Annotated in this window: 227 protein-coding genes, 2 tRNA genes and 2 riboswitches (2 of these 231 cut by a window edge); of the genes, 149 read left to right on the top strand and 80 right to left on the bottom strand. The window is 70.2% G+C overall.

Annotated features, from left to right (window positions below; genetic code table 11):
- Positions 1-765, top strand: the 3' portion of a protein-coding gene (map, locus tag BMY74_RS18470; protein ID WP_089917500.1) for a type I methionyl aminopeptidase. 93 nt of this gene lie to the left of the window's left edge; 765 of the gene's 858 nt are visible here — the last part of the coding sequence; the start codon falls outside the window, past its left edge; its stop codon occupies positions 763-765.
- Positions 766-768: 3 nt separating this feature from the next.
- Here map and BMY74_RS18465 read toward each other — a convergent pair whose 3' ends face one another.
- Positions 769-1,251, bottom strand: a complete 483-nt coding sequence (locus BMY74_RS18465; RefSeq protein WP_089917499.1) for a MarR family winged helix-turn-helix transcriptional regulator — start codon at positions 1,249-1,251, stop codon at positions 769-771.
- Between the two features lie 117 nt (positions 1,252-1,368).
- Between BMY74_RS18465 and BMY74_RS18460 the strand changes: the two genes are divergently transcribed.
- Together BMY74_RS18460 and BMY74_RS18455 are read left to right on the top strand one after the other, a co-directional pair.
- Positions 1,369-2,391, top strand: coding sequence for a putative quinol monooxygenase (locus BMY74_RS18460; RefSeq protein ID WP_177229804.1), 1,023 nt, complete (start codon positions 1,369-1,371; stop codon positions 2,389-2,391).
- Between the two features lie 8 nt (positions 2,392-2,399).
- Positions 2,400-3,035 carry a class I SAM-dependent methyltransferase gene (locus BMY74_RS18455; RefSeq protein ID WP_089917745.1) on the top strand — a complete coding sequence of 212 codons (636 nt, stop codon included), beginning with the start codon at positions 2,400-2,402 and terminating at the stop codon, positions 3,033-3,035.
- 6 nt (positions 3,036-3,041) lie between these two features.
- Here the strand turns inward: BMY74_RS18455 and BMY74_RS18450 are convergent, their stop codons facing one another.
- On the bottom strand, positions 3,042-3,722 hold the full coding sequence (locus BMY74_RS18450) for an alpha/beta fold hydrolase (RefSeq protein WP_089917496.1): 681 nt from the start codon (positions 3,720-3,722) through the stop codon (positions 3,042-3,044).
- A gap of 28 nt (positions 3,723-3,750) precedes the next feature.
- On the opposite strand from BMY74_RS18450, the gene BMY74_RS18445 reads away from it, so the two are divergent.
- Positions 3,751-5,250, top strand: a complete 1,500-nt coding sequence (locus BMY74_RS18445; RefSeq protein ID WP_089917494.1) for a cobyric acid synthase — start codon at positions 3,751-3,753, stop codon at positions 5,248-5,250.
- On the opposite strand, the gene BMY74_RS18440 is transcribed toward BMY74_RS18445, so the two are convergent.
- Positions 5,174-6,067: an EamA family transporter gene (locus BMY74_RS18440; protein WP_089917493.1), complete on the bottom strand. Its 894-nt coding sequence runs from the start codon at positions 6,065-6,067 to the stop codon at positions 5,174-5,176. The two genes, BMY74_RS18445 and BMY74_RS18440, sit on opposite strands and share 77 nt — an antisense overlap.
- Positions 6,068-6,140: 73 nt before the next feature.
- Here BMY74_RS18440 and BMY74_RS18435 point away from each other — a divergent pair, with 73 nt between their 5' ends.
- A complete protein-coding gene (locus tag BMY74_RS18435) occupies positions 6,141-7,034 on the top strand; it encodes a LysR family transcriptional regulator (protein ID WP_089917491.1) in 894 nt (297 codons plus the stop codon).
- On the opposite strand, the gene BMY74_RS18430 is transcribed toward BMY74_RS18435, so the two are convergent.
- From BMY74_RS18430 to BMY74_RS18420, 3 genes are read right to left on the bottom strand one after another with little or no spacing between them, the layout of a single operon-like run.
- Positions 7,015-8,112 carry a winged helix DNA-binding domain-containing protein gene (locus BMY74_RS18430; RefSeq protein WP_089917489.1) on the bottom strand — a complete coding sequence of 366 codons (1,098 nt, stop codon included), beginning with the start codon at positions 8,110-8,112 and terminating at the stop codon, positions 7,015-7,017. The two genes, BMY74_RS18435 and BMY74_RS18430, sit on opposite strands and share 20 nt — an antisense overlap.
- The gene (locus BMY74_RS18425; RefSeq protein ID WP_089917488.1) at positions 8,109-9,212 is read right to left on the bottom strand and encodes an epoxide hydrolase family protein; all 1,104 of its coding nucleotides are present in this window, start codon (positions 9,210-9,212) and stop codon (positions 8,109-8,111) included. Before BMY74_RS18425 ends, BMY74_RS18430 begins: the two co-directional genes overlap by 4 nt.
- Positions 9,213-9,267: 55 nt before the next feature.
- Entirely contained in the window at positions 9,268-9,939 is a 672-nt protein-coding gene (locus BMY74_RS18420; RefSeq protein ID WP_089917486.1) for a FadR/GntR family transcriptional regulator, read from the bottom strand.
- A 198-nt stretch (positions 9,940-10,137) separates the two neighbouring features.
- On the opposite strand from BMY74_RS18420, the gene BMY74_RS18415 reads away from it, so the two are divergent.
- Both BMY74_RS18415 and BMY74_RS18410 read left to right on the top strand, forming a co-directional pair.
- Entirely contained in the window at positions 10,138-11,232 is a 1,095-nt protein-coding gene (locus tag BMY74_RS18415) for an MFS transporter (protein ID WP_245786207.1), read from the top strand.
- 49 nt (positions 11,233-11,281) lie between these two features.
- Positions 11,282-11,686 carry a VOC family protein gene (locus BMY74_RS18410; protein ID WP_089917741.1) on the top strand — a complete coding sequence of 135 codons (405 nt, stop codon included), beginning with the start codon at positions 11,282-11,284 and terminating at the stop codon, positions 11,684-11,686.
- A gap of 6 nt (positions 11,687-11,692) precedes the next feature.
- Here BMY74_RS18410 and BMY74_RS18405 read toward each other — a convergent pair whose 3' ends face one another.
- From BMY74_RS18405 to BMY74_RS18395, 3 genes are all read right to left on the bottom strand, one after another.
- Positions 11,693-12,106, bottom strand: coding sequence for an NADPH-dependent FMN reductase family protein (locus BMY74_RS18405; protein WP_089917484.1), 414 nt, complete (start codon positions 12,104-12,106; stop codon positions 11,693-11,695).
- A gap of 64 nt (positions 12,107-12,170) precedes the next feature.
- Entirely contained in the window at positions 12,171-13,544 is a 1,374-nt protein-coding gene (locus BMY74_RS18400) for a mycothione reductase (RefSeq protein ID WP_089917483.1), read from the bottom strand.
- A 461-nt stretch (positions 13,545-14,005) separates the two neighbouring features.
- Positions 14,006-14,533 (bottom strand): YbhB/YbcL family Raf kinase inhibitor-like protein, encoded by a 528-nt coding sequence (locus tag BMY74_RS18395; protein ID WP_089917481.1) that lies wholly within the window; start codon positions 14,531-14,533, stop codon positions 14,006-14,008.
- 178 nt (positions 14,534-14,711) lie between these two features.
- Here BMY74_RS18395 and BMY74_RS18390 point away from each other — a divergent pair, with 178 nt between their 5' ends.
- The 3 genes from BMY74_RS18390 (at position 14,712) to BMY74_RS18380 (ending at position 16,480) form a co-directional block, all read left to right on the top strand.
- Positions 14,712-15,395: a polysaccharide deacetylase family protein gene (locus BMY74_RS18390; RefSeq protein ID WP_245786206.1), complete on the top strand. Its 684-nt coding sequence runs from the start codon at positions 14,712-14,714 to the stop codon at positions 15,393-15,395.
- 74 nt (positions 15,396-15,469) lie between these two features.
- Positions 15,470-15,937: an AMIN-like domain-containing (lipo)protein gene (locus tag BMY74_RS18385; protein ID WP_089917478.1), complete on the top strand. Its 468-nt coding sequence runs from the start codon at positions 15,470-15,472 to the stop codon at positions 15,935-15,937.
- A 66-nt stretch (positions 15,938-16,003) separates the two neighbouring features.
- Positions 16,004-16,480 carry an AMIN-like domain-containing (lipo)protein gene (locus BMY74_RS18380; protein ID WP_143091611.1) on the top strand — a complete coding sequence of 159 codons (477 nt, stop codon included), beginning with the start codon at positions 16,004-16,006 and terminating at the stop codon, positions 16,478-16,480.
- A 63-nt stretch (positions 16,481-16,543) separates the two neighbouring features.
- Here the strand turns inward: BMY74_RS18380 and lon are convergent, their stop codons facing one another.
- On the bottom strand, positions 16,544-18,892 hold the full coding sequence (lon, locus tag BMY74_RS18375) for an endopeptidase La (protein WP_089917475.1): 2,349 nt from the start codon (positions 18,890-18,892) through the stop codon (positions 16,544-16,546).
- A 76-nt stretch (positions 18,893-18,968) separates the two neighbouring features.
- Entirely contained in the window at positions 18,969-19,679 is a 711-nt protein-coding gene (locus BMY74_RS18370) for a cytochrome P450 family protein (protein ID WP_143091610.1), read from the bottom strand.
- 85 nt (positions 19,680-19,764) lie between these two features.
- On the opposite strand from BMY74_RS18370, the gene BMY74_RS18365 reads away from it, so the two are divergent.
- The gene (locus BMY74_RS18365; RefSeq protein ID WP_089917739.1) at positions 19,765-20,562 is read left to right on the top strand and encodes an SAM-dependent methyltransferase; all 798 of its coding nucleotides are present in this window, start codon (positions 19,765-19,767) and stop codon (positions 20,560-20,562) included.
- On the opposite strand, the gene srmL is transcribed toward BMY74_RS18365, so the two are convergent.
- Together srmL and BMY74_RS46655 are read right to left on the bottom strand one after the other, a co-directional pair.
- Complete coding sequence (gene srmL, locus BMY74_RS18360; protein ID WP_089917472.1) at positions 20,535-21,563, bottom strand: PheS-related mystery ligase SrmL; 1,029 nt, start codon at positions 21,561-21,563, stop codon at positions 20,535-20,537. The genes BMY74_RS18365 and srmL overlap by 28 nt on opposite strands.
- Positions 21,564-21,686: 123 nt before the next feature.
- Entirely contained in the window at positions 21,687-23,567 is a 1,881-nt protein-coding gene (locus BMY74_RS46655; protein WP_089917471.1) for a patatin-like phospholipase family protein, read from the bottom strand.
- Positions 23,568-23,573: 6 nt separating this feature from the next.
- On the opposite strand from BMY74_RS46655, the gene BMY74_RS18350 reads away from it, so the two are divergent.
- A complete protein-coding gene (locus BMY74_RS18350) occupies positions 23,574-24,233 on the top strand; it encodes a hypothetical protein (RefSeq protein WP_143091609.1) in 660 nt (219 codons plus the stop codon).
- Here BMY74_RS18350 and BMY74_RS18345 read toward each other — a convergent pair.
- Genes BMY74_RS18345 through BMY74_RS18330 form a run of 4 tightly spaced genes read right to left on the bottom strand, consistent with a single transcriptional unit; the run spans position 24,226 to position 28,187 of the window.
- Positions 24,226-24,753: an AAA family ATPase gene (locus BMY74_RS18345; protein WP_089917467.1), complete on the bottom strand. Its 528-nt coding sequence runs from the start codon at positions 24,751-24,753 to the stop codon at positions 24,226-24,228. The genes BMY74_RS18350 and BMY74_RS18345 overlap by 8 nt on opposite strands.
- Positions 24,750-25,385: a CatB-related O-acetyltransferase gene (locus BMY74_RS18340; RefSeq protein ID WP_089917465.1), complete on the bottom strand. Its 636-nt coding sequence runs from the start codon at positions 25,383-25,385 to the stop codon at positions 24,750-24,752. Before BMY74_RS18340 ends, BMY74_RS18345 begins: the two co-directional genes overlap by 4 nt.
- On the bottom strand, positions 25,382-27,256 hold the full coding sequence (locus tag BMY74_RS18335) for an ABC transporter ATP-binding protein (RefSeq protein WP_089917463.1): 1,875 nt from the start codon (positions 27,254-27,256) through the stop codon (positions 25,382-25,384). Before BMY74_RS18335 ends, BMY74_RS18340 begins: the two co-directional genes overlap by 4 nt.
- 34 nt (positions 27,257-27,290) lie before the next feature.
- Positions 27,291-28,187 carry an alpha/beta hydrolase gene (locus tag BMY74_RS18330; RefSeq protein WP_245786205.1) on the bottom strand — a complete coding sequence of 299 codons (897 nt, stop codon included), beginning with the start codon at positions 28,185-28,187 and terminating at the stop codon, positions 27,291-27,293.
- Between the two features lie 70 nt (positions 28,188-28,257).
- On the opposite strand from BMY74_RS18330, the gene BMY74_RS18325 reads away from it, so the two are divergent.
- The 4 genes from BMY74_RS18325 to BMY74_RS18310 are packed head-to-tail and all read left to right on the top strand — an operon-like array spanning position 28,258 to position 31,773.
- The gene (locus BMY74_RS18325) at positions 28,258-29,280 is read left to right on the top strand and encodes a M48 family metallopeptidase (RefSeq protein WP_089917461.1); all 1,023 of its coding nucleotides are present in this window, start codon (positions 28,258-28,260) and stop codon (positions 29,278-29,280) included.
- Positions 29,281-29,295: 15 nt separating this feature from the next.
- Positions 29,296-30,075, top strand: a complete 780-nt coding sequence (locus BMY74_RS18320) for a S1 family peptidase (protein ID WP_089917460.1) — start codon at positions 29,296-29,298, stop codon at positions 30,073-30,075.
- A 22-nt stretch (positions 30,076-30,097) separates the two neighbouring features.
- Positions 30,098-30,853, top strand: coding sequence for a S1 family serine peptidase (locus tag BMY74_RS18315; protein ID WP_089917458.1), 756 nt, complete (start codon positions 30,098-30,100; stop codon positions 30,851-30,853).
- 11 nt (positions 30,854-30,864) lie between these two features.
- Entirely contained in the window at positions 30,865-31,773 is a 909-nt protein-coding gene (locus BMY74_RS18310) for a hypothetical protein (RefSeq protein ID WP_143091608.1), read from the top strand.
- Here BMY74_RS18310 and BMY74_RS18305 read toward each other — a convergent pair whose 3' ends face one another.
- A complete protein-coding gene (locus BMY74_RS18305) occupies positions 31,774-32,382 on the bottom strand; it encodes a LysE family translocator (protein ID WP_089917454.1) in 609 nt (202 codons plus the stop codon).
- Positions 32,383-32,530: 148 nt separating this feature from the next.
- Here BMY74_RS18305 and BMY74_RS18300 point away from each other — a divergent pair, with 148 nt between their 5' ends.
- Both BMY74_RS18300 and BMY74_RS18295 read left to right on the top strand, forming a co-directional pair.
- Positions 32,531-33,265, top strand: a complete 735-nt coding sequence (locus BMY74_RS18300) for a serine protease (RefSeq protein WP_218159660.1) — start codon at positions 32,531-32,533, stop codon at positions 33,263-33,265.
- 13 nt (positions 33,266-33,278) lie between these two features.
- Entirely contained in the window at positions 33,279-33,737 is a 459-nt protein-coding gene (locus BMY74_RS18295) for a GNAT family N-acetyltransferase (protein ID WP_089917450.1), read from the top strand.
- Here the strand turns inward: BMY74_RS18295 and BMY74_RS18290 are convergent.
- Entirely contained in the window at positions 33,691-34,884 is a 1,194-nt protein-coding gene (locus BMY74_RS18290; RefSeq protein WP_089917735.1) for an 8-amino-7-oxononanoate synthase, read from the bottom strand. The genes BMY74_RS18295 and BMY74_RS18290 overlap by 47 nt on opposite strands.
- Before the next feature lie 43 nt (positions 34,885-34,927).
- Here BMY74_RS18290 and BMY74_RS18285 point away from each other — a divergent pair, with 43 nt between their 5' ends.
- Positions 34,928-35,989 carry a cytochrome P450 family protein gene (locus tag BMY74_RS18285; protein WP_218159659.1) on the top strand — a complete coding sequence of 354 codons (1,062 nt, stop codon included), beginning with the start codon at positions 34,928-34,930 and terminating at the stop codon, positions 35,987-35,989.
- Here BMY74_RS18285 and BMY74_RS18280 read toward each other — a convergent pair.
- A complete protein-coding gene (locus BMY74_RS18280; protein WP_089917448.1) occupies positions 35,973-36,806 on the bottom strand; it encodes a quinone oxidoreductase family protein in 834 nt (277 codons plus the stop codon). The genes BMY74_RS18285 and BMY74_RS18280 overlap by 17 nt on opposite strands.
- An 80-nt stretch (positions 36,807-36,886) precedes the next feature.
- Here BMY74_RS18280 and BMY74_RS45755 point away from each other — a divergent pair, with 80 nt between their 5' ends.
- From BMY74_RS45755 to cobA, 12 genes are all read left to right on the top strand, one after another.
- Positions 36,887-37,393: a helix-turn-helix domain-containing protein gene (locus BMY74_RS45755; protein ID WP_245786204.1), complete on the top strand. Its 507-nt coding sequence runs from the start codon at positions 36,887-36,889 to the stop codon at positions 37,391-37,393.
- 7 nt (positions 37,394-37,400) lie between these two features.
- Positions 37,401-38,363 (top strand): threonine aldolase family protein, encoded by a 963-nt coding sequence (locus BMY74_RS18270; protein ID WP_218159658.1) that lies wholly within the window; start codon positions 37,401-37,403, stop codon positions 38,361-38,363.
- 28 nt (positions 38,364-38,391) lie between these two features.
- A riboswitch (cobalamin riboswitch) is annotated at positions 38,392-38,522 on the top strand.
- Positions 38,523-38,557: 35 nt separating this feature from the next.
- On the top strand, positions 38,558-40,462 hold the full coding sequence (locus BMY74_RS18265) for a putative cobaltochelatase (RefSeq protein WP_089917444.1): 1,905 nt from the start codon (positions 38,558-38,560) through the stop codon (positions 40,460-40,462).
- Positions 40,463-40,600: 138 nt separating this feature from the next.
- The gene (gene cobO, locus BMY74_RS18260; protein WP_089917442.1) at positions 40,601-41,215 is read left to right on the top strand and encodes a cob(I)yrinic acid a,c-diamide adenosyltransferase; all 615 of its coding nucleotides are present in this window, start codon (positions 40,601-40,603) and stop codon (positions 41,213-41,215) included.
- Between the two features lie 76 nt (positions 41,216-41,291).
- Positions 41,292-42,668 carry a cobyrinic acid a,c-diamide synthase CobB gene (locus BMY74_RS18255; RefSeq protein ID WP_089917730.1) on the top strand — a complete coding sequence of 459 codons (1,377 nt, stop codon included), beginning with the start codon at positions 41,292-41,294 and terminating at the stop codon, positions 42,666-42,668.
- A gap of 32 nt (positions 42,669-42,700) precedes the next feature.
- Positions 42,701-43,759 carry a cobalt-precorrin-4/precorrin-4 C(11)-methyltransferase gene (locus tag BMY74_RS18250; RefSeq protein ID WP_089917441.1) on the top strand — a complete coding sequence of 353 codons (1,059 nt, stop codon included), beginning with the start codon at positions 42,701-42,703 and terminating at the stop codon, positions 43,757-43,759.
- Positions 43,759-44,580 carry a hypothetical protein gene (locus BMY74_RS18245; RefSeq protein ID WP_089917439.1) on the top strand — a complete coding sequence of 274 codons (822 nt, stop codon included), beginning with the start codon at positions 43,759-43,761 and terminating at the stop codon, positions 44,578-44,580. The genes BMY74_RS18250 and BMY74_RS18245 overlap by 1 nt, the downstream gene beginning before the upstream one ends.
- A gap of 43 nt (positions 44,581-44,623) precedes the next feature.
- Positions 44,624-45,880: a cobalamin biosynthesis protein gene (locus BMY74_RS18240; RefSeq protein ID WP_089917727.1), complete on the top strand. Its 1,257-nt coding sequence runs from the start codon at positions 44,624-44,626 to the stop codon at positions 45,878-45,880.
- Between the two features lie 102 nt (positions 45,881-45,982).
- Positions 45,983-47,353 (top strand): M36 family metallopeptidase, encoded by a 1,371-nt coding sequence (locus BMY74_RS18235; protein ID WP_089917437.1) that lies wholly within the window; start codon positions 45,983-45,985, stop codon positions 47,351-47,353.
- A 123-nt stretch (positions 47,354-47,476) separates the two neighbouring features.
- Entirely contained in the window at positions 47,477-48,253 is a 777-nt protein-coding gene (locus BMY74_RS18230; RefSeq protein ID WP_089917435.1) for a S1 family peptidase, read from the top strand.
- 45 nt (positions 48,254-48,298) lie between these two features.
- Positions 48,299-49,012 (top strand): PIG-L deacetylase family protein, encoded by a 714-nt coding sequence (locus tag BMY74_RS18225; protein WP_089917433.1) that lies wholly within the window; start codon positions 48,299-48,301, stop codon positions 49,010-49,012.
- 51 nt (positions 49,013-49,063) lie between these two features.
- Complete coding sequence (gene cobA, locus BMY74_RS18220; RefSeq protein WP_089917432.1) at positions 49,064-50,272, top strand: uroporphyrinogen-III C-methyltransferase; 1,209 nt, start codon at positions 49,064-49,066, stop codon at positions 50,270-50,272.
- Here the strand turns inward: cobA and BMY74_RS18215 are convergent.
- The 4 genes from BMY74_RS18215 to yaaA all read right to left on the bottom strand — a co-directional run bounded on the left by BMY74_RS18215 (position 50,269) and on the right by yaaA (position 55,509).
- A complete protein-coding gene (locus tag BMY74_RS18215; RefSeq protein WP_089917430.1) occupies positions 50,269-51,600 on the bottom strand; it encodes an MFS transporter in 1,332 nt (443 codons plus the stop codon). The genes cobA and BMY74_RS18215 overlap by 4 nt on opposite strands.
- Before the next feature lie 229 nt (positions 51,601-51,829).
- Positions 51,830-53,371 (bottom strand): DEAD/DEAH box helicase, encoded by a 1,542-nt coding sequence (locus tag BMY74_RS18210; protein WP_089917429.1) that lies wholly within the window; start codon positions 53,369-53,371, stop codon positions 51,830-51,832.
- A gap of 232 nt (positions 53,372-53,603) precedes the next feature.
- Positions 53,604-54,572 carry a serine protein kinase RIO gene (locus tag BMY74_RS18205; protein WP_425434842.1) on the bottom strand — a complete coding sequence of 323 codons (969 nt, stop codon included), beginning with the start codon at positions 54,570-54,572 and terminating at the stop codon, positions 53,604-53,606.
- Positions 54,573-54,780: 208 nt separating this feature from the next.
- Positions 54,781-55,509, bottom strand: coding sequence for a peroxide stress protein YaaA (gene yaaA, locus BMY74_RS18200; protein WP_089917427.1), 729 nt, complete (start codon positions 55,507-55,509; stop codon positions 54,781-54,783).
- A gap of 60 nt (positions 55,510-55,569) precedes the next feature.
- Between yaaA and BMY74_RS18195 the strand changes: the two genes are divergently transcribed.
- From BMY74_RS18195 to BMY74_RS18185, 3 genes are all read left to right on the top strand, one after another.
- A complete protein-coding gene (locus BMY74_RS18195) occupies positions 55,570-56,928 on the top strand; it encodes a hypothetical protein (protein WP_089917426.1) in 1,359 nt (452 codons plus the stop codon).
- Positions 56,929-56,944: 16 nt separating this feature from the next.
- Positions 56,945-57,016 (top strand) — tRNA-Gln (locus tag BMY74_RS18190).
- A 6-nt stretch (positions 57,017-57,022) separates the two neighbouring features.
- Positions 57,023-57,094 (top strand) — tRNA-OTHER (locus tag BMY74_RS18185).
- Between the two features lie 499 nt (positions 57,095-57,593).
- Here the strand turns inward: BMY74_RS18185 and BMY74_RS18180 are convergent.
- The gene (locus BMY74_RS18180; RefSeq protein WP_089917424.1) at positions 57,594-58,349 is read right to left on the bottom strand and encodes an SAM-dependent methyltransferase; all 756 of its coding nucleotides are present in this window, start codon (positions 58,347-58,349) and stop codon (positions 57,594-57,596) included.
- Positions 58,350-58,435: 86 nt separating this feature from the next.
- On the opposite strand from BMY74_RS18180, the gene BMY74_RS18175 reads away from it, so the two are divergent.
- On the top strand, positions 58,436-59,392 hold the full coding sequence (locus BMY74_RS18175; protein ID WP_143091607.1) for a GNAT family N-acetyltransferase: 957 nt from the start codon (positions 58,436-58,438) through the stop codon (positions 59,390-59,392).
- Here BMY74_RS18175 and BMY74_RS18170 read toward each other — a convergent pair.
- On the bottom strand, positions 59,368-59,748 hold the full coding sequence (locus BMY74_RS18170) for a VOC family protein (RefSeq protein ID WP_089917421.1): 381 nt from the start codon (positions 59,746-59,748) through the stop codon (positions 59,368-59,370). The genes BMY74_RS18175 and BMY74_RS18170 overlap by 25 nt on opposite strands.
- Before the next feature lie 134 nt (positions 59,749-59,882).
- On the opposite strand from BMY74_RS18170, the gene BMY74_RS18165 reads away from it, so the two are divergent.
- Complete coding sequence (locus BMY74_RS18165) at positions 59,883-61,628, top strand: proline--tRNA ligase (RefSeq protein WP_089917419.1); 1,746 nt, start codon at positions 59,883-59,885, stop codon at positions 61,626-61,628.
- Positions 61,629-62,047: 419 nt separating this feature from the next.
- Here the strand turns inward: BMY74_RS18165 and BMY74_RS18160 are convergent, their stop codons facing one another.
- Positions 62,048-63,031 (bottom strand): DUF8017 domain-containing protein, encoded by a 984-nt coding sequence (locus BMY74_RS18160; RefSeq protein WP_089917417.1) that lies wholly within the window; start codon positions 63,029-63,031, stop codon positions 62,048-62,050.
- Between the two features lie 117 nt (positions 63,032-63,148).
- Here BMY74_RS18160 and BMY74_RS18155 point away from each other — a divergent pair, with 117 nt between their 5' ends.
- Positions 63,149-64,111 carry a YhgE/Pip domain-containing protein gene (locus BMY74_RS18155; RefSeq protein ID WP_089917416.1) on the top strand — a complete coding sequence of 321 codons (963 nt, stop codon included), beginning with the start codon at positions 63,149-63,151 and terminating at the stop codon, positions 64,109-64,111.
- On the opposite strand, the gene BMY74_RS18150 is transcribed toward BMY74_RS18155, so the two are convergent.
- A complete protein-coding gene (locus tag BMY74_RS18150) occupies positions 64,007-64,414 on the bottom strand; it encodes a YjbQ family protein (protein ID WP_089917414.1) in 408 nt (135 codons plus the stop codon). The genes BMY74_RS18155 and BMY74_RS18150 overlap by 105 nt on opposite strands.
- A 4-nt stretch (positions 64,415-64,418) precedes the next feature.
- Positions 64,419-64,667: a maltose acetyltransferase domain-containing protein gene (locus BMY74_RS47015; RefSeq protein ID WP_143091606.1), complete on the bottom strand. Its 249-nt coding sequence runs from the start codon at positions 64,665-64,667 to the stop codon at positions 64,419-64,421.
- Positions 64,668-64,690: 23 nt separating this feature from the next.
- Here BMY74_RS47015 and BMY74_RS18140 point away from each other — a divergent pair, with 23 nt between their 5' ends.
- Genes BMY74_RS18140 through BMY74_RS18125 form a run of 4 tightly spaced genes read left to right on the top strand, consistent with a single transcriptional unit; the run spans position 64,691 to position 67,850 of the window.
- Entirely contained in the window at positions 64,691-65,644 is a 954-nt protein-coding gene (locus tag BMY74_RS18140) for a glycosyltransferase (protein WP_089917412.1), read from the top strand.
- A gap of 11 nt (positions 65,645-65,655) precedes the next feature.
- Positions 65,656-66,120 (top strand): DUF4442 domain-containing protein, encoded by a 465-nt coding sequence (locus BMY74_RS18135; RefSeq protein ID WP_089917411.1) that lies wholly within the window; start codon positions 65,656-65,658, stop codon positions 66,118-66,120.
- On the top strand, positions 66,113-67,066 hold the full coding sequence (locus BMY74_RS18130; RefSeq protein ID WP_089917409.1) for an aminotransferase class V-fold PLP-dependent enzyme: 954 nt from the start codon (positions 66,113-66,115) through the stop codon (positions 67,064-67,066). Before BMY74_RS18135 ends, BMY74_RS18130 begins: the two co-directional genes overlap by 8 nt.
- A gap of 55 nt (positions 67,067-67,121) precedes the next feature.
- The gene (locus BMY74_RS18125) at positions 67,122-67,850 is read left to right on the top strand and encodes a hypothetical protein (protein ID WP_089917408.1); all 729 of its coding nucleotides are present in this window, start codon (positions 67,122-67,124) and stop codon (positions 67,848-67,850) included.
- A 34-nt stretch (positions 67,851-67,884) separates the two neighbouring features.
- Here BMY74_RS18125 and BMY74_RS45100 read toward each other — a convergent pair whose 3' ends face one another.
- Complete coding sequence (locus BMY74_RS45100; RefSeq protein WP_177229802.1) at positions 67,885-68,316, bottom strand: ferritin-like domain-containing protein; 432 nt, start codon at positions 68,314-68,316, stop codon at positions 67,885-67,887.
- The gene (locus tag BMY74_RS45095) at positions 68,313-68,756 is read right to left on the bottom strand and encodes a hypothetical protein (RefSeq protein WP_245786203.1); all 444 of its coding nucleotides are present in this window, start codon (positions 68,754-68,756) and stop codon (positions 68,313-68,315) included. Before BMY74_RS45095 ends, BMY74_RS45100 begins: the two co-directional genes overlap by 4 nt.
- Before the next feature lie 128 nt (positions 68,757-68,884).
- Between BMY74_RS45095 and rimP the strand changes: the two genes are divergently transcribed.
- The 19 genes from rimP (at position 68,885) to BMY74_RS18025 (ending at position 88,469) form a co-directional block, all read left to right on the top strand.
- Complete coding sequence (rimP, locus tag BMY74_RS18115; protein WP_089917406.1) at positions 68,885-69,409, top strand: ribosome maturation factor RimP; 525 nt, start codon at positions 68,885-68,887, stop codon at positions 69,407-69,409.
- A complete protein-coding gene (gene nusA / locus BMY74_RS18110; protein WP_089917404.1) occupies positions 69,406-70,419 on the top strand; it encodes a transcription termination factor NusA in 1,014 nt (337 codons plus the stop codon). Before rimP ends, nusA begins: the two co-directional genes overlap by 4 nt.
- 117 nt (positions 70,420-70,536) lie before the next feature.
- Positions 70,537-70,785, top strand: a complete 249-nt coding sequence (locus tag BMY74_RS18105) for a YlxR family protein (RefSeq protein ID WP_425434841.1) — start codon at positions 70,537-70,539, stop codon at positions 70,783-70,785.
- An 88-nt stretch (positions 70,786-70,873) separates the two neighbouring features.
- The gene (gene infB / locus BMY74_RS18100; RefSeq protein ID WP_089917401.1) at positions 70,874-74,056 is read left to right on the top strand and encodes a translation initiation factor IF-2; all 3,183 of its coding nucleotides are present in this window, start codon (positions 70,874-70,876) and stop codon (positions 74,054-74,056) included.
- Between the two features lie 73 nt (positions 74,057-74,129).
- A complete protein-coding gene (locus BMY74_RS18095) occupies positions 74,130-74,426 on the top strand; it encodes a DUF503 domain-containing protein (RefSeq protein ID WP_089917400.1) in 297 nt (98 codons plus the stop codon).
- Between the two features lie 13 nt (positions 74,427-74,439).
- The gene (rbfA, locus tag BMY74_RS18090) at positions 74,440-74,892 is read left to right on the top strand and encodes a 30S ribosome-binding factor RbfA (protein WP_089917399.1); all 453 of its coding nucleotides are present in this window, start codon (positions 74,440-74,442) and stop codon (positions 74,890-74,892) included.
- 201 nt (positions 74,893-75,093) lie between these two features.
- The gene (locus BMY74_RS18085) at positions 75,094-76,080 is read left to right on the top strand and encodes a DHH family phosphoesterase (protein ID WP_089917397.1); all 987 of its coding nucleotides are present in this window, start codon (positions 75,094-75,096) and stop codon (positions 76,078-76,080) included.
- Positions 76,077-77,210 (top strand): ROK family transcriptional regulator, encoded by a 1,134-nt coding sequence (locus tag BMY74_RS18080; protein WP_089917396.1) that lies wholly within the window; start codon positions 76,077-76,079, stop codon positions 77,208-77,210. Before BMY74_RS18085 ends, BMY74_RS18080 begins: the two co-directional genes overlap by 4 nt.
- Positions 77,211-77,357: 147 nt before the next feature.
- The gene (locus BMY74_RS18075) at positions 77,358-78,662 is read left to right on the top strand and encodes an MATE family efflux transporter (protein WP_089917394.1); all 1,305 of its coding nucleotides are present in this window, start codon (positions 77,358-77,360) and stop codon (positions 78,660-78,662) included.
- A gap of 96 nt (positions 78,663-78,758) precedes the next feature.
- Entirely contained in the window at positions 78,759-80,120 is a 1,362-nt protein-coding gene (locus BMY74_RS18070) for an MFS transporter (RefSeq protein WP_089917393.1), read from the top strand.
- An 11-nt stretch (positions 80,121-80,131) separates the two neighbouring features.
- On the top strand, positions 80,132-81,016 hold the full coding sequence (truB, locus tag BMY74_RS18065; RefSeq protein WP_256557387.1) for a tRNA pseudouridine(55) synthase TruB: 885 nt from the start codon (positions 80,132-80,134) through the stop codon (positions 81,014-81,016).
- Positions 81,017-81,085: 69 nt separating this feature from the next.
- A complete protein-coding gene (locus tag BMY74_RS18060; RefSeq protein WP_089917721.1) occupies positions 81,086-82,018 on the top strand; it encodes a bifunctional riboflavin kinase/FAD synthetase in 933 nt (310 codons plus the stop codon).
- An 84-nt stretch (positions 82,019-82,102) separates the two neighbouring features.
- Positions 82,103-82,591: a helix-turn-helix domain-containing protein gene (locus BMY74_RS18055; RefSeq protein WP_089917391.1), complete on the top strand. Its 489-nt coding sequence runs from the start codon at positions 82,103-82,105 to the stop codon at positions 82,589-82,591.
- Positions 82,588-83,034 carry a 2'-5' RNA ligase family protein gene (locus BMY74_RS18050; RefSeq protein ID WP_089917390.1) on the top strand — a complete coding sequence of 149 codons (447 nt, stop codon included), beginning with the start codon at positions 82,588-82,590 and terminating at the stop codon, positions 83,032-83,034. The genes BMY74_RS18055 and BMY74_RS18050 overlap by 4 nt, the downstream gene beginning before the upstream one ends.
- 128 nt (positions 83,035-83,162) lie before the next feature.
- On the top strand, positions 83,163-83,432 hold the full coding sequence (rpsO, locus tag BMY74_RS18045; RefSeq protein ID WP_030471762.1) for a 30S ribosomal protein S15: 270 nt from the start codon (positions 83,163-83,165) through the stop codon (positions 83,430-83,432).
- A 228-nt stretch (positions 83,433-83,660) separates the two neighbouring features.
- Positions 83,661-85,901, top strand: a complete 2,241-nt coding sequence (locus BMY74_RS18040) for a polyribonucleotide nucleotidyltransferase (protein ID WP_089917388.1) — start codon at positions 83,661-83,663, stop codon at positions 85,899-85,901.
- Between the two features lie 107 nt (positions 85,902-86,008).
- Positions 86,009-87,301: a M16 family metallopeptidase gene (locus BMY74_RS18035; protein ID WP_089917719.1), complete on the top strand. Its 1,293-nt coding sequence runs from the start codon at positions 86,009-86,011 to the stop codon at positions 87,299-87,301.
- Positions 87,298-88,035 (top strand): 4-hydroxy-tetrahydrodipicolinate reductase, encoded by a 738-nt coding sequence (gene dapB, locus BMY74_RS18030; RefSeq protein ID WP_089917387.1) that lies wholly within the window; start codon positions 87,298-87,300, stop codon positions 88,033-88,035. The genes BMY74_RS18035 and dapB overlap by 4 nt, the downstream gene beginning before the upstream one ends.
- Complete coding sequence (locus tag BMY74_RS18025) at positions 88,032-88,469, top strand: tetratricopeptide repeat protein (RefSeq protein WP_089917385.1); 438 nt, start codon at positions 88,032-88,034, stop codon at positions 88,467-88,469. Before dapB ends, BMY74_RS18025 begins: the two co-directional genes overlap by 4 nt.
- Before the next feature lie 56 nt (positions 88,470-88,525).
- Here the strand turns inward: BMY74_RS18025 and BMY74_RS18020 are convergent, their stop codons facing one another.
- Complete coding sequence (locus BMY74_RS18020; RefSeq protein ID WP_089917717.1) at positions 88,526-89,740, bottom strand: winged helix-turn-helix domain-containing protein; 1,215 nt, start codon at positions 89,738-89,740, stop codon at positions 88,526-88,528.
- A 53-nt stretch (positions 89,741-89,793) separates the two neighbouring features.
- On the opposite strand from BMY74_RS18020, the gene BMY74_RS18015 reads away from it, so the two are divergent.
- Positions 89,794-90,336, top strand: coding sequence for a GNAT family N-acetyltransferase (locus BMY74_RS18015; RefSeq protein WP_089917383.1), 543 nt, complete (start codon positions 89,794-89,796; stop codon positions 90,334-90,336).
- A 21-nt stretch (positions 90,337-90,357) separates the two neighbouring features.
- On the top strand, positions 90,358-90,864 hold the full coding sequence (locus tag BMY74_RS18010) for a YqaA family protein (RefSeq protein WP_089917381.1): 507 nt from the start codon (positions 90,358-90,360) through the stop codon (positions 90,862-90,864).
- A 171-nt stretch (positions 90,865-91,035) separates the two neighbouring features.
- Here BMY74_RS18010 and BMY74_RS18005 read toward each other — a convergent pair whose 3' ends face one another.
- Both BMY74_RS18005 and BMY74_RS18000 read right to left on the bottom strand, forming a co-directional pair.
- On the bottom strand, positions 91,036-91,914 hold the full coding sequence (locus tag BMY74_RS18005; protein WP_089917379.1) for an SRPBCC family protein: 879 nt from the start codon (positions 91,912-91,914) through the stop codon (positions 91,036-91,038).
- Positions 91,911-92,453 (bottom strand): winged helix-turn-helix domain-containing protein, encoded by a 543-nt coding sequence (locus BMY74_RS18000; RefSeq protein ID WP_089917378.1) that lies wholly within the window; start codon positions 92,451-92,453, stop codon positions 91,911-91,913. Before BMY74_RS18000 ends, BMY74_RS18005 begins: the two co-directional genes overlap by 4 nt.
- 128 nt (positions 92,454-92,581) lie before the next feature.
- Between BMY74_RS18000 and BMY74_RS17995 the strand changes: the two genes are divergently transcribed.
- The 3 genes from BMY74_RS17995 to BMY74_RS17985 are packed head-to-tail and all read left to right on the top strand — an operon-like array spanning position 92,582 to position 94,692.
- Entirely contained in the window at positions 92,582-93,565 is a 984-nt protein-coding gene (locus BMY74_RS17995) for an aldo/keto reductase (RefSeq protein ID WP_089917715.1), read from the top strand.
- Positions 93,566-93,570: 5 nt separating this feature from the next.
- Complete coding sequence (locus tag BMY74_RS17990; protein ID WP_218159657.1) at positions 93,571-94,179, top strand: TetR/AcrR family transcriptional regulator; 609 nt, start codon at positions 93,571-93,573, stop codon at positions 94,177-94,179.
- Positions 94,180-94,197: 18 nt separating this feature from the next.
- On the top strand, positions 94,198-94,692 hold the full coding sequence (locus BMY74_RS17985) for a hypothetical protein (RefSeq protein WP_089917375.1): 495 nt from the start codon (positions 94,198-94,200) through the stop codon (positions 94,690-94,692).
- 31 nt (positions 94,693-94,723) lie between these two features.
- Here BMY74_RS17985 and BMY74_RS17980 read toward each other — a convergent pair whose 3' ends face one another.
- Together BMY74_RS17980 and BMY74_RS17975 are read right to left on the bottom strand one after the other, a co-directional pair.
- Positions 94,724-95,635: a DUF4097 family beta strand repeat-containing protein gene (locus BMY74_RS17980; RefSeq protein ID WP_089917373.1), complete on the bottom strand. Its 912-nt coding sequence runs from the start codon at positions 95,633-95,635 to the stop codon at positions 94,724-94,726.
- Positions 95,636-95,640: 5 nt separating this feature from the next.
- Positions 95,641-96,147: a toxin-antitoxin system HicB family antitoxin gene (locus BMY74_RS17975; protein ID WP_089917372.1), complete on the bottom strand. Its 507-nt coding sequence runs from the start codon at positions 96,145-96,147 to the stop codon at positions 95,641-95,643.
- 68 nt (positions 96,148-96,215) lie between these two features.
- Between BMY74_RS17975 and thyX the strand changes: the two genes are divergently transcribed.
- From thyX to atpB, 8 genes are all read left to right on the top strand, one after another.
- Positions 96,216-96,920, top strand: a complete 705-nt coding sequence (gene thyX / locus BMY74_RS17970; protein WP_089917370.1) for an FAD-dependent thymidylate synthase — start codon at positions 96,216-96,218, stop codon at positions 96,918-96,920.
- Between the two features lie 5 nt (positions 96,921-96,925).
- A complete protein-coding gene (locus BMY74_RS17965) occupies positions 96,926-97,327 on the top strand; it encodes an ACT domain-containing protein (RefSeq protein ID WP_089917369.1) in 402 nt (133 codons plus the stop codon).
- Between the two features lie 71 nt (positions 97,328-97,398).
- Entirely contained in the window at positions 97,399-98,841 is a 1,443-nt protein-coding gene (locus tag BMY74_RS17960; protein ID WP_245786202.1) for a serine/threonine-protein kinase, read from the top strand.
- Positions 98,842-98,843: 2 nt separating this feature from the next.
- On the top strand, positions 98,844-99,257 hold the full coding sequence (locus BMY74_RS17955; RefSeq protein WP_089917368.1) for a hypothetical protein: 414 nt from the start codon (positions 98,844-98,846) through the stop codon (positions 99,255-99,257).
- A 23-nt stretch (positions 99,258-99,280) separates the two neighbouring features.
- Positions 99,281-99,892, top strand: coding sequence for a TIGR03085 family metal-binding protein (locus tag BMY74_RS17950; protein WP_089917366.1), 612 nt, complete (start codon positions 99,281-99,283; stop codon positions 99,890-99,892).
- 19 nt (positions 99,893-99,911) lie between these two features.
- Positions 99,912-100,808, top strand: a complete 897-nt coding sequence (gene dapA, locus BMY74_RS17945; protein WP_089917364.1) for a 4-hydroxy-tetrahydrodipicolinate synthase — start codon at positions 99,912-99,914, stop codon at positions 100,806-100,808.
- Positions 100,805-102,484, top strand: a complete 1,680-nt coding sequence (locus BMY74_RS17940) for a ribonuclease J (RefSeq protein ID WP_089917363.1) — start codon at positions 100,805-100,807, stop codon at positions 102,482-102,484. The genes dapA and BMY74_RS17940 overlap by 4 nt, the downstream gene beginning before the upstream one ends.
- A gap of 143 nt (positions 102,485-102,627) precedes the next feature.
- Positions 102,628-103,374: a F0F1 ATP synthase subunit A gene (atpB, locus tag BMY74_RS17935; protein WP_245786201.1), complete on the top strand. Its 747-nt coding sequence runs from the start codon at positions 102,628-102,630 to the stop codon at positions 103,372-103,374.
- A gap of 119 nt (positions 103,375-103,493) precedes the next feature.
- Here atpB and BMY74_RS17930 read toward each other — a convergent pair whose 3' ends face one another.
- Positions 103,494-104,108, bottom strand: a complete 615-nt coding sequence (locus BMY74_RS17930) for a class I SAM-dependent DNA methyltransferase (RefSeq protein WP_089917360.1) — start codon at positions 104,106-104,108, stop codon at positions 103,494-103,496.
- Positions 104,109-104,233: 125 nt separating this feature from the next.
- Between BMY74_RS17930 and BMY74_RS17925 the strand changes: the two genes are divergently transcribed.
- The gene (locus BMY74_RS17925) at positions 104,234-107,017 is read left to right on the top strand and encodes an AfsR/SARP family transcriptional regulator (protein ID WP_177229801.1); all 2,784 of its coding nucleotides are present in this window, start codon (positions 104,234-104,236) and stop codon (positions 107,015-107,017) included.
- Positions 107,018-107,065: 48 nt separating this feature from the next.
- Positions 107,066-107,746: a hypothetical protein gene (locus BMY74_RS17920; RefSeq protein ID WP_177229800.1), complete on the top strand. Its 681-nt coding sequence runs from the start codon at positions 107,066-107,068 to the stop codon at positions 107,744-107,746.
- On the opposite strand, the gene BMY74_RS17915 is transcribed toward BMY74_RS17920, so the two are convergent.
- Positions 107,643-108,416 carry a lysophospholipid acyltransferase family protein gene (locus BMY74_RS17915; RefSeq protein WP_425434840.1) on the bottom strand — a complete coding sequence of 258 codons (774 nt, stop codon included), beginning with the start codon at positions 108,414-108,416 and terminating at the stop codon, positions 107,643-107,645. The two genes, BMY74_RS17920 and BMY74_RS17915, sit on opposite strands and share 104 nt — an antisense overlap.
- A gap of 118 nt (positions 108,417-108,534) precedes the next feature.
- Between BMY74_RS17915 and BMY74_RS17910 the strand changes: the two genes are divergently transcribed.
- On the top strand, positions 108,535-110,919 hold the full coding sequence (locus BMY74_RS17910; protein WP_089917355.1) for a DNA translocase FtsK: 2,385 nt from the start codon (positions 108,535-108,537) through the stop codon (positions 110,917-110,919).
- Position 110,920: 1 nt separating this feature from the next.
- On the opposite strand, the gene BMY74_RS17905 is transcribed toward BMY74_RS17910, so the two are convergent.
- From BMY74_RS17905 to BMY74_RS17875, 7 genes are all read right to left on the bottom strand, one after another.
- Positions 110,921-111,388 (bottom strand): phospholipase, encoded by a 468-nt coding sequence (locus BMY74_RS17905; protein WP_089917353.1) that lies wholly within the window; start codon positions 111,386-111,388, stop codon positions 110,921-110,923.
- Between the two features lie 84 nt (positions 111,389-111,472).
- Complete coding sequence (locus tag BMY74_RS17900) at positions 111,473-112,126, bottom strand: nitroreductase family protein (RefSeq protein WP_143091605.1); 654 nt, start codon at positions 112,124-112,126, stop codon at positions 111,473-111,475.
- 5 nt (positions 112,127-112,131) lie between these two features.
- Positions 112,132-113,286: a YcaO-like family protein gene (locus BMY74_RS17895; protein WP_089917350.1), complete on the bottom strand. Its 1,155-nt coding sequence runs from the start codon at positions 113,284-113,286 to the stop codon at positions 112,132-112,134.
- On the bottom strand, positions 113,283-113,693 hold the full coding sequence (locus tag BMY74_RS17890; RefSeq protein WP_089917349.1) for a hypothetical protein: 411 nt from the start codon (positions 113,691-113,693) through the stop codon (positions 113,283-113,285). The genes BMY74_RS17895 and BMY74_RS17890 overlap by 4 nt, the downstream gene beginning before the upstream one ends.
- Before the next feature lie 94 nt (positions 113,694-113,787).
- Positions 113,788-114,582, bottom strand: coding sequence for a hypothetical protein (locus BMY74_RS17885; RefSeq protein WP_143091604.1), 795 nt, complete (start codon positions 114,580-114,582; stop codon positions 113,788-113,790).
- Entirely contained in the window at positions 114,566-115,417 is an 852-nt protein-coding gene (locus tag BMY74_RS17880) for a MerR family transcriptional regulator (protein ID WP_245786200.1), read from the bottom strand. The genes BMY74_RS17885 and BMY74_RS17880 overlap by 17 nt, the downstream gene beginning before the upstream one ends.
- Positions 115,418-115,480: 63 nt before the next feature.
- On the bottom strand, positions 115,481-115,981 hold the full coding sequence (locus tag BMY74_RS17875; protein WP_256557388.1) for an amino-acid N-acetyltransferase: 501 nt from the start codon (positions 115,979-115,981) through the stop codon (positions 115,481-115,483).
- Positions 115,982-116,115: 134 nt separating this feature from the next.
- Between BMY74_RS17875 and BMY74_RS17870 the strand changes: the two genes are divergently transcribed.
- The 9 genes from BMY74_RS17870 to BMY74_RS17830 all read left to right on the top strand — a co-directional run bounded on the left by BMY74_RS17870 (position 116,116) and on the right by BMY74_RS17830 (position 124,368).
- Entirely contained in the window at positions 116,116-117,312 is a 1,197-nt protein-coding gene (locus tag BMY74_RS17870) for an AAA family ATPase (RefSeq protein WP_089917711.1), read from the top strand.
- Positions 117,309-117,854, top strand: coding sequence for an RloB domain-containing protein (locus BMY74_RS17865; RefSeq protein WP_089917342.1), 546 nt, complete (start codon positions 117,309-117,311; stop codon positions 117,852-117,854). The genes BMY74_RS17870 and BMY74_RS17865 overlap by 4 nt, the downstream gene beginning before the upstream one ends.
- A gap of 39 nt (positions 117,855-117,893) precedes the next feature.
- Complete coding sequence (gene rimO, locus BMY74_RS17860; RefSeq protein WP_177229799.1) at positions 117,894-119,297, top strand: 30S ribosomal protein S12 methylthiotransferase RimO; 1,404 nt, start codon at positions 117,894-117,896, stop codon at positions 119,295-119,297.
- The gene (pgsA, locus tag BMY74_RS17855) at positions 119,294-119,872 is read left to right on the top strand and encodes a CDP-diacylglycerol--glycerol-3-phosphate 3-phosphatidyltransferase (RefSeq protein ID WP_089917339.1); all 579 of its coding nucleotides are present in this window, start codon (positions 119,294-119,296) and stop codon (positions 119,870-119,872) included. The genes rimO and pgsA overlap by 4 nt, the downstream gene beginning before the upstream one ends.
- Positions 119,869-120,345, top strand: a complete 477-nt coding sequence (locus BMY74_RS17850) for a CinA family protein (RefSeq protein WP_089917336.1) — start codon at positions 119,869-119,871, stop codon at positions 120,343-120,345. The genes pgsA and BMY74_RS17850 overlap by 4 nt, the downstream gene beginning before the upstream one ends.
- 105 nt (positions 120,346-120,450) lie before the next feature.
- Positions 120,451-120,873, top strand: a complete 423-nt coding sequence (locus tag BMY74_RS17845) for a helix-turn-helix domain-containing protein (protein ID WP_089917334.1) — start codon at positions 120,451-120,453, stop codon at positions 120,871-120,873.
- A 359-nt stretch (positions 120,874-121,232) separates the two neighbouring features.
- Positions 121,233-122,084 (top strand): PspA/IM30 family protein, encoded by an 852-nt coding sequence (locus BMY74_RS17840; protein ID WP_089917332.1) that lies wholly within the window; start codon positions 121,233-121,235, stop codon positions 122,082-122,084.
- Positions 122,085-122,125: 41 nt separating this feature from the next.
- Positions 122,126-122,947: a phage shock envelope stress response protein PspM gene (pspM, locus tag BMY74_RS17835; RefSeq protein ID WP_089917709.1), complete on the top strand. Its 822-nt coding sequence runs from the start codon at positions 122,126-122,128 to the stop codon at positions 122,945-122,947.
- A 236-nt stretch (positions 122,948-123,183) separates the two neighbouring features.
- The gene (locus tag BMY74_RS17830; RefSeq protein ID WP_342717234.1) at positions 123,184-124,368 is read left to right on the top strand and encodes a uracil-xanthine permease family protein; all 1,185 of its coding nucleotides are present in this window, start codon (positions 123,184-123,186) and stop codon (positions 124,366-124,368) included.
- Between the two features lie 172 nt (positions 124,369-124,540).
- On the opposite strand, the gene BMY74_RS17825 is transcribed toward BMY74_RS17830, so the two are convergent.
- The 4 genes from BMY74_RS17825 to BMY74_RS17810 are packed head-to-tail and all read right to left on the bottom strand — an operon-like array spanning position 124,541 to position 128,429.
- On the bottom strand, positions 124,541-125,518 hold the full coding sequence (locus tag BMY74_RS17825; RefSeq protein ID WP_089917328.1) for a quinone-dependent dihydroorotate dehydrogenase: 978 nt from the start codon (positions 125,516-125,518) through the stop codon (positions 124,541-124,543).
- Positions 125,519-125,555: 37 nt separating this feature from the next.
- On the bottom strand, positions 125,556-126,797 hold the full coding sequence (locus BMY74_RS17820; protein ID WP_177229798.1) for a cytochrome P450 family protein: 1,242 nt from the start codon (positions 126,795-126,797) through the stop codon (positions 125,556-125,558).
- 32 nt (positions 126,798-126,829) lie between these two features.
- The gene (locus tag BMY74_RS17815) at positions 126,830-127,591 is read right to left on the bottom strand and encodes an Fpg/Nei family DNA glycosylase (protein ID WP_089917324.1); all 762 of its coding nucleotides are present in this window, start codon (positions 127,589-127,591) and stop codon (positions 126,830-126,832) included.
- Positions 127,584-128,429 carry a ParA family protein gene (locus tag BMY74_RS17810; protein WP_089917323.1) on the bottom strand — a complete coding sequence of 282 codons (846 nt, stop codon included), beginning with the start codon at positions 128,427-128,429 and terminating at the stop codon, positions 127,584-127,586. The genes BMY74_RS17815 and BMY74_RS17810 overlap by 8 nt, the downstream gene beginning before the upstream one ends.
- 33 nt (positions 128,430-128,462) lie before the next feature.
- Between BMY74_RS17810 and BMY74_RS17805 the strand changes: the two genes are divergently transcribed.
- The 6 genes from BMY74_RS17805 (at position 128,463) to BMY74_RS17780 (ending at position 132,723) form a co-directional block, all read left to right on the top strand.
- Positions 128,463-129,182, top strand: coding sequence for a class I SAM-dependent methyltransferase (locus tag BMY74_RS17805; RefSeq protein WP_089917321.1), 720 nt, complete (start codon positions 128,463-128,465; stop codon positions 129,180-129,182).
- A gap of 100 nt (positions 129,183-129,282) precedes the next feature.
- Complete coding sequence (locus BMY74_RS17800) at positions 129,283-129,852, top strand: sigma-70 family RNA polymerase sigma factor (RefSeq protein ID WP_089917320.1); 570 nt, start codon at positions 129,283-129,285, stop codon at positions 129,850-129,852.
- Complete coding sequence (locus BMY74_RS17795) at positions 129,849-130,565, top strand: class I SAM-dependent methyltransferase (RefSeq protein ID WP_218159656.1); 717 nt, start codon at positions 129,849-129,851, stop codon at positions 130,563-130,565. Before BMY74_RS17800 ends, BMY74_RS17795 begins: the two co-directional genes overlap by 4 nt.
- A gap of 85 nt (positions 130,566-130,650) precedes the next feature.
- Positions 130,651-131,217, top strand: a complete 567-nt coding sequence (locus BMY74_RS17790) for a sigma-70 family RNA polymerase sigma factor (RefSeq protein WP_089917318.1) — start codon at positions 130,651-130,653, stop codon at positions 131,215-131,217.
- A 103-nt stretch (positions 131,218-131,320) separates the two neighbouring features.
- The gene (locus tag BMY74_RS17785; protein WP_089917316.1) at positions 131,321-131,998 is read left to right on the top strand and encodes an RNA polymerase sigma factor; all 678 of its coding nucleotides are present in this window, start codon (positions 131,321-131,323) and stop codon (positions 131,996-131,998) included.
- 200 nt (positions 131,999-132,198) lie between these two features.
- Entirely contained in the window at positions 132,199-132,723 is a 525-nt protein-coding gene (locus BMY74_RS17780) for a sigma-70 family RNA polymerase sigma factor (protein ID WP_245786225.1), read from the top strand.
- On the opposite strand, the gene BMY74_RS17775 is transcribed toward BMY74_RS17780, so the two are convergent.
- Positions 132,704-134,014 carry a type I glutamate--ammonia ligase gene (locus BMY74_RS17775; RefSeq protein WP_089917314.1) on the bottom strand — a complete coding sequence of 437 codons (1,311 nt, stop codon included), beginning with the start codon at positions 134,012-134,014 and terminating at the stop codon, positions 132,704-132,706. The two genes, BMY74_RS17780 and BMY74_RS17775, sit on opposite strands and share 20 nt — an antisense overlap.
- 12 nt (positions 134,015-134,026) lie before the next feature.
- Between BMY74_RS17775 and BMY74_RS17770 the strand changes: the two genes are divergently transcribed.
- From BMY74_RS17770 to BMY74_RS17760, 3 genes are all read left to right on the top strand, one after another.
- The gene (locus BMY74_RS17770) at positions 134,027-135,124 is read left to right on the top strand and encodes an amidohydrolase family protein (protein WP_089917312.1); all 1,098 of its coding nucleotides are present in this window, start codon (positions 134,027-134,029) and stop codon (positions 135,122-135,124) included.
- Between the two features lie 30 nt (positions 135,125-135,154).
- The gene (locus BMY74_RS17765; RefSeq protein ID WP_089917703.1) at positions 135,155-136,429 is read left to right on the top strand and encodes a DNA polymerase IV; all 1,275 of its coding nucleotides are present in this window, start codon (positions 135,155-135,157) and stop codon (positions 136,427-136,429) included.
- An 85-nt stretch (positions 136,430-136,514) separates the two neighbouring features.
- Positions 136,515-137,174 carry a hypothetical protein gene (locus tag BMY74_RS17760; RefSeq protein ID WP_089917310.1) on the top strand — a complete coding sequence of 220 codons (660 nt, stop codon included), beginning with the start codon at positions 136,515-136,517 and terminating at the stop codon, positions 137,172-137,174.
- Positions 137,175-137,844: 670 nt separating this feature from the next.
- Here the strand turns inward: BMY74_RS17760 and BMY74_RS17755 are convergent.
- Together BMY74_RS17755 and BMY74_RS17750 are read right to left on the bottom strand one after the other, a co-directional pair.
- Positions 137,845-139,383, bottom strand: a complete 1,539-nt coding sequence (locus tag BMY74_RS17755) for an alkaline phosphatase D family protein (protein ID WP_245786198.1) — start codon at positions 139,381-139,383, stop codon at positions 137,845-137,847.
- Entirely contained in the window at positions 139,383-139,889 is a 507-nt protein-coding gene (locus tag BMY74_RS17750) for a phosphoesterase (protein ID WP_089917307.1), read from the bottom strand. The genes BMY74_RS17755 and BMY74_RS17750 overlap by 1 nt, the downstream gene beginning before the upstream one ends.
- A gap of 282 nt (positions 139,890-140,171) precedes the next feature.
- On the opposite strand from BMY74_RS17750, the gene BMY74_RS17745 reads away from it, so the two are divergent.
- Positions 140,172-140,567 carry a DUF3040 domain-containing protein gene (locus BMY74_RS17745; RefSeq protein WP_089917304.1) on the top strand — a complete coding sequence of 132 codons (396 nt, stop codon included), beginning with the start codon at positions 140,172-140,174 and terminating at the stop codon, positions 140,565-140,567.
- Positions 140,568-140,676: 109 nt separating this feature from the next.
- Here the strand turns inward: BMY74_RS17745 and BMY74_RS17740 are convergent, their stop codons facing one another.
- The 3 genes from BMY74_RS17740 to BMY74_RS17730 are packed head-to-tail and all read right to left on the bottom strand — an operon-like array spanning position 140,677 to position 145,472.
- Complete coding sequence (locus tag BMY74_RS17740; protein WP_089917302.1) at positions 140,677-143,151, bottom strand: transglutaminase TgpA family protein; 2,475 nt, start codon at positions 143,149-143,151, stop codon at positions 140,677-140,679.
- 1 nt (position 143,152) lies between these two features.
- Positions 143,153-144,418, bottom strand: a complete 1,266-nt coding sequence (locus tag BMY74_RS17735; protein ID WP_089917300.1) for a DUF58 domain-containing protein — start codon at positions 144,416-144,418, stop codon at positions 143,153-143,155.
- Between the two features lies 1 nt (position 144,419).
- On the bottom strand, positions 144,420-145,472 hold the full coding sequence (locus BMY74_RS17730; protein WP_371927562.1) for an AAA family ATPase: 1,053 nt from the start codon (positions 145,470-145,472) through the stop codon (positions 144,420-144,422).
- 647 nt (positions 145,473-146,119) lie between these two features.
- Here BMY74_RS17730 and mraZ point away from each other — a divergent pair.
- The 5 genes from mraZ to BMY74_RS17705 all read left to right on the top strand — a co-directional run bounded on the left by mraZ (position 146,120) and on the right by BMY74_RS17705 (position 151,542).
- Complete coding sequence (mraZ, locus tag BMY74_RS17725) at positions 146,120-146,551, top strand: division/cell wall cluster transcriptional repressor MraZ (protein WP_045314249.1); 432 nt, start codon at positions 146,120-146,122, stop codon at positions 146,549-146,551.
- A gap of 168 nt (positions 146,552-146,719) precedes the next feature.
- Positions 146,720-147,673 (top strand): 16S rRNA (cytosine(1402)-N(4))-methyltransferase RsmH, encoded by a 954-nt coding sequence (gene rsmH / locus BMY74_RS17720; protein WP_089917298.1) that lies wholly within the window; start codon positions 146,720-146,722, stop codon positions 147,671-147,673.
- Complete coding sequence (ftsL, locus tag BMY74_RS17715; protein ID WP_089917297.1) at positions 147,670-148,281, top strand: cell division protein FtsL; 612 nt, start codon at positions 147,670-147,672, stop codon at positions 148,279-148,281. The genes rsmH and ftsL overlap by 4 nt, the downstream gene beginning before the upstream one ends.
- Positions 148,281-150,182 carry a peptidoglycan D,D-transpeptidase FtsI family protein gene (locus BMY74_RS17710; RefSeq protein WP_089917295.1) on the top strand — a complete coding sequence of 634 codons (1,902 nt, stop codon included), beginning with the start codon at positions 148,281-148,283 and terminating at the stop codon, positions 150,180-150,182. The genes ftsL and BMY74_RS17710 overlap by 1 nt, the downstream gene beginning before the upstream one ends.
- A gap of 307 nt (positions 150,183-150,489) precedes the next feature.
- Positions 150,490-151,542, top strand: a complete 1,053-nt coding sequence (locus BMY74_RS17705; RefSeq protein ID WP_177229796.1) for a putative glycoside hydrolase — start codon at positions 150,490-150,492, stop codon at positions 151,540-151,542.
- Here the strand turns inward: BMY74_RS17705 and BMY74_RS17700 are convergent.
- A complete protein-coding gene (locus BMY74_RS17700) occupies positions 151,539-152,354 on the bottom strand; it encodes a universal stress protein (RefSeq protein ID WP_143091602.1) in 816 nt (271 codons plus the stop codon). The two genes, BMY74_RS17705 and BMY74_RS17700, sit on opposite strands and share 4 nt — an antisense overlap.
- A gap of 210 nt (positions 152,355-152,564) precedes the next feature.
- On the opposite strand from BMY74_RS17700, the gene BMY74_RS17695 reads away from it, so the two are divergent.
- From BMY74_RS17695 to BMY74_RS17660, 8 genes are all read left to right on the top strand, one after another.
- Complete coding sequence (locus BMY74_RS17695) at positions 152,565-154,091, top strand: UDP-N-acetylmuramoyl-L-alanyl-D-glutamate--2,6-diaminopimelate ligase (protein WP_177229795.1); 1,527 nt, start codon at positions 152,565-152,567, stop codon at positions 154,089-154,091.
- Positions 154,088-155,548, top strand: coding sequence for a UDP-N-acetylmuramoyl-tripeptide--D-alanyl-D-alanine ligase (locus BMY74_RS17690; RefSeq protein WP_089917289.1), 1,461 nt, complete (start codon positions 154,088-154,090; stop codon positions 155,546-155,548). The genes BMY74_RS17695 and BMY74_RS17690 overlap by 4 nt, the downstream gene beginning before the upstream one ends.
- Entirely contained in the window at positions 155,545-156,630 is a 1,086-nt protein-coding gene (gene mraY / locus BMY74_RS17685; protein ID WP_089917287.1) for a phospho-N-acetylmuramoyl-pentapeptide-transferase, read from the top strand. The genes BMY74_RS17690 and mraY overlap by 4 nt, the downstream gene beginning before the upstream one ends.
- A gap of 4 nt (positions 156,631-156,634) precedes the next feature.
- Positions 156,635-158,008, top strand: coding sequence for a UDP-N-acetylmuramoyl-L-alanine--D-glutamate ligase (gene murD, locus BMY74_RS17680; RefSeq protein ID WP_089917285.1), 1,374 nt, complete (start codon positions 156,635-156,637; stop codon positions 158,006-158,008).
- Between the two features lie 232 nt (positions 158,009-158,240).
- Positions 158,241-159,707 (top strand): putative lipid II flippase FtsW, encoded by a 1,467-nt coding sequence (ftsW, locus tag BMY74_RS17675; protein WP_089917283.1) that lies wholly within the window; start codon positions 158,241-158,243, stop codon positions 159,705-159,707.
- A 28-nt stretch (positions 159,708-159,735) separates the two neighbouring features.
- Positions 159,736-160,839: an undecaprenyldiphospho-muramoylpentapeptide beta-N-acetylglucosaminyltransferase gene (murG, locus tag BMY74_RS17670; RefSeq protein ID WP_177229794.1), complete on the top strand. Its 1,104-nt coding sequence runs from the start codon at positions 159,736-159,738 to the stop codon at positions 160,837-160,839.
- Positions 160,840-160,880: 41 nt separating this feature from the next.
- A complete protein-coding gene (murC, locus tag BMY74_RS17665) occupies positions 160,881-162,218 on the top strand; it encodes a UDP-N-acetylmuramate--L-alanine ligase (RefSeq protein ID WP_089917698.1) in 1,338 nt (445 codons plus the stop codon).
- Positions 162,215-162,964, top strand: a complete 750-nt coding sequence (locus BMY74_RS17660) for a cell division protein FtsQ/DivIB (protein ID WP_089917280.1) — start codon at positions 162,215-162,217, stop codon at positions 162,962-162,964. Before murC ends, BMY74_RS17660 begins: the two co-directional genes overlap by 4 nt.
- Here BMY74_RS17660 and BMY74_RS17655 read toward each other — a convergent pair.
- Together BMY74_RS17655 and BMY74_RS17645 are read right to left on the bottom strand one after the other, a co-directional pair.
- Positions 162,961-163,563 (bottom strand): hypothetical protein, encoded by a 603-nt coding sequence (locus tag BMY74_RS17655; RefSeq protein ID WP_143091601.1) that lies wholly within the window; start codon positions 163,561-163,563, stop codon positions 162,961-162,963. The two genes, BMY74_RS17660 and BMY74_RS17655, sit on opposite strands and share 4 nt — an antisense overlap.
- A gap of 265 nt (positions 163,564-163,828) precedes the next feature.
- Positions 163,829-164,719 carry an RICIN domain-containing protein gene (locus tag BMY74_RS17645; protein ID WP_143091600.1) on the bottom strand — a complete coding sequence of 297 codons (891 nt, stop codon included), beginning with the start codon at positions 164,717-164,719 and terminating at the stop codon, positions 163,829-163,831.
- A 326-nt stretch (positions 164,720-165,045) separates the two neighbouring features.
- Between BMY74_RS17645 and ftsZ the strand changes: the two genes are divergently transcribed.
- From ftsZ to BMY74_RS17605, 8 genes are all read left to right on the top strand, one after another.
- Positions 165,046-166,374, top strand: a complete 1,329-nt coding sequence (ftsZ, locus tag BMY74_RS17640) for a cell division protein FtsZ (protein ID WP_089917273.1) — start codon at positions 165,046-165,048, stop codon at positions 166,372-166,374.
- 693 nt (positions 166,375-167,067) lie between these two features.
- Positions 167,068-167,772, top strand: coding sequence for a peptidoglycan editing factor PgeF (gene pgeF, locus BMY74_RS17635; RefSeq protein ID WP_089917271.1), 705 nt, complete (start codon positions 167,068-167,070; stop codon positions 167,770-167,772).
- The gene (locus tag BMY74_RS17630) at positions 167,769-168,467 is read left to right on the top strand and encodes a YggS family pyridoxal phosphate-dependent enzyme (protein WP_089917269.1); all 699 of its coding nucleotides are present in this window, start codon (positions 167,769-167,771) and stop codon (positions 168,465-168,467) included. Before pgeF ends, BMY74_RS17630 begins: the two co-directional genes overlap by 4 nt.
- A 67-nt stretch (positions 168,468-168,534) precedes the next feature.
- Complete coding sequence (locus tag BMY74_RS17625; RefSeq protein WP_089917268.1) at positions 168,535-169,191, top strand: cell division protein SepF; 657 nt, start codon at positions 168,535-168,537, stop codon at positions 169,189-169,191.
- An 18-nt stretch (positions 169,192-169,209) separates the two neighbouring features.
- Positions 169,210-169,485, top strand: coding sequence for a YggT family protein (locus BMY74_RS17620; protein WP_089917696.1), 276 nt, complete (start codon positions 169,210-169,212; stop codon positions 169,483-169,485).
- 48 nt (positions 169,486-169,533) lie between these two features.
- Complete coding sequence (gene wag31, locus BMY74_RS17615) at positions 169,534-170,349, top strand: DivIVA-like cell division protein Wag31 (RefSeq protein ID WP_089917266.1); 816 nt, start codon at positions 169,534-169,536, stop codon at positions 170,347-170,349.
- Between the two features lie 15 nt (positions 170,350-170,364).
- Positions 170,365-170,850: a hypothetical protein gene (locus tag BMY74_RS17610; protein ID WP_089917264.1), complete on the top strand. Its 486-nt coding sequence runs from the start codon at positions 170,365-170,367 to the stop codon at positions 170,848-170,850.
- Positions 170,851-170,905: 55 nt separating this feature from the next.
- Positions 170,906-171,790: an alpha/beta fold hydrolase gene (locus BMY74_RS17605; protein ID WP_089917263.1), complete on the top strand. Its 885-nt coding sequence runs from the start codon at positions 170,906-170,908 to the stop codon at positions 171,788-171,790.
- Here BMY74_RS17605 and BMY74_RS17600 read toward each other — a convergent pair.
- Together BMY74_RS17600 and BMY74_RS17595 are read right to left on the bottom strand one after the other, a co-directional pair.
- Positions 171,774-172,223, bottom strand: coding sequence for a hypothetical protein (locus BMY74_RS17600; protein WP_089917261.1), 450 nt, complete (start codon positions 172,221-172,223; stop codon positions 171,774-171,776). The genes BMY74_RS17605 and BMY74_RS17600 overlap by 17 nt on opposite strands.
- A 108-nt stretch (positions 172,224-172,331) precedes the next feature.
- Positions 172,332-172,676 (bottom strand): DoxX family protein, encoded by a 345-nt coding sequence (locus tag BMY74_RS17595; RefSeq protein WP_089917260.1) that lies wholly within the window; start codon positions 172,674-172,676, stop codon positions 172,332-172,334.
- 245 nt (positions 172,677-172,921) lie between these two features.
- Here BMY74_RS17595 and ileS point away from each other — a divergent pair, with 245 nt between their 5' ends.
- On the top strand, positions 172,922-176,026 hold the full coding sequence (ileS, locus tag BMY74_RS17590) for an isoleucine--tRNA ligase (protein WP_089917695.1): 3,105 nt from the start codon (positions 172,922-172,924) through the stop codon (positions 176,024-176,026).
- A 50-nt stretch (positions 176,027-176,076) separates the two neighbouring features.
- Entirely contained in the window at positions 176,077-177,060 is a 984-nt protein-coding gene (locus tag BMY74_RS17585; RefSeq protein ID WP_089917259.1) for a hypothetical protein, read from the top strand.
- On the opposite strand, the gene BMY74_RS17580 is transcribed toward BMY74_RS17585, so the two are convergent.
- Positions 177,042-177,497, bottom strand: a complete 456-nt coding sequence (locus BMY74_RS17580) for a hypothetical protein (protein WP_089917257.1) — start codon at positions 177,495-177,497, stop codon at positions 177,042-177,044. The two genes, BMY74_RS17585 and BMY74_RS17580, sit on opposite strands and share 19 nt — an antisense overlap.
- Positions 177,498-177,557: 60 nt before the next feature.
- Between BMY74_RS17580 and BMY74_RS17575 the strand changes: the two genes are divergently transcribed.
- Positions 177,558-178,094, top strand: a complete 537-nt coding sequence (locus BMY74_RS17575; protein WP_245786197.1) for a TetR/AcrR family transcriptional regulator — start codon at positions 177,558-177,560, stop codon at positions 178,092-178,094.
- A gap of 12 nt (positions 178,095-178,106) precedes the next feature.
- On the opposite strand, the gene BMY74_RS17570 is transcribed toward BMY74_RS17575, so the two are convergent.
- The gene (locus BMY74_RS17570; RefSeq protein ID WP_089917254.1) at positions 178,107-179,039 is read right to left on the bottom strand and encodes a M28 family metallopeptidase; all 933 of its coding nucleotides are present in this window, start codon (positions 179,037-179,039) and stop codon (positions 178,107-178,109) included.
- A gap of 140 nt (positions 179,040-179,179) precedes the next feature.
- Here BMY74_RS17570 and BMY74_RS17565 point away from each other — a divergent pair, with 140 nt between their 5' ends.
- From BMY74_RS17565 to BMY74_RS17545, 5 genes are all read left to right on the top strand, one after another.
- Positions 179,180-180,658, top strand: a complete 1,479-nt coding sequence (locus BMY74_RS17565) for a potassium/proton antiporter (RefSeq protein WP_089917693.1) — start codon at positions 179,180-179,182, stop codon at positions 180,656-180,658.
- A gap of 73 nt (positions 180,659-180,731) precedes the next feature.
- Positions 180,732-180,846: riboswitch (SAM riboswitch) on the top strand.
- A 33-nt stretch (positions 180,847-180,879) separates the two neighbouring features.
- On the top strand, positions 180,880-182,214 hold the full coding sequence (locus BMY74_RS17560) for an aminotransferase class V-fold PLP-dependent enzyme (protein ID WP_089917252.1): 1,335 nt from the start codon (positions 180,880-180,882) through the stop codon (positions 182,212-182,214).
- Between the two features lie 23 nt (positions 182,215-182,237).
- The gene (lspA, locus tag BMY74_RS17555) at positions 182,238-182,948 is read left to right on the top strand and encodes a signal peptidase II (RefSeq protein ID WP_177229793.1); all 711 of its coding nucleotides are present in this window, start codon (positions 182,238-182,240) and stop codon (positions 182,946-182,948) included.
- A gap of 100 nt (positions 182,949-183,048) precedes the next feature.
- Positions 183,049-183,933: an RluA family pseudouridine synthase gene (locus BMY74_RS17550; RefSeq protein WP_089917691.1), complete on the top strand. Its 885-nt coding sequence runs from the start codon at positions 183,049-183,051 to the stop codon at positions 183,931-183,933.
- 73 nt (positions 183,934-184,006) lie between these two features.
- The gene (locus tag BMY74_RS17545; protein ID WP_089917249.1) at positions 184,007-184,597 is read left to right on the top strand and encodes an NAD(P)-dependent oxidoreductase; all 591 of its coding nucleotides are present in this window, start codon (positions 184,007-184,009) and stop codon (positions 184,595-184,597) included.
- On the opposite strand, the gene BMY74_RS17540 is transcribed toward BMY74_RS17545, so the two are convergent.
- The gene (locus tag BMY74_RS17540; RefSeq protein ID WP_089917690.1) at positions 184,586-185,482 is read right to left on the bottom strand and encodes a LysR family transcriptional regulator; all 897 of its coding nucleotides are present in this window, start codon (positions 185,480-185,482) and stop codon (positions 184,586-184,588) included. The two genes, BMY74_RS17545 and BMY74_RS17540, sit on opposite strands and share 12 nt — an antisense overlap.
- A 23-nt stretch (positions 185,483-185,505) precedes the next feature.
- On the opposite strand from BMY74_RS17540, the gene BMY74_RS17535 reads away from it, so the two are divergent.
- On the top strand, positions 185,506-186,288 hold the full coding sequence (locus BMY74_RS17535; protein ID WP_245786196.1) for an inositol monophosphatase family protein: 783 nt from the start codon (positions 185,506-185,508) through the stop codon (positions 186,286-186,288).
- 160 nt (positions 186,289-186,448) lie between these two features.
- Here BMY74_RS17535 and BMY74_RS17530 read toward each other — a convergent pair whose 3' ends face one another.
- Complete coding sequence (locus BMY74_RS17530; RefSeq protein WP_089917247.1) at positions 186,449-187,282, bottom strand: AsnC family protein; 834 nt, start codon at positions 187,280-187,282, stop codon at positions 186,449-186,451.
- A 305-nt stretch (positions 187,283-187,587) separates the two neighbouring features.
- Here BMY74_RS17530 and dnaE point away from each other — a divergent pair, with 305 nt between their 5' ends.
- The gene (dnaE, locus tag BMY74_RS17525; protein WP_245786222.1) at positions 187,588-191,100 is read left to right on the top strand and encodes a DNA polymerase III subunit alpha; all 3,513 of its coding nucleotides are present in this window, start codon (positions 187,588-187,590) and stop codon (positions 191,098-191,100) included.
- On the opposite strand, the gene BMY74_RS17520 is transcribed toward dnaE, so the two are convergent.
- Together BMY74_RS17520 and BMY74_RS17515 are read right to left on the bottom strand one after the other, a co-directional pair.
- Positions 191,097-192,692 carry an MOSC domain-containing protein gene (locus tag BMY74_RS17520; protein WP_089917244.1) on the bottom strand — a complete coding sequence of 532 codons (1,596 nt, stop codon included), beginning with the start codon at positions 192,690-192,692 and terminating at the stop codon, positions 191,097-191,099. The genes dnaE and BMY74_RS17520 overlap by 4 nt on opposite strands.
- Positions 192,692-193,168 carry a CGNR zinc finger domain-containing protein gene (locus BMY74_RS17515; RefSeq protein WP_089917243.1) on the bottom strand — a complete coding sequence of 159 codons (477 nt, stop codon included), beginning with the start codon at positions 193,166-193,168 and terminating at the stop codon, positions 192,692-192,694. Before BMY74_RS17515 ends, BMY74_RS17520 begins: the two co-directional genes overlap by 1 nt.
- An 84-nt stretch (positions 193,169-193,252) precedes the next feature.
- Between BMY74_RS17515 and BMY74_RS17510 the strand changes: the two genes are divergently transcribed.
- The 5 genes from BMY74_RS17510 (at position 193,253) to BMY74_RS17490 (ending at position 197,669) form a co-directional block, all read left to right on the top strand.
- Positions 193,253-194,101 carry a DUF427 domain-containing protein gene (locus BMY74_RS17510; protein WP_089917241.1) on the top strand — a complete coding sequence of 283 codons (849 nt, stop codon included), beginning with the start codon at positions 193,253-193,255 and terminating at the stop codon, positions 194,099-194,101.
- Positions 194,098-194,754, top strand: a complete 657-nt coding sequence (locus BMY74_RS17505; protein ID WP_089917240.1) for an SDR family oxidoreductase — start codon at positions 194,098-194,100, stop codon at positions 194,752-194,754. Before BMY74_RS17510 ends, BMY74_RS17505 begins: the two co-directional genes overlap by 4 nt.
- A 1-nt stretch (position 194,755) precedes the next feature.
- On the top strand, positions 194,756-195,160 hold the full coding sequence (locus BMY74_RS17500) for a VOC family protein (RefSeq protein ID WP_089917238.1): 405 nt from the start codon (positions 194,756-194,758) through the stop codon (positions 195,158-195,160).
- Positions 195,161-195,196: 36 nt separating this feature from the next.
- Entirely contained in the window at positions 195,197-196,402 is a 1,206-nt protein-coding gene (locus BMY74_RS17495; RefSeq protein WP_245786195.1) for a cytochrome P450 family protein, read from the top strand.
- A gap of 64 nt (positions 196,403-196,466) precedes the next feature.
- Complete coding sequence (locus tag BMY74_RS17490) at positions 196,467-197,669, top strand: adenosylmethionine--8-amino-7-oxononanoate transaminase (protein ID WP_245786221.1); 1,203 nt, start codon at positions 196,467-196,469, stop codon at positions 197,667-197,669.
- Here the strand turns inward: BMY74_RS17490 and BMY74_RS17485 are convergent.
- Entirely contained in the window at positions 197,642-197,884 is a 243-nt protein-coding gene (locus BMY74_RS17485; protein WP_089917236.1) for a glutaredoxin family protein, read from the bottom strand. The genes BMY74_RS17490 and BMY74_RS17485 overlap by 28 nt on opposite strands.
- A gap of 36 nt (positions 197,885-197,920) precedes the next feature.
- Here BMY74_RS17485 and bioD point away from each other — a divergent pair, with 36 nt between their 5' ends.
- The 4 genes from bioD to BMY74_RS17465 all read left to right on the top strand — a co-directional run bounded on the left by bioD (position 197,921) and on the right by BMY74_RS17465 (position 200,531).
- The gene (gene bioD, locus BMY74_RS17480) at positions 197,921-198,640 is read left to right on the top strand and encodes a dethiobiotin synthase (RefSeq protein WP_089917235.1); all 720 of its coding nucleotides are present in this window, start codon (positions 197,921-197,923) and stop codon (positions 198,638-198,640) included.
- 70 nt (positions 198,641-198,710) lie between these two features.
- Entirely contained in the window at positions 198,711-199,727 is a 1,017-nt protein-coding gene (bioB, locus tag BMY74_RS17475) for a biotin synthase BioB (RefSeq protein WP_089917233.1), read from the top strand.
- Complete coding sequence (gene bsaP, locus BMY74_RS46210; RefSeq protein WP_089917682.1) at positions 199,727-199,924, top strand: biotin synthase auxiliary protein BsaP; 198 nt, start codon at positions 199,727-199,729, stop codon at positions 199,922-199,924. Before bioB ends, bsaP begins: the two co-directional genes overlap by 1 nt.
- Positions 199,925-199,937: 13 nt before the next feature.
- Positions 199,938-200,531 (top strand): DUF2567 domain-containing protein, encoded by a 594-nt coding sequence (locus BMY74_RS17465; protein ID WP_089917231.1) that lies wholly within the window; start codon positions 199,938-199,940, stop codon positions 200,529-200,531.
- 21 nt (positions 200,532-200,552) lie between these two features.
- On the opposite strand, the gene BMY74_RS17460 is transcribed toward BMY74_RS17465, so the two are convergent.
- The 4 genes from BMY74_RS17460 to BMY74_RS17445 form a co-directional block, all read right to left on the bottom strand.
- On the bottom strand, positions 200,553-201,275 hold the full coding sequence (locus BMY74_RS17460) for a putative hydro-lyase (protein WP_089917229.1): 723 nt from the start codon (positions 201,273-201,275) through the stop codon (positions 200,553-200,555).
- A complete protein-coding gene (locus tag BMY74_RS17455; protein ID WP_089917227.1) occupies positions 201,272-202,516 on the bottom strand; it encodes an MFS transporter in 1,245 nt (414 codons plus the stop codon). The genes BMY74_RS17460 and BMY74_RS17455 overlap by 4 nt, the downstream gene beginning before the upstream one ends.
- Positions 202,517-203,291: 775 nt before the next feature.
- A complete protein-coding gene (locus BMY74_RS17450; RefSeq protein ID WP_089917225.1) occupies positions 203,292-203,972 on the bottom strand; it encodes an LON peptidase substrate-binding domain-containing protein in 681 nt (226 codons plus the stop codon).
- A gap of 10 nt (positions 203,973-203,982) precedes the next feature.
- Entirely contained in the window at positions 203,983-204,678 is a 696-nt protein-coding gene (locus BMY74_RS17445; protein ID WP_425434839.1) for an NUDIX hydrolase, read from the bottom strand.
- Between the two features lie 73 nt (positions 204,679-204,751).
- Here BMY74_RS17445 and nadA point away from each other — a divergent pair, with 73 nt between their 5' ends.
- Genes nadA through nadC form a run of 3 tightly spaced genes read left to right on the top strand, consistent with a single transcriptional unit; the run spans position 204,752 to position 208,217 of the window.
- Positions 204,752-205,771, top strand: a complete 1,020-nt coding sequence (nadA, locus tag BMY74_RS17440) for a quinolinate synthase NadA (RefSeq protein WP_089917224.1) — start codon at positions 204,752-204,754, stop codon at positions 205,769-205,771.
- Positions 205,771-207,384: an L-aspartate oxidase gene (locus tag BMY74_RS17435; protein ID WP_089917222.1), complete on the top strand. Its 1,614-nt coding sequence runs from the start codon at positions 205,771-205,773 to the stop codon at positions 207,382-207,384. The genes nadA and BMY74_RS17435 overlap by 1 nt, the downstream gene beginning before the upstream one ends.
- A complete protein-coding gene (nadC, locus tag BMY74_RS17430) occupies positions 207,381-208,217 on the top strand; it encodes a carboxylating nicotinate-nucleotide diphosphorylase (protein ID WP_089917221.1) in 837 nt (278 codons plus the stop codon). Before BMY74_RS17435 ends, nadC begins: the two co-directional genes overlap by 4 nt.
- Positions 208,218-208,230: 13 nt before the next feature.
- Here the strand turns inward: nadC and BMY74_RS17425 are convergent, their stop codons facing one another.
- Together BMY74_RS17425 and BMY74_RS17420 are read right to left on the bottom strand one after the other, a co-directional pair.
- On the bottom strand, positions 208,231-208,656 hold the full coding sequence (locus BMY74_RS17425; protein ID WP_089917219.1) for an antibiotic biosynthesis monooxygenase: 426 nt from the start codon (positions 208,654-208,656) through the stop codon (positions 208,231-208,233).
- A gap of 22 nt (positions 208,657-208,678) precedes the next feature.
- Complete coding sequence (locus BMY74_RS17420) at positions 208,679-209,458, bottom strand: carbon-nitrogen hydrolase family protein (protein ID WP_089917217.1); 780 nt, start codon at positions 209,456-209,458, stop codon at positions 208,679-208,681.
- Positions 209,459-209,482: 24 nt separating this feature from the next.
- Here BMY74_RS17420 and BMY74_RS17415 point away from each other — a divergent pair, with 24 nt between their 5' ends.
- Positions 209,483-210,982: an ABC transporter substrate-binding protein gene (locus BMY74_RS17415; protein ID WP_089917215.1), complete on the top strand. Its 1,500-nt coding sequence runs from the start codon at positions 209,483-209,485 to the stop codon at positions 210,980-210,982.
- Positions 210,983-210,986: 4 nt separating this feature from the next.
- Here BMY74_RS17415 and BMY74_RS17410 read toward each other — a convergent pair whose 3' ends face one another.
- Together BMY74_RS17410 and BMY74_RS46205 are read right to left on the bottom strand one after the other, a co-directional pair.
- Positions 210,987-211,478 (bottom strand): hypothetical protein, encoded by a 492-nt coding sequence (locus tag BMY74_RS17410; protein WP_089917213.1) that lies wholly within the window; start codon positions 211,476-211,478, stop codon positions 210,987-210,989.
- Between the two features lie 10 nt (positions 211,479-211,488).
- Positions 211,489-211,977: a hypothetical protein gene (locus BMY74_RS46205; protein WP_245786194.1), complete on the bottom strand. Its 489-nt coding sequence runs from the start codon at positions 211,975-211,977 to the stop codon at positions 211,489-211,491.
- Between the two features lie 27 nt (positions 211,978-212,004).
- On the opposite strand from BMY74_RS46205, the gene BMY74_RS17405 reads away from it, so the two are divergent.
- Positions 212,005-213,129 carry an aminotransferase class V-fold PLP-dependent enzyme gene (locus BMY74_RS17405; RefSeq protein ID WP_245786193.1) on the top strand — a complete coding sequence of 375 codons (1,125 nt, stop codon included), beginning with the start codon at positions 212,005-212,007 and terminating at the stop codon, positions 213,127-213,129.
- Here BMY74_RS17405 and BMY74_RS17400 read toward each other — a convergent pair.
- On the bottom strand, positions 213,110-214,405 hold the full coding sequence (locus BMY74_RS17400) for a M14 family metallopeptidase (RefSeq protein ID WP_089917209.1): 1,296 nt from the start codon (positions 214,403-214,405) through the stop codon (positions 213,110-213,112). The genes BMY74_RS17405 and BMY74_RS17400 overlap by 20 nt on opposite strands.
- A gap of 131 nt (positions 214,406-214,536) precedes the next feature.
- Here BMY74_RS17400 and hisD point away from each other — a divergent pair, with 131 nt between their 5' ends.
- The 4 genes from hisD to BMY74_RS45090 are packed head-to-tail and all read left to right on the top strand — an operon-like array spanning position 214,537 to position 217,707.
- Positions 214,537-215,853 (top strand): histidinol dehydrogenase, encoded by a 1,317-nt coding sequence (gene hisD, locus BMY74_RS17395; RefSeq protein WP_089917206.1) that lies wholly within the window; start codon positions 214,537-214,539, stop codon positions 215,851-215,853.
- Positions 215,850-216,956, top strand: coding sequence for a histidinol-phosphate transaminase (locus BMY74_RS17390; RefSeq protein ID WP_089917204.1), 1,107 nt, complete (start codon positions 215,850-215,852; stop codon positions 216,954-216,956). The genes hisD and BMY74_RS17390 overlap by 4 nt, the downstream gene beginning before the upstream one ends.
- Positions 216,953-217,552, top strand: coding sequence for an imidazoleglycerol-phosphate dehydratase HisB (gene hisB / locus BMY74_RS17385; protein WP_089917202.1), 600 nt, complete (start codon positions 216,953-216,955; stop codon positions 217,550-217,552). Before BMY74_RS17390 ends, hisB begins: the two co-directional genes overlap by 4 nt.
- Positions 217,552-217,707: a hypothetical protein gene (locus BMY74_RS45090; protein ID WP_177229792.1), complete on the top strand. Its 156-nt coding sequence runs from the start codon at positions 217,552-217,554 to the stop codon at positions 217,705-217,707. The genes hisB and BMY74_RS45090 overlap by 1 nt, the downstream gene beginning before the upstream one ends.
- On the opposite strand, the gene BMY74_RS17380 is transcribed toward BMY74_RS45090, so the two are convergent.
- From BMY74_RS17380 to soxR, 3 genes are read right to left on the bottom strand one after another with little or no spacing between them, the layout of a single operon-like run.
- Positions 217,704-218,309: a class I SAM-dependent methyltransferase gene (locus tag BMY74_RS17380; protein WP_089917200.1), complete on the bottom strand. Its 606-nt coding sequence runs from the start codon at positions 218,307-218,309 to the stop codon at positions 217,704-217,706. The two genes, BMY74_RS45090 and BMY74_RS17380, sit on opposite strands and share 4 nt — an antisense overlap.
- Positions 218,306-218,830: an RNA 2'-phosphotransferase gene (locus BMY74_RS17375; RefSeq protein ID WP_089917199.1), complete on the bottom strand. Its 525-nt coding sequence runs from the start codon at positions 218,828-218,830 to the stop codon at positions 218,306-218,308. The genes BMY74_RS17380 and BMY74_RS17375 overlap by 4 nt, the downstream gene beginning before the upstream one ends.
- 38 nt (positions 218,831-218,868) lie before the next feature.
- Positions 218,869-219,333, bottom strand: coding sequence for a redox-sensitive transcriptional activator SoxR (gene soxR / locus BMY74_RS17370; RefSeq protein WP_089917198.1), 465 nt, complete (start codon positions 219,331-219,333; stop codon positions 218,869-218,871).
- A 55-nt stretch (positions 219,334-219,388) separates the two neighbouring features.
- Here soxR and BMY74_RS17365 point away from each other — a divergent pair, with 55 nt between their 5' ends.
- The 5 genes from BMY74_RS17365 (at position 219,389) to priA (ending at position 223,451) form a co-directional block, all read left to right on the top strand.
- Positions 219,389-220,051 carry a thiamine pyrophosphate-dependent enzyme gene (locus tag BMY74_RS17365; RefSeq protein WP_245786192.1) on the top strand — a complete coding sequence of 221 codons (663 nt, stop codon included), beginning with the start codon at positions 219,389-219,391 and terminating at the stop codon, positions 220,049-220,051.
- Positions 220,051-220,944 carry a transketolase family protein gene (locus tag BMY74_RS17360; protein WP_089917196.1) on the top strand — a complete coding sequence of 298 codons (894 nt, stop codon included), beginning with the start codon at positions 220,051-220,053 and terminating at the stop codon, positions 220,942-220,944. The genes BMY74_RS17365 and BMY74_RS17360 overlap by 1 nt, the downstream gene beginning before the upstream one ends.
- 264 nt (positions 220,945-221,208) lie before the next feature.
- Positions 221,209-222,021 carry a hypothetical protein gene (locus BMY74_RS17355; protein WP_143091597.1) on the top strand — a complete coding sequence of 271 codons (813 nt, stop codon included), beginning with the start codon at positions 221,209-221,211 and terminating at the stop codon, positions 222,019-222,021.
- Between the two features lie 10 nt (positions 222,022-222,031).
- Positions 222,032-222,667, top strand: a complete 636-nt coding sequence (hisH, locus tag BMY74_RS17350) for an imidazole glycerol phosphate synthase subunit HisH (protein ID WP_089917676.1) — start codon at positions 222,032-222,034, stop codon at positions 222,665-222,667.
- A gap of 52 nt (positions 222,668-222,719) precedes the next feature.
- A complete protein-coding gene (gene priA, locus BMY74_RS17345) occupies positions 222,720-223,451 on the top strand; it encodes a bifunctional 1-(5-phosphoribosyl)-5-((5-phosphoribosylamino)methylideneamino)imidazole-4-carboxamide isomerase/phosphoribosylanthranilate isomerase PriA (RefSeq protein ID WP_089917193.1) in 732 nt (243 codons plus the stop codon).
- Here the strand turns inward: priA and BMY74_RS17340 are convergent.
- On the bottom strand, positions 223,417-224,063 hold the 3' portion of the coding sequence (locus BMY74_RS17340; RefSeq protein ID WP_245786191.1) for a Clp protease N-terminal domain-containing protein. 55 nt of this gene lie beyond the right edge of the window; the window shows 647 of its 702 coding nt (coding positions 56-702); its start codon lies off the right edge, out of view; its stop codon occupies positions 223,417-223,419. The genes priA and BMY74_RS17340 overlap by 35 nt on opposite strands.

Genomic DNA, 224,063 nt, shown 5'->3' with positions numbered 1-224,063 from the left:
GCGCCGCAGAAGAGCACCGACCCGTGGGTGCAGCCGCCCGAGGTCATCGAGGCCATGCGGGTGGCCGGGCGCCTCGCCGCGCAGGCGTTGCAGGAGGCCGGCAAGGTCGTCGTGCCGGGTGTGACGACGGACGAGATCGACGCTGTGGCGCACGAGTTCCTGTGCGACAACGGCGCGTACCCGTCGACGCTCGGGTACCGGGGGTTCCCGAAGTCGTGCTGCACCTCGCTGAACGAGGTCATCTGCCACGGCATCCCGGACAGCACGGTCGTCGAGGACGGCGACATCGTGAACATCGACGTCACGGCCTTCATCGGTGGCGTGCACGGCGACACGAACGCGACGTTCCTCGCGGGCAACGTCTCCGAGGAGGCCAAGCTCCTCGTCGAGCGGACGCACGAGGCGACGATGCGCGCCATCAAGGCCGTGAAGCCCGGTCGTGAGCTGAACGTCGTCGGTCGCGTCATCGAGGCGTACGCCAAGAGGTTCGGGTACGGCGTAGTGCGTGACTTCACGGGGCACGGCATCGGCCGCACGTTCCACAGCGGACTCGTGGTCCTGCACTACGACGAGCCGTCGGTGAAGACGGTGCTGGAGCCCGGCATGACGTTCACGATCGAGCCGATGATCACGCTCGGCGAGTTCGAGGGCGAGATGTGGGACGACGGCTGGACCGTCACCACGCGGGACAAGAGCTGGACCGCTCAGTTCGAGCACACGATCGTGGTGACCGAGACGGGCTCGGAGATCCTCACGGTCTGCTGACCGTCACGGGCGGGACGCGATGGCCGTGAGTGCCTCGGCTAGGACGTGCAGGCTCTCGCGGGGCACTCGGTCGAGGACGTGCTGGCGGGCGATGTCGCTGTAGTGCGCCTTCGCCCGCTGTACCTCGGTCACGCCGGCCGGGGTCAGTGAGGCGAGCGCCGAACGGCCGTCCTCCTCGTCGCGGCGGCGCTCGCACCAGCCGCGACCCTCCATCGCGAGCGCCACCCGGCTCACCCGGCTGATCGACAGGCCGGTGCTGGTGGCGAGATCGCTCATGCGCAGCGTCTGGTCCTGCGCCTCGTACAGCACGTGCAGCACCGAGAACTCGGTCATCGTGAGGCCGGTCGACCGCATCATGGCGTCGTCGAGCTGGCGGGGCAGCCGTTGCACGACCCTGCCCAGCGCGCGCCACATCGCCTGTTCCTCCAGGGTCAGCGTGCCGCGGTCCTGAGCAGTGCCGTCGATGCCGGACGAAGTGTGAGCCATGCGCTCATTCTGCTGGGGGAGCGCCCTGAAGGGAAATTGTTTGCGCGCGCGAGCAAATGAAGCTACGGTCGGAGACGTGATCGCGGACGAGCGATTCCCCAGATGAAGGAGATCCCCATGACCACCGAAACCGCGCCGCGTGGCGATGTGCTGACCGTCCGTCCGAACGTGCCGGTCATCACGGTGATCGAGCGCTTCGCCGGCGCCACGAGCACTGAGTCGGGCACCTCGTCCCGGCCGCGCCGGCCTGCCGGACGGCCCGAGGACGTCGTCCGGAACCCGGACGTCGTGCGCGCCGGTGAGCTGCTGCCGTCCGTGCTGAAGAGCCGCGACGGGTTCGTCGCCGCGTTGCTGCTGGCCGGTCTCGACGGCGAGTTCGTGGTGTACAGCCAGTGGCGTGCCGAGGGCGAACCGCCGGAGCAGGTGCCCGCCGAGTGGTCCGTCGCCGATCAGCTCGAGGGCTTCGAACCGGTCGACAAGCGCACGTACGCCGTGGACTTCAGCGCTCCCGCCGACCTCACCCGGTTCTCGGTGCGGGACACGCCGCTCGCGCACTTCGGCGTCTTCTCGGTGAACCCGGACGACCAGGAGCGGATGCTGGAGCTCGCGAGGAAGCACGCGCCCGACTCCCTCGGCACGCCCGGACTGCTCGGGGTCAACTTCCACCGCAGTCTCGACGGCGGCCAGGTGGTCAACCTCGGTGCCTGGACCACCTTCGGAGGCTTCGACGAGCTGCTCGGCCGGGCCGGCTTCCGCGACGAGGAGGTGTACTGGCAGGACGTCGCCGAGTTCAGGCCGCACTTCTTCGCGGTCGTGGACGTCGTCGCGAGGACCGCGGGCGAACTGGCCATCTGGGCGACGCTGAAGGTCCTCCCCGGCAAGCAGGAGGAGGCGGAGAGGTTCTTCGCGTTCTCCAAGGAGGTCCTGGACGCCGAGCCGGGAACGACGAGCTTCTTCGCGGTGAAGGTCGACGACGAGACCTACGGGATCTTCGACACGTTCACCGACCAGGAGGCGCTCGACGTCCACATCGAGGGCGCGTCGGGCAAGAAGGCGGTCTTCGACCTCGTCGGCACCGTCTTCGCGGCCCCGCCCGTGATCACCGGCAGCGTGGTCCTCCAGCGCGGCGCCCGGAGCTGACCGTGCTGATGGACAAGGACTTCTACGACCAGGCCTACGCGTCGGGCGTGACCCCCTGGGTCATCGGCCGGCCGCAGCCCGCGATCGTCGAAGCCGAGGAGAAGGGCTGGTTCACCGGTCCCGTCCTCGACCTCGGGTGCGGCACGGGGGAGAACGCGCTCTTCCTCAGCCGCGCCGGGTACGAGGCGGTCGGGGTCGACATCGCGGAGGGCGCGATCGAGACGGCTCGTGCCAAGGCCGCGGCGGAGGACGTCGCGCCGTGGTTCGTGGTGGGTGACGTGCTGAGGCCGGCCGAACTGGAGCTCCCCGCGCGGCGGTGGGCCACCGTGCTCGACTGCGCGCTCTTCCACGTCTTCGACGCCGCCGGCCGCGCCGCCTACGTGCGGTCGCTCGCCGGACTCCTGGAACCGGGCGGGCACGTCGTCGTGCTGGCCATGTCGACCGACGGCCCGCACTTCGGCCCGGAGGTGGACGACGAGGTCGTCAGAGCCGCGTTCGCCGAGCCGGAGTGGTCGGTCGAGGAACTGCTGACCTCGGCGTTCCGGGGGCGGATCAGCCACGAGAGGGAGACCGGCATCACCGGTCTGCGGATCGGCGACCCGCTCGACGTGCCGGCCAGGCTCGCGCGCGTCCGCCGCCTGTGACGCCGGTCAGAGCCTGCTGACCACCGACTTCAGCGCGGCCGCGACCGCCGAGGGTGACGTCGCGGCCGCCAGGTGGTGCGACTCCACGCGTTCGACCGGCCAGCCCAGCTCCTCCGCGCGGGCGGCCGCGTCCTCGTAGACCGGCGACAGCAGCACGTACCCGCAGGCGCCTGACCACTCGACGACCGGGCGCTGCTCCTTCATGAACTCCCACGGCACCTCGGGTGCCTCGTCGCGCATCTCCTCGCGCAGTCCGGCCGGCACGAGCTTCAGCGGGTCCGAATCGAACCAGCGGTCCCAGCGCGGCAGCCTGCCGTCCCGCACGGACGCCTTGACCTGGCGCACCAGCGCGGGGTCGACGGTCTCGCGCCAAGCCTTTCCGGGCGTCGGCAGGTCGGAGTCGAGGAACACCAGGCCCGCCACGTCGAGTTCCAGCGCGTCGGCGAAGGCCGGCAGCAACGGCCCCGCGCCGCTGTGGCCCACGAGCACCAGCGGTCCGGGGACGCCGGAGTCCTCGAGGGCGTCGGCGAAAGCGCCGATCAGCCGCTGGTGCACCGGTGCCTCGTTGATCGTCATCTGCAGGTCGGCCAGCAGCACGGCCACCCCGTCGGAGGCCAGTTCGTCGGCGAGCGGGCGCATGCTCGACGGGCCGAGGAACGGGCTGTGCATGAGCACGACGGTGACCATGGGGGTGATGATGGCAGCATTGGCGTCCATGCGGGGCGCGATGTTGATCTGTGGGACGACCTCGGACGCGGGCAAGAGCGTCCTGGTGGCCGGTCTGTGCCGGTTCCTGGCACGCCAGGGCGTCGACGTCGTGCCGTTCAAGGCGCAGAACATGTCGAACAACTCGTTCGTCACACTCGACGGCGGCGAGATCGGGCGCGCCCAGGCGGTGCAGGCGCGGGCCTCGTTCAAGGAGCCCAGCGTCCGGTTCAACCCCGTGCTGCTCAAGCCCGGCAGCGACCGCACGTCCCAGGTCGTCGTGCTCGGCCAGGCGGTCGGTGAGGTCTCCGCGCTGAGCTACCGCGAACGCAAGCACCAGCTGCTCGGGACCGTTCTGTCCACTTTGGAGGAACTCAGGAGCGACCACGAGGTCGTGATCTGCGAGGGCGCGGGCTCACCCGCCGAGATCAACCTGCGCGCCAACGACATCGCGAACATGGGCCTCGCGACGAAGGCGGGCCTGCCGGTGCTGGTCGTCGGCGACATCGACCGCGGCGGCGTGTTCGCGCACCTCTTCGGCACGGTCGCAGTGCTCGACGCGGCCGACCAGGCGTTGGTCTCCGGCTTCGTGGTCAACAAGTTCCGCGGTGACGCGCGGCTGCTCGAACCGGGCCTGCACCAGCTGAAGGCCCTCACCGGACGGCCGGTGCTCGGCGTGCTGCCGTGGCGCGAGGAACTGTGGCTCGACGCCGAGGATTCCCTGTCCTACAACGCGGACGGCGTCATCGGCAGGCCGCAGCCGCCCGTCAGGGACTGGCTGCGGGTCGCCGTCATCCGCCTGCCGCGCATCTCGAACGCCACGGACGTCGAGGCGCTGGCCTGTGAACCCGGTGTCTCCGTGCGGTTCGTGACGGAGCCGTCCCGCCTCGCCGACGCGGACCTGGTCGTGCTGCCCGGCTCCAAAGCCACCGTCTCCGACCTCGCCTGGCTGCGCGACACCGGCCTGGCGCAAGCGATCCAGCGCTTCGACGGTCCTGTTCTCGGCATCTGCGGCGGCTTCCAGATGCTGTCGAAGCGCATCGAGGACGAGGTGGAGTCGGGGCAGGGCGCGGTCGACGGCCTCGGCCTGCTCGACGTCGACATCCGCTTCCAGCCGCGCAAAACCCTCGCGACGCCGTCGGGTACCGCGTGGGACGAACCCGTCACCGGCTACGAGATCCACCACGGCCAGGTCGTCCGCAACGCCGAGCAGCCGCTGATCGGCGACGAGGGCGCGCAGGCCGAGAGGGTCCTCGGCACGCACTGGCACGGCCTGCTGGAGAACGACGCGTTCCGCCGGAGGTTCCTGCTGTGGGCAGCGGAACGGGCGGGCCGGGACTTCGAGCCCGGCGAGGTGAGCTTCCAGGCCCTCCGCGAGGCCCAGCTGGACCTGCTGGGCGACCTGGTCGCCGACCACCTCGACACCAAGGCCGTCATCGACCTGCTGGAACGAGGGGCTCCGGCAGGACTTCCGTTCGTGCCGCCCGGCGCCCCAGCAGCTGCGGAATAGCCAGCCCGGCGAGCACCAGGCCGCCGGCCAGGCCCTGCAGCAGCGTCAGGTCCTCACCGAGGAACGCCCACGCCGAGAGCATCCCGAACACGGGCACCAGCAACGAGTACGGCGCCACGACCGACGACTCGTACTGGCGCAGGAGGAAACCCCAGAGGGCGAACCCGAGCAGCGTCGAGATCCAGGCGACGTACCCGACCGCGCCGACGCCCGCCCAGTCGAGGCGGCCGAGCGCGCTCAGGTCCTCGGTCAGCGCCGACAGGGCGAACAGCGGCAGCACCGCGACCGCGCTCACCCACACCATGAACCGCAGCGTGTCCGCCGGCCGTGCGTACCGCATCAGCACGTTCGACACGCCCCAGCAGGCCGCCGCGGCGATCAGCAGCACGAACCCGAGCAGCGGCGACGAGAGCCCGTAGTCCCACGCGATCACCCCGATGCCCGCGACGGCCAGCGCGATCCCGGTGATCTGCACGGACTTCGGCCGTTCGCGCAGCACGACCGCCGCGAACAGGGTCGTGAAGATCACCTGGCTCTGCAGCACCAGCGATCCCAGCCCCGCCGGCATGCCCGCCTTGAGGCCGATGAACAGGAAGCTGAACTTGGCGACCCCGAGCACCAGCCCGACGGCGATGATCCAGCGCCAAGGGACCCGCGGCCGTCCGACGAAGAAGATCGCGGGCACCGCGGCCGCGAGGAACCTCAGCGCGGAGAACAGGATGGGCGGGAACTCGTCGAGACCGACCTTGAGCACGACGAAGTTGAAGCCCCAGATGGCGGCGACCAGGACGGCGAGCAGGACGTGGCGGGGACTCATGCGCTCAAGCTTGAGCGTGCTAACTATTTAGCACCAGTTCCGATTTCTAAGGTGCAAGGTTTAGCATCGCTACATGCTTGACCTCGGAAGGCTGAAGGCGCTGCACGCGATCGCCGTGCACGGCACGGTCGGCGCCGCCGCGGACGTGCTCGGGTACACGCCCTCCGCGGTCTCGCAGCAGATCGCCAAGCTCGAACGCGAGACCCGCACCACGCTGCTCGAACGCAACGGCAGGGGCGTCCGCCTCACCGACGCCGCCCGCCTGCTCGCCGACACCGCGGGCCAGGTCCTGAAGCTGGTCGAGGAGGCCGAGGTCGCACTGGAGGAACAGCGCGGCGCCGCGATCGGCCGCCTGTGCATCGGCGCGTTCGCCACGGCCTCCCGCGGTCTGCTGCCCGACGTCCTCGTGCGGCTGGCGGAGCAGCACCCCGCCCTCGACGTGCGGCTCACCGAGATCGACCCGCCCTACGCGACGGAGGCCGTCGCCCGCGGCGAGCTCGACATGGCGATCGTGCACGACTGGGCGAACACACCGCTGCCGGTCCCCGAGTCGCTCTCCCGCGAGTTCCTCGTCGAGGACGTCGCCGAGGTGCTCATCCCCGACACGAACCCGTTGTCGCGCAGGGAGTTCCTCGAACCCGTCGACCTCGCGGGCGAACGCTGGATCTGCCAGATCGAGGGCTCGATCTGCTTCGACTGGCTCGAGCGGACCTTCCACGGCGCGGGCATCGAGCCGGTGGTGGCCTACCGGATCAGCGAGTACCGGACGCAGTTCGCGTTGCTGGCCAAGGGGATCGGCGTCGCGCTGATCCCGAGGCTGGGCAGGGGCGAGGTGCCGGGCAACGTCAAGACGGTGCCGCTGCGGCCCACCCCGACGCGGCGGCTGTACGCGGTGTGGCGGACCCAGGCCTCGCGCCGGCCCGCCATCACCGCGGCTCTCGACGTGATCAAGCAGATAGCGCGGTGACCACGTGCTCCTTCCCGGGAGCCATGACCTCCAGCACCGCCTCCGCCTCGCGGACCACGCCCGCCATGTCCTCCTCCGAGGCCGGGAAGTACGGCTGGATCGTCAGCGTCGCGGTGTCCTTGGTCTCCACGACGTTCCACGTGCCGTGCACGAAACCGTCCACCAGGAACGTCGGCGGGAACACGCCGTTGCGGACCGCGCCCCACCGCGCCCGCGCGTCCTCGCTCATGATCCGCCGCCGGTCCGCGTGCCCCAGCAGCACGTTGTCGAAGGAGGGCAGCAGTCGTGCGGGTGCGGGAACGTCCTCGGACACGATCACCCCGTCCGGCACGTCGAGCAGCACCTTGCCGTCGGAGTTGCGGTACTCGACCAGGTCGAGGCCTGCCGCGTGCGCCTTGAGGCCGGTGAGCCTCGACCACGCCTGCACGTCGGCCAGGGTCGCCGGGCCGAACGCCCGCAGGTACCGCGTGATCAGCTCGGGCACGGCGGCCCGCGCGGGCAGTTCGCGCCCGAGCCACGTGGCCATCGCGAGGTTCTGCGGCACCCCGCCCACACCCCAGATCCCGCGTGGCGGCACCTGGACCATCGGCACCAGCATCTGCGCCTGCGTGGACAGCTCGCGCGCCCTGATCCCGGGGAAGTGCGGCTGCAGGTGCGCGCCGATCTCCGCGACCGTCCGGGGCTCGGAGTCGACGAACGCGCGGGCGATCCGCGCCAGCTCGTCCAGCTCGACCTCGACGCGGGTGGCCGGCGGCATCACGGTCTTCGCCCACTTGTTCAGCTCGGGCTGCAACGCCGTGCGCATGAGGAACACGTCGTCGGCCGAGATGAGGTGCAGGGTGCCGCGCCACAACGTCATCCGCACCAAGGAGCGGTCCAGGATGAGCTTGCTCAGGGCCTCGACGTCGAACGGCTCCAGCCGTGCCCACAGCGCGAGGTAGGGCGGGACGGGTGCCTGGGCCTGGAGGCCGCCGAGGTGCTCGACGGCGGCGACGACCGGCATGTCCGTGCGCTCCAGCAACATCTGCCGGGCGAGCAGCGTCCTGTTGAGCGTGCGGGTGGAGAGTGTTGTGCTCACAGCGATCCGAAGAACTTCCTGATGTCCTGGACCAGCAGGTCCGGTTCCTCCATCGCGGCGAAGTGCCCGCCGCGGTCGAACTCCGTCCAGTGCACGATCGTCGGGATCATCTTCTCCGCCAGCGACCGCACCGGCAGGCTCACGTCGTGCGGGAACACCGCGACGCCCGTCGGCACCGTCGTCGGCTTCTGCTGACCCCAGTACGCCGCCTGCTCCTTGTACAGCGCCGCCGACGAACCCGCTGTGCCGGTGAACCAGTAGATCGACACGTTGGCCAGCATCCGGTCGCGGTCCACCGCGTCCTCGGGCGCGCCCTCGTTGTCCGTCCAGTCGTAGAACTTCTCCGCGATCCACGCCAGCTGGCCGACCGGCGAGTCCGTCAGCCCGTAGCCGAGGGTGCGCGGCCGGGTGCGCTGCACGTGCATGTAGCCGGAGAGGTCCTTCTGGTAGTGGTCGAGCGTCTCGAGCGACCGCAGCTCCTCCGGGGAGAGGTCGTTGACCCCGGACGGGCGGAAGGTCATCAGCATGTTCACGTGCACGCCGACGACGTGCTCGGGGAACACCCTGCCGATCTCCTGCGCGATGCTCGAACCCCAGTCGCCGCCCTGCGCGCCGTAGCGGTCGTAGCCGAGGCCCTCCATCAGCTTCGCGAACGCCCACGCGATCCGCAGCACGTTCCAGCCGGGCTTGCGCGCCGGTCCCGAGAAGCCGAAGCCGGGGATCGACGGGATGACCAGGTGGAAGTCCTCCGACAGCGGCTCGATCACGTCCAGGAACTCGACGATCGAGCCGGGCCAGCCGTGCACGAGCAGCAACGGCGTCGCGTCCGGCTTCCTCGACCGGACGTGCAGGAAGTGGAAGCGCTGCCCGCTGATCTCCGTCGTGAACTGGGGGTGGGAGTTGAGCCGCTCCTCCTGCGCGCGCCAGTCGAACCCGTCGCGCCAGTGCTCGGCCAGCGGCCGCAGGTAGCTCAGCGGGACGCCGTAGGACCAGCCGACGCCCGGCAGGTCGTCCTCCGGCCACCGCGTGTTCGCGAGGCGGGCGCGGAGGTCGTCGATCTCGGCCTGCGGGATGTCGATGCGGAACGGAGTGAACTCCATGGCCCCCACGCAATGAGCTCGTGCGGACAGCGCCGTCCGCGGTTTTCCAGCGTTGTCAGCAGAACTTCTCGATCAGCTCCTCGAAGAACCCGCCCGCCTCGATCGCCGCCTTCTCCTGGTCGCCGTCCCTGACCGCGTGCAGCAGCCCGGTGTGCGACACCTGGTCGCGGCCGGGCGTGCTGGTGTCGACAGAGGCCGCCACCGAAGCCTTGACCGCCTCGGTCAAGCCCCGGTAGAGCTCGGCCAGAAGGGTGTTGTGGGAGCACTGCACGAGCAGCACGTGGAACGCGGTGTCGTGCTCGACGACCTCGGCCCACTGGTCGTTCTCCATCGCCGCGTCGCGCTTGCGCAGCAGCTCGGTGAGGCGCGCCAACTCGGCGTCCGTGCGGTGCTTCGCGGCCAGGCGCGCGCCCTCCATCTCGAGGGTGCGGCGGACCTCGAGCACCTCCTTGAGCTCGGTCCCGCACATGCGGCGGACCGCGCCGGAGATCTCGCTGGTCGCGCGGACGAACGTCCCGTCGCCCTGCCGCACCTCCAGCAGTCCGGCGTGGGACAGCGCCCGCACGGCCTCCCTGACCGTGTTCCGCCCCACCCCGAGCGCGGTGACCAGCTCGGGCTCGGGCGGGATGCGCTGCCCGACGGGCCATTCACCAGTCGTGATCGCCGAGCGCATCTGCTCGATCACCTGGTCGACGAGGCCCGCCCGTCGGGTAGTGGCCAACGGCACAGCGTCATCCTTTCATCCGAACATCCTACGTCTGCGATAGTGAAGCGCGTGACGATGAAGCAGACGACTCTTGCCGCCCACCCTGCCACCGATCGGGGTCGCAGGGTGACGGTTGTCCACAATTGTCACGTTCCGCTGGTCGGGTCCGCGTTGCTCGCGATCGGGGTCGCCCTCGCTGCCGCGAATCTCCGCCCTGCGGTGACCAGTCTGGCCTCGGTGCTCGTCGACGTCCGCGCCGCCCTGGGGGTTTCGGCCGCTTGGACCAGCGCGCTCACGGCCGTTCCGGCGCTGTGCTTCGGCTTCGCGGCGTTCGCGGCGCCGTGGTTGAGCCGCCGTCTCGGCATGGCCCGCGCGATCGGACTTTCCCTGGGGGTGCTCACGCTCGGCCTGGTGCTGCGCGTGGTCGACGGTCCGTGGGTCGTGCTGGGCGGCACCTTCATCGCGTGCGCGGGCATCGCGGTGTCGAACGTGCTGATCCCGGTCGTCGTGAAGGCCTCGTTCCCCGACAAGGTCGGTCTGCTGACCGGCGTCTACACGGGTGCGCTCGCCGCGGGTGCCGCTGCCGCCGCCGCGTTGACGCCGCGGCTGGAGGACTACCTCGGCTCGTGGCGCCTCGCCGTCGGCGCGTGGGCGTTGCTGTCGGCCGGTGCCCTGGTCGTCTGGTTCGCCGGGGCACGGCACGGGGCCGCGGCCTCCGTGGTGCGCTCGGCGGCACCCGCCGAGAAGCGCTCGCTGCTGCGCAGCCCGCTGGCGTGGGTGATCACGGTGTTCTTCGGCCTGCAGTCGCTGTTCGCCTACACCGTCATGGGCTGGCTGCCCGCGATGCTCGTCGACGCCGGCGTCGACCGGAACACCGCCGGGCTGCTGCTCGCCGTGTCGATGCTGCTGAGCGTCCCGGTCAGCCTGCTGGTGCCGCCGATCGCCGCGCGGTTCTCGAGCCAGGGACCGGTGGTGCTGGTGCTCGGGGTGCTGTCGTTCGCCGGGATCCTGGGAATGCTCGTGGCGCCCGCCGCCGCACCGGGGCTCTGGATGGTGCTGATCGGGTTCGGCATGGGCATGTTCCCGCTGGCGCTGCTGATGATGTCGCTGCGCACCAAGTCCACTTCGGACACCGCGCGGCTGTCGGCCATGGCGCAGAGCCTCGGTTATCTGATCGCGGCGTCCGGGCCGTTCGCGTTCGGCGTGCTGCGCGACGTGACGGGGACGTGGTCCGTGTCGCTCGTGCTGCAACTCGTGCTGCTGGCCGCGTTGACCGTGCTCGGCATGATCGCGGGCCGCCCCCGGTACGTTTAGTCAGGAATCGAGAAGCGGGCGCGTTCCTGCTGGTCCTAGCGTTGTGAGCATGGACATCAGCATTCACGCCTCGTTCCTGCCGCACACCGATCCCGACGCCTCACTGGCGTTCTACCGCGACCTGCTCGGCTGGGAGGTCCGCGCCGACGTCGGCCAGGGCTCGATGCGCTGGATCACCGTCGCACCCGCCGGTTCCCGCACCGCCGTGGTGCTGGAGCCGCCCGCCATGGCGGACGGGCTCACCGACTCGCAGCGCACCGCCATCGCCGAGATGATCGAGAACGGCTCGTACGCGTTCATCAACCTCGCCACGCCGGACCTCGACGGTGCGTTCGACGAGCTGCAGGCGGGTGGCGCGGACGTCGTGCAGGAGCCGGCCGACCAGCCTTGGGGCGTGCGGGACTGCGTGTTCCGCGACCCGGCGGGCAACACCGTGCGGATCCAGCAGGGCTAGTCCGCCCTAGTTCGACGCGAAACCGCGGTGCAGCACCGTGAGCTGGTCGGCGAGGTAGCGGGCCCACGCCTTCGCGCGGTCCCAGTCCGGTGCCGCGCCGCTGAAGCTCACGGGCCCGCTGGCACCGAGCCGGCGCACCATGCGCGTGACGTCGTGGGGCACCGGAGGCGTGCCGCGGTGGAACAACCACATGGGCGTGTGCTTGAGGGAAACCTTGTGCCGCCGCACGAACCGATGCGCGTCACGCGTGGCGGCATCGCCCATGATCACGGCACCGAACCCGTGCAGCGATTCGGCCGCGGCGACCGAGAGCACCGTGACTCTCAGCCCGCAGCCCGCGAGTTCGGTGCCGATGATCTCGGCGATCTCGTCGGTGGCGGCGATTCTGGACGTGTAGGCGACCAGGACTCTGTCAGTCATCGCTGCATCGTGGTTGGCGCAGCGGGTTTTCGGCAGCGGCGGAAGTCCCTGTGGTGTGAGGCCTTCAGTCCAGCGGCAGGTTGAGAAGGGCGTTTTCGACCAGTTCCGGCATCGCCGGGTGGATCCAGTACTGGCCACGCGCCATGGACTTCGCGTCCAGGCCGAAGCTCATCGCCTGGATCAACGGCTGGATCACCGTCGACGCCTGCGGCCCGATGATGTGCGCGCCGAGCAACTGCCCGGTGGCCGGGTCCGCGATCAGCTTCGCGAAGCCGGTCGTGTCCTCCATCGCCCAGCCGTAGGCGATGGACGCGTACGCCTGGCTCGCCGTGACGTACCGGACGCCCTTGGCCTTCGCCTGCTCCTCGGTGAGACCGACGCTCGCGATCTGCGGGTTCGAGAACACGGCGGCCGGCACGAACCGGTGGTCGCTCTCGATCTGGTCGTCGGGGTGCAGCAGGTTGTGCTGGACCACCTTCGCCTCGTGGTTCGCGACGTGCTTGAGCTGGTAGTCGGAGCTGATGTCGCCGAGCGCGTAGATGTGCGGCTGGCTGGTGCGCTGCGTCGCGTCCACCTTCACGCGCCCGTCCGCGTGCTGCTCGAGCCCCGCGTTCTGCACCTGGAGCAGGTCGCTGTTCGGCTGCCGGCCCGTGGCGATGAGGAGCTGTTGCGCCTCAACGGTTTCCTCGCCGTTGGGGCCTTCGAGGTGGAGCCTCACCCCGGTCGCCGTCTTCTCGGCGCGCGTCGTCTTGCGCTGCAGCCGAACGTCCCACTTCTGCTTCGCGACCTCGGTGAAGCGCTCGGAGATCTCCGCGTCCTCGTGGCGCAGCAGCTGGTTCGAGCGCGCGATCACGGTGACCTTGACGCCGAAGCTGCTGAAGACGTGCGCGAACTCCGACGCGATGAACCCGCTGCCGACGATGATGAGGCTCTCGGGCAGCTCGTCGAGCCGCATGATCGTGTCGCTGGTGTGGAACCCGGTCGTGTCGAGGTCCGCGATGTCGGGAACGCTGGGCCGGCTGCCCGCGGCGATGACGACCCGGTCGGCGGTGATGGTCTCGCCGGTGCCGGTGTCGATCGTGTGGGCGTCGACGAAGTGGGCCGTGCCTTCGTAGACGGTGACGTTCGCGTTCTCGTTCGCCCGCCAGTTGCGGCCGCCCTCCGCGATCGGGTCGATGCGGTTGAAGATGCGGTCGCGGATCTCGGGCCAGTGGACGGCGTCGAGGGTGGCGTCCACGCCCAGCTTCTTGGCGTTGGCCGGGGCTGCCGCCTGGTCGGCGGTGTGGACGAACATCTTTGTCGGGATGCAGCCCACGTTCAGGCAGGTGCCGCCGAAGGTGCCCTTTTCCAGGATGGCGATCTGCCAGCCTGCCATGGCTTCCGTCGGGATGCTGTTGCCGGAGCCGGTGCCGATGATGACCAGGTCGAAGTGCCTCACGTGTGGATCCAACCACTTTCTGGGGAGGGGTGTTCCCGGTGGTTGTTACGTGGGGCTTACGTGGGGGCTTGTGCGGGTGGCCAGCTTGTGCGGGTGGTTGTTTTGCGGGCGGCCTGGTCGCCTTGCGTGCTTCCCCTGGGGCTCTGCCCCAGACCCCGGCAATCTGATCAGGGGGTAGCGCCGGTAGCGGGTTGATGGCACGCCTGTTGCGTAGGGCGGCTGCCGGTTGCTTTGTTTGGTTGCGTTGGCGGTGGGGTCCCATCCCAAGCCGCACCAGGAGCGGGCCACACCTGAGGAGGGGTGTCAAACCGCCGAAAAGCGTGGCGGTTTGACACCCCTCCTCAGGTGCAGCAAGAGCTGTGGCGCGACTCGTGATGGGACCCCACCGCCGGTACCTCTTTGCTCAGGACGGCTCGCCTTCGGCATCGCGGCCATCAGGCGCGCCTGGCCCTCCTCCAGCGTCAGTGCTGGTAGGTCGGCGTGATGATCGCTCTCGCCAGCGTGTGGAACGCGAGGTTGAAGCTGACCACCGCCGGGGACGCGTCGCCGTCCACGTCCAGCTTGTCCACGTCCACGGCGTGCACCACGAAGTAGTAGCGGTGCGGGTGGTCGCCCTTGGGTGGGGCGGCGCCGCCGAAGGCTCGGGTGCTGTAGTCCGAGCGGACGTGGAAGGCGTCGCCGGGGAGCGTGTCGTCCGAGGCGCCTGCGCCGGTCGGGAGTTCGGTGGTGCTCGCCGGGAGGTTGACCGCCACCCAGTGCCAGAAGCCCGAGGGGGTGGGGGCGTCCGGGTCGTAGCAGGTGACCACGAAGCTGCGGGTCTCCTCCGGGAAGCCCGACCAGGCCAGGTGGGGGGAGGTGTTGCCGCCTTCGAAGACCTGGGCGTCGTCGAGCTGTTCGCCGTCGCGCACGTCCGTCGAGGTGACGGTGAAGGTGCCGACCTGCGGGAGCAGCTTGTAGGGGTCGGGAGCGACTGGGCGCTCGAGGCTCATGGGAGTCCTCCTTTTGTGATCAGTTCGACCCTATCCCCGCGCAACCGGTGGGGGCCTCTCGACGTCATCGGTGTGGAGGGGGAGTTTGATGTCCAGGTTGCGGCTGTTTGCCGCCTTTTTGCTGGTTGCGGGTGTGGTGTCGTGTGCGGACACGGCCGAGCCGCAGCCCGGTGGGCCTGTGCTCACCACTTCTGCCGCGCCGACCGCGACCACCACCACGAGGGAGCGGCCCAAGCGGATGTTCGAGCCGCCGTACCCGTACGGGACCGTGCAGGCCAAGGCGCCTGCGGTCGTGGACGGGATGGTGCCCGTCGTGACGAAGATCCAAACGGACAAGCCGTACGTGTTCATCACGATCGACGACGGTGCTGTGCAGCACCCGAAGGCGCGCGAGCTGATGATCGAGGCCGGGGTGTGGCCGTCGGTGTTCCTCAACACGAAGTACGCCGAGGGGCACAAGGACTACTTCAAGCAGTTGCCGGTGACGGTCCACAGCCACACGACGAGCCATCCGAACCTGCTCGGCAAGGGGTTCGAGTTCCAGAAGCACGAGATGTGCGGCAACGCGGACTTCCTGGCGGGCGACTACGGGAAGCGGCCCACGTTGTTCCGGCCGCCGTTCGGCAACTACGACGCCACGACGCGGCACGCCGCGGCCAGTTGCGGGTTCAAGGCGCTGGTCAACTGGACGGCTGCCGTCAACGACGGGCGGGTGCAGTTCCAGCACGGGGATCGGCTCAACGCCGGGGACATCGTGCTCATGCACTTCCGGACGACGTTCGTCGAGGACTTCACGGCGTTCCTGAACCGGGCCAAGCAGGACGGGCTGACGCCGGTGCCGCTGGAGGACTTCCTGGGGTAGCGGAGCAACCTGGTCGGCGGAGCGCGCGTGAACCTGAGTGGGGACGACATCAACAGCAACCCACTGGGGAGACGATGAAGGAACGCATTGCCGCTGCGCTGCTCTCCGTTGCCGCGATGGTCGCGGTCGTGCCGGCTGCTTCGGCGAGCGGGCATGCCGAGCTCACGAACATCCGGACGGGCAGGCACGACGGCTTCGAGCGGGTCGTGCTCGACATGAACGGCCTGCCGAGCCGTTCCGTGTCCAGGGAGGCGAACGCGGTCTCGAACTGCGCGTCGGGCAGGGCGGTTCCGATGGCGGGCAACGAGATCGTCGAGACGACGTTCTTCAGCGCGGCGACGTACGACGGGAACTTCAACCGCACCTACCCGGGTCCGCGCAACTTCGTGCCGCAGGGGCTGGCCAACATCAAGGGCATCGCCATCACGTGCGACTTCGAGTCGACGCTCGGCATCGCCGTCAGTTACGACGACCCGGACTCGCGGGCCGAGGTGTTCACGCTGACCAACCCCGACCGCGTGGTCATCGACATCTACTCGTAGCGACGCAACTGTGGCTTGGGTCATACGTCTCTAGGGCATCGGAAGAGCCCTGAGAGGGGGCCGGAGATGAACAGACGTCTTGTCGCGGTGCTCGTGGCGGTGCTGGCGGTCTTCACGGCTGTGCCGATGGCGTCGGCGCAGAGCACGGCCACGCTGTCGGACATCAGGACCGGGCAGCACAACGGCTTCAGCCGGGTGGTGCTGGACCTGTCCGGGTCGCCGTCCGAGCACCGGGTCAGCGAGGTGACGAGCGTGGCGCACTGCGCGTCCGGTGAGCCGATCACCGTCGCGGGCGGTCAGGTCGACGAGATCCTGTCGGTCACGTTGATCGGTGCGGCCGCGCACGACGAGAACGGGAACCTGACGTACACCGGGTCGCGGAACTTCGCGACGCCCGGCCTGAGCCACGTCCGCGGGGTCGCGCTCACGTGCGACTTCGAGGCCACGCTCGGGATCGCGGTCGGGTACGGCAACACCTCGTCGTGGCATCGGGTCTTCACGCTGACGAACCCGAGCCGGCTCGTCATCGACGTCGGCCTGTAGACGCGAAAAAGCCTCGTGGGGGCAGCAGTCGCCGCTACTGCCCCCACGAGGGGTCTCATTCCGTTACGCCGCAACGGTGGCGACGGTCTCCTTCGACAGCGCGTGCTCCAGCACCTGGGCCACGTCCGAGACGAAGTGCACCGTCAGCTGCTCGCGCACCGACTCGGGCACGTCGTCCAGGTCGGGCTCGTTGCGCTGCGGCAGCAGCACGGTCGTGATGCCCGCGCGGTGGGCGGCCAGCAGCTTCTGCTTGACACCACCGATCGGCAGCACCCGGCCGGTCAACGAGATCTCGCCCGTCATCGCCACGTCGGAACGCACCGGGCGGCCCGAGAGCAGCGACGCCAGCGCCGTCGTCATCGTGACGCCCGCGGACGGTCCGTCCTTCGGCACCGCACCCGCCGGGACGTGGATGTGCACTCCCCGGTCGGCCAGTGCCGCGGCCTTCTCGTCGTGCGAACGCAGGTACGACAACGCGATCTGCGCGGACTCCTTCATCACGTCACCGAGCTGTCCGGTCAGCGTGACGCCGGTCGAGCCGGTGTCCTTCGGGGCCAGCGAGGCCTCGATGAACAGCACGTCGCCGCCGACACCCGTGACGGCCAGACCCGTTGCCACACCGGGGACCGACGTGCGTTCCGCCGACTCCGGAGTGTTCTTCGGGCTGCCGAGGTAGCCCTTCAGCGAGGGCTGGTCGACCACGACGGGCAGTTCCGACTCGCCCAGCGCGACCTTCGCGGTCACCTTGCGCAGGACGCGCGAGAGTGCCCGTTCCAGTTGGCGCACACCGGCTTCCCGCGTGTACTCGCTCGCGAGCTGGTGCAGCGCGGGCTTGGAGAACGTGACGTCCTCGGAGGTGAGGCCGGCGCGGTCGAGCTGGCGCGGCAGCAGGTGGTCGGACGCGATCGTGACCTTCTCGTCCTCGGTGTAGCCGTCGAGCTGCACGAGTTCCATGCGGTCGAGCAACGGCGCCGGGATCGACTCCAGCACGTTCGCGGTCGCGAGGAACACCACGTCCGACAGGTCGAGCTCGACCTCCAGGTAGTGGTCGCGGAACGTGTGGTTCTGCGCCGGGTCCAGCACCTCGAGCAACGCCGCCGTCGGGTCGCCGCGGTAGTCCGAGCCGACCTTGTCGATCTCGTCGAGCAGCACGACCGGGTTCATCGAACCGGCCTCGCTGATCGCGCGGACGATCCGGCCCGGCAACGCGCCGACGTACGTGCGGCGGTGACCGCGGATCTCGGCCTCGTCGCGCACGCCACCCAGGGCGACACGCACGAACTTGCGGCCCATCGCCCGTGCCACGGACTCACCGAGTGACGTCTTGCCGACGCCGGGAGGGCCCGTCAGCGCGAGCACGGCGCCGGAACGACGTCCGCCCACCACGCCCAGGCCGCGGTCGGCACGGCGCTTGCGCACGGCCAGGTACTCCGTGATGCGCTGCTTCACGTCGTCGAGGCCCGCGTGGTCGGCGTCGAGGATCTCGCGCGCCGCCTTGATGTCGTAGGAGTCCTCGGTCCGCTCGTTCCACGGCATCTCGAGAACGGTGTCGAGCCACGTCCGGATCCAGCCCACCTCGGGCGACTGCTCGGAGGTGCGCTCCAGCTTGTCGACCTCGGTCAGCGCGGCCTTGAGCACCTTCTCCGGCAGGTCCGCCGCCTCGACGCGGGCGCGGTAGTCCTCCTGCTCGGTGGCGGGCTTGCCGTCGAGCTCGGCCAGTTCCTTGCGGATCGCGGCCATCTGCTGGCGCAGCAGGAACTCCCGCTGCTGCTTCTCGACGCCTTCCTTGACGTCCTTCGCGATCGTCTCGTTCACGTCGAGCTCGGTCAGGTGCGCCTGGCCCCACTCGACGAGCTTCTCGAGCCGCTCGGTGACGTCGCTCGTCTCCAGCAGCCAGATCTTCTGCTCGTCGGACAGGTACGAGGCGTAGCCCGCGAGGTCCGCGAGCGCCGACGGGTCGGTGATCTGCTGCACCGAGTCGACCATCTGCCACGCGCCGCGCGTCTGCAGGATGTTCGTCACGAGCGCGCGGTAGGTCTTCGCGAGCTCACGGGTGCGGTCGGTGATCGGGGAGTCGTCCGCGATCGTGGCCTCGACCCACAGCGCCGCGCCCGGCCCCGTGGTGCCCGTGCCGATGCGCACGCGCTTGGTGCCGCGCACGACGGCAGCGCGTTCGCCACCGGGCAGCCGGCCCACCTGCTCGATCTCGGCGAGCGTGCCCACGGCCGCGTACTTCCCGTCCAGCCGTGGGACGAGCAGCACTTGATGATTTGCTGCGGTCGTGGCGGCGTCTACGGCCGCACGGGCCTCGGCGCTCGCGTCCGCACCGGAGATGCGGATCGGCACCACCATGCCGGGGAGCACCACGACGTCGTCCAGCGGCAGTACCGGCAGGGCCAGGGTTTCGCCCATCTCGTCATCCTCCAAAGTTGAGTCTGTACCGCTCAACCAACTGGAGTCTGCCGGTGTTCCCCTGGCGTGTTCGCTGTCAGCGAGCAACCGCCCTCAGGCGTTTGACCAGCGCGATCTCGCCGGTCACGCGGGCGAGCGCCGTGCTCGTGGGGCACGCCGACAGCACGCCCACGGGCTTGCGCCGCAGGTCGAGGCGGTCGCCGCCGGGAAATCTCACCGAGCACCGGTTGGCGGCCGCGACGAGCGGCACGAGCACCTCACCCGCTTCGACCGTACGCCCGCTCAGCACGACGGGGACGGGCGTCCGGCGGGCGGGAGCGACGGGGATCGGGGTGTCGAACCGCAGCAACTCCTCGACCGCGTCCCTGGTGGTGCTCGGGTCGGTCCTGAGCAGCGTCGCCTGATCGGGGTGTTCTTGGAGCGCGGCCAAGGCGTTGGTGAGGAACGCCCGCGTCGTCTCCAAGGCCGTCGCGGCGAACGCCTCCACGCCGTGCGCGAGCGTGAACGCCTCGGCCGCCGTGGCCGCGAGCGAGTGCGCGAACGTGACGTCGTCGGCGTCGAGCAGTTCGAGGGTGGCGAGCGTGATCACCGGCCGGGTGAGCTTGAGCGCGTGCGTGATAGCCCGTTTGGGTAATGGCTGCGGGGCACCGGAATCGAGGTCGAGCACTCTCAGTACGTCGTCGTAACGGGTGATGCACCAGCCACCGATATCGGCGTCGAAGTGCACCGGCGAGCGTTCCCTGAGGAGGCGGAATCGCGCGTGGCGTTCAGCGGTGCTGGAATGCATGTCCTCTCACACGTGTCCGAATCGGTCCCGGTTCGGTTGTGTGGCGGTGGACACCCGTGTGGCGACGACGGAGGATGCGCACGTGATGGAAGAGCTGAAGTGGGTCCCGTCCACCGTCGACGTCACGCGCCCGAGCGTGGCGCGGATGTACGACTACTACCTCGGCGGCTCGCACAACTTCGAGGCCGACCGCGCCGCCGCCAAGCAGGTGGAACAGATCTTCCCCGGCGTCGCCCAGAGCGCGCAGGCGAACCGCTCCTTCCTGCGCAGGGCCGTCCGCCACCTGATGGACCAGGGCGTCGACCAGTTCCTGGACCTGGGCTCCGGCATCCCGACCGTGGGCAACGTCCACGAGATCGCCCAGCACGACAACCCGGACGCGCGCGTCGTCTACGTCGACTTCGAGCCCGTCGCCGTCTCCCACAGCAACGCCCTGCTGGCCGACAACCCGAACGCGACCGCGATCCTCGCGGACCTGCGCGCGACCTCGGCGGTCCTCGCCGGCGCCCGCGAGACGCTCGACTTCTCCCGCCCCGTCGGCGTCCTGATCATCGCCGCGCTGCACTTCATCCAGGACACCGACAGCCCGTACGAGGCCGTCGCCGAGTACATGTCGGTGCTGCCCTCCGGCTCGTACCTGGCCATCACGCACGCCACCTGGGACACCCTCAACGACGAGGAACGCGCCGAGGCCGAGCAGATCGCGAAGATCTACAGCAGCTCGGACAACAAGCTCAAGATGCGCACGCACGCCGAGGTCACCGAGTTCTTCGACGGCATGGACCTGCTGGAGCCGGGCGTGGTCGCGGTGAACGACTGGCGCCCGGACTCCTTCGACGAGGCCCACGTCGGCATCTACGGCGCGGTCGCCCGCAAGCCCTGAAGCAGCCTGTCCCTGATCTCGTTGGTCTCGCGGTCGGTGAGGGTGCGCTCCGGCGCCCTCATCGTCACGCGGATCAGCACGTTCTTCTGACCGGGCAACGCGTTCAGCCGTTCTCGGACGTGTGCCGGCAACTGTTCGGTGTGCGTCTCGCCGAGGATCTCGATCTCCTCGACGACGTCCTCGGGCACCAGTTCGCGGATGCGGTCGCCCAGCGTCTCGGCGTCCTCGCCGACGTCCGCCATGATCGAGATGTCCCTGATCGCGGCCGGGTGCCTCGAGATCGGCCGGTACGGCGTGAGGTCGAGCATCTGGGCGGCGATCCGCGGGTCCTCGTTGCGCAACAGCCGGATGTCCGGGATCCCCTTGCGCAGCATCAGGATCCGGTCCAGCCCGAGTCCCATCGCGAGGCCGTGCGGGTGGTGCCTGAGCACGTGCCGCGCGGCCCGTCCGCACTCACCGACCTCGACCCACTGCCCGTCGTGCTCGACGTCGATCTGCCTGCCGTGCGTGGTGTACGGGTGGTCGGCATCCGTTGTGCGGTAACGCTTCCCGGGTAGAAGGGTCGTAACGACCCGGTGGATGAGGTCGTCGAGCGGTTCCTCGTGCTCGCTGATGCGCCAGACGTCGAGCTGGTGCGGCGTGCCGGTGTGCAGGCGGTCGACCGCGTCGCGGCGGTAGACCAGGCCGGGACAGACGAGCGTGACGTCCGGCTTCGCGTGTTTCAGCGCGGGCGGGATCATCGCCGAGGTGTGGCTGCGCAGCATGCAGGTCTCGCTGACGTACCGGGTGTAGCGGGCGTCCCGGGTGATCGCGTCCGGCGGGTAGCCCAGGTGTTCGTAGTTGTGCTCGACCGGCACGAGCGGGTGGTGGCGGACTTCCAGCGGGGCGTCGAGCACCGCTGTCAGGTCGGCGATCAGCAGCTGCAGCGCGTGCGGGCCCTGCGCGGGATCGGTGAGGTCGCGGACGTTCAGGGCGTGCACGAGTTCTTCGGTGCGGTACATGGGGTTCCCGTTTCGCTTGGTCCGGTGGGTGCGGAGTCCCCCGACCAACGGGAAGTTTCAGGCGCGCGCCACCCACGCAGGTCGGGGGTGGCTAAATCGCGTCACGGCACCAGGTTAGCGCGCCTACTCGGGTGGCGTCAGCCGCAAATCCGGGTCGACCGGCGGCACCCCGTCGAACGGCCCGTCGTCCTTCAACCGCCCGACGTGGTCCAGCGCGACCTCGATCTCCGCGCGGAACGGGTCGCCGTCGGCAGGGGGAGTGCGGAACCACTCGTGCAGCTCGGCGGGGATCTCGAACCGCGCGAGCAGCTCGTCGTACAGCGCGTCGCGGTCGGCGGCCTGCACACCGAGCGCCTGGTACTCGCGCAGGGCCATGCGCAGGCGGATCCAGCGGTAGCGGTCGGTGTTGCGCTGCTGCACGAACCGCTCGCGCAACAGGTCGCCCGCCTTCTGCCCGCGCAGCGCCAGCCGCTTGATCGTCTCCGGCGGCATGAAGAGGTTCGAGCCGCCCTCGTCGCCGCTCTGCCGCACGTGCGCGATGCGGCCGCGGTAGCCGGGGAGCGCGGACTGCATGGTGTCGCGCCAGTCCAGGAAGGTGTTCAGGATGGACACCACGAAGCCCGGCGCGGAGTTCAGGGCCGCGTAGGGCGTGCCGGACGTGGACGCGTCCTGCTCCGGCAGCCAGACCTCGTCCGTGTCGCCGTTCGGGTAGGGCTGCAGGCTCAGGCCGAACGTGGGCCAGCGCGGCAGCAGCGTGTCGAAGAAGTGGATCGGGAAGTTGCTGGTGATGCCCCCGTCGGAGAACCAGTGCACGCGCCCGTCCCGGCACAGCGGCACGGCGGCGAACAGGCCGGGGAACGACAGCGACATCCGCACGGCGAGGACGACGGGCAGCTGTTCGCGGGGAGGCAGCGCGCGCAACGGCATGTGCTCGTGCAGCGGGCACTTGCCCGAGGTCCTGGCGCCGTTCATCTGCTCGACGACCCTGCGGGGCAGCACGTACCCGAGGCACTCCTCGCAGTACTGCCACTCCTCCTTGAACGGCAACCGGTACGGCCGCCCCTCCGACAGGTCGGTCGTCATCAGCACGAGGTTGATGTCACCGAGGTCGCCGAACGTCAACGCCTCCGAGGTGCCCGCGATGTCGTCGAGCTGGTCGGCGATCCAGTCGGCGAGCGGCGGCACCCCCGTCGACTTCGGCACGCCCGAGAGCCGGTCGAGCCACGACGGCCGGTAGTCACCGGTGCCGGGCACGAGTCCGAAGTGGATGGACCGCGCGTGGTCCTTGAGGAACCGCTGCATCGCGTACCCGTACGTCACGAACAGCGCGCTGACCGCCGCCAGTGACAGCACCAGCCACACCAGCAGCACGACCGCCGCCGTCGCGTGGTGGCGGGAGAACGCCAGCCCGAGCACGAGCGGCACGACCGCGAAGACCCAGGCGGGCCAGGGCAGACTTGACCGCAACGGCCACAGCACGATCACCACGCACGCCAGCGCCACCACGGTGACCACCACCGCGAGCCACCCCGGATACGCCGACGGCGCGAGCCACGCCGAGTACAGCACGGGCCCGCCCAGCCACAGCAACGCCATCAGCGCGAGCACCGACTTCGCCCGCCACCCGACCGCACCCAGCAACGCGAAGAACAGGCACGTGATCGCGCTCCGCCCGGTCGTCTCCCGCTTCTGCATGGAGGCGATGACGATGCGGTACAGCGCCCGCGTCTTCTCGGCGGGCTGGAACAGCTGCGCCATCCGCCACCGCTCCGCGCCCGACCCGGAGGTGAACCAGTCGATCAGCCCGGCCAGCTTCTCGAAGCCACCGGACGCACGCCCTCTCTCGGCCGCCGCGGTGAACCCCGCCGCGATGGCCCCCGCCGACGCGCCGCCGATCTGCCGGAACTCGTAGTGGCGGGCCAGCGAGGCGACCGCTAGGGGGTACACGACCCCGCTGGTGGTGCCGCCGCGCATGGTCAGGTCGCAGTAGCGGTCGTACTCCATGTGCTCATGATCGCGCGGTCGGCGCCAAGCGTCGGTGAAGTTCACCCGGACGCCGGTCAGGAGATCAGGTGCCTGCTCGGATGGAGGCATGACCGCGTACGACGTCGCCGCAACCTGCCCGGCATCCCGGAGTTGCGCGCGCTGTGCCGTGCGTTCGCCGCACTGGACGTCCTGCTGGATCCCGACGGCGTGGAGCGGCACCACTCCTACAGCACCACTTGGGCACCCGGCGAGGAGCTGGCGTCCATGCGAGACGGTTCTGGCAACGAGTACGACATCGTGTTCACGGCCGCAGGTGCGTATGTGCGCGGGTTCGACCACGAGTCGCCGATGAGCCCGTACGCCACGGACGACGACGAGCCGTGGCCCGGCGTGCTCGATTCCGTGCCCGAGGCGTTCCGGGCGTTCGTGGACGAGCCGGCTTTCGCCGACGAGTTCGACATGCCGGTCTCGACCGTGTGCCTGTGGCGCGAGCACGGTGACACGGCGTGGCGGCACGGTGAGATCGACTTCCCCACCGAGGGGGACGACGGGGCCGACTGGATGTTCGCCCTGCTGACCGACGGCACGCCCGAGGCATACCAGAAGTGGGCCCAGGACCACTACGAGACGCCGGTCGACCTCGCCGTCGTGCGGCGCGTCTTCGCCGAGCACTCGGTCACGTGACCGGCGACCGCTCCACCACCAGCCACCACGAGATCACGTCCTGGGCCACCTCGGTCACCGGCTGTTCGGCCGGCACCACGTAGTCCTCGACCCACGAGGACGCGTACAGCTGCTCCAGCTCCTCGGCGCGCTCGACGTGCCACCTCAGGTCGGCCTCGCCGTGGTGCCGCCGCGCGAGCCGCTCGCGGATCACCGGCAGGTCGGCCTTCAGCCGGCAGACGTTGAGCCTGCCTCCGATCACCGACGCGTAGCGCGCACGGTCCTCGCGGCTCTCCACCACGCCGGCCAGCACGATCCGCTGCACGCCCGCCTCGACGTAGTTGCGCACCACGGCTTCCAGGTTGCGCAGCTGCAGTTCGAAGTGGAACGGGTCGTCGGCAGGCGGCGGCCAGCACGCCGACAGCCAGTCGAGGTCGATCACCGCGTGCGGCACCCCGGCCCCGGCGAGGCGGTCGCCGACGGCTTCGGCCACCGCCGTCTTGCCCACCCCGACCGGACCCGTGATCAGCAGCGCCTTCACGGGGCGACCGCGGCGAGCTCCGCCGGCGTGCCCGCCATGATCACGCGCACGTGCTCGGTCACCTTCTCCACCGGCCAGTCCCACCACGCGACGCGTTCCAGCGTCTCGACGTCCTCGTCGCTGTAGCGCTTCTTGAGCAACGAAGCCGGATTGCCGCCGACGATGCCGTACGCCGGCACGTCCGACACCACCACGGACCCGGCGGCGATGATCGCGCCGTTGCCGATCCGCACGCCCGGCATGATCAACGCCTGGTACCCGATCCAGACGTCGTTGCCCACCACCGTGTCTCCCCGCGAAGGCGCTCCCAGCGCGATGTCGAGCGTCTTCTCGCCCCAGACGCCGCCGAAGATCGTGAACGGGAACGTCGACACGCCCGCCATGCTGTGGTTGGCGCCGGACATGATGAACCGCACGCCTTCCGCCAGTGCGCAGTAACGGCCGATGATGAGTTTCTCGTTGCCGAAGTTGTAGAGGACGTTGCGCTGTTCGAACTCCTCGGCGTGGTGCGGGTCGTCGTAGTAGGTGTACTCACCGATCTCGATCTGGGGGTTCTTCACCAACGGCCTCAAAAGCACCGTGCGCGCGTAGTCCGGCAACGGGTAGAGGTTGTCGGGAGACGGGATGGTCACGGCGCTCCGATCGGTTCTTCGCTGAACTGAGTGCGGTACAGCTTGGCGTAGTGGCCTTCCTTCGCCAGCAGAGTTTCATGCGTACCACGTTCGACGACCTGCCCGTGGTCGACGACGAGGATCTGGTCGGCGGCGCGGATGGTCGACAGCCGGTGCGCGATCACCAGCGACGTGCGGCCCGCCAGCGCCTCGACCAGCGCCTCCTGCACCGCGGCCTCCGAACGCGAGTCCAGGTGCGCGGTCGCCTCGTCCAGGATCACGACGCGCGGCTTGGCCAGCAGCAGCCGGGCGATGGTGAGCCGCTGCCGTTCTCCGCCGGAAAGGCGGTAGCCGCGCTCGCCCACCACGGTGTCGAGCTGGTCGGGCAGCGACGACACCAGGTCCGCCAGCCTGGCGCGGGTCAGCGCGTCCCAGATCTCCTCGTCGGTCGCGGCGGGGGCGGCGAGGCGCAGGTTCGCGCCGATCGACTCGTGGAACAGGTGGCCGTCCTGCGTCACCATGCCGACGGTCTCGCGGATCGAGTCGAACGACAGGTCGCGAACGTCCACACCGGACAGTCGAACCGTCCCGGAGTCCGCGTCGTACAGGCGGGGCACCAGCGAGGCGATGGTCGACTTGCCCGCACCGGACGCGCCCACCAGTGCGATCAGCGAACCGGGTTCGGCGGTGAACGACACCCCGCCCAGGATCTCCTCGCCGCCCCGCGTGTCGAGCGACGCCACCTCCTCCAGCGACGCCAGCGAGACCTTGTCCGCGGACGGGTAGGCGAACCTCACGTCCGAGAACTCGACCGACACCGGTCCGTCGGGAACGGCGACGGGCTCCGGCTTCTCCTTGATCAACGGCGGCAGGTCCAGCACCTCGAAGACCCGCTCGAACGACACCAGCGCCGTCATCACGTCCACCCGTGCGCCGGCCAACGCCGTCAACGGTGCGTAAAGCCGCGTCAGCAGCAGCGCCAGCGTCACGATCGTGCCCGGTGCCATCTCCCCGGCGAACACGAAGTACCCGCCCAGCCCGTAGACCAGAGCCAGCGCCAACGAGGACACCAGCGTCAACGCCACGAGGAACAACCACTGCGCCACAGCCGTCCGCACGCCGATGTCACGCACGCGCCGAGCGCGCGCACCGAACTCCGCGCTCTCCAAAGCCGGACGGCCGAACAGCTTGATCAGCGTCGCACCGGGCGCGGAGAACCGCTCGGTCATCTGCGTCGTCATCGCCGAGTCGAGGTTGGCGGCCTCGCGGTGCATCGACGCCAGGCGCTTGCCCATCCTCCGCGCCGGGATCAGGAAGATCGGCAGCAGCACCATGGCGAGCACCGTGACCTGCCACGACAGCGTCAGCATCACGACGAGCGTCAGAACCAGCGCGATCACGTTCGTGACGACACCGGAGATCGTCTCGGAGAACGCCCGCTGCGCCGCGATCACGTCGTTGTTCAGCCGCGACACCAGCGCTCCGGTGCGCGTGCGGGTGAAGAACGCGATCGGCATCCGCTGCACGTGGTCGAAGACGGCCTGGCGCAGCCGCAGGATGAGGTCTTCGCCGACCCTCGACGACTGCCACCGCTCGGCCAGCGAGAACCCGGCCTCCAGCACCGCGACGCCGGCGATCGCCAGCGCGAGCCACACCACGAGCCCGAAGTCGCGGCCGGCGATGATCGTGTCGACGACCCGCCCGGCCAGCACCGGGGACGCCACCGCGAGCACCGCGGCGAACGACGAGATGGCCAGCAGCCCGTACACGGCACGCCGCTGCGGGCGCGCGAACCGGGCGACACGCTTCAACGTCGCCCGGCTCACCCGACGGCTCTTTTCGTCCTGCATCGCGCTTTCGAGCGCGTACCAGGCGTTGAAGTCGATGTTCATGACGACCAGTCTCGAACCTCGACCTACAGAGAGGTCAAGCCGTTTTCAGGAACTCGTCGACCTCGGCGAGGGCCGCCGCACGCACCGGCTCAGGCGACAGGAACAGGTCGTGCATCCCGGCCTTGATCTCCACGACCTTGACCGATGATCCGATCTTCGGACCCCACTTCCGCATGCCCTCGACGTCGAGCACGGCGTCCGCTTTGGACACGTCCTCGCTCCACTCCTTGGCGTTCAACATGCTCTTGTCGGAGTGCAGCACGAGCACCGGCACCCGCACGTCGAGTCCCTTGTGGACCTTCTCCTGGGCGATGAGCACCGCCCGGATCCAGCCCGCCAGCACCGGGAAACCGGCCAGCGGCTTCCACTTCAGGTCGAAGTCCCACTCGCCGTTGCGCGAGTTGTGGATCGCCGACCCGTAGGCGTCACCGAGGTTCGCGCGGATCTTCACGTTCGGCACCAGCCTGCCGAGCACCTTCACGATCTGACGCACGACCGGCGGTTCGACGACGTCGAGCCACGGGCTGTTGAGCACCAATGCATCGATCAAGTCGCTGGAGCGGCGCTCGTGCGCCCACAACGACGTCGTGAGCCCGCCCGTCGAGTGCCCCATGAGCACCACGCGCGAGTGCTCTTCGCGGATGACGGCGATCGCCGCGTCGATCTCCTCGAAGTACACGGCCATGTCCGCCGTGTAGTTCGGCACCTCGCCGTCGCGCAGCGAGCGACCGTATCCGCGCAGGTCTACGGCGTAGAAGTCGTAGCCCTGGGCGGTGTAGTGCTCGGCCACGTGCTCCTGGAAGAAGTAGTCCGCGAAACCGTGCACGTAGAGGATCGCGCCGCGGTCGTTGGCCGCGGCCCGACGGCGGACCAGGGTCGCTGAGGCGCCGCCGCGCAGGGGCAGAACCGTGGTGTCTTCGTCGCTGCTCACCGGGCAAGTTTGCAACGGTCCGCAGCCGATTCCGTGCACCCTTGTCCGGATCGTGTCTAACCTGGATGGTGTGACGGGGGATATTGAGCAGTCATCGAGGGTGCGGTTCCCGGGCATCAGCCCGCGCGCCTATGAACACCCTGCCGACCGAGGCGCCCTCGCGGTGCTGAGGGCGGTGCCCGCCGTGGCACCGATCCTCAAGGCGGTCGCCGGAGCCTTCACCGAACGCGGGGAGCGCCTGCTTCAGGTCGCGTCCTCCGTCCGGGTCGGTCCCAAGCAGTACCCGCAGCTCGACCGCATCCGCAACGAGGTGGCGGCGACGTTCGACCTCGCCGAGGTGCCCGAGCTCTTCGTCGAGCGCAACGCGCAGGCGTACGGCTACACCTACGGCATCGACAAGCCGTTCATCGTGATCAGCACCGGCGCGGTCGACCTGCTCGACAACGAGTCGCTGCGCTTCCTGATCGGTCACGAGATGGGCCACGCGATGTCGGGCCACGCGCTCTACAACACGCTGCTGCGCCGGCTCGTCGACCTGACGACGTCGTTCGCGTGGGTGCCCGCCGGTGCCATCGCGATGCGCGCGGTCATCGCCGCGCTGCGCGAGTGGCAGCGCAAGACCGAGCTGTCCTGCGACCGAGCGGGCCTGCTGGCCTGCCAGGACCCGCAGGCCGCGCTGCGCACGCACCTCGCGCTGGCGGGCGACCTGGGCGGCAACGTCGACATCGCGTCGTTCCTCGCCCAGGCGAAGGAGTACGAGGAGGTCGAGGACATCCGCGACAGCCTCCTCAAGCTGCTGCACACCGAGCACCGCACGCACCCGCTGGTCGTGGTGCGGGCCGCCGAGCTGCAGCGCTGGTCGGCGAGCGAGGAGTACCGCGAGATCCTGACCGGCACGTACGCGCGCCGCAAGGACGACCGGCCGACGAGCAACCTCACCGACGACATCAAGGGCGCCGCCCGGTCGTACCGGGAGACCATGAACAACTCCGCCGACCCGCTGATCAAGACGATCAACGACATCGGCGAGTCGGTCATGGGCGCGGCGGGCAAGCTGTGGAGCAAGGTTGCTCCGAACGGCCCAGCGGAGTAGCTACCATCTGGAGTCATGAGACGACTCCTGGTGTTGGTTCTCTCCGCTCTGCTGGTGTCCTCAACGGGCGTCGCCGCCGCCGACGAGCAGGTCGTCGGCGGCGAGCGCGCCTCCATCGAAGCCAATCCGTGGGTCGTCCACCTCCTCGACGACCGCGGCACCCAGTTCTGCGGCGGCACGCTCGTCGCACCCCAGAAGGTGCTGACCGCGGCCCACTGCGCGACCGGCCGCGCGGCCAGGGACGTGCAGGTCGTCGCCGGTCGCGAGGACAAGCAGGACCGCCAGGCCGGGGTGGTGGCCGCGGTCACCGACATCTGGATCCACCGGCAGTACGTCTCGGCGGACCAGGGCGAGGACGTCGCGGTGCTGACGCTGCGCAAGTCGCTGTCGTACCCGCCGCTGCCGTTCGCCGAGCCGACCGACCAGGCGCTCTACGAGCCCGGCACGGAACTGCGCGCGCTCGGCTGGGGCCGGACCTCCGAGAACGGCAGGACGTCCCGCTACCTCATGCAGGCCACCGTGCCCGTGCTGCCCGACGACTACTGCCTCGACACCTACCCGCACTTCCTGAAGGAGGACATGTTCTGCGCGGGCTACGACGCGGGCAAGGTCGACACGTGCCAGGGCGACTCGGGCGGCCCGGTCGTGGCCGGCGGCAAGCTCGTCGGCGTCACGTCGTGGGGCGAGGGGTGCGCGCGCAGGGGCAAGCCCGGCGTGTACGTCCGGATCTCCCGCTACGCCAAGGACCTTCACCCGGTCGTGGATGCTTCGCCGCCTGCGGTTGTCGAGCCGTAGCCACCCGCGTACCTGTGAGCCCATGCGACTGCTGACGGCGGTTCTGGCTCTCCTCGTGATCACGGTGACCCCGGCTCACGCAGGGCCCAGGATCGTCGGCGGCGTCGTGGTGGACAGCGCCGGGGAGGCGCCGTGGGTGGTGGCGCTGACGACGTCGTCGGGTGCCCAGTTCTGCGGCGGCGCGCTCCTCGGCCCGGGGCAGGTGGTCACGGCGGCGCACTGCGTCCACGGCCGCGAGCCCGGCTCGATCACCGTCGTCGGTGGGCGGCTCGACCTGCGCACCGGCGACGGCTCCACCTCCGTCGCCACGTCGTACCGGCTGGTCGACGGCTACTCGACCCCCTCGCGCGGCAAGGACGTCGCGCTGCTGGCGCTCGCCGAGCCGATGCCGTACCGGTCGTTGCCGGTGGCCGGGCCGAACGCGTACATGTCCGGCACCGTGGGCGTCGTGTACGGCTGGGGACGTCAGGCGGAGGGCGACGCGGACAAGAGTCCGCAGTTGCACAAGGCGCAGGTCCCGATCTGGGCGGACGGGCAGTGCGCCGCGACCTACGCGCGCTACGACGCCGAGGCCATGTTCTGCGCGGGATATCCCGACGGCGGCATCGACGCGTGCGTCGACGACTCAGGCGGACCGTTCGTGGTCGACGGCCGGTTGGTCGGCCTCGTGTCGTGGGGCGTCGGCTGCGCACGTCCGAACGCGCCCGGCGTCTACACGCGCGTGGCGACCTATCTGAGCGGTGTGCAACCTGAGATGGGATCAGCCGTGGTTCCGTAGCCTGCAGGGGCATGAGTGGAAGATCATCGGGTGTTGTCGCCGCCGTCCTGGCCGCGCTCACCCTGGGGGCCATGACCACCGTTCCCGCGAGCGCCGAGCCCGCCGGGAACCCGATCGTCGAGCTCAAGAGCGTCGCCCGCGACCAGTGCATGACGCGCGGCACGGTGGATCCGTTCGAGATCGAACTGGCCGACTGCACCGGCGCGGCGCCTCAGCGCTGGGAGAAGGTCGGTCTGCCGAACGGTCAGTTCTTCCTGCGCAACGTCGCCGACCGGTGGTGTGCGACCGGGGAGTGGCTCGTCACCAAGGTCTGCGACGAGGCGGACCGGCTGCAGCGCTGGGAGCTCGTCACCGACGCATCAGGTGCGACGAAGCTGAAGCTGGACACGGTGGGGTACACCTACGTCGACACGTCCTGGTACGGCGAGTACTTCTTCAAGCTCATCACTCAGGAGCCGCAGGACAGCGACCACCAGCGGTGGGTCGTGACCGAGGTCGGCCGGACCACGCCGCTGCCGGACACCACCGGGGCGTCGATCACTCTGGAGAACTCCCGGTGGTGGGCGGTCGAGAAGACCGACAACTGCGCCGTCGGCACCGGGATGGGTGTGTGCCCGGGATCGCCGTTCCAGCGGATCGAACTGGGCGGTGGGCTCGTCCAACTCAAGGTGGGCGAGCACTGCCTGCGTCCGAAGCCGGGGACGACGGCGGTGGAGTTCGTCGACCTGGCAGGGGACTGCGCGGCAGCCGACCCGGGACAGCAGTGGCAGGTGGAGGGGCCCGACGTGTTCGGTGGTCACCTGCTCCGCAACGTGGCCACGGGCAAGTACCTCACGCCCGGCACCTCCCTGTGCCTGTACGAGAAGGGCGCCTTCTCCGGCGGCCCCCAGTTGCAGAGGTGGTACCTCCACCGGGCGTGATCAGAGGACCAGCCCGACCGACATGGTGAGGAAGACGGCCGCGCACACCGCGTCCAGCGCGGTCGTCACACCGGGTCGCTTCAGCTTCCCGGCCACCCGCGACGCCGCCAGCACGATCATCAGCTCCCACACCGCCGCCAGCCCGAGGAACACGACGGCGAGCATCGCGAGCTGCGGTGCCGGTTCACCCGATCCGATGAACTGCGGCAGGAACGCCAGCGAGAACAGGATCATCTTCGGGTTCGTGATGTTGGTCAGGAAGCCCTGCCGGAACGGGCGCGCGCTCATGACCTCCTCCGGCTCGCCGCCGGAGTGCCTGATCAGCCCTCGCGTGATGGAAACCGCCAGGTAGAGCAGGTAGGCGGCGCCGATCCAGCGCAGGGCCGTGAGCACCATCGGATACCGCGCCAGCACCACTCCGAGGCCCGAGATCACCAGTGCGACCTGGAGCGCCGCGGCCGAGTGGATGCCCCCGAGCGCGAGCAGTCCGGCGCGGGTGCCCGACCGCAGTGACGTGCGCAGGAGCAGGAACGCGTCCACGCCGGGGGTCACGATGACGACCGCGCACGCGATGAGGAAGGCCGGAACCTGGCCGAAGTCGAACAACACCGTACATACCCCCGTGACCTACACCACTGACCGCAAAATCTTCGGCCTGATGGGACGTTAACACAAGAATCTCCGGTTTTGACGTCGTCCTAGCGCGATCGCTACCGTTGGTGACCGATCGTCCACCTGGCGCAACGAGGAGTGGTCCGTGAGGGGTAAGCGGTGTGCCGTGCTGATCGCGGTGATCGCGCTGGTCAGCGGTACTTCGACCGCCGATGCGATCGTCGGGGGGACACCCGCGCGGGTGGCGGACACCCCGTGGGTTGTGGCGATCACCACCACGGACGGTCAGCTGGTCTGCGGTGGCGCGCTCGTGGCGGCGGACAAGGTCATGACGGCCGCGCACTGCGTGACGCTGAAGGGCGTGCTCGGCAAGAACCAGCGCCCCGCCGAGCAACTGCGCGTGGTCGCGGGTCGCACGGACCTGCGCGACAAGGCCGAGGGCGTCGAGGCCGCTGTCTCGGGCGTGTGGCGGCACCCCGAGTACGTCGAGGTCACCAAGGGCGACGACGTGGCGGTGCTCACGCTCGCGCGCCCGGTGCCGTACCGGACGATCGGGCTCGGCGAGCCCGGTGCCGACGGCGTGGTGCTCGGCTGGGGCCGCACCGCCGAGAACGCCCCGCCGGCGATGACGCTGCGCAAGGTGACGGTGCCGATCCTGTCCGACCAGGAGTGCCTGCTCAAGGAGCCGGACTACCGGCCGGGCGCGATGCTGTGCGCCGGGCGGGGCGGCCGGGACGCCTGCACGGGCGACTCGGGCGGGCCGCTCGTGGTCCGCGGACGGCTCGCGGGCGTGGTGTCGTTCGGCCGCGGCTGCGCTCGCGCGGACGAGCCCGGTGTGTACACGCGACTCGCGAACTACCGGCAGACGCTGGGCTTCTGATATCCACGGTCACGTGCGAACCACACAGTTTCCCGCCACCCTGCGCCGCCAGTGGGGGCTCGACCTGAGCCCCGCCCAGCTCTACGCGATCCTGCGGCTGCGGCAGGACGTCTTCGTCGTCGAGCAGAACTGCATCTACGCCGACGTGGACGGCCGCGACCTGGAGCAGGGCACCCGGCACTTCTGGCTGGAGGCCGAGGGATCACACGATCCGCTCGCGTACCTGCGGTTGCTCGAGGACCCGGACGGCACGTTCCGCATCGGCCGCGTCGTCACCGCGCGCATGGCCCGCGGCCGCGGGTACAGCCGCCGGCTCGTGCAGGCCGCGCTCGTGGACATCGGCAGCGCGCCGTCCGTGCTCGACGCGCAGACGTACGTCGCCGACTTCTACGCCTCGTTCGGGTTCGTGCCCGAGGGCGACGAGTTCATCGAGGACGGGATCCCACACCTGCGGATGCGGCGCTCTCCCTGATCACGCGCACCGCGCGCTCGATGTCGGCCTCGGTCAGATCGGCGCGCGCGGTGAGCCGCAGCCTGCTGATCCCGTCCGGCACCGACGGCGGCCGGAAGCAGCCGACGACCACCCCGCTCGTGCGGCAGGTCTCGGCCCACCGGAACGCCTCCTCGGGACCCGGTGCCCGCACGCTCACGACGGCCGCGGTCGGCGTGCTGACCTGGAACCCGGCCTCCTTGAGGCGGTTGCTCAGGTCGTGCGCCACGGTCAGCGCCCGCTCGGGGCGGTCCGGTTCCTCGCGCAGGATCCTGATGGCCGCGAGGGCCGCCGCCGCGCTGCTCGGCGCGAGGCCCGTGTCGAAGATGAACGGCCGCGCGGTGTCGATCAAGTGCTTGATCACCCGGCTCGGGCCGAGGACGGCACCGCCCATGGCGCCCAGCGACTTGCTCAGCGTCAGCGTGGTGATCACGTCGGGCTGCTTGATGAGACCGGCCTCGGCCACCGCGCCGCGGCCGCCCGGCCCGACGACGCCGAGTCCGTGCGCGTCGTCGACCACCAGCGCGGAGCCGTTGGCGCGGCAGACCTCGTGCAGTTCGTTGAGCGGTGCGATGTCACCGTCCACGCTGAACACCGAGTCCGTGACGACGATCGCGCGCCGCTTGCCCCGCGTCTCCAGCGCGTGCTTCACCTTGCTCACGTCGCAGTGGTCCGCGACGACGACGTCGGCCTTCGACAGGCGCGTGCCGTCGATCAGCGACGCGTGGATGTGCTGGTCCGCGACGATCGCCGTGCCGGGTCCCGTCAGCGCCGTGACCGCGCCCAGGTTCGCCATGTACCCGCTGCTGAACACCAGCGCCGACTGCGAGCCGCAGAAGTTCGCGAGCTCGAACTCCAGCTCGGCGTGCAGCTCCGTCGAGCCCGTGACCAGGCGCGATCCCGTGGACCCCGCGCCCCACTTCAGCGTGGCGGCGGCCGCGGCGCCCGCGACCCGCTTGTCCTTGGCGAGGCCCAGGTAGTCGTTGCTCGCGAGGTCGAGGTCCGTCGAGTCCGCCGTGCGCGGTCGCACGCGCCTGGTCAGACCGGCCTTGGCCCGCGCTTCAGAACGGACGTCGATCCAGTCGAACGTCGACTCACCGCCGCTGGAACTCGCCTCAGTTGTGCTCACGGTCACCGACCGAGTCTCCCATCCGCCCGCTAGCGTGCCGCTCGTGGACCTGTTCACCTTCACGCGCGCCGAACTCACCTCGCCGGTGCAGGTCGTCGGCGGTCGGTGGGTGGTCTCGGACCACGACGACGTGCGCGCCGTGCTGGCCGATCCGGTCACCTACCTGCCCGACAACGCGCTGACCGCCGTCACACCCGTCGCGCCCTCGGCGTTGCGTGCCCTGGTCCGCGCCCGGTTCTCACTGCCGCCGACGCTCGCGAACAACGGGTCGTCGTCGCACGCCGGCCTGCGGCGCCTGGTCGCGTCGTTCTTCACGCCGGCCCGAGTCGCCGCTGCGGAGCCTCGCATCCGCGCGCTCGTCGCGGAACGCCTGGGTGGCACGGATCTCGTGCGCGACCTGGCCTGGGACCTGCCGGCGATCGTGCTGATGGAGCTCCTCGGGCTGGAGAACGTCGACATCCCGACGCTGAAGCGGTGGAGCACCGGCTCGCTCGAGTTCTTCTGGGGCGACGTCACCCGCGAACGGCAGATGGAGTTGGTCGACGACGTCGGCGACTTCCACCAGTGGCTGGTCAAGCGCTACCACGCACGCGACGGCGAGCTGTTCTGCGCGCTGGCCGACGCCGGTGTGTCCGCCGAGGACTCCGCCGGTCTCTGCTACTTCCTGCTGATCGCGGGCCAGGAGACGACGACGCAGCTGTTGTCCACGGCGTTGCGGCGTGCATTGCAGGACCGCGCGTTGTGGGCCCGGCTGCCGGAGCCCGGCGTGGCCGAGTCGTTCGTCGAGGACGTGCTGCGGACCGAGACGCCCGTGGTGACGTGGCGGCGGCTCACCGCGCGTGAGGTCGTGCTGTCCGGTGTGCGCGTTCCGGCCGGTGCGGAGCTCGTGTTGTTGTTGAGCGGCAAGGAAACCGATCCGCGTCACCTGGCGTTCGGGTACGGCCGGCACTTCTGCCTCGGCGCCGGTCTGGCGCGGCTGGAGGCCGCCGTGACGTTGCGGACCGTGGCCACGCACGAGCCGTCGTTGCACCTGACGGGCCCTGATCCGGAATGGCTCCAGCTGCTGTCGTTCCGCGCGCCCCGGTCCGTCACGGTCGCGCGATGAGCTTGCCGCGCGTGGTGCGGGCTTCGAGCGCCCGGTGCGCCTCGGCGATCTCGTCGAACCGGTAGACGTCGCCCAGCACGGGTTCGAGGCCCAGCTCCAGCACCTCCTGAGGGGTCGTTCCACGGGGGAGGCCCATGACCGCGACGCCCTTGCGGAAGATGTCGCTCGCCGTGACGTCCAACGGCTCGCCGCTCGCGTACCCGAACACGACCATCCTGCCGACACCGTCCCTGAGCAGCTCGAACGCGCGCCTGCCGGTCGCGCCGCCGATCGACTCGAAGACGACGTCGACCGGGTCGAGCCCGTCCCAGTCGTAGCCGATCCCGCCCTTGCTGGACGCCGCGAGCACGGTCGCGCCCGCCTGTTCCGCGAGCTGGACCAGGAGGCTGCCGACACCGCCGCTCGCCGCCTCGACCAGCACCCGGTCACCGGGCCGGATCCGCGCCGCCTCGGCCGCCGCGACCGCCGTGGTGCCCTGCAGGAGCAGGGCGAGGGCCTGGTGGTCGCTCACGCCGTCAGACACGTCGATCGGGTTCTCGACGACGGCCTTCGTGGCGTAGGCGCCATCGCGCGGTACGCCCATGACCCGGCGGCCATCACCTGTGATGCCCACGACTTCCGAGCCGAGCGTGGCGGGAAGACTCGGCCCCGGATACCACGGGAAGAGCTCCCTGCCCTTGCCGCGTCGGATGACCGTCTCGCCGTAGTTGAGGCCGATCGCGGTGACGTCGACGAGCGTCTCGCCGACCGGATCGGGCACCTCCTCGACGGTGAGCACCTCGGGCCCGCCGAACTCGTGGAACCGGACTGCCTTCACTGCGCCTCCTCGACAAGCGGACCGTCGGTCCGGTTGGTAATATACGGACCGACGGTCCGCTTGTGTCAAGGGAGAGTTCGTTGGAACGCGCCGATGCCGCCCGCAACCGGGCCGCGATCCTGGCCGCCGCCACCCGGTTGATCAGCTCCCGCGGCATCGAGGCCGTGTCCGTGGAGGACGTGGCCCTGGAGGCCGGTGTGGGCAAGGGCACGGTGTTCCGCCGCTTCGGTGACAAGGCCGGTCTGGTCAGGGCCGTGGTGGACTCCACCGCTGCCTCGTGGATCCAGACGGCGTCGCTGGAGTGCCGCACCGCAGGCGAGTTCGCGGGCACGCTGTTCGACCACGTGCTGGCATCGTTGCCGCTGGTCATCGCTGTGGAACGGACGACGGTCCGCAGCTGCGAGGGCAACTTCCGGATCACCGTGGAGCGGCTGGCGAGGCTGGTCGGCTCGACCTTCAAGGCGCACACCGTCCTCGCCGTCCTCCGGGGCGAGCACATCGAGTTCCTGCTGGCCCAGGGCATGACGGCGGACGAGATCCGCGCGGGGGTCATTTCGCTCGCGGAGACGCTCGCCGCTGAGGTTTGATGCGGGGGTGTTGAACCGTCAGCTGTCCGGAGTCCGCAAGAAGACGTTGCTGGAGGCGCTCGGCCCCGTGCCGGACGTCGACCCCGACCGCTACGGCGAAGGCGGCCCGGTGGGCGCGCTGGAGACGCGGGTCGCACACCTGCTCGGCACCGAGGCGGCGTTGTTCGTGCCGACCGGCACCATGGCGCAGCAGATCGCCCTCAAGTGCTGGGCCGACCGCACGCACAACCCGATCGTCGCGATGCACCCGCAGGCACACCCCCTGCACCACGAGGACGACGCGCTGACCGTGCTGTCCGGCCTGCGCCCGATCAAGCTGCGCACCTCGGACATCGGGTCGTGCCCCGAGCCGTACGGGACGCTGCTGCTGGAGGTGCCCGACCGCGAGGCCGGGTTCGTGCTGCCGTCCTGGGACCAGCTCGTGTCGTGGGTGGACCTCGCGCGGGAACGGGACGCCGTCGTGCACCTCGACGGCGCGCGGCTGTGGGAGAGCACGTACGGCCTCGGCAAGCCGCTGCCCGAGATCGCGGGCCTGTTCGACTCGGTCTACGTGTCGTTCTACAAGTCGCTTGAGGGCATCTCCGGCGCGGCCCTGGCCGGCACCCAGGACTTCGTCGACCAGGCACGGGTGTGGCGGCACCGCTACGGCGGCATGCTGTTCCAGCAGTGGCCGGCGGCGTTGTCCGCGCTGCACGGCCTGGACACGGTGCTGCCCAGGCTCGGCACGTACGTCGAGCACGCCAAGGTCGTGGCCGCCGCCATGGACCTGCCGGAACCGCACACCCACCAGTTCGCGCTGCACCTGCCGGGCGACCCGGCGCGGCTCAAGGAGCTGAGCGGGGAGTTCCTCGGCGGGTTCTGGCAGGACGGGCCGCTCGCCAAGACCGAGGTGACCGTGGCCGGGCCCGCGCTGGAGTGGACGGCGGACGAGGTGCGCGAGGCGTGGGCCGAGTTCCGGGGGCTGATCTAGCGACGTCGCTCACCTGGCTGTTGGACCCGGTGGTCGGAAATGCGACGATGCCGGGGCTGTGAGGGGAGTGCGAGGAAGCCGGTGTGACTCCGGCGCCGTCCCGCGACTGTGACCGGCCCGTGCCGGGAGTCAGGAACTCGTCCCCCTCTTCCACCTGGCCGCGGGCGTGGACACCCGAGGAAGGACTTCGCTGCATGTACCCCTTTTCGGCTGTCGTCGGACACGACGACCTCCGGCTCGCCCTGCTGTTGAACGCGGTGCACCCCGGCATCGGCGGTGTGCTCGTCCGCGGCGAGAAGGGGACCGCGAAGTCGACCATCGTGCGCGCCCTCGCCGCGCTGCTGCCCGAGCTCGAGGTCTCCCAGCACTGCCGTTTCGGCTGCGTGCCGGGCACGACCGACTGCCCCGACGCGCCCCACGAGGGCGTCGAACGGCGTCCCGCCCGGCTCGTGGAGCTGCCCGTCGGCGCCACCGAGGACCGGCTCGTCGGGTCGCTCGACCTGGAGAAGGCGCTGACCGAGGGCAGGCGGGCGTTCCAGCCGGGTCTGCTGGCCGCGGCGCACCGGGGCGTGCTCTACGTCGACGAGGTCAACCTGCTGCACGACCACCTGGTCGACCTGCTGCTCGACGCCGCCGCGATGGGACGCGCGCACGTCGAGCGCGAGGGCGTCTCGGTGTCGCACCCGTCGCAGTTCCTGCTGGTCGGCACCATGAACCCGGAGGAGGGCGAGCTGCGGCCGCAGCTGCTCGACCGGTTCGGGCTGACCGTGACGGTGAAGGCGGCGCGGGACGTGGCCGTGCGCACCGAGGTCATCCGCCGCCGGCTCGCCTACGAGGCGGACCCCGTGGCGTTCGCCGCCCGGTGGGCCGACGCGGACGCGCACCTCAAGCAGCAGATCACCGACGCGCGCGCCCGGCTGGCCGGAGTGTCCCTCCCGGACGGTGAGCTGCGCCGGATCGCCGCGGTCTGCGCGGCTTTCGAGGTCGACGGCATGCGCGCGGACCTGGTCGTCGCCCGTGCCGCCACGGCCCACGCGGCGTGGCGCGGAGCCACCGAGGTCGAGGAGACCGACGTCGAGACCGCCGTCCGGCTCGCCCTGCCGCACCGGCGCCGCCGCGACCCGTTCGACGAGCCCGGCATCGAGGAGCAGCAGCTCGAGGACGCGATGAAGCAGGCCGCCGAGCACGCCTCCGAACCCGACGAGGGCCCCGACGACGACGGTCCCGGTGGCGGCGAGCTGCCCGAACCGCAGGACGGCCCGAAGGGCGGCGGCAACGCGCCTCAGGACCGTCCAGCGCCGGAACCCGCACCCGCGTTCAAGGCGCGGCTGCTGGAGGTGCCCGGAGTCGGCGAAGGCGCGCCCGGCAAGCGTTCCCGCGCCCGTGCCCGCACCGGCCGGGTCGTCCGTTCGTCCACAGTGGACGGCAATGGACTGCACCTCGTCGACACGCTCACGAACGCCGCACCGCACCAGGCCGCGCGCGGACGCAGCGGTCCCGGTCTGCTGCTCACCGCCGCCGACCTGCGCAAGGCCGTGCGGGAGGGCAAGGAGTCGAACCTCGTCCTGTTCGTCGTCGACGCCTCCGGCTCGATGGCGGCGCAGAAGCGGATGTCGGCCGTCAGCGGCGCCGTGATCTCGTTGCTGCGCGACGCCTACCAGCGCCGGGACAAGGTCGGTGTGGTGACGTTCCGCGGGCAGACCGCCGAGGTCGCCCTGCCCCCGACCACGTCCGTCGACGCGGCGGCGACGCGCCTGAAGAAGATGCGCACCGGCGGACGCACGCCGTTGGCGGACGGTCTGCTGAAGGCCCACCGCGTCCTGGAGATCGAGCGGTTGCGCGACCCGCGCAAGCGGCCTCTGGTGGTGCTGCTGACCGACGGGCGCGCCACGTCGTCCGGTCTGGGCGGCGACCCGACCAAGGACGCGCTGAAGGCCGCGGGTCTGCTGGAGCAGACCGCCGTCGTGGTCGTCGACTGCGAACAGGGCCACGTCCGCCTCGGCCTCGCGCAGAAGGTCGCCGAGGCGTTGCAGGGCACCTGCGTCCGGCTCGACCAGCTGTCCGCCGACCACCTCGCCGGCGTCGTCCGGGCAGCGTGAGTTCGCGCTGGTCGTCCGGTCGCCCCTTCGTCGGGATTCGGCGAAGCCCGATCACGGCGAAGCGGCGGCCGGACGACCAGCTCCCCGGCGAACTCACCGGAGTCTGCGGAGCAGCGACCAACGAGCAAGGAGACCGCGATGCCTCAAGGACAACCCACCGAGGTCCCGAAGGACGGCCTGACCACCCGCCAGCGCCGCAACCGGCCGTTGCTGATGCTGCACACCGGCGAGATGAAGGGGAAGTCGACGTCGGCGTTCGGCCTGGCGCTGCGCGGCTGGAACCAGGGCTGGGACATCGGCGTGTTCCAGTTCGTGAAGTCCGCCAAGTGGAAGGTCGGCGAGGAGTCGGCGTTCAAGGCGCTCGGCCGCCTGCACGACGAGACCGGCGAGGGCGGCGCCGTCGAGTGGCACAAGATGGGCGAGGGCTGGTCCTGGACCCGCAAGCAGGGCACCGAGGACGACCACGCCTCGGCCGCGCGCGAGGGCTGGGCGGAGATCGCCCGACGCATCGGCTCCGAACGCCACGGCCTCTACGTGCTGGACGAGTTCACGTACCCGCTGCACTGGGGCTGGATCGACGTGGACGAGGTGGTCGACGTGCTGGCGAACCGGCCCGGCCACCAGCACGTCGTGATCACCGGGCGGTACGCGCCGCAGAGGTTGGTCGACGCGGCGGACCTCGTGGTGGAGATGACCAAGGTCAAGCACCCGATGGACGCCGGGCAGAAGGGCCAGCGGGGGATCGAGTGGTGAGCAGGCTGACGCCCGCCGGGCGGCGGGCACGCCGGCTGTCCACCGGCGTCCACCAGCGCCACCGGAGGTCCGCGTGGTGAACCGCGTTGTCGTCGCCGCCCCCGCTTCGGGCAGCGGCAAGACCACCGTCGCCACCGGCCTCATGGCCGCGCTGCGCCGCGCTGGCTCGCGGGTCGCGCCGTTCAAGGTCGGCCCCGACTACATCGACCCCGGCTACCACTCGCTCGCCACGGACCGCCCCGGCCGCAACCTCGACCCGGTCATGGTCGGCGAGCAGCGGATCCCGGGGCTGTTCGCGCACGGTTCCAAGGGCTGCGACATCGCCGTCGTCGAGGGCGTGATGGGCCTGTTCGACGGCCGTGTCGACACCGCGGGCATCGGGTCCACCGCGCACGTCGCCAAGCTGATCAACGCACCCGTGCTGTTCGTCGTGGACGCACGCGGGCAGAGCCGGTCGCTCGCCGCGCTGCTGCACGGCTTCCGCGGCTACGACCCCACGGTCCGGCTCGGCGGCGTGATCCTCAACCAGGTCGGGTCGCAACGGCACGAGCAGGTGCTGCGGTCGGCGTGCGACGAGGTCGGGCTCGACGTGCTCGGCGTGTTGCCACGCGACCCGCAGTTCTCCCTGCCCTCACGGCACCTGGGGCTCGTCACGGCGGCCGAGCACGGGCCGGAGGCGGTGGCTGCGGTCGACGCGATCGCCGCCGCGGTGGCCGAGCACGTCGACCTCGACGCGGTGCGCCGGCTCGCGAAGTCGGTGCCTGACATGGCCGTCGCCGCGTGGGATCCGCAGGTGGAGGCCGTGCGCGACGAGCCCGTGATCGCTGTTGCCGGGGGAGCGGCGTTCACGTTCGGCTACGCCGAGCACGTCGAGGTGCTGAAGGCGGCGGGTGCGGCCGTGGCCGTTCTGGACCCGTTGCACGACGAAGCCCTCCCCGACGGCACCGCGGGCCTGGTCCTGCCGGGCGGGTTCCCGGAGCAGCACGCGGAAGCCCTGTCGGGCAACGTGCGGTTGCGTGAGGCGGTGGCCCGGTTCGCTCGATCGGGCGCGCCCGTGCACGCCGAGTGCGGAGGGTTGCTGTACCTCGCGAAGTCGATCGACGGGCACCCGATGTGCGGCGTGCTCGACGCCGAGGGGTTCATGACCCCGAGGCTGACCCTGGGCTACCGGGACGCGGTGGCGTCCGCGAGCTCACCGCTGCACGCGCCCGGCAGCCGCGTGACCGGCCACGAGTTCCACCGGACCCAGCTGTCCACACCGCACTCGAACCCGCCCGCGTGGCACTGGCGGGGCGTCGACTCGCGACCCGTCGCCGAGGGCTTCGCGGTGGGTGGCGTGCACGCGTCGTACCTCCACACGCACCCGGCCGGTGATCCGGAGTCCGTCGCCCGTTTCGTGCGGGCCTGCCACCCGTTCGTGGCAGGAGTGGCAGACGGTACGGTCTTCGCCTGAGTCTCCCTCCCCCAAACCCCTGTGGAGCTGTCGTGACGACGACCGGTCGGGTCACCTTCGTCGGCGCCGGTCCCGGTGCCGCCGACCTCATCACTGTCCGAGGCGCACGCCGCATCGCGGAAGCCGACGTCGTCATCTGGGCTCCCAGCGCGGTGGACGCCGAGTGCGTCCGCGAGCACGCCCGGGCCGACGCCGACCTGGTCGACTTCTCCCGCGTCACGCCCGAGGAGATCACCGACCTCTACCGCAAGGCGGCCGCGTCACGCCAGGTCGTCGTGCGCCTGCACGCGGGCGACGCCGCGACCGGCGGTGGGGTGCAGGAGCAGCACGACCTGTGCGTGCGCCTCGGTCTCGAGGTCGAGGTCGTGCCGGGCGTGTCCGTCGTCGCCGCGGCGGCCGCGCGGATCGGCCGCGAGCTCACGCAGACCGAGGCGTCGTCCGCGGTGCTGCTCTCGCCGGAGAGCAGCGAGCGCGTCAGCGAGTTCGCGCAGCTCCAGACCACGATGGCCGCCACGGTCTCGGGTGCGCGCACGGGCCAGTTCGTGGAGAAGCTGCTGCAGGGCGGATACACGGAAGCCACACCGGTCGTCGTCGCGTACAAGGTGAGCCAGGCCGACGAGGTGCTCGTGCACACCACCGTCGGCGAGCTGGAAGCCGTGGTGAAGAAGCACAAGCTCTACCGCCCGACGCTGTTCCTCGTCGGTGCGGCGGTGAAGGCGCCCACGCGCCGTGTGTCGGCTTCGGCGACGACGTCGGTCGACGAGCCGTTGCGCGCTGCCCGTCCCTCGCGCTGGTCACGCCGTGCCGCCTCCCGCATCGCGACGCGCGTGGACGAGCCCGTTCCGGCGCGTCCGGACGAGCCCATCCCCGCCGCCGCACCGGTCCCCGACGCCCCCGTGGCCGAGCCGAACCCGGCGTGGACAGCGGTCGAGGAAATACAGCAGTCGGTGCGCAAGCCCGCCGAAGAGCAGGCCCCCAAGCCCAAGCTCACGGTGGTCGCCGCTGAGAAGCCGAAGCCGCCGACGGTCAACGCCTCGACGTCCGCGCCGCGCAAGAAGCCGGTCCGCAAGCCCAAGCGGTCCGCGAACTGATGTCGCTCGAGAGGCTGCGGGAGGCAGCGGGCCGTCCCGTCGAGGTCGTCGACGTCGCCGACGGCCTGCGCCCCGCGCTGAACGCGTGCCGCGCCGGTTCCGCCGTCGTCGTCAGGCTGGCCGAGGGCATCGGCCCGGCCGAGATCGGCGCGGGCCTCGCGGGCTGGCGCCGCACGCTGGTCGTGCAGGACGGCGACGAACTGACCACAGTGGACCCGCGTGACGCGGTGACGCGCCGCTGGACGGCACCGGACGCGGTGTTGTGCCTGGCGGACAACGAGTTCCTCCGCTCCAGTGACGGCTGGGCGCTGCCGGACGACGCGTTCGCGAGCCGCACGCACGTGCTCGGCGCCGAGGTCCGCGCGTTCGTGCTGGCCCGGCTCGCCCCGCGTCCCGGCGTGCTGGTGTGGGACGTGCTGGCGGGGTCCGGCGCGGTCGCCGTCGAGTGCGCGCGGCTGGGTGCCGCGGTGATCGCGGTCGAGCCGGATCCGGTGCAGTGCGTGCGGATCATCGCGAACGCGTCCGCGCACGGCGTCGACGTCCGCGTCGAGGAGTCGGAACTGGACGCGCCCTCGTTGCCGCGTCCGGACGCGGTCTTCGTCGGCCGCGGGAACCTGAGCGCGGTCAAGGCCTCCGCCGCGGTGTCGGCGAAGCGCGTCGTCGTCTCGACGGAGAGCGTGGACGAGATCGTGCCCGCGCGGGACGCGTTGCAGGCCGCCGGGTACGAGGTCGAGGGCGTGCACTGGACGGCCTCGCGCCTGCTGGACTCGGGTTTCGCGCCGGCGGTCCCGGTGACGTTGTTGTGGGGAACCAAGAAGTGATCGGTGAGTGGGCTGGTGGCGGCCCGTCGTGGGGAGCATCAGCGTGATCGGAGTCTTCGCCGGCCCCGCCCAGCGCGGTGACGCCGCGGACCTGGCCGGCCTCCTCGGCTCCGACGCCGTCGTCCCCGACGGTCCCGTCAAGCCCGCCGTCCGCAGCCTCTGGCCCCGCCTCGGCGCCGTCGTGCTGTTCCTCGACGCGTCCTCGGCGGTCCGCCTGATCGCGCCCCTGCTGGGGGATCGGCGATCCGACCCCGCCGTGGTCTGCGTGGACCAGCACTTCGTGGTGGCGCTGGCCGGGGACGCGGACGTGTTCGCCCGCCACGTCGCGGACGTGCTGAACCGCACGGCCGTCGTGACCAGCGGCCCGTCCATCGACTCGATGCTCGACGAGCTGGTCGAGCAGCTGGACGCCACCGCGGACGGCGACGTGGAGGCCTGCACCGCCGCCATCGAGGCGGGCGAGAAGGTCGTCCTGCGCAACCCGTTGAACTTCCCCCTGCCCGCGCTGCCGCCGAACGTCGTGCCGGGCGGTGAGGACGCGACGTGGGTGATCGTCGTTGACGACCGGGCCGCCGCGACGAAGGAGAACGTGCTGCGGATCGTGCCGCGCACCCTCGTCGTCGGTGTGGGCTCCACGCGCGGTGCGTCGGCCACGAGCGTTGGTGCCGCACTGTCGGAACTGGACGCCCAGGGTGGCCTGGACCTGCGTGCCATCAAGGCTTTCGCGACGGCGGACGTCAAGGCGGACGAGCCCGGCATCGTGGACGCCGTGGAGGACTGGGGTTTCTGGCACGGGGACACGGCGGAGCTGCTGACGTTCCCGACGGAGGAGCTGGCCGAGATCGGCGTGCCGAACCCGAGTTCGGTGGTGCGCAACTCGCTGGGCACAGCGAGCGTCGCGGAGGCGGCCGCGTTGCGCGGCGCGCAGAGCCTCGGCCTTGGCGGCCGGATCGAACTGGCGGCCGAGAAGTTCAAGCGGGACAACGTGACCGTAGCCGCGGCACGGGTGCTGCCCCGCGGCCGGCTCGCGCTCGTCGGGCTCGGTCCCGGCACGGCCGAACAGCGCACACCTCGTGCGGAGTCGGAGATCCGGCGCGCCGCGTTCGTGGTGGGGACTCCCGAGGCGATCGACGCGGTCGGCCCGCTCCTGCGCGCGGGCACCGAGGTGCGCCACGAGGGCGCGAGCGAATTGGCCTCCGGTGGGGCCGCGGTCGCGTTCGTCGCTTTGGGAACCGGGCCAACGCTGGACATTCCGGTCGAAGCCGACGTAATTGTTGTTCCCGGAGTCTGGGAACACTGATGTTTTTCCTTCTTTCGTAGGGTTTCTGTCGAAGTCCTCCCGATTAGCGTCGCCATGCACACGGCCCATCCCTGCACGGGCCCGAAAGCACTGGAGACCGGCATGAGAGCCCGTCGTCTCGTCGCTGTCGCCTGCACCGCCGGCGTCGCGCTGTCCCTGCTGACGATCACCGCCCAGGCCGCCGCACCCAGGGAAGGCCTGCGCCTGCTGGCCGTTCGCGACTCCCTGACCGCCACGCACACCTGGTACGAGCAGACCTACGACGGCAAACCCGTGCTGGGCGCGTACTACGCCGAGCACGTCGACAAGGCGACCGGCGCGAAGACGGTGGACGACGGCCGTGTCGCCGTGGGATCGGTCGACGTCACGCCCGCCGTCACCGCCGAGGACGCCAAGACGAAGGTCGCCGCGCCGGAGGGGGCGAACCTCAAGGTGCTGCCCGGTACCGGTCTCGTCTACGAGGTGATCTCCGACAGCGGCAAGGGATCCGAGCGCACGCTGGTGCACGCGGAGTCCGGGGCCGTCGTGAAGACGGAAAGCCTGGTCAAGCACGCGGACGGCACCGGCAAGGTGTTCAGCCCGAACCCCGTGGCGTCGCAGCAGAACCAGAACCTCAAGGACGCGAACGACGCCGACTCGGCCGTGCCCGCCGCCGCCTACAAGGCGGTCACGCTGTCCGACCTGGACGGTTCCGGATACCTCAAGGGCAAGTACGCGACGATCACCGGCGCCAAGGGCAAGCTCGCGTACAACAAGAGCAACCAGTTCAACTACACCCGCACCAACGACTACTTCGAGCAGGTCAACGCCTACTGGGGCGTGACGGAGGCGCAGAAGTACATCCAGGGCCTCGGGTTCACCGACATCAACAACGAGGCCCAGAAGATCACCACGCTCGGCCTGACCGAGGACAACTCGTTCTACGACCCGAGCAAGGACCAGATCACGTTCGGCACGGGTGGCGTGGACGACGCCGAGGACGTCGAGGTGGTGTGGCACGAACTGGGCCACGCGATCCAGGACGCCCAGGTGCCCGGCTTCGGCTCGTCGCTCGACGGCGGCTCGATCGGCGAGGGCTTCGGCGACTGGTGGGCGTTGATCATGTCCTCTCGCGACGCCCAGGACACGGCCACGACCCCGTTGGCGTGCATCATGGACTGGGACGCGACGGCGTACACGACCGAGACGCCGCACTGCCTGCGCCGCACCGACACGAACCTGACGGTGAGCCAGCGCCAGAACGAGGTGCACTTCGACGGCCAGATCTGGTCGAGGGCCCTCTTCGACGTCTACAAGGCGTTCGGGCGGGACAAGTCGGCGAAGATCGTGCTGGAGTCGCAGTTCTCCTACTCGCCGTCGACCACCTTCGAGGCGGCGGCGAACGCGACCGTCGCCACCGCGAAGAAGCTCTACGGTGACGCGGACGCCGCCACCGTCGCGGCCGCCTTCAAGGCGCGGGGAATTCTCAAGTAGTCAATTGTGAAGTCGGACATGTCCGACTAATGGCGGTTACGCCGCCGAATCTCCGCCCATGACGCTGTGTGTGCCGTTACTTCACACCCTGCACACACAGCGTCATAGGGAAGGACTGGCAACATGGCGAAAACCCTGCATCGCCTGATCGTGTCCGTCGTTGTGTCCGCTCTCGCGAGCATCTTCTTCGTCGCCCCCGCCGCGAACGCGGGCGACGTCTCGCCGATGATCGTCGGCGGTACGCGGGCGAGCACCTCGACGTACCCCTGGGTGGTCTACCTGGCCTCCACCTCCGGTTCCCAGTTCTGCGGTGGAACGCTGGTGAAGGCCAACAAGGTCGTCACCGCGGCGCACTGCGTCTCGGGCCGGTCCGCGTCCAGCACCCGCGTGGTGCACGGGCGTGACGACAAGCAGAGCACCGCGGGCACGGTCGCGAGCGTCACCCGGATCTGGGTGCACCCGAGCTACCGCAGCGCGACCTCCGGCTTCGACGTGGCCGTGCTGACGCTCGACCGCAACATCAGCTCGGCGACCCTGCCGCTGGCGACGCCGTCCGACACCGCGCTGTACGCGGCGGGCAACTCGGCCCTGATCCTCGGCTGGGGCACCACCTCCTCGGGTGGTTCCGCGTCGCGCTACCTGCTCAAGGCCAACGTGCCGCTGACGTCCGACGCGACCTGCCGCACCGCGTACCCGCAGTACAGCAACACCTCGATGGTGTGCGCGGGCTTCCCGCAGGGTGGCGTCGACACCTGCCAGGGCGACTCCGGTGGCCCGCTGGTCTACGGCGGCAAGCTCATCGGTGACACCTCGTGGGGCCGCGGCTGCGCCGGTGCCGGCTACCCCGGCGTGTACGGCCGCATCGCGACCTACTACGACGTGATCACCGCCCAGCTCTGACCACGTCTGTTGCGGGGTGCGTGCTCCGGCGCGCACCCTGCACGCATGTCTGATCTGCAACCTGTGCCCGAGGACTGGTCGAGCGCGCTGGTCGTCGTCGCTCATCCCGATGACATGGAGTACGGCGGTGCGGGCGCCATCGCGCGTTGGACCGCTCAGGGCAAGAACATCACATACCTCCTCGCGTGCCGTGGTGAGAACGGCATCGACTCGATGGACCCGGTTGTCTGCGCGCCGGTGCGGGTCGAGGAGCAGATCGCGTCCTGCGCGGCCGTGGGCGTGACCGTCGTCGAGTTCCTGGACTACCCGGACGGCACGATCGAGTACGGCCTGCCGCTGCGGCGCGACATCGCGGCCGCCATCCGCCGGCACCGGCCGGAGTTCGTGATCACCGGCAACTACCGCGAGACGTGGCCCAGCGGTGGGCTCAACATGGCCGACCACATCGCCGTCGGGCGTGCGGCCGTCGACGCCGTCCGCGACGCGGGCAACCGGTGGATCTTCCCTGAGCTCGGGCTGGAGAAGTGGGAAGGCGTCAAGTACGTGGCGGCGGCGTCCTCGCCGTTGTCGACGCACGCCGTGGACATCACCGACTCGTTTGACGCCTCCGTGGCCTCGCTACGCGCGCACAAGGCGTATCTGGAGGCGTTGAGCGGCGACATGGCCGATCCGGAGCCGTTCCTCCGTTCGATGGCAGAGGCGGTCGGAAAGCGCTTCGGAGGAGTGCTCGCCACCTCTTTCGAGCTGCTGGAGCTGTGACCATGTTCCCTTCGGCTGGACACGGCGGGTCCCGTGTGGATGCTTCTACGCATGCCCTTTGAACAGCACTACCTGGCCGGCCTCGACCTCCGTGGCCGGCGCGTCCTCGTGGTCGGCGGAGGCACGGTCGCGCAGCGCCGCCTGCCCCGCCTGATCGCGTCCGGCGCCGTCGTCGATCTCGTGTCGCCGTCCGTCACCCCCGCCGTGCAGGGCATGGTCGACGCGGGGGAGCTGACCTGGCACGAGAGGCTGTTCGAGGCCGGTGACGTCGAGGGCGCCTGGTACGTGGTGGCGTGCACGTCCGACATCGAGGTGAACGCACAGATCTCCGAGGAGGCCCTCTCGCAGCGTGTGTTCTGCGTGCGCGCGGACATCGCCGTGGAGGGCACGGCCGTCACGCCCGCGACCGGCATGCACGACGGCATGCTGATCGGTGTGCTCGCGGGAGGTGAGCACCGCCGTTCGGCCTCCGTGCGCGACGGGCTCGTGTCGGCGTTGCGCGACGGCCGCATCGCGGACCAGGCCGCACCCCCCGTCGGCGTCGCCCTGGTCGGAGGCGGCCCCGGCGACCCCGAGCTGATCACCGTGCAGGGCAAGCGTTTGCTGGCGCACGCGGACGTGGTCGTCGCGGACCGCCTGGCCCCGCGCGAGCTGCTGGAGGAACTGCCCGCGCACGTCGAGGTCGTGGACGCGGCGAAGATCCCCTACGGGCGCGCGGCGACGCAGGAGTTCATCAACCAGACGCTGGTCGACCGCGCCAAGGAGGGCAAGTTCGTCGTCCGGCTCAAGGGCGGCGACCCGTACGTCTTCGGCCGCGGCTTCGAGGAGCTGCTCGCGTGCGCCGAGGCCGGCATCCCCGTGACCGTGGTGCCCGGCGTGACGTCAGCGTTCGGTGTACCCGCGTTGGCCGGTGTGCCCGTGACACACCGAGGCGTGGCACACGAGGTGGTCGTCGTCTCCGGCCACGTGGCGCCAGACGACCCGCGCTCGCTCGTCGACTGGCCGGCGATCGCACGCCTGCAGGGCACCGTCGTGCTGATGATGGCCGTCGAACGTGCCGGTGCGTTCGCCACGGCCCTGATGGAAGGCCGTCCCGGTTCCACGCCCGTTGCCGTGATCCAGGAGGGCAGCACGACCTCGCAGCGCGTCTACCGGTCTACTTTGGACTCGCTCGGCGCCGACGTGAAGGCCTGGGAGGTCCGGCCGCCGGCGATCATCGTGGTGGGCCCGGTGGCCGACATCGCTCCAGCAAATGGTTAGGTGAGTTGCTTTCGCAAGAGCCGCAACCGGTGGATTCTGCGTTCACGACGCCGCGTCCACCGGTTTGTGCGCCGATCTTCAACACCTCGACCGGCAAGTGCCTGCAGGGGGCGCTTCGAGAAGGTGACGGCGGCGTCCTGCTCGGGCTCGGCCGCGCAGTGGACGTCCAAGGCGGCGGCCGCGAAGTGACCGCGTAGCGGTCTGACGGCCAGGAGCCCGACCGCGGTGCGCAGCGCGACCGCGACGTACCAGGGCGCCAGCAGCCCGAACCGGTCCGCCACCAGCCCGCCCAGCAGCGCGCCGACAGGCTGAACACCCCAGGTGATCAGCGTCTGCGCGCTGCTGACGCGCCCGAGCAACTCCGCGGGCACCGCCCGCTGCCGCAGCGACGAGGTGGCCACACCCCACACCGCCGTGCAGAACGAACTCACCACGGCGAACACGGCGACCGTCGCCAGGTCGCGCGCCACCGTCGCGATTCCCAGCCACATCAGGGGAATCAGGACGACGGTGATCTCCACAGCGTGCTTCACCCGCGCCAGAACCCGTTCGGCGAGCAGCGCACCCGCGACACCGCCACACGCGAGCGTGGCCAGGAGCGCCCCGAACCCCGCACCGCCCAACCCGAGCCGCCGCTCCGCGAACAACACCAGCGTCGCCATGGTCATCGCGATGCACAGGTTCGTAGTCGCACTTACGACCGTGACGGTCCTCAACACCTTATGTTGCACCAACCACCGCAAGCCTTCGCGTGCCTTCGGCTTCAACGTCGGCTCTCTGCGCTCGGTGCGCATACCGATGACCAGCAACGCCGCGAGACCGAACGTCAACGCGTTGACCCAGAACGGCGCCGACACCGCCGTAGCGAACAACAACCCACCCAACGGCGGTCCGACGAACTGCAGGGCCACCGCCTGAGAGGCGAACAACCTGCCGTTCGCGCGCTCCAGCAGATGGTCGTGCACAGTGGCTTTGATGAGCGGCTGACCCACGGCACGTGGGAAGTTCTCGGCCGTGCCGATCAGGAACGCCATGGCGTACAGGAACACGATGTGCGTGCTGTGGAAGGCCGCGAGCACGACCATGAGCCCGCACTGGACCCACAGCGCGGCCAGGAGGAGGCGTCGGCCGTCGTACCGGTCGGCCGCCGCGCCGGCGGGGAGGGCGGCCAGCAGCCAGGGGAGCGTGCCGAAGAAGCTGACGCCGGCGATGAGCCTCGGGTCCTGGGTGAGCGTCGTGGCGAGCAGGGGGAGTGCCGCCAGGAAGATGCCGTCCCCCAGCGCCGAGATGGCGCTACCGCTCCACAGCAGGTACCAGTTCCGCCCCATGGGGCACCTTATGCGTGGCGATGAGGCCGCCGGCTGGGGGCCCGCCCACCCAGGGGGCTGACCACCTGCCTCCACCCAACTTAACGCCGACGCGGGCGCGTCAAGCCACCGCTCGCCGATCTGTGGACAACTCGGCCGAGCTGGCCCCGGAATGGGCTCGAGCCGTCTCCCGAAACGGCGAAGGCCGCCTCCCCGAACCGGGGAAGCGGCCTTCGACCGAATCCGAACCTCAGTGCTGCGGCGCCCGGCGCGGACGACCCGCGCTGCCGCGCTCGGTCCGCCCGAACGTGCGGCCACCCTCGGACCGCTCCGCCCGGCGCGGCCCACCGCGGAACTCGCCGCCCTCGGTGCGGCGACCCGAACCACCGCGGTACTCACCGCGGCCGCCACCGGCGGCAGGTGCGCCGAACCGGCGTCCGCCGCCGCTGCGGCGGGCCGGCTTCTCGCGCTCGACGATCGGCTCGCCGGACGGGATGCGGGCACCGGTGATGCGGACCAGGTCGTCGTCGCCGGGGCGCACCTTCGTGCTCTCCGGGCGGATGCCCGCGCGGGCGGCCATGCCCTGGACGGCGCGGCGCTGGTCGTGCGTCACCAGGGTGACGACCGTGCCGGACTGGCCTGCGCGTGCCGTGCGGCCCGCTCGGTGCAGGTAGTCCTTCGGGTCGGCCGGCGGGTCGACGTGCACGACGAGCGAGACGTCGTCGACGTGGATGCCGCGCGCCGCCACGTCCGTCGCGATCAGGACGGGAGTGGTGCCCTCGCGGAACTCGCCGAGCACGCGGGTGCGCGCGCTCTGCGCCTTGCCGCCGTGCAGGGCGCCCGCGTGGACGCCGACCGAGCGGAGCTTCTTGGCCAGGCGGTCGACGTGGTGCTTGGTGCGCACGAACATGATCGTGCGGCCCTCGCGCGCGGCCACCTCGGTCACCACGTTCTGCTTGTCCTCGGCGGACACGAGCAGCAGGTGGTGCTCCATGGTCGTGACGCTCGCGGTGGCCGGGGCCACCGAGTGCGTCACCGGGGAGTGCAGGTACTGGCGGACCAGCTTGTCCACGTCGCCGTCGAGCGTCGCGGAGAACAGCAGGCGCTGCCCGTCCTGCGGCGTCAGGTCGAGGATCGCGCGGACCTGCGGCATGAAGCCCATGTCCGCCATCTGGTCGGCCTCGTCCAGCGCGGTGATCTCGACCTCGGACAGGTCGCACGTGCCCTGGCGGACGTGGTCGGACAGCCGGCCCGGCGTGGCGATCAGCAGGTCGACGCCGCGGCGCAGGTGGTCGATCTGACGCGGGAAGGACGTGCCGCCCACGACCACGCGGCACCACAGGCCCAGCGAGCGGGCGTGCGGCATGAGAGCCGTCTCCACCTGCATCGCGAGCTCACGGGTCGGGACGAGGATCAGGCCGCGCGGCTTGTGCGGCAGCGAGCGGCCGCCCGCGAGGCGGGTCAGCATCGCGAGGCCGAACGCCAGCGTCTTGCCGGAGCCGGTCTGGCCGCGGCCGAGGATGTCCTTGCCCGACAGCGAGTCGGGAAGGGTGGCCGCCTGGATCGGGAACGGCTCGGTGATTTCGTTGGCGACGAGCGAGCGGATCAGCGCGTCGGCAAGGCCGAGTTCAGCGAACGAGGGCAGCGGGCCTTCCGGCAGCGTGCTCTCGAACGGCTCGGCGACGATCGGTTCCTCGACCCGCGACTGCGGACGCGAGGAATTGCCCTGGCGACCCGAGCGGCGCCGCGGTGACCTGCGGCTCTGTCCACGCTCGGAACGACCTTCGGACATTGATGGCAAAACAAACCTCCGAGACATGGCACGTCTCAAGGCTGCCCCGCGCTTGCCGCGGTGCCAGTTCACAAGGACGAGCCCGGCGTGGTGGTCACGCCTGAATGAGTGGGTGGACGCACCGGTCAACGGCCGTCAAGCCTTCATCGGTGCTCTTACAGTCTAGCTGATCAACGGCAACCACTCGCGCGCCCGGCAGTGTCGTTGGACACGGCCGGACGCGCAACGTGGGTCAGGCCATACCCGCCACGTCCAGCAGCGTTGCCACCAGCGACGACGGGTCGCCGATCTCGGGCGGCAGGCCGCGCGCGGCGAACCAGCCGCAGATGTTGCGGACGTCGCGGTCCAGGAACTCCACCCCGCGCGGGTTCGCGACGAGGTCGACCACCTGCGGCAGGTCGATCACGACCAGCCTGCCGTCGTGGACCATCAGGTTGTACGCCGAGAGGTCACCGTGCGTCATGCCCGCCTCCGCGAGCGTCGACAGCGTCGCGACCAGCTGGCGCCACAGGTCGAGCAGCTCGTCCTCGCCGGGACGGGTCTGCGCGAGCCGCGGCGCCGCGTTGCCCTCGGCGTCCCCGATGAACTCCAGCAGCAGCTCGGTACCGCTGCGCTGCACCGGGTACGGCACGGGCGCGCCGACCTGCCACAGCTTCGAGAGCGCGGCGAACTCCGCGACCGCCCACTGCTCGGCGATCAGGTTGCGCCCGAACGCCGTGCGGTTCGCGATCGCCCGCGTCTCACGGGACTTCTTCATGCGACGACCCTCGAGGTACCCCGCGTCGCGGTGGAACATCCGGTGGTCGTTGCTGCGGTAGCGCTTCGCGGCGAGCAGGCTCGTCCTCTCGCCGATGGCGCGTTCGAGCAGGAAGACGTCCGCCTCCTTGCCGGTCTTCACGATGCCCAGCTCGCGGTCCACCGCGGCCAGTTCCGTGATGAGCCAGTTCGGATGCGGTTTCGGGCCCTGCTCCGCGTCGCCCCACGTGGACCAGCGGTCGCCGTCCTCGGGGGTGTCGGCCGAGCTGAGCTGGTCCTCGCGCACTCGCGCGACGCGCAGCTTCTCGGCTTCGGTCATGCGGCCGCGACGCGTGGGTTCCGCGTCGTCGCCGCGCCTGGTGGTGCGCTTTCCCTTGCGCCGCATGGTGTCGTCGGCGCCTTCGAAAGCAGACTCGTAACGTTCGTAGAGATCGTGCTCGCGCACGGTGGGGTCTCCCAGGTGATGAAGGTGACCGCCCCACTGGCGCTCTGCGATCAAACGGTGCTGATCAGGCGCGAAGGGCGGCTGGACGGGTCGCGAGTGCGGTGCCACGTCCAAAGACAGGCTCTGACATCACGCACCTCCTCGATCCAGCTCCGTTGTCACGCTTCGGGGGAGAGCTTGCCGTGCGGTTCTCACGCCCGCAACCGAATTAACCGGTGATCAGGTCGGCCGTCTGCGCGCCCGTCGGGACCATCGTCAAACCGGCCTTCTGCGCGAGCTTGACCAGGCCTTTCAGGTCGGTGGGCTCCGCGCTGGACCTCGCGATGGCACGCGCGAGCAGCCCCTTGTGCGCCTTGTTGAAGTGGCTGACGACCTTGCCCTCGCTCGTGACCACCCGGACCACGACGGCGTGCGGGATCTTCGCGAGGCTCGAGTACGCGCCGGACCGGAGGTCCACGACGAACTCGTCGGACTCCTTCAGCACGGGCTCCAGCGAGGGCTTCCACAGCGTGCGCAGGCTGCCGTGGCCGGGCAGCGCGCTGCCGCCGGACAACCGGTACGCGGGCACCGGATCGCCGCCGCGAACCGCTCCGAACAGCGCCGACGCGACCGCGAGCCGCTGGTAGGCACGTTCCTTCTCGGCCTTCTTCAGCGACGGGAAGTCGAGGTTGTCGTAGAGCACGCCGGTGTAGCGCAGGAGCGCGGGCGTCGTCTCCGACGTGCGCAGATGGGCGTTGCGGTGCACCTCGTCGACCTGGCGTTCGGAGATGTCGAGCGCTTTGAGGCTCGCCGGGACGTCCTGCGCGAGATCGGCCAGCGCGGAGACCAGCTTGTCGCGCACGGGGTTGAGCTCGGGAAACGACAGCGCGTCGAGGTCGAGCGGCGCGCCCTCGCCGCCGATCGCCTTGGTCTCCGACGGGGGAAGCAGCACCAGCACGGTCGAAAGCGTAGGGCAAAGCACGAAAACAGCTGGACAGGGCGTGGTCACCTGGAAGGCGTGGACGCACTCGACCGCCTGTACCGCTCGCTCGACGCCCGGCCGCGCCCCGAGGAGGTGGCCGTCCTCGTGCTCGAGGCGCTGCCGAACCCCACGCGCCGGGAGCGCGCGGTGATCGGCGGCGTCGCGGCGCACGCGTCGCGCCGGCACGGCTTCTCCGGGATGAGCGACGACTACGCCCGCCCGGTCGGTGCCGCACGCCAGGTAGCCGCCACCCGCCGCCTGTTCGACGTGGACGGTGACCTGCACCGCGACGTGGACGCCGAGGACCCGTTGTCGGTGCTGGAGTTCGCGGCGCTGGCCGGTGCCGGCATCGGCTGGGACGCCTCGCGCACGGACTTCCTCGCGGACCGGTTGAACCGCGAGGCCCGCGCGTCGGCCGGCATCGAACTGTCGAAGAGGCAGTACAACCGCCGCTTCCGCATGCTGCGCAGGCTCTCCGCGAAGGCGGGACGCCTCGGCCGCGCCCAGGAACTGCGCCGCGCGACGCTGCTGGCGTCCGCGGGGTTCGTGGACGTGATCGACCGCGACCGCTTCCGCGCCGATCCGGCCGCCGCCTGCTTCGTCGCGTACTTCACGGCCCGCCGCAAGCTGCGCCGCGAGTTCGGCCTCGCGGGCCGCGAGAACCCGTTCGACCAGGTCGCCGACGCGCTCTTCGCCCGCTGCCGTGCCTCCTCCGGCACGGACTGGGCGATGATCGCGCTCGCGCACCCCGCCTGGGACGTCCTGCGGCACCTGTCCGCCGACGAGTTGGGCTCGTTGCTGGGCCGGTGGTCGGCGGCGGTGCGGGCACTCGCCTCCGTGCTCGGCGGCCTGTGGCGCGAATCCGATGTGGACCGCACGACCATGATCGTGCGCTCCGGCGTCGACTCGTCCACGTGGAACGCCTACGCCGGCGCCTACAACACCGCCCGCACCGCGTGGATCACCTGCCTGCACGCGGCGGGCCTGACGTCACTGCTCGACCCGGCCTGGCCGGGCAAGGCGATGCGCGTGATGGCGGCGGACCTGGCGTGGTGGCACCGGGAAACGGGCGGCGGCCCGCACCCGGACACCGCCGTGTGGGCCGCGCTGCCGTTGCCGTGGGAGGTGCTCGACGGGGTCGCGACGTGCACCCGCGCGGACGTCGAGGCGGCCTGCCGTGCGCATGGCGTGGACCCGGCACGCTCCTGGACCGCGCCGCGGAAGCACTCGTCGGTCGCGCGCTTCCGGCCGACCCCGGAGCTCGTGCACGGCGTGGCGGTGTCGGATCCCTTGTGGGCCATGACGTTGCGGCGTGCCGGGGTGTTCAGCGGAAAGCCGGTGCGGGCCGAGGTGTTCGGTGGACCGGTATTCGGTGGACAGGACGCGCCGGGCTGAGGAGGCTTGGGGGCGTTCGGTGGTAGCTCAGTGGTGGAGCGCCCGGCTCTGGACCGGGTGGACGCCGGTTCGAGCCCGGCCCGCCGGACGCCTGGAACGCGTAGCTCAGTGGTAGAGCTCCGGCTCTTTCTCCGGAGGGACGCCGGTTCGAGCCCGGCCGTGTTCCCTGGTGGACGCCTGCGGGGGCAGGTGGTCCGGGTGTCCGTGTGCCGCACCCGCTGCTTTGGCGGTGGGTGCGGCACACGTCGTCTTGGTCGTGGGTGCGCCGGACGGGTCGCCTTAGGCGGTGGGTGAGGCACGTGCCGTCGTGGATGTGGGCGCCGGACGGGTCGTCTTGGGGAGGGGCGGCGCCCGCTCGTCTCGGGTGGGTGCGCAGCATTGCCGTGTGGGCGGGAGCGTGGTGCTTCGGCCGCGCGGGGGTGGGCTGGCTGCGACACCCGCACCGGTGGCGGCGCGGAGTGAGCGGCGCACCGGCTGAGTGCGGCCTGGCATGTGTGAGTACGCGGCGCGGGTCGCCACGACCAGGCGCCACAACCAGCCGGTGCGGTCTGGCCGTGTGGCATCGCGGCCACGGTGCGTGAGTCGCCACAGCCCGCCACAGCCAGGCAATGCCGTGGTCGCGCGGCCGTATCGCCGTGGCCGGCGTCGTCAGGGTTCCAGTGGCGTCAGGGTGCCTGCAGCGTCAGGTACGCCAGGCCCATCGTCTCGCGCCACCCGCGCAGGCGCCACCCGCGTTGCCGGTCGGCCTTCGCCCTGATCTCGGCCGCGTGCTCGGAGTCCGGGTTGGCGCGCAGCCAGTGTTCCCAGGCGCGGCCGTGGCCGTTCTCGAACACGTCCCACTCGTCGAGGCTCGCCTGTTCGGCGGCCAGCAAGCGGTAGCCGTGCGCGTGGGCCAGGTCGACGAGGTCGGCCAGCGAGCCGTACTGGTCGCGGGGAATCGGCATCGCCGCCAGCTGGGCCTCAGTGGGTTCCTGCTGCCAGAAGCCTTCGCCCAGCAGGAAGCGGCCGCCCGGCTTGAGGAGCTTCTTGGCCTCCGTCAGCGCGTTCACCGTGTGCTGCAACGGGTCTCCGCCCCACACCTGGGAGGCGCCGTTGACGATCACGGCGTCGGCCGGCCTGTCCGGCTGCCACTCGGCCACGTCGGTCACCACCAGGCTGACGCGGTCGGTGAGGCCTCGGGCGTCGGCGTTGGACTGGGCGTGGGCGATGTCGACGGCGTTGCGGTCGACGCCGGTGCCGGTGGCCGTGGGCGCCGCCTCCAGTGTCCTCAGGAGGAACTCCGCCCAGCCGCAGCCCAGGTCCACGACGTGGGCGTCGTCCAGCGGCAGGAGCGAGCGGATGAGGCGGGCTGCTCGTTCCTCGGACAGCGGTCCGTGGAACGTCACGTCGGTGTACAGCGGTGCTATCTCTGGTGACGTCATCGCCCCCAGGATGGCCCCGGCGGCACGGTCCGGGCAACGCGATATTCAGTTGTTGGGTCCATCACCTCCCCGTAGCTTCAGTCGGCGTGGAACTCGTGTGGCGCCCGCTCACGACAGCGGACATCCCTGAGGTGGCCGCGCTCTACAACGCGGCCGAGGCGGTCGACGACACCGGTGAGTTGTTGTCCGAAGAGGACTTCGCCGAGTCGTTCCGCGAGGCCGACCTGCCCGGTGGGTCGGTGGCCGTGTTCGCGGGCGAAAGCCTTGCGGCGTACGGGCTTGTCGTGTTGCGCGACAACCCCGTGGGCACGCACCGCGTCCGCCTCGACGGGCTGGTGCACCCCGAGTTCCGGCGCCGGGGCATCGGGACGCGGCTCCTGCCGCGTCTCGCGGAGCTCGCGCGGGTGCTCCACGTCTCACGGCATCCAGGTATGCCGCTCACCGTGTGCACCATGGCCGAGAGCCGCTCCGCCGGGCACGTCGCGCTCGTCGAGGAGCTCGGGTTCCAGGCCGACCGCCACTTCTACGAGCTGGAGGTGGCACTGGGCGAGTCACTCGCCCAGGCGCCGATCCCGTCCGGCTACGAGATCGTGCCGTTCTCCGCGGCTCGTGGCGAAGAGGTCCGGCTGGTCTGCAACGCGGCGTTCGCGCGGCACTGGGGTTCGGTCGAGCGCAGCCCCCAGGAATGGGCGGCGTCGTTCACCGACAGCCCGAGGTTCGTTCCCGAGTCCTCCTTCCTGGCGCTCTCGCAGGGCGCCGTCGTGGGGTTCGTGCTCGCGCGGCACTACCCGGTCGTCGAAGAGATGACCGGCGTCCGCGAGCTGTGGATCGGCGACGTCGGCACCCTGGACGAGCACCGCGGGCGCGGCGTGGCCTCGGCCCTGCTGAGCCGCACCCTGGCTCGGGCAGGGGAGAAGGGGTACCAGCGCGCGGGGCTCTCCGTGGACACGGCCAACCCGACCGGAGCGCTCGGCCTCTACGAGCGCGCCGGGTTCGGGGTGGCGCGGACGTGGATCGACTACGGGTTGCCGGTCGCGTTCTGAAGCTCTTCGCCGGGCTGGCCGACGCAGAACTGGTTGCCGTCCGGATCGGCGAGCACGGACCACACGAGGCCGGGAACGCTGTGCACGGCGACCTCCGTGGCGCCGAGCGCCAGTAACCGGGCGACCTCCGCCAGGCGGTCGGGAACGTGCGTGTCGAAGTGGACCCTGTTCTTGCCCGGCGTGGCGTCCGGCACCTGCTGGAAGGCGAGCGCCGGCCCGGCCTCGGTGTTCGGCGCGAGCACGATGAACTCACCCCAGTCGTTCTGGATCGTGGTGCCCAGAGCGGCCGTCCAGAACTCCGCGAGCTTGCGCGCGTCACCGGTGTCGATCGTGATCATGTCAATGGTCAGCGGCATGGGAAGGACGCTACTCAGGGGGTCTGACAATTCTGTCGCCGCAGGTCAGAGCCCACGCAGAGCACCGCGCGCGATTTCGGGGAACGCCCAACCAGTACGCTGTTTCAACTGCCCGTGAACGAGGAGTACCCACCGTGATCACCAGGATGTCGTCGCTGTTCCTGCGCACCCTTCGCGAGGATCCGGCGGACGCCGAAGTGCCCAGCCACAAGCTGCTGGTGCGCGCCGGCTACGTCCGCCGCGTCGCGCCGGGCGGGTACACCTGGCTGCCGCTGGGGCTCAAGGTCCTGCGCAACATCGAGGCCGTCGTCCGCGAGGAGATGGACGCCTTCGGCGCGCAGGAGATCCAGTTCCCCGCGCTGCTGCCCAAGGAGCCCTACGAGGCGACGAACCGGTGGGAGGAGTACGGCCCCAACCTGTTCCGCCTCAAGGACCGCAAGGGCGCCGACTACCTCCTCGGTCCCACGCACGAGGAGATGTTCACCCTCACCGTGAAGGGCGAGTACAGCTCGTACAAGGACTACCCCGTCACGCTGTACCAGATCCAGACCAAGTACCGCGACGAGGCGCGTCCCCGTGCGGGCATCCTGCGCGGCCGCGAGTTCCTGATGAAGGACTCGTACTCGTTCGACCTCACCGACGAGGGCCTGAGCCAGTCCTACAAGGACCACCGCGACGCCTACATCCGCATCTTCGACCGGCTCGGCCTGGAGTACGTGATCGTCTCCGCCACGTCCGGCGCGATGGGCGGCTCGGCGTCGGAGGAGTTCCTCGCCGTCGCCGAGACGGGCGAGGACACGTTCGTGCGCAGCACCGAGTCGGGCTACGCGGCGAACGTGGAGGCCGTCGCGACCCCCGTGCCCGCCGAGCAGTCGATCGACGACAAGCCCGCCGCGCAGGTGCACCACACGCCGGCCACGCCCACCATCGAGACGCTGGTGGACTTCCTCAACGCCAACACCGACCGCAAGTTCACCGCGGCGGACACGTTGAAGAACGTCCTGGTCAAGACCAAGCAGCCCGGTCAGAAGGACTGGGAGCTGCTCGCCGTCGCCGTCCCCGGTGACCGCGAGGTCGACTTCAAGCGCCTCGAGGCGGCACTGGAGCCCGCCGAGGTCGCGATGGTCGACGAGGCCGACTTCGCCAAGAACTCGTTCCTGGTCAAGGGGTACATCGGCCCGGGCGCGATCCAGGCCAACGGCATCCGCTTCCTCGCCGACCCCCGCGTCGTCAAGGGCACCGCGTGGGTGACCGGCGCCGACAAGGCCGACCACCACGTCGTCGACCTGGTGGTGGGCCGCGACTTCACGCCCGACGGCGTCATCGACGTCGCCGAGGTCCGCGAGGGCGACGCGTCGCCGGACGGCAAGGGCGTGCTGGTCGCCGCGCGCGGCATCGAGATCGGCCACATCTTCCAGCTGGGCCGCAAGTACGCGGACGCGTTCTCGCTCGACGCGCTCGGCCCGGACTCCAAGCCGGTCCGCATCACCATGGGCTCGTACGGCGTCGGCGTCTCGCGGCTCGTCGCGGCCATCGCGGAGCAGTCGCACGACGAGCGCGGCCTGATCTGGCCCCGCAACGTGGCGCCCGCCGACGTCCACGTCGTGGTGGCCGGCAAGGACGAGACGCTGCTGACCGCGGGCGAGGACTTCGCGAAGCAACTCAGCGCCAAGGGTCTCAAGGTGCTGCTGGACGACCGCAAGGCGAGCCCCGGCGTGAAGTTCGCGGACGCCGAGCTCGTGGGCATCCCGACGATCCTGGTGGTCGGGCGGGGGCTGAAGGACGGCAACGTCGAGGTCAAGGACCGCCGCTCGGGTGAGCGGGTGGAGGTTCCGGTGGCGGAGGCCGTTGACCACCTGGTGCAGGTCGTCAAGGGCTGAGGTTCGTGGCGAACGCCGGGTTGCGCTTGGGGCGCGGCCCGGCGTTCGGCGTTTGTGGGGGAGTGGGGCGGCACGGTGAAGGCGCGCGGCGGTGGGCCTGACGGGGGTGGGGTTCGCGCGGCTTGTGAGGGCTGGCGCGAGGCGGTGCTGCGGGGCGGCGCGGCTTGTGGGGCGGACTGCGGGAGACCGGGTGTAGGAGCTGGTGCAGGCTGAGTGGTTGGCACGGGACACTGCTTCGGGGTGGGTTGCACCGCTTGTGAGGGCTGGAGCGCCGGCTCTTTCCCGCACTGCGGGAGGCCGAGCGGCCGCACCGCGGGAAAGAACCGGCGCAGCCGGCGCCGCGGCATCTCGGCGTGGGGCAACGGCTCCAGGCCGGGTGGTGGCGTTCGGCCTGGAGACGCGGCGGCGCGGGTGCCGGGTTACGAGGTCGGGATCAGGGAGTCGACCATCTTCTGGAGGTCGGCCTCCTTCGGCAGGGGCGGGGTGGCGCCGCCTCCGCCGCCCTCCAGGTCGCCGTTCACGGCGAGCACGTGGAGCTTGCTGCTGCCGTTGAGGACCACGACCTTGACCATGCCCTTGCTGGCCAGGCACTTGTTGCCGGTCTGCGTGACGGTGGCGTCGATCTGCACGCCCTCGATGGTGACCTTCTTGCCGTCCTTCTGGGTGTGCTGGATCTTCACCGGCTTGGGCTCGGTCGTGGTGACCTTGGGGTCGCCGCCCGACGAGTAGTACTGCGTGGCGAGGGCCTTGGTGAAGTCGGTGGCCGCCTTGGTGATGTCGCTCTTCGGGAGCAGCGTGCCGCCGTTGGTGCCCTTCGTGAACGGCTTGCCCTCGCAGGTGTAGTCGCCGTAGGTGGCGATGCCGGACAGCGAGATGCCCGGGATGGCCTCGACCGGCACCTTGGCGTCGGCGATGATGTCCCAGGTCTTCGGGACCACGTAGTTGTAGCCGAGCGCCGTCTCGACGCACTGCGTGCCCTCGTTCTTCGGGCACGGGCCGTCGGTCGGCTGCGCGGTGGTGCTGGACGTCGTGGACGTGGTCGGCTGGGCGGTGTTGTCACCCGAGTTCTGCTTCGAGAGCAGCAGCCACGTGAGGCCGCCGCCCACGAGCAGCACCAGGACCACGGCGCCGATGACCAGCCACAGCGTCTTGTTCCTCTTCGGCGGCTCGTTGTCGAAGCCGCCGTACACGCCGAGGCCGCCGTACCCGCCGTAGCCCTGCTGCGGGAACTGGCCCTGGTCCGGGAAGCCGCCCTGCTGCGGGAAGCCACCGGTCTGCGGGTAGCCCCCGGTCTGGTAGCCGCCCGTGGGGTAGCCGCCGCTCTGGTAATCACCCTGTTGTTGCTGGCCCCAGCCCTGCTGGTCGTTCCAGCCGCCCTGCCCGCCGCCACCTGGGTACGTCACGGGCGAAACGGTACCTGGTGGGTCTGACAGCGGCTTAATTCATCAAGCGTTGACCTGGCGAACGCGACGGGCGTACTGTGCGCGTTAAATTCAACGCGTGATGAACAAAGGAGGCAGATGATGCGCACCGCCCTCGTCACCGCCGTCGCAGGCGCGGTGGTGGCCTTTCTCCTGGGACTGCTCACCTTCGGCGTGCAGGCGACCGTGCACCCGCACGACGTCCCGCTCGCCGTCGTCGCACCTCCGCCGGTCGCGGACAGGGTCCAGGCCGCCGACTCGGCCGAGGTCGACATCAGGGTCGTGTCCGCGGACGAGGCCCGGAACCTCCTGCGGGACAAGGAGGTCTACGGGGTGCTGGAGATCGCGCCCGGCCAGGCGACGATCCGGCTGAACCCCGCCGTCAACCCGTCCGGCACGCAGGTCGCGCAACAGGTGCTGACCGGTGTCGCGCAGGGCGCGGGGCTGCCGGTCAGGACCGAGACCCAGGCCGTGTCCGCCGCCGAACGCACCGCGCCGCTCGCCGCGAGTGCGCTGCTGTGGGTCGGGGGAATGGTGGCCGGACTGCTGTTCGTGGTGCTGAAGGGCCGCGACCTCAGGTGGCTTTCGGCGACGGCCGCCGCCGTCCTCGTCACCGGCTCGACCGCGGGACTGCTGGCGTGGTGGGGCGTCACGCTGAACGTGCCGACGTTCGCGTTCCTGCTCGCCGTCGCCACGGCGTTCGCGTTGCTGCAGGCCGGGCTGTTCAAGCACCTCGGCATCCGCGCGATGGGCGTCCTCGGCCTGCTCTACCTGATGGCGCCGGCCGTCGCGGGCCAGGTGCCGGAGCTGCTCAACCCCGTCTACAGGGCGGTCCTGTGGTCGTGGACGCCGTTCCGGTTCTCGGCGGAAGGCCTGCGCAGCCTCCTGTACGACGGGTCCGTCAGCACCGAGTGGTGGGTGTTCGGCGGGATCGCGCTCCTGGGCGTCGTGCTGCTGCTAGCCGGCAAGAAAGCTCAGACGGACCGTGCGGACGGGATTGTCGACGTTGGTGTCGACCAGGCAGATGGACTGCCACGTGCCGAGCGTCAGCACACCGCCTAGAACCGGGATCGTCGCGTAAGGCGGCACCAGCGCGGGCATCACGTGGTCACGGCCGTGGCCGGGGGTGCCGTGCCGGTGCCGCCACTTCACGTCGCGGGGCAGGATGCGCTCCAACGCGGTCAGCAGGTCGTCGTCGCTGCCCGCGCCGGTCTCGATGACGGCGACGCCCGCCGTCGCGTGGGGCACCCACACGTGCAGCAGGCCGTCGCCGTCCTCGCTGTCGAGGAACCGCTGGCAGTCCCGGGTGAGGTCGTACACGACTTCGTCGGAGCCGGTGCGGATCTGGATCTCCTCGCTGCGCATGACCTCAGATCTTACGAACCACCCGTGCGGGATTGCCGACTGCGAGCACGTGAGCAGGCAGATCGCGCGTCACGACGCTACCGGCGCCGACGCGCGTGTTGTAGCCGTACTCGATCTGCAGGCGCTGCAGGAACGTCGTGTTCTCGCCGATCTCCGCCACGAACCCCTTGAGGATCTCGTGCATCGCGTCGAGCTCGGGATCCGCCGGCAGGTAGGGCTCGCCGTTGATCATCTTGTCGCGGTGGGTTCCCATGAGGACTCAGTATCGTCACGGACATGCGCGTGCTCTTCGCCAGCGTGGCCACCCCCGGCCACACGTACCCGTTGATCCCGCTGGCGCAGGCGATGCGCAAAGCCGGGCACGAGGTGCACTTCGCGGTCGGCGAGGACATGCACCCGGTGCTCGGGAAGCTCGGGCTGCGGCCGTTCCGGCCGGGGCTCGTGTTCGGCGAGATCTACGCCGAGGACATCGCGCAGGAGCTGGAGCGGTTGCTGCCCGACCTCGTGATCGGCGAGTGGGCGGTGCCCGAGGTCGTCTCCGAGGCCCGCCGCCGCGGCTTTCCCGCGCTGTGGCACGGGTTCGGGCGGATGTTCCCCGACGGCATCGGGCTCGTGCGGCCCACCGGCGGACGGCACCTCGACATCTGCCCGCCCTCGCTGCAGGACCCCGGCTTCCTGAAGGAGGACCGGATCCCGTTGCGCGCCGTGCCGTTCTCGCCGCCCGGTCACGTGCCGGACCGCACCGCCGGGAAACTGGTCTACCTCACGCTCGGCACGGCGTTCGGCACGCGGGAGCTGCTCGCGGAGGCGGTCGTGGGGCTCGGCAGGCTCACCGAGGCGCAGGTGGTCGTGGCCGCGCCGCACGTCGAGCTCGGGAACCTGCCGCCGAACGTGACGGTCCACCCGTGGCTGCCCCAGGCGGAGGTGCTCCGGTACGCGGACGTCGCCGTGCACCACGGCGGCAGCGGCACGATGCTCGGCGCTCTCGTCGCGGGCGTGCCCCAGGTCGTGCTGCCGCAGGGGGCCGATCAGTCCAGCAATGCCGACGCGCTCGTGGCCGCCGGCGCGGCGTTGCGGCCGGGTGCGTTCAGCGCCGGGCCGATCGTGGACTGCGTGCGGCGGCTGTTCGCCGACTCGTCCTACAGGGAAGCCGCTGGTCAGATAGCTCGGGAGATACGTCACACGCCGTCGCCGGAAGAAGTTGCGGACAGTCTGACGGGCGTTGTGTAACACTGTTTTTTATGAAGGCAAGCCGCCTGCGCTTCGGGATGAACCTGTGGCCGCCGTTCCTGTTCGCCGGCATCCGCGTCGAGGAGATCTCCGCGGACTACCGGTACGCGCGTGTGCGGATGCGTCTGCGCCCGTGGAACCGCAACTTCTTCGGCACCCACTTCGGCGGCTCGCTGTTCGCGATGACCGACCCGTTCTGGGTGTTGCTGCTGTTCAACCAGCTCAAGGGCGAGCACGTGGTGTGGGACCAGGCCGGTGAGATCGAGTTCGTGGCCCCCGGCCGCGGCACGGTGCGCGCCGAGTTCCGGCTGACCGACGAGCACGTAGAGCAGGTGCTGGAGCGGACCAGGGGCACCGAGAAGGCCTTGATCTGGTTCGACACGGACGTCGTCGGGCAGGATGGGGCCGTGATCGCACGGGTGAAGAAGCAGGTCTACGCGCGACGCAAGCGCGACAAGCAGCTCACGCATGCGTGAGGCCTTCGGAGCGGTTTTCGACGTCCAGCCCGGTTACCTGAACACGGCGTCCATCGGGGTGCCTCCACGGCACGTCGCCGACGCGGTGATGGCCTCGCACGAACGGTGGCGGCGCGGCGAGGACACGTCGTCCACGTTCAACGACGCCGTGGAGACCTCCCGCGAGGGCTTCGGGCGGCTGGTCGGGGTGCCCGCGACCTCGGTCGCCTGTGGAGCCACGGTGTCGCAGTTCGTGTCGCTGGTCGCGCAGTCGCTGCCCTCGGGCTCCAAGGTGTACGTCGACCCCGGCGACTTCACCAGCGTCACGCTGCCGTTCGTCGCGGCCGGACACCGGATCGCGTCCACTGTGGACGAGGCGGATCTGGTGGCGCTGAGCCTGGTCCAGTCCTCGGACGGCAGGATCGCGGACCTCGACGCGCTGAAGGCGTCCGGCAAACCGGTGCTGCTCGACGTGTCGCAGGCCGCCGGGTGGATGCCGTTGTCGCTGGCGTGGGCCGACTTCGTCGTCGGCGTGGCCTACAAGTGGCTGATGTCGCCGCGCGGCGCGGCCTGGATGGCGGTGCGTCCGGACCGGATGGAGTTCCTCAAGCCGTTGGCGGCCAACTGGTACAGCACGGGCGAGAACTACGGCACGGAACTGGTGCTCCGTTCGGACGCACGGCGGTTCGACCTCTCACCGACGTGGTCCTCGCACGTCGGCGCGGCGGTCGCGCTCCCGTGGCTGGCCTCTGTGGACCTCGAAGCCGTGCGCGCGCACTGCGTGGGCCTGACGGATCGCCTCCTGACCGGACTGGGGCTGCCTCCCAACGGCTCGGCGATCGTCTCGGTCGACACGCCGCCCGCCCAGGGTGTGGTCGCCTCGGTCCGCGCAGGTCGCACGCGGTACGCATGTCACATGTACAACACGATCGAGGACGTTGATCGGGTGCTCGAAGCGCTCAGCTGACTGCCGTCCGTTACCGTGGGTCCTTGTGTCGGAACCACGCCAGTCACCTGAAGAGGTGACCCAGAACCTGCCTCGCTTCCCACCGAGGCCCACCGACACCGCGCCGTTGTACCCGGCCGACGAGCTGATGAAGCTGCAGTCGATCATGGACAACCGCCAGGGGCACGTGCCCGCTCCGCCACCCCCGCCCGTGCGCAAGAGCACGTGGGTGGGCAGGGCGCTGGCACTCGTCGGTGTCGCGGTGGTGTCGGGGCTCGTCTGGTGGGTGCTGCAGCCGTCGGACCCGGTGGACAAGCAGGTCGCCCAGCCGCAGAAGACCGCGGGGGAGTTCGAGTTCACCACCGTGCCCGAGCTCCCGGAGCCGGTGAAGGACAGCGACTGCGCCGCCCACGCGACGAGCCAGACGCAGGCGTTCTTCAAGACCACGCCGTGCCTGCAGCTCACGAGGGCGTTCTACACGGCCACGCTGCCGGACGGCCGCACCGTGTACTCGTCGGTGTCCGTGGTGAAGATGAAGACGGCCGACGAGGCACGCCAGCTGCGCGAGCTGACCCAGAAGGACGGCACCGGGAACGTCAAGGACCTGGTGCTGGACAAGGCCATCAGCGTCCCGCCGCTGACCACGCTGGCCAACGGCGGCTACGCCTCCGAGCAGCGCGACCAGCTGGTCGTGATCGTCGAGTCCGACTCGCCGAGCAAGGGCGCGGACGCGCTCACGCACAACAAGGAGATGAAGAAGGTCTCCGCGGACGCGATCAGGCTCGCGTCCTCGTTCGGGAACTGACCGGGAGCAGGCGGCCCGCGACCGGGCCGCACGCCTAACCGGAGGCGACGCCCGGCATCGTGATGGACGCCGGGGTCGTGCCCGCCGCCTTCCGCCAGCGCGTCGCCCGCACGGCCGCGGTCGTCAACGCCTCCAGCGCCGACGTGCGCAGCCCCTGGTCGTCGGTCCGCTCGAGGACCCCGCGCCACGCGGCGCACGTGTCCTGCTCGACGGCCACCAGCGCGGCGAGCGCCGAGGGACCGTCGGACACCGGTGACGGCGGCAGGTAGGCGGCCGCGGGCGGGTTCGGGGTGGCGCTGTGGTCGCGCAGCCACCGCTCGGTCGTGTCCCGGCGGGCCCGGTGCAGGTTCGCGCCCTCCGCGACGGCGGCCGCGGTCTGGTCGCCCAGGAACGCCGACACCATCCCGTAGGTCCACAACGCCGCGTGCTCGGTGCCGAGCGCGGTCTGGACGGCGTCCACGTTCATCCGAGCACCTCCCGCAGCGACGCGCAGCCGGCGGCCACCGAGCCGACGAGGCCCGCGCGATAGGAGGGCAGCGAGGCGACGAGGGCCGAGGCCTCGCGGACCGCCTCGTCGAGCGACGTGCGCAGGGCCGCCAGCGGGTCCGGCGGTGTGGGCGGCGCGGTGGGCGCGGGCGGTGCCGTGGACGACAGCGGCGGGCGCTCCCGGTCGACCTCCGCCTGCAACAACGAGGCGTGCGTCCCGCGGGCCTTCGCGATCTCCGCGGCGGCGGGCACCGCCGTCAGCCCCTCGGCCAGCCTGGCGTCCGCACGGGCCTGCGCGGCCAGGGCCGCCAGCGGGTCCGGAGGCGGTGGCGGCGGCGGTTCTGTGGTGCACGCAACGGCGAGCGGTGCGGCGGCCACCGCGAGCAGCACACGGCGGCGGCTGACCGATTCGGAGATCACGCGACCCATGTTGCCAGCAGCCCTGCGGGTCGGTGGGAGGTGGGCGAACGAGATAGTCTGGTCGTCCACGGCCGCCGGAAACAGCGTCGGCCGGGGTTTTCATGCGTTCGAACTGAAGGAGACACCACGTGTCCAGCCCGCCGCGCGGAGAGCTTTCCGCGCAGCTAGCACCCGTTGTGCGGGAAGCTCTCGAAGCCGTCGGCTTCGACCTCGACGCGCTCGACGTGAATCAGGCTGGGCGCCGCCGTCTGGTCAAGGTCGTCGTGGACGGTGAGGACGGCATCGGGCTCGACGAGGTCGCCGAGGCGAGCCGCGTGGTCTCCGCCGCACTCGACGAGCACGACCACATCATCAACGGGCCGTACACCCTCGAGGTCACCTCGCCGGGTGTGGACCGCCCGCTCACCCGCCCCCGCCACTGGAAGCGCGCGCACCTGCGTCTCGTGAAGGTCAAGCAGCCCGAGAAGGCCGAGTGGTTCGGCCGGGTGGGCCAGTGCGACGAGACCGGGGTCGAGCTGCTGCACCAGGGCGAGCTGCGGCGCGTGGAGTACCGACACATCGAACGCGCGGTCATGGAGATCGAGTTCAAGCAGCCGCCGGTCGAGGAACTGGCTCGGCTCACTCGGAAAGCACCGGAGGAGGAGCCGAGGTGAACGTCGACATCGCCGCCCTGAGGGCGATCGAACGTGAAAAGGACATCCCCTTCGAGACGGTCCTGGAGGCGATCGAGTCAGCGCTGCTGACCGCCTACAAGCACACCGAAGGGCACGCGACGCACTCGCGCGTGGAGATCGACCGCAAGACCGGCGTCGTGCGCGTGCTCGCGCAGGACCTGGGGCCGGACGGCGCGGTCCAGGAGGAGTGGGACGACACCCCGGAGGGCTTCGGCCGGATCGCCGCCACGACGGCGCGCCAGGTCATCCTGCAGCGCCTGCGCGACGCGGAGCACGAGCGCACCTTCGGCGAGTTCGCCGCCAAGGAGGGCGAGATCATCGCCGGTGTCGTGCAGCGCGACGCCCGCGCGAACGCCCGCGGCATGGTCGTCGTCCAGGTGGGCGACACCGAGGGCGTGCTGCCGCCGGCCGAGCAGGTTCCGGGCGAGCAGTACAACCACGGCGAGCGCATCAAGTGCTACGTCGTGAGCGTCTCCCGCGGCGCCCGCGGGCCGCAGATCGCCCTCTCGCGCACCCACCCGAACCTCGTGCGGCGGCTGTTCGCCCTCGAGGTCCCGGAGATCGCGGACGGCACCGTGGAGATCCCCGCGGTGGCACGTGAGGCAGGTCACCGTTCGAAGATCGCGGTGAAATCAACGGTTGCCGGAGTGAACGCCAAGGGTGCCTGCATCGGCCCCATGGGCGCCCGTGTGCGCAACGTCATGCACGAGCTCGGCGGCGAGAAGATCGACATCATCGACCACTCGGACGACGCGGCCACGTTCGTCGGGAATGCCTTGTCACCTGCGAAGGTTGTATCGGTGACGGTGCTCGACGAGCGGGCCAAGACGGCCAGGGTCGTGGTGCCGGACTTCCAGCTCTCGCTGGCGATCGGCAAGGAGGGGCAGAACGCCCGTCTGGCCGCCCGCCTGACGGGTTGGCGCATCGACATCCGCAGTGACGCGGAGGCTCCGGCCGCCGGTGCGGTCACATCCGGTTCGGCTGAATGAGCTCCAGGGGATAGAATTATCAACGGTTCAACGTCAGGTTCGGTCTCCCAGCGCATCGGCCCTGTTCGAACGTGCATCGGATGCCGTACCCGGACGTTGCCGTCTGAGCTGCTGCGAGTGGTCGCGGTGGGCGGTTCGGTGGTTCCGGACGTCCATCGGCGGCTTCCTGGTCGGGGTGCTTGGTTGCATTTCGATCTCGAATGTCTCCGCAACGCCGAGCGGCGACGGGCGTTCTCGCGGGCCCTCCGGGTCCAGGGAGCACTCGACGTCGCTTCGTTGCGCGAGCACGTGGAGCAGCACGGGAACTTGGCCGCGGGACAGCCCCGGGGCCAGCAAGCAACAAGGAAGCAGGTCGACCCGTCATGAGTCAGCCGTGAAGCTGAAGACATGAACGCGCGACGTTAAGACGAGGTCGATGGGAACTTGCCCGCCGGCCTCACGACCTAGGAGAGCAGTGGCAGGCAAGGCCCGCGTGCACGAGCTCGCGAAAGAGCTCGGTGTTACGAGCAAGGAAGTTCTCAACAAGCTCGCCGAACAGGGCGAGTACGTGAAGTCCGCGTCGTCGACCGTCGAGGCCCCCGTGGCCCGCCGGCTCCGTGACGCGTACGAGGCCAAGTCTTCGAAGCCGGCCCCCAAGCCGTCCGCTCCGAAGCCCAAGGCACCCGCACCCGCTGCCGCAGCAGCGCCCGCCGCACCGGCGGAGTCGAAGCCTGCGGCCGACAAGCCCGCTGCGCCCAAGGGCATGCCCGGACCCCGTCCGGCCGCCCCGCGCCCGCCGGCCCCGAAGCCCGCTCCGGCAGCTTCTGCCGCGCAGACTCCGGCTCCCGCGGCGCCCGCACCGGCACCCGTGCAGTCCCAGGCCCCGGCCGCCGCACCGGCACCCGCCGCGTCGGCTCCGGCCGCCCCGAAGGCTGCCCCGGCACCTGGCGCCAAGCCCGGTGGCGGTCCCCGTCCGGGCCCGCGCCCGGCTCCGCAGCAGCCCGCAGCGCCCCAGCAGCAGCCGCAGGCTCCGGCCGCGTCCGCCGGCGGGCAGTCCCAGTCCGTGGTGCCGCCGCGCACGCAGGCCCCCAAGCCTGCGGGTCCGCGTGCCCCGCGTCCGGGCAACAACCCCTTCGGCGTCGGTGGCGGCAACGCTCCCGCGCCTCGTCCTGGACCTCGTCCCGGCCCGCGGCCCGAGCAGGGCGGCGACCGCCCCGCGGGCGGCCCGAAGCCCGGCGACCCGCGTCCGGCCACGCCCCGTCCCGGTGGCGCGCCCGGCCAGGGTGGTCCGCGTCCGGCTGCCGCGCAGGGTGGCGGCCGTCCCGGCCCCGGTCAGGGCGGTCCTCGTCCGGCTCCGGGCCAGGGTGGTCCTCGCCCGAACCCCGGCAACATGCCCCCGCGGCCGAACCCCGGCATGATGCCCGGCCGTCCGGCCGGTAACCGTCCTGGCCCTGGTGGCGGCGGTGGCCGTCCCGGTGGCGGTGGCGGTGGCGGCGGTCGTCCCGGTGGGGGCGGCGGCGGTGGCGGCTTCCGCGGCGGCGGTGGCGGTGGCGGTGGCGGTGGCTTCCGTCCCGGTGGCGGCGGTGGCGGTGGCGGTGGCTTCCGTCCCGGTGGCGGCGGTGGCGGTGGCGGTGGCTTCCGTCCCGGTGGTGCCGGTGGTGGCGGCGGCGCACCCGCCGGTGGCGGCGGTTTCCGCGGTCGTCCCGGTGGCGGTGGCGGCGCTGGTCGCGGCGGTACCGCTGGTGCCTTCGGTCGTCCGGGTGGTCCGGCGCGCCGTGGACGCAAGTCCAAGCGGCAGAAGCGCCAGGAGTACATGGACAACATGCAGGCGCCTTCGGTCGGTGGCGTCCGCCTGCCCAAGGGCAGTGGCGAGACGATCCGCCTGCCGCGCGGTGCCTCGCTGACCGACTTCGCCGACAAGATCAACGCCAACCCGGCGTCGCTCGTGCAGGTGCTCTTCCACCTGGGCGAGATGGTCACGGCGACCCAGTCGGTGTCCGACGAGATCCTGGAGCTGCTCGGCTCCGAGATGAACTACGTCGTGCAGGTCGTGTCCCCCGAGGAGGAGGACCGCGAGCTGCTCGAGACGTTCGACATCACCTACGGCGAGGACGCCGGCGACGAGGAGGACCTGCAGGTCCGCCCGCCGGTCGTCACCGTCATGGGTCACGTCGACCACGGCAAGACCCGACTCCTCGACACCATCCGCAAGGCGAAGGTGCACGAGGGCGAGGCCGGCGGCATCACGCAGCACATCGGTGCGTACCAGGTGCGGACGGAGCTCGAGGGCAACGAGCGACTCATCACCTTCATCGACACCCCGGGTCACGAGGCGTTCACCGCCATGCGCGCCCGTGGTGCGAACTCGACCGACATCGCGGTCATCGTCGTCGCCGCTGACGACGGCGTGATGCCGCAGACGGTCGAGGCGATCAACCACGCGCAGGCCGCCCAGGCGCCGATCGTGGTCGCGGTGAACAAGATCGACAAGGAGGGTGCGAACCCCTCCAAGATCCGCCAGCAGCTGACCGAGTACGGCCTGGTCGCCGAGGAGTACGGCGGCGAGACCATGTTCGTCGACATCTCGGCGAAGCAGGGCATCAACATCGACGGTCTCCTCGAGGCCATCCTGTTGACGGCCGACGCGTCGCTGGACCTCCGGGCCAACCCGGCCATGGAGGCCCAGGGTGTCGCGATCGAGGCGCACCTCGACCGCGGTCGCGGTCCGGTCGCCACGGTTCTGGTCCAGCGCGGAACGCTCCGCGTGGGTGACTCGATCGTCGCGGGTGACGCGTACGGTCGCGTCCGCCGCATGGTCGACGAGCACGGCGACGACGTGCACGACGCGACCCCGTCGCGTCCGGTGCAGGTCATCGGTCTGACCTCGGTGCCGCGCGCCGGTGACTCGTTCCTCGTCGTCGACGAGGACCGCGTCGCCCGCCAGATCGCCGAGCGTCGTCAGGCCCGCACCCGCAACGCCGCCAACGCGGCGAAGCGCAAGCGCGTCAGCCTGGAGGACCTGGACGCAGCGCTGAAGGAGACCTCGGCACTCACCTTGATCATCAAGGGTGACAACTCGGGTACCGTCGAGGCCCTCGAGGACGCGCTCATGAAGATCGAGGTCGGCGACGACGTCGAGCTGCGCGTGATCCACCGCGGTGTCGGTGGCATCACCGAAGGCGACATCAACCTCGCCGTGGCCGGTTCCGCCATCGTCCTGGGCTTCAACGTCCGGGCCGAGGGCAAGGCGACCGAGCTCGCGAACCGCGAAGGCGTGGACGTCCGGTACTACACGGTCATCTACCAGGCGATCGACGAGATCGAGGCGGCCCTCAAGGGTCTCCTCAAGCCGGAGTTCGAAGAGGTCCAGCTCGGCCGCGCCGAGGTCCGCGACGTCTTCAAGTCCTCCAAGGTCGGCACGATCGCGGGTTGCATGGTCCTGTCGGGCGAGATCCGCCGCAACGCGCGTGCTCGCCTGCTCCGTGACGGCAAGGTGATCGCGGAGAACCTCCCGATCAGCTCGCTCAAGCGGTTCAAGGACGACGCCACCGAGGTCCGCGAAGGTTTCGAGTGTGGTCTCACGCTCGGCAACTACAGCGACCTCAAGCTGGAAGACATCATCGAGACCTTCGAGATGCGCGAGAAGCCGCGCGCCTAGTCGGTTGACGTGAGGGGTGCGGAGCCGTTTTAACCGGTGGCTCCGCACCCCTTTCTTCTGGAGGATCTTGCCCATGTACGTGGGTGCTCTGGAACTGGACGTGTTGCTCGGCGACGTCCATTCGTTGAAGGAGAAGCGTTCGGTGGTGCGGCCCGTCGTGGCCGAACTGCGCAAGCGCTTCGAGGTCGCCGCGTCCGAGGCGGGTCATCAGGACCTGCACCGGCGGGCGTTGATCGGCGTCGCCGCCGTCGCGGCCGACGCGGCGCATGTCAGGGACGTCCTGGCCGGCTGTGAAAGGCTGGTCGCGGGACGGCCCGAACTGGAACTGCTCTCCGCCCGGACGCGTCTCGTCGGGCCGGAGGACGACTAGGAAGGGGAGGCTCGTGGCCGACACGGCACGTGCCCGCAAGCTCGCCAAGCGGATCTCGCAGATCGTCGCTTCGGCTCTGGAGCACGAGGTGAAGGACCCGCGTCTGGCGCGGGTCACGATCACCGACACCAAGGTGACCGGCGACCTGCACGACGCGACGGTGTACTACACCGTTCTCGGTGAGCGCCTGGACACCGAGCCCGACTACGCCGGTGCCGCCGCGGCCCTCGAGAAGGCCAAGGGCGTGTTGCGGTCGCTGGTCGGAGCGCAGACCGGGGTGCGGTTCACGCCCACGCTGACGTTCATGACCGACACCGTGCCGGACGCGGCTCGGAAGATGGACGAGCTGCTGGCGAAGGCCCAGGCCGCGGACGCCGAGGTGGCTCGGCGTGCGGTGGGTGCCTCTCCGGCCGGCGAGGCGGACCCGTACAAGGCGCCGAAGGAAGACGACGAGGACGAGGACTGAGTCCTCGGCGAGGGCTGGGCCTCTTGCGGTCGAGTCCTCGATGGACGGCTTCACACCAGGGCGGACACGTTGCGACGTGTCCGCCCTGGCGTTTCCGGCCCGATCGTCCACTCGGCACACCACCGCCGTAATCGGATGGAAACTGTCTTGTCCGAGGGTGCCCTACCGCACTTCGAGACGGTCAACGGCTAACGTCTCCCTGTGGCAGACGACCTGAGCACCACCATCGCCGAGGCCGCGCGACTGCTGGCCGGTGCCCGTGACGTGACCCTCCTCAGTCACATCAACCCCGACGCCGACACGCTCGGGAGCGCCCTGGCGGTGGGGCTCGCGCTGCACCGGCGCGGGGTCGCGGTGCGAGTCGCGTTCGGCGAGCCGGAGACCGTGCCCGAGAGCCTGAAGGCCTTGGACACCGCGGGGTTGCTCGTCCACCGCGACGAGGTGCCGCAGGCGCCCGAGTTCCTGGTCGTCATGGACACCGGCAGCGTGCAACGGCTCGGGCCGCTCGGTGACCGCGTCACGAACTGCACGGGCCCCGTCGTCGTCGTGGACCACCACGTGTCGAACACGCGGTACGGGACGTTGCACTGCGTCGACTCGCAGGCGGAGGCCACGGCGCTCATCGCGCTCAGGTTGCTGGACGAGATGGACGTCGAGATCGACGAGCCCATCGCGCGGTGCCTGTACGCCGGGCTGGTGACCGACACCGGCGGCTTCCGCAAGGCCGGGCCGGAGGCGCACAAGATCGCCGCGCGGCTGCTGGAGACCGGAGTGGACGCGTACGCCGTCACGCGTCCGTTGATGGACTCGCACCCGTTCGCCTACCTCGGCATGTTGTCGCGCGTACTGGCCAAGGCGGAGCTTGACCAGAAGGCGGCGCACGGCCTGGGGCTCGCGCATGCGGTCGTGAGCCTCGACGACGCGCGTGAGGTGCGCAGCGAGGAGGTCGAGAGCGTGATCGACGTGGTCCGTTCCGCCTCCGAGGCCGAGGTCGCGGCCGTGGTGAAGGAGCTCAGGCCCGGGTTCTGGTCCGTGTCGCTGCGGGCCGTGAGCCGGGTGGACGTTCGTGAGGTGGCGCAGGTCCTCGGAGGTGGCGGGCACCGGCTGGCGGCCGGGTTCACCTTCGACGGGACCGCGGAGCAGGTCGTCGCCGCGCTCAAGGGCGCGTTGGAGCGGGTGGAGTCATGACACGGACAGGGAGCCCGCGGCTGCTGCGGGAGATCAACGACCGGGCCGCGATCGAGACGTTGCTGCGCAGCGGGGCGATGACGCGGGCCGAGCTGGAAGAGGTGATCGGGCTGTCCAAGCCCGCCACCGCCCAGCTGCTGGCGCGGCTCGAGGAGGACGGCATGGTCGTCCGTACGGGGTTGCGCGGGGGTGGGCGCGGCCCGCGTGCGCAGATGTGGGCCGTCAACGGCGGCGTCGGACACGTGGCGGCGGTGGCGCTGTCGGCCGAGCTGATCGACGTGGCCATCGCGGACATCACCGGGTCGTTGCTGGCCGAGCACAGCGCGCCGATGCCCAAGGAGAACACCCTCCCGGTCTTCCGCGAGACCGTGCAGAAGGCGGCGGTCCTGGCGGGCCTGTCGCTCGACGCGTTGTCGCACGTCGTGGTCGGGACGCCCGGTGCGGTGGACCCGGCGACCGGGCACCTCGGGTTCGCGCCGCACCTGCCGGGCCTCGAGGCCGTCGACCTGCCGTCGACGTTGCGCGAGCTGCTCGGCGTGCCGGTGTCGATCGAGAACGACATCAACCTCGCCGCGCTGGAGGAGATGAGCTCCGGCCGCGCCAGCGGGGTGCGCAACTTCGTGCTGTTCTGGCCCGCGGACGAGATCGGGTCGGCGGTCGTGGTCAACGGCACGCTGCTGCGCGGTGTCACGGGCGGCGCGGGCGAGATCGACTCCATGCAGATCCCGGGCGGCCGCTACGGCGACCAGGTCGACAGCGACGCGATCGTCGCGCTGGCGGCCGAGTACGGGATCTCCGCGCCGACCGGGCTGGACGCCGTGGCGCACGCCCTGAACGCCGGCACCGAGGGCAAGGCGTTCCTCACGGCTCTCGCGCACCGGATCGCGCTCGGGCTCGCGAACGTCGTGTGCGTGCTCGACCCGGAGCTCGTGCTGTTGTCCGGCGCGGTGGCGCACGCGGGCGGCGAGACGTTGTGCGACCTCGTGGCCGTCGAACTGCTGAAGCTCGTCGTGCCGCGCACTCCGGTGCACCTCGCGCAGATCACCGCGAAGCCGGTGCGTTCGGGGGCGCTGCACTCGGCGCTGGCCGTGGCGCGCGAGCAGGTGTTCGGGCTGCCGCAACGGTCGTGAGTGGCATCACCGCACGGCGGGGGCTGTGAGCGCCCAGTGCCGCGACAGCCGGCCTTTGCCCCGTGTTCGGTGGTCAGACTGCCGTGAGGTGGCCCGCTGAGCGTCGAAGACGCGGCGAAGGTCGGCTGTCGCGGCACTAGGGTTCGTCTGGTGGAGGATCGGGTTCCCGCTCGGCGGGTGATCGGGCTGGCGGTGCCCGCACTGGGGGTGCTGGCGGCCGAGCCGTTGTACGTGCTCGTGGACACGGCGGTGGTCGGCCACCTGGGGGCGGTGCCGCTGGCCGGGCTCGCCATCGGCGGTGTGCTGCTCACGCAGGTGTCCACTCAGCTGACGTTCCTCTCGTACGGCACGACGGCGCGCACGGCCCGGTTGCACGGGGCCGGACGGCGTCAGGAGGCCGTCGAGGAGGGCGTTCAGGCGACGTGGCTGGCGTTCGCCGCCGGACTGCTCGTGGTGGTGCTGGGGCAGTTGTTCGGGCGGCCTTTGGCGGAACTGCTCGCCGGGCCGGGTGCGGTGGCGGACGCGGCGGTGGCGTGGGTGCGCATCGCGTTGTTCGGCGCGCCGTTCATCCTCGTCACGATGGCCGGCAACGGCTGGATGCGCGGTGTTCAGGACACACGACGGCCGTTGAAGTACATCCTGATCGGCAACGGCATCAGCGCGGTGCTGTGTCCCGCGCTCGTCTACGGCGCGGACTGGGGGCTCGAGGGCTCGGCCATTGCCAACGTTGTCGCGCAGCTGCTCTCGGCCGGGCTCTTCATCAAGGCGTTGTTCGCGGAGCACGTGTCGTTGAAGCCGCATTGGGCTTCCATGCGCGCACAGCTCGGCATGGGGCGCGATCTGGTGTTGCGGAGCCTCGCGTTCCAGGCGTGTTTCATCAGCGCGGCCTCTGTGGCGGCACGCACGTCCGTCGGCGCCTTGGGTGCCCATCAGGTCGTGTTGCAGCTGTGGACGTTCCTCGCACTTGTGCTCGACTCGCTGGCCATCGCGGCGCAGTCGCTCGTGGGTGCGGCGCTGGGGGCGTCGAAGCGCAGGCAGGCCGAGAAGCTCGCCTGGCAGGTCACGCGGTACGGGCTGGTGTTCGGCATCGGGCTCGGGGTCGTGTTCGCGGCGCTGGTCACCGTGCTGCCGCGGGCGTTCACGACGGACCTGGGCGTGCTGGCCGAGATCCCGCACGCGTGGTGGTTCTTCGTTGCGCTGCAACCGATCGCGGGCGTGGTGTTCGCGCTGGACGGCGTGCTGCTGGGCGCCGGCGACGTGAAGTTCATGCGGACCGCGACGCTCGGGTCGGCCGTGGCCGGGTTCCTGCCGCTGGTGTGGGCCTCGTACGCGTTCGGGTGGGGCCTGGCCGGCATCTGGACGGGCCTGTCGCTGTTCATGCTGCTGCGACTCGTGGCCGTGGTGTGGCGGACGCGCTCGGGGGAGTGGGCCGTGGAGGGCGCGGTCCGGTAGTGACCAGGCCCACGGCAGAGGTCCCCGAACGGGTGCTGTGTCCGGCTTCACGGCATGAAACCGTTACCAAGAAGGTTGCTTGATGCGATGTAACTAATGTCCGCCCCGCCTCTGAACTGGGAGAGTGCCGCCTTGCCGCCGGTCGATCGCGCCACCCGTACCTCGTGGCTGATCTGGACCACCGCCGTACTCGTCTACTTCGCCGCCCTGTTCCACCGGACCACGCTCGGCGTGGCCGGACTGGAGGCGAGCGAACGCTTCGGGCTCGGACCCGCCCAGCTCGGTGTCTTCACCGTGCTGCAGATCGGTGTCTACGCCCTCATGCAGATCCCGACCGGCCTGCTAGTGGACCGCTACGGGCCGCGCCGGGTGCTCACCGCCGCCGCCCTGCTCATGGGCACCGGCCAGCTGCTCTTCGCGATCGCCGACTCGTACGCCCTCGGGCTCGTCGCGCGGGCCGTGCTGGGCATGGGTGACGCGATGACGTTCATCAGCGTGATCCGCCTCGTCGCGTCGCACTTCCCGCCGCGCCAGTACTCGTTCGTCGTCGCGATCACGGCCACGATCGGCGGTGTCGGCAACCTCGTCGCCACCGTGCCGCTGACGCTGCTGCTCGGCTCGATCGGGTGGACGTGGGCGTTCCTCGTCGCGGGCGGCCTGACCGCGCTGTACTCGGTCGTCGCGTTCCTGCGGGTGCGGGACGTGCCCGCCGGGTTCACCGCGCCGAAGCCGGAACCCGTGCCGGTGCGCGAGATCTGGCCGAAGGTGCGGCAGGCGTGGAGCGTGCCCGGCACCCGGCTCGGGTTCTGGGCGCACTTCAGCACCATGTCGACCCCCGCCGTCATCGGCCTGCTGTGGGGCTACCCGTACCTCGTGCAGGCGCAGGGCATGTCGCCCAACGCCGCGTCGTCGACGCTGGGCCTGCTCGTGATCGGCGCGATCGTGACGGGACCGGTCATCGGCGGGCTGTTCTCGCGCAACCCCGAGTGGCGGATGCCGATCTCGGTCGGCTTCCTCGGGTTCGCCCTGGCCGGCTGGGCCGTGCTGCTGCTGTGGCCGGGCGGGAAGGTGCCGGCCCCGGTCATCGCCGTCGTGTTCCTGGTGCTGACGGTGGGCGGGCCGATCTCGGGCGTGGCGTTCGCGCTGGCCCGCGACTACAACCCGGCGCACCGCCAGTCCACGGCGAGCGGTCTGGTGAACGTCGGCGGCTTCCTCGCGGTGACGGTCTCGGCGCTCGGCATCGGCGTGCTGCTGGACCTCGTCGAGGGCGTGCTGGCGCCCGTGACGGCGTTCCGGGTCGCGTTCTGCTTCAGCGTGGCGCTGCTGGTGCTGGGGGGCTGGCGGATGCTCGTGTGGTGGCGGCGCGCGCGTGCCGCGGTGTTCGAGGCGGAGGAGCGCGGGGAGACCGTGCCGGTGCAGATCCGGCGTCGCCGTTGGGACGCTCTGAACGTCGCTTAAGATTTCGGGCCGTGAAACCCTCTGTTGCACCGGGCCTGGTCGTCGTCGACAAGCCGGACGGCATGACCTCGCACGACGTGGTGGCGCGTGTGCGCAGGATCCTCGGCACCCGCAAGGTCGGGCACGCCGGCACGCTCGACCCGATGGCGACCGGTGTGCTCGTGCTCGGCATCGAGCGCGCGACGAAGCTCCTCGGCCACCTGGCGCTCGACAGCAAGGCCTACCTGGCGACGATCGTGCTCGGCGCATCCACCACCACGGACGACGCCGAGGGCGAGGTGCTGTCCACTGAGGACGCTTCCGGGGTGGCCGACGACGCGATCGCCGCCGAGGTGGCGAAGCTGACCGGCCCGATCCAGCAGGTGCCGTCGTCCGTGTCCGCGGTGAAGATCGACGGCAAGCGCGCTTATGCCCGTGTGCGTGCGGGTGAGGACGTGGAGATCCCCGCACGGCCCGTGACGGTGCACCGGTTCGACGTGTTGTTCTCGCGCCGTGAGGACAAGCAGGTGCTTCTGGACGTGATGGTCGAGTGTTCGTCCGGCACGTACGTGCGCGCGTTGGCGCGTGACCTGGGTGCCGCGCTGGGGGTCGGCGGGCACCTGGGTGCGTTGCGGCGCACCAGGGTCGGGCCGTTCGACCTGCGCGTGGCGAAGACGTTGCAGCAGCTGGAGGAGACGCCCGGGCTGTCGCTCGACCTCGACGCCGCGGTCGCGACGGCGTTCCCGCGCCGGGAGATCGACCCGAACGAGGCGTCGGCGTTGTCGCACGGGCAGCGGCTGCGGGCGGGCGGGATCGACGGCACGTACGGGGTGTTCGGACCGGACGGGCACGTCATCGCGCTCGCCAAGGACGAGGGCACCGCGTGCAAGCCCGTGGTGGTGCTGAGCCCGGCCTGATGCCCGAGTGCCGCCCGTCTCCCGAGGCGGGCAGGCGTGCGCACCGGCCGGGGTCGTAGGCTGATCGCCGTGCAACGCTGGCGCGGACTAGATCACCTCCCCGGCGGCTGGGGCCGCTGCGTCGTCACCATCGGCGTGTTCGACGGTGTCCACAAAGGCCACCAGGCGCTGATCGGACGTGCCGTCGGCCTCGCGGAGCAGCGCGGCCTGCCGAGCGTGCTGATGACCTTCGACCCGCACCCGTCCGAGGTGGTGCGTCCCGGCAGCCACCCCGCGCAGCTCACGACGCTGCGACGGCGTTCGGAGCTCGTCGAGGAGCTCGGCATCGACCACTTCGTGGTGGTGCCGTTCAGCCTGGAGACGAGCCGGATGCCCGCGGACGAGTTCGTCCACGAGGTGCTCGTCGAGAAGCTGCACGCGGCCGCCGTCGTGGTGGGGGAGAACTTCACGTTCGGGCACAAGGCGGCCGGTAACGTCGCGTTGCTGCGTCAGCTGGGGCAGCGGTTCGGATTCGTGACCGAGGGGGCTGATCTGGTGTCCGCAGACGACGTGACGTACTCGTCGACCTACATCCGCGCGTGCATCGACGCCGGCGACGTGAAAGCGGCGGCCGAGGCGCTGGGCAGGCCGCACCGGCTCGAGGGGATCGTCGTCAAGGGCGACGGGCGGGGCAAGGACCTGGGGTTCCCGACCGCCAACCTGTCGACGCCGAAGTTCGCGGCCGTTCCGGCGGACGGGATCTACGCGTGCTGGTTCACCGACGCCAAGGGCAAGACCCTGAAGGCCGCCGTCTCAGTAGGGACGAATCCGACGTTCTCCGGCCGTGAGCGGCGAGTCGAGGCGTTCGTGCTGGACGTCGACGAGGACTATTACGGCCAACGCGTCGCCATCGACTTCGTGGACAGGCTGCGGGAGATGGAGAAGTACGACTCCGTCGAGGCCCTGCTCGAACAAATGCACCGGGACGTAGACCGAACGAGGGAACTGCTGGCCGAGTCGTGACCGTCAGATCAGGCGAAGTGGGCATCTGAACGCTTCCCGGCTGGCAGGATGCGGGTCGGAGCGCGGGCTACTGGAGAGGCCAAGGTGGAGGACCACAAGATCGTTCAGCGCAACCTCGCCCTGCAACGGGAGTGGTACGGGGAGCCTCTGGGCGACCGCGTGCGCAGGCTGGTCGTGGCCTTCAACGTGTCGCAGGCGCAGCTCGCGGACGTGCTCGGGATCAGCGCGCCGATGCTCAGCCAGGTGATGAGCGGCCGGCGCGCCAAGATCGGCAACCCCGCCGTGCTCGCCCGGCTGATCATGCTGGAGCGCAAGATCCTCACGCCGGACGTGGCGACCGGGGCGCCGGAGGCGTTGCAGCGCGCGCTGGACGAGGTGCGCGAGTCCAAGCCGACGGTGTCGCGCGACTCGTTGCCGGTCAACGGCGACGAGAGCGTCGCGTACCCGGTGCTGCGCCGCGTAGCCGACCGGATCGAGCTGCAGCAGGCGGCCGACCTCCTGCACGAGGACTTCCCGGCCATCGCCGACCTGTTCCGCCGCGCCATCCGGGCCGCGGGGCCGCCGCCCCGGTGACGTTCTTCACCGCGCTGTACCCGCCCGCGCACGTCGTCGGTGAGCTCGACGCCGTGCTGGACCGCCGCCTCGACGTGGAGTGGACGAAGCCGGAGAAGTGGCACATCACGTTGTGCTTCCACGGCGAAACCGCAGATCACGAACGCTTCAAGGCCCTCGAAGGGCTGGAGGTCCCGCAACTGCGGCTCAAGGACTTCGGAAACTTCCGGGGCGAAGTCCTGTGGGCGGGAATTCACGGCGGGTTAAATGAGTTGGCACGAGCAGCGGGTGCGGACGACAATTGGTTCGCGCACCTGACGGTGGCCTACGGGTACAAGGGACAACCGATGCCGGAGTTCCTGAGCAGCCCGTGGCAGCCGGCGGAAGCGGTGCTCGTGAGCAGCGCGGACGGCGTCTACACACCCGTGGACCGGGTGGGGTTGCGCACGTCAGCGCGCCGCTGAGCGCTCTGCCTGATAACCTTCGCAGTTGGGTCTGGCTGCGGTCCGTGGCGGCCAGTACCGGCTACCCCGGCCAGCAATTCGGCGGGCAAGGGGCCGCACGGACCTGAACGAAGTAGGAGAAGTACCTAGTGGCACTGTCCACGGAACAGAAGAAGTCCATCCTCGGTGAGTACGGTCTGCACGACTCGGACACCGGTTCCACCGAGGCCCAGGTGGCCCTCCTGAGCAAGCGCATCGCGGACCTCACGGAGCACCTGAAGCAGCACAAGCACGACCACCACTCCCGCCGCGGTCTCCTGCTGATGGTCGGCCGTCGCCGCCGTCTGCTGAACTACCTGACCAAGGTGGACATCAACCGCTACCGCGCGCTGATCCAGCGCCTCGGTCTGCGCAGGTGATTCACACCGAGGGGGAGTGACCGGCCGGTCACTCCCCCTCGGTGCACAACCGGGTGTATACAGATCCCTGGTTGCAAAGAGGAACGAACAGGGCCCGCATCGCGCGAAGCAGTTTTCGCCGGTCCTCGGTAGTGGCCCCCTGGTGGAAACGCCCCAGGGGACTTCGATCGAAGACCGGCCTCGTCAAATCGCGTGAGCGGCGTCCAAAAGACGAGGAGTAACAAGTAAATGACGGACATCGAGGTCCACGAGGCGACTGCCGTTATCGACAACGGCAAGTTCGGCTCGCGCTCCATCCGCTTCGAGACCGGGCGCCTCGCGCGTCAGGCCGCCGGCAGCGTGGTGGCGTACCTGGACGACGAGACGATGCTGCTGAGCGCCACGACGGCGTCGAAGCACCCCAAGGAGCACTTCGACTTCTTCCCCCTCACGGTGGACGTCGAGGAGCGCATGTACGCCGCGGGCCGCATCCCCGGCTCCTTCTTCCGGCGTGAGGGCCGTCCGAGCACGGACGCCATCCTCACCTGCCGCCTGATCGACCGTCCGCTGCGCCCGTCCTTCGTGGACGGTCTGCGCAACGAGATCCAGGTCGTCATCACCGTGATGAGCCTGAACCCGAAGGACCTGTACGACGTCGTGGCGATCAACGCCGCGTCCGCGTCGACGCAGCTCGCGGGTCTGCCGTTCTCCGGCCCGATCGGCGGCGTCCGCGTCGCCCTGATCGAGGGTCAGTGGGTCGCGTTCCCGACGCACGAGCAGCTCGAGAAGGCCGTGTTCGACATGGTCGTCGCGGGCCGCGTGGTCGAGTCCGGCGACGTCGCGATCATGATGGTCGAGGCCGAGGCCACCGAGAACGTGATCGACCTGATCGGCGAGGGCGCCGTCGCCCCCACCGAGGAGGTCGTGGCCGCGGGTCTTGAGGCCGCCAAGCCGTTCATCAAGGTCCTCTGCGAGGCCCAGGCGCAGCTCGCCCAGGTCGCCGCGAAGGAGACCGGTGACTTCCCGACGTACCCGGCCTACCAGGCCGACGCGTTCGAGGCCGTCGAGTCCGCCGCCGCCGGCGAGCTGGCGCAGGCGCTGACGATCGCGGGCAAGCAGGAGCGCGAGAGCAAGCTCGACGAGATCAAGGCCGCCACGCTCGAGAAGCTGGCCGAGCAGTTCGAGGGTCGCGAGAAGGAGGTCGGCGCCGCGTTCCGCTCGCTGACCAAGAAGCTCGTGCGCCAGCGGATCCTGCGCGACAAGGTCCGCATCGACGGCCGTGGCCTCACCGACATCCGCGACCTGGGTGCCGAGGTGGCCGTGATCCCGAGGACGCACGGTTCGGCGCTGTTCGAGCGCGGCGAGACCCAGATCCTGGGTGTCACCACGCTGAACATGCTGCGCATGGAGCAGCAGATCGACTCGCTGTCCCCCGAGACGCACAAGCGCTACCTGCACCACTACAACTTCCCGCCCTACTCGACCGGTGAGACCGGCCGCGTGGGCTCGCCGAAGCGCCGCGAGATCGGCCACGGCGCACTGGCCGAGCGCGCGCTCATGCCGGTGCTCCCGAAGCGCGACGAGTTCCCGTACGCGATCCGCCAGGTGTCCGAGGCCCTCGGCTCCAACGGCTCGACGTCCATGGGTTCGGTCTGCGCTTCGACCCTGTCGCTGCTCAACGCGGGTGTCCCGCTGAAGGCGCCGGTCTCCGGCATCGCGATGGGTCTCGTCTCCGACGAGGTCGACGGCAAGACCGAGTACGTGGCGCTGACCGACATCCTCGGTGCCGAGGACGCGTTCGGCGACATGGACTTCAAGGTCGCGGGCACCAAGGAGTTCGTGACGGCGCTGCAGCTCGACACGAAGCTCGACGGCATCCCGTCCGAGGTGCTGGCGGCGGCGCTGGGCCAGGCCCGCGACGCGCGCTACACGATCCTCGAGGTCATGGCCGAGGCCATCGCCACGCCGGACGAGATGAGCGCCTTCGCGCCGCGCGTCACGTCGGTCAAGATCCCGACCGACAAGATCGGCGAGGTCATCGGCCCGAAGGGCAAGATGATCAACTCGATCACCGAGCAGACCGGTGCCGACATCTCCATCGAAGACGACGGCACGATCTACGTCGGTGCGGCGGACGGCCCTTCGGCCGAGGCCGCGATCGGCATGATCAACGCGATCGCGAACCCGCAGCTGCCGAAGGTCGGCGAGCGCTTCCTGGGCACCGTGGTGAAGACGGCCGCGTTCGGCGCGTTCGTCTCGCTGCTGCCCGGCAAGGACGGCCTCGTCCACATCTCGAAGCTGGGCAACGGCAAGCGCATCGCGAAGGTGGAGGACGTCGTCAAGGTCGGCGACAAGCTCCGCGTCGAGATCGCCGACATCGACCAGCGCGGCAAGATCAGCCTCGTCGTGGTGTCCGAAGAGGACGCCGCGAAGCCGGCCGAGGCCCCCGCTGCCGAGGACGCTGCCGCCGAGGCGGCTCCCGCGCAGTGAGCACGACTGACAACAACGTGACGGCCGCGGGTGCATCCACCCGCGGCCGTCCGCGTACTCCCGTGCTGGGCCACCTCCAGAAGCCCGGCAGCACACGGGTGCTGGAGATGTCCGCCGGGTCCGAGGTGCGGCGCAGCATGCTGCCCTCGGGCCTGCGGGTCATCACCGAGCGCATCCCGAGCGTGCGGTCCGCGTCGGTCGGGCTGTGGGTGCAGGTCGGTTCCCGTGACGAACGGCCCGAGGTCGCGGGTGCGGCGCACTACCTCGAACACCTGCTGTTCAAGGGAACGGCGCGGCGCACGGCCGCGGCCATCGCGGAGGAGATCGACGCGGTCGGCGGCGAGCTGAACGCGTTCACCGCGAAGGAGCACACCTGCTACTACGCGCACGTCCTGGACGAGGACCTGCCGCTCGCGATCGACCTGGTCGCGGACGTGGTGTTCGAGGCGATCTGCGGTCCACGCGACTTCGAGACCGAACGCGGTGTCGTGCTCGAGGAGATCGCGATGCGCGACGACGACCCCGAGGACCTGCTGCACGACGCGTTCATCGAGGCGTTGTTCGGCGGGCACGCGCTGGGGCGTCCCGTTCTCGGCACCGAGAAGTCCATTCAGGACATGCAGCGGGACAACCTGTTCTCGTTCTACAAGAAGCGCTACACGTTGCCGCGCATGGTGTTCGCCGTCGCCGGCAACATCGAGCACACGCAGGTCATGCGCCTGGTGCGCAAGGCGATCGGCGACCGGCTGTCGCGCGAGGGCAGCGCGGTGACGCCCCGTGCGGGTCGCGCGCGCATCGCGGACGCCCGCAAGCTGGTGCTGCACACCGACGACACCGAGCAGGCGCACCTGATGCTCGGCATGAAGGGCCTCGACCGCCACGACGAGCGCCGGTTCGCGCTGAACGTGCTGAACGCGGCGATCGGCGGCGGAATGAGCTCGCGGCTGTTCCAGGAAGTGCGCGAACGGCGCGGCCTGGCGTACCAGGTGTACTCGTCGGTGGGGCTCTACGCCGACACCGGCACGTTCGCCGTCTACGCGGGCTGCCAGCCGGACCGCCTGGGCGAGACCGCCGGCGTGATCCGCGAGGTGCTCGTGGACGTCGCGCGAGGCGGGCTCTCCGACGCCGAAGTGGCGCGCGGCAAGGGCCAGCTGCGCGGTGCGTTGGTGCTGGGCCTGGAGGACACCAGTTCCCGGATGTCGCGCATCGGCAAGTCCGAGCTCAACTACGGCGACCACCTGAGCGTGGAAGCGACTTTGGCGCGGATCGACGCCGTCTCCGCCGAGGAAGTGGCGCTGCTCGCACGTGATCTGCTGCGCCGTCCCGTCGCCGCGGCGGTGGTCGGCCCTTACGATCACGCCGACGATCTGCCGGACCAGGTACACGAGGTGATTGCATGATTCGCGTCGGAGTTCTCGGCGCGCGGGGCCGCATGGGTTCCGAGGTGGTCCGCGCGGTCGAGGCCGCGAAGGACATGGAGGTCGTGGCGGCCATCGACGCCGACGACCCGTTGTCCGCCCTGGTGGACGCGGGCGCGCAGGTCGTCGTCGACTTCACGCACCCCGACGTGGTGATGGACAACCTCTCGTTCTGCATCGAGAACGGAATCCATTGCGTCGTCGGCACTTCCGGTTTCGACAACGAGAAGCTCGCCGCCGTCGAGGCACTGCTGGCGTCGCGTCCCGACGTCGGTGTGCTGGTGGCGCCGAACTTCGGCATCGGCGCCGTCCTGCTGATGCGCTTCTCGGAGATCGCGGCCCGCTACTACGAGTCGGCCGAGATCATCGAGCTGCACCACCCGCGCAAGGCCGACGCGCCTTCGGGAACGGCCGCGCACACCGCTCGCCTGATCGCGGCGGCGCGTTCCGGCATGGACCCGATGCCCGACGCGACCACGGTCGAGGAGCCGGGTGCCCGCGGCGCTCAGGTCGACGGCGTGCGCGTCCACTCGCTGCGGATCTCCGGCATGATCGCGCACCAGGAGGTCGTGTTCGGCGGCGAGAGCGAAACCCTGACGATCCGCCAGGACTCGTTTCACCGCACGTCCTTCATGCCCGGCGTGGTGCTGGGCGTGCGGGAGATCGCCGGCCGTCCCGGCCTCGCGGTCGGTCTCGACAAGTACCTCGACCTGTGAAGGTCCGGGTCACCGTCGCGGTGCTGATCGCGGCTCTCGCGGTCTACTTCGTCCTGCTCGCCGGCCGTGCGATCGCCCTGCTGCAGACCGGTTCGCCGGTCGGGGTGCTGCTCGGCGTCGGCGTGCTGATCCTGCCGCTGCTCGGGGTCTGGCTCGTGTACTCCAACCTGCGTTTCGGTTGGGAGACCGAGAAGATGGCGCGCGAGCTGGACGCGGACGGGCTGCTGCCCGACGTGTCGCACCTGCCGCGCCGCCCGTCCGGCCGGGTGGACCGGGAAGCCGCCGACTCGTGGTTCGAGGAGCGGCGGGCCGAGGTCGAGGCATCGCCGGAGGACTGGCGGGCCTGGTTCCGGCTGGCTTACGCGTACGACATCGCGGGGGACCGCGGACGGGCGCGGGAGACGATGCGCAAGGCGATCGAACTGCACGCGTGAGACGAAGCCCCGGGCCTGCGGCCCGGGGCTTCTGCGTCGGTGGTCGGGGTCGGGCGTCAGCCGTTCACCACGGCCGCGATCAGCTCCGCAGCCAGATCCCCCTTCTGCACCACCAGGACGTCCTCCAGCCCCAGCCAGTCGGCCATGTGCCGCAACTCCGCCGCGAGCTCCACCGCGACCCGCCCCCGGTCCACCCCGGGCTCCGCCCACGCCGACTGCACCCGCAGCACCCCGGCCGCCCGGTCCGCCTTGATGTCCACCCGCCCCACGAGCGCACCGTCCAGCAGGAACGGGAACACGTAGTACCCGTGCACCCGCTTGGGCTCCGGCACGTAAATCTCGATGCGGTACCGGAACCCGAAGATCCGCTCGGTCCGCGCGCGCTCCCAGATCAGCGGGTCGAACGGGCACAGCAACGCGCGTCCCGTGACACGACGTGGCGCGCGGGCGTCGACGTGCCGGTAGCCGACGCCCTTCCAGCCCTCGACCGCGACCGGCTCCAGCACGCCGTCCGACACCAGCGCCGCCACGGCGGCCTGGGAGCGGCGGGGGTCCAGGCGGTAGTAGTCGCGCAGGTCCGGTTCGGTCGCCACTCCCAGCGCGACCGCGGAGCGCTGGACGAGTTCGCGGGCGCCGGAGTCCGCGTCCCACTTCTGGGCCAGCACGTCGGGCGGGATGACGCGTTCGGTCAGGTCGTACAGGCGCTCGAAGCTGCGGCGGGTGCCAGTGGTCAGGACGCCCACGCCGAACAGGACCTCGCAGATGCGCTTGACCTCGGACCAGTCCCACCACGGGCCCTTCGCGCGGCCCCGGTCGCCCATGAGGGCCTTCTCGAGGGCGCCGGCGCCTATCGGGCCCAGTTCCTTCACGGCGGCGAGGACGGCGTCGACCAGTTGCGGGGAGCGTTCGACGATCGTCTGGTAGTTCTGCCACCAGCCGCGCTTCTTCGCTCCCGAGTGGAACAGCGGCCAGTCGGCCACGGGCACCAGGGACGCCTCGTGCGCCCACGTCTCGACAAGCATGCGGGGCTTGCGCGCCGAGTGGGTCCAGGCGGCTTCGTCCAGCAGGGACGGCGCGTAGGAGCCCAGGCGGGAGAACAGCGGCATGTAGTGCGCTCGCACGGCCACGTTCACCGAGTCGATCTGCAGCAGCTGCACGCGGGACAGGACCCGCTGCAGGTGCCTGCGGGTGGCGGCGGACGGTCTCGGGTCGGTGAAGCCCTGGGCCGCCAGGGCGATTCGGCGGGCGACGTCGGCGCTAATGCTCTGCACGGGGGCGATGGTGCCACGCACCCCTGACAATTCGACGTCGATAGGGTGCGTCCATGGCCGACGCCGGCGTGGACATCGCCACCGCTGCTGATCTCCAGGAGATCGTCCGCATCCACCGGGAGACGTGGCGGCTCGCTTATGCGGAGCTGCTCCCTCCCGAAGTCCTCGACACGCTCGACACCGACGAGGCGTGGGCACTCGCCGTGCAGCAGGGCGCCGTGCTCAAGGCGACGGAGGGGGAGTGGACGGTCGGGTTCGTCGTCGCCAGCAAGGCGCCCGAGGAAGAAGTGGCCAGGGCGGACGGGAGCCTGCCCGCGGACGCGGAGACCACGGCGCTCGTCAGCGTCCTCGTGGAGCCGCGCTGGGGCCGCAGGGGGCACGGCACGCGGCTCGTCGCGGAAGCCGCCCAACGCCTGCGGGAGTCCGGGGCCACGCGCGGCATCGCGTGGGTGCCGGAGGCGGACAAGGCGTCCAAGAACTTCTACGAACGACTGGGCTGGACGGGGGACGGCACCGTACGCACGTTGGACGCAGGCGGGCGTCCGTTGCGCGAGGTCCGGGTGTCCGGTGAGCTCGCGGTCCGACTCGACGACTGAGATCTGTGTAACCTCGGCCGGGTGCTCGCCCTGGTTGGCCTCACCTTCGGGGTCGCGTTCGGCTCAGCGCTAGTCCCCTTGATCAGCATCGAGATGTTCGTCCTGGGACTCTGCGCGCGCTGGCCGGACACATCGTTCTGGATCGTCGGCCTGTCGGTGGCGGTCGGCCAGGTGCTGGGCAAGCTGCTGTACTTCTACGCGGCGCGCGGCGACATCCACCTGCCGAAGTTCCTGCACCGCAAGCCGAGCGGCAAGCCGTCGAGGCTGAAGCGCTGGTTCGGCCCCGGCACGCGGTTGCACCGCTGGGGCGACTGGATCCACGTGAAGTGCCGCGCGCACCCGAACTGGATGGCGGGCACGCACGGCGTGAGCGCGCTGATCGGGGTGCCGCCGTTCATGGCGACGAGCGTGCTCGCCGGGCTCGCGGGCATGTCCACGCTGATGTTCGTGGCCACCGGCATGGTGGGCCGCTTCGCGAGGTTCAGCGTCCTCGCGGCGTCCCCGGCCGTGGTCATGGCGTGGTTCTAGTAGTTGAAGAAGACCGCCGCCGTCACGGAGAAAGCGATCAACACGGCGGCCACGGTGATTCGCGCTGACTCGAGCACGACCCCGAAGATATCGGCCCGTCGCCGACGAAAGCCAGGCGCGAACGAGTGAGAGCCGAATGATCTGGCTCTCACTCGCCCGTTTCACGCCCGTTTATTCGTAGACGAGCACGCCGTCGGGCAGTCCGGGGGCCTCGTAGGAGTGCCACATCGGGCGCCAGTCCGGCAGTTCGAGCATGCGGCGCATGTCCGCGAACCCGGACAACCAGCCCATCCACGAGCCGTACGGCGGGTCGGCCGGGTCGAACCCGCTCTGCACGAACGTCAGCCGCGTCCTGCCCTCGGACCCCTTGAGCTGCCAGTCCGAGACCATGCCGTCGGGGAACTCCAGCGTGAAGTGCTCGGAGTCCAGCGCCACGATCTTCGCCGGGTTCGGCTCGTCGTCGAAGCTGCTGCCCATGGCCCACCGGCCGCCGACGCGCGGTTCGATCGAGCAGCGGGCCCCGAAGTACCGCGCGAACACGTCCTCGTCGGTCAGTGCGTGGATGATCGCCTCGGGCGGTGCCGCGATGTCGACCTCGATCCGCTGCTCGGGCGTCGAGAAGTCGCAGAGCGCGAAGACCGGACGGCCTTCGACGTGCTCGACGAGGTTCGCGAGCGACAGCGACCAGAACGTCTGGACGACGCCCGCCTTGCCCTCGTCCTCGACGCCGGCGCCCCAGTCCGGGTACGGCGACTGCGACGCCACGATCAACGTCTGGCCATCGCGCTCCTCTACGCCGAGTTCGATCGTGTAGTCGGTGCCGTGCAACAACCACGAGAAGCGCACCGAAGAAGAAGTGGTCTCCAGCAGCTTCTGCCGGCCGCGCTCGCCCTCGGGCGTGTAGCGCCCCCAGAACTCGTACACGCCGTGCTCGAGGTCCACGTCGGCGTGCTCGGCGAGCCAGACGCGCAGGTCGTCGGCCTCGGTCAGCGCCTGGAAGGCCCTGGCGGGGGAAGCGGTGGTGCGGACGCGGACAACTCCGGTGCTCATCGATCGTCTCCCTTGGGATAGCAGGCGAGCGCGATGCGGAACGCATCCCCTTCCGCGCCGCCGTATCGGGTGAAGAGGTCCTGCAACGTCGTCTGCAGGTCGGCCAGGAAGCGCGCGCGGTCCTCGGGTGGCACCCGGATCTCGCCGGACACGCCCACGGACGGCAGTTCGCTCGACCTGTCGAGCGCCGCCACGTCGTCCTGGATCTGCTCGGCGAGGTCCACGAGGTGCCCCAATGCCAGTTCGTCGCGCGTCCCGATCCGGCCGACCAGGCGCGGCGACAGCCAGTACGACCGCGCCACCGCCTGGTAGAGGCCCTCCTGGACGCCGCGCACCCTGCGCTCGGAGACCTGGGTGGCCAGACCGGCCTTGACCAGCTGTTTCACGTGGTAGTGCACGCGTTGCGGCGTCTGTTCGAGCACTTCGGCGACCTCGGTGCACGAACGCGGCGCGGCGAGCTGCCGCAGCACCTCCACGCGCTGCGGCTTGAGCAGGGTCTCGGCCTGCTCCATCCGTTCCAGGTAGATGACGTCTCTCATCGCAAAAAAGACTTTGAACGTTCAAAACTCTTTTGTCAATAGGTCCGACAACTATGAGCTGACAGATATTGAAATCTGTCAGCCCATCGGGCATGGTGGAGACACCGAAGACGACGAAGGGGTTCGAAATGCAGAAGCGCCAGCTGGGAGCCACCGGTCCGGTCGTGTCCGCCCTCGGCCTGGGCTGCATGGGCATGTCCAACGCCTACGGCCCGGCCGACCGGGACGAGAGCATCGCGACGGTCCGGGCCGCACTGGACGCCGGGGTCACGCTGCTCGACACCGGTGACTTCTACGGCCAGGGCCACAACGAGCTGCTGGTCGCGGAGGCGATCAGGGGCCGTCGAGACGAGGTGCAGCTCAGCGTCAAGTTCGGCGGCATGAGGGACGCCGACGGCGCGTTCATCGGGTTCGACACGCGACCGGTCGCGGTGGCCAACTTCCTCGCGTACTCGTTGCAGCGCCTGGACACCGACCACGTGGACATCTACCGGCCGGCCCGGCTCGACCCGAGCGTGCCGATCGAGGACACCATCGGTGCCATCGCCGAGCAGGTCGACAAGGGCCGCGTCCGGCACATCGGCCTGAGCGAGGTCGGTGCCGAGACCATCCGCCGGGCGCACGCCGTGCACCCCATCGCGGACCTGCAGATCGAGTACGGCCTGCTGGAACGCGGTGTCGAGCGGGAGATCCTGCAGACCACCCGTGAGCTGGGCATCAGCATCACGGCGTACGGCGTGCTCTCGCGCGGACTGATCTCCTCGAAGCCGCTCACCCTCGACGCGAGCGACTGGCGCGGCCACGCGCCGCGGTTCCAGGGCGACAACCTGACCCGCAACCAGGACCTCGTCACCAAGCTCAACGAGATCGCGGAGGCCAAGGGCGTCACGGTCGCGCAGCTCGCGATCGCGTGGGTCGCGTCGCGCGGTGAGGACGTGGTGCCTCTGGTCGGCACGACGAAGCGTGCGAGGCTTGAGGAGGCGGTGGGTTCCGCCGACGTGACGTTCACCGAGCGGGAACTGGCCGAGATCGAGGCCGTTGTTCCTCTCGGAGCCGCTGCGGGCACGCGCTACGCGGCCGAGCAGATGGCGATGCTGGACAGCGAGAGGTGAGTGGAGTGGCGGAGGCGCTGACCGCGGAGGCGATCCTCGTGGCGACCGAAGAGGTGCTGCGCAGGTACGGCCCTGCCAAGGCGACGGTGGTCGACGTCGCCAAGGCGCTCGGGGTCAGCCACGGCAGCGTCTACCGCCACTTCGCGACCAAGGCCGCGCTGCGCGAGGCGGTGACCAGGCGCTGGCTCGACGCGATCCACCGGGAGATGGAACCGGCGTTCGGCCAGGGCCTGCCCGCCTCCGAGGTGCTGCGGGAGTGGCTGCAGAGGCTCTTCGACAAGAAGCGGCGCTCGCACACCGAGGACCTGGAGCTGTTCACGACGTACAAGACCCTGGTCGGCGAGAGCAGCGGCGTCGTCGAGGACCACGTCGAGCACCTGGTGGGCCTGATCGCGCGCATCATCCAGGCGGGAGTGGATACCCACGAGTTCGTGACGGACGACGTGCCGAGGACGGCACAGGCGGTGTGGGACGCGACGCAGGCGTTCCACCACCCGGCGCACGCCCAGGAGTGGGGGAATCCTCACATTCAGGACGCGTTCGACGCCGTCGTCTCACTGGTCGCCGCTGGACTGCGGTACAACCGAATCCCAAGTGCCACAGGCGATGCTTGAGGGTCACGGAGGTGAACGGTGCCGCCTGACGAGTGGATCGATCTGCTGGGAGCGCCGGAGAGGCGTCCGGACCCGGTCGACTGGAACGCGGTCGAAGCGCGTGCCGGCACGGCCCTGCCCAGCGACTACGTGCACCTCGCCGAGGCCTATCCGCCGCTGATCGTCGGTGGTTACGTCCGCATCCTGCACCCGACGGCACGTGCCGGTTTCATGAACTGGATGTCGACGGCGCCCAAGATGCTGCGGGCGCTGCGCCGCCAGCCCGGCCTGCGTGCGCACCCGGAGTCGCCGGGGCTGCTGCCGTGGGGCATGACCGCGAACGGCGACCACTGCCTGTGGTTCACGAAGGGTGAGCCGGACGAGTGGACCGTGCTGATCACGGACATGCGGCAGAAGTGGTCCTACGACGGCAGCTTCTCGAGCTTCATCAGGAAGTTCCTGACCGGGGAGCTGCGCTGCCCGATCTTCCCGGACGACGTCCCCGGCGGCTCCAAACCGTTCCAGGAGCCGTGAGGACGCCGTCCGGGCCTTTCCGACCCCCCGGTCAGCTCGTTGCGGCGGTCACCAGCGCGTTGCCGCTGCCCGTGCGGCCCGTGACCGACAGGGTGGCGTCACCCAGCGGCTCGGACGAGACGTCGAAGTCGCTGCGGGCCGTGCCGGACGTCGACACCAGGTCGATGCGCGCGAGCGTGCCCTGCCGGACGCCGACGCGGATGTGGCCCGAGCCGGTGCCCAGGTGGATCTCGCCGGACGCGGCGTCGGCCACCGTCAGGTCGCCGCTGCCGGTGCGCACCTGGACGTCGCCCTGCACGGCGCCCAGCCACACGTCACCCGTGCCGGTGACGAGCGTGGTGGCGCCGCCGACCGACGACACCTCGACGTCCCCGCTGCCCGTCTTCGCCTTCAGCGTCGAGAGCATCGTGCCCAGGCGGACGGTGCCGGCGCCCGAGTTCACCTTGGCCTCGCCGGTCGCTCGGTCCGCGGACACGCTGCCCGTGCCGGTGTTGAGGTCGAGACGACCCGCGCCGCCCGTCACGACGACGTCGGCCGCACCGGTCCGTGAGGCGACGTGCGACCCGACGGGTGCCGTCACCACCACCGAGAGCGGCACGGCGCGCAACGGCAGCGCCTTGGACGACTCGATGCGCAGGCGGTTGCCCAGCAGTTCGACGCGTGCGTCGCGCACGGCCTCCTCCGGACCCGTCGGGGGAGCCGTCTTGTCGGGGCCGAACTGGCCGCTGACCCAGCTCAGCACGCTGGTCAGTCCCTCGGTCCACGAGTTGCCCGCGTTCGGGTCGTGCCGCACCTCGACGTGCACACCCGGCGCGTCGACGAGCTGCACCTGCACCCGGCCGCTGAGCAGCGAGATGTCGATCTCGGCGATGCCCGCGAACTCGAAGCTCTGCTGGCGCACGACGCCGGACGGCTCGGTCGGTTCCGCTGTCGGTTCGGTCATCCCGCTCACCCCTGCACCCATCCGCGGACCCGCGAGCCCGAGCCCGTGTTCCCGCTCCACCCCTTGTGCTGGTGCTTGTGCTTGCCGTGCACCGCGCCGCCGACGGCCTGCTGGATGAACGAGTTCAGCGACACGCCCTGAGCCGCCGCGGCGGCCTCGGCCTTCGACTTGAGCTCGTTGATCAGACGCAGCGTGACGCGGCTGATGTCACCCGTGGCGTCACCGAAGTTCGGCACCTCCTGGCGCGGAGCGGGCTCCGGTTCCGGTTCGGCGGAGCCCGTGACGACCACCTGGACGTCACGGCCGGCGAGTCGTACGTCCACGACCTGGCCGTCCAGCGAGGCGGTGACCTCGGCGGCCAGGTCGGACAGTGCGTTCATGATCGCCAGTCGCGCGGCTGGCTCGAGCGCTGCGGACAACGCGGCGGCCGTTCGACGGGTGTTCTCATCTCCCGCTGACGCGGCCGTCGCCAGGTCCTCGCGCAGTGACGCGATGTACGGCGACAGATCCATGACACCACTATGACGTCACTTCCGACATCGTGCAACCACCACCTGGCGTCAGGGTTAATGTCGAGGCCATGCCGAGAGTGCGTTTGGTGGCCAAGACCGAGTTCATCCCGCCGGACGACGTGCCGTGGACGACCGACGCGGACGGTGGCGCGGCGCTCGTCGAGTTCGCCGGCCGGGCCTGCTACCAGTCGTGGGACCGCTCGAACCCCATGACCAACACCAACGCGACGTTCCTGCACCACCTGCTCGACGTCGGGCACCTCGCCGCGTTCGAGCACGGCAGCGCCTCGCTCTACCTGACCGAACTGCCGCGCTCGCTCACCCACGAGCTGATCCGGCACCGGCACTTCTCGTACTCGCAGCTCTCCCAGCGCACCGATCCGACCGACGTCGTCGAGCCGTCGCTGATCGCCGAGGACCCGGAGCTGCACGCGCGGTTCGTCGCCGCGACCGAGGCGAGCCTGAAGGCGTACGAGGACCTCGTGCAGAGCCTGGAGAAGACCGTCAACGGGCGGCGCGCGCGGCAGATCGCACGGTCCGTGCTGCCCAACGCCACGGGCACCGAAATCGTCGTGACGGGCAACTACCGCTCGTGGCGGCACTTCATCGCGATGCGCGCCACCGAGCACATCAACGTCGAACTGCGCGAGCTCGCCGTGGCCTGCCTGCGCGAACTGACGAGGGCGGCGCCCAACGCGTTCGCGGACTTCGTCATCTCGACACTCCCGGACGGCACGGAAGTTGCCTCCAGCCCGCTGGTGGTTGAAGGCTGAGCGCCATGAAGCGGCTCATCGTGGACGTCCCGCCCGGCGAATACGCGGTCACGCGCCTGGCACCGGACGCCCCTGTCCCCGCCGGACTGCTCGACCTCACCGGCGTGCTGGTGTCCGTCACCAGGACCCCGGCCGAGCTGTCGATCATCGCCCCGGCCTCGTTCGCGGTGGACGGTGACGCGGCCGAGAGGGGCTGGCGGCTGCTCACCGTGCGCGGGCCGCTGGAGTTCACGCTCACCGGCATCATGGCCGCGCTCGCGGGCGAGCTGGCGGCGGCGGGCGTCTCGTTGTTCGCGCTGTCCACATACGACACGGACCACCTGCTCGTGAAGCACGCCGATCTGGGCCGTGCCGTGGTGGCGTTGCGTGCCGCAGGTCACGAACTGGTTGTAGCGCCGGAAGCCTAGGAACCGATCCTCCGGTTGGCGGGTCTCAAGTACCGTCAACGCCCCCGGTTCCCAGGCTTCAGGAGCGCACGTTGCACGGACAGGCAGTCGAACCGCGCCTCATCGCGGGCAGGTACGCCCTGGTGGCCGAGCTCGGCCGCGGTGGCATGGGCATCGTGTGGCGCGCCCAGGACCGCCACATCGGGCGTTTCGTCGCGGTCAAGGAACTGCACCTGCCCGACGGCATCGCGCACGAGGAACGCCGTGTGCTCGAAGAGCGCGCCCTGCGTGAGGCGCGCACGGCCGGCAAGCTCAACGATCCCGCCGTCGTGACGGTGTACGACGCCATCAACGAGAACGGCACGACGTACATCATCATGGAGCTGGTCGAGGCGGCGACGCTGTCGACGTTGATCAGCACGCACGGCCCGATGCCGCAGAACCAGGTCGTCTCGATGGCGCTGCAGGCGTTGTCCGCGCTGGAGACCGCGCACCAGGCCGGGATCGTGCACCGCGACGTGAAGCCCGGCAACCTGATGGTGCGCCCGGACGGCAAGCTCAAGCTCACCGACTTCGGCATCGCCCAGGCCGTCGACGACCCGCGCCTGACCACGAGCGGCAGCCTCATCGGCTCGCCCGCGTACATGGCGCCGGAGCGCATCCATGGCCACGAGGCCGGCCCCGCGTCCGACCTGTGGGCCCTGGGCGCGACCCTCTGCTACGCCGTCGAGGGCTGGAGCCCGTTCGAGCGCTCCTCCACGGCCTCGACGCTGCACGCGATCATGAGCGAGACGCCGCGGCTGACCCGCGCGACGGGCGTGCTCGGCGCGGTCATCACCGGTCTGCTGATCGCCGACCCGAACGCCCGGCTGTCCGGTCCGCAGGCGCGCGCGATGCTCTCCAGCATCGGCAACCAGCCGACGCCGCCGACCGGCATCGCGCCGGTGCAGACCCAGCAGTACCAGCAGCCCGCGGCCGCCGACCCGGCGAAGAAGAAGCGCAACCGCGTCATCGCGCTGGTCGGTGCCGTGGTCATCGCCGCGGCCGCCTTCACCGGCGGCGTCTTCACGCACCGCGCGCTCACCGCGCCCGGCGGCAGCAGCGGCAGCGCGGCGCTCACCTACGGCGAGGGCGCCGAGGTCCCGGTGTTCCAGCTCTACGAGAACACGTGCGGCATCGGTGAGGTCGCCCCGACCAAGCTGCTCAACTCGGACACCCGCGAGGAGTGCGACAAGCCGCACGACTTCGAGGTGTTCGACGTGATCGACAGCCTGCCCGTGCAGTCGAACTTCCCCGACGCCGCCTATCCCGGGGTCGACGCGCTGAAGAGCCTCGGCGTGGCCCGGTGCGAGATGACGCTGAACTCGGCGTGGATCAAGGACGGGTCGAACCTCAAACTCACCACCCTGGTCCCGAGCGAGAGCGCGTGGGCCAAGGACAAGAGCGGCAACGCGGAACGCAAGATCTGGTGCCTGGCGGGCGCCAAGGACGGCAGCAAACTCGACGGCAGCATCAGCGCGAAGAAGGACAACTGACGGTGAAGCGGAAGATCGCTCCTGCCCTGCTCGCCCTCTCCTGTGCGGCCGCTCTGACGGCCTGCTCCGGCAACGAGGACAAGTTCGTCGCCGAGCTCAAGGCGGCCGGGTTCAGCAACCCCGGCGCGCCCAGCACGGAGAAGGAGAAGAAGTCCAAGAAGATCGGCAAGCGCACGGTCAAGTCCTCGGAGAAGATCATCGAGGTCGTGGTCCGGGTCAAGGGCTGCGACCTCGAGATGGCCAAGGTCTCCGGCCAGTCGGGCTACTGGCTCGACGAGCTGCACGTCAACGGGCAGGAACCGGACTGGCCCGGCTACCCGGAGAACCTCAAGCGCGACCAGGTGGTCAAGCTGCTGGCCGACAACTCGTCCAAGCCGACCGGGTTCACCGCCTGCTACAAGCCGAACGAGGCCTGAGCCGGCTGTGGTGCAATGGGCGGGTGAGTCTCGCCCGTGACGAGCGCAAGGCGCTCGTCGACCTGATGACCGAGCTCGGCCCCGACGCGCCCACGCTGTGCGGCACCTGGTCGGCCAGGGACCTGGCCGCCCACCTCGCGATCCGCGAGCGCCGCCCGGACACCGCGCCCGGCATCGTGCTGCCCGTCTTCGCGAAGTGGACGGAGAAGGTCCAGGAGGACTACACGCACAAGGCGTGGAGCGAGCTCCTGGACCTGGTCCGCACGCCGCCGTTCTGGATCCAGCCGTTCGACAACGTGATCAACACCGCCGAGTACTTCGTGCACCACGAGGACGTGCGGCGCGCACAGACCGGTTGGGAGCCACGGCCGTACGACGCCCGGCGCGAGGCGACGCTGTGGAAGCTGCTGCCGTTCACCGCGCGCATGACGTACAAGTCGTCGCCCGTCGGTGTGACGCTGGTGCGGCCCGACGGCGAGCACGTCGTCGCCAAGCAGGGCGCGAACGGCGTCGTGATCACCGGCGAGGTGCCCGAGCTCGTGATGCTGGCTTTCGGGCGCGACGAGGCCCGTGTGGAATACAGCGGTGACGCCGACGCGGTGCAACGGGTGCGGTCGTTGAACCGAAGCGTCTGAACTCGGGTAGTTTCTGCGCATGCCAGGAAGCCCGTACGCAGGGCCGGACCGCCCGTTCGGCCGCGTTCTCACCGCCATGGTCACCCCGTTCGACCGTCGTGGCGAGGTCGATCTCCCCAAGGCGCAGGAACTGGCGAAACACCTGGTGGACCTGGGCAACGACGGCCTGGTCGTCAACGGCACGACCGGCGAGAGCCCGACCACGACCGACCGGGAGAAGGCCGCGCTGCTCACGGCCGTCGTCGAGGCCGTGGGCGACCGCGCGACCGTGGTCGCCGGTGCGGGCACCTATGACACCGCGCACAGCATCCACCTGGTGGAGCAGGCGTCCAAGGCGGGCGCGCACGGCGTGCTGGTCGTGACGCCGTACTACTCGCGGCCGCCGCAGGAGGGTCTGCTGGCGCACTTCACCGCCGTCGCGGACGCCTCCGACCTGCCGGTGATGCTCTACGACATCCCACCGCGCGCCGTCGTGCCGATCGAGGTCGACACGCTGCTGCGGCTGGCGGAGCACCCGCGGATCCTCGCCGTGAAGGACGCCAAGGGCGACCTGCACGCGGGCAGCCGGGTGATCGCCTCGACCGATCTCGCCTACTACTCGGGCGACGACCCGCTGAACCTGCCGTGGCTGTCCGTGGGCGCCGTCGGGTTCGTGAGCGTCATCGGTCACCTCGCCGGAGATCGCCTGCGCGATCTCGCCGATGCGTATGAATCCGGAGACGTGGTCCGGGCAAAGGAAATCCACGAGTCGCTGCTGTCGTTGCTGCGACCCTTCCGCCGGGTTCCCGGCGTGACGTACACGAAGGCTGCGCTGCGCCTGCGCGGACTGGACGTGGGGGATCCCCGTCTGCCGCTGGTGCCCGCCGCAGCCGAGGACATCGAGGCCATCGCGGCCGAACTGGGAGTCAACGCGTGACCCAATCGACCGAACTGCCACCCGCACTGCCGGAAGGCGGCCTCCGCGTCGTCGCTCTCGGCGGAATCGGCGAGGTCGGCCGCAACATGACCGTCTTCGAGCACGCCGGGAGGCTGCTCGTGGTCGACTGCGGCGTTCTGTTCCCCGAGGACGACCAGCCGGGCGTCGACCTGATCCTGCCGGACTTCCGCGCGATCGAGGACAGGCTCGACGACATCGACGCCATCGTCCTGACGCACGGCCACGAGGACCACATCGGCGCGGTCCCGTTCCTGCTGAAGCTGCGCCCCGACGTGCCGGTCGTGGGCTCCCGCTTCACGCTGGCGCTGCTCGCCGCCAAGTGCCGGGAGCACCGCCAGAGCCCGCAGCTCGTGGAGGTGAAGGAGGGGGAGCGGCGCTCGTTCGGGCCGTTCGAGCTCGAGTTCTTCGCCGTGAACCACTCGATCCCGGACGCGCTCGCGGTCGCCATCCGCACGTCCGCGGGCCTGGTGCTGCACACCGGTGACATCAAGCTGGACCAGCTGCCGCTCGACGGCCGCCTGACGGACCTGGCCGGCTTCTCGCGCCTCGGCGACGAGGGCGTGGACCTGTTCCTGGTCGACTCGACCAACGCCGAGGTGCCCGGCTTCGTGGTGCCCGAGCGCGAGATCGGCCCCGTGCTGGAGAACGTGATCCGCAAGGCCGACCAGCGCGTCATCGTGGCGTGCTTCGCCTCGCACGTGCACCGCGTCCAGCAGGTCCTCGACGTGGCCGTGCAGTACAAGCGCAAGGTCGCGTTCGTGGGCCGCTCGATGGTGCGCAACATGGGCATCGCGTCCGAGCTGGGCTTCCTCAAGGTCCCGGACGGCCTCTTCGTCGACCTCGACGTCGCGATGAAGATGGACGAGAACGAGGTCCTCTTCGTCTCCACGGGGTCGCAGGGCGAGCCGCTGTCCGCGCTGTCCCGCATGGCCCGCGGCGAGCACCGCCAGATCTCGATCCGCGAGGGCGACACGGTCATCCTCGCGTCGTCGCTGATCCCCGGCAACGAGAACGCGGTCTTCAACGTCGTCAACGGCCTCGCCAAGCTCGGCGCGACCGTCGTGCACCAGGGCAACGCCAAGGTGCACGTCTCCGGCCACTCGCCGGCAGGCGAACTCCTGTTCCTCTACAACGCCGTGCGGCCGTCGAACGTGATGCCCGTGCACGGCGAGTGGAGGCACCTGCGCGCGAACGCTGCTCTCGCCGTCGCCACCGGTGTCGCCGAGGACCACGTCGTGATCGCCGAGGACGGCGTCGTCGTGGACCTGATCGACGGCAAGGCCGCGGTCTCGGGCCGGGTCGTCGTGGGCCACGTGTACGTCGACGGCCTGTCCGTGGGCGACGTCGGCGAGTCGACGCTGTCCGACCGCCTGGTGCTCGGCGAGGGCGGCTTCATCTCGATCTCGGTCGCCATCGACACGGCGTCCGGGCGCGCGGTGACGGCCCCGACGATCTCGGGCCGCGGCTTCTCCGACGACCCCAAGGCGCTGGAGGCCGTCGTGCCGCTCGTGGAGATGGAGCTGGCGCGCACCGAGGCCGAGGGCATCACCGACACGCACCGGGTCGCGCAGGCCGTGCGCCGCGTCGTGGGCCGCTGGGTGGCGGAGACCTACCGGCGCCGTCCGATGATCGTTCCCACGGTGATTCCGGTCTGACCCTTTCGGGGGTTTCCGTGACCCCGCTGTGATCTGCGTCCCCCTCGTCCGATAAGGTCTGATCCCAGACCATGGACGAGGGGGTTCGCCCAATGGCCGATGTTTTCCAACCGCCGGGTAAAGACGACATTCTTCTCCCGCCGATGTTCACCTGGCACGAGCCGCTAGGCCTGCCGTTCGACTTCTCCGTCACCAAACCGCAGGCCCTGCTGGTGCTGTCGGTGGTGATCATCCTGACGTTCTTCCTGGTCACCACCAGGAACCTCCGGCTGGTCCCGTCGCGCTGGCAGTTCGCCGCCGAATCGGTCTACGACTTCGGCCGCAACACCATCGCGCGTGAGCAGATCGGCGCCAAGGAATTCGCGCCGTACGTGCCTTTGATCGTCAGCATCTTCTGCTTCGTGCTCGTCAACAACGTCTACGGGCTGATCCCGCTCGTGCAGTTCCCGACGTTCACGCACAGCGGGTTCCCGTTCGCGATCGCGTTGCTGATCATCTTTCCGCTCTACCACTTCGTGGGCATCCGTAAGTTCGGGCTGAAGGGCTACCTGCGCAACCAGTTCGTCATCCCGGACGTGCCGAAGCCCGTGCTGTGGGGGCTGCTCATCCCGACCGAGGTCATCCTCAAGTTCTTCTTCGACCCGGTGAACCTCGCGATCCGGGTGTTCGCGGCGATGTTCGCGGGGCACCTGCTGATCCTGGTGTTCACGCTCGGCGCCGAGTTCCTGCTGTTCAACGCGCCGATCTACCTCAAGCCGGTGTCGGTGCTCGGGTTCGCGCTGGCGATCGCGCTGTTCTTCCTGGAGGCGCTGGTGCAGGTGTTGCAGGCGTACATCTTCGCGTTGCTGTCGGCGCACTTCATCGGACGCGCGCTGGCGGAGCAGCACTAGGGCGCACGAAGGCCGCCGGACGGCCTCGCGGTCGGCGGACCGGCGTGGTGCCGGTCCGCGGTTTGGGTCAGCGCGCGCTTACGCGCGAAGCGTCGTGCATCAGTGAACGGCGGCAGGTGTCAGGGGCGCTGGCACACCAGGTGCAGCGACTCCTCGGGCGTGGCGCCGGGGTACGACGGTGTGAACACCGGCCGGCTCCGGCGCACGACCCGCAGCCCGGCCTCGTTCAGGTGCGCCTCGAAGTTCTCCTCGGAGAACGACGACACCTCGATCTCCTGACCCATCCAGGGCAGGGTGACCTGTTCGACGTCGATGGCGACGGTGGCGAGGAAGAAGTGGCCGCCGGGCCGCAGCCACGTCGAGATGCGGCCGAGGGTCTGCACGATCTCGGCCTGGGTCATCTGCAGCAGCGAGAAGACGGCGCAGATGACGTCCCACGAACCGGGAGGTGACTCGAAGTCGCGGATGTCGATCTTGTGGAACGTCGCGTCGGGGACCTGCTCCGCCGCGATGTCGACCATCACCGGGGACACGTCGAGGCCGGTGACCTTCATGCCGGCCTTGGCGAGGTTGCGGGCCACGGGAACGCCTGTGCCGCAACCGATGTCGAGCACGCGCGAGCCCGACGGCTGGGTCGCGGCGAACCAGGCGAGGGTGCCGTGCAGTGCGGGCTGGTGCGACCAGGCGCGCTGGTATTCCAGTCCGAGCGTGTCGAAGACCTCCGCCGCGTTCATCCGCCGCCCCTCATTTCGGCCCAATCCACCTGAGTGAAGTGTTGAGTACGTCTCTGCACGCCTTCTGGATGGCTTCTGGACGAAAACTGACGGTAGGTTGCTAGGTGACTGCGGACAGCGACGAAGTGAGAACCAGGGTGCAGAACGAGTTGCGCGTCAGCTTGCTGGGCGCGCTCGCGGCCTCGGTGGACGGCGAGGAGCTCGCGCTCGGTCCGCCGCGGCAGAGGGCTGTGCTCGCCGTGCTCGCCTTGCGTGCCAATCACGTCGTGTCGCGCAGTGAACTGATCGACGCCGTGTGGGGTGAAGATCCCCCTGCCAGCGCCGACAACGGCATCCACACGTACGTCGCCGGGCTGCGCAGGCTGTTCGAGCCGGGGAGGGCGTCGCGGGCGCCGAGTTCCGTGTTGCTCTCCACGGACGCTGGATACTTGCTGAGGCTCAGTTCGCGCGGTTCGGACGCCGCCGTGTTCCGCGCACATCTGGACGAAGCCGGACGTCTGCGGAGCGAGCCGCTGGAAGCCATCAGGGCGTTCGACGCGGCCCTGGGGCTGTGGCGGGGAATCGCGCTGGACGGCGTGCCGGGGCCGTTCGCGGCGGTGGAGCGCGCGCGTCTGGCCGAGTTGCGGCTCACGGCCGTGGAGCAGCGTGCGGCGTTGATGCTCACGGTCGGGCGTGAGGCCGAGGTGGCGGGGGAGCTCACCACGCTGGTGAGCGCGCATCCGTTGCGGGAGAGGCTGCACGGACTGCTCATGTCCGCGCTCTACCGCGGCGGCAGGCAGGCGGAGGCGCTCGCCGTCTACACGGACCTGCGCCGGTTGCTCATCGAGGAGCTCGGCATCGAGCCCGGCCCGGAACTGCGCCAGTTGCACGAGCAGGTGCTCGTCGGCCGGCACGACCCGCAGCCCGAACCGGTGGCGCCCGCGCTGGTGCCCGTCCAGCTGCCGCACGAGATCCGCGACTTCACCGGCCGGGAGAAGGAGCTCGCGAAGCTCTCCGAGGTCGTGCCGCAGGACCACTCGCCGGTGCTCGTCGCGATCACCGGCACCGGTGGCGTCGGCAAGACGGCGCTGGCCGTCCGCTTCGCCCACCAGGTGGCATCTCGCTTCCCCGACGGTCAGCTGCACGTCGACCTGCGCGGGTTCGACTCGTCGGCCCCGCCCGTGCAGCCCGGCACCGCGTTGCACCAGCTGCTGCAGAGCCTCGGCGTGCCGTCCGAACGCATCCCGGAGGACCTGTCGGCGAAGTCCGCGCTGTACCGCAGCGTTCTCGCGGGCAAACGGGTCCTGGTGCTGCTGGACAACGCGCGGCTGGCCGAGCAGGTCCGCCCGCTGCTGCCCGGCCGGTCGACGTCGATGGTCCTCGTGACGTCCCGCAACCACCTCGGTGGTCTCGTCGCCCGCGACGGCGCGCATTCGCTCACGTTGTCGACCCTCACGCGTGACGAGGGCCTGGCACTGCTGACGTCCGCGGTGGGGGCCGACCGGGTGGCCGCCGAACCCGCTGCCGCCGCGAAGCTCGTCGAGCTGTGCGGGCACCTGCCGCTGGCGGTGCGGATCGCGGCCGAACGGGTCGTCACCCGGCCGCACCTCACCCTCGCCGACCTCGCGGGTGACCTGGCGGACGAACGCGACCGGTTGAACGTGCTGGCCACGGGCGACGACGAGGACACGGCCGTGCGTGCCGCCTTCTCGTGGTCGTACCTGGCGCTCAAGCCCGACGCCGCGCGCGTGTTCCGGTTGATCGGCCTGCACCCCGGCGCCGAGATCAGCCTGGGCGCCGTGGCGGCGCTCGCCGGCGTGCCGGTGTCGCGGGCGCGGACGTTGCTCGACGTGCTGGCGGGCGGGCACGTGCTGGAGGAGGTGGCGCGCGGCCGGTTCCGGCTGCACGACCTGCTCCGCCTGTACGCCACCGAGCTCAGCGCCACCGAGGAGTCGTCGGGCGGCCGCGACGAGGCCGTGAAGCGCCTGCTGGGCTGGTACTTCGACACCGCGAACGCCGCCGGCACCGTGATCGCGCCGCCGGACCACCCGGCGTTCCTGTTACCGCCACTGTCTACTCAGGACTTCTCCTCGCACGACGAGGCGTTCACCTGGTGCCGCACGGAGTCGTCGAACCTGCTGGCGGTGGCACGGCTCGCCGAGGAGCACGACTCGCCCACGGCGTGGCAGATCCCGGTGGCGCTGTGGAACTACTTCATCGTGTCGAACGCGCTGGACGAGTGGACCCGCACATACCGCGTCGCCGAACGGGCCGCGGCGCGGGACGGCAACCAGGCCGCCCGCTCGTGGGCGGTGCACGGCCAGGGGCTGGCGGCGTTCCGCGGCGAGCGCTTCGCGGACGCGTTGGAGCTCTTCGACCGCGCACTGGCGATCCGGCGCGAGATCGGTGATCCGGTCGGTGCCGCGTGGAGCCTCACGGGCCTGGGCATGGCGTACGGAGGCCTGCGCCAGTTCGACCTCGCCGTCGACCGGTTCGGGGAGGCCCTGCGCGGGCACGTCGAGGTGGGCTCGTGGTTCGGCGAGGGTGGCACGCGGTTGTTCCTGAGCGACATCCTGCGGTCGGCGGGCCAGTTCGAGGCGTCGCTGGAGTCGGCGCGGCGGGCGTTCGAGCTGATGGACTCGCACGACGCCCCGCACGGCAAGGCGATGGCGTTGGTCAGCATCGGCTGGGCGCAGTCGAAGCTGGGCCGGCAGGCCGAGGGGCGCGACTCGTTCCGGCAGGCGATCGAGTTCCTGCGCGTGCTCGGCGACCGCAAGAGCCTCGCGGAGGCGTTGCACGGGCTGGGGGCGACGAGCGCGGGCCAGCCCGAGGTGGCGCGCACGCACCTGCTGGAAGCGCTGACGATCTACGAGGACTACGACCACCCGCTCACACCTGAGGTGCGGGCGAGGCTGCACGAGCTCTCCTAGGGGTGATCCCGGATGTGCTCGCGCTGATGTGTAGGCACACTACTCATCATGCAGAAGCGCGCTCGAACACTGTTGGTGTGGCTGCACGTCGTGACGTCGGTCGGCTGGCTGAGCCAGGCGCTCGCACTGTTCACGTTGCTGCTCTACGGCCTGAAGACGGGTGACGTCAACGCTTTCAGGATGGCGCGGGTGCTGGACCACCACGTGCTCGCGTTCATGGGCGCCACCAGCGCGTTCAGCGGCATGATGCTCAGCGCCACGACGCCGTGGGGTTACTTCAAGCACTGGTGGGTGCTGGGGAAGTTCGTGATCACCGTCGTGCAGCTCCACGTCGGGATCTTCGTGCTCAGCGGCAGGCTCGAAGCCGCGGCGAACGGTGACGTCAGCGCGTGGACACCGGTCGGGACCGCACTCATGGTCGCCGGGTTCGCCTTCCAGACGTGGCTCAGCGTCGCGAAGCCGTGGGGGCGCACGCCGTGGGCGGACCCGAAGGTCAAGCTGCCCACGGCGAGCACCAAGGCGTTCGTGCTGGCGCTGACGATCCCGTTGGTCGACCTCGGTCTCGGGCTGTGGATGGGCAACCCGATGCCGCTGACGATGCTCGTGACGGTGGTCGCCTACTCGATCAGGCGGGCCGCCAGGGGGAGGCGCCGGTCGTCGGACGCGTCGGGTCGTGGAACTTCGGCACGTCCGGCTCGTCGAGGCGCAACGGCACCAAGCCCTCGGTGATCGCGGTCATGATCCGCTCGTGGGCGCGCCGGGCGTCCCCCGCGGTCTCGGCCCTGAGGTCCGACAGTTCCACCGGCTTGCCGAAGTGCACCTTGAACGTCGGCCGCTTGCGCACCGCGCGCAGCCACGACGTCAGGTACGGCAGGACGTCCCTCCAGCCGGTGACGCTGAGGTTGCCCCAGTAGACGGCCTCGTGCGCGCCCCACTGGCTGATCGGGACGACCGGGATGCCGCCGCCCAGCGCCATGCGGGCGACGCCGGTCTTGCCGCGCTCGGGCCACAGGCCGGGGTCCGTGCTGATCCTGCCCTCGGGGTAGACGGCGATCGGGTCGCCGCCCTTGTTCAACGCCTCGACGGCCCGGTGCATCGCCTCGCCCACGTTCGCCGACCGGCGGTCGACGCGCAGGTGGCCGCACGCCTTGAGGGCCGGTCCCATGACCGGCGCGTCGAGCAGGCCGCCCGCGAGCATGAACCGGGGGTTGACGCCGATCTTGCGGCACGCCGCGATGAGGACCATCGGGTCGAGGTTGCCGATGTGGTTGGAGGCCAGCAGCAACGGCTTGCCGAGCAGTTCCGGCGGGATGTCGCCCGAGACCTCGAGCTTGCCGGTCAGCGCGATCAGGCCCCGGTCGACCACCATGAGCACGCGCCAGAAGAGCGGTGTGGACACGCGGGGCAGCGTACGGCGTGTCGTGAGGACACCGTGCACGATCCGGTGAACCATGAGCTTTCGCACGCGTCCCGGTTGCAAACGGGGCTGGTGGGGCGCGAGGGACTACCTTGTAGACATGGCCGGGCGCACAGGGACTTCGAGAAAGACCACGTCACGCGGCAAAGCACCAGCGAAGCCGCGGGCGCGTTCCACCGCGTCCAGAAAGCCCGCCGCGCGCAAGAGCGGCGGTGCCATCAGCGCCGTGTGGGGTGCTTTGGGGCGTGGCGTCGGCAGCGTCGTGCGCACCGTCAGCCGCACCAAGGACCTGGATCCCGAACACCGCCGTGACGGCCTCGGCCTCCTGCTGATCGCGCTGGCGTTCATCACCGGCGCGGGTGTGTGGTGGCAGGCCGGGGGACCGGTCGGGCAGTGGGTGGACGTCGCCGTGCGCAGCTCCGTCGGGTTCCCGGCGGTGGTCGTGCCGGTCGTGCTGCTCGGCATCGGCGTCACGCTGATGCGCACCGACCCGAAGCCCGACGCGCGGCCGCGGCTGATCATCGGGTCGTTCCTGATGATCATCGGTGTGCTCGGCATGTTCCACCTCATCGGCGGCCTGCCGATGGACCCGCTCGAACGCCGTGACGCCGGCGGCGCCCTGGGCTACCTCGCGGGAGGGTTCCTCGCGCAGGGCCTCACGCCGTGGGTCGCCGGGCCGCTGCTGTTCCTGATCTTCGCGTACGGCCTGCTGGTCGTGACGCACACGCCGATCCGCCAGGCGCCCGAACGGATCCGCTCGCTGCTGCACCCCGGCAAGCCCGCCGAGCCGTCCCCGTTCGACGAGGAAGAGCCCGTCGAGGAGCCGAAGCCGGTCCGGCTGCGCCGCCCGTCGCGCCGCCGCCAGGCCGTCGAGCCCGTCGCCGAGGACGAACCGCAGGCGGAGCTCCCGCTGGAGGAGCCGGTCGAGCCCCCGCCGCCGTCCCCGAAGCCGTCGAAGAAGGCCGCGGCCGCCCCCGCCCTGGTCGTGCGCGCGGTCGAGGGCGAGTACCAGCTGCCGCCGCCGGACGTGCTCAAGGACGGCGACGCGCCGAAGACCCGCAGCAGGGCCAACGACCAGATGATCGAGGCCATCACCGGCGTCCTCGACCAGTTCTCGATCGACGCCCAGGTCACCGGTTTCACCCGCGGCCCGACGGTCACCCGCTACGAGGTCGAGCTCGGCCCCGGCGTGAAGGTCGAGAAGATCACCGCGCTGACCAAGAACATCGCGTACGCCGTGGCGACGGACAACGTCCGCCTGCTGGCCCCGATCCCCGGCAAGTCCGCGGTGGGCATCGAGGTCCCGAACAGCGACCGCGAGATGGTGCGCCTGGGCGACGTGCTGCGCGCGCCGTCCACCGTCAAGGACACGCACCCGATGGTGATCGGCCTCGGCAAGGACATCGAGGGCCACATGGTCACCGCGAACCTGACGAAGATGCCGCACCTGCTGGTCGCGGGTTCCACGGGTTCCGGCAAGTCGTCGTTCGTGAACTCGATGCTGGTGTCGCTGCTGGCCCGCGCGACGCCGGACGAGGTCCGGATGATCCTCATCGACCCGAAGATGGTCGAACTGACGCCGTACGAGGGCATCCCGCACCTGATCACGCCGATCATCACGCAGCCGAAGAAGGCCGCGGCGGCGCTCGCGTGGCTCGTCGAGGAGATGGAGCAGCGCTACCAGGACATGCAGGTCAACCGGGTGCGGCACGTCGACGACTTCAACCGCAAGGTGAAGTCCGGCGAGATCACCGCGCCGCCGGGGTCCGAGCGCGTCTACCGGCCCTACCCGTACATCATGGCGATCGTCGACGAGCTGGCCGACCTGATGATGACCGCGCCGCGTGACGTCGAGGACGCCATCGTGCGGATCACGCAGAAGGCCCGTGCCGCCGGCATCCACCTGGTGCTGGCCACGCAGCGGCCGTCCGTCGACGTCGTCACCGGTCTGATCAAGACGAACGTGCCTTCCCGGCTCGCGTTCGCCACGTCGTCGCTGACGGACTCGCGGGTCATCCTGGACCAGCCCGGCGCCGAGAAGCTGATCGGCATGGGTGACGCGCTGTACCTGCCGATGGGGGCCGGCAAGCCGGTGCGCATCCAGGGCGCGTTCGTGGGCGACGAGGAGATCTCCTCGATCGTCGAGTTCACCAAGAACCAGGCCCAGCCCGAGTACACCGACGGGGTCACCGCGCAGAAGGCCGGCGAGAAGAAGGAGATCGACGCCGACATCGGCGACGACCTCGAGTTGCTGGTGCAGGCCACCGAGCTGATCGTGACGTCGCAGTTCGGCTCGACGTCGATGCTGCAGCGCAAGCTGCGCGTCGGGTTCGCGAAGGCGGGGCGCCTCATGGACCTGCTGGAGACCCGTGGCGTCGTCGGGCCGTCCGAGGGTTCGAAGGCACGCGAGGTGCTGATCAAGCCGGACGAGCTCGAGAACGTGGTCTACCTGATGCGCGGAGGCGGCCCCGCCGACGACGAGTGACCTACTTCAGGCCGGCCTGCTGGATGCTCGTGGCCGTCGAACTCGCGCTGCCGCCGAACTCGCGCACCGCCGCGTAGTACAGGTCGGCCGTGCGCTTGCACGCCCAGTTCGAGCCGCACTGGTTGTACATGTCGGCCTTGAAGTTGTTGTCGATGCGAAGCCTGTTCGCCTCGTTCCAGCGGGCCTGGCGCTTGTAGTTGCGGTAGCCGAAGTCGTGGCGGTGGCACGTCGGCAGGAACTTGAAGCCGAAGGGGTTGTCCGGCGAGTACGAGCAGCCGTCGGACGACCAGTCGAGCTGGTCCGCGTTGGGTTGCTGGGCGCGCAGTGCTGTGAACTGGCTCAGGGACTTCGAGTAGAGGTAGTCGTCGGTGACCGCGACGACGTCCACGGCGAGGGCCGGGGTGCCGGTGAGGACGAGGGCGAGGGAGGCGGTGGCTCCCACGAACGCCGAGCGCAGGGTGTTCGACATGGCGAGCTCCTCTGGGTGTGAGCAGGGTCTCGCCCAGTTGTAGCCGGTGATCGACTGTCCTCGGTAGACACGATCTGATGAACGTCAGGTGATCATGTGCCCGCAAGCGATTGCTGTGGCCACGCGAAGTTCTCGTGGCAGCCCCAGCGAGTGGAGCATCTCGTTGTCGGCCACTCCGCCCAGCAGGTGGCCGCCGAGCTTCTCCTGCGCCAGGCGGAGGCAGATGGTCTGCGCCGCGGCGCCTGCCTCGATCAGGCCGAAGCGGCCCGCGCGTTCACCGTACTTCTCGAACGAGTCCTTGTCCGCGAGCACCAGCACGATCGTCAGCGGTGGTGTGGACGGGGTGCCGAGGATCTGGGCCAGGTCGTCCGGTGCCGGGCCGAGGTCCTGCAGCGCGTGGCGCCGGATGTCGTAGCGGACCGCGCGGCCGTGGACGAAGGCGTAGCAGCGCAACGGGTTCAGCCCGCCCGCGGAGGGGACGCTGTCGTCGGACAGGGCGCCCAGGACCGCGCCGAGCTGCTTGTCGCTCAGCGGCTCGCCGGTGAACTCCCGGGTGCTCCTGCGTGCCCGGAAGAGCTTCTGCAGCCGGTCGTTCGGGCGGGGGAGCGGGACCGGGGGCGTGGGCGGTTCCAGCGGGTCGACGAGCTGTGGCGGCGGGCGGAAGTCCCGCAGGCGGTCGCCCAGCCTGCGCTGGTGCAGCGGTGAGAAGCGGCTCGCGGCCCAGAAGTCGTCGAACATCGGCTTCACCCCAGGGGATGCGGTGCGGGATTGGGGAACGCGCCCGGTGAGGCGTGCGGGTAGCGCCAGTCGAGCTCCGCGGCGCGGCCGCCCAGGTGGGGCCAGCGGTGGTCCGAGTGCAGCGGGGCCAGGTCCGGGGACAGGACCCGGACGCAGTGCAGGCCCACGGCGGAGAGTTCCGGTGTGGTGAGCTCGCGGTAGGCGAGCCGGATGCCCGCGCGGTCGAGGGCGTGCACCAGTTCGGTCAGTTCAGCCGTGGTGCCCCGGGTCTGGGCGTCCGGTGGCGGATCCGCCTCGAAGCCCTGGAACCACGGGAGGTCGTCCCACTTCGCCGGGTGCGTGGCGTAGTAGGCGGCGTGCTCGTCGAAGTCGGTGGCTTCCTCGACGGGACCGTCGCCGTTGCGCGCCAGCCACACCTCGACGAAGACCGTGCCCTGCACCCACTCCTCGTAGGCCTTGCGGACCGCCTCCTTGGTGGTCGCACGGCAGGCCAGTCCGAGCGTCGGGCGGGGCCTGCCGGCGATCGGGAGCGAGCCCGCCACGGCGACCACCGGGTGCGGGCTGTAGGCCGGGGTGAGGTCGAACGCCTGGGCGCCGTGCGGGAGGCCGGCGTCGAAGCGTTGCGGTGCAAGGGAATGCAGCCAGGTCGTGGTGAACGCGTCGCGCTCCACCAGTTCCTGGACCGCGCGCAGCAGCGCGCTGGTCGTCGACGGGCCCGCCGCCAGGCCGGACGAGGTCGCGGGCAGGCCGTAGGACGCGTCCAGGGCCACGAGGCCGGCGGGGACGCGGATCGGGTCGTTGCCGGGGAGCGTCCACGCCCGCGTGTACGGGGTGTTGACGTATCCCTTGCGGTAGCGGTAGTTCGGGGCCACCCGCTGCTCCACGGTGTGGAGGCTGAAGTGTTCGAGCGGCCAGCACTCGCCCTCGGTGACGACCTCCAGCCGTGCCCGTGCGGCGGCGTGGCGTTCCAGGGCCTCGGCGATGGCGGCGACCCTGGTGGTGCCACCGGACGTGCCACCCGTCGCGAACGGCTCGGGCACCGCGGCCCAGCCTTGGAGGTCCACATCGGACAGACTGTGCGGCACGGGGTGCAGTTGCGACACCACGCCCTGGCGCCAGCCGACCGCGCGCTCGACCAGCGCCTCCGCCACGGTCCTCATCGCTTCCCCCGGTACCGCCGGAAGATCCTGTACCCGAGCGCCAAGGCCCCGCCGAGGTAGAGCACACCGACCACCGCCGCGACACCCTCGTCCACGGAGGCGATCGGTCCCAGCGTGAACAGCACGACGAACGGCTCCAGGAACCACAGGGCGGACCAGCCGAGCAACCGGACCACGCTGCCCACCGGGTTCGGTGACCTGGCGAGGAAACCGGAGGCGGTGGCCCACGCGAGCGCCGCCGCGAAGCCGCCGAGCCACCAGCCCCAGTGCAGGTCGAAGACCGCGCCCATCGTGGCGAACGGCAGCACGACGACCAGCAGCGGGAAGATCGCGGCGGGCAGGACGAGCAGGCTGCGCGGCTGCGGGAGGTCCTGCGTCTCCCGGTGCAGCGCCGCGGGGATGTGCACGGCCGCGCCGACTGAGGAAACCGCGCAGCAGCAACAACAACAGCAACAGGTGGGCGTCGCGGCGTTGGCGGCGGCCGCACCCGGTGAGAACTGGTCAGGTAACCGCACTGCCGTCGCGTTCATGGTTCCCCCAAGGAAGTGACACGCGCCCGAACTCGACCGTCGGGCAGACTTCGCAGCCGGCGGCGGGCAGCACGCTCTCGCGCGTCGTCGTGAACTCGTCCAGGTGGACGGTGACGACCGTGTCGAGCAACGCCAGCGAGCCGTTGCGGATGTTCTGAACCGCTTGCAGTGCAAGGGAGATCGGGAACTCGTAGGACGTCGCCGCCGGGTGCGGCGGAGGCGGCGGATCCCCCCACCGCCGCCCCGCCCGCACCGCGAGGCACGCCAGGCACGCGCCGGCACCGGGCACCACGAAGGGCCCGACGGCGGCGGTGTGGTGGTACGCGAGGTCCAGCAACAGGTGCGGGACCTCCGTCTCGCGCGCCACCTCGACCAGGTCGACCAACGTGCCGGTGGTCCGCACGACGAGCAGGAGGTCCGGGTCCTCGTCGTGCGGCAACCGCTCTACCAGCCCGGCGGGTGCCTCCCCGACGACGCGCGTGCCGACCCCCATCGGCTTCTGCGCGTCGTCGGCGGGCAACCCGGCCGGGCGGAGAGCGCCCAGGGTCCTCAGCTGGGCCACGTGCTGGCGAACCGGTTCCCCCAACCGGTTCTCGTCGACCGTTCGAGCCGCTCCCCTCGAAACCGGCTCGAACAGTCCCGCCAGCGCCACGGCCACCGCCCTGGGCAGGTCCGGGATCAGGTACGCGAGATCCGCACCCGCGTACACGACAAGGCCTTCGTCTCGAACCTGGGCGTGCCAGGCGGGATCAGCGACCAGGCTCATCCTCGTCCCCCCGTTTCAGGAAGTTCTCGATCTCCTGCTCGCTCGGCAGGTCCCCCGCCGGGTCCATGAGGTTCTCGGCGATCGGCGGCAACGGCTGCTCGGCCCACGCGGGCTGGTAGTCGTCGCTCGGCAGCAACCCGTGCCGCGACGCGAACTCCTCGGCCGCGTCCCGGATCGACTCCCGCAGCGTCCCCACCACCGCGGTCTCCGCCGTGTACGTCAGCTCGACCAGCAACGCCCGCACGTTCTCCAGCTGGTTCTCGTCGCCCGCCTTGCGCGCGAGCTCGGGCCAGAACTGCCGCTCGAACAACCGCACGAAGTCCGCCGCCACCGCGTCGGTCGCCGTGCGCAGGCGCGTAAAGCTGTCCATGACGTCATCGCTGGGCACCCGTAGGCCGGCCAACCGGCCGCCCGCTTCGAGTGCCCAGCGACGCGCGTGCGGCCAGCCGTACTTCCACCGCACCAAACCCAACCGCATGGCCCGGAGGAGGAGTCGCGGTTGGACCTCACCCATCGGAACGAGGTGCCGGATGTCGCGCACCTTGATCCGAACCCAGTCGTCGGGCCCCTCGGTCTCGCCCATGCCGAGCACCGCGGCGACCGACTCGCCCTTTTCGCGCGCCGAGATCAGTTCCGCGATCGCGGGCAGCGAGAACCCCCGCTGCTGCAACCGCTGCACCAACGTCAACCGCTCGACGTGCGAGGCGTCGTAGTACGCCACGCGCCCCTGCCGTCTCGGCGCGTGCAGCACACCCTTCGTCTGGTACATGCGAATGGTGCTGCTGGGCAGGCCGATCCGGGCGGCGAGCTCGTCGACGGTGAGCGATTCGGGCACAGGAGTGATCCTGGCGCCGACGGGTTCGTCGAGTCAAGACTCTTCGAGTAATTACTCGAAGAGTTACAACTCCAGGAGCATCCGGCTGTTGCCGAGCGTGTTCGGCTTCACGTAGCTCAGGTCGAGGAACTCGGCCACGCCCTCGTCCACCGACCGCATGATCTCCTCGTAGACCTCGGGGCTCACCGGCGTGCCCTCGATCTCGACGAAGCCGTGCTTGTTGAAGAACTTGGTCTCGAACGTGAGACAGAAGATCCGCGCGAGCTGCAGCTCCTTGGCCGTCGCGATGAGCTGCGCCACGATCCGGTGGCCCACGCCCTTGCCCAGCGCCATGGGGGAGACCGCCACGCTGCGGATCTCGGCCAGGTCCTCCCACATCACGTGCAGGGCGCCGCAGCCGAGCAGTTCGCCGTCCTCCTCGGCGACCCAGAACTCCTGGACCGCCTCGTACAGCGTGACCAGGGGTTTGGCCAGCAGGACCTTGCCCGCGTACCCGTCGATCAGCGCCTTCATGGCGCGCACGTCGCTGGTGCGGGCGCGCCGCACGACTACCCCACTGGTCACAACCGTCAAGTATGGGCCGCGCCCGCACGACGGCTGCGGGGAGTGGTCGTAGGCGCGCGGCACGTGCATCTGGGAAGCTAGAGGCTGATTTGTGCGATTTTCTCGCACGAAGTGGCCTGTAGGGGGTGGGCGAGGTGTTGCGCAGTTTCCGTCTGGGCAACCACCGCTCGTTCCGGGACGAGCAGGAGTTGTTGCTCATGCCCGCCTACTCGAAGGACCGCGAAGTCCTGCCTGTTGCCGCCATCTACGGAGCGAACGCGTCAGGCAAGTCGAACCTCCTGGACGGGCTCGACTTCATGCGCCGCGCCGTCCGCGACTCCTTCGCCGCGTGGAGGCCCGAAGCGGGGGTGCCACGCAGGGCGTTCGCTTTCGCCGACGAGGAGAGGCCGTCCGTCTTCGTCGTCGAACTCGTGCTCGATGACGTTCGGTACACCTATGGCTTCGAGGTCGACGACCGGAACGTCCGCGAGGAGTGGCTGTACTCGTACCCGGCGTCGCGCAAGCGCGTCCTCTTCGAGCGTGACGGGAACGGGCTTCGATTCGGGAGCACTGTCGAAGACCGGCCGCGGCTCGAGGTGCTGGGCAGCCTGCTCCGACCGAACGCGTTGTTCCTCAGCTTGGCCGCGCAGTCGTCCTCGGCGCTCGTCCAGCCGGTGTGGGGATGGTTCACCGAGGGCCTCCGCTTCCGCGTGGAGGTGAACGCTCCGGTCAACGAGGACGCCATCACCGACTTCCTCATCGCGAACCGGGCGGACCACCGTCGGATCGTTGATCTCGTCCGGGTCGCCGACCTGGGGATTTCGTCCCTGCATCTGCTGGAGGTCGCGCGCCACGACGGTTCGATCCGGCATGACCTCTTCCTCGCGCACGGATCGGCGGAAGTGGTGTTGCCGTTCTCGGACGAATCGGCTGGGACCCGGTCGTGGCTCGAATTGCTGCCAACAGCGCTGACCGTGCTGCGCACCGGGGGCACGTTGGTGATCGACGAGATCGATGCCAGCCTCCATCCCCGTCTGACCGCGGCTCTCGTGGGTCTGTTCCGCGACCCCGAAGCCAACTCACGGGAAGCCCAGTTGCTCTTCACCACGCACGACGCGAGTTTGCTGAGTCCCGTGCTCGGCGACGAGGTGCTCACCCGTGAAGACGTGTGGTTCGTGAACAAGGGAGACGACGGCGCCTCGGAGCTCTACGCGTTGACCGACTTCAAGCCGCGCAGGGAGGGCGAGAACCTGGAGCGCCGCTACCTCGGGGGCAGCTACGGCGCGGTTCCCGACGTGCAGGCCGAGGCGCTCGTGTCGGCCGTTCTGCGAGGTGTCGATGGCCAGGCGTGAGAACTCGCCACGCCGTGGCCGGACGCCGTCGAGGATCTCTGCCAGCCGAGTGCTCGTGGTGGTGCTGCGGGCAGACGGAACAGGCGTACCTGGACGGGCTGAAGCGGCTGTCCAGGCCGGTGACCGTGAGGCCGGTGGTCAAGGTCGGTTCGCCGGCGCAACTCGTCAGGTACGCGGCGAGGGTGCGCGAGAACGATCGCGGCGGGTTCGACGAGTACTGGTGCGTCGTCGACGTCGACGAGTTCGACATCCACGAGGCCATCGCCGAGGCCGAGGCGATGGGCATCTCCCTGGCCGTGTCGAACCCGTGCTTCGAAGTGTGGCTGATCCTCCACTTCGCGGACTGCGCCGCCGGCATCTCCAGCCCGAAAGCGGCTGCCGAGAAGCTGCGCAGGCACCTACCCGGCTATGCCAAGGGGACGCTCGACTTCGCGTTGCTCGCAGAGCGGGTCGACAAGGCGGTCGAGCGCGCCAAGGCGTTGAGCCCGGGCAACCCGTCGACCGACATGTGGAAGCTGGTCGAGGTCGTTCGGAAGCACTGAGTTCAAGCGCTCGTACCTGGGGCGGTTACTCTGAGCGCCGTGTCTTCTCCCACCACTCCGCGACGCGTGTCGCTGCTGACCCTGGGCTGCGCCCGCAACGAGGTCGACTCCGAAGAGCTCGCCGGACGCCTCGGCGAGGGCGGCTGGGAGCTGGTGGACGAGGGCGCTGACGTCGTCGTCGTCAACACGTGCGGCTTCGTCGAGCAGGCCAAGAAGGACTCGGTCGACACGCTGCTCGCCGCGTCCGACACCGGCGCCAAGGTCGTCGCCGTCGGGTGCATGGCGGAGCGCTACGGCAAGGAACTCGCGGACAGCCTGCCCGAGGCGGCCGCGGTGCTGGGCTTCGACCAGTACAACGACCTGGCCGAGCGGCTTCAGGACGTGCTGCACGGCAAGCCGGTCGAGTCGCACGTGCCGGTGGACCGCCGCACGCTGCTGCCGATCACGCCGGTCAAGCGCCAGGAGGCCAAGGACGCGGTCCAGGTGCCCGGCCACGGCTGGGGTCCCACCAAGACGCCCCGCAAGCGCCTCGACGACGCACCGGTCGCGCCGCTGAAGATCGCGTCCGGCTGTGACCGCCGGTGCAGCTTCTGCGCGATTCCGAGCTTCCGCGGCGCGTTCGTGTCGCGGCACCCGGACGAGATCGTGTCCGAGGCCATGTGGCTCGCCGAGAACGGCGTCAAGGAGCTGTTCCTCGTCAGCGAGAACTCCACGAGCTACGGCAAGGACCTGCCGCGTGAGCAGGGCGCGCTGGAGCAGCTGCTGCCGCGCCTGGCGTCCATCCCCGGCGTCGAGCGCGTGCGGGTGAGCTACCTGCAGCCGGCCGAGACCAAGCCGAGCCTGGTCGCCGCCATCGCGAAGACGGACAAGGTCGCGAACTACTTCGACATGTCGTTCCAGCACTCGAGCGAGAACGTGCTGCGCCGCATGCGCCGGTTCGGCGACACGGACAGCTTCCTCAAGCTCGTGTGGCAGATCCGCGAGCACGCGCCCGAGGCCGGCATCCGCAGCAACTTCATCGTCGGCTTCCCCGGTGAGACCGAGGAGGACCTGCGGGAGCTGGAGCGGTTCCTCACGGAGGCGCGGCTCGACGCGGTCGGCATCTTCGGGTACTCCGACGAGGACGGCACCGAGGCCGAGGAGCTCGACGGCAAGCTCGACGCCGACGTCATCGCCGAGCGCGTGCAGCGCATCGGCAACCTCGTCGAGGAGCTCACCAGCCAGCGCGCGGAGGACCGGGTGGGCACCGAGGTCACGGTGCTGATCGAGACCGAGGAGGACGACGAGAACGACTGCGTCGGGCGCGCCGAGCACCAGGCTCCCGAGGTCGACGGCGAGTGCATCGTGCTGGAGGCGGAGGGCCTCAAGCGCGGTGACTTCGTGCGCTGCCGCGTCGTCGACTCCGAGGGCGTCGACCTGATCGTCGAGGTAGTCCCGACATGACCGAGGCCCGGAAGGTCCCGCTGCTCAACGTCGCGAACATCCTCACGATGGCGCGGCTGGCGCTCGTTCCGGTCTTCCTGTTCTCCCTGTTCGAAGCGGGTGGCTTCGACACCACGTGGCGCCTCATCGCGTTCGCGATCTTCGCGATCGCGAGCTTCACCGACCACATCGACGGCACGCTCGCGCGCAAGCACGGGCTCATCACCGACTTCGGCAAGATCGCCGACCCCATCGCGGACAAGGCGCTCACCGGGTCCGCGCTGGTGGGGCTCAGCATCCTCGACGTGCTGCCGTGGTGGATCACGATCACCATCGCGGTGCGCGAGATCGGCATCACGCTGCTGCGGTTCTGGGTGATCAGATACGGCGTCATCCCGGCCAGCCGCGGCGGCAAGGCCAAGACGCTCGCCCAGGTCATCGCGATCGGGCTGTTCGTGCTCCCGCAGAACGACGTGCTGCAGCTCATCGCGTGGGTGATCATGGCCGTCGCGCTCGTGCTGACCGTCGTCACGGGAATCGATTACGTCATCCGGGCGTTCAAGATGAAGGCGAGAGCAGGCAGGGCGGTGCTGTGACAGGCGTCGTCGAGCTGCTCAAAGCCAGGAACGAGACCGTCGCCACGGCCGAGTCGCTGACCGCGGGTCTGCTGTGCGCGACGATCGTCGACACACCGGGGGCGAGTGCCGTGGTCCGCGGTGGGTTGATCGTCTACGCCACCGAGCTCAAGCACGAGCTCGCGGGCGTGGACCAGCAGTTGCTCGACGAGCACGGTGCCGTGCACCCCGACGTCGCGATCCAACTGGCCGAAGGCGCCCGGACGAGGTGCGGAGCGGACTGGGGTATCGGGCTCACCGGGGTCGCCGGACCGGATCCGCAGGACGGTGTCGCTCCGGGGACGGTCCACATCGGCTTGAGCGGGCCTGGAGTGTCCACAGTGCGGACAATCACGCTGAGTGGTGGCCGCGCAGCTGTCCGTTCGGCTGCCGTGGAAAAAGCCCTGGTCCTGCTGTCGGAGACGCTGCTGGCCGTCGGCGCCGGGAACAAATGATGACTCCGCGTTCGTTCGCCCTTGGCGGACGTGTTCGGAAGTCAGTGCCCGTTGTCGGTGTCGATCGGTAACGTAGGGACACGGCCGGCCGGAAGGAGGCGCGCGATGACCGTGCTGCTGCGCGAGGCGATCGGTGATCGGCTTCGCCATGCCCGCACCAACCAACGCCGCACGCTGCGCGAGGTCTCTCGGACCGCCCGCGTGAGCCTGGGGTACCTGTCCGAGGTGGAGCGCGGCCGCAAAGAGGCGTCCAGCGAACTCCTCGCGGCCATCTGCGAAGCACTGGAACTGCCCTTGTCCGAGTTGCTGCACCACGTCGCCTCCGACATCGGCGCCGTCCAGCAGACGCCGGACACGGTGCCCGACACCGTCCCGGACGGTCGCTCGGAGCGCGGGAAGCTGGAGGGTGGCCGCGTGCTGCCGTCCACGCTCTCGGACGACCTGTCCGACCTGCGCCTGCAGCCCATGCTCACGCACCGGCTCACGAGCAAGATCGGCGAGACGCCCAAGGCAGTCGTCGCGGCCTGATCCCATGTCCTCCACCGACCCCGTTCGCCCCGTGGCGAGCGGGGTCGCCTGCATTCGGGTGAACGTCACCGCGCTGTGGCCCCCGACACGTGACGTTCTGCAACAACTCGGACCGTTCGTACGTTCAACACACAACAGACCCGGCAGGCCGAACGACAGGCAACGGCTTGGCATCGGCACGCTGGGTCACCGCGTCCCAGGGCGCGGGTGCGGGCAGGATTGGCACGTCGTCAGACGTGTTCTCCTAAGTCCCGGGGTGGGTCAGGGTGTTCCCGGATATCTCCCCGTGTCGGTGGATACGCCGACGCACAATTGAGACGATGGATCCAACACCGGCACCGAGAAGGCAGGCGTAGGAGATGGCCAGTCCGTTCGTGAAGTTCTGGAAGTACCTGATGGCGTCGTTCTCGTCGAAGATCGACGAGCACGCCGACCCCAAGGTGCAGATCCAGCAGGCCATCGAGGAGGCGCAGCGGCAGCACCAGGCGCTCTCCCAGCAGGCTGCGGCCGTCATCGGCAACCAGCGCCAGCTGGAGATGAAGCTCAACCGCCAGCTCGGCGACGTCGAGAAGCTGCAGGCCTCCGCCCGTCAGGCTCTGGTGCTCGCCGACGAGGCGCGCGCGAAGGGCGACGAGCAGAAGGCCACCCAGTTCGAGAACGCCGCGCAGGGCTTCGCCACCCAGCTCGTCACCGCCGAGCAGGGCATCGAGGACCTGAAGACGTTGCACGACCAGTCGCTGCAGGCCGCCGCACAGGCCAAGCAGGCGGTCGAGCGCAACTCGATGATGCTGCAGCAGAAGCTCGCCGAGCGCACCAAGCTCCTGAGCCAGCTCGAGCAGGCCAAGATGCAGGAGCAGGTCTCCGCGTCGCTGAACCAGATGAGCGAGCTCGCAGCGCCCGGCAACGTGCCGTCGCTGGAAGAGGTTCGCGACAAGATCGAGAAGCGCTACTCGACCGCGCTCGGGTCCGCCGAGCTGGCCCAGAACTCGGTGCAGGGCCGGATGCTCGAGGTGCAGGCCTCGACCACCCAGCTCGCCGGTTCGTCGCGGCTCGAGCAGATCCGCGCGTCCATGCACGGGGGCCAGTCGAGCACCCCGCAGCAGGTGACGGCGGGCAACAGCGCGGCCGCGCAGATCCAGGCCGAGATCGCGCAGCGCGTCCAGTCGGAGCAGAAGACCCAGCAGCAGCAGGTTCCTCCCGCCCAGAACTGAGGTTCTGAGGCCGGGGGAGCAGGAGGAGTCAGCAGGTGATCATGGAGCCCTGGAGAAACCGTCCCAACAACGAGATCGTCCGCAAGGTCGTCGGTGAGTTGGGTGCGTCGCTCCAGGGCCACCCGCTGGCCGAGCAGGCGCGCTACCGCCTGCAGAAGTGGAACGACCCGGTCGCCAAGCTCGAACGCAAGCGCAAGCGCACCAACGCCGTGCTGACGTTCTGGCTGATCGTGATCTCGATGCTCGGCACGCTCGCCGTGCTGGGCTTCACCGGTGTGCTCGGCACCTGGGCCGCCGTCACCGGCTCGATCGGTGCGGCCGTACCCGCGGTCCTGGCCGTGCGCAGCGGGTTCAAGCTGAAGGAACTGGGCGCCGCCCGGCAGCGGCTCGCGTTGTCGCCGCCGCCTCGGCCTCGGCCGCCGCTGCCCGCGCACATCTCGTCCGCGCGCGTTCCGATGGAGAAGCTCCACAGCGCCGAGGACGCGATGGCCCAGCTGCTCGTGCAGCTCGACTCGCCCGCGCTGACCTCGATGCCGACGGAGTCCGTCCAGCACGCCCGGCAGACCGCCCAGGAGGCCGCCACGGCCATCCGCGCGGTGTCGGCGCAGCTCCAGGCCGTCGAGCGCGCTCGCGACAACGCGCCGCCGCTGGAGCGCGCTCCCCTGGTCGAGGGTGTTCGCGTGCTCAGGATCCAACTGGCGGACGGCGTGGACCGCTACTGTGCGCTGGTGGCCGAGGCGGGCAAGGCCCTCGCGGCGAGCACGCAGTTCCAGAACCCCGGTGAGGTGCTGGACGACGCCACGGACCACATGGCCGGCCTGGCGTCCGCTATGCGTGATGTCTCAGGCTATTCAGCGCATTGAATGTAACGCTCGGTAATCGCGTGCCGCTATTCGGCGAGTCTCTATGGAGATCTTTGCTGCAATCGTGTGATTATCGGACTGTTATCTAGCCGTGGCCGCTACATGGCGTGGCAGGATCTCGGGGCCGGTCTGCGGGAAGTCCGGCTGAATTGCCGGGAGGCAGTGCGTTGGCGTTGTGGACCGTGCACGGGGACGGTCGGATCACCGACAGTGAAACCGTCGCACCCCAGGAGCGGGTGAGCTGGCCGCTCACCATAGGGTTCGGAGTTCAGCACCTCGTCGCCATGTTCGGCGCCACGGTGATCGTCCCCACCGCCACCGGCCTCCCCGTCGCCACCACGCTGCTGTTCTCTGGTCTGGGCACGCTGCTGTTCCTGGTGATCACCAAGAATCGGGTCCCGAGCTACCTGGGCTCGTCCTTCGCCTTCGTGGCGCCGCTGGTGGCCGCGCGCGAGCAGGGCATCGCGGCGCAGCTCGGCGGTGTCGTCGCCGCGGGCCTGCTGGTGATCGTCGTCGGCATCGCGGTCAAGGCGCTCGGCGTGCGGCTGCTGGAGTCGGTCATGCCGCCGGTCGTCACCGGCGCCGTCGTGATCCTCATCGGCCTCAACCTCTCCCGCCAGGCCACCGCGAACTTCGGCGAGCAGCCGCTGCTGGCCGCCCTGACGACCGTGGTGATCCTGCTGGCCGGCGTGCTGGGCAGGGGCCTGGTGTTCCGGTTCTCGATCCTGATCGGCTTCGTGGCGATCTGGATGGGCGGTCTGGCGTTCGGCGCCGTGCCGTCCGAGCGGATCGCCGCGCTGCGCGACGCGGCCTGGGTGGGCCTGCCGAAGCTCTACCAGCCCGAGCTGCGGCCGTCCGTGGTGCTGCTGATGCTGCCCGTGGTGATCGTGCTGGTCGCCGAGGTCGTCGGGCACGTGAAGGCCGTGGCGGCGCTGACCGGCCGCAACCTGGACGGCAGCGCGGGGGACGCGATCATCGCGAACGGCCTGTCGACGGCGCTGTCGGGCCTGGGCGGTGGCGCCGGCACGACGACGTACTCCGAGAACATCGGCGTGATGGCGGTGACCCGCGTCTACACGACGGCGGCGTTCGCGTTCGCGGGTGTGTTCGCCACGCTGCTGGCGTTCTCCCCGAAGGCCATCGCGCTGTTCGGCACCATCCCGCCGGGCGTGCTCGGCGGCTGCACGCTGGTGCTCTACGGCCTGATCGTGCTGATCGGCGTGCGGATCTGGATGGACCGCGGCGTCGACCTGGCGAGCCCCGTCAACGCGATGGTCGGCGGTGCCGCCCTGGTGGCCGGTGTCGGCGACCTGACCGTCGAGATCGGCGACCTCGAGATGGGCGGCATGGTCTGGGGCTCGCTGCTCGTCGTGATCCTGCACCCCGTGATGCGCTGGCTCCGGGCCGCGCGGCGCAGTTGAAGCGTCCACACCTTCGTGTGGTTTTGCTCCCTCCACTTCGGACCGATACTCAAGTTGATCTTGCACCGCTCGCGGTCGTTGTCCTTGGGCGCCAACGACGCGGGTCGTGATCCCGGCGTGCGAAGAGGAGCCGCGCGCCGCGCGAGCGGTGCTGTCCGTTGTGGACGGCGCGCTACCGCAGCGCCTTATTGATCCGCGACACCAGTCCGGGGCCCTCGTAGATGAACCCGGTGTAGATCTGCACGAGGCTCGCGCCGGCGTCGATCATGCGCTTGGCGTCGTCGGCGGTCGCGATGCCGCCCACGCCGATGACCGGCAGGTCGCTGTTCTTCGTGATGAACCGGACCACGTCGTTCGCGCGCCGGGTGAGCGGCCTGCCGCTGAGACCGCCGGTCTCGTTCTGATGCGCGCTCGTGAGGCCCTCACGGCTGAGGGTGGTGTTCGTGGCGATGAGGCCCTTGATGCCGTTGTCGACGCACACCTGGATGACCTCGGCGATGGCGTCCTCGGTGAGGTCCGGCGCGATCTTGACCAGCATCGGCTTGGTCGTCGCCTTCGTCAGCTCCGCGACGAGCTCGGTCAGCGCGCCCTTGTCCTGCAGGCTGCGCAGGCCGGGCGTGTTCGGGGAGCTGACGTTGATCGCGTAGTAGTCGCCGTGGTCCTTCAGCGCGTTCAGCGAGTTCAGGTAGTCCTGCACGGCGTCCTCGACCGGCGTGACCTTGGACTTGCCGAGGCTGATGCCCAGCGGGGCCTTGAGCGGCGTGCGGTCGAGCTTCGCGGCAAGCGCTTGCGCGCCCGCGTTGTTGAAGCCCATCCGGTTGATGATCGCCTCGTCCTCGCGCAGGCGGAACAGGCGCGGCTTCGGGTTGCCGGGCTGCGCGTGCCAGGTGACGGTGCCGACCTCGACGAACCCGAACCCGAGCGCGGCCCACGCCGGCAGCGCGCGCCCGTCCTTGTCGAGACCGGCGGCGAGGCCCACCGGGTTGGGGAAGCGGACGCCGAAGACGGTGCGCGGGTTGTTCTGGCCGCGGGCGAACCTCGCCAGCGGGCTCAGCCTGGCCATGACGTCGAGCGTGGTCTCGTGGACCCGCTCCGCGTCGCCGCCGTGCATTCCGAACAACGCTCTGCGCACCACCTGCTTGTACACCACGCGCCCACCCTATAACGCCAGCTCAGGGTAGCCGCCGTCACATCGTCGGCTTCGCCACCTTGATCGTCGCCTGCTCGTCCAACGGCATCTTGGGCTTCGCGAGGAACGTCACCGGCAGCGCCCGCAACCCCCGGCTGCCGAGCGACACCCTCCAGCCGAGCGGCTGCGACGTGTCCAGGGCGAGGCCCGCGCACCGGCCCAGCAACGTCCGGAACGCGATCTCGCCCTCCAGCCGGGCCAGCGGCGCGCCCAGGCAGAAGTGGATGCCGTGGCCGAACGCCAGGTGCTGCCGGTCCGCCCGCTCGATGTTGAGCTGGTCGGCCCGCGGGTAGCGGTTCGGGTCGTGCTCGGCCGAGGCCAGCGACAGCAGCACGACGTCGCCCGCCGGGATCTGCACGCCGCCGATCGTCAGCGGTTTCGTGGCGAACCGCACCACGTGCGAGGTCGGTCCGTCGAACCGCAGGAACTCCTCGATGGCGCCGGGCAGCAGTGACGACGAGCGCTGCAGCAGTTCGAGTTGCTCGGGGTCGCGCAGCAACGCCAGGGCGCCGTTGCCCACCAGGTCGACGGCGGTCGTGTAACCCGCCACGAGCAGCAGGAAGGCGAGCGACGCCAGTTCGTCGTCGGTCAGCGCGGTCTCGCCGGTCGCGCGGGCCAGGCCGCCGATCAGGTCGTCGTCGCCGGAGGTCCGCTTGTGCGTCACCAGGTCGCGCAGGTAGCCCGAGGTCTCCTCGCGGGCCGAGGCCGCGTCGCCGTCCGCGAGGCCCGTGACCACGTCCGCCCAGTAGCGGAAGTTCTCCTGGTCGACGGCGGGCACGCCGAGCAGTTCCATGATCACGGTGATCGGCAGCGGCGCCGCGAAGTCCGCGATCAGGTCGCAGCGCCCCGCGTCGGCGAAGCCGTCGGCCAGGGACGCGGCCACCTGCTCGATCCGGGGGCGCAGCGCGGCGATGCGGCGGGGCGTGAGCTGGCTCGACACCGCACGGCGCAGACGCGTGTGGTTCGGCTCGTCGCTGTTCATCATGTGGTCGGACAGGTCGCCGAACCACCACGACGCGAAGTGCGGATGGCCGCGCAGGGGTTCGGCGAGCGCGGAGCCGTGCGAGGACAGCAGCGGGTTGTCCAACGCGGCGCGCACGTCGGGGTAGCGGGTCACGAGCCACATCGGCACGCCGAGGGTCTCCACCCGGTGCACGGGACCGGCGTCGCGCAGGCTCTTGAGCACCGCGTAGGGGTCGTCGGTGAAGCCGGGGCGCAACGCATCCAGATTTACCGCCATATTGGGGCACACGGCCGGGAGAGCGTCTCGGTTCAACCGGATTGGCATTTTGGACAGAAGTACACGAATCTGCCCTCGATCTCGTCCGATCGGACCCTTGTGCGACACCGCAAACAGGGTTTGCCGGTCCGCTCGAAAACGTAGTGCTGCACGCGCAGGTCGCCCGTCGTGCTCTGCTCGGGCCGCCACTGGTTGGCCTGCAACAGCTTCCGCGAGAGCGCAACCGCACGTGAGGGGTCCACCGCGGACACCGGGGCCGTCGGCAGAACGCGCAACAGGAAACAGACTTCCGCGCGGTAGAGATTGCCGACGCCCGCCATCACGCGCTGGTCCAACAATGCGAGACCGATCGGCCGGGAAGGGTCCGCGGTCAACCGCCGAACGGCCTCAGCGGTGTCGAAGTCGGGCGCCAGGAGATCAGGTCCGAGGTGGGCGATCAATCGATCTTCCTCGGCGGTCGGCACGAACTCCATGTCGTGCAGCGCGAAACCGATGGCCTGCCGGTCGTCCACCTCGAACACGGCGCGGGCCTGGTGCGCGGGACGCCGCCAGCGCTCACCGGGCCGGTAGAGGTGCCACGAGCCGTCCATGCGGAAGTGGCTGCGCAGGCTGTTGCCGTCGGAGAAGTGGGTGAACATGTGCTTGCCGTACGTGCGCACGCCGAGCACGTCCAGGCCCGCCAGGTCCAGCGCGGCCAGCCGGGGGTGGCGCAGTTCGCCGCGCCGCAGCGTCTTCCCGGCCAGCGCCTCGTTCATGCGATGACCGGCCAGGAAGACCGTGTCCCCTTCAGGCATCCACCGCTTCCTGGATCTCGTCGTCGTCGAAGTCGTGGTGCACGGCCCGGCGCCGGCTCCGCGAGATGCGCTGGATGCGGGCGAGCAGCAGGTTGAACGCCAGCGCGACCTCTCGTGCGCCCGGAGTACCCCACTCGTGGATCGGCATGCACGCGCCTTGTGCCTGCTGCACGGCGAGACGGTCCGGCAACGCCACCGGCATCACCAACGGACCGAAGATGTCCCTCAGTTCGTCGATGCGGAACTGGTGCTCGTGCGAGCGCGGACGCACGCGGTTCACCACGACACCCAACGGCTGCAGGTCGGCGTTGTTGCTCTCGCGCTCGTTCTGCACCGCCTCGAACGCCCGCTGCACGCCCGCCACGGCGAACATCGTCGGCTCGGTGACCAGCAGCGCGCGGTCGGCCGCCACCAGCGCCGAGCGGGTCAGCTGGCCCAGCGACGGCGGGCAGTCGAGCAGCACCAGGTGGTACGGGAACTCGTCGTACATGTCCCGCAACGTGCGCAACGCGTCTTTCAGCCGGTGCAGCCGCGACTCGCCCGGGTCGGGGTGGTTGAGCAGTTCGGCGTCCTCGGACCCGGACAGCACGTCGATGCCGTCACCCCAGCGGCTGGGGCGGATCGCCTGTTCCAGGTTCTCCTCGGACGGGTCCTGCAGGACGTCGTAGATGCTCGCCTTGGACTCCTCTGGCTCCAGCGTCGACGTGGCGTTGCACTGCGGATCGAGATCGATCACCAGGGTGCGGACACCACGGCGGAGGGCGGCAGAGGCCAGGCCGAGCACCACCGTCGTCTTGCCGACGCCTCCCTTGAGGCTGAGCACGGACACCGTATGCACAGACCTACTCTAGGGTCTCCTACTCTGTTGGCCATGCGACCGGACGCCGTACACAGGGTGCTCGACGCCGAATTGGCCGCCGCACGCGAGCGCAGGGGTGGGCAACAGCCCCGCGTGCTCGACGTGGGAGGCGGCAGCGGCGTGTGGGCCGTGCCCCTCGCCGCAGCGGGGTGCGTCGTCACGGTCGTGGAGCCTTCTCCGAACGCGTTGGCGACGCTGAACACCCGTGCGCGCGAGGCCGGGGTGACGATCAACGCCGTCCAGGGCGACACGGACGCATTGGGCGTTCCCGCCGGTGAGGCCGATCTGGTGCTCGCCCACGGGCTGCTGGAGGTCGTCGACGACGCCCCGGCCGCGCTCGCCTCGCTGGCTGCCGCGGTGGCGCCGGGCGGAGCGGTCTCCGTGGTGGTCGCGAACCGGTTCGCGGCGATCCTGCACCGCGCGATCGCCGGCCGCATCGTCGACGCGCGGCGGTTGCTGGACGACGACGCGGGCCAGCTCGCGGGCACGCGCGACCCGTTGCAGCGCCGGTTCGACGTCCCAGGTCTTGAGAAGCTCGTCCTGGAGGCCGGACTCTCCGTCGAACTGCTGCAAGGTCATGGCATCGTTTCGGATCTCGTGCCCGGTGTGGTGCTGGACGCGAATCCGGGTGCCGCCGACGCGCTCGCCGAGCTGGAACTGGCCGCCGCGACCAGGTCCCCGCTCCGGGACGTCGCCGCCCGGCTGCACGTGCTCGCCCGCCGTACCGCCTGACAGCGTTTGCATTCGGGACTTTTATGACCCTGATGAGTGGTCCCAAACAACGCCGGGGCGAAAGATAATGGCTTCGCTGCCGACGTAGGGATCCGACGCGATGGAAAGTTCCGACCTGCTGGCCTCACTGGTCAACGAGGCCGTTGCAGGTGACCGGCCTGCCGTCGAACGACTGCTGGCCTCCGTGCGGCCGCTCGTGGCGCGGTACTGCCGTGCGCGCGTCGGTCGCAACGAGAGGGCGTACGCGTCGGCCGACGACGTGGCGCAGGAGGTCTGCCTGGCGGTGCTGACGGCTCTGCCGACCTACCGCGAGCAGGGAAGACCGTTCCTCGCGTTCGTCTACGGCATCGCCGCGCACAAGGTCGCGGACGCCCACCGGGTGTCGGCGCGCAACCGCTCCGAGCCCGTCGCCGAGGTACCGGACGGTCCGTCGCTGACCGTCGACCCCGAGGAGAACGCGCTGATGGGCTCGCTCTCGGCGCGCCTCGGGCAGATGCTGCGGCTGCTGCCGGACAAGCAGCGCGAGATCCTCCTGTTGCGCGTCGTCGTCGGCCTGTCGGCGGAGGAGACGGCCGAGGTGATCGGGTCGACGCCGGGCGCCGTGCGGGTGGCCCAGCACCGTGCACTGGCCAAGCTGCGGACGACCGTGGGGGTCGAGGAGCTGATTTGACCGGCGCCTTCTACGACGGGCTGGCCGGGACGTACGACCTGATGTTCCCGGACTGGGACGCGTCGATGGCCCGGCAGGCGTCGCAGCTCGCGGAGTTCGTCCTGCGGGGCGCGCGCGTTCTCGACTGCGCGTGTGGCATCGGTACACAGGCCATTGGTCTCGCCCTCCGCGGCTATGAGGTCATCGGCACCGATTTGAGCCCCAAGGCGGCTTCTCGGGCCGTTGTGGAGGCCTCGGCGCGTGGCGTCACCTTGCCCGCGTTCGCCGCGGACATGCGCTCTCTGCCGTTCGCGGACGGCTCCTTCGACGTGGTGCTCGCGGCCGACAACGCGTTGCCCCATCTGCTGACGGCCGAGGACGTGCTGGCGGCGTTGCGGGAAATGCGTCGCGTGCTGCGGTCGGATGGTCGGCTCATCCTCTCGACGCGCGACTACGACGCGATCCGGAACGAACGGCCGTTGTCGACTCCTCCGTCCGTGGGACCGGGTCGGGTCGTGTGGTTCCAGCTGTGGCATTGGGACGGCGACCGGTACGAACTGGAGATGTTCCGGCTGCACGAAACAGAGTCCTGGCGGGTGGACGTGAGCAAGGCACGGTATTGGGCGATTACTCGTCATGAAATCACTGAAATGGCGGAACGAGCGGGTTTCGATTACGGGGAGTGGTTGCTCGATGCCTATTACCAACCGCTCTTCATTGCAACAAACGGGTGACGTTTGAAGTTTCTCCCTACTTTCCGCATAAGGAGTGACGCGTCGCACGTCTCCTCCACGGGAAGTCGACGAGGGGACACTTCGGATGGAGAGTTCAGCGTTATCCGCAGAACTGGTCAGTCGGGCCGTGCTGGGCGAGCGCAGGGCCACTGACCAGCTACTTCGCCACCTGCGCCCGCTGGTGGTGAAGTACTGTCGCGCTCGTGTGGGGCGTTCCGCGACAACCGCGGACGACGTCGCGCAGGAGGTCTGCCTGGCCGTGCTGACGGCCCTGCCGAACTACCGGGAGCAGGGCCGGCCGTTCCTCGCGTTCGTCTACGGCATCGCCGCGCACAAGGTCGCCGACGCGCACCGGTCGCTGGCTCGTAACCGTGCGGAGCCGGTCGCAGAGGTGCCCGACCAAGCCGTGAGGGCCGGCGGTCCGGAGGAGTTCGTCCTCCAGGGCGAGCTGAACGGCACGCTCGGTCAGCTGCTGCACCTCCTGCCGGACAAGCAGCGCGAGATCCTCGTGCTGCGGGTCGTGGTGGGTCTGTCCGCGGAGGAGACCGCGGACGCCGTGGGGTCGACGCCGGGTGCCGTCCGGGTGGCACAGCACCGTGCGCTCGGTCGCCTCCGCAAGGAAATCGCGTCATTGGCTGTCCCGATCGGGTGACATTCGTTTGCATTTGTTACGAGTCGTAGTGGATGCGTGGGGTGAACGCACCCAAACGACATACCTAGAGGGCAGGAAGACACCGACATAGGGACCAGGGGGCATGGACAGTTCGGACTCAGCGTCTGCCGCCGACCGGCTGCGCGTCGACGGGGTGCTGGTGCAGCACTTCCGCGAGTCGGGGCTGACTGGGCCGGTCTGGGACCAGTTCCACCGCAAGCTCCTCGGGCGGGGGCTCACGATCGTCGCCAAGCTCGTGAAGTCCGGCGCCATGTTCTCCCGCTCCGGGCGCAACGGCCGCTACCTGCACCAGCAGGAGATCCCGCGGCAGGAGGCCGAGGAACTGGCGAGCGACGCGGTGTACGAGGGGTTCGTCTACTTCCGGGACCGGGGTCTGCTCGGCCGGGAGTGGTCGGTCGAGCACGGCCAGCCGTTGGAGGAGTACTTCGTCAACGCCTGCGTGCTCGCGTTCCCCAACGTGTACCGGCGCTGGCAGACGAGGGCTCACGGCTGGCAGGACGTACGGCTCGTGGACACCCTCGCGTCCCTCGAACACGTTGTGGTCGAGGGGACCCCTGAGGATGCCGTCATCGAGCAGCAGGTCGCGAACGCCGCGTTCGCGACGCTGAGCGAGGACAGCAGGCGGTTGCTCTTCCTCCATGACCAGGGCTATTCGCATGCGGAGATCGGCGAGTTGATGCGACTCACCCCGCGCGCGGTCGAAGGACGGATCCGGCGGGCGCGTCTCGCGGTGCGCCGGCGTCCAGAAGAGGAACGGTGATCCACGTGGAGTTCTCACCCGGCCTGCACCGCAAGGTGCCCGCGGAAGCCATCAAGGGCTCTTCCGTCGGTGGGCCGGTCTCCGCATCGAGGGGCGCTCTCGACGCGTTGGTCGAACGGACCACCGTTGCTCCTGAGGCTCCGGTCGAGCCGCCCCCACCCTCCTACTACTCGAGCCGCCCGCAGGCCGCGGACGAGCACGTGGCGCGCGCTGTCGCCGGTGACCGTGCCGCCGTCGAACGGCTGTTGGGCACCATCCGGCCGTTGATCGTGCGGTACTGCCGTGCGCGCGTCGGGTCGTTCGCGTCGGCGGACGACGTGGCGCAGGACGTGTGCCTGGCCGTGCTGACCTCGCTGCCGTCGTACCGCGACCAGGGGCGGCCGTTCCTCGCGTTCGTCTACGGGATCGCGGCGCACAAGGTGGCGGACTCGTTCCGCAGCTTCTCGCGCAACCGCGCCGAGGCCGTGTCGGAGCTGCCGGAGTCGATGGACACCGCGGCCGGGCCGGAGCAGCGGGCGATGCAGGGCGAACTGTCGGCGCAGATGGCCGCGCTGCTGAAGGTGCTGCCGGAGAAGCAGCGCGAGATCGTCGTGCTGCGTGTGATGGTGGGGTTGTCGGCGGAGGAGACGGCCGAGGCGGTCGGCTCCACGCCCGGTGCGGTGCGGGTGGCCCAGCACCGGGCGTTGTCGCGGCTGCGCAAGGAGCTCAGTGCCGCCAGCGAGTGACGTTCGCGATCCCCTGCGGGCTCGCGTCCTTGTACCGCTCCATCTCGCCGCGCCGCACGTCGGCGATGGTGCCCGCCAGCTCCTGGCCGAACGCCTCGGTGAGCACCGCGTCCTTCTCGAACTCCTCCACGGCCTCCCCGAGGGAGGTGGGCAGGCGCTGCACGCCGTCGAGGAGCGCCGGGTCGACGTTCAGGCCTTCGGGGAGTTCCGCCTGCGCGGTGATGCCGTCGAGGCCGGCCGCGATCACGCCCGCGACGACGAGGTACGGGTTCGCGGTGAGGTCGAAGCACTTGATCTCGAGGTTGTCCTTGATCAGGCGTAGCGCCGTCTCGCGGTTCTCCTCGCCCCAGGCCACGAACGGCGCCGCCCACGTGTTCGGCACGAGCCTGAGGTAGCTCGCGAGAGAGGGCGCGCCGATCGCGCACAACGCGCGGAGGTGGTGGAGGACGCCCGCACTGAAGTGCCTGGCTTCCTCCTGGAAGCCGTCGAAGAGGTTCGTGCCGTCGCGCCAGAGACTGAGGTGCAGGTGGCCTCCGTTGCCAACGCCGCCGTTGATCACCTTGGGGGAGAACGACGGGCGCATGCCGTGCCGGACCGTGACGGCGCGGATCGTCTCCTTGACGAGCACGGCGGTGTCGGCGGCCGCGACCGGGTCCTCCGGAGCCGTGGAGACCTCGAACTGGCCGGCGGCGTACTCCGGGTGGAACTGGAGCACCTCGACGTTCTGCCGGTCGAGGGCGTTGAGGAGGTCGACGCAGTAGTCGGACACCTCGACCTGGCGGGCGTGCCCGTACGCCGACCCGCTGGTCGCGGGCACCCAGTCGTCGGTGCCGGTCCTGCCGACGCACCACTCGACCTCGAAACCCGCCTGGGCGGTGAGGCCGTGGGAGGCGAGGTTCCGGACGGCCTTGCGCGCCTGCAGCCGCTGGTCCATCGGGTAGGGGACGCCGCTCTGGTAGTGGCGGTCCGCGGGCGCCCAGGCCCAGCCCGGCTGGCCCGCGAGCACCGTGAGGCGGTCGAGGTCGGGGTGCAGGCGCAGGTCGCCGACCGGGCCGCCGGCGAACCGGCCCTGGATGATCCAGTCGTCGAACAGGAACACGTCGAACACCGGTGACGAGCCCACGCCGTGCGCCGCCGCGTGGGCGAGCCTGCGCAGGGGGACGGACTTGGTGCGGGTGATGCCGCTGTTGTCGACCCAGGTGAGCGCCACGACGCTCACGTCCCTCGCGTTGAGCCCGTCGAAGAGCTCCGCCGCCCGCTCGAACCGCTGGTCCCGTTCCGCAGAGTCCACGATCCTAAGGTTATGGGCATCTTGCCGTTCGTCGCCGAACTCGGACTGGTGGACCACCACTGCCACGGGGTCCTGCGGGAGGACAGCACCCGTTCGGAGTTCGAGTCGCTGTTGCTGGAGGCCGACGCGGTCTCCCCGCTGGGCGGGTCGTTCTTCGACTCGGCGGTGGGGTTCGCGGTGCGGCGGTGGTGCGCTCCGCTGCTCGACCTGCCCCGGCACGCGTCCGCCGGGGAGTACCTCGAACGGCGGAACTCGCTGCACATCGCCGAGGTGTCGCGGACGTTCCTGATGGCGTCCGGGATCCACACGTTCCTGGTGGACGGCGGGTTCCTGCCGGATCGGCTGCTGACCGCCCCGGAGCTGGCCGGGCTGGGCGGGGGTGTCGCGCACGAGATCGTGCGGCTGGAGGTGTTGGCGGAGTCTCTGAGGCCTTCGGTGTCGCCCTCGGAGTTCCCGGGAGCCGTCCGGTCGGCGTTGGCCTCTTCCCCGGCTGTCGGGGCGAAGTCCGTCGCGGCGTACCGGGTCGGGCTCGATCTGCCCGGTTCGCGGCCTGACGACGTCTCCGTGGAGCGCGCTCTCGGCGGGTGGACCTCCGGACGGCTGGCGGATCCCGTGGTGATCGCCTGGCTGGCGTGGGAGGCGTTGGACGCAGGGCTGCCGTTGCAGTTCCACGTCGGGTACGGCGACTCGGACCTCGACCTGCACCGCTGCGACCCGTCGTTGCTGACGCCGTTCCTGCGCGCCACAGCCGGTCTCGGTGTGCCGGTGTTGCTGCTGCACAACTACCCGTTCCACCGGCAGGCCGGGTACCTCGCGCAGGTGTTCCCGCACGTGTTCTGCGACCTCGGGCTGGCGACGCACGGGCTGGGGCACCAGGCGTCGCGCGTGTTCGCTGAAGCGCTGGAGATCGTGCCGTACGGGAAGTTCCTGTTCTCCACCGATGCGTTCGCCCTGCCCGAGTTGTACTACCTCGGCGCGTTGCTGTTCCGGCGCGCGTTGTCGGACTTCCTGGCCGACGGGCTGCGCCAGGACGCGTTCCTGGAGGAGGACGCGCATCGCATCGCACGGCTCATCGCGTCGGAGAACGCCGCACGGGTGTACCGCCTGTAGGATTCGCACTGGCGTTCGAAGGGGGTGTTCATGGGTCGCAGTGCGAACCTGCCACGCGGCCTGGTCGACCGGTTCCGTGCGCGTGACGGTGTGTGGCCAGACGACACGGGCTGCCGGATGCTGCACGTCGACATGGACGCCTTCTACGCGTCGGTGGAGATCCGCGAACGTCCTGAGCTCGAGTCCGTTCCCGTCGTGGTCGGCGGCATCGGCGGGCGTGGCGTCGTGTGTTCTGCCAACTACCTCGCGCGTGAGTACGGCGTGCGTTCGGCGATGCCCACCGCGCACGCACGCCGGTTGGCGCCTCACGCTGTGTACCTGCCGCCGCAGTTCGACCTCTACCAAGAGGTCTCGCGCGGGGTCATGGCGATCTTCCGCGACATCACCCCGTTGGTGGAGCCTCTCTCGTTGGACGAGGCCTTCCTCGACGTCGGCGGTGCGCTGCGCCGGCTCGGCCTGACGCCGGGCGGCGTGGGGGAGTTGATCAGGTCTCGGGTGTTCGAGGCCCACGGTGTTTCGTGCTCGGTCGGGGTGGCGTCGACGAAGTTCCTCGCGAAGCTCGCCTCGGGCATGTGCAAGCCCGACGGCATGATGGTCGTGCCTGCTGCCTCGTCGCTGGAATTCCTGCACCCGTTGCCGGTCTCCGCCCTGTGGGGCGTGGGCGCGAAAACCGCCGCACGCCTGGAAGAGCTGGGTCTGGAGACGGTCGCCGACGTCGCCGCGATGCCGCTGCCCCGGCTGCGCCGCAAGATCGGCGTGGCACTGGCGGAGCACCTGCACGCGCTGGCCGCCGGCGTGGACGAACGCGCGGTCGTGCCGGTGTCGCGGGAGAAGTCCCTGGGCGCCGAGGAGACCTTCGAGGTGGACGTCGTCGACCGCGCACTGCTGCGCCGCGAACTGCTCCGGCTCTCCGAACGCTCCACAGGCTCGTTGCGCGCCAAGGGCTTGGTCGGCCGGACGGTGTCGATCAAGGTCCGCTTCGGCGACTTCACCACGATCACCCGCTCCCGCACCCTGCCGGTCGCGACCGACGTGACCCAGGAGGTCTACCGGGTCGCCACCGAACTGCTCGACACCCAGGTACCGCCCGGCGCGGTCCGCCTGATCGGCGTCCGGATAGAGGGCCTTGACAACGCCGACTCCGCCCAGCAACTGATCTTCGACGCCCCGGAACGCGGCTGGCGCGAAGCCGAACAAGCCGCTGACCAGGCCCGTTCCCGCTTCGGCTCACTGGCCGTGCGTCCAGCCTCCCTGCTGCGCGACAGTCCGGAAAGGACAGCGGACTTCGAACCGAAGCCCGAGTGATCGCGACCTGTCCACAACCCGCGAGTTGTCCACAGCTTCGTCCTCACCCCGATTCCCCACCCTGCACCGAGCGCACCCTTGACCCATGCGCCACCCCATCGACCTCGAAGCACTGGGCACCCTGTTCCTCCACCGGGTGGCCCCGGTGGCAGCCCTGCTCCACATAGGACTGTCGTCGTCCCTGATCGACCAGCGCTCCCGCCCCGGCGGCCCCTGGCAACGCCTGTTCCCGAGCATCTTCCTGCTGTCCAGGGCGGGCCCCTCCCGCGAACAGCTGGTGCAGGCCGCCCTCCTCTACGCGGGAGAGGGCGCCATGCTCACCGCCTTCGACGCCCTGTACCTGCACGGCATGAGATCCGTCCTGCCCACAGCCGACGCGATCCACGTCCTCGCCCCGCGCCACTCCAGAGCCTGGGGCCACGCCACCCTGCGCCTGGAACGAACAGACCGCCTCCCCAAACCGGCACTGCGTCGAGGCTTCCACGTGGCGCCCCTGGAACGGGCGGCGGTGGACGCCGTCCGCCGCACCCACTCGATCCCGGACACCAAGGCCATCCTCGACGAGGTGACGCACTACGTGGGCATCCAGGCCCTGCGCGCGGAACTGGCGATGGCCCCGCGCAAGGGCACGGCGCTGGCCCGCAAACTCCTGGGCGACTCCCCGGCCCGCCAACTCGAACTCGCGGTGATGGAGCGCAGCACCCCGCCCATCCCGCAGGCCCGAACCCCGCTGCCCATCGGCTAGCCCCACCTGCTGCCACAGGCGTGGTGCGCCGGCGTGAACCGGCAGGCGTGGACCGGCACGCCTGCGGGGTCAGGCCTTGCCCGCAGCGAGGCCGAGACCTGCGGGCCTCGGCGAGACCTACGGCCTGCGGGCCTCAGGCGCCGCCCACCACCCCGCGATCCGCTCTGGGGCCAGCGGGCTCCTGAACCGGCGGGCCTGGCCCGCCGGCGCGAACCCGCAGGCGTGAACCGGCACGCCTGCGGGGTCAGGCCTTGCCCGCAGCGCTCACCCCGCCGGCCTCAGGCCGCAGGCCCGAACCCACTACCCACAACCCACAGCCCGCAAGCCGCAGCCCTCAGCCCGCAGGCCTGAACCGGCAGCGCTCAGCCAACAGTCCTTGGCCCGAAACGCTTGGCCCGCAGGCCTCAAACCGCTCTCCCCACCCGAGGTTTCCGACCTGCGGACCCCCGGTCCGCGACCCTCAACCCACGGTCCCTCATCCCGTCACTCGCCCCAACCCGTTGCAGCCCAACCAAGACCGCAGCCCCGGCCCTCCCGCCCTCGACCGCCGCCTCACCACCTCGCGCACCCCCACCGCACGAAAGGCGCCTCCCACCCCGATGAAGCCCGACCACCCACCACCCACGCCCACGAGCTGTGCGGGCAGGGCACGACCCCGCCCGCACACCCGTCACGGACGGCGGTACTGCGCGGGCGAGCCCACCGTCGCCGGGTCCTCGTAGCTGCCGGCCTTCCCCCGGTCGACGTGGAACGTGGTCAGCGTCGACACCGGCGAGGCCGCGTCCCGCCGGTCCCCGATCACCTTCATGTGCGTGGTGAACCGCTCCGGCGTCACCTCGTACACGTCGTAGCCGTACCTGTTGCCCTCGAAGTACTTCAGGTGCGGGTTCGCCGCGCCCATCACCGGCCCGTTGGTCGCGTTCCACTCCGGCGAGTAGGCGCCGGACGTGACCGAGTGCGCGGTGAACTCCGTGCCGATCACCGGGGACGAGAGGTCGTCGAAGTCCGGGCGGATGTCGTCGACGAACGCCGAGTGCCAGTCGCCGGTCAGCACGACCAGGTCCTCGAGGCCGGTGGAGGCCACGTGGCCGAGCACCTCGCGGCGTTCGGCGCGGAAGCCGTCCCACTGGTCGGTGAAGTAGTAGCCGCCGCCCTGGCGGGCGAGTTGCGAGAGCATGATCGAGTTGATCCACACCTGCCAGGCCTCGCGGGCGCCTGAGATGCCGTCCAGCAGCCACTGCTTCTGCGTCGCGCCCAGGATCGTGCCGTCCGGCAGGTTCTGCGCGGAGCGGTACTGGCGCAGGTCGAGCACGGTCAGGTCGAGCAGCGAACCCCACTGGCGGCGGCGGTGGATCTGCGGTTCGAGAGCGCTCCCACTGCGGATGGGCAGGTGCTCGTACCAGGCCTGGTAGGCGGCGGCACGGCGCTTCACGAATGGTGCGGCGCCCTCGGTTCCGCTGTAGTCGTTGACGACCTCGTGGTCGTCCCAGGTCAGGTAGAACGGGTGTGCCGCGTGGGCGTCGCGCAGGGACGGGTCGCCCTTGTACAGCGCGTGGCGGCGCCGGTAGTCCGCAAGGGACAGCACGGCGGGGCCCTCGTGGTCGCGCACGTGGGCGCCGCCGACCTGGCCGTGCTCGTAGATGTAGTCGCCGAGGTGCACCACGAAGTCCAGGTCCTCGGCGGCGATCCCGCGGTGGGCCGCGTAGAAGCCGTCGTGGAACGCCTGGCAGTTCGCCGTCGCGAAGCGCACCTTCGACACCGGGCCGACGGGGGCCGTGCGCGTGCGTCCGATGCGAGAACGCTTGCCCAGCGCCGAGAACTGGTAGTAGTAGGTGCGGCCGGGGCGCAGTCCCTGCACGGGCACGTGCACGCTGTGGCCCAGCAACACAGACGCCGCAACGGTTCCGTGCGCCACGCGTGAACGCATGGTGCGGTCCGTCGCGACGGACCACTCGACCTCGACGACCTCGGGCAGCGGCTGCTCGAACGCCAGCGGCTCCGGAGCGAGCCGGGTCCACAGGACCACGCTGTCCGGCAACGGGTCCCCGGAGCCGACGCCCAGGCAGAACGGCGCCGCGTCCCACGACGCGCCGAGGTCCAGGGCGGCGGCGTGGGCCTCGGCGGGTGACAGGCCCGCCGACAGCGGCCACACGGAGCCGAGAGCGCCGGCGGCGGCCGCGGCGCGCAGGAGATCACGTCGGTTCAGCATCAGCGGCCTCCGACCGTGAACGAGATGTTGTCGGCGTAGCCGTCGTTCGACGTGCCACCACCGGATCGGGTCATCTGCAGCGTCACCACGGCGGTGCGGCTGCCCGGCGGCACGGTGCCGCGAGCGGACCGCTCGACCAGGCCGGTGCGGCCGGAGCGCTCCTCCGCGGTTACCGGTCCGAGCACCACGAGTCCGCGGGGCGTGCCGCCGCCGTCGAGGAACTCCACCGACAACCGGGCGCCGTCCTGTTGCGAGGCGTAGCCGCCGAGCCAGGCGGTGACCACGAACTGAGACGAACGCCGAGGCAACGTCACGCTCTGTCGCAACGTGCTCAGGGGTGTGTCGCCGCCGCCGAAGAACGACGAACCGCGCTGCGCCGGCCCGGGATCACCGGGCCCCGGATACCCCTGCCCGGTGTCGTACCGCAGCACGACGGGGGCGCCCGCGACGACGAGCCAGCCGGTCAGGCCCTGCTCGGCGGCACCGTTCACGATGAGTTCGGTCATGCGACCGATCCGAGCAAGCCGGGATTTCCCGGGCGAGGACCACGGCCGAACGGCATGTGAACGCACGGCCACAAGGGGCTCGGAGGTGCCTCACGAAGGCCTCACCACTGCCCCAGGAGGATGATGGTGACAGAACAGACCGTATGAGAACGCCGACTGGGTAGTCGCCGGGGCGCGCGGATCGTATCCTGGAAGGTGACGTCCCCAGGGTGGGTCGTCCGCCGGGTTCGGCGGAAACCGAATACACCCGGCGCCCGCGACCGCTGTGCCGGAGGAGGAACGATGCCACTCTCCGAGCACGAGCAGCGACTGCTCGACCAGATCGAGCGCGCGCTCTACGCCGAGGACCCGAAGTTCGCATCCACCGTACGAGGCGCCAAGTTGCGGCGGCCGTCCAAGCGGCGCCGCGTACAAGGCATCGTGTTGTTCGTAGTCGGCGTGGCCGCGCTCATCACCGGAGTGATGCTGCCGGCGCTCTCGATCGCCAGCATCCCCGTGGTGAGCGTCTTCGGCTTCCTGCTCATGTTCTTCGGTGCGCTCATCACCCTGACGACGTTGCGTCGCGGTGACCAGGTGGCCGAGGGGGCGCAGGAGGACGGCAAGCCAGCGCGCAGCCGCAGCTCGTTCTCCGAACGGATGGAAGAGCGCTTCCGCCGTCGCTTCGACGAAGAGCAGTAAGCCCCTCGGATCGAAGAAGCTCTGACACGGCGATGGGCCCGCCCCCCAGTTGGGGAGCGGGCCCATCGCCGTGTCAGGTGGCTCGCCTCCCGGCGGAGGCGAGCACTTCTCACACCCCGACCGGCTCCCGGTCCGGCGCGTCCGCCACCGGCGCCGGGGCCGGCTTCAGCACCGACTTCGGCAACAGCCTCGCCCGCAACGACAGCGGGGCGTTCTGCCGCAACGACTGCCGCACCGCCGCCAGCGCACCGGGCAACGCCGGGTCGGCGGCCGGGTTCGGGCTGTACCAGGACCGCTCGATCGCCCCGATGACCGTCCGCAGGCCGGCCTTGCCCGCGTCGTCCAGGTTGTGCTCACGGGCCAGGCGGCGGGCGGCGATCCGGATCGTCTCGGCGGGCGGCACCGGGGCGCCGCGGTCGATCGACTCCGCCATGAGCTCGCTCCACGCGGCCGAGGCCGCGCCGGGACCGAGCGCCGTCACCGCGTGCAGGTGGTTGCGCCGTCGCACGGCCCTCACGAGCATCGGCGTGAACAGCACTCCGGCGAGCACGAGCGGCACCGCGATCCACCACGAGAGCAACGCGGCGGCGAGGCCCACGCCTATCAGCCACAGCCCGGCCGCGGCCGGTATCAGCAGCTTGCGCGCCCACGACACGCCCAGCAGACCGGCACCGACCACGCCGAGCAGCGCCAGCACCAGGAAGATCGACAGCAGCGCCGCGAGCAGCAGCACCACGCCCAACGCCCAGAGGTGCCACGACGGCGTGGTCTCGGCACTCGCCTGCGGCAGGCCCTGGTCGCCGTCCTCGCCGTCGGGGGAGGCGGACGCCTGGGCCGAACCGGACGCGGAGGGCGCCACCGACTCCGTCGTCGTCTCGGCGGTCGGCACCTCCTCCTGGCCCGGCGCGGTCTCGCGCAGGTACGGCGGCTGGATGCCGCGGCCGTCGGAGATCGGGGTCGGGTCGAAGGTCATCCAGCCGAAGTTCGGGAAGAAGATCTCGACCCACGCGTGGGCGTCGTCGGTGCTGATCACGCGGTAGTCGTTGTCCGCGGAGTTGACGCCCGCGGTGAAGCCGATCGCCACGCGCGACGGCAGGCCCACCACGCGCGCCATCACGGCCATCGCGGAGGCGAACTGCTCGCAGTAGCCGACCTTGCTCCTGAGCACGAAGTCGGTCAGCGCGTCCCTGGTGACGTCGCCCTGCGTCTTGAGCTCGTACTTGAAGTCGCTGGTGGGGCTGTTGAAGAACTCGGAGAGCTTCGCCGCCTTGTCGAAGTCGTTGGTGGCGCCCTCGACGATCTGCTTCGCGAGGTCGACGACCTCCTGCTCGACGCCGTCGAACTTGTAGTACTCGCGGTCGACCGCGTTGGCCTGGGTCGGCGCCAGCCGCAACGCCTGCTTCGTCGGCGTCGACAGCACCGTGTCGATCTCGTAGGACTCCGGTTCGCGCTCCCGCTGGGTGTAGATCACGCCCTTCTTCGGGTCGAACTGGTAGTCGTCGTCCGGGGTGTCGATGCGGCGGACGGCGCCGTAGGTCGGCAGCCAGAAGCTCCGCCAGTCGCGCGGCTCGATGTTGATCCGGGTGGTCTTGCCCTCGCCGCGGTCGCCCGCCTGGGGCGGGAGCTCACCTCGTGCGGGCTGGCCGCCGGGAGGGCTGCCGCGCTCCCAGCCCTTGTTCGGCACGTACTGCGCCAGCGTCGACGCCCGCATGTAGCTCGGCTCCGTCATGCCGCGCACGTAGAACACCTCGGCGGTGCGGCCGCGGTTCAGCATGCCGCGCAACGACGTCATCTCGGACAGGCCGATGCCGCCCTTGCCGCCTCCGCCGACGCCGCTGCCGGGCAGCCTGCCGACGGTGCCGACGAGCGTGAAGCCCGCGCCGACCACCAGGGCGATCACCATCGCGATCGCCGCCACCGAGCTCGCGGACCCGCCGGACCCGCTCGCCGACCCGGTGCCGAGCCTGCCGCGCCACGCCTCGTGCCGGTGCTGGCCGTCGACCGCGAGCAGCATCGCGAACGCCGCCGCGCCCAGGACGAACGTCCACCACGGCAGCATCTCGTCGGCCAGCGACGCGGGCACCGCGAAGACGCACAGCAGCACCAGCCCGGACGCCGCCGGGGCCGCCGCGGCCACCGCCAGCGTGTCGACCAGCACCGCGACCAGGCCGATCGCCAGCACGACGAGCGCCTGGATCGCCGGGGACGCGTGCACCGGCGGAACCCCGGTCTGCACCTGCGCCACGGACTCCGCGAGCACGTCGCCGAGCTCGCCCAGCGCCTCGGGACCGGGGATGAACAGGAAGATGCCCGACCGCGTGTGCAACGCCGTGAGCAGGCACAACAGCACCGCCACCTGCGCGATCGCGACCAGCGGCGGGGTCAGCCGGGTCGCCCGCAGGAACGCGCCGGTCACGGTGATCGCGACGATCACCACGCCGATCCGCACCAGCCACAGGTCGCCCTCGATCACGCCGGACAGGGCGGTGGAGGCGCACAGCACCGCCAGCGCGGCGATCCACGGCGTCGCCGAGGTGAACCACTCGGGCTCGGTGCCCTTCGCGGGAGCGGAACGGGATCCCATGTCAGCCCACCTCCGAGCGGAACGACGGACCCCGGGACCCTGCCGAGGCGCACAACTCCTGCCACACCTGCTGCATCGACGCCGCCGGCTTCGCGATCGCCACGCCCCAGCCCGCGCCTGTCAGCAGCCGCCGGGCGTCCTCGGGCTCGGGCGCGGGGGAGTCGGTGCCGCCCGCCCACGCGTTCACGTCCAGCAACACGGCCAGGCTGCGCGTTCCGCGCGGCCGGTACCGGACGAGCTCCTCCGCCGACGCCGGCGAGAGACCGCCGAGCACCGCGATGACCTCCTGGCCCGCGCCGGGGTCGGTCCCGCCGCTCAGCTCACGCCGGTGCGAGCCCTGCAACGCGGCGAGCGCGTCCAGCACCACGTGGTCGCTGTGCCCGCCGTCGGACGACCCGCCGGCGAGCACCCGCCCGTCCTCGGCGACCAGGCGGACCTGGTGGCCGAAGTGGTGCAGGTGCAGGCAGATCGACGCCGCGAACGAGATGGCCCACTCCAGTGACGCCGTGGGCCCGCTGCCGCGGTGCGCGTGCACCCGGTGGTCGAGCAGCACCGTCGTGCCGCCGCGCCACGGGCGTTCCTCGACGCGCACCATCAGCTCGTCGCGCCGGGCGGTCGACCGCCAGTGGACCTTCCGCAGGTCGTCGCCCTGGCGGTACGGCCGCACCACGGCGTCGTCCTCGCCCTGGCCCGCCCGCAGCCGCACCGAGCCGTCGTCACCCGCGCCCATGCCGGACCCGCCGGGCAGACCGCCCAGCCGCACGACCCGCGGCACCACGACCAGACGCGACCGGCCCGCGAGCTCGCGGTCGAACTCGGCCAGCCCGAACGGGTCGGTGATCCGCGCCATCAGCGGGCCGACCTGCTGGACACCGCGCATCACCGGCTTGAGCGGGTAGCGCAGCGCCGTCGGCGTGTTGCGGGGCAGCCGCTCCACCAGGAACCGCGGCCGCGCGCCCAGCGCGTACGGGACCGTGTCCTCCAGCATGAGCCCGCCCGTGGGCAGCCGGCCCGTGCTGCGCAGCTCGAGCTTCACCTCGGACGCGGCACCGACCGGCACCCGGCTCGGCGCGAGGTAGCGGGAGGCGCGCAGACCCACCCGCGCCCGCGTCGCGAGCCACGCGGCCAGCAGTGGGAGCGCGATCACGAAGGCCGCGACCCTCAGCAAGTCGCGCTCGTTCAGCACGGCGGCGCACACTCCGGCGGCGAACCCCGCGGCCAGCAAGCATCTTCCGCGTGTGGTCAGACCGGAGAGTGCGGTGCGCATCTCAGCGTGGCGTCCCTGCGTTGTTGTTGTTCATGCTGCGGACGAACGCCGCGCTCGGGTCGAGTGCCGCCGTGGGCACCGGCACGCGCTGCAACAGGGCCCTGATCAGGTCGGCCGGCGACCGGCGGGCGGCCTGCGCCTCGGCGGTCAGCACCAGCCGGTGGGCCAGCACCGGGATCGACACCGCGTGGATGTCGTCCGGCACCACGAAGTCACGACCGGCCAGCGCGGCCTGCGCGCGGGCGGCCCGGACGAGGTGCAGCGTGGACCGCGGCGACGCGCCGAGCCGCAGCTCGGGCAGGCGGCGCGTGGCGGAGACCAGCTCGACGGCGTACCGGCGGACCTCGGGCGAGAGGTGCACCCGGCGCACGGCCTCGATCAGCCGCAGGATCTGGTTCGCGTCCGAGACGGGCCGCAGGTCGTCGAGCGGGTTGTGGCCCGCGTGCTCGTCGACCATCGCGAGCTCGGCCTGCGGGTCCGGGTAGCCCACGGACACGCGCGCGGTGAACCGGTCGCGCTGCGCCTCGGGGAGGGCGTAGGTGCCCTCCATCTCGATCGGGTTCTGCGTCGCGATCACCATGAACGGCGAGCCCAGCGGGTACGTGTTGCCGTCGACCGTGACCTGGTGCTCCTCCATGCACTCCAGCAGCGCGGACTGCGTCTTGGGGGAGGCGCGGTTGATCTCGTCGCCGACGACGATGTTCGCGAAGATCGGGCCCGGCCGGAACTCGAAGTCGTTCTCCTGCCGGTTGTAGATCGACGAGCCGGTGATGTCGCTCGGCAGCAGGTCGGGCGTGAACTGCACGCGGCTCACGGTGCAGTCGATGGAGCGGGCAAGCGCTTTCGCCAGCGAGGTCTTGCCGACACCCGGCACGTCCTCGACCAGCAGGTGCCCCTCGGCGAGCAGCGTCACGAGGGCCAGACGGACCACGTCGGGTTTGCCGACGAGCACCCGTTCGACGTTCGCGGCGATCCGCTGGACGGCACCGTGCAACTCACCCAGAACCTGATCGACCGGCGCGTGACTGTTCGCGCTTGGGCTTCCCGGCGTCACTAAACCTCCAGCAGCCGTGTCCGGAACACGGACGTGTGAGCGTTTCACGCAGTGTGTCAAACCACGGCTAAGTGCCGTTACCTGCAGTGTGAACCAGTTCCGCGGACGTGGCGGACGCACGACGCCGCGCACCGCGACGGGACCGCGGGACCGTGTGGCGTCCTGCGGCCGGGCCGGGCGCGTGCAGGCGCGCATGGACCACCGTGACCATTTCGTCATAACGGTAGCGGGCGGCACCGACGGTCCCGGCCCGCGGTCTGCGGACACCCATGCCATCCGCCTCCGCTCGCGTCGGCCCTGCCCCTGGTGAGTGCCCTGCACCCGCGGGCCCCAACCGGGTTCGCCCCACGGAGTTCCACCTTCCCCCACCACCTCGCCGCCACGCCCTGTTTTCGCGGAATTTTCTAGGCCGTTCGAGTGCTAATCGGCGGCTGAACCCTCACCCGCGAAGGTGGTGCCGCACGAGTTCCCCCACCGTCCCCCCACGGCGCCCCACGCCTTCTACCTGCACAAATGGGTTGCGACATGCTGTGCAAAAGACCGTTTCAACGTTGACTGTGGTGAAAAGTGGGGTACTGTGGCGGCCGGTGGGGCAGACGGGGGCTCCACTGCCGGTCTCGTCGCCCGGCAAGGGAGGTGTATGCCGAATGTTCCTCGGCACGCACTACCCGCGCCTGGACGACAAAGGTCGGCTGACACTGCCTGCGAAGTTCCGGGACGAACTGGCGGGAGGTCTCATGGTCACCAAGGGCCAGGACCACTGCCTGTACGTGTTCCCCCGGGCCGAGTTCGAGCAGATGGCGAGGAAGGTCGCCGAGGCGCCGTTCACCAACGACGCCGTACGCGCCTACCAGCGGTATCTGTTCGCAGGTACGGACGAGCAGCGTCCGGACGGTCAGGGCCGCGTTCTGATCGCACCGGAACTGCGCCGGTATGCCGGGCTGACCAAGGAGTGCGTGGTCGTCGGCGCGTTCACCAGGATGGAGATCTGGGACGCGGCGGCCTGGCAGACCTATCTCGAAGAGCACGAGGACGGCTACGCCACGGCTCGCGAGGAGGTCATACCGGGCGTCTTCTGATGGCGGTCAGCCGAGCAACAGGCCGGATGTTCCACACGCGATTCGGGTGCCGTGAGGCCTCGGTCCGCTCGACTATCGGCCCTGGCGCACCTTCCCCGGCGCCAGGTCCGCCGGGCGGGCGGGGACCTGACGTCACCCGAAACGCGCATTAAGGGGAGTAGAGGGACGATGGATCAGCCGCGGCACGTTCCGGTGCTGCTGGACCGCGTCCTGGAACTCTTCGCTCCGGCGCTGCACGGCAAGCCTGCCATCGTTGTCGACACGACCCTCGGCATGGGCGGCCACTCCGACGCGCTGCTGAGCGCGCACCCCGAACTCACCCTCATCGGGCTCGACCGCGACCCGCAGGCCATCGAGATGGCCGGCGAGCGCCTGGCGCGCCACGGTGACCGGGTCCACCTCGTCAACGTCACGTACGACCACATCGACGAGGCCGTGGAGGACCTCGGGTACTCCCGTGTGGACGGTGTGCTGATGGACCTCGGCGTGTCCTCGTTGCAGCTGGACGAGGAGGAGCGCGGGTTCGCGTACTCGAAGGACGCCCCGCTCGACATGCGGATGTCCAAGGGCAGCGGCATGACGGCGGCGGACGTGCTCAACACGTACTCGCACGGCGACCTCGCGCGGATCCTCTCGACCTACGGCGAGGAGCGGTTCGCGGGCAAGATCGCCTCCGCGGTGCTCAAGGAGCGCGAGAAGGAGCCGTTCACGAACTCCGGCCGGCTCGTCGAGCTGCTCTACGCCGTCGTGCCCGCGGCTTCGCGGCGCACCGGCGGGCACCCGGCGAAGCGCACGTTCCAGGCGCTGCGGATCGAGGTCAACGGCGAGCTGGAGTCGTTGCGGCTCGCACTGCCCGCGGCGCTCGGCGTGCTGGGCGTGGGCGGCCGGATCGTCGTGGAGTCCTACCAGTCCCTCGAGGACCGGATGGTGAAGCAGGCGTTCGCGGAGCTCGCGAAGTCGAAGACCCCGCCGGGCCTGCCGGTCGAGCTGCCGGGCCACGGGCCCGAGATCAAGCTGCTCACCAAGGGCGCCGAACTCGCGAACGAGCAGGAGATCGAGGACAACCCGCGTGCGGCGCCGGTGCGCCTGCGGGCGGCGGAGCGGATCGGAGACCCGAGATGACGGCACCCGCACGGGTCGGCGGGCCGTCGCCCCGCGACGGCTCCACGAAGAAGAAGGCCGAGGAGAAGGACAGGGCCCGGCGGCGGACCGCCGGGGCCGAGCGCGCCTACGCCCGGCGGGCCCAGCGCGCGTCGAACCTGCGCGGCGGCTCCGCGAGCCCGCAGCAGAAGGTCGTCTCCAAGGCCCCGTTCGTCGTGCTCGTGATGCTCGTGCTGGGCGCGGGCGTCGCCGGGATCATGTACTTCTCCACCCAGGCCGCCGCCGACACCTACCGGCTGCAGGAGGCGCGCGCCGAGGCCGAAAAGCTGACGCTGCAGATGGAGCAACTGCGCCGCGAGGTGGCGTTGCTCGAGTCGCCGACCGACCTCGCGCGCCGCGCGGGGGAGATGGGCCTGGTCCAGCCGTCGAACCCGGCACGGCTGCGGCAGAACCCGGACGGCACGATCGAGGAGTTCGGCAAGCCGAGCGCGCCGACCAAGTCGACGCCTCCGCCTCCTCCGTCATCCGAGACTCCCGCGCCGCCCGCGGGCCAGACCCCGCCGGACGGCCAGCAGCCGCCCGCCGGTCAGCAGCCCCCGGCCGGTCAGACCCCTCCGGCGGGTGGCTGATGCCGGGTCCGCAGGGAAGGGGCCCGCGCCGCCCGTTGTCGGTGCGCGGGCCCGCACCGGCCGCGCGTCTGGGAGGCAACAGCAGGCTGCGCATCGGCGTCGGCCGCGTCCTGCTGATCGGCGCGCTCGTGATCGCGGGCGTCAAGCTCGTGCAGGTGCAGGGCATCCAGGCGCAGGAGCTGTCGGAGCAGGCGCAGAAGCAGCGCACGACGCCCATCGACATCCCCGCCGAGCGCGGCTCGATCCTCGACCGCAACGGCAACCAGCTCGCGTTCTCGATCGAGGTGCGCGCGCTCTACATCCTTCCGCAGCGCGCGCGTAAGACGTGGGACGAAGCCCACGCGAAGGACGCGAAGAAGTACCCGGGCACCTACGACGAGCACGCGCGCGAGATCGCCAAGTTCATGTCGTCGACGCTCGGCCCCGAGGTCAACGGGGAGAAGACCGACGAGGAGACGATCTACCAGCAGCTGGTCAAGGACATCTCGTACGAGGTCCTCGTGAACGAGGCCGAGCCGGCCAAGGCCGCGAAGATCGTCGAGAAGTTCCCGACGGAGATCGGCTCGGAGTACCGCTCCAAGCGCATCTACCCCAACGGCGAGCTGGCGTCGAACATCATCGGCGCGGCGAACTGGCGCCAGGACGAGAAGCCGCCGACCGTGCAGGGCATCCTCGGGCTGGAGAACGCCCAGGACAACGTGCTCGCGGGCCGCACGGGCCGGCGGGTGGTCGACACGATGTCGGGCGACGACACCCTCGTCATCCCGAACACCGAGCGCGAGCTCGTGAAGCCGCAGCCGGGCAAGAGCCTCGAGCTGACGATCGACATCGACACGCAGTACGCGGTCCAGAAGATCATCAGCGACTACACGAAGAAGACCGGCGCCAAGAACGGTTCCGCCGTCGTGCTGGACAGCCGCACCGGCGAGATCGTCGCGATGGCCAACGACAAGACGTACGACCCGACGGACTTCGGCAAGGCCTCCGAGGACCAGAAGCGCAACACCGCGGTCGCGTACAGCTTCGAGCCCGGCTCCGTGAACAAGATCGTCACGGCCGCGGCCGCCGTCGAGTACGGCCTGTTCAAGCCGGACGACGTGCTGCAGGTGCCGGGGTCGATCAAGGTCGCGGACCGGGTCATCAAGGACGCGTGGAACCACGGCACCGTGCCGATGTCGTTCACCGGCGTGTTCGCCAAGTCCTCCAACGTCGGCACGCTGGAGGCCGCCCAGCAGGTCGGTCCCGAGCGCTACGCCGAGATGCTGCAGAAGTTCGGCCTCGGCCGCCGCACCGGCTCCGGTGTGCCCGCCGAGGAGTCGGGTCTGGTGCCGCCGCTCAACCAGTGGTCCGGCTCGACGTTCGGCAACCTGCCGATCGGCCAGGGCCTCTCGATGACGTTGCTGCAGATGACCGGCATGTACCAGGCCATCGCGAACGACGGCCTGCGCATCCCGCCGCGGCTGGTCCGCGCCGAGATCGGCGAGGAGGGCGCGCGCTCGGAGAAGCAGCGGCCCGAGGGCGTTCAGGTGGTGTCCAAGGAGACGGCCAAGACCGTGCGCGAGATGTTCCGCTCGGTCACCCAGTCCGACCCGCGCGACGCGAACCAGAACGGCACCGGCAAGCCCGCCGCCGTCCCCGGCTACCAGATCGCGGGCAAGACCGGCACGGCGCAGCAGATCGACCAGAACTGCAAGTGCTACTCCCAGTCCGAGTACTGGACGACGTTCGCCGGCATCCTCCCGGCCGACAACCCGCGCTACGTCGTCGGCATCATGCTCGACGCGCCGTCCGGCGCCCAGTCGGCCGCGCCCGTGTTCCACGACATCGCGACCTTCCTGACGCAGCGGTTCCAGGTGCCGATGTCGGCGGAGCAGACGCCGTACGTCCAGCTGCAGCTGTAGGTCGTCGCAGGCGGGGCGCGCATTCTTGGTGACGCGTCCCGCAAGCGCAAGGGCGCACGTCACACCCAGGCGTGATTCCGATGTTTTCACTGTGAAAACTTCTTCGTGTTGAGACGCATTTCATCACGTTTAATTCTTCGAAACCGGAGAGTTGAACGAGGTGAGGTTCGTCGTGCGTTCCATCGGATATTCGATCTTGGCTCTGTTGCTGGGAGTGCCCGTCGTTCCCGCAGCTCAGCTCCCCGAGGACGGGCCTGACGTGAAGTCGTACTGGCTGCACATGAACAGCACGACCGTTTCTGAGGTAATGATCGAAACGGAGGCTCGGCGACGTTCTTACGTCGTCCTGAACGCCTGGGAAACCGATCTTGCCGCGAAGTTGAAAAAGGCGAACCCGGAGATCCGGACGTTCGTCTACAAAGATCTCTCCTCGACGCGCAGCTACGCCTGCTCCGGCGGCACCGACGACGCCGACCTCCCCACCGGCGTCGGGTACTGCGCGGCCGACCCGTCCTGGTTCCTCACCGACTCCGCCGGCAGGCGCCTCGAGTACGGCGGCTACGCGGGCCACTGGCAGATGGACGTCGGCAACACCGCGTACCAGAACGCCTGGGCCGACAACGTGGTCGCGTCCTCGGCGAAGGTCTTCGACGGCGTCCTCATGGACAACGCCCTGTTCGCCTGCGACACCTACCACGAGGGCGTCTGCCCGGCCGCGTACCCGACCGACGCGGCGATGCGCGAGGCGTACCGCTCGATGCTCGCCAACACGAGGCAGAAGTTCGTGGACGCGGGCCTCAAGACGGTCGCGAACATGTCCAACGCCCGCCTGTACGAAGGCGCCTGGGACTCCTACGTCGAACACCTCGACGGCGGCTTCGACGAGTGGTGGCTGACCTTCGGGGACTCCGACCTGCTCTCCGAGTACCCGCAGGGCTGGAGCAGGCAGCTCGAACAGATCACCGCCAACGAGGCCAAGGGCAAGATCACCTGGGTCCAGCCGCACCACAGCGGTGCCGAGCAGCCGTTCCGCTACGCCTTCGCCTCGTACCTGCTGGCCAAGGGGGAGCACGCGGCGATCTCCGAGATCGAGAAGACCGACGGCTACGACGGCCCGTCGCGGTGGCGCGCCGAGTACGACTGGGACCTCGGCGCACCGCTCGGAGCGCACTTCGAGATCGCGAAGAACGTGCACCAGCGCGACTTCGAGTGCGGCACGGTGATCGTGAACGCCAACAGGACCGGAAGCGCACCGCAGACCGTGCGCCTCGCCGAGACGCAGACCAACGAGCACGGCGCGCCGGTCACCTACGTGGTGCTGCCGGGAACGACCGGAACGGTGCTGCGCAAGGCCTGCTAGAGCGTCACCCGGTCGGCCTGCATCGGCTCCTGCCGGGCCACCAGCACCGGGCACGACGCGTGGTAGAGCGCCGCCCTGGTGACGAGTCCGACCCCGTCGTGCTGCCCGCCGCGCCCCACCACGACGAGGTCGGAGTCCAGGGAGGCCAGTGCCTCGTGCGGGTGCCGCGACTCCACCAGCACCTCGGGCGTCAGCTCGGGAGCGGTGGTGCGCAGGAACAGCACGGCCCGCCGGACGGCCGCCTCGTCGCGCGGCACCGCGTCGCCGTGCTGCGCCGGGAGGTGGACGTGCAGCAACCTCAGCCGCGCTCGGCGGGTGCGGCAGAACTCGACCGCGCGCCGCAGCACGACCGGGTCCTCGCACCCGCCGACGGCAGCGGTGATCCAGCCGTGCTCGCCGCGGATCGCCTGTGGACGTCCGCGCACCACCACGACGCCGCACCGCGCGCGGCGCAACACCGGGAGGACGAGGGACCCCAGACCCAGGCCGCGGTGCTGTTCTCCCTTGCACCCCAAGACCAAGGTCGCGCTCGAGTCCGACGCCCCCACCAGTGCGGCCACCGGGTCGTCCCCGCTCGGACGGAAGTGGGCGGTGAGCATGGGAAGCCGTTCCAGCACGCGCTGGACGGTCGTGTCACCGGGGTCCGCGAGGAACACCTGGAGGTCCGTCCTGAGCGACCACGCGTGGCGCGCCGCCCACTCGAACGCGTGGTACGCGGATTCGGACGTGTCCACGCCGACCGTCACGGAACGACTGAAGTCCGGTGCCCAGAAGGAGAACCTCCTGGGTTCCACCGCCGTGCTAGTTCTCATCGCCGCCTCCTGCCGCTTCACACCTCACCGCACGCGCACGAGTGGTCACAGGGCACTAAGTCACGAAGCGGGCAGGAACTTGTGCGGCCGGACGGGCTCGCTCACGAGCACCAGCGCGGGAGGCCACTCGAACGGCCCAGAACAGCGGATCATCACCCGAACGCCAACGCGCCGCTCGGCCACTCCGCGCAGGCCGGTAGCCTCTCGCCCGTGCCTGCCAAGCTCGAGGGCAAGGTCGCGACCGCCCCGCCCCGCCCCACCGCCATCCGCCCTGCTTCCGTGGCTGCTCTCGCCGCGGTCGCCGACGTGCACCTGACCAGGCCAGCACATGCCGACGTCCAGGTGACGGGGGTGACTCTGCGTGCTCAGCACGTGGTCGCCGGAGACCTCTACGCCGCGCTCCCGGGCGCGCACGTCCACGGTGCCGACTTCGCCGCGACGGCGATCGAGAACGGTGCCGTCGCCGTGCTCACGGACGAGGCCGGAGCCGCGCGCGACTCCCTCAAAGACGTGCCCGTGCTCATCCACCCGCGGCCCCGCGAGGTCGTCGGCCTGCTCGCCGCGCACGTCTACGGCCGGCCGTCGACGAAGGTGAAGCTGTGGGGTGTCACCGGCACGTCCGGCAAGACCACCACCACGTACATGATCGAGTCGGTGCTGCGCGCCGCCGGGAAGCACACGGGCCTCATCGGCACGGTCGGCACCCGCATCGGCACCGAGCAGCTCGGCAGCTCCCACACCACGCCCGAGGCGCCGGACCTGCAGGCGCTGTTCGCGGTCATGGCCGAGCGCGGGGTCACCGACGTGGCGATGGAGGTGTCGAGCCACGCGCTGCACATGGGCCGCGTCGCCGCCACCGAGTTCGAGATCGGCGCGTTCACGAACCTCAGCCAGGACCACCTCGACTTCCACGCCGACATGGAGGAGTACTTCCAGGTCAAGGCGCAGCTGTTCGACGGCCGCGCGCGCAAGGAGGTCGTCTGCGTCGACGGTGATTGGGGCCCCCGCCTGGTCAAGGACGGCACCGTCACCGTCGCGACGACCAAGGACGCCGACTGGACCGCGAGCGACGTCGAGGTGAGCGCGACCGGTGAGCAGACCTTCACCGCGCACGGCCCCGACGGCGACCTCCGCATCCACCTGCCGCTCGCCGGCAGCTTCAACATCGCGAACGCCCTGCTGGCCATCGCGTGCCTGCACCTCGAGGGCATCAGCGGCGAGGCGATCGCCGAGGGCCTGAAGAACGTCCAGGTGCCCGGCCGCATGCAGCGCGTCGACGAGGGCCAGGACTTCACCGCCGTCGTCGACTACTCGCACAAGCCCGCCGCCGTCGCGCTCGCGCTGGACGCCGTGCGCGCCAAGACCGACGGCCGGGTGATCATCGTGCTCGGCTGCGGTGGCGACCGCGACCGGGCGAAGCGGCCGCTGATGGGCGAGGCCGCCGCGGAACGCGCCGAGGTGTTGATCATCACCGATGACAACCCGAGGAGCGAAGACGCGTCTTCTATTCGGGCCGCCATGCTCGAAGGGGCCCTCGCCACCGCGAACCGGGGCGAGGTGCTCGAGATCGGCGACCGGAGGCTCGCGATCCAGAAGGCCGTCGAGCTGGCACAACCGGGGGACGTCGTCGTCGTGGCGGGCAAGGGGCACGAGACCGGACAGGAGATCGCCGGCGTGATCCACCCGTTCTCGGACGTCGAGACGCTGACCGCCGCGATCAGAGAGGCGCACCGTTGATCGCACTCACGCTCGCCGAGATCGCTGAGATCGTCGGCGGACGCCTGCACGCCACCGATGGGAGCCCGGTCGTCACCGGCACCATCGAGTTCGACACCCGCAAGATCACCGGGGGCGGCCTGTTCCTGGCGCTACCCGGTGAACGCGTGGACGGCCACGACTTCGCCGCGCAGGCCGTGGCGGCGGGCGCGGCCGGGGTGCTGGCGGGCCGCGAGGTCGACGCCCCCGCGGTGATCGCGCCGCCGGTGGAGACCAGGCACGCCAACGCCTACGTGCTCGCCGGCGACACGAACGGCGAGGGCGCCGCGGTGCTGGAGGCCCTGGCCAAGCTCGCCCGCCACGTCACGGACCGGCTGGAGGACTTGACGATCGTCGGCATCACCGGCTCCGCGGGCAAGACGTCCACGAAGGACCTCATCGCGCAGGTGCTGCGGCCGGTCGGGGACGTCATCGCGCCGCCGGAGTCGTTCAACAACGAGCTGGGCCACCCGTGGACCGCGCTGCGGTCCACCGAGGACACCAGGTTCCTCGTGCTGGAGCTGTCCGCGCGCGGCATCGGCCACATCGCGAACCTGTGCGAGATCGCCCCGCCGAAGTTCGGCGCCGTGCTCAACGTCGGCACCGCGCACCTCAGCGAGTTCGGCTCGCGCGAGGGCATCGCGCAGGGCAAGGGCGAGCTCGTCGAAGCACTGCCGGAGGACGGCGTCGCGATCCTCAACGCCGACGACCCGCTGGTCGCCGGCATGGCGAGCCGCACCAAGGCCAAGGTCGTGCTCGTCGGCGAGAACCCGAACGCCGACGTCCGCGCCGAGAACATCGTGCTGGACGAGCAGGCCCGTGCGAGCTTCACGCTGAAGACGGCGAAGGGCGACGCGCAGGTCAAGCTCGGCCTCAACGGCACGCACCAGGTCGGCAACGCCCTGGTCGCCGCCGCCATCGCCCTCGAACTCGGTGCCACGCCGGAAGAGGTGGCGCAGCGACTCGGTGCCGCCGAACGGGTTTCCGCGCACCGCATGGACATCACCGACCGTCCCGACGGCGTGACGGTCATCGACGACGCCTACAACGCGAACCCCGACTCGGTGCGGGCGGCGCTCAAGGCGCTCGCGTCGATCGCGCGCTCCACCACGCCCGCCCGCCGCAGCTGGGCCGTCCTCGGCCCGATGGCGGAACTGGGCGACGACGCGGTGCGCGAGCACGACGAGATCGGCCGCCTGGTGGTGCGCCTCGACATCAGCAAGCTGGTCGTCGTCGGTGAAGCGGCCCGCGCGATGCACCAGGGCGCGCACCTGGAAGGATCTTGGGGAGACGAATCCGTCAGGGTGCCGGACGCCGACGCGGCCATCGCGTTGCTCCAGGGGGAAGTCCGGCCCGGTGACGTAGTGCTGGTCAAGGCATCCAACGCCTATCGCCTGTGGCGCATTGCCGAGGCCCTGCTGGAGGCAGGAACCAAGTGAAGAGCATCCTGATCGCGGCTGCGATCGCACTCGCGGTGTCGATCCTGCTGACGCCGTACCTGATCAAGATCTTCTCCCGGCAGGGTTTCGGCCAGGAGATCCGCGAGGACGGTCCGCAGCACCACAAGACCAAGCGCGGCACGCCGACCATGGGCGGTCTCGCCATCCTGGTCGCGATGTGGGCGGGCTACCTCGGCACGCACCTCGTGAACTCGATGTCGGCCTCGGCGTCCGGGCAGACCCCGACCGCGTCCGGTCTGCTCGTGCTCATGCTGACGACGTCGCTCGGCCTCGTCGGCTTCCTCGACGACTTCATCAAGATCCGCAAGGCCCGCAACCTGGGCCTGAACAAGACGGCGAAGCTGGTCGGCCAGTTCATCGCGACCATCACGTTCGCGATCCTCGTGCTGCAGTTCCCGAACAAGGACGGCCTGACGCCCGCGTCGGTCAACCTGTCGTTCGTCCGCGACATCACCGTGGTCTCGTTCGGCACCATCGGGTTCATCGTCTTCTGCTACGGCATGGTGGCCGCCTGGTCGAACGCCGTGAACCTCACCGACGGCCTCGACGGCCTCGCCGGTGGTTCGTCGGCGATGGTGTTCGGCACGTACGTCGTGATCTCGTTCTGGCAGTTCCGCTACAACTGCTCGAGCTACGCCGTGGCCGGTTGCTACGACGTGCGCGACCCGCTGGACCTCGCGGTGATCGCCGCGGCCGCGATGGCGGGCTGCATCGGCTTCCTCTGGTGGAACGCGGCCCCGGCCAAGATCTTCATGGGTGACACCGGTTCGCTCGCGCTCGGCGGCCTCGTCGCCGGTCTCGCGATCGCGACCCGCACCGAGCTGCTGATGATCGTCATCGGTGGTCTGTTCGTGGTCGAGGCCCTGTCGGTGGCGTTGCAGGTCGCGGTCTTCCGCACCTCACGACGGCGCCTGTTCCGCATGGCACCGTTCCACCACCACTTCGAACTCGCGGGGTGGGCGGAGACCACGGTCATCATCCGGTTCTGGTTGATGGCGGGCATCTGCTGCATGTTCGGTCTGGGTGTCTTCTACAGCGAGTGGCTGACGGGCGGTTTCTAGAGCTATGACCAAGCTGGCCGGAACCAAGGTGCTCGTCGCCGGTGCTGGGGTGACCGGCCGGTCCGCCGCGGAGGCGTTGCTCGCGGCGGGCGCCGAGGTCGTGGTGACGGACTCGTCGCCGGAACGACTGGCGGCGCTCGAGACCCTGCTCGAAGGCGTGGACCTGGTGCCCGGTCTGGCGGAACCCCCGGCCGGCACCTCGCTGGTGGTCACGAGCCCCGGCTGGCAGCCGTCGAGCCCACTGCTCGCCGCCGCCACCTCGGCGGGCATCGAGGTGATCGGCGAGGTCGAGCTGGCCTGGCGGATGGCGGCCGAGCTGGCCGACCCGCCGGTGTGGCTCGCGGTGACGGGTACGAACGGCAAGACCACGACGGTCGGCATGCTGGAGTCGATCCTGCACGCCGCCGGCGCGGACGCCGTGGCCTGCGGCAACGTCGGCCTGCCCGTCGTGGACGCGCTGCTGGCCGGTCGCCGGGTGCTCGCGGTGGAGCTGTCGAGCTTCCAGCTGCACTGGGCGCCGTCGGTGCGGCCGCAGGCGGGCGTGCTGCTGAACCTCGCCGAGGACCACCTCGACTGGCACGGCGGCATGGACGCCTACGCGCAGGCCAAGGCGCAGGTCCTCACCGGTGAGGTGGCGATCGGCTGGCTGGAGGACGACCGGGTCGTCGACCTGCTGGAGGCCGCGCCCGCCAAGGACAAGGTCGGGTTCACCCTCGACGAGCCGGAGCGCGGACAGCTCGGCGTGCGCGACGGCTGGCTGGTCGACCGCGCGTTCGCCGACGACGAGGCGCTGGTCGAGGTGGCGAAGATCCGCCCGGCAGGCCCTCCCGGCATCGCGGACGCCCTGGCGGCCACGGCGCTGGCGCGCGCGTACGGCGTGCCGTCGGAGGCCGTGCGCGAGGGCCTGGAGGCGTTCGAACCGGCCGCGCACCGCGCCGTGCTGGTCACCGTGGACGCCGCCGACGTGAAGTACGTCAACGACTCGAAGGCGACGAACCCGCACGCGGCGGTGGCGTCGCTGCGGGCGTTCGACAGCGTCGTCTGGATCGCCGGTGGGCTCTTGAAGGGCGCCTCGGTGGACGAGATGGTCCGGACGGAGGCTCATCGCCTGCGAGGTGCCGTGCTGATCGGTGCGGATCGTGCGGTGATCGCGGAGGCGTTGGCGAAGCACGCGCCTGACGTGCCGGTGCGGGTGCTCGACCTCGCCGGTGACGCGGACCCGATGCTCGCGGTCGTGCGCGAGGCGCAGGAGCTCGCGCAGTCCGGGGACACGGTCCTGCTGGCCCCTGCGGCGGCGTCGATGGACATGTTCAGCGACTACGCGCACCGCGGGCAGGCGTTCACGGACGCCGTTAGGCACCTCACGGGTGGTCGGTAGGGTGGTGGAGTCGTGACCGCCGACCTCCACCGCGTCTTCCGGCGCTCAGCAGGGCGCCTCGTGGTACCGGCCCCGCGCCCCCGTACAACCCGGTACGAAGGCGCGGGGCCGGTACCACGATGCACCCGTCTGACCGTCGAAATACGGGGCGAAGGCCAGCGGTCACGACTCCAAGGGGCGACACGCCCCAGGAATCCCCGTTCGAGCGCTTGACACAGGAGACGATGATCTGGTGACCGTCGTCGCCGACAAGCCGAGAAGCAAGCGGAAGGGCCGTCCCGCGGGCCGCGTCGCCTCGTTGCGCACCGGCCTGACGTCGTGGCTGGGCCGCCCGCTCGCCGACTTCCACCTCCTGCTCGCGATCTTCGGCATGCTCACCGTGCTCGGCCTGGTGATGGTGCTGTCGGCGTCGGCGCCCGGCCAGGTCGCCTCGGGCGTGTCCGCGTACAGCGTGTTCCAGAAGCAGCTGATCTACGTCTGCATCGGTGCCGTGCTGTTCTGGCTGGTGCTGCGGTTCCCGTTGCGCAGGCTCCGGCACCTCTCGACGGCCGCGATGGGCATAGGCGTGCTGCTGCTGGCGCTGGTGCTGACACCGCTCGGCGACGTCCGCGGTGGTGCGCGGTCGTGGTTCACGGTCGGGCCGGTGTCGTTCCAGCCGATCGAGGCCGTGAAGCTCGCGCTGGCGCTGTGGGGCGCGCACGTCCTGGTGACCAAGAGGGCGCTGCTGTCGCAGTACCGGCACCTGCTGGTGCCCGTCGTGCCGGTCGCGATGCTGGTGTTCGCGCTGGTCATGCTGCAGCCCGACCTCGGCGGCACGATCACGCTCGGCGTCGTGCTGATCAGCCTGCTGTGGTTCGTGGGCGCGCCGATGCGGTTGTTCGGCGTGATCGCCGCCGGTGCGGTGGCGGGCGCCGTCGTGCTCGCGATCGGCGCCGCGTACCGGCTGCAGCGCGTGACGACGTTCCTGAACCCCGACGCCGATCCGGAAGGCGCCGGTCACCAGGCGCGGCAGGCGATGTACGCGCTCGCCGACGGCGGCCTGTTCGGCAAGGGGCTCGCGCGGGGCAGTTCGCAGTGGCGGTACCTGCCCAACGTCGAGTCGGACTTCATCTTCGCCGTCATCGGCGAGGAGCTCGGGTTCGTCGGGTGCGCGCTGGTGCTGGCGCTGTTCGGCGGGCTCGCGTGGGTGGGCCTGCGGATCGCGTCGCGCAACACCGACCCGTGGATCCGGATCGTGTCCGCGACGCTGACGGTGTGGCTGGTCGCGCAGGCCGCGATCAACATCGGCTACGTCGTGCGGCTGCTGCCCGTCACGGGTCTCACGCTGCCCCTGATCTCCTCCGGCGGCACCTCGGTCGTGATCACCATGGTGGTGTTCGGCATCCTCGCGAACTGCGCGCGGCACGAGCCGGAAGCCGTGTCGGCGCTGCGGTCGCTCGGTCCCGGCCGGGTCGGCGGCCTGCTGCGGCTGCCCGCGCCCGAGGCGTACCGGGTGCCTTCGAAGCGCAAGCCCGTCCGCCCCTCCACACCGCCGCGCGCACCAGGGCGTTCACGGACGCAGCAACTTCCGGTGGTGGACGAACGTCGTATGGCTGGACGCTCCGCTCCGCCTTCGGAGTACCGTCGCCGCGATTCGCGGCGCACACAGGGCCGTTCTGAGCAAGGCCGGTCGACCCGCGGTCGCGGGCGACCGAACTGAATTCGATCACCTACCTTCGGGAGAAGTCTTGACCGGGCACCCTGCCCCCAGTGGTCCGTGCGTCGTGGTCGCAGGTGGTGGCACCGCGGGTCACATCGAGCCGGCACTGGCGCTGGCCGACGCGGTCATGCGGCTGCGGCCGGACGCGCGCGTCGTCGCGCTCGGCACCGAGCGCGGCCTCGAGAGCAAGATCGTCCCGGCGCGCGGGTACCCGCTGGAGCTGATCCCGCCGGTGCCGATGCCGCGCAAGCCGACCCTCGACCTGCTGAAGCTGCCGCTCAACGTGCGCGGCGCCGTGAAGCAGACCCGCGAGGTGCTGGACCGCGTCGGCGCGGACGTCGTCGTTGGCTTCGGCGGCTATGTGGCGCTGCCCGCGTACCTGGCCGCGCGGGGCCGCGTGCCGATCGTCGTGCACGAGGCGAACGCCAAGGCCGGTCTCGCGAACAAGGTCGGCGCGAAGTTCGCCGAGCACGTCGCCGCGGCGGTGCCGGACTCCGGCCTCACCGACGCGCAGATCATCGGCATCCCGCTGCGCCAGTCCATCACCTCGCTGAACCGCGCGGCGCTGCGCGACGAGGCCCGCCGGTTCTTCGGCCTCGACCCGCACGCGCCGGTGCTGCTGGTGTTCGGCGGCTCGCAGGGCGCGCGGTCGATCAACGAGGCCGTGGCGCCCGTGGCCGCCGAGTTCGCCCGTGCGGGCGTGGGCGTGCTGCACGCGTACGGCCCGAAGAACAACATTGCGGTGCAACAGGTTCCTGGCCGCCCGCCGTACGTGCCGGTGCCGTACCTGGAGCGCATGGACCTCGCGTACGCCGCCGCGGACGCCGTGCTGTGCCGTTCGGGCGCGATGACCGTCGCCGAGGTGTCGGCCGTCGGCCTGCCCGCGGTGTTCGTGCCGCTGCCCATCGGCAACGGCGAGCAGGCGCTGAACGCAGGCCCCGTCGTCTCCGCCGGTGGTGGCATCCTCGTGCCCGATGAGGAGCTCACGCCGCAGAAGGTCGCGTCGCTCGTGGTGCCGCTGATGGCGGACCGCAACCGGCTCGCGCAGATGTCCGCGGCGACGCTCGGCACCGGCCGTCGCGAGGCGGACGAGGTCCTGGCCCGCACAGTTCTGGATGTGATCAAGAAGTGAGCCTCGAACGCGTTCACCTCGTCGGCATCGGTGGTGCCGGCATGAGCGGCATCGCCCGCATCCTGCTGGCGCGCGGCGTGCAGGTGTCCGGTTCGGACGCCAAGGACTCGCGGACCGTGCTGGCCCTGCGCGCCCAGGGCGCGCGGATCGCCGTCGGCCACGACGCCGCCAACCTGGACCAGCTCCCCGGTGGTCCGACCGAGGTCGTGGTGTCGACCGCGATCAAGGACACGAACCCGGAGTACGCGTCGGCCCTCGAGCGCGGCATCACCGTGCTGCGCCGCGCCGAGGCCCTCGCGGCGCTGATGGAAGACCATCGCGTCGTGTGCGTCGCCGGTACGCACGGCAAGACGTCGACCACGTCGATGCTCACCGTCGCGTTGCAGCACTGCCGCCTCGACCCGTCGTTCGCCATCGGCGGCGACCTGAACGAGTCCGGGGCCAACGCCCACCAGGGCACCGGCGGCGTGTTCGTGGCCGAGGCGGACGAGTCCGACGGCTCGTTCCTGTTCTTCTCGCCGTCCGTCGCCGTCGTGACGAACGTCGAGGCGGACCACCTCGACCACCACGGCACCGTCGAGGCCTACACGGCCGTGTTCGACTCGTTCCTCGACCGGATCGTGCCCGGCGGCGTGCTGGTGTCCTGTGTGGACGATCCCGGCGCGGCGCGGCTGATCGCCGAGGCCCGTGCGCGCGGCATCCGCGTGCGCGAGTACGGGCGTTCGGGGGCCGACGCGCGCCTGGTCGACTACAAGCCGTTCGAGTCGGGCGGCCTGGCGTCGGTCGAGATCGACGGCGTGCCGGTCGAGGTCCGGGTCGCGGTGCCGGGTGAGCACATGGCGTTGAACGCCGTCGCCGCTCTGCTGGCGGGCCTGGAGCTCGGCGCCGACCAGACCGGTCTGCTGGAGGGCCTGGCCGCGTTCGGTGGTGTGCGGCGGCGGTTCGAGTTCAAGGGCCGCGGCGGTGGCGTGTCGGTGTACGACGACTACGCCCACCACCCGACCGAGGTCGACGCACAGCTGCGTGCCGCGCGTCCGGTCGCGGGCGCGGGCCGTCTCGTCGTGGTGTTCCAGCCGCACCTGTACTCGCGGACCCGCACGTTCGCTGTGGAGTTCGCGGCGGCGCTGTCCCTCGCGGACGAGGTCGTCGTGCTCGACGTCTACGGCGCCCGCGAGGAGCCGGAGCCGGGCGTGACCGGTGAGCTGATCGCCGGCCAGGTCACGGCCTCCGTGCACTACGAGCCGTCGTTCGACCGGGTGCCGTCGCTGGTGGCGTCGCTCGTGCGCGAGGGCGACCTGGTCGTGACCATGGGCGCGGGCGACGTGACGATGCTCGGCCCCGAGATCGTCAGCGCGCTGGCGACCGAAGAGCAGGCATGAGCGCCCCGGTTCGCGGCAGGTCCACGCGAGTTCGCCCCGCGAACCGGAGACCGAAGAGCGCCGAGTACCGGGCGCGGCGCAGGGTCATCCTGCGCCGCCGCCTGGTCGCGCTGCTGACGGTGCTGTCCGTGGTGGCGTTGGTCTACTGCATCTTCTTCACGCCGTTGCTCGGCGTGCGCCAGGTCGACGTCCGCGGCAACACGGCCCTGACCGAGGACGAGGTCCGCGCCGTGGCGGCGATCGAGGCGGGATCCCCGTTGGTGCGCCTGGACCTCCAGGAGATCCACGACCGCGTCGCGGGCATCCCGCGCGTGGCCGCCGTGGAGGTCGAACGCCAGCTCCCCGGCACGGTCCGCCTGCTGCTCACCGAACGCAGTCCGGTCGGTTCCGTGAAGCTGCCCGACGGCTTCCACCTCGTCGACTCCACCGGCAAGGACTACGCGGTGGTGCCGGCGGCGGCGCAGGGCGTGCCCGAACTGGTGCTCACCCTGCCGTCGTCCTCGGACCCGGCCACCCGCGCCGTGGTCGGCGTGCTGAACGAGCTGCCCGAGAAGCTGCGGCCCGAGGTCGTGTCGGTGGCGGCGACGACCGGCGCCGACGTGAAGCTGACCCTGACCGGTGAGCGCGTGGTGAAGTGGGGCAGCTCCGAGGACACGCCGCGCAAGGGCGCCGTGCTGCTCGTGCTGCTCACACGGGAGGGCAAGACCTACGACGTGTCGTCGCCCGACCTGGCCACGGTGTCCTAGCCGAGGGTCAGGTGGAAGCCTTCGGCCTCGGCCGCCTGCTGGGTCTTCCAGATGACGCCGCGGTTGGCGTTGCCGATCTTCGCGCCGTAGAGCCGCTCTCCCTTGGGAACGCCGCTCACGGCGAAGTTGAACGTGCACGACTGCGCGCCGCCCAGCAGCGTGCCGACCGCGAGGACCTCGTTGTCCTGGTTGACGATCTCGACCTGGCCGCCGAGCCTGACGTCGCTGTAGCCGCCTGAACCGCAGGAGCCGTTCACGGTCATGGACCCGACGACCGTGAAGACGTCGGGCGACGACGACGTGGACGGCGCGGCCGAGGTCGTGCCGGCAGAGCGCAACAGGTCGGGGCCGGTGGCCCTGCCGAGCCCGAAGCCGATCCCGCCGGCCGTCAGCGCGACGAGGGCGAAGCCGATCGCCAGCCACGGCGGCCGGCGTCTCGGCGGCACCTCGGGCCCGACGGTCACTACTGGTGGAAGTGGTTCCACGGTGGTCCTCCAGTTCGGCGGCGCGGCCGCTAGCGGCGCGGTGACCGCGGCCGGGACGGCGCCGGGAACCTGCGCACGCGCCGGTTCGAGGACCTCGAAATCCGGTGCGAGCACACGGGAACCTCCTGGGGCCCGCCGCCGGCTGTGCCGCGTGGCCGCGTCGACGCGACCCGCACGAGCAGGCTGCCCAGCCTGCTCGTGACGAGTTCCAACACGATCGCTTCGACGAAGAGCGAACGCACGGACGCGGGTGCGGATGCCAAGACGTGCCTCCAAGTTGATGAACGACTGCCGTGTTCATCGGAGGCCCACCGGCGGTATTAGCCGGATCGATCGTTGTCACCCGAAGGAAGTATCAAGGCGCTCGTGCGGTTGTCGGCTAGGCAGGCAGGAGGTCCCAGTGCTGCCAGGGGTCGTACTGCCGGGGGAGCAGCAGCAACCAGCCGACGCTGGGCGTGATCACCCTGTCGCCGGTGGACTGCCTGATGAGCACCGCACCGGTCCCGGTCCGCTCGAACGACCAGTGCTGGCGGACGTCGTCAGTTGCGCAGTCCAGCACGGCGGCGAGCCCCGTCGACTGGTCCTGCCGCGGGGCGACGCACTTGTCGGTGACGACGCTGCGCAACGCCGTCCGGCCGTCCGCGAGCTCGATCCGCTGGAACCTCTGCTCCGGAGTGTCGGCGCACGGTGCCGTCGTGACCTTGGTTCCGCCCGTCAGGCTGATGCAGCCGTAGGTGTCGTGCTCGACCGCACGGAGTCGCACGACCTGGCCGGAGGTGTCCGGTAGCGGTGCCGCCGTCCCGACGGTGCGCACCTGCCACCGCTGCTCGTCGCTGTCGCGCAGGCCTTGGACCATCGCCTCGCGCTCACCGCTCTGCCAGGTGAAGACCGTGAGGTACTGCTCTCCTTCGCCGAGCTTCACACGCACCGACCCGGACGTGTCCGGCACGAACGAGGTGAACTCGTGGACCGCCTGGGCGTCGCAGTAGTAGGTGGTGAACTCCGCGCTCAGGCACGATCTGTTGCCGAGGTTGCGCAGCAGGTGGGTGCCCCCGTCCACCGGGACGGCCTCCCACCGCTGGTCCGCTTCGCCGTCGCAGGCGACGATCAGCGCTCTGCCGTGCAGCTCCTCCCCGGCCTGCAGGCACTGCCCGTGGGCCGTGCTCCTGATCTCGACCACGTCGTTGCCGCCCGCGGCGCTCGCCGGCGCCACCACCGCTGCCCCCAGAGCGATCGCGGCCAGCGCGACGCCCAGCATCCTCATCCCCATCCGCCGACCTTGCCACCGGTCGCTCGAAACGGTGTGCAACTGAAGAAGGCATGGGCGAGACGATCTCTGATTCGGCGTCCGACTAGGCTTGTGGTGCGTCGTCCTCAGGGCCGTGCGCAACTACTTGACGGCACGACCGGGGAGTAGTAGCGCACAGTGTTGGGACCCTACGGCGTGGCTGCTGGACCGACGTGCCGCCGGTGCTTACCGTCCAGCAGGAACATATGGGGTTGACATAACTCTGAGCCTCGAGGAGAGGTTGAGAGTTTCAATCCGGGTGCATCACACCCACCACAGCACGGACCACGATCAGGAAGGCGGATCCGATGACGCCCCCGCACAACTACCTCGCGGTGATCAAGGTCGTCGGCATCGGTGGTGGCGGTGTCAACGCCGTCAACCGCATGATCGAGGTCGGGCTCAAGGGCGTCGAGTTCATCGCGGTGAACACCGACGCACAGGCCTTGCTGATGTCGGATGCCGACGTCAAGCTCGACATCGGCCGTGAGCTGACGCGCGGCCTCGGCGCCGGCGCGAACCCGGAGGTCGGGCACAAGGCCGCCGAAGACCACCGCGAGGAGATCGAGGAGGTCCTCAAGGGGGCCGACATGGTCTTCGTGACCGCCGGTGAAGGCGGCGGCACGGGCACCGGCGGCGCGCCGGTCGTGGCCTCGATCGCCCGCAAGCTCGGCGCACTGACCATCGGTGTGGTGACGCGCCCGTTCTCGTTCGAGGGCAAGCGCCGCGCCAAGCAGGCCGAGGACGGCATCCAGGCCCTGCGCAACGAGTGCGACACGCTCATCGTCATCCCCAACGACCGGCTGCTGCAGCTCGGCGACATCGGCGTGAGCCTGATGGACGCCTTCCGGTCCGCGGACGAGGTGCTCCTCTCCGGTGTCCAGGGCATCACCGACCTGATCACGACCCCCGGTCTGATCAACCTGGACTTCGCCGACGTCAAGTCGGTCATGTCCGGCGCGGGCTCCGCGTTGATGGGCATCGGCTCGGCCCGAGGCGAGGGAAGAGCGGTCCAGGCCGCGCAGAAGGCGATCAACTCGCCCCTGCTCGAGGCCTCGATGGAGGGCGCGCACGGCGTGCTGCTGTCGATCGCCGGCGGCTCCGACCTGGGCCTCTTCGAGATCAACGAGTCCGCCTCGCTGGTCCAGGAAGCGGCGCACCCGGACGCCAACATCATCTTCGGTACGGTCATCGACGACTCCCTCGGTGACGAGGTCAGGGTCACGGTGATCGCGGCCGGATTCGATGGAGGCGGACCCACGCACAAGAAGCTGGAGCCGACGGCGTTGTCGTCGCCGCCCCGGACGGCCAGCGGGCCGATCGCTTCAGCTTCGGCTGCGCCCACGCATGCTCCGGTGGCTCAGCCGGTTCAGCAGGCGCCGGTCCAGCAGCCGGTTCAGCCTGTGCAGCCCGTTCAGCAGGTTCAGCAGCCTGTTCAGCCCGAGGTTCGGCAGGCGCCGCCTGTGCAGCCGCCTACCAGCGTGCCGCCTCAGCCTTCGCCGGTTCAGGGGAACGGGTACGTGCCCTCTGTACCTCGGTCGTTGTCGTCGCCCAACGGGTCTTTGCCTTCCCGGCCTGTGCCGGTCACGGACGATCCTGACGATGAGGTGGATGTTCCGCCGTTCATGCGGCGGTGAGCTTTTGAGGGACCCCCTGGGCTGCTGGCTCAGGGGGTCTTTTCTGTGTGCCTGATTTGTTCGGTGGTTGGGGTTGCGTGCGGCCTGTTGCTGTTGCGTGCTTCCCCTGGGGCTCTGCCCCAGACCCCGGCAATCTGAGATGGGGGCCAGCGCTGGGAGCAGGCTGATGGCACGCCTGTTGCTCAGAGCGGCTGCCGGTTGAGTTGTGAGTTGCGGTGGCGGTGGGGTCCCATCCCAAGTCGCACCAAGAGCGGGCCACACCTGAGGGGTGGGGTCAAGTCGACGAAAAGCGTGTCGACTTGACCCCACCCCTCAGGTGCAGCAAGTGCTGTGGCGCGACTCGTGATGGGACCCCACCGCCGGTACCTCTTTGCTCAGGACGGCTCGCCTTCGGCGTCGCACCGATCGCACGTCTCGCCTGCGGCTTCGCACCCGGTCATGCGGCTCGCCTTTGGCGTCGCACCCCCAGCCCGTCTCCGGCCTGGACCTCACCCCTGACGACCCCGCCTGCCTCGGCCCTCGCACCCCCTCAGCCCTTGCCGTCGGTCTTCGGCCTCGCACCCGGCGGCTCGCCCGCTTTCGGCCTCGCACCCTCGACTTGCCCGCCGTGGCCCTCGCACCCCTCGACCCGCCTGCCTCCTGCCCCGCCGGTGGGCGCGCGGCGCGTGGAGGCGTGCGAACTAGGGTGTAGCCGTGCGCATTCGTCGTGTTGTCAGCACCCGCGCCGGTGGCGTGTCCAAGGGTCCCTACGAGTCGTTCAACCTCGGCGACCACGTCGGGGACGACCTCGAGGCGGTCGAGGCCAACCGGGCTCGGCTCGCTCGGGGGATCGGGCTTGCGCCCGACCGGTTGGTCTGGATGGAGCAGGTGCACGGGCGGACCGTCGCCACGGTGGACGGGCCGGTTGCCGAGGCGCTTGAGGCCACTGATGCCGTTGTGACGAAACAGCAGAATCTCGGGCTTGTCGTGTTGACGGCCGACTGCGTGCCCGTGTTGCTCGGTGACGAAGAGGCTGGCGTTGTCGGGGCTGTGCACGCCGGGCGTGTCGGGGCTCGGGTCGGAGTGGTGGTCGAGGCGCTCAAGGCGATGATGGCGTTGGGGGCCGAGCTCGAGCGCATCGAGGTGCTGTTGGGGCCCGCTGTGTGTGGTGAGTGCTACGAGGTGCCCGCTGACATGCAGAAAGACGTGGAGAAGCACCTGCCTGGCAGTGCGTCCAAGTCGCGGAAGGGGACGCCTGCGCTGGACCTTCGGGCCGGGTTGTGGAACCAGTTGGCCAGTGCCGGGGTCGGGAAGATCGGGGTCGACCCGCGGTGCACGTTCGAGGAGAAGGACCTGTTCAGCCATCGGCGGCAGGCTCCTACCGGGCGGCTTGCGTCCGTTGTCTGGATTGAGCCGTGAACCGCGCGCAGGAGTTGCGGGAGAACCTCGCGGAGGTCGAGGAGCGCATCGCCAAAGCGTGTGAGGTGGCGGGGCGGTCGCGGGATGAAGTGATGTTGCTCGCGGTGACGAAAACCTGGCCCGCGAGCGATGTGGAGATCCTTTATGAGCTCGGTCTCCGCCACTTCGCGGAGAACCGCGATCAGGAGGCGAGTGAGAAGGTCGGCCAATTGAGACATCTCGCGGACGCGAGGTGGCACATGGTCGGGCGGTTGCAGCGCAACAAAGCGAAATCCGTCGTCGGGTGGGCCGATCAGGTCGACTCCGTGGACAGCGTCCGGCTGGCCGAGGCGCTGGCGAAGGCGGCGCACGCCCAGGGCAAGAAGCTCGACGTGTTGCTGCAGGTCAGCATCGACGGGGACACGTCGCGGGGTGGGGTCGCGATTCCGGACGTCGGGGAACTGGCTGGCGTGATCACTCGTTCGGGTGATCTTATTCTGCGAGGTGCGATGACTGTCGCGCCCCGGACGATGAAGCCATCGCAGGCGTTTCAGGCGTTGGTTTCGGTGGTATCTCGCCTACGTGATGATCATCCCACTGCCATCGGAGTGTCAGCGGGAATGAGTGGTGACCTGGAAGATGCCATCTCGCACGGATCGACCTGTGTGCGTGTCGGAACGGCGTTGCTCGGCAACCGGCGACTAACCTCGCCATAGGTTGTCGGGAACCTCGGGACCGTCCGCACCGTCCCTAAGAGTGGGGAACCGCCGAGGAGGGGCTGGAATGAGCGCTTTGCACAAGCTGAAGGCCTACTTCGGGATGGTCCCCGCCGAGTACGCAGACGACCCCGGCTACGACGACGACCGAGGTCGCTACGGCGACTACCGGTCCGAGTACGCGGCCGAGGCCGACGACTACGACCCGTATCCGCGGCGCAGCCGCGTGTTCACACCGGGCCGGTCGGAGCTCCAGGGCTCCGGGTACCGGCCCGACATCGACGAGTCGGACGACTACGAGCCGGAGTCGCGGCGCGGGGGCAGCCCCTCGAGCACGCGGCGCTGGAGTGCCGATGCACCCGTGCACGGCGCACTCGCGGTCGAGCCGCAGCGCGAGCCCGTGAGCAGGCTGCGTCCGGTCGCCGCCGAGCCGGCAGGCAACCCGTTGGCGCGCATCACCACGCTTCACCCCCGTAACTACAGCGAGGCGCGCACGATCGGGGAGCACTACCGGGACGGCACGCCGGTGATCTTGAACCTGACCGACATGGACGACGCGGACGCGAAGCGTCTCGTCGACTTCTCGGCCGGCCTCGCGTTCGCTCTGCGCGGGTCCATGGACAAGATCACCAGCAGGGTGTTCCTTCTCTCACCGCCGAACGTTGACGTCACGGCGGAGGACCGGCGGAAGCTGGCGGAGGGTGGGTTCTCCAACCACGGTTAGAGTTGACCCGTGGACCCCATCCTCCTCGTCATCTTCTACGTCCTGTTCGCGTTCTCCCTGTTCCTGACCGCGCGTGTCGTGGTCGAGATGGTGCGGACGTTCGCGAGGGAGTGGCGCCCGGCGGGCGGCGTAGCCGTGACGCTAGAGACCGTCTACACGGTCACCGACCCACCGGTTCGTGCACTGCGTCGGGTGATCCCGACCGTGCGGATCGGAGGCGTCGGGCTGGACCTATCGATTATTGTGCTGTGGCTGGTCGTTATCATTCTGATGCGATTCGCAGATCCCAGGTGACGGGGAACCGTGGGATGACCGCAGCCCAGGAGTGCGAGAGGTGATCCGATGCCGTTGACCCCCGCTGATGTGCACAATGTTGCATTCAGCAAGCCGCCGATTGGCAAGCGGGGCTACAACGAGGACGAGGTGGACGCGTTCCTCGACCTGGTTGAGGGCGAACTGGCCCGCTTGATCGAGGAGAACAACGACCTCCGTCAGCAGGTCGAGCAGCTCGACCAGCAGCTCGAGACCGCGCGTGCAGACCTCGACGACGCGCGTGCGAAGGCTTCTTCCGGCCCCATGACGAGCCGTATGCCGGTGGAGGAGCCGCGCCGCCTGGCGCCGGTCCCGCCGCCCACGGTGATGGAGCAGACGTCCCCCGGTGGTGGCGGAGACCACCACGTGCAGGCCGCGAAGGTCCTGGGTCTCGCCCAGGAGATGGCGGACCGGCTGACCGGCGAGGCCAAGGCCGAGGCGGACGGCATGCTGTCCGAGGCCCGCACGAAGTCCGAGCAGCTGTTGTCCGAGGCTCGCGCCAAGGCCGACACGATGGTCAACGAGGCGCGCACGCGTGCCGAGACCATGCTCAACGACGCGCGGACGCGTTCCGAGACGCTGGAGCGGCAGGCCCGTGAGAAGGCCACCGCGCTGGACCGTGACGCGCAGCGCAAGCACGCTGAGGTGATGGGCAACATCACCCAGGAGAAGAACACGCTCGAGAAGCAGATCGACAAGCTGCAGACGTTCGAGCGCGAGTACCGCACGCGACTGAAGACCATGCTCGAGTCGTCCCTGCGCGACCTCCAGGACCGCGGCCCCGCCGCTCCGTCCGAGGGCCGTTCCCAGGGCTACTCGTTCGGCGCACGCGCCGAAGCGGGCTGAACTACTGTTCGCTAGGTGCTCTTCGTAGTTCTACTTCTGGTGCTGGCTGCCCTCGGGCTGCTCGTGCCTGCGCTGACCACGTCCAACACGATCTGGGCGTGGTCGTCCGTGGGCGCGAGTGTGCTCGCCGCCCTGGTCCTCACATGGGACTGGTGGCGGAGGCGACCGGGGGACCCCGCAGCCGACGCGCAGAGTGTAGATCAACTAGCTCGAGATGATGATCAACGGGTGGACGAGCCGGCGACAGCCGACACGCCGCCCGCTGACGAGGAACCACCGGAAGAGGACACCGACGCGGCGGACCTGCTCGTCGTGGCTGATCTGGTGGACGAGGTGCGGGTGCTGGACGAACGGCCCCGCTACCACCTGAGCTCGTGTTCCTGGCTCGCCGGGAGGCCCACGCTGGGTCTCCCGGTGCAGGAGGCACGGCAGTTGCAGTTCACGCCCTGCGCTGTGTGCACCCCCGATGCGGTGCTCGTGCGCAGGAGTCGCGCCACGTGACGTGGACTACCGCATTTCGCGGACCGGCGGAGCGATCACGCGCTAAGAACGACTCATGTCACTGAGGTCGTTGCTGCGCGTGGTGCTCGTCGCCGCTCTCGTCCTGGCAGGCGCCGCCCCGGCGACCGCCCAGCCGGACAGAGGACTCGACAGCTGTGTTCCCGCTGACATGCGCAACGGCGCGATCAGCTTCCGGACCGAGGACCACGTCGTGCTGCACGGTCTGGTCCTGGGCAGCGGGACGAGGGGTGTGCTGCTCGCCCCCGGCGCGGTCGAGTCCGTCTGCGCGTGGTTCCCGCTGGCGTGGGAGCTCGTGGACGACGGCTACCGGGTGCTGCTCTACCAGTCGCGCTCCGGCCCGATCCCGACCGGCACGTACCGGTACGACCTGGACCTGAGAGCCGCTTCCCTCGAACTCGGCCGTCTCGGCGTCACCTCGGTGGTGGCCGGCGGTGCCGGTTCCTCCGCCACCGCGGTCGCGGCGACGGCGGAGAAGATCGCGGGTCTGAAGGGCGTGGTCCTGCTCTCCCCGTACGCGGGCGCGATCATCGGCACCGAACTCGACGCGGCGGCGGGCCTCAGGGCCGCCCGCGTACCGTCGTTCGTCGCTGCCGCACAGGACGACGTAATCGACATCCAGGAGTTCGGCGAGGGCAGAACGCTGATGGCCGATGATGCACGTCAGGTGGCCGGTGCTGTTCAGGACGCCCGGCTGCGGATCGTGCCGGGCGAGGCCGCGGGAACCGAGCTGATCGAGGACCCGGCCATGAGGGACGAGGTGCGGGCCTTCGTCCGCGAGGTCGCGCCCCCGCCGACGTTCGTCGAGCGCTGGAAGGCGCCGATCACCGGCGTCGTGCTGCTCGTGCTGGTGGTGGCCGGCGTGGTCGTGGTCCGCAGGCGGACCACGACGACCCCTCCCGGGGTCAGCGCCGGTAACTGATCTTCGCGCGGAACGTGCTGTCGGGTTCGTCCCGGTAGTGGTGCTCGACGGAACCGTCGAACTCCGAGATCACGCCCTCGTCGTCGTAGGCGATGTGCTCGACGGCGAACTCGGCGCCGTCGTCGTACCAACCCAGGCCGTGGTTGACGACCAGGACCCGCTGGTCGGTGAAGTCGCCCTCGGTGATGCGCTGACCGTCGTGACGGGAGAGCTCGATCATGAGGTACTCCCACCCGTCGGCGGACTCGCCCTTGATCCGGATCAGGTTGCCCTCCTCCGGGTCCTCGCGGACGGAGAACAGCTCCGGTGGGGTCCAGTTGCCGGAGCGGCCCTGGGTGGGATGCGCCTGCGGGTCCGAGTCCCAGACGAGGTAGCCGGTGGCGGCCGAGGCCGGTGTGGCGGTGGCGAGCAGCAAGGCGGACGCGGTCAGCACAGCTCGGATCATCTTTCCCCCAAGGAAGTGGGTGATCCCCCGATCACCCTGCCGAGGAGTCTGGCGAAGGTGACGCCGCACGCGCCATGAGTAGATCTACGCAGGGCCTCAGCGGTCCAGGAACAGCAGCGTGCTCAGCAACGCCAGCAGCACGAGGTCGAGGACCACGCCGGTCGGCTTCGAGTCGTAGCGCAACCGCGTGACCGTGGCGCCGACCATCAGCAGCCCGAGCCCGACCGTGGCGGCGTGCGCCACCCACTCCCACGTGACCAGACCGACCACCAGGCCCGCCGCGCCCGCCCACTCCAGCGCGCCGATGGTGCGCCACAGCGCCGGGTTCATCCGGAAGTGGTCGCGGGCCTCCAGTGACGCCTTCGCCCCGAACAGCTTGCCCGCGCCCGTCGCGACGAAGAGCAGGGCCAGCACGATCGACAACGCGATGGTCAACGTCATCCGGCGAGCATACGGTTTGCGCGCCCCCGTACCCTGTAACCACAGGCACCGATCCGGCCATCACCGGGGAGCCTCCGGAAGAACGGGCGCGAGCGCCTCAGTAGAACCGGACGGGACCGGCCCGTCACAGCCGAAGAACGAGAGGCTCACCCCCGAGGTGAGCAAGCGGGGTGGTACCGCGGCCCGCCGAGCCACATCGGCGTGTCGTCCTCGCGTGTCACATCTGACCGCGAGGAGCAGTGGAGATGGCCTACCCCAGGGCCGGAGCGAACGAGGTCCCGGCGCAGCCGTCCTTTCCGAACCTCGAGCAGGACGTGCTCGGGTACTGGAAGGACGACGAGACCTTCCAGGCGAGCATCGACCGCAACCCGGCGGGCGAGAACGGTGACAACGAGTTCGTCTTCTACGACGGCCCCCCGTTCGCCAACGGCCTGCCGCACTACGGGCACCTGCTGACCGGCTACGTCAAGGACGTCGTGCCGCGCTACCAGACGATGCGCGGCAAGCACGTCGAGCGCCGGTTCGGCTGGGACACGCACGGCATGCCCGCCGAGTACGAGGCGGAGAAGCAGCTCGGCATCACGCAGAAGCACGAGATCGACGAGCTCGGCATCGAGAAGTTCAACGAGGCGTGCCGCACGTCCGTGTTGCAGTACACGGACCAGTGGCGCGACTACGTGACGCGCCAGGCGCGCTGGGTCGACTTCGACAACGACTACAAGACGCTCGACCTCGACTACATGGAAAGCGTCATGTGGGCGTTCAAGGCCTTGTGGGACAAGGGCTTGATCTACGAGGGCTTCCGGGTGCTCTGGTACTGCTGGCGTTGCCAGACGCCGCTGTCCAACACCGAGACCAAGATGGACGACGCCTACCGCGACCGGCAGGACCCGGCCGTCACGGTGGCGCTGCGTCTCGAGTCCGGCGAGAAGGCCCTGGTCTGGACGACCACGCCGTGGACGCTGCCGAGCAACCTGGCCGCCGCCGTGCACCCGGACGTCGACTACGTGACGGTCGTGGGCTCCGACGGCGACAGGTACCTGCTCGCCGAGGCCCGCGTCGCGGCGTACGCGCGCGAGCTGGGCGAGGAGCCCGAGGTCGTCGCCCGCTACAAGGGATCGGACCTGGTCGGCAAGAAGTACCTGCCGCCGTTCGACTTCTTCGTGGGCCGCACCAACGCGCACCAGGTGCTGGCCGCCGACTACGTGACCACCGACGACGGCACGGGCATCGTCCACATCGCACCGGCGTTCGGTGAGGACGACAAGGTCGTGACGGACGCGGCGGGCATCGAGGTCGTCGTGCCGGTCGGCCCGGACGGCAAGTTCACCGCGGAAGTGGCGCCGTACCAGGGCGTGCACGTCTTCGAGGCGAACAAGCTGATCATCCGCGACCTCAAGGAAGCGGGCCTGCTGCTGCGCCACGAGACCTACGACCACCCGTACCCGCACTGCTGGCGGTGTGCGAACCCGCTCATCCAGCGCGCGCTGTCGGCGTGGTTCGTCGCGGTCACGCAGTTCAAGGACCGGATGGTCGAGCTCAACCAGCAGATCAACTGGGTGCCCGGCCACATCAAGGACGGCCAGTTCGGCAAGTGGCTCGAGAACGCGCGCGACTGGAACATCTCGCGCAACCGGTACTGGGGCTCGCCGCTGCCCGTGTGGGTCTCGGACAACCCCGAGTTCCCGCGCACGGACGTGTACGGGTCGCTGGACGAGCTGGAACGCGACTTCGGCGTGCGCCCGGACAACCTGCACCGGCCGTTCATCGACGAGCTCACGCGGCCGAACCCGGACGACCCGTCCGGGAAGTCGGTCATGCGCCGGATCCCGGACGTGCTCGACTGCTGGTTCGAGTCGGGCTCGATGTCGTTCGCGCAGGTGCACTACCCGTTCGAGAACGCGGACTGGTTCGAGGACCACTACCCGGGCAACTTCATCGTCGAGTACAACGGGCAGACGCGCGGCTGGTTCTACACGCTGCACGTGCTCGCGACGGCGTTGTTCGACCGGCCCGCGTTCCGCGACTGCGTGGCGCACGGGATCGTGCTCGGTGACGACGGCCAGAAGATGTCCAAGTCGCTCAAGAACTACCCGGACGTCAACGAGGTCTTCGACCGCGACGGCTCCGACGCCATGCGCTGGTTCCTCATGGCGTCGCCGATCCTGCGCGGCGGCGACCTGGTCGTGACCGAGCGGGGCATCCGCGACGCGGTGCGCCAGGCCGTGCTGCCGCTGTGGAACTCCTGGTACTTCCTCGCGCTGTACTCCAACGCCGCGGGCAAGGAGGGCACGTGGCGCGTCGACTCGAAGAACGTGCTCGACCGGTACGCGCTGGCGAAGACCCACGACCTGGTCCGCGACGTCCAGGCGGCGATGGACGTCTACGACATCTCCGGTGCGTGCCAGCTGGTGCGCGAGTACCTGGAGGTGCTGACGAACTGGTACGTGCGGCGGTCGCGGCAGCGGTTCTGGGACGGTGACCAGGACGCGATCGACACCCTGCACACCGTGCTGGAGGTCGTGACGCGCGTAGCGGCGCCGTTGCTGCCGTACACGACCGAGGTCGTGTGGCGCGGTCTGACCGGTGGCCGTTCCGTGCACCTGACGGACTTCCCGTCGGTGGCGGACGTGCCGGCGGACGACGCGCTGGTGGCGGCGATGGACGAGGTGCGCGACGTCTGCTCGACGGCGTTGTCGCTGCGCAAGGCGAACAAGCTGCGCGTGCGACTCCCGCTGGCGCGCCTGACGGTCGCCTCCCCGGTGGCCGGGACGCTGGAGGACTTCGCCGAGATCGTGCGCGACGAGGTCAACGTCAAGGAGGTGTCGCTGTCCACGGACGTCGACGCCTACGGGCAGTTCCAGCTGGTCGTCAACGCCCGCGCCGCCGGCCCGCGCCTCGGCCCGAACGTCCAGAAGGTCATCAAGGCCGTCAAGGCCGGCGACTGGTCCGAAGTGGACGGTCGCGTGGTGGCCGCGGGCATCGAGCTCTTCGAGGGCGAGTACGAACAGCGCCTGGTGGCAACGGATCCCGCCGCCACGGCCGCGCTGCCCGGTGGCGCCGGCGTCGTCGTGGTCGACACGGCGGTGACGCCGGAGCTCGAGGCCGAGGGCGTCGCGCGCGACCTGGTGCGCGTGGTGCAGCAGGCCCGCAAGGACGCCCAGCTCGACGTGTCCGACCGGATCACGCTGACGCTGGAGCTCCCGGACGCGGTGAAGGCCGCCGTGGAGCCGCACCTGCCGTTCGTGCAGTCGGAGACGCTGACGTCGTCGGTGGTGTTCGGTGAGGGCACGTCCGAGGGCACGGTGGGCGACGGCGCCAAGGTGAAGGTCACCGTCAGCAAGGCGTGATCGATGTGTGAGCGCTCGTCCCTAACGTCACCGTTGCCTGAGAGGGGGCAATGGTGAAGGTCAGAGGACTGGTGTTGAGCACGGCGTTCCTGGCGGCGTGTGTGGTGGGTTCGCCTGCCGCGCACGCCGCCGCCGCGTGTTCGTGGGTCACGACGGACCTGCCCGTGCCGGCCGGGATCACGGTCAAGGACGTTCTCGCCGCGTCCGACAGCGGTGAGTGGGTACTCGGCGCGGGGGACGACTCCGAGTTCCGGAACGGGATCTTCGCCTGGCACCACGGGGTGCCGGTGGGCGGTCTGGTCCGGCAGGAGGCAGGGCACGCGGACGTCAACAACTCCGGTGTCCTGATGAGCAACGACTTCGGCAGGGCCTACCGGATCAGCGGCGGTGTCCGGGAGACCCTGCAACCGGCGTCCGGTACGTCGGAACCGTGGGCGCAGGACATCAACAACGCGGGTGATGTCGTCGGTCTTTCCGGGCGCATGAGCATGTACGGCCCGCTGCTGGTGTGGCCGGCGGGATCGACCACGCCGAGGGAGTTGCCGAACACCCGCAACGGGCTCGTCCGCTTCGTCAAGGGCATCGACGACGCCGGCAACGTGGTCGCCGTGGAGTACGGGCCTCTCAACCAGCGGTTCAGCCACGTCTGGGACCGCGACGGGAACCAGACGCGGCTGGAGACGCTGCCGGGGGACTACTCGGCAGAAGTGGAGGTCATCCGCGACGGCCGGATCTTCGGCAAGTCGGAGCACCAGGACTGGAACCAGCCCAAGACGGTCGTCGAGTGGGGACTGGACGGGAAGATCGTGCGCACGTTCCCGGAGTTTCACAACCCGCTGGACGTGAACGCCGCCGGTCACGTCCTCGGTCAGGTCGAGGGAGAGGGCGCGCGCAACGCGGTGTGGCGCGCGCCGGGCGAGCTCGACACCCCGCCCGGCCTGTGGGCGTCCGACCTGGCGGACAACGGTGACGTGTACGGCGTGGAGCAAGACGGGAGCTTCTACGGCAAGCCGCGTCACGCGCGCTGTGGCTGACGCCTCGGCGTGAACAGGCGCCGCACCTGGCGCACGTACCACGACCAGCGGGCCGGGGACTTCGGTTCCCGGCCCGCCGCGCGCTCGAAGCCGTCGAACAGGTCCTCCAGGCACGCGTCGTGCAGCCACCGGATCACCAGCGCCCACCGGATCCGGTCCACGAAGCCGAAGTCGCCGATCAACTCGTGCCGGATCACGTTCCCCGACGCCGAGAGCGTGTGCGACCCGGTCAGCCGCGTGAACTCGAAGGTGATCGACTCGCCGGGCACGAACTCCGTGCAGCGGTACCGGATCGGGCCGTGCCCGCCGTCCGCGCCCACCCCCAGCGGGCGGTCGAACTCCTGCCTGCCCCAGGCGGGCGGCCACAGCTCCTGGATGCGTTCGACGAACGGGCCCGCGGGCACGCCGAGGTCGCGGGTGTGGACGTTCTTGATCATGAGGATCCCCTTCCATACGCTGCCGTATGTTCCTGGAACCGTACGGTAGCGTATGGAAGCGTGGTGCGGCGGAATCGCGACGACTGGACTGAGATGGCGCTGAGAGCGCTGGCCGAGGGCGGGCTGAACGCGGTGGCGGTCGAGCCGCTGGCGGCCGCGGCCGGTGCCACGAAGGGCAGCGTCTACCACCACTTCCGCAACCGCGAGGCGTTGCTCGAGGCGACGGTCGAGCGGTGGGAGCGGGAGCACACCGAGAAGGTCATCGAGCTGGTCGAGTCCGAACGGACCCCGGAGGACAAGCTCAGGACGCTCTTCGCGACGGTGCTCGACCGCACGCGCAAGGGGTCCGTGGAGATGGCGTTGCAGGCGGGAGCCGACAACGAGGTGATCGCTCCGGTTCTGCGGCGCGTCACCGAGAAGCGGCTGGCGTACCTGACCGAGCTGTTCGGCGAGCTCGGGTTCGGCGAGGCCCAGGCGAGGCAGCGCGCGTTGATCGCGTTCAGCCTCTACCTGGGCCAGGCGCAGATGTGGGTCACCCTGCCCGGCCTCGTCGAACCGGTGCTCGACGAGGCCGTGCGGGTGCTCACCGCGAAGTGATCGGCGAACCGGTCAGGCCGCGGTCGCCCACAACGTCGACGCGATCACGTCCGCGTTGCGGTCGAGCGCCGTGGCGCTGACGTTCGCCGTGGTGTCGCACGAGCGGTGGTAGCAGCGGTCGAAGGCCTGGCCGGCCGTGCCGCCCCACTTCGACGCCTGGGCCGAGGTCTTGATGCCCTCGGCGCCGGTGAACGTGCCGCCGGTCGGGATGCCCGCGCGGGCGAACGCCGCGTGGTCGGAACGGCCGCCGACGTTCGTCAGCTCGGTCTGCACGCCCAGCGCGGTGAAGCCCGCCTGCAGCCGCTGCGTCAGCGCCGCCGAACCGGTGGGCTGGCCGCTCGAGCTGTAGACGAAGTAGCCGGGGTTCGGCGAGCCGGTCATGTCGAAGTTCAGGTAGGCCTTGATCTTCGACTTCTCGGTCGACGACAGGGAGTTCACGTAGTAGGTCGACCCGACGAGGCCGAGCTCCTCCGCGCCCCACCAGCCGAACCGCAGGTGCTTGGTCGGCTGGAAACCGGTGGCCTTCACCTGGAGGGCGACCTCCAGGATCGACGCCGAACCGGTGCCGTTGTCGTTGATGCCGGGGCCCGCCGAGACGCTGTCGAGGTGGCCGCCCAGCATCACGACGTTGTTCGCGTCGCCTCCGGGGTAGTCCGCGATCAGGTTGTACCCCGTGGCGCCGTTGGAGGTGAACGACTGGACGCGAGTGGTGTAGCCGGCCGCGTCGAGCTTGCTCTTGACCCAGTTGATCGAGGCCAGGTACCCCGGTCGTCCGTGCGCGCGGTTGCCGCTGTTGGCGTTCGCGATGGACTGGAACTGGTTCAGGTGGGCTTGTACGTTCGCCACGTTGATGTTGGGCGCCGCCAGTGCGGCCGGTGCCGCTGCTTGTGCTGCTGTGCTTCCGGTCACCATCAAGGCGGCCGCCAGCGCGATCAGGATCCTCATGGTTCAACTCCGTGCAGGGTGAGGGATTGAGCCACTGATCAACATGCTCCGTCGTGCATGTGCCCGCTAGGGGCGAACGGCGGGAGTTGTTAACTCGTCTGATTCGTCGGAATCGATGGTGATCAACCAGAATGGTCCAGGTGGGTGACGTCACGGTTGTTCTGGGCATCGGCGCCGCCGTGCTGCTGATCTCGGTGATCGCGGTGCGCGTGTCGACCCGGCTCGGGCTGCCCTCGCTCCTGCTGTACCTCGGCATCGGCGTGCTGCTCGGTGAGTCGGTGTTCGGCATCAAGTTCGACGACGCCGACCTGACGCAGTCGCTCGGCATCGCGGCCCTGGTGCTGATCCTGACCGAGGGTGGCATCACCACGCGCTGGAACGCGGTGAAACCCTCGCTGTGGCTGGGCGTCGCACTGTCCACAGTGGCCGTTGTGGTCAGCGTGGCGGTGACCGGAACGGCGTTGCACTTCCTGCTCGGACTCGACTGGCGGATGGCGTTGCTGTGGGGCGCGGTGCTGTCGTCCACCGACGCGGCCGCCGTGTTCAGCGTCCTGCGCTCGTTGGGTGTCGGGGCGCGGCTCACGGGCGCGCTCGAACTGGAGTCCGGTCTCAACGACGCGCCGGTCTACATCGCCGTCGTGCTGCTGGCCTCGTCCGACCGGATCTCGTGGACCGCGCCGCTGCTGGTGGTCTACGAACTCGGCGCGGGCGCGCTCATCGGCGTCTTGCTCGGCTTCCTCGGCGGGGCAGGACTGAGACGCGCGGCGTTGCCCTCCACCGGTCTCTACCCGCTCGCCACCGTGGCGGTGTGCGTGATCGCCTACACGGCAGGCGACCTCCTGCACGCGTCCGGCTTCCTCGCCACGTACGTCGCCGCGCTGGTCCTCGGCAACGCCCGCCTGCCGCACCGCGCCGACACCCTCTCGTTCGCCGAAGGTCTCGGCTGGCTCGCCCAGATCGGGCTCTTCGTGCTCCTCGGCCTCTACGCCTCGCCGTCGCGGCTGCTCGACGTGCTGTTCCCGGCGCTGGTCGCGGGCCTCGTGCTGACGTTCGTCGCGCGGCCGCTGTCGGTGGTGCTGTCCTCGTTGCCGTTCAAGGTGCCGTGGCGCGAACAGGCGTTCCTCTCCTGGTCGGGCCTGCGCGGAGCGGTGCCGATCGTGTTCGCGCTGATCCCGCTGATCCAGGGCGTCGAGGGCGCGCGGCAACTGGTCGACGTGGTGTTCCTGCTGGTCATCGTGCTGACGATCGTGCAGGGCACGACACTGCCGTTCCTCGCCCGGCGGCTCGGGCTGGTGAAGGCGGGTGAGGTGCAGGAGGTCCAGGTCGACGCCTCACCGCTCGACGAGCTCGGCGCCGAGCTGCTGCAGGTGCACATCCAGCGCGGCTCGAAGCTGCACGGCGTCTACATGTCCGAGCTGAGGCTGCCGAGCGGCGCCACGGTGAGCCTCGTGGTGCGGTCCGGGAAGAGTTTCACGCCACAACCGACGACCCGGCTGCAGACCGACGACCAGTTGCTCATCGTCACCACGGAAGAGGTGCGCGACGCCGCTGAGCGGCGCGTTCGTGCCGTGGACAGGGCCGGTCGCTACGCACGGTGGAAGGGCGAGACCGGCGATTGATCGGTTCCCGACCCTTCTCAGCATGTGAATCGGGTGTCGACGGGAGGATCACCCTCCGCTAACGTCGTCGGCAGGTCATGAGAGCCAGCGTCAAGCCCAAGCTTGCTGGCCGGCAACCCTCCAACCGCGGTGGGGTGCCCTTGGTGAGGACCTGGTCCGGCGCGTGGGGCGCCGGTCAAGCGCGGGCCTCCAGGTAGGCCCCTGGCCTCGGAGGCAGCTCGATGACGCTCGCGATCACCCCCAGCAGCACCACCACCGCCGTTCCGGCTGTCGTCGGCGCCGACCTGCGGGTTCCGCTGGTCACCGGAGAGCGCGTCACCTACGCCAACCTCGACCACGCGGCGTCTGCACCCTGTCTGCAGGAGGTGCGCGACGCCGTCGACGAGCTGCTGCCCTGGTACGCGAGCGTGCACCGCGGCGCCGGCTTCGCCTCGCAGGTCTCGACCCGCGTCTACGAGCAGGCCCGCGACCGCATCCGCAAGTTCGTCGGCGCGCACGCCTCCGACACCGTCGTCTTCACCCGCAACACCACGGACTCGCTGAACCTGTTGGCGCGCAGTGTTCCCAAGAACACCGCCGTCGTGCTGTTCGACAGCGAGCACCACGCGGCGCTGCTGCCGTGGAGGGGCCCCAACGTCCAGCGCATCCCCGCTCCGTCTTCGTCCGGCGCCGCAGTTGTCGCGCTGGACCGGGCGTTGGCCGCCGCCCCGGTCGGCCCTCGGCTCGTGATCGTCACCGGGGCGTCCAACGTCACGGGGGAGCTGTGGCCGGTCGCCGAGCTCGCGAAGGTCGCCCGCCGCCACGGCGCGCGCATCGCGCTCGACGCGGCCCAGCTCGCCCCGCACCGCCCGATCAACGCCCGTGAGCTGGGCGTCGACTACATCGCGTTCTCCGGCCACAAGATCTACGCGCCGTTCGGCGCGGGCGTCCTGGTCGGCCGGGCGGACTGGCTGCAGCAGGCCCAGCCGTACCTCGTCGGCGGCGGTGCCACGTCCAAGGTGACCGACCACGGCGACCGCCTCGGCGTGGCCTGGTCCGCGGTGCCCGAGCGGCACGAGGCCGGCAGCCCGAACGTCGTCGGCGTGCACGCGCTGGCCTCGGCGTGCGAGATCCTGTCGCGGCACTGGGAACAGACGGTCGCGCACGAGCAGGAGCTGCTCACGCGCCTGCGCAACGGGCTGAACGCGATCCCCGGCCTCCGCGAGCTGCAGATCCTGAGCGACGCCGACAAGGTCGGGGTCGTGAGCTTCACGGTCTCCGGTTTCGACGCGGGCTTCCTCGCTGCGGCGCTGTCCGCCGAGTACGGCATCGGCGTGCGTGACGGGGCGTTCTGCGCCCACGTGATCGTGGGCCGCCTGGTCAAGCAGGTCGGATCGCACGAGCAGCGTGCCGTGCGCGCGTCGATCGGCCTCGGCACGACGGCCGAGCACGTCGACCGTTTGGTGGCGGCGTTGCGCACCCTCGTCACCGAAGGTCCGAAGTGGACCTACACGCGGCAGGACGGCCGCTGGGTCCCCGAGAACGACGACCGAACCCTGCCGCCGTTCCTCGCGTAGTCCCTTTCGTGGACACTGACCTGGTGAGTGACGAGCCCAAGGCCACGGAGGAAGAGACCCCGAAGGTCGCCGACGAGCCCGCGGAGGAGCACGCCGGCGAGCGGGAGGAGCCCGTCGTCGCGGAGAAGCCCGCGGAGTCCGGCGCGAAGGCCGACGACGACGCCGAGGAGTTCTCGATCACCGGCTCGCTGCCGGAGCCGCGGATCAGGACTCTCGCGGTGCTGGCGGGCGGGGTGCTGGCCCTGGACGTGCTCACCAAGGTCGTGTCGGTGGCGTTCCTCGAGAACGCCGGCCCGATCAAGCTGTTCGGCGGCGTGCTCTACCTGACGTTCGTCCGCAACCCCGGCGCCGCGTTCGGCCTGGGCGAGGGCATGACGTGGGTCCTGGCGCTGATCGCGCTGGGCGTCGCCGGGTTCATCTTCTGGATCTCGCGCAACCTGCGCTCGGAGAAGTGGGCCGTCGGCCTCGGCCTGGTGCTCGGCGGCGCCGTCGGCAACCTGGTCGACCGGCTCTTCCGCGAGCCCGGCCCGATGCGCGGCCACGTGGTCGACTTCCTGTCGCTGTTCGACCCCTACGGCCGGGTGTGGCCGGTGTTCAACGTCGCGGACATGGCGATCATCGGCGGCGGCGTGACGATCATCGTGCTGGCGCTGCTGCAGCACGACTACGACGGGACGGTGCACCGCGAGGCGCCCGCGCTCGTGGAGGCCGACGGTCAGCCGGAGCCGAAATAGCTGCTCCTGGTAGTTTCAGCGGGTTCTGCAAGGAGAAGAAGGTCGAGGCCCCCGCGTGAGCGGTTACCGAACGCTGCCGATTCCCGACGGTCTGGACGGCATGCGCGTCGACGCCGGCCTCGCGAAGCTGCTCGGCTTGTCCCGCACCGCCGTCGCGGCCATCGCCGACGCCGACGACGTGCTGGTCGACGGCCGGGTCGTGGGCAAGTCCGACCGGCTCACCGCCGGGTCGATGCTCGAGATCACGCTGCCCGCGCCGCCGCAGCCGATCACCGTCCAGGCGATCCCCGTCGAGGGCCTGGAGATCATCCACGAGGACGACGACATCATCGTCGTGGACAAGCCCGTCGGCGTCGCCGTGCACCCGTCACCGGGCTGGACCGGGCCGACCGTCGTCGGTGGTCTCGCCGCCGCGGGCCACCGCGTCGCCACCTCCGGTGCCGCCGAGCGCCAGGGCGTCGTGCACCGGCTCGACGTCGGCACCACCGGCGTGATGGTCGTCGCGAAGTCCGAGTCCGCGTACTCCGCCCTGAAGCACGCCTTCAAGGAGCGGACCGTCGACAAGGTCTACCACGCGATCGTGCAGGGCCACCCGGACCCGATCAAGGGCACCATCGACGCCCCGATCGACCGCCACCCGAAGCACGACTACAAGTTCGCGGTGATGAACTCCGGCAAGCCGTCCATCACGCACTACGAGGTGATGGAGGCGTTCCGTGCCGCCTCTCTCGTCGAGGTGCACCTGGAAACCGGCCGCACGCACCAGATCCGCGTGCACTTCTCGGCGCTGCACCACCCGTGCGTCGGCGACCTGACGTACGGCGCCGACCCGACGCTGTCCAAGCGCCTCGGCGTCTCGCGGCAGTGGCTGCACGCGCGTCAGCTCGGCTTCCACCACCCGGCGGACGGCCAGTGGGTCACGTTCACGTCCGAGTACCCGGCCGACCTGGCCGCCGCGCTGGAGAAGCTGCGCGACGAAGGCTGATTGCGTCTGGGTAAATCACCGGTTAGCTAGGTTGCACTTGATGTTAATCGGTGTGCTCAATAGCGTTTGAGGCATGGAGCTCACCATTCTCGCGGCCTCGGGCCGCACCGGTCTCGCCCTCACCCGCCAGGCGCTGGAGCGCGGCCACACCGTCACGGCGATCGCCCGCGACCCGTCCCGCGTCACCGTCGACCACCCGAACCTGCGCAAGGTCGCCGGTGACGTGGGCGGTCCGCTGAGCATCGACGCGGACTCCGTCGTGCTGTCCGGTCTCGGCACCGACACCCCGGGCGTGCTGTTCGACGGCGCCAAGGCCGTGATCGCCGCCGGTCCGCGCCGGATCGTCTGGCTCGGCGCGTACGGCACGGGCCCGTCGGCCGAGGCGGCGGGCGAGGGCGCGGCCGTGCTGGCCAAGTTCTTCGGCGACCGGATCCCGGACAAGGTCGCGGCCGACACCGCCGTCCTCGAGGCCGGTGGCACCGTCTTCCACGCCGGCGTGCTCACCGACGAGCCCGCGGGTCCTGGCCGCACGGTCGGCCTGGACGAGGCGCCGGCGTTCGACCTGGGGGCGAAGGTCAGCCGGGAGACCGTGGCCGCCGCGATGCTCGACGAGGCCGAGAACCCGCGGTTCGCGGGGCGGGTCGCGTTGCCGCTAGCGGGCTAGCACCTCGGTGACGGTCGCCCGCACCTGCTCCCGCAGCCACGCGTGGGCGAGGTCGGAGTCGTAGCGCTGGTGCCAGTTGCAGTGGACCGGAGCCTCCGGCGACTCGGCCGGCAGCGGTCGCGTGATCAGCCCGAACGCCTCGACCAGCGGTCGGCAGAGGATCGTGGTGGTGGTGACCAGGACGTCGCTCGCCGCCGCGATCTGCAGGGCCGAGTGGACCGTCGCCACGGTCGCGATCACCCGGCGCTGCAAGCCCTCCGCGGCCAGCAGGTCGTCGATCTGGGCGGTGAACCTGCCGCGCCGTGAGACCACCACGTGCGGATAGGCCGCGTACGCGTGCAGGTCCAGTTCGGTGCAGGGGTGGCCTGACCGCATCATGACGGCGAGCGGGTCCGTCCCGAGCACCTCCGAGCGGAACTCGGGGAGATCGGGTCCACCTCCACCGAGTTCCAGGTCGACCCGCCCGTGCCGCAGGTCGTCGGTGTCGGCGGAGTTCTCCGCCAGCACCCGCAACCGCACCCCCGGCGCCTGCTCCGCGATCCGTCCCACCAACGCCGGCACCACGGCCGAGGCGAGGGCGTCGTGGCACTGGATCGTGAACGTGCGCTCCAGCTCCGCGAGGTCCAGCTCACGGCTCGGCGCCAGCACGGCGTTCGCCTCCCGCACGAGCCGTTGCACCTCCTCGGCGATGCCGAGCGCATACGGCGTGGGAGTCATCGTGTGGCCCGTCCTGACCAGGATGTCGTCACCGGTGACCTTCCTGATCCGCCCGAGCGTGCGGCTCACCGCGGGCGACGACAGGTGCAGCCGCTGCGCCGCGCCCATCACGCTGCCCTCCTCGAGGAGGGCGTCCAGCACGACCAGCAGGTTCAGATCCGCTTGCATGACCGACAATCTTGGAGGAAGCCGTGAACACCGACACCACCGCTCTCGTTCCCGCCGTCACCGCCGCCGTCCGCCGGGCCGGTGCCCGCATGCTGAAGCGCTACTCGCCGGAGTCCCGCGCCTCGTCCCTCACCGAGATCGTCGAGGCGGTCCGCGCCAACGACGCCGCCGTGGTCGACCTCCTGAAGCCCGAGCTGGACGAGATCCGCCCGCAGGCCCGCTGGCTCGACGACGAACACGGCCACGGCCCCCTCCCCGAGGGCGAGTGGTGGCTGATCGACCCGGTCGGCGGCAACATGAACGCCGTCCACGGCATGACCGACTGGAACATCGGCGTGAGCCTCGTCCGCGACGGCCGCCCGGTGCTCGCCGTCGTGTTCTTCCCGCTGTTCGACGAGATGTTCACGGCCACCGACGGCGGCGGCGCGTTCCTCAACGGCGTGCGGCTCCAGGTCTCGGACAAGACCTCGCTCGACGGTGCCCTCGCCGGCACCGGGCAGGCCCAGCCCGGGCAGGGGCCGGAGATGGCGGACCGGGTCGGCGCCGCGTACGCCACGATGGCCAAGCACGCCCTCTACGTCCGGATCTCCGTGCCGGTCACGCACCAGCTCGCCCAGGTCGCCGCCGGGCGGATGGACCTGCACTGGCAGTACGACAACGTGCGCGCGCACGCCTCAGGTGTGCTGCTCGTGCTGGAGGCGGGCGGGATCGTCACGGACCTCGACGGCAAGCCGTGGGAGCTGACGACCCGCGAGTACCTGGCGGCCGCGCCAGACGTGCACGCCGCCGCGCTGGAACTGCTCTAGGACCTGCGTCGAAGCCCGATCCGCGACAGCCGGGCCCGAGGCGGCCCCTGGCGGCACGGCCGGAACGCCCACGTACAACACCGGTACGCGGCCGCTCCGGCCGCACCACCAGGAACCACCTCAAGCGCAGCTCTCATCGAAGCGGACTTCGACGCAGGTCCTAGTCCTCGACGGTCCACACGAGCGTGTTCAGGTCCACCTCGGGACGCACGCTCCAGCGGACCTGGATGATCTCGGTCGCGTCCGGCAGCACGAACACGCTGTGCCCGCCCGCCGTCTCGCCCGGCTGCACGCCGAGCTTGTGGGCGGGCCGCGAGGACAGCGACACGGGCGCCTTCGTCACGGTCTCGCCGGTCTTCGTCACCAGCACCAGGTACATGTCCGGCAGCGAGGTGAACGGCACCTGCGAGGTGTTCGTCACCTCGGTGTGCACGACCACGGCCCGTTCGCCCTCGGCGAGCTTGTAGCCGGCCGCGGTGAACAGGAAGTCGGCCGGGTCGACGACCTCGACCAGCTGGATCGACAGGCGCGCGCCCTCGAGGCTGTCCGCGTCGAGGGCCGAGCCGATCTTGCCGGTCCGCGAGACGGGCCTGGGCTGCGGCTGGTCGGCGCGCACCCAGCCCGCGGACTGCGGCGGGCCCCACGTCTGCTGCGGCGGCTGCTGGGCGGGGAACGGCTGGCTGATCGGGCCCTGCGGACCGTAGGGCTGCTGGACCGGGTGCGGGCCGCTCTGGTGCACGGCGTACGGCCCGGACGGCGGACCGCCCAGGTAGTTGCCGTAGGCGGCGGCGTTCGCGAGGGCCCTGCGGATGCCGTTCGGGTCGCACTCCACGCCCACCAGCAACGGCAGGCCGCTGCCCGAGAGCGTGATCAGGCGCATGGCGGCCTCGCGCGGGTCCATGCCCAGGCGCTGGGCGATCTCGTGCACGGCGGCGCGACCTGACTCGGCGAGAACGGCGAGCAGGCGTGCGTCTACGGGATCGGGGGCCACCACGAAACGAACGCTACCCGCCGCTCCCGGGCACCGTGACACCGCGTACCCGATCGAGATCAAGGCGGCGTGCGCCGTCGTGCGCGTGGCCGGGGGTGCCGAGGCCGTACAATGCCGCGCTCCGCAGCCGCGGAAGATCTTGGAATTCCGGCGGCGGGGTGGCGTGCTCCAACCGGGTCCGGTCGGCTAGTCTCGACGAGCGCCAGGGGCCTTCCCGTTCCCCTCATTCGCGCGAAAACGCTTGCTATACAAGGGGGTTGCCGGTGGCGGACTCGTTTGTGCATCTGCACGTGCACACCGAGTACTCGATGCTCGACGGTGCGGCCAAGGTGGCACCGCTGTTCGAGGAAGCCGGGCGCCTCGGCATGACGGCGGTCGGCATGAGCGACCACGGCAACATGTACGGGTCCGACGAGTTCTACCAAACGGCGACGAAGACGGGCATCAAGCCGATCATCGGCATCGAGGCCTACCTCGCGCCGCACAACCGCCTGCACAAGAAGCCGGTCTTCTGGGGCGACCCGGGCCAGCGCGGCGACGACATCTCCGGTGCCGGCGCGTACACCCACATGACGATGTGGGCGCGCAACGCCGACGGCCTGCGGAACCTGTTCCGGCTGCACACCGAGGCGAGCAAGACGGGCTACTACTACAAGCCCCGCATGGACCGCGAGCTCGTCGCGCAGCACGCCGACGGCATCATCGCGACGACCGGCTGCCCGTCCGGCGAGGTGCAGACCCGGCTGCGGCTCGGGCACACCGCCGAGGCGCTCCAGGCCGCGGCCGACTACCAGGACATCTTCGGCAAGGAGAACTTCTTCCTGGAGCTGATGGACCACGGCCTCGACATCGAGCGCCGGGTCCGCGACGGCCTGCTGGAGATCAGCAAGAAGCTCGGCATCCCGCCGCTCGCGACCAACGACAGCCACTACGTCACCAAGGACCAGGCGGACACGCACTCCGCGTTGCTCTGCGTGCAGTCCGGCAAGATGCTGACCGACCCGAACCGGTTCAAGTTCGACGGTGACGGTTACTACCTGAAGTCGTCCGAGGAGATGCGGCAGATCTGGAAGGACCTGCCGGAGGCCTGCGACAACACGCTGCTCGTCGCGTCGATGGTCGAGTCCTACGACGACATCTGGAGCATCAAGGACCGGATCCCGAACTTCGAGGTCCCCGAGGGCGAGGACCAGGCGTCCTGGTTCCGCAAGGAGATCCAGCGCGGTCTGGAGTGGCGCTTCCGCGGGTCCGAGGTGCCCGAGGAGTACATCAAGCGCTGCGACTACGAGGCCCAGGTCATCATCGACAAGGGCTTCCCGGCGTACTTCCTCATCGTCGCCGACCTGATCAACTACGCCCGCAGCGTCGGCATCCGCGTCGGCCCCGGCCGTGGCTCCGCGGCAGGCGCCGCCGTGTCGTGGGCGATGGGCATCACGAACATCGACCCGATCCCGCACGGCCTGCTGTTCGAGCGGTTCCTGAACCCCGAGCGCACCGCCATGCCCGACATCGACATCGACTTCGACGACCGCCGTCGAGGCGAGATGATCCGGTACGCGAGCGAGAAGTACGGCGCCGACAAGGTCGCCCAGGTGATCACGTTCGGCACCATCAAGACCAAGGCGGCGCTGAAGGACTCGGCGCGTGTCCACCACGGTCAGCCGGGCTTCGCGATCGCCGACAAGATCTCCAAGGCGCTGCCGCCGCCGATCATGGCGAAGGACATCCCGCTCAACGGCATCATCAACAAGAGCCACCCGCGCTACGGCGAGGCGGCCGAGGTCCGGTCGCTGCTGGAAACCGACGTGCAGGTGAAGGAGATCTTCGACACCGCGCTCGGTCTCGAGGGCCTGATCCGCAACGCCGGTGTGCACGCGTGCGCGGTCATCATGTCGAAGGACCCGCTGTCCGACTCCATCCCGCTCTGGTACCGCGACGACGGCTCGTTCATCACCGGCTGGGACTACCCGTCGTGCGAGAACATCGGCCTGCTGAAGATGGACTTCCTCGGGCTGCGCAACCTGACGGTCATGGGCGACGCCATCGAGAACATCGAGATGAACCGGGGCAAGGAGGCCGTCCCGGACTTCGACACGCTCCCGATGGACGACCCGGAGACGTACGCGCTGCTCGGCCGCGGTGACACGCTCGGCGTGTTCCAGCTGGACGGTGGCCCGATGCGCGACCTGCTGCGCCGCATGCAGCCGACGTCGTTCGAGGACATCGTCGCCGTCGGCGCGCTGTACCGCCCCGGCCCGATGGGTGTGAACGCGCACAACGACTACGCGGATCGCAAGAACGGCCGCCAGGAAGTGAAGCCGATCCACCCGCAGCTCGCCGAGCCGCTCAAGGAGATCCTCGGCGAGACGCACGGTCTGATCGTCTACCAAGAGCAGATCATGTTCATCGCCCAGGAGGTCGCGGGATACTCCATGGGCCGCGCGGACGTGCTCCGCAAGGCCATGGGCAAGAAGAAGGCCGAGGTGCTGGCCAAGGAGTTCGAGGGCTTCCAGGCGGGTATGCGGGCCGACCCGCGCGGGTTCTCCGACGAGGCGATCCAGGCGCTGTGGGACACGATCCTCCCGTTCGCCGGCTACGCGTTCAACAAGTCGCACGCCGCCGCGTACGGCCTGATCTCGTACTGGACCGCGTACCTCAAGGCGAACTTCCGCGCCGAGTACATGGCCGCCCTGCTCACGTCGGTCGGTGACAACAAGGACAAGTCCGCGGTCTACCTCGCGGAGTGCCGCCGCCTCGGCATCAAGGTCCTCCCGCCGGACGTCAACGAGTCGGCGCTGCGGTTCTCCGCGGTCGGCACGGACATCCGCTTCGGCCTGGGCGCGATCCGCAACGTCGGCGCGAACGTCGTCGAGTCGATCATCAAGACCCGCAAGGAGAAGGGCGCCTACACGTCCTTCACGGACTTCATGGACAAGTCCGAGCTCGTCGCCTGCAACAAGCGCGTGATCGAGTCGCTGATCAAGGCGGGCGCGTTCGACTCGTTCGGCAACACGCGCCTCTCGCTGATCCAGGTGCACGAGGACGCGGTCGACGCCGTCGTCCCGATCAAGCGCAAGGAGGCGGAGGGCCAGTTCGACCTGTTCGGCGCGGACAGCTCCGACGAGCCCGACGACAGCGCGTCCCCCTTGGCGCACCTCAAGTTCGGCACCGACGAGTACCCGCGCAAGCAGATGCTCAGCCTCGAGAAGGAGATGCTGGGCCTCTACGTCTCGTCGCACCCCCTCGACGGCGCCGAGCGGATCCTGCGCAAGTTCGCGCCGCGGCCGATCGCCGTCGTGCTAGACGACCCGCCCAAGGAAGGCGAGCTGATCGTCTCGGGCATGATCTCGTCGATCGAGCGCCGGGTGAACAAGAACGGCCTGCCGTGGGCGATCACGGTGATCGAGGACCTGGACGCGTCCATCGAGGTCCTGTTCTTCCCCAAGTCCTACGAGGTCCTGCGCGACGACCTGGAGCTCGACTCCGCGGTCTGCGTGAAGGGCCGCGTGAACTGGCGCGAGGACAAGATGGCGATCTTCGGCGACGGAGTCGTCCCGCTCGACATCAGCGACGCGGAGGCGAACCCGGGAGCGGAACCGCCGCTCGTCCTCGGCTTGCAGACCAAGACGCTGACGCCGGAGCTGATCGAGGAACTGAAGATCGTCTTCAAGTCGCACGAGGGTTCGGTCGCCGTGCACCTGGAGGTGCAGAAGCGCGACAAGTCCAAGGAGATGCTGGTGGTGGACAACTTCCGCGTCCAGCCGACGCCGTCGCTCTTCGGTGACCTCAAGACGATCCGCGGCGTGACGATCCAGCGTTAGAGGTCCAGCACCAGATCGGTTTCCGGCTGCGCGCAGCAGATCAGTGCGCTGCCGGGAGCCGGCGGTTCCAGCGGGTCCGGCTCGGTGCGGACCGCGCCGGACAGCACCGGCGTCACGCACGTGTGGCAGACGCCGGTGCGGCACGACCAGCGGGTGGGGATGTCGCACGCCTCGGCCAGGTCCAGGATCGACGCGTCGCCGCGCCAGGCCGCGGTGAGGCCGCTGCGGGCGAACGTGATCTGCGGGCCGGTGCCCCGAGGTGACGGCTGGTGCGGTGGAACCGCCGCGGCGCCGGTCACTCCGGGGTTGATCGCGGTGCGGGCGCCGAAGAGTTCGCTGTGGATGCGGGCGGGGTCGAGGCCGAGTCCGGCGAGGGCCGTGCGCATGTCGTCCATGAACGCGTCGGGGCCGCAGAGGTACGCGCTTGCGTTGGCGGGCAGGCCCTTCAGCGCCTCGGCGGTCAGCCGGCCGCGGTCGGAGAAGTGGATCCGGGAGTGAGTGGGGGCGAGCCCCCGCACCTCGTCGGCGAAGGCGTGGTCGGCTGAACGGGTGGTGTGCACCCACCAGACTTCGCGGCCCATCCCCTTGAGCGCGTGCAGCATCGCGAGCACCGGCGTGACACCGACGCCCGCCGACAGCAGGACCACCGGTTCGTCGCCGGGGTGCAGCACGAACTCCCCGCGCGGCGCGGCGACGTCGAGCGTGTCGCCGACCTCCACGTGTTCGTGCAGCCAGGTGCTGACCACGCCGTCGCGTTTGACGCTGATCCGGTACGAGCCCGCCGAGATCGAGTAGCTGCGCACTCCCACCGGCGTGCGCACGGTCAGGTACTGGCCCGGTTCGGCACGGGGACCGTCACCGCCCAGGAGGAACGACCTGATGGACGCGCTCTCCCGCGTGATCGCCTCGACCCGCAACGGCCGGAATCCCTCCCAGGCAGCGGTTTCTGGTTGCGGGGGAGTGAGGAGGTCGCGGAACGAGCCCTGCCAGCCGGGGCTCAGCGCCGGGATGTCGACGGCCTTGCGGAGCTGTTCGGGGTCGCGGTCCGGCAGGTACAGCAACGCGTCGATCGCGGCCACGCTCATGCGGTGCCGCCCGACGCGGGTGCGCACGATCTCGTCGCCCGCCCGCACCTCACCCTCGGTGAGCACGCGCAGGTAGAAGCCGGGGCGGCCGTGCGCGACCATCAACGAAGGCATGCGCGGTTCGTCCAGCCGCATGCCGACGCGGTAGCAGGTGACGCGCGGCTGGGTGACCTCGAACTCGGCCGCGCCGATGCGGAACCGGTCACCGACGTGCACCTCGGTGTCGGCGAGGCCCTCGACGGTGAAGTTCTCCCCGAACTGGCCGTACTCGAACGTCCGGCCCAGCTCGGCCTGCCAGTGCTCGTACGACTCCCGCTGGTACACCAGCACCGCGCGGTTCTCGCCGCCGTGCCCGCCCAGGTCGCCCTGGCCGTCCCCGTCGACGTTGAGCCTGCGGACCATCAGCGGTCCGTCGGCGGGCTGCTTGAAGATTCCTGTGTGGACGGTTCGGCCGTGCCAGGAGACGTCCTGCGGCAGTCCGACGTTGAGCGAGAGCAACCGCGCCATCACCGGTCTCCTCGGGTGCGCTGGTAGTGGCGGCGGGCCTTCATCCTGTTGCCGCAGACCGCCATCGAGCACCAGCGGGCGCTGTTCGGCTTGCTGTGGTCGATCAGGAAGAGCCGGCAGTCGGGGTTCTCGCACGGCCGCAGCCGGCCGGGGCTCGACAGCCGCAGCGCGTCCCAGGCGAGCACGGCCCGTGCGGCGGCGGTGCGTCCCTCGGGCAGGTCGAGGTCCCACGTCACGCCGGTCGAGTCGAAGCGCGCCCGTTGCCGGACGCCCTCGACGAACGGGGCGAGCGCCGCCGGTTCCTCCTGGCCGCGCACCACGGCCTGCAGCGCGTCCCGCGCCGCGACCAGTGCGCGCAACTCGTCGTCGGAGGTGGGCTGGTCGTGCGCCGCCAGCCAACGCGGACCGTCCTCCGCGAGCACGTCGTGCTGCCCGTCGTCCAGCACGGGTGTCGTGTTCAGCAGGTCGAGCAGCATTACTAACCTCCAAAGTAACCCTTGACAGGTTATAGGAAATTCTGCCTAACTGACAACCGTCACTTAAAAGGTTAGGAGATGGTCATGGGCCTGTCGTGGCAGCAGGGACCGCTGGGTGCCAAGGCCGTGGGGACGTTCCTCACGCCGGAACCGCCGCCGGAGCGGCTGTTGTTCGCCGAGCCGCTGCGCCGCCGGATGCGCGTGAAGCTCGGCGGGGAGTGGGTCGCGGACAGCGAGGACGTGGTGCTGCTGCACGAGCCCGGCCGCTACCCGGTCGCGTACTTCCCGCGGGACGACGTCACGGGTCTCGAAGAGGAGACGCGCACGACGAACCACCGAGACCTCGGCGCGACGGCGTGGTTCGCTGTGAAGGACGCGAAACACGCGGCGTGGCAACACGTCGACCTGCCGGCGCACGCCCGGGTCCTGGCGGACCGGGTCGCTTTCGCCTGGCGTGCGATGGATGCGTTCTACGAGGAGGACGAACGGATCGTCGGGCACGCGGCCGACCCGTACCACCGCATCGACATCCGGCAGACCTCGCGCCACCTCGTGGTGCGCGACGGCGACCGGGTCGTCGCGGACACGACACGGCCGCTGGCGCTCTACGAGTCCGGGTTCGCGCCGCGCTGGTACGTGCCGCGCGAGGATGTCGATGCCTCGGCGTTGAAGCACGTCGAGGGCGAGACCTTCTGCCCCTACAAGGGCTTGGCGAGCTACTACGACATCGGTGACCACAAGCGCGCCGCGTGGTCGTACCCGGAGGCGTGGGCCGAGGTGGTCCGGGTGAGTGACTGGGTCTCGTTCGAACCCGACGTCGTCGAAGTCCGGCTCGACGGCCGGAAGCTCGCCCTCGAACCAGGGCAGACCGTGGTGCCGCACGGCGTCGACCGCGGCCTCACGCCGGAAGAGATCAAGGGGCAGCAGCGGTGAAGGTACTGGTCATCGGACGCGACAGCGGGATCGCCGGGGCGGTGGCGGCCGGGGTGCGCGACGCCGGCGGCACCGTCGTCCTCGCCGGGCGCAACCAGGACGAGCACGTCGACCTCACCGACGAGAGCAGCGTCGCCTCGCTCGCCGAACGGATCGGGAGCGTCGACCACGTCGTCTCCACGGCATCGGCCAGGGCGCGTGGCACCGCGGCGGACCTCGACCGCGACGCCGTCAGGGCCTCGTTCGACGTCAAGGTCATCGGTCCGATCCTGCTGGCGAGGTACTTCGCTCCTCGCATGCCGCGCACCGGCTCGTTCGTCTTCTTCTCCGGTGCCTCCGCGCGGAAGGTCATGCCGGGCATGCTCGCGGTGGGCGCCACCAATGCCGCCGTCGACGCGGTGACGAGAGGTCTCGCCGTGGAGCTCGCACCGATCCGGGTCAACGCGATCTCGCCCGGCACGATCGACACCGGCGCCTACGACGGGCTCGGCGAGGAGAAGAAGGCGGCGCTGTTCGCGTCCCGGGAAGCCACGAGCCCCGCCGGACGCGTCGGACGGGCCGGCGAGATCGCCGAGGCGGTCCTCTTCGTGCTCACGTCACCGTTCATCACCGGCGTCTCGCTGGGCGTCGCCGGCGGCGAGGTGCTGGTCTGAGGTGGACTACCGGATCGAGGTGCTCACGCTGCCCGTCAGCGACGTCGACAGGGCGATCGCCTTCTACACGAAAATGGCCGGATTCGAGTTGGATGTCGACTATCGGCCCAATGACCACTTCCGGGTCGTGCAACTCACCCCTCCGGGATCCGGCTGTTCGATCCAGTTCGGCACGGGTTTCGGCGCATGTCTCGTCGTGAGCGACATCGAGGCCGCGCACCGCGACCTCGCAGGCCGAGGACTGGACGTGGGTCCGTTGCGGCACAAGGCGGGCATGCCCGACTGGCAGGGGGACTTCGTGCCGGGCAGCGACCCGGCGCACCGCAACTACGCGAGCTTCTTCGACTTCACCGACCTCGACGGCAACACGTGGACGGTGCAGGAACGAGGACCGCTCGAGAAATAGTGGCGAGAGGTGAGTAAACGGGGTTAACTGGGTGAGGTGACGACACTCACCCAGTTGCCCGACGACTACGTCCAGAACCCGCACGCGGTGCACGACATGCTGCGTGCGGAGGGGCCGGTGCAGGAAGTCCGCATGCCGCGTGGGCTCAAGGTCTGGCTCGTGACCCGGCACGACGAGGCGAAGACCGCCCTCACCGCTCCGGAGGTCAGCAAGAACGTCGTGGAGGGCGGCCACCTCATGGTCCTGCACTCCGCCGACCCCGAGCAGGTCCGCAGGTTCGAACCCAGTTTCTCCGCGAACATGCTCAACCTGGACCCGCCGGACCACACCCGGCTGCGCAAGCTCGTGACCAAGGCTTTCACCGCCCGCCGCGTCGAGTTGCTGCGCCCGCGGGTGCAGGAGATCGCCGCCGAGCTGATCTCCCAGCTCAACGACGGCGACGAGGTCGACCTGCTGGACGTCTTCGCGTTCCCGCTGCCCATCACGGTGATCTGTGAGCTGCTCGGGATCCCGATCGACAACCGCGACGACTTCCGCGAGTGGTCCAACCAGCTGCTGTCCTTCGGAACGCCGGAACAGGTGCAGGCCGCGGGCGGCGCGATGGCCGCGTTCCTCCTGCAACACGTCACCGCCATCGCCGAGGCCGAGCCGAACGACACGTTCTTCTCCGCTCTCGTGCACACCGAGGACGCCGGTGACCGGCTGACCACCGAGGAACTGGTCTCCATGGCGTTCCTGCTGCTCGTGGCGGGCCACGAGACGACGGTGAACCTCATCGGCAACGCGGTGCTCTCGTTGCTGCGCAACCCGGACCAGCTGCAGATCCTCAAGGACCGCCCGGAGCTCATCCCGGCGAGCACGGAGGAGTTCCTGCGGCTGGAGGGCCCGGTCAACATCGCGACCTTCCGCTACACCAAGGAGCCCCTCGACCTCGGCGGCGTCAAGGTGCCCGCCGGCGAGATCCTGATGGTGTCGCTGGTCGCGGCCAACCGCGACCCGCAGCGCTACGAGAACCCCGACCAGCTCGACGTGACGCGGTCCGCGCAGGGCCACGTGGCGTTCGGCCACGGCATCCACTTCTGCCTCGGCGCGCCGCTGGCCCGCCTGGAGTTCGACGTGGCGATGACCCAGCTGCTGGCGCGGTTCCCGAACCTGACGCTCGCCGCGGAGCCGGAGACGTTGGTGTGGCGGGACAGCACGCTGATCCGCGGCCTGCACACCCTCCCGGTGCGCCTCGCCTAATGTGCAGCGGGTGGACGACCTGCTGAAGCTCGACCAGGCGCACGTCTGGCACCCGTACGGCCCGATGCCGGGCACCCAGGAACCGCTGCTCGTCACGGAGGCCTCGGGTGTCCGGCTCACCCTCGCGGACGGCCGCGAGCTCGTCGACGGCATGTCGTCGTGGTGGGCGGCGATCCACGGCTACCGCCACCCGGTGCTCGACGCGGCCGTCACCGGGCAGCTCGGCCGGATGAGCCACGTGATGTTCGGCGGGCTCACGCACGAGCCCGCCATCCGGCTCTGCGAGAAGCTCGTCGAGATCACGCCTGCCGAGCTGCAGCACGTGTTCCTGTGCGACTCCGGCTCGGTGTCGGTCGAGGTCGCCGTGAAGATGTGCCTGCAGTACTGGCGCTCGCGCAACCGGCCGGAGAAGAGCCGGCTGCTGACGTGGCGCGGCGGCTACCACGGGGACACGTTCAACCCGATGTCCGTCTGCGACCCCGAGGGCGGGATGCACTCCCTGTGGCGCGGAATCCTGCCGCAGCAGGTGTTCGCGGACGAACCGCCGGCCGAGATGGACACCGCGTACGTCCAGCACCTCGCCGACCTGGTCGAGCAGCACGCGGACGAACTGGCCGCGATCATCGTCGAGCCGGTCGTGCAGGGCGCGGGCGGCATGAGGTTCCACGACCCGCGCTACCTGCACGTGCTGCGAGAGCTGGCGTACACACACGACGTGCTTCTCGTGTTCGACGAGATCGCCACGGGCTTCGGGCGCACCGGCGAGCTGTTCGCCGCCGACCACGCCAACGTCAGCCCGGACGTCATGTGCCTGGGCAAGTCGCTGACCGGCGGTTACCTGACGATGGCCGCCACGCTCTGCACGTCACGGGTGGCCGACGGGATCAGCAAGGGCGAGGTGCCGGTGCTGGCGCACGGACCGACGTTCATGGGCAACCCGCTGGCGTCGGCGGTGTCGCTGGCGTCGATCGACCTACTGTTGTCCCAGGACTGGAAGCGTGAGGTTGCTCGCATCGAGCAGGGCCTGAAGGAGGGCCTCGCGCCCGCACGCGCGTTGCCCGGCGTTCGGGACGTGCGCGTGCTGGGAGCTATCGGCGTCGTGCAGCTGCACGAGCCCGTGGACATGGCACGAGCCACGAAGGCCGCTGTGGACGCCGGTGTGTGGCTGCGGCCGTTCCGCGACCTGATCTACACGATGCCGCCGTTCATCAGCACGGACGACGACATCGCGGCGATCTGTCAGGGCGTGATCGCGGCCGCGAGCTGAGTGTCGGTCGGTTCGACCAGGAAGTCGCCGTTCGGGAGCACGACGACGGGGATGTTCTTGCGGCCCGCGATCTCGATCGCCCGGTCCCGCGCCTCGTCGTCGTGCTCGACGTCGACGTAGGTGAACGGCACGTCGTTGCGGGTCAGCCAGGACTTGGCCCGGCGGCAGTCACCACACCATTCGGCGCCGTACATCACGATCGGTTGCTCACTCATGCCCTCACGGTAGGTGACGGCCTAGGGTGATTGCCTGTGAGCGTGCTGGTGATCACCGGAACCGGGACAGAGGTCGGCAAGACCGCCGTCACCGCGGGCATCGCGGCGCTGGCCAGGGCAGAAGGCAGACGGGTCGCGGTGCTCAAGCCCGCGCAGACCGGCCTGCTGCCCGGCGAGCCGGGCGACGTCGCGGAGGTGGCGCGGCTGGCGGGCGACGTGACGACGCGTGAGCTGGCCAGATACCCCGACCCGCTGGCTCCCGCCACCGCGGCCAGACGCGCGGGCATGGCCACCGTGCACCCCAAGGACGTCGCCGCCGAGGTGACCGCGCTCGACGAGACCCACGACCTAGTGCTGGTCGAGGGCGCGGGCGGGCTGCTGGTGCGGTTCGACGAGGACGGCTCGACGCTGGCCGACGTCGCGTGGGCGGTGAACGCCCCCGTCCTGATCGTCGCCCAGGCCGGGCTCGGCACGCTGAACACGACCGCGCTGACCGCCGAGGCGCTGCAGCGGCGCGGGCTCGAGTCCATCGGCGTCGTGGTCGGCAGCTGGCCGTCGCACCCCGACCTGGCCTCGTTGACGAACCTCGCCGACCTGCCCGAGGCGGCCGGTGCCCCGTTGCTCGGAGCGTTGCCGCAAGGTGTGACGAAGCTCGGTCCGGTGGACTTCCTGGCCGTCGCCAAGAGATCGTTCTCACCGTGGTTCGGCGGGGAGTTCGACCCGGACACGTTCGCCGCTCAATTCGCGGTCCAGTGACCTACGTCGCTCCACGATGAAGGATTCAGTGCGGCATAGTGCACGCCAGGCCACAGGAGGAGGAGAGACCGTGACCGCAGCGCCGGAACAGATCGACGTGCTCGACGAAGCTCGTGAGCAGGTGCTCGAACGAGGCGTCGGGCTCACCGAGGCTCAGGTGCTGAAGGTGCTGGAGCTCCCCGAAGAGCGCATCCCGGACCTGCTGGCCCTGGCGCACGAGGTCCGCGAGCGCTGGTGCGGCCCGGAGGTCGAGGTCGAGGGCATCGTCTCGCTCAAGACCGGCGGCTGCCCCGAGGACTGCCACTTCTGCTCGCAGTCGGGCCAGTTCCCCTCACCGGTGCGTTCGGCGTGGCTGGACATCCCGGGTCTCGTCCGCGCGGCGCGGCAGACCCGCGACACCGGCGCGACCGAGTTCTGCATCGTCGCGGCCGTGCGCGGCCCGGACAAGCGCTTGCTCTCGCAGGTGCGCGACGGCATCAAGGCCATCCGCGAGGACGGCAACGACATCCAGATCGCCTGCTCGCTGGGCATGCTCACGCAGGAGCAGGTCGACGAGCTCGTGGCGATGGGCGTGCACCGCTACAACCACAACCTCGAGACCGCCCGCTCGCACTTCCCCAACGTCGTCACCACGCACTCCTGGGAGGAGCGCTGGGACACGCTGCGGATGATCCGCGACGCCGGCATGGAGGTCTGCTGCGGCGGCATCATCGGCATGGGGGAGACGCTGGCGCAGCGCGCGGAGTTCGCCGTGCAGCTCGCGGAGCTCGAGCCCGACGAGGTGCCGTTGAACTTCCTCATCCCGAACCCCGGCACGCCGTACGAGAACTACCCGGTCGTGGAGGGTGCGGAGGCGTTGCGCACGGTCGGCGCGTTCCGGCTCGCGCTGCCGCGCACGATCCTGCGGTTCGCGGGCGGCCGCGAGCTGACGTTCGGCGACCTGGGCGCGAAGCAGGGCATGCTCGGCGGCATCAACGCGATCATCGTCGGCAACTACCTGACGAACCTCGGCCGTCCCGCGCAGCAGGACCTCGACATGCTCGAAGAGCTGTCGATGCCCATCAAGGCGCTGAGCCAGACCCTGTGATGATCGCTCTCGTGTACTGCTCCTTCTGCGGCAAAGAGGAAGCTGACGGCGACCACGCGGTCTGCCGTCAGCGGCTGTCCGTGATCGACCCGCCGCGGTACTGCCCGGCGTGTGCGCGCCGCATGGTCGTCCAGGTGACCCCGGACGGCTGGACGGCGCGCTGCAGCCGCCACGGAGAGACGGCTTCGGCTCGGTAGTAACCTCTCGCGAATGGACGAGAACGCAGCGCCGGTGCGCATTGATCCCGTGCCGGAGCCGCCGTACGTCTACCACTACTACCTGCGGCCGCGGGCGAAGGTGGTGGTGAAGCGGGACCTGCTGCCGAGCCTCGTGGTGGCGCTGACGACGTTCGCGTTCGGGCTGCCCGCCGCGTACCTCTGGTCGTGGCTGGCGCCCGCGCAGCTCAAGATCGTGTCGCCGCAGGACGGCAAGTTCTACCCGATCGGGGTGGAGAGCTACCACCGGCTCGACGCGCTGATGATGTTCGTGCTGATCGGCATCGGCGCGGGTGTGATCACCGGGATCGCGACGTGGCTGCTGCGGCAGCGGCGCGGGCCGGTCGTGATGCTGGGCATGACCGCGGGCTCGTTCGCGGCGGGGTGGATGGCGCAGTGGATGGGCGGCAAGCTCGCCGCCGGCGCCTACCCGATGCCGGCGTCGATCAAGCCGAACGACACGTTGCTCGTCGCGCCCGCTCTGGAGACGTGGTGGGGAATCCTGGCGTGGCCGCTCGGCGCCGCGCTGGCGTACGGCTGCTGCGCGGCGTGGAACGGCCTGGACGACCTGGGACGGCGCCTCGGGTAGCCGAGGCGCCGCCCTCTTCGGTCACCCGACGCGGTAGGCGAAGTCGGGCATGTCCGTGACGAACATCTGACCGGGCGCGTGCGTGATCGCGAACGGCGGCTTGGACTTCATCAGCACCGCCTGCGGCGTCACCCCGCACGCCCAGAACACCGGCACGTCACCGGGTTCCGGCTCGATCGCGTCGCCGAAGTCGGGGCTGTGCACGTCGTCGATCCCGAGCAGGTGCGGATCTCCCGCCCCGACCGGTGCACCGTGCACAGCCGGCATCAGCGACGTGACCTTGTGCGCGATGTCCACAAGGGACTCCGGGATCCAGCGCATCGACACGACCATCGGGCCGTGCAGCCGTCCGGCCGGCCTGCACTGCACGTCCGTGACGAACATGGAGACGTTCCTGCCCTGGTCGACGTGCCGCAGCGGCACACCGGCGTTGGTGAGCGCGGTCTCGAACGTGAAGCTGCAGCCGATCAGGAACGTCACCAGGTCGTCGCGCCAGTGCTCGGTGGCGTTCTCCGGTTCCGCCACGAGCTCGCCGTGCTCCCAGATCCGGTAGCGCGGCGCGTGGGTCCGCACGTCGGCGTCCTGCTTGAGCGAGCTGACCGTCTCGCCGGCGTCCAGCACGTCGAGCACCGGGCACGGCTTGGGGTTGCGGTGGGTGAAGAGCAGGAAGTCGTACGCCCAGTCCCGTGGGATGGCGATGAGGTTGGCCTGCGCCTGGCCCGGCGCCTGTCCCGCGGTCGTCATTCGAGCTCCTTGTTGACGGTCTCCGGCAACCAGATCAGGGCGACGACGGCGATCCCGTACGCGGCCGCCCCGAACAGCATCGCACCGCCGATGCCGAGCCGGTCGGCCATGAACCCGACCAGCCCGGGGAACACCGCACCGAACGCGCGCCCGAAGTTGTACGTGAAACCCTGACCCGTGCCCCGCAGCTGCGTCGGGTAGAGCTCGGACAGGTAGCTGCCGAACCCGCTGAAGATGGCCGACATGCAGAACCCGAGCGGGAAGCCGAGGAACATGACCAACGTGTTGGCACCGTTGGGGATCTGCGTGTACGCCACGATCAGCAACGCGCTGGCGATGGCGAACACGGTGAAGGTCTTCTTGCGCCCCAGGTAGTCCGTGAGATAGCCGCCGCACACGTACCCGATCCACGCGCCCGTGATGAGGAACGCGAGGTACCCGCCCGTGCCGATGATCGTGAGGCCGCGCCCGGTCTGCAGGAACGCCGGCAGCCACGTCGCGAGCGTGTAGTACCCGCCCTGCACACCGGTCGCGAGCAGCGCGGCGAACAGCGTGGTCTTGAGGATCGGCCCCTGGAAGATCTTGGGGAACGTGCCGCGTTGTTTGGGCTGGGCCTTGACCTCGGGGGCGTCGTCGACGTTGCGGCGCACGTAGAAGATGAGGATCGCGGGCAGCGCGCCCGTCCAGAACATGATCCGCCAGCTGATCGCGGGGTCGGCCAGGCTCGCCACGAGCGTGTTGACGACGACCGCGAGCCCCCAGCCCACGGCCCACGCGCTCTGGATGAACGCCACCGTGCGCCCGCGGTACTTCGGCTTGCAGTACTCGGCCACGAGGATCGCGCCGGCCGCCCACTCGCCGCCGAAGCCCAGTCCCTGCAGCGCGCGGAAGACCAGCAACGTCTCGTAGTTGGTCGCGAAACCGCACAGCACCGTGAAGAACGCGTACGCCGCCACCGTGATGATCAGCGTCTTGGACCGGCCGAACCGGTCGGCCATGATGCCCGCGACCGCGCCGCCGATGGCGCTCATCAGCAGCGTGCTCGTGCCCAGCAGACCGGCTTCCGCCTTGGTGAGGCCGAAGTAGCCGGTGATCGCGACCAGGCTCAGGGGCAGGACCCAGTAGTCGTAGGAGTCCAGCCCGTAGCCGCCGAAGGCGCCGACGAACGCGCGCCTGCCCTTCTGGCCGAGACTGCGGAACCAGGCGAAACGGCCTGTGTCCTCGGTCGTGGACGTGCTCATGGGACACCTCGCAACGTGGTGGAGGAGTGGTCGAGTGTGATGTGCACGTCAGAGTAAGGATTGTTCAACAATCCCACAAGGCTACATTTCAACGATCCGACGATCGGCGTGCTGGGGCTGGGCTCGATGGCTCCTGGGGTGCGGCTCAACGGCGTGCGGGTGGTCCGGGATTCGGTGTCTCGGCGCAGCTCGACGCGTCAGCGCCAGCGCTCTGCAACCGGCAATGGGCTGCCTGTCGCGCCCTGACTTGATGGCTGCTCGCCGCTGCCGCGGCTACCTCTGTCGCCGGCAGCAGTCCGTGCCTCGCGGTAGCTGTCGCCCTCGTCGCCCGCGGTTCTTGGCCGCCGTCGCTGCCGTGGTCCTTGCGTGGCGTGGCAGCCCGCCGCGCTCTGACTGGTGGCCCTCGGTCGCTCGGCTGTCCCGCCAGCGCCTCATCCCAGCCGCTGCTCACCTCGTCGCGCCACAACCGCTCCGGCTGCGCCTCCGCAGCCGCGCCTAGCCTGGCTGCGTCCTCACCCGGCGATGCCTCGACCAACACGAGCCGCGCCCAACCACGGCCCGCCCAACCACGGCCCGCCCAACCACGGCCCGCCCAACCACGGCCCGCCCAACCACGGCCCGCCCAATCGCGGGCCTCGTCCAATCGCGGGCCTCGCCCAACCCGAGCTGCGCCCAATCGCGCCCCGCCCAATCGCGGCTCCAGCCGAAGCCTGCCCAGCCGCGCCGCCACTCCAACCCCAGCCCCAGCGACGCCCCCACGCCGCAGCCCGCCCCCCTAGTTCGGGCTAGGCACGTGCCCGAACTCCGTCAAAGGCACCGGCACAGCCTTCAAAGCGCTCAAAATCCCGGTCTCCCGGTGCAACATCCGCCGAACCAACCGCAACCGCCGAGCCGGCGACCGCTCCTCCAGCAACCGCTGCCGATCCTCCACGGGCAACAGGCAGTCAGCCGCCAGCAGGTACGACAACGCCCCCAACTCCACATCGGAGGCAGGCGAAGACCAGTCCTCCTGGTGCCAGGCCGCCCCGCAGTACCGCTCATGCGCCGCACGAGCCCCGCGTTCCAGCAACGGCACCACCTCCAGCGCGGCCTCGGGCACCGGAGCGTCCTCCAGGTACTCGACGGTCCCGAGCAGGTACGGCGCCGTGGTGGTGTCGACGTCCAGCAGCCGGAACCGGCGCACCCCGCGCGTCACGATGTCGAAGCGGCCCTCGGGCAGGGGCCGGGCGTCCAGCAGGTCCGCCGAACAGCCGATGTCCTGCAGGGAGCGGACGTTGTCGGCGCCCACCTCCCAGCCCTCCTTGATGCACACGACGCCGAACGTGCGGCCGAACAGCGAGCCGGTCATCAGGTCGACGACGAGCTGGCGGTAGCGCGGTTCGAAGATGTGCAACGGCAAAGACGCCCCCGGCAACAGCACGGTGCCCAGGGGGAACAACGGAAGCGTCTCTGCCACGCGTGCAACGTTACGTGGTGCCACCTCCGCCTGCTGGACGGCCGGATCCCGGCGGTCTCAGCACGGCGAACGGATCGGTCACCTTGATTCCCTTGGCGCTGAACCGGAACAGTGCGGCGGGACGGCCTCCGGACGGGCCCGGGGGAGCGGTGCCACCTGTGGGTTCCAGCAGCAGGCGGCGGGACAGCACGCGTTGCAGGTTCGTCGCGGACACCCGGTAGCCCAGCGCCGCGGAGTAGTGGTCGCGCAGCAGCGAGATCGTGAACTCCGGGGGCGCCAAGGCGAACCCGACGTTGGTGTACGACAGCTTCGAGCCGAGCCGGTGCCGTGCTCGCGCGACGATCGAGGCGTGGTCGAACGCCATGGCGGGCAGCTCGTCGACGCAGTGCCAGGCGGTGTCCGACGGGACCTCCGGGTCGACGTCCGACGGCACCAGTCCGAGGAACGCCGTCGCGACGACGCGGGGACCGGGAACGCGGTCCGGGGCGCTGAAGACGGCCAGCTGCTCCACGTGTGACAGTTGTCGCACGTCGACTTTTTCTGCGAGCTGGCGGCGGATGGAGGACTCGACGTCCTCGTCCACCCGCAGCTCGCCACCGGGCAGCGACCAGCGGTGAGCGTGTGGCTCCCGTGCGCGCTCCCACAGCATGACCTGGAGTGACGCACCTCTCACCCGCAGCACGGCTGCCAGAACTTCGTGCCCCACACCTGCCACCCGGCTGATACTATCGGCCACGTTTTCGACCAATAGGCGAAAACCCCGGATCGAGGAGGCAGTGATGGTCGCTACCGCAACCGTGGGGCGAACCGCGTCAGGTGTGTACGGCGGAGTCGAGCCGAACGCGGCGTGGCGGGACGAGGTGTTGCGCCTCGCCGAGGAGCGGGACGCCGTCATCCTGGCGCACAACTACCAGCTGCCCGAGATCCAGGACATCGCCCACCACACCGGCGACTCCCTGGCGCTCAGCCGGATCGCCGCGCAGTCCGACGCGCAGACCATCATCTTCTGCGGCGTGCACTTCATGGCCGAGACCGCGAAGATCCTCGCGCCCGAGAAGACCGTGCTCATCCCGGACGAGCGCGCGGGCTGCTCGCTCGCCGACTCGATCACCGGCGCGCAGCTGCGCGAGTGGAAGGCGCAGCACCCCGGCGCGGTCGTCGTGTCCTACGTGAACACCACGGCCGAGGTGAAGGCCGAGACGGACATCTGCTGCACGTCCTCGAACGCCGTCGACGTCGTCGCGTCGATCCCCGCCGACCGCGAGGTGCTGTTCTGCCCGGACCAGTTCCTGGGCGCGCACGTCAAGCGCGAGACCGGCCGCGACAACCTGCACATCTGGGCGGGCGAGTGCCACGTCCACGCCGGCATCAACGGCCCCGAACTCGCTGAGCGCGCCGCCGCGAACCCGGACGCGGACCTGTTCATCCACCCCGAGTGCGGGTGCGCCACGAGCGCGCTCTACCTGAGCGGCGAGGGCATCGTCCCGGCGGAGAAGGTCAAGATCCTCTCGACCGGCGACATGATCAGCGCCGCCCGCAGCACCAACGCGAAGAAGGTGCTCGTCGCGACCGAGGTCGGCATGCTGCACCAGCTGCGCAAGGCCGCCCCGGAGATCGACTTCCGCGCCGTCAACGACCGCGCGTCGTGCACCTACATGAAGATGATCACGCCGGCCGCGCTGCTGCGGTGCGTGCGCGAGGGCCTGGACGAGGTGCACGTCGACCTGGAGACCGCCAAGCGCGCCCAGGGCGCCGTGCAGCGCATGATCGAGATCGGCCAGCCCGGCGGCGGTGAGTGATGGCCGCGCGCTGGGAGGCGCGAGCCGACCTGATCGTGGTCGGCACCGGCGTGGCGGGTCTCACCGCCGCGCTGCGGGCTCGTGAGCTGGGCCTTCGGGTCCTGGTCGTCACGAAGGCCGCGGGCGACGACGGCAACACGCGCTGGGCGCAGGGTGGTGTCGCCGTCGTCATGGAGGACCAGCACGACCCCGGCGACTCGGTCGCGAAGCACATCGGGGACACGCTGACGGCGGGCGCGGGCCTCTGCGACGACGCGGCGGTCGCGGTGATCATCACCGACGGCCCCGCGGCCGTCGCCCGGCTGCGCGAGCGCGGTGCCGTGTTCGACGCGAGGCCGGACGGCCTGCTCGAACGCACCCGCGAGGGCGGCCACAGCGCGTTCCGCGTCGTGCACGCCGGCGGTGACGCGACGGGCGCCGAGGTCGAGCGCGCGCTGCTGAAGGCCACTGTGGACGGACGGGTTCCCCTGCTGGAGAACCACGTCGCGGTCGACGCGGTGAAGACGCCGCTCGGTGCGGTGGCCGGACTCCTGGTGCTGGACGGCAACGGCGTGCCCGGCGTGCTGACCGCGCCCGCCGTGCTGCTCGCGACCGGTGGCCTCGGCCAGATGTACCAGGCGACCTCGAACCCTTCCGTGGCAACGGGAGACGGTCTCGCGCTCGCTCTCAGGGCGGGCGCGCTGGCCGCGGACGTCGAGTTCATCCAGTTCCACCCGACCGTCCTCTACACGGGCCGCGGCGCGCGAGGCCGGTGCCCGCTCGTCACGGAGGCCGTGCGCGGCGAAGGCGCGGTGCTGGTCGACGCGACGGGCGCGCGCGTCATGAAGGGCGTGCACCCGCTGGAGGACCTGGCCCCGCGCGACGTCGTGGCGGCCGCGATCACCCGGCACATGGCGACCGAGCCCGGTGGCGTCGACGACCACGTGTTCCTGGACGCAACGGCGTTGCGCGACATGGCGACCCGCTTCCCGACGGTCTACTCGGCCTGCGTCTCGGTCGGCGTCGACCCGGCCGTGGACCCGATCCCGGTCGCCCCCGCGGCGCACTTCGCCTGCGGTGGCGTGGTGTCCACCGTCGACGGCCGCACCGGGGTCACCGGCCTGTACGCGGTCGGCGAGGTCGCCCGCACCGGCCTGCACGGCGCGAACCGCCTGGCGTCCAACAGCCTGCTCGAAGGCCTGGTCTGCGGCACCCGTGCCGCCGAGACGGTGGCAGCCGACCTCGCGATCGGCCTGATCGCGCCCGCCCGCACCGCGGACCCGGTCCTCCCGACCGCCCCGGTCGCGGACCGCGACCTGCTGCAGCGCGTGATGTCCCGCTACGCCGCCATCGGCCGCGACGCCGAGGGCCTGGCCGTCGTCGGCTCGGTGCTCGACGTGTCCACAGTGGACAAGCAGCTCGAGTCGCGCGAACTGGTCGAGGACGCGGCGCTGACCACGGCCGCCCGCGCCCTGATCGCCGCGGCGCAGCAGCGCACCGAGTCACGCGGCTGCCACGTCCGCACCGACTTCACCGGGCGTTCCGACGCCTGGCAGCGCAGTCAGCTCGTCCGGCTCACCCCGACCGGCCAGCCCGTGCTGGCCGATCCCGTTCTCGCAGAAGGTGTCGCATGACCATCGACTGGGACGACGCGAACCGGGTCATCCAGCTCGCGCTGGAGGAGGACCTCCGCTACGGCCTCGACGCCACGACGCTGGCGACCGTGCCCGAGAAGGCCGTCGCCACCGCGGAGATCACCCCGCGAGCAGCGGGCGTGCTCTGCGGCGTCTCCGTGGCGCGAACGGCCTTCCAGCGCTACCTGCCGGAGGTCGAGGTGGTCTCCGAGGCCGAGGACGGCTCCAAGGCCGTTCCCGGAGAGCCCGCGCTGGTGCTGACCGGCCCGACCCGAGGCCTGCTCACCGTCGAACGCACGGCGCTGAACCTGATCTGCCACCTGTCCGGCATCGCCACGCAGACCGCCCGCTGGGTCACGGCGATCGAGGGCACCGGCGCCGCGGTCCGCGACTCCCGCAAGACGTTGCCGGGCCTGCGAATGCTGCAGAAGTACGCGGTCCGCGCAGGCGGCGGCGTGAACCACCGCATGGGCCTCGGCGACGCGATCCTCATCAAGGACAACCACGTCGCCGCGGCCGGCTCGGTCGGCGCCGCCATCCGCGCCGCCCGCGCCCACGCGCCGGAGTTGCTGATGGAGGTCGAGGTCGACAGCCTCGAGCAGCTCGACGAGGCGTTGGCCGAAGGCGCGGAACTGGTGCTGCTGGACAACTTCACGCCCGAGCAGTGCGCGCGCGCCGTCGAGCGCAGGCCGGACGGCGTGAAGCTGGAGGCGTCCGGCGGGCTCACGCTGGACGTGGCCCGCGCGTACGCCGAGACCGGCGTGGACTACCTCGCGGTGGGCGGGTTGACGCACTCGAGCCCGTCACTCGACCTCGGCATGGACCTGAAGTAGCGCCTGGGCGCTGTCACTCCACTTCGGCGGCGGCCCTCACCGGCGGCCGGTACCGCTCCACGCCGGCCGGACGGGCGCCGGGGAAGTTCTGCACCCGGCGCCAGTCAGCGGTCTTCGAACCGACACCGTTGCCGTCCGACAGCGCGTCGACGTGGTCCTGCGCTCTGACCCACTCCGCGTAGTTGATGACCTGCCTGCCGTCCTCCCGGATGTGGAAGGCCGCGGAGATCCCACCGGGGTGCGGGTTCGGCTCACTCGCCAGCGCGACGAACACCGAGTCGACCCACGCCCGTGCGGCGGTTTCGTCGTCGGTGTCGACGGTGACGAGCACGACGCAGCCCACCTCCCGCTGGTCGCGCGGGCCGCCGGAGCGGTAGAGGGTGAAGCCGTCGATCTCCTCGCGGCCGTGGACGAAGGCGGGCAACTCGGGAAGTGTCATGCCCCGATCGTGCGGGCTCGACCTAACTGGAGGTCAAGCGCCGGTTCGCGAGCACCGGCAACACCTCGCGCGCCTTCGCCACCACGTCGAAGTCCAGGTCGACGACCGTCTCGGACACCTGCTCCGACAGCTGCACCACGACGTTGCCGAACGGGTCCGCGACCGTCGAGCACCCGATCCCGGTGGGCGCCGACGACCCGAGATCACCGGGGAAGGCCTGCCCGCACGCCACCACGAACGACGTGCAGTCCAACGCACGCGCCCGCACCAGCAGCTCCCACTGCTCCTTCTTGCCGGGCCCCGCACCCCAGGACGCCCCGACCAGCACAGCGGACGCCCCTTCGTCCGCCAGCGCCCGGAACAGCTCGGGGAAGCGGATGTCGTAGCAGGTGGCCACGCCCAAAGTGACACCGTCGACCTCGAACACGACCGGCGACGAACCCGGCGCGACCGTCCGCGACTCCTGGAACCCGAACGCGTCGAACAGGTGGATCTTGTCGTAGCCCACGTGCAGGTCCGGCCCGGTCACCAGCAGCGTGTTCGTCACCCGGTCACCGGAAGGCGTGAACATCCCGGCCACGACCACCACGTCGTGCTGCACCGCGATCTCGTGCACCGCTGAGGCCCACGGACCGTCCAACGGCTCCGCGACGGGCCCGAGAGGCACGCCGAAACGGCACATCGTCGCCTCCGGCAGCACCACGACCCGCGCACCCTCGGCCCGGCGCACCGCGTCACGCACGAGTTCCAGGTTGGAACGGGGATCGGTGGTCGAGCTGATCTGACTCACGGCGATGCGCATGGGCCTCACTGTAGGGTCCGACTCGTGCGTTCCCCACTGCTCCTAGTCGTGCTGCTGGCCGTCGCGGGCTGCACCGAGACCGCCGCACCCCGCCCGGACGGTGGGTCGAACGGCACGTCGATCGTGCTCGCGGACCGTGACGAACCCACGACGCTGAACCCGTTGCTCGGCTACGGCGCGCAGGGTGTGTCGAAGATCTACGACGGGCTCGTCGAGCACCGCCAGGACGGGTCGCTCACCCCGCAGCTCGCGGCCGACCTGCCGGAGCCCGCGTCGGACGGGCTGAGCTGGACGGTCAAGCTGCGCGGTGACGTGAAGTTCACCGACGGCAGCACGTTCGGGGCCGAGGACGTCGTCGCCACCTACACCGCCGCGCTGCAGACGTCGGTCAAGGAGCGCTTCAGCACGCTCAAGAGCGTCGAGCAGCTCGACCCGTCGACGGTCCGCTTCACGCTCACGCAGACGCAGGCCGCGTTCCCGCACCTGCTCGTGCTCGGCGTCCTGCCGAGCGAGCAGGCGAACCCGGACGGGCAGCCCGTCGGCACCGGCCCGTACAAGGTCAGCGAGTGGAAGAAGGGCGACCGGCTGCTGCTGGAGGCCAACGAGGGCTACTTCGGTGGCGCGCCCAAGGTCAAGAAGGTCACCGTCGTCTTCGTCACCGACGACAACCAGCGCGCCCGCCGCATGCAGGACGGCGAGTTCGACGGCACGGTGCTGCCGCCCAAGATCGCCACGTCGTTCGCCGGCAGGTCCGGCCTGACCGTGCAGTACCACCGCAGCGCCGACTACCGCGCCGTGCGGCTGCCCGCGGCCAACCCGGTGACCGGCAACGCGTCCGTGCGCCTCGCGCTCAACTTCGCCGCGAACCGCCAGGGCATGATCGACAGCCTGCTCGACGGCAAGGGCACGATCGCCTACACGCCGGTGCCGGACGCGCTGGCCGAGGAGTTCGACCCGACCGCGAAGTTCCGCTTCGACAAAGCGGAGGCGGCGCGGCTGCTCGACGTGGGCGGCTGGGTGCCCGGCGCGGACGGCATCCGGGTCCGCGAGGGCGTCGCGGCCCGCTTCACGCTGATGTACCCGCTGGGCGACGACCTGCGCGCCGACCTCGCCACGGCGTTCGCGGCCGACGCCAAGGCCGTGGGCGTGGACGTGCAGCTCGCAGGCCTGTCGTGGGAGGCGATCCGGCCGCGCATGGCCCAGGACGCGCTGCTCTACGGCGAGGGTTCGCCGTTCGACCCGGACCTGATGCTCTACGACCTGCGCGGCCAGGGCAGTCCCGCCGCCGACGCCGCGCTCGAGAACGGCCGCAAGCTCATCGACCCGGCGCAGCGGGCCGTGGCGTACAAGCTCTTCCAGCAGGCGTTCGTCGCCGCGCCGTCGATGGCGGTGCTGGTGTTCCCCGAACACGCGTACGTGGTGCGCGACTCGTGGAACGGCTACCAGCCCGTGGTCGACCCGAACTCCTACGGCGCGCTGGCCTGGGGCCCGTGGTGGAACCTGGAGAAGTGGGAGCCCAAGTAGGTCGTCACGTGGTCCGCGCGTTGATCTCGCGCACGGCGCGGTCCGGGTCGTCCGCCCAGAACTCGACGCGCTCGACCTGCCGCGCGCCCGTCTTGCCGAGGTCGACGAGCTGCGGCTCGTGGAACGGCACGGTCACGTTCGTCCTGGTCAGGGACTGGATGACGAGCGCGTCGCCGATCACCTCGACGCTGCGCTGGCCCTTGTGGCTGCGCTCGGCGACCTGGGCGGCGCCGAGGTCCGCGGTCGGGATGCGCCAGTCGAAGAACCCCAGCTGGCGCAGCCGCAGCTCGTCGTCGGAGACGGTGTGCGGCTGCTTCGTCAGTACGTAGAGAGCGCCCACACACACGACGGCGTTCAGCACACCCAGCACGATCAACGTGATGAGCAGCCACGGGATGTCCAGGCCGAACGCGACCAGTGCGATCCCGACCGCCGTGATGATCAGGAACCGCACGTACCGCGGCTTCATGCGCTTGCCGTAGGGGATCTCCACCATGCCGGTGAGCCTATTTTCGCAGCGCGCGAACCATGCCGTCGGGGTCGTCGGTCCAGAACTCGACCTTCGTCACCTCGTGCGCGCCACGCCTGCCCAGGTCGACCTGAAGCGGTGCGTCCAGGCGCAGCGCGACGTTGGTGGAGCCGGAGATCTCCAGCACGAGCGTGGCGTCCACAACGGACCGCGTCCGGTGCAGCGTCCGGCTCGTCATGCCCTGCGTCACGGAACCGATGGTGCTCAACGGAATCCGGTACTCGAACTCACGTGCGTAACGCAGCCACAGGTGTTCGTCGTCGACCTCGTGCTTGAACTTGTGCAGCATCCAGAGCTGCCACCCCAGCAACAACGCGCTCAGCACACCGAACGCGAGCAGCACAGCGCGAAGCCAGAACCACGGCACGAGCAGTTCCACGAGCAGGACTTCCAGCGGCGTCACCACCAGGAAGACCCACAGGAAAGGCCGCACCTGAGCGCTGTACCCGAACGAGCGATCCCCCATGAACCCGATGGTGGCACAGTGGGGCGGGTGAGCGATCTGATCTTCTTGGACAGCGCAGGTTCCTCGATCCCTCCCGCGCCGGTCGTGGACGAGGTCATCGGCCATCTGCGGCGGGAGACCGAGATCGGCGGCTACCGCGCGGCAGCGGAACGCCGGGACGACCTGGAGGCGGGTTACGGCGTCCTCGCCGACCTCTTCGGGTGTCAGCCGTCCGAGGTCGCCTTCACGGACAGTGCCACTCGATCTTGGCTGGCGGCGTTCGACGCGGTGCCCCTCGAAGCCGGAGACCGAATTCTCGTCACCGAGGTCGAATACGCTGGCAACGCGATCCCGGTACTGCGCCGTGCGGCGGAGGCCGGGGCGGTCGTCGAGGTCATGCCGTCCGACATCCACGGACAGGTCGACCTGGGCGCCCTGGACCTTGACAACCGAGTCAAGCTGATCTCGCTCGTGCACGTGCCGACCAACGGCGGCCTGATCAACCCGGTGAACGACATCACAGCGGCGGCTCGTGAGGTCGGCGCGCTGGTGTTGCTCGACGCCTGCCAGTCGACCGGCCAGCTCGACCTGCGCGGGCTCGACTACGACATGCTCGCCTGCACCGGCCGCAAGTGGCTGCGAGGCCCGCGCGGCACCGGAGCCCTGGTCGTGCGCGACGAGGTGCGGGAGAGGCTCACCCCGCGCCTGGTCGACCTGCACAGCGGCGAGTGGACCGGCCCGCAGGAGTTCCGGTTGCGCTCCGACGCCCGCGTGTTCGAGCTGTGGGAGTGCAGCATCGCCGACCGGCTCGGCATGATCGCGGCCGCGCGGTACGCCCTGGACAAGGGCCTCGACGTGATCGAGGCCGAGGTCGCGGACCGTGCCAAGCGCTTGCGCGAGGGGCTGCGGTCCGTTCCCGGCATCACCGTGCGGGACCTGGGCGAACGCCAGTCCGGCATCGTCACCTTCACGTCGGAGCGTGTGCCGGCGATGGAGCTGAAGGACCGGCTGTGGCAGCAGGACGTCGCTGTCACGGTGTCACAACGCGGGTCGACCCTGATCGACATGTCCAAGCGGGGCCTGGACGAAGTAGTGCGGGCGTCTCCGCACTACTTCGTCACCCACGAGGAGATCGATCAGGCGCTGCAACGCATCAGCAGCTCTGCCCGATGACCCTCTTCACGCAGTCGGAGTAGCTCATGAACAGGTCGACGGCGCGGTCGTTGCGCGACGTCTGCGCCGCGATGACCGTGTCACGCGGGTAGAAGCCGTTGAGGCCGCCGCTGCTCGGGTACATCTCGAAGGTGTAGGCCCAGATCTTGTGCTGGCCCCACATCCAGTCGTCGCTGCTGCCGTCGGTGATGTACAGGTCGCTCGCCTGTTCCGGCGTGTAGCCGTTCGTGGCGGCCATCTGCCGGCCGAGCGTCTGGAACGCGCGCGCCTCGTCCGCGTTGAGACCGGTGTCGGTGTCGTTGCGGGTGTAGCCGTACGGCCACAGCACGAGCTCCGAGAACGAGTGGAAGTCGATGAACGTCTTGATCTGCTGGGTGCCACCGACCACGCGCGAGTTCACGAAGTCGCGGATGCGGGTCGTCTCCGGCGCGGAGAACGCCGACGGGCCGCGGTAGGTGTCCGACGTCGAGCTGCCGCTGGACCCGCCGCAGCAGCCCCACTTGTAGCCCCAGTTGCGGTTGAGGTCGGTGCCGTTGCCCTGGCGGTTCTTGCGCCAGCCGCGGAACGAACCCGTCTCGATGTCGTACTCGGCGCCGTCCGGGTTCATCATCGGGACGATCCAGACCTCGCGGCTGTCCACCAGGTTCTTGATCGCCGAGTTGGCGTAGTTGTCGGTGTAGCGCTTGATGATCTGCAGGCACTGCTCGACGGTCAGGTGCTCGCGGGCGTGCTGGCCGCAGACGAGCAGCACCTCCGGCTCGCTCTCGTCGGTCGCGACGTTGTCGCTGACCTTGAGGGCCCAGATGTCCCGGTTCTGGTAGCTCTTGCCGATGCTGCGCAGGCTCGCCAGGGTCGGGTGGTCGCGCACCGTCTGCTGCAGCTCCGCGACCGTCTCCGCGAAGTTGTGGTAGCCGGTGTAGCCGGACGGGAAGTCCTGCGTGCCGATCTGGCCCGGCTGCGGGTCGGCGAACTGGACCTTGCCGAGCTTCTTCAGCTCCTGCTCGAAGTCGCCGACGTACTTGATCGGCAGTCCGGTGGCCTGCAGGGCCCGGTACTGCGACTTGTCCGCGACGACCGAGACGGTGGTGAGCTTCGTCGCTCCGAGCACGTCCACACCGCTCTGGGCGATCTGGGTGCGTTCGGCGGACGTGTTCGCGGTGATCTCCAGCAGGTAGCGGCCGGAGTCGGCCGTGCTGGGCGTCGCCATGCCCGCGACCAGCACGGGCAGGCATATCGCGAGCACTGCGGCGATCTTGCCGCGGCGCTTGGTGAACATGGGTCCTCCATCATCAGCAGGGGTTTGCGACGGAGTGGTGCTCGACCGAGCGTGGCCGGGGTGTCACAGGCTGAGTAGCGCCGATAGCGGGCTGACCGTTGACAGATTTCCGCAGGAACTAGGCTGGGGGCATGCTGAACCGCATCGACCTGCGAGGTCGTACCACGACTCCCGCTCAGTTGCGCGCCGTCGTCCCGCGCGCAGAGGTGGACGTGGACGCGGTTCTGCATCACGTGCGTCCCGTGGTGGACGCGATCGCGGAGCGCGGTGTCGAGGCCGCTCTGGAGTACACGGAGAAGTTCGACCAGGTTCGTCCGGCTTCTGTGCGTGTGCCCGCTTCGGAGATCTCGTCCGCTTTGTCCTCGCTGGACCCGGCCGTCCGCGAGGCGTTGGAAGAGGTCATCACGCGCACCCGGCGCGTGCACGCCGACCAGAAGCGCGTCGACACGACGACCCAGGTGGTGCCCGGCGGCACCGTCACCGAGAAGTGGGTGCCGGTCGCGCGCGTGGGCCTCTACGCGCCCGGCGGTCTCGCCGTGTACCCGTCGACGGTGGTCATGAACGTCGTGCCCGCCCAGATCGCGGGCGTCGAGTCGCTGGTGGTGTGCTCGCCGCCGCAGGCCGAGTTCGGTGGCCTGCCGCACCCGACGATCCTGGCCGCCGCCGCGTTGCTCGGCGTCGACGAGGTGTGGGCCGTGGGCGGCGCGCAGGCCGTGGCGCTGCTGGCGCACGGCGGTGTGGACACCGACGGCGCGGAGCTGGCCCCGGTCGACATCGTCACCGGCCCCGGCAACATCTACGTGACGGCGGCGAAGCGGTTGCTGCGCGGCCTGATCGGCATCGACTCCGAGGCCGGTCCGACCGAGATCGCGATCCTCGCCGACTCGTCGGCCGACGCGGTGCACGTGGCCGCCGACCTGATCTCCCAGGCCGAGCACGACCCGCTCGCCGCCTCGGTGCTGGTGACGGATTCGGTCGAACTGGCGGACGCGGTGGACACCGAGCTGGAGCGCCAGGTCTCCGCGACCAAGCACATCGAGCGCGTGCGCACCGCGTTGTCCGGCAAGCAGTCCGGCGTCGTGCTCGTGTCCGATGTGGACGAAGGCGTCCGGGTGGTCGACGCGTACGCGGCCGAGCACCTGGAGATCCAGACGCGCGACGCGCGCGAGGTGGCGGCGCGGATCCGCTCCGCCGGCGCGATCTTCGTCGGTGCCTACGCGCCGGTGTCGCTCGGCGACTACTGCGCCGGCTCGAACCACGTGCTGCCGACCGGTGGCTGCGCACGGCACTCGTCCGGGCTGTCCGTGCAGACGTTCCTGCGCGGCATCCACCTGATCGACTACTCCGAGGAAGCCCTGCGCGAGGTCGCCGACAAGGTCGTCGCGCTCGCCAACGCGGAGGACCTGCCCGCGCACGGGCAGGCCGTCACAGCGAGGTTCGCCCGATGAAGCCCGTCGTCGGCGCGAGGGTGGAGCTGTCCGACCTCCCCCTGCGCGAGGACCTGCGCGGCCGCACGCCCTACGGCGCGCCGCAGCTCGACGTCCCGTATCGCCTGAACACCAACGAGAACCCGTACGAGCCGACGGACGCGCTGGCGGCGGACGTGGTCGCGGCGGTCGCCGAGATCGCCGGTGACCTGCACCGCTACCCGGACCGCGACGCGGTGGCGTTGCGCGACGACCTGGCGGCGTACCTCACCGAGGCCACCTCGGTGACGCTGACGTCGGAGAACGTCTGGGCCGCCAACGGCTCGAACGAGATCCTCCAGCAGATCCTTCAGGCGTTCGGCGGTCCCGGCCGCGTTGCCCTGGGCTTCGAGCCGTCGTACTCGATGCACCCGATCATCGCGGCGGGCACCCGCACGGAGTGGTCGCCGACGCCGCGCCGCCAGGACTTCTCGCTGGACGTGGAGAAGGCCGCCGCGATCATCGCCGAGACGCGACCGGACGTCGTCTTCGTGACGTCGCCGAACAACCCGACGGGCCAGTCGATCCCGCTGGAGGACCTGCGCCTGCTGATCTCCGCCTGCACGGGCGTGATCGTGGTGGACGAGGCGTACGCGGAGTTCTCCCCGCAGGAGAGCGCGATCAAGCTGCTGGACGAGTTCGGCTCGCGCCTGATCGTCTCGCGCACGATGTCGAAGGCCTTCGCGTTCGCCGGCGGCCGCCTCGGTTACCTGGCGGCAGCTCCGGCCGTGGTCGACGCGCTGCAGTTGGTGCGCCTGCCGTACCACCTGTCGGCGTTGACGCAGGCGGCGGCACGGGCGTCGCTGAGGCACGCCTCGGAGACCCTGGGCTCGGTGGCGAAGCTCGCCGCCGAACGCGACCGGGTGTCCGCGGCGCTGGCGGAGATGGGTTTCCAGGTCGTGCCGTCGGACGCGAACTTCGTGCTGTTCGGCTGGTTCGAGGACGCACGGGAAACGTGGAAGTCCTACTTGGAGCACGGCGTGCTCATCAGGGACGTCGGTATCGCGGGTCACCTGCGGGTGACCATCGGAACGCCCGAGGAGAACGACGCTTTCCTCGCGGCCAGCAAGGAGGTCAGCCGGTGAGTCGGGTCGGCAAGGTGGAGCGCACCACCAGGGAGTCGTCGGTCTACGTGGAGATCGACCTGGACGGCACCGGCCAGGTCGACATCAACACGGGTGTGCCGTTCTACGACCACATGCTCACCGCGTTCGGCGTGCACGGCAGCTTCGACCTGATCGTGCGCGCGACCGGCGACACCCACATCGACGCCCACCACTCGGTCGAGGACATCGCGATCGTGCTGGGCCAGGCGTTGCGGGAAGCGCTGGGGGACAAGAAGGGCATCCGCCGCTTCGGCGACTGCTGGATCCCCATGGACGAGACGCTCGCGCACGCCGCGGTCGACGTCTCGGGCCGTCCGTACACGGTGCACAAGGGCGAGCCGGAGCAGTTCAACAGCTTCGTGATCGGCGGCAACTACCCGTTCGTGCTGAACAGGCACGTGTTCGAGTCGCTCGCCTTCCACGCGCAGATCGCACTGCACGTGCGCGTCGAGTACGGCCGCGACCCGCACCACATCGCCGAGGCCGAGTACAAGGCCATCGCGCGGGCCCTGCGCGTGGCCACCGAGCCCGACCCCCGCGTCGGCGGCATCCCGTCGACCAAGGGCGTTCTCTGATGCCGAAGGAAGTCGTCGTCATCGGCCTGCTGGCCCTCGCGGGGTTCCTGGCCGGTGGCGTCTACACGACGTGGAAGACCGCCAGGGTCCTGGCGGTCATCCTGCTGGTGCTGCTCCTGGTGGCGGTCGGCGGCGCCGTTCTGTGGCTGCTCTAACGCTTGCGGGCCAGGACCCAGTGGAACGTCGCCGGGTCCGGCTCGTGCATGGTCACCAGGTCGTCGACGACGATCTCCAGGTGCCCGGCGAGCAGCTCCCGGTTCTGCTCGGGGGTGTTGCTGCCGAAGAACATCTCCACACCGAGCCAGGTCTCGGTGACGTCCGGTGTGCCTGTTCCCAGTGACGCGAGGAACAGGCCGCCGGGCCTGAGCCAGCGCGCGATGCTCGCGAGGAGCGCGGGCTGGTCGGCGCGCGGCACGTGCAGGATCGAGTAGAACGCGGCGATGCCGTCGAACGAGCCGTCCGGGAGGTCGAGCGCGGTCATGTCGGCCTTCTCGAACCGTGCCCGGGGCACGTTCTCCCTGGCCAGCTCGACCTGCCGCCGGGACAGGTCGACGCCCAGGACGTCGTGCCGTTCGGCGAGCACGCGGCTGCACGGGACACCCGCGCCGCAGCCCAGTTCGAGCACCTTCGCCCCGTCGGGCAGCCTGCGGTCGAACTCCGCGAGGTAGCGCAGCCGCGGGTCGTCGGTGATCTTCGCGCTCCAGTCGAGGTACCGCTGCGCGATGGCGTCGTACCCGGACTCGACGACGTGCTTCACGCCGTCTCCAGGTAGCGCGCCGGCACGTGCTGGGTGAGCCACACCCCGTTGGCACTGAGGCGGAACTCGTGCCCGTCCGCGTGCATCTTCCCGGCGTCGACGGTCAGGATCACCGGCCGGCCTCGCCTGGAACCGACCCTGCGCGCGGTCTCGCGGTCGGGGGACAGGTGCACGTCGTGGCGCGACATCGGCCGCAGGCCGTCGCGCATGATGTCGTCGAGGTACTGCGCGACCGTGCCGTGGAACAGCTGGTCCGGTGGCGTCGCCACGGGCAGGCCGAGCTCGACCTCGACGCTGTGGCCCTGGTTCGCGCGGATGCGGTCGCCATCGATCGTGAAGCGCTTCTTGTCGTTGCGTTCGACTACCTCGCGCAGATCGGCCTCGGAGACGCCGAGGGCGCTCAGCAGGTCGGCCACGGGCACCCAGCCGGCGGCGTCGAGGGTGAGGCCGACGCGCTCGGGCTGGTGCCGGAGCGCCTTGGACATCCGCTTCGAGAGGTGGATCATTCTTTCGTCTTCCATTTGCCCCTCAGGAAACCACAGCGCGTCCACCGGTTTTCCTAGGCGGTGCCGCCCTCGAGGGCGGGCTTGAGCTTGGGGGCGCCCGGGCCGTGCGTGGCCTGCTCGTCGTCGATGTTCTGCAGGGCGCAGCTGCGCAACGAGAGGCATCCGCACCCGATGCAGCCCGTGAGGCGGTCGCGCAGCCGGTAGAGGGCGTCGATGCGGGCGTCGAGCTCCGTCTTCCACGAGCGGGAGAGGCGTTCCCAGTCCGACTTCGTCGGGGTGCGGTTGTCGGGGAGCTGCGCGAGGGCGTCGCGAACGTCCTCCAGGGTGAGTCCGACGCGCTGGGCGGTGCGGATGAACGCCAGCCGGCGCAGCACCGAGCGCAGGTAGCGCCGCTGGTTGCCCGCGGTGCGGACCGAGCTGATGAGGCCCCTGTCCTCGTAGAAGCGCAGCGCGGTGTGGGGGACGCCGCTGCGTTCGGCGACCTGGCCGATGGTCAGCATTTCCGGCAACTTGCTCACCGGATCATGGTAACCGCTTGACCTCCAGCATGGTCGAGGTTGAACAGTTGGTGGCATGCAACGGATACCGGAGCTCTTCGCGAGGATGACCGGGGACGAGAAGCACGAGTGGGCGGCGGCTTCCACGATCGACGTGCTCTGGGTCCTCTACGACAAGGTCCTCAACGTCACGCCGGACACCGCCGACGACCCCGACCGGGACAGGTTCCTGCTGTCCAAGGGGCACGGCCCGATGGCCTACTACGCCGTGCTGGCGGAGAAGGGGTTCATCGAAGAGTCCACTTTGGACAACTGGACGTCCTGGGACAGCCCGCTCGGCCAGCACCCCGACCGCGTGCTGGTGAACGGTGTGGAGATCAGCAGCGGATCGCTCGGCCACGGCCTGCCGATCGCGGTGGGCACGGCCATCGGGCAGCGGATCTCCGGCAGCCGCGGGCGGACGTTCGTGCTGGTCGGAGACGGTGAGCTGGACGAGGGCAGCAACCACGAGGCGATCGCGGTGGCGTCCCGGCTCGGGGTCGCGAACCTGACCGCGGTCGTGGTCGACAACAGGTCCGCGATGTACGGCTGGCCCGGCGGCATCGCCCGGCGCTTCGCCGTCGAGGGCTGGCAGACCGCCGAGGTCGACGGCCGCGACCACGAGGCCCTCCTCGCCGCACTCACCGCTCCGCACGACCGCCCGTACGCGGTGGTCGCCGAAGTCGAGAAGAGCTGCTGATGACCACCATGCGCCAGGCCTTTGTCAGAACGGTCAACGACGGCATCGCCACCGACCAGCGGATCGCCGTGGTGACCGCGGTGATCTCCAGCAACGAGTTCCCGCAGGAGAACGAACGCGTCGTGGACGTCGGCATCCGCGAGCAGACCATGGTCGGGGTGGCGAGCGGACTGGCGCTCGCGGGGCTGCGGCCGGTCGTGCACAGCTACGCGCCGTTCCTGGTCGAGCGGCCGTACGAGCAGATCAAGCTCGACATCGGGCACCAGGACGTGGGCGCGGTGTTCGTGAGCATCGGAGCGTCCTACGACGACCCGGTCTGGGGCCGCACGCACCAGTCGCCCGGTGACGTCGCGCTGTTCGACACGCTGCCCGGCTGGACCGTGCACGTACCCGGACACCCGGACGAGGTCACGCCGCTGCTCGAACAGGCGCTGAAGGACGACGACCGCGTCTACATGAGGCTTTCACTGCACGAGAACACGCAGGCGCACCCGGTCGGCCGGGGGTTCACGACGCTCCGCCACGGCAAGCGCGGCGTCGTGCTCGCCGTCGGGCCGATGCTCGACCGCGTGCTCAAAGCCGTCGAGTCCGAGAACGCCGACGTCACCGTGCTCTACGCGGCGACGGTCCGGCCGTTCGACTCGGACGGACTGCGCAAGGCGGTGCGGGACACCGACCACGTGGACGTGATGGTGGTCGAGCCGTACCTCGAGGGAACGTCTTCCCATCTTGTTTCCGAGACGCTGCAACATATTCCGCACCGCCTGCGTTCTATAGGCGTAAAACGACACGCAGAGCTCCGCAACTACGGCACGGCCGAGGACCATGACGCCGCGCATGATCTCGACGTGGTCGGGCTGGGGAGCGCTGTGCGGAGTTTCTTCAGGGGGTGAAGGAACATGTTCGCAGTCAGGGGGGATGACTGGACCGGCGCGCCTTCGCGCGGCGTCCAGAGATGAGGTGGTGTGCACGGCCGGGGCCGAGTCCCCGGTCGTGCACATCCCACGCGTCGTGAGGACTGGTGAAGCGGTCTGGTGTGGACCGCGTCGCTCGTTCGCGGTGCGGCACAGCCCGCGGCGCGGCCGTCCGTTCCCGGTCCGCGAGGTCCTTGGCATGTCTGCACGGACGCGCGAGACGCACCAGGAATGATGTTGTGCGTGAGAATGCTGATCTGGACCCCGTTGAACGCCGCCGAGCTGCAGAAGGCCATGCACAGCGGCAACGTGGGCCCCGCGGCGCTCGTCCCGCTGCAGTCCGGCACGGTGCTGCTGCCTCCTCCGGCCACGAAGCTCAACGAGGCCGCGTACATGACGAACAGGGTGCGCAAGATCGGGAACGGCGCCGCGCTGGCCGTCTGGGACGACGACGCCGCGCTGCTCTACCTGTTCACCACGACGCTCGGCCGGGCCTCGACGTGGGGATCGCGCGAGGCGGTGCTGCGGCTGTCGGAGGAGGCGAAGCAGTCGGGACCGGTCGGACGGTCCTTCGACCGCGTGACCGCGGGCGTGGTCGACCTGCGCGAGAAGGAGAAGTGGCAGCTCGACGCGATCGACAAGCTGACCGCGCTGCACCCGGCGGCGAGCCGCAAGGGCCCGCTGGAACGCCTCCGCGACTTCGAGAACGGTCGCGCCGCCATCCCCGACTTCTTCCGCGCCGCCGGGCTGCAGGAGGTCGCACGGGTCGCCGAGCTCGCGGAGCAGGGCCGCGCGGACTTCGTGCTGCGGACGCTCGAACCGCCCCGCGCGCAGGCGTGGCCCCTGTTGGTGATCTTCCCGCTGATCGTGCTGGTGGCGTTGCTCTCCGTGCTGCTCCACATCCCGGCAGTGGTCTACTACCTCGTCTGCGGGCTGCTCCTCGTGACGATGACCACGTTGCTGGTCGTGCTCCGGCGCCGCCTGGTGAGCCGGAAGCCGATCAACACGGTGCTGCCGGTCATCCCGGTCACGCAGGGTGCGGTCCTGACCGACTAACCTGGTGGGCGTGGCACGTGTCGTCGTACTTGACTATGGCTCCGGCAACCTGCGCTCGGCCGAGCGCGCGCTTCAGCGTGTCGGCGCCCATGTCGAGGTGACGGCGGACCCGAAAGCCGCACGCGAGGCGGACGGCCTGGTCGTACCCGGCGTCGGCGCGTACGCGGCGTGCATGGAGGGCCTCAACTCGGTGCGCGGCGGCCGGATCATCGGCGAGCGCCTCGCCGGCGGCCGTCCGGTGCTCGGCATCTGCGTGGGCATGCAGATCCTGTTCGAGCGCGGCATCGAGCACGGCGTGCTCACCGAGGGCTGCGGCGAGTGGCCCGGCACCGTCGAGCGGCTCGAGGCCCCGGTCGTGCCGCACATGGGCTGGAACACGGTCCGCGCGCCGGAGGACTCGCGGCTGTTCGCGGGCCTCGACAAGGACACGAGGTTCTACTTCGTGCACTCCTACGGCGTGCGCCGCTGGGAGCTGGAGGCGGCCGACCACATCAGGGCGCCGCTCGTGACGTGGGCCGACCACGCGGGCGACGAGTTCGTCGCGGCGGTCGAGAACGGCCCGCTGTGGGCGACCCAGTTCCACCCGGAGAAGTCCGGCGACGCCGGGGCGCACCTGCTGAAGAACTGGCTCGACACCCTGTCATGAGCGCGGGACCGCTGACGACGGTCTCCGATCAGCGGGACGCTAGGCTGCCCGGGTGACGTTCACACTCCTCCCCGCTGTTGACGTTGCCGACGGTCGTGCCGTCCGGCTCGTGCAGGGCGAAGCCGGTACCGAGACGAACTACGGCGAGCCGCTCGACGCCGCCCTGCAGTGGCAGCGCGACGGTGCGGAGTGGATCCATCTCGTCGACCTCGACGCGGCGTTCGGCCGCGGCTCCAACCGCGAGCTGATCGCGCGTGTCGTCGGTGAGCTGGACGTCAAGGTCGAGCTGTCCGGCGGCATCCGCGACGATGCGTCGCTGGAGGCCGCCCTGGCCACCGGCTGCGCGCGGGTGAACCTCGGCACGGCCGCGCTGGAAGACCCGGAGTGGTGCGCGAAGGCGCTGGCGGCGCACGGCGAGAAGATCGCGGTGGGCCTCGACGTCCGCATCACCGAGGAGGGCCACCGGGTCAAGGGCCGCGGCTGGACGTCGGACGGCGGCGACCTCTGGGAGGTCCTCGACCGGCTCGACCGCGACGGCTGCACCCGTTACGTCGTCACCGACGTGTCGAAGGACGGCACGCTGACGGGCCCGAACCTGGAGCTGCTGCGCGAGGTCTGCGCGCGCACCGACGCCCCCGTGATCGCGTCCGGTGGCGTGTCCACTGTGGACGACCTGGTCGCGCTCTCGAAGCTGTCGCGCGACGGCGTGGAGGGCTCCATCGTGGGCAAGGCCCTGTACGCCGGCGCGTTCACGCTCCCGGAAGCACTCGCTGCGGTCCGTTGACCACGCTCTCGATGTGAGCGGCCGCGGCCGCGTGCGTCACACCCGTGTTGTGGAGCACGTCGGCCGCGGTCCCCTCGCCCTCGGCCAGCACGCCGAGCAGGATGTGCTCGGTGCCGATGAACATGTGGCCCATCCTCAGCGCCTCGCGCACGGCCAGCTCCAGGGCCTTCTTGCACTGGGCCGTGTAGGGCTGCTTCTCCGGCCGTTGCCTGGCCTCGGAGTCGAGCCGGTTGAGGGTCGCGATGCGCGTGCTGCCGTCGCCGGACTCCAGCTTCGCGATGGTCTTGGCGGCGAGCCCCGCCGACTCGTCGAGCAGCCCGAGCAGCAGGTGTTCGGTGCCGATCCGCTCGCTGAACCGCGCGTGGTGCCTCGCCAGCGCGATGACCCGCCGGGAGCGCTGGGTGTAGCGCTCGGTGCTCGGTTTGCCGAGCTCCGGTGACTCCCTCGGCACGAACCTCTTCTGCGCGGCCTGCTTCGTGACACCGAGGCTCTCGCCGATCTCGGCCCAGCTCGCGCCACCGCGCCGCGCCTCGTCCACGAAGTGGCCGATCAGGTGGTCGCCGAGCTCGTTGAGCTGACCGCTCATCTCGACGGCCTTCGCCAGTCGCACCA

It is taken from the genome of Lentzea albida (assembly GCF_900111005.1).
Lineage (GTDB): Bacteria > Actinomycetota > Actinomycetes > Mycobacteriales > Pseudonocardiaceae > Lentzea > Lentzea albida.
This window is presented reverse-complemented; position numbering and strand designations above follow the sequence as displayed.

Bases quoted from the DNA above. Each gene is read 5' to 3' on its own strand.
- BMY74_RS18465 (WP_089917499.1), bottom strand. From the start codon at position 1,251: ATGGCTCACACTTCGTCCGGCATCGACGGCACTGCTCAGGACCGCGGC.
- BMY74_RS18460 (WP_177229804.1), top strand. From the start codon at position 1,369: ATGACCACCGAAACCGCGCCGCGTGGCGATGTGCTGACCGTCCGTCCG.
- BMY74_RS18455 (WP_089917745.1), top strand. From the start codon at position 2,400: ATGGACAAGGACTTCTACGACCAGGCCTACGCGTCGGGCGTGACCCCC.
- BMY74_RS18450 (WP_089917496.1), bottom strand. From the start codon at position 3,722: ATGGTCACCGTCGTGCTCATGCACAGCCCGTTCCTCGGCCCGTCGAGC.
- BMY74_RS18445 (WP_089917494.1), top strand. From the start codon at position 3,751: ATGCGGGGCGCGATGTTGATCTGTGGGACGACCTCGGACGCGGGCAAG.
- BMY74_RS18440 (WP_089917493.1), bottom strand. From the start codon at position 6,067: ATGAGTCCCCGCCACGTCCTGCTCGCCGTCCTGGTCGCCGCCATCTGG.
- BMY74_RS18435 (WP_089917491.1), top strand. From the start codon at position 6,141: ATGCTTGACCTCGGAAGGCTGAAGGCGCTGCACGCGATCGCCGTGCAC.
- BMY74_RS18425 (WP_089917488.1), bottom strand. From the start codon at position 9,212: ATGGAGTTCACTCCGTTCCGCATCGACATCCCGCAGGCCGAGATCGAC.
- BMY74_RS18410 (WP_089917741.1), top strand. From the start codon at position 11,282: ATGGACATCAGCATTCACGCCTCGTTCCTGCCGCACACCGATCCCGAC.
- BMY74_RS18405 (WP_089917484.1), bottom strand. From the start codon at position 12,106: ATGACTGACAGAGTCCTGGTCGCCTACACGTCCAGAATCGCCGCCACC.
- BMY74_RS18395 (WP_089917481.1), bottom strand. From the start codon at position 14,533: ATGAGCCTCGAGCGCCCAGTCGCTCCCGACCCCTACAAGCTGCTCCCG.
- BMY74_RS18385 (WP_089917478.1), top strand. From the start codon at position 15,470: ATGAAGGAACGCATTGCCGCTGCGCTGCTCTCCGTTGCCGCGATGGTC.
- BMY74_RS18380 (WP_143091611.1), top strand. From the start codon at position 16,004: ATGAACAGACGTCTTGTCGCGGTGCTCGTGGCGGTGCTGGCGGTCTTC.
- lon (WP_089917475.1), bottom strand. From the start codon at position 18,892: ATGGGCGAAACCCTGGCCCTGCCGGTACTGCCGCTGGACGACGTCGTG.
- BMY74_RS18370 (WP_143091610.1), bottom strand. From the start codon at position 19,679: ATGCATTCCAGCACCGCTGAACGCCACGCGCGATTCCGCCTCCTCAGG.
- BMY74_RS18365 (WP_089917739.1), top strand. From the start codon at position 19,765: ATGGAAGAGCTGAAGTGGGTCCCGTCCACCGTCGACGTCACGCGCCCG.
- srmL (WP_089917472.1), bottom strand. From the start codon at position 21,563: ATGTACCGCACCGAAGAACTCGTGCACGCCCTGAACGTCCGCGACCTC.
- BMY74_RS46655 (WP_089917471.1), bottom strand. From the start codon at position 23,567: ATGGAGTACGACCGCTACTGCGACCTGACCATGCGCGGCGGCACCACC.
- BMY74_RS18350 (WP_143091609.1), top strand. From the start codon at position 23,574: ATGATCGCGCGGTCGGCGCCAAGCGTCGGTGAAGTTCACCCGGACGCC.
- BMY74_RS18335 (WP_089917463.1), bottom strand. From the start codon at position 27,256: ATGAACATCGACTTCAACGCCTGGTACGCGCTCGAAAGCGCGATGCAG.
- BMY74_RS18320 (WP_089917460.1), top strand. From the start codon at position 29,296: ATGAGACGACTCCTGGTGTTGGTTCTCTCCGCTCTGCTGGTGTCCTCA.
- BMY74_RS18315 (WP_089917458.1), top strand. From the start codon at position 30,098: ATGCGACTGCTGACGGCGGTTCTGGCTCTCCTCGTGATCACGGTGACC.
- BMY74_RS18310 (WP_143091608.1), top strand. From the start codon at position 30,865: ATGAGTGGAAGATCATCGGGTGTTGTCGCCGCCGTCCTGGCCGCGCTC.
- BMY74_RS18265 (WP_089917444.1), top strand. From the start codon at position 38,558: ATGTACCCCTTTTCGGCTGTCGTCGGACACGACGACCTCCGGCTCGCC.
- cobO (WP_089917442.1), top strand. From the start codon at position 40,601: ATGCCTCAAGGACAACCCACCGAGGTCCCGAAGGACGGCCTGACCACC.
- BMY74_RS18245 (WP_089917439.1), top strand. From the start codon at position 43,759: ATGTCGCTCGAGAGGCTGCGGGAGGCAGCGGGCCGTCCCGTCGAGGTC.
- BMY74_RS18235 (WP_089917437.1), top strand. From the start codon at position 45,983: ATGAGAGCCCGTCGTCTCGTCGCTGTCGCCTGCACCGCCGGCGTCGCG.
- BMY74_RS18230 (WP_089917435.1), top strand. From the start codon at position 47,477: ATGGCGAAAACCCTGCATCGCCTGATCGTGTCCGTCGTTGTGTCCGCT.
- BMY74_RS18225 (WP_089917433.1), top strand. From the start codon at position 48,299: ATGTCTGATCTGCAACCTGTGCCCGAGGACTGGTCGAGCGCGCTGGTC.
- cobA (WP_089917432.1), top strand. From the start codon at position 49,064: ATGCCCTTTGAACAGCACTACCTGGCCGGCCTCGACCTCCGTGGCCGG.
- BMY74_RS18215 (WP_089917430.1), bottom strand. From the start codon at position 51,600: ATGGGGCGGAACTGGTACCTGCTGTGGAGCGGTAGCGCCATCTCGGCG.
- BMY74_RS18210 (WP_089917429.1), bottom strand. From the start codon at position 53,371: ATGTCCGAAGGTCGTTCCGAGCGTGGACAGAGCCGCAGGTCACCGCGG.
- BMY74_RS18180 (WP_089917424.1), bottom strand. From the start codon at position 58,349: ATGACGTCACCAGAGATAGCACCGCTGTACACCGACGTGACGTTCCAC.
- BMY74_RS18170 (WP_089917421.1), bottom strand. From the start codon at position 59,748: ATGCCGCTGACCATTGACATGATCACGATCGACACCGGTGACGCGCGC.
- BMY74_RS18155 (WP_089917416.1), top strand. From the start codon at position 63,149: ATGATGCGCACCGCCCTCGTCACCGCCGTCGCAGGCGCGGTGGTGGCC.
- BMY74_RS18150 (WP_089917414.1), bottom strand. From the start codon at position 64,414: ATGCGCAGCGAGGAGATCCAGATCCGCACCGGCTCCGACGAAGTCGTG.
- BMY74_RS47015 (WP_143091606.1), bottom strand. From the start codon at position 64,667: ATGGGAACCCACCGCGACAAGATGATCAACGGCGAGCCCTACCTGCCG.
- BMY74_RS18140 (WP_089917412.1), top strand. From the start codon at position 64,691: ATGCGCGTGCTCTTCGCCAGCGTGGCCACCCCCGGCCACACGTACCCG.
- BMY74_RS18135 (WP_089917411.1), top strand. From the start codon at position 65,656: ATGAAGGCAAGCCGCCTGCGCTTCGGGATGAACCTGTGGCCGCCGTTC.
- BMY74_RS18130 (WP_089917409.1), top strand. From the start codon at position 66,113: ATGCGTGAGGCCTTCGGAGCGGTTTTCGACGTCCAGCCCGGTTACCTG.
- BMY74_RS45100 (WP_177229802.1), bottom strand. From the start codon at position 68,316: ATGAACGTGGACGCCGTCCAGACCGCGCTCGGCACCGAGCACGCGGCG.
- BMY74_RS18095 (WP_089917400.1), top strand. From the start codon at position 74,130: ATGTACGTGGGTGCTCTGGAACTGGACGTGTTGCTCGGCGACGTCCAT.
- BMY74_RS18080 (WP_089917396.1), top strand. From the start codon at position 76,077: ATGACACGGACAGGGAGCCCGCGGCTGCTGCGGGAGATCAACGACCGG.
- BMY74_RS18070 (WP_089917393.1), top strand. From the start codon at position 78,759: ATGTCCGCCCCGCCTCTGAACTGGGAGAGTGCCGCCTTGCCGCCGGTC.
- BMY74_RS18040 (WP_089917388.1), top strand. From the start codon at position 83,661: ATGACGGACATCGAGGTCCACGAGGCGACTGCCGTTATCGACAACGGC.
- BMY74_RS18035 (WP_089917719.1), top strand. From the start codon at position 86,009: ATGTCCGCCGGGTCCGAGGTGCGGCGCAGCATGCTGCCCTCGGGCCTG.
- dapB (WP_089917387.1), top strand. From the start codon at position 87,298: ATGATTCGCGTCGGAGTTCTCGGCGCGCGGGGCCGCATGGGTTCCGAG.
- BMY74_RS18015 (WP_089917383.1), top strand. From the start codon at position 89,794: ATGGCCGACGCCGGCGTGGACATCGCCACCGCTGCTGATCTCCAGGAG.
- BMY74_RS18005 (WP_089917379.1), bottom strand. From the start codon at position 91,914: ATGAGCACCGGAGTTGTCCGCGTCCGCACCACCGCTTCCCCCGCCAGG.
- BMY74_RS18000 (WP_089917378.1), bottom strand. From the start codon at position 92,453: ATGAGAGACGTCATCTACCTGGAACGGATGGAGCAGGCCGAGACCCTG.
- BMY74_RS17995 (WP_089917715.1), top strand. From the start codon at position 92,582: ATGCAGAAGCGCCAGCTGGGAGCCACCGGTCCGGTCGTGTCCGCCCTC.
- BMY74_RS17980 (WP_089917373.1), bottom strand. From the start codon at position 95,635: ATGACCGAACCGACAGCGGAACCGACCGAGCCGTCCGGCGTCGTGCGC.
- BMY74_RS17975 (WP_089917372.1), bottom strand. From the start codon at position 96,147: ATGGATCTGTCGCCGTACATCGCGTCACTGCGCGAGGACCTGGCGACG.
- thyX (WP_089917370.1), top strand. From the start codon at position 96,216: ATGCCGAGAGTGCGTTTGGTGGCCAAGACCGAGTTCATCCCGCCGGAC.
- BMY74_RS17965 (WP_089917369.1), top strand. From the start codon at position 96,926: ATGAAGCGGCTCATCGTGGACGTCCCGCCCGGCGAATACGCGGTCACG.
- dapA (WP_089917364.1), top strand. From the start codon at position 99,912: ATGCCAGGAAGCCCGTACGCAGGGCCGGACCGCCCGTTCGGCCGCGTT.
- atpB (WP_245786201.1), top strand. From the start codon at position 102,628: ATGTTCACCTGGCACGAGCCGCTAGGCCTGCCGTTCGACTTCTCCGTC.
- BMY74_RS17930 (WP_089917360.1), bottom strand. From the start codon at position 104,108: ATGAACGCGGCGGAGGTCTTCGACACGCTCGGACTGGAATACCAGCGC.
- BMY74_RS17920 (WP_177229800.1), top strand. From the start codon at position 107,066: ATGCAGAAGCGCGCTCGAACACTGTTGGTGTGGCTGCACGTCGTGACG.
- BMY74_RS17910 (WP_089917355.1), top strand. From the start codon at position 108,535: ATGGCCGGGCGCACAGGGACTTCGAGAAAGACCACGTCACGCGGCAAA.
- BMY74_RS17905 (WP_089917353.1), bottom strand. From the start codon at position 111,388: ATGTCGAACACCCTGCGCTCGGCGTTCGTGGGAGCCACCGCCTCCCTC.
- BMY74_RS17900 (WP_143091605.1), bottom strand. From the start codon at position 112,126: ATGTTCGACGACTTCTGGGCCGCGAGCCGCTTCTCACCGCTGCACCAG.
- BMY74_RS17895 (WP_089917350.1), bottom strand. From the start codon at position 113,286: ATGAGGACCGTGGCGGAGGCGCTGGTCGAGCGCGCGGTCGGCTGGCGC.
- BMY74_RS17885 (WP_143091604.1), bottom strand. From the start codon at position 114,582: ATGAGCCTGGTCGCTGATCCCGCCTGGCACGCCCAGGTTCGAGACGAA.
- pgsA (WP_089917339.1), top strand. From the start codon at position 119,294: ATGACCGAGGCCCGGAAGGTCCCGCTGCTCAACGTCGCGAACATCCTC.
- BMY74_RS17845 (WP_089917334.1), top strand. From the start codon at position 120,451: ATGACCGTGCTGCTGCGCGAGGCGATCGGTGATCGGCTTCGCCATGCC.
- BMY74_RS17840 (WP_089917332.1), top strand. From the start codon at position 121,233: ATGGCCAGTCCGTTCGTGAAGTTCTGGAAGTACCTGATGGCGTCGTTC.
- pspM (WP_089917709.1), top strand. From the start codon at position 122,126: ATGGAGCCCTGGAGAAACCGTCCCAACAACGAGATCGTCCGCAAGGTC.
- BMY74_RS17820 (WP_177229798.1), bottom strand. From the start codon at position 126,797: ATGGCGGTAAATCTGGATGCGTTGCGCCCCGGCTTCACCGACGACCCC.
- BMY74_RS17815 (WP_089917324.1), bottom strand. From the start codon at position 127,591: ATGCCTGAAGGGGACACGGTCTTCCTGGCCGGTCATCGCATGAACGAG.
- BMY74_RS17805 (WP_089917321.1), top strand. From the start codon at position 128,463: ATGCGACCGGACGCCGTACACAGGGTGCTCGACGCCGAATTGGCCGCC.
- BMY74_RS17800 (WP_089917320.1), top strand. From the start codon at position 129,283: ATGGAAAGTTCCGACCTGCTGGCCTCACTGGTCAACGAGGCCGTTGCA.
- BMY74_RS17790 (WP_089917318.1), top strand. From the start codon at position 130,651: ATGGAGAGTTCAGCGTTATCCGCAGAACTGGTCAGTCGGGCCGTGCTG.
- BMY74_RS17785 (WP_089917316.1), top strand. From the start codon at position 131,321: ATGGACAGTTCGGACTCAGCGTCTGCCGCCGACCGGCTGCGCGTCGAC.
- BMY74_RS17770 (WP_089917312.1), top strand. From the start codon at position 134,027: ATGGGCATCTTGCCGTTCGTCGCCGAACTCGGACTGGTGGACCACCAC.
- BMY74_RS17765 (WP_089917703.1), top strand. From the start codon at position 135,155: ATGGGTCGCAGTGCGAACCTGCCACGCGGCCTGGTCGACCGGTTCCGT.
- BMY74_RS17760 (WP_089917310.1), top strand. From the start codon at position 136,515: ATGCGCCACCCCATCGACCTCGAAGCACTGGGCACCCTGTTCCTCCAC.
- BMY74_RS17755 (WP_245786198.1), bottom strand. From the start codon at position 139,383: ATGCTGAACCGACGTGATCTCCTGCGCGCCGCGGCCGCCGCCGGCGCT.
- BMY74_RS17750 (WP_089917307.1), bottom strand. From the start codon at position 139,889: ATGACCGAACTCATCGTGAACGGTGCCGCCGAGCAGGGCCTGACCGGC.
- BMY74_RS17745 (WP_089917304.1), top strand. From the start codon at position 140,172: ATGCCACTCTCCGAGCACGAGCAGCGACTGCTCGACCAGATCGAGCGC.
- BMY74_RS17740 (WP_089917302.1), bottom strand. From the start codon at position 143,151: ATGGGATCCCGTTCCGCTCCCGCGAAGGGCACCGAGCCCGAGTGGTTC.
- BMY74_RS17735 (WP_089917300.1), bottom strand. From the start codon at position 144,418: ATGCGCACCGCACTCTCCGGTCTGACCACACGCGGAAGATGCTTGCTG.
- mraZ (WP_045314249.1), top strand. From the start codon at position 146,120: ATGTTCCTCGGCACGCACTACCCGCGCCTGGACGACAAAGGTCGGCTG.
- rsmH (WP_089917298.1), top strand. From the start codon at position 146,720: ATGGATCAGCCGCGGCACGTTCCGGTGCTGCTGGACCGCGTCCTGGAA.
- ftsL (WP_089917297.1), top strand. From the start codon at position 147,670: ATGACGGCACCCGCACGGGTCGGCGGGCCGTCGCCCCGCGACGGCTCC.
- BMY74_RS17710 (WP_089917295.1), top strand. From the start codon at position 148,281: ATGCCGGGTCCGCAGGGAAGGGGCCCGCGCCGCCCGTTGTCGGTGCGC.
- BMY74_RS17705 (WP_177229796.1), top strand. From the start codon at position 150,490: ATGATCGAAACGGAGGCTCGGCGACGTTCTTACGTCGTCCTGAACGCC.
- BMY74_RS17700 (WP_143091602.1), bottom strand. From the start codon at position 152,354: ATGAGAACTAGCACGGCGGTGGAACCCAGGAGGTTCTCCTTCTGGGCA.
- murD (WP_089917285.1), top strand. From the start codon at position 156,635: ATGACCAAGCTGGCCGGAACCAAGGTGCTCGTCGCCGGTGCTGGGGTG.
- murC (WP_089917698.1), top strand. From the start codon at position 160,881: ATGAGCGGCATCGCCCGCATCCTGCTGGCGCGCGGCGTGCAGGTGTCC.
- BMY74_RS17660 (WP_089917280.1), top strand. From the start codon at position 162,215: ATGAGCGCCCCGGTTCGCGGCAGGTCCACGCGAGTTCGCCCCGCGAAC.
- BMY74_RS17645 (WP_143091600.1), bottom strand. From the start codon at position 164,719: ATGGGGATGAGGATGCTGGGCGTCGCGCTGGCCGCGATCGCTCTGGGG.
- ftsZ (WP_089917273.1), top strand. From the start codon at position 165,046: ATGACGCCCCCGCACAACTACCTCGCGGTGATCAAGGTCGTCGGCATC.
- BMY74_RS17625 (WP_089917268.1), top strand. From the start codon at position 168,535: ATGAGCGCTTTGCACAAGCTGAAGGCCTACTTCGGGATGGTCCCCGCC.
- wag31 (WP_089917266.1), top strand. From the start codon at position 169,534: ATGCCGTTGACCCCCGCTGATGTGCACAATGTTGCATTCAGCAAGCCG.
- BMY74_RS17605 (WP_089917263.1), top strand. From the start codon at position 170,906: ATGTCACTGAGGTCGTTGCTGCGCGTGGTGCTCGTCGCCGCTCTCGTC.
- BMY74_RS17595 (WP_089917260.1), bottom strand. From the start codon at position 172,676: ATGACGTTGACCATCGCGTTGTCGATCGTGCTGGCCCTGCTCTTCGTC.
- ileS (WP_089917695.1), top strand. From the start codon at position 172,922: ATGGCCTACCCCAGGGCCGGAGCGAACGAGGTCCCGGCGCAGCCGTCC.
- BMY74_RS17585 (WP_089917259.1), top strand. From the start codon at position 176,077: ATGGTGAAGGTCAGAGGACTGGTGTTGAGCACGGCGTTCCTGGCGGCG.
- BMY74_RS17580 (WP_089917257.1), bottom strand. From the start codon at position 177,497: ATGATCAAGAACGTCCACACCCGCGACCTCGGCGTGCCCGCGGGCCCG.
- BMY74_RS17570 (WP_089917254.1), bottom strand. From the start codon at position 179,039: ATGAGGATCCTGATCGCGCTGGCGGCCGCCTTGATGGTGACCGGAAGC.
- BMY74_RS17560 (WP_089917252.1), top strand. From the start codon at position 180,880: ATGACGCTCGCGATCACCCCCAGCAGCACCACCACCGCCGTTCCGGCT.
- BMY74_RS17550 (WP_089917691.1), top strand. From the start codon at position 183,049: ATGCGCGTCGACGCCGGCCTCGCGAAGCTGCTCGGCTTGTCCCGCACC.
- BMY74_RS17545 (WP_089917249.1), top strand. From the start codon at position 184,007: ATGGAGCTCACCATTCTCGCGGCCTCGGGCCGCACCGGTCTCGCCCTC.
- BMY74_RS17540 (WP_089917690.1), bottom strand. From the start codon at position 185,482: ATGCAAGCGGATCTGAACCTGCTGGTCGTGCTGGACGCCCTCCTCGAG.
- dnaE (WP_245786222.1), top strand. From the start codon at position 187,588: ATGCTCGACGGTGCGGCCAAGGTGGCACCGCTGTTCGAGGAAGCCGGG.
- BMY74_RS17520 (WP_089917244.1), bottom strand. From the start codon at position 192,692: ATGGCGCGGTTGCTCTCGCTCAACGTCGGACTGCCGCAGGACGTCTCC.
- BMY74_RS17515 (WP_089917243.1), bottom strand. From the start codon at position 193,168: ATGCTGCTCGACCTGCTGAACACGACACCCGTGCTGGACGACGGGCAG.
- BMY74_RS17510 (WP_089917241.1), top strand. From the start codon at position 193,253: ATGGGCCTGTCGTGGCAGCAGGGACCGCTGGGTGCCAAGGCCGTGGGG.
- BMY74_RS17490 (WP_245786221.1), top strand. From the start codon at position 196,467: ATGCCGGGCACCCAGGAACCGCTGCTCGTCACGGAGGCCTCGGGTGTC.
- BMY74_RS17485 (WP_089917236.1), bottom strand. From the start codon at position 197,884: ATGAGTGAGCAACCGATCGTGATGTACGGCGCCGAATGGTGTGGTGAC.
- bsaP (WP_089917682.1), top strand. From the start codon at position 199,727: ATGATCGCTCTCGTGTACTGCTCCTTCTGCGGCAAAGAGGAAGCTGAC.
- BMY74_RS17465 (WP_089917231.1), top strand. From the start codon at position 199,938: ATGGACGAGAACGCAGCGCCGGTGCGCATTGATCCCGTGCCGGAGCCG.
- BMY74_RS17460 (WP_089917229.1), bottom strand. From the start codon at position 201,275: ATGACGACCGCGGGACAGGCGCCGGGCCAGGCGCAGGCCAACCTCATC.
- BMY74_RS17455 (WP_089917227.1), bottom strand. From the start codon at position 202,516: ATGAGCACGTCCACGACCGAGGACACAGGCCGTTTCGCCTGGTTCCGC.
- nadA (WP_089917224.1), top strand. From the start codon at position 204,752: ATGGTCGCTACCGCAACCGTGGGGCGAACCGCGTCAGGTGTGTACGGC.
- BMY74_RS17435 (WP_089917222.1), top strand. From the start codon at position 205,771: ATGGCCGCGCGCTGGGAGGCGCGAGCCGACCTGATCGTGGTCGGCACC.
- nadC (WP_089917221.1), top strand. From the start codon at position 207,381: ATGACCATCGACTGGGACGACGCGAACCGGGTCATCCAGCTCGCGCTG.
- BMY74_RS17425 (WP_089917219.1), bottom strand. From the start codon at position 208,656: ATGACACTTCCCGAGTTGCCCGCCTTCGTCCACGGCCGCGAGGAGATC.
- BMY74_RS17420 (WP_089917217.1), bottom strand. From the start codon at position 209,458: ATGCGCATCGCCGTGAGTCAGATCAGCTCGACCACCGATCCCCGTTCC.
- BMY74_RS17410 (WP_089917213.1), bottom strand. From the start codon at position 211,478: ATGGTGGAGATCCCCTACGGCAAGCGCATGAAGCCGCGGTACGTGCGG.
- BMY74_RS46205 (WP_245786194.1), bottom strand. From the start codon at position 211,977: ATGGGGGATCGCTCGTTCGGGTACAGCGCTCAGGTGCGGCCTTTCCTG.
- BMY74_RS17400 (WP_089917209.1), bottom strand. From the start codon at position 214,405: ATGTTCACCAAGCGCCGCGGCAAGATCGCCGCAGTGCTCGCGATATGC.
- hisD (WP_089917206.1), top strand. From the start codon at position 214,537: ATGCTGAACCGCATCGACCTGCGAGGTCGTACCACGACTCCCGCTCAG.
- BMY74_RS17390 (WP_089917204.1), top strand. From the start codon at position 215,850: ATGAAGCCCGTCGTCGGCGCGAGGGTGGAGCTGTCCGACCTCCCCCTG.
- BMY74_RS45090 (WP_177229792.1), top strand. From the start codon at position 217,552: ATGCCGAAGGAAGTCGTCGTCATCGGCCTGCTGGCCCTCGCGGGGTTC.
- BMY74_RS17375 (WP_089917199.1), bottom strand. From the start codon at position 218,830: ATGGAAGACGAAAGAATGATCCACCTCTCGAAGCGGATGTCCAAGGCG.
- BMY74_RS17365 (WP_245786192.1), top strand. From the start codon at position 219,389: ATGCAACGGATACCGGAGCTCTTCGCGAGGATGACCGGGGACGAGAAG.
- BMY74_RS17360 (WP_089917196.1), top strand. From the start codon at position 220,051: ATGACCACCATGCGCCAGGCCTTTGTCAGAACGGTCAACGACGGCATC.